This is a genomic window from Pseudomonas sp. MPDS, assembly GCF_013283895.1.
Lineage (GTDB): Bacteria > Pseudomonadota > Gammaproteobacteria > Pseudomonadales > Pseudomonadaceae > Aquipseudomonas > Aquipseudomonas rhizophila.
On sequence record NZ_CP054128.1, the window covers coordinates 5076235 to 5304253 of the forward strand.

Here is a 228019-nt window from a genome sequence, read left to right on the forward strand (position 1 = left end):
GCGAACAGCTCTACAACTTCCAGGGCCTGCGCCGTTTCAAAGATAAATTCCAGCCTGACTGGGAACCTCGTTACATGGCCGTGCCCGCCGGACTCGATCCGCTGGTAGCTCTGGCCGATACCGCCGCCCTGATTGCAGGCGGCCTGACTGGATTGGTGAAACGCTGATGATGCAACGCTCCTGGCGATACGTAGTGGCCACCCTGTTGGTGGTGGCGGTGATTCTCGGTGGCGGTTACTGGTACTGGAACCGCCCTGCCCCGCAACCGACCCTTGAACAGCTGACGCCGGTCGACGGTGCCCCCATGACCCGGATCATTCCCGGCACCCCGCCCCGCGCCCAAGTGCTGGTGGCGGTCAACGAAGAGCAGAAACTCAGCGACACGCAATTGCTGACCCTCAGCCGCAGCGGCTCGGCGCAAATCGTCCAGGTGATCCTGCCCAAGGACTGCATGCTGCAAGGCCGTGCCCTGCAGGCCGGCCTGAAGCAGCTCCAGGGGCCAGCAACGCTGGTCAGTGGTATCGGCCCCGGAGCCGTGCTGGCCTGGCGCTGGCTGGCGGAGCAGAAGAACGACAAGGCCCAGGCCGTTTCGGTGGACCTGGCCCTGGAAAAACCCGGCTGCACCCACCTGCTGCCTAAAAGCGCGGCCCACGGCCACTGGCTGGTGGCCTGGAATGACAACCCCGACGACACCAGCGCCGGTTTCGTACGGGATCAACCGAACGCTGAAACCAGCATCAGCAACTACGACATCAACCTGCCACAGGTGCTGAACAACGAACTGCACAAGATCCTGGTAGGCACCGACCAGGGCGGCCTGAGCATTCCCGTAGTGGAAGTGCCGGCCAGCCAGGCCCGGGACACCGTGACCCTGTTTCTCTCCGGAGACGGCGGCTGGCGGGACCTGGATCGGGACGTGGCCGAAGAAATGGCCAAGATCGGTTACCCGGTCGTCGGCATCGACACCCTGCGCTACTACTGGCAGCACAAGAGTCCGGAACAAAGCGCCCAGGACCTCACCGAACTGATGCAGCACTACCGTCAGGTCTGGGGCACCAAGCGCTTCATCCTGACCGGATATTCCTTCGGCGCCGACGTACTGCCCGCAATCTACAATCGCCTTCCGGCCAGCGAACAGCAAGGGGTCGACGCAATCATCCTGCTGGCCTTCGCGCGCACCGGCAGCTTCGAGATCGAAGTCGAAGGCTGGCTCGGCAATGCCGGCACCGAAGCCGCCACGGGCCCGGAAATGGCCAAGCTGCCCGCCGACAAAGTCGTGTGCATCTACGGCGTAGAAGAAGCGGCTGAAAGTGGCTGTACCGACAAGACCGCGGTGGGCGAAGCCATCCAGCTACCTGGTGGCCATCATTTCGACGAGAACTATCCGGCGCTGGCCAAGCGCCTGGTGGACGAAATCAACAAGCGCCAGAACAAGGTGACCCAACCGTGAGCAGATGGGTTTATTTGATCCACCCAGGTGGGAGCGAGCCTGCTCGCGATATCGACAGCACAGTCAACATCGCCATCAACTGATCCACCGCTATCGCGAGCAGGCTCGCTCCCACAAGGGTTTAGCGTAGGTATCGGTATTGTGTGATCCACCAAAAAGCCCCCGCTGCCACAAGGCAACGGGGGCTTTTTTGTTTGGGCTACATTTCCACCTGGGTCCCCAGTTCAATCACCCGGTTCAGCGGCAAATTGAAAAAGCGCAAATTGCCGTTGGCGTTTTTCAGCATGAAGGCGAATAGCACTTCGCGCCAACGGGCCATGCTTTCAAGCTTGGAAGCGATGACCGTTTCGCGGCTGAGGAAGTAGGTGGTGCGCATCGGGCTGAAGTCCAGCTCATCCAGATGACACAGCCTGAGCGCCTGTGGCACGTCCGGTTCGTCAGTGAAACCAAAGTGCAGGATCACCCGGAAGAAACCTTCGCCGTAGGAATCCACCTCGAAGCGCCGTTGCGGCGGCACCCGGGGGATGTCTTCGTACACCACCGTCAGCAGCACCACTTGCTCGTGCAGCACCTGGTTGTGCAACAGGTTATGGAGCAGCGCGTGAGGCACGGCATCCGGGCGAGCAGTGAGGAAAACCGCCGTGCCCTTGACCCGATGGGGAGGTTCGACACGGATGCTGCTGATAAATACCGGCAACGGCAGAGCGCCTTCATCCAACCGATCTACCAACAGTTCCTTCCCGCGCTTCCACGTGGTCATCAGAATGAACAACACGATCCCCGCCAACACCGGAAATGCGCCACCCTGCAGGATTTTCGGGACATTGGCGGCAAAGAACAGGCCGTCCACCAATAGAAAACCGACCAGCAACGGCACCGTCAGCAGAGGTGGCCATTTCCACAGCAGCAACGCCACCGCCGACACCAGGATGCTGGTGATCAGCATGGTGCCGGTCACTGCCACGCCATAGGCAGAGGCCAACGCGCCGGACGACTCGAAGCCAAGCACCAGCAGGATCACGCCAACCATCAACGCCCAGTTCACCGCGCCGATGTAGATTTGCCCTTGTTCGGCGCTGGAGGTGTGCTGGATGTACATGCGCGGGATATAGCCGAGCTGGATGGCTTGGCGTGTGAGGGAAAACGCGCCGGAAATCACCGCTTGGGATGCGATCACCGTGGCGAAGGTCGAGAGCACCACCAGCGGCACCAGCGCCCAGCCTGGGGCCAACAGATAAAACGGGTTACGAGCGGCCTCCGGGTTCTCCAACAGCAAGGCGCCCTGACCGAAATAGTTGAGCACCAGTCCTGGCAACACCAGGACGAACCAGGCCCGGGCAATCGGTTTGCGGCCAAAATGCCCCATGTCCGCATACAAGGCTTCGGCGCCGGTCAAGGCCAGTACCACGGCCCCCAGGATCGCAACGCCAACCCCCGGATGCACCATGAAAAAGCGCACGCCCCAGGCCGGGTTCAACGCCTCGAGCACCTGCGGATGCTGGACAATGCCATGAATGCCCAGGCCGCCAAGGACCACGAACCACAGCACCATGACCGGCCCGAACAATTTACCGATCCGATCGGTCCCGTGTTTCTGAATCAGGAAAAGCGCCACCAGAATCACCAGCGCCATCGGCACAACCCAGTGATCCAGCCCATCAAAGGCCACTTCCAGACCCTCCACGGCCGACAATACGGAAATGGCCGGGGTGATCATGCTGTCACCGTAAAACAACGAGGCGCCGATCAGCCCGAGAATCACCAGCACCGAACGCAACCGGGGATAAGGGGTGGACGCCCGCCGGGCCAGCGCGGTCAACGACATGATGCCGCCTTCGCCCTGGTTGTCGGCGCGCAGGATAAACAGCACGTATTTGATCGAGACGACCCAGACCAGCGACCAGAAGATCAGCGCCAGAATCCCGAACACTCCGTCATGGTTGACCTGCACACCATATTGACCGGAAAACACTTCCTTGATGGTGTACAAGGGACTGGTGCCGATGTCGCCATAGACCACCCCCGCGGCGGCCACCAACATTCCCACGGGCCTGGCCGCTGCATGCCCGGTACCCGACACCTGACTCTCTGCCTGCTCCATCCAACACTCCCACTACCTGATCCGCGCTGCTGGAAAGAAGCACCCTGATTGACCTTGCGTCCAGGCCACCTTACTTCCTGTTACAGACAAATGATTGACTGTAGAGATTCAGTTGCGCTGGACGGCGCGAAGCATAGCGCAGCACTCGTCGTTTTTCCCCGTATAAAGCTGGTCAAGCGCTTCCAGCACCGCTAGAATTGCGCACTTTTTGATCAGAGGCGCGTCAAGCGTCCTGTCTCCACAAGAGACGATCTCCCCTACACCGAGGTTAGACATGTCCACCACTACCGCGCCGGCCAACCCCAAGGTTGGCTTCGTATCCCTGGGTTGCCCGAAGGCTCTGGTCGACTCCGAGCGCATCCTGACCCAGCTGCGCATGGAAGGTTATGACGTCGTATCCACGTACCAGGACGCCGACGTGGTAGTGGTCAACACCTGCGGCTTCATCGATTCGGCCAAGGCCGAGTCCCTGGAAGTGATCGGCGAAGCCATCAAGGAAAACGGCAAGGTCATCGTGACCGGCTGCATGGGTGTGGAAGAAGGCAATATCCGCGACGTGCACCCCAGCGTGCTGGCCGTGACCGGTCCGCAGCAGTACGAGCAGGTCGTCAATGCCGTGCACGACGTAGTGCCGCCTCGCCAGGACCACAACCCGCTGATCGACCTGGTGCCGCCGCAAGGCATCAAGCTGACACCGCGCCACTACGCTTACCTGAAGATTTCCGAAGGCTGCAACCACAGTTGCAGCTTCTGTATCATCCCCTCGATGCGCGGCAAACTGGTAAGCCGCCCGGTGGGTGATGTGCTCGACGAGGCCCAGCGCCTGGTCAAGGCCGGCGTCAAGGAGCTGCTGGTGATCTCCCAGGACACCAGCGCTTATGGCGTCGACGTGAAATACCGCACTGGCTTCTGGAACGGCGCGCCGGTGAAAACCCGCATGACCGAACTGTGCGAAGCCCTCAGCACCCTCGGCGTGTGGGTCCGCCTGCATTACGTCTACCCGTATCCGCATGTCGACGAACTGATCCCGCTGATGGCCGCCGGCAAGATCCTGCCGTACCTGGACATCCCGTTCCAGCACGCCAGCCCGAAAGTCCTCAAGGCCATGAAGCGCCCGGCTTTCGAAGACAAGACCCTGGCCCGCATCAAGAACTGGCGCCAGATCTGCCCGGACCTGATCATCCGCTCGACCTTCATCGTCGGCTTCCCTGGCGAAACCGAGGAAGACTTCCAGTACCTGCTGGATTGGCTGACCGAAGCCCAGCTCGACCGCGTCGGTTGCTTCCAGTATTCGCCCGTCGAAGGCGCACCGGCCAACGACCTGGACCTGGATGTGGTGCCGGACGAGGTCAAGCAGGATCGTTGGGAGCGTTTCATGGCGCACCAGCAGGCCATCAGCTCGGCGCGCCTGCAAATGCGCATCGGCCGTGAAATCGAAGTACTGGTGGATGAAGTGGATGAACAAGGCGCCGTGGGCCGCTGCTTCTTCGACGCCCCGGAAATCGATGGCAACGTATTCATCGACAACGGCAGCAATCTCAAGCCGGGCGACAAGGTCTGGTGCAAGGTGACCGACGCTGACGAATACGATCTGTGGGCTGAACAGATCGGTTGAGCTGCTGCTTCACAGACTCAATGTGATACCTGTGGGAGGCAAGCTTGCTCGCGATAGCGGTGCATCAGCCAACATCAATATTGGCTGACACACCGCTATCGCGAGCAAGCTTGCCTCCCACAGGTTCTTTCACAGGCCGAAAAATTGAAGAGCCTCGCTATCCTCACAAGATGCGAGGCTTTTTTGCAGCTATCGTATGGAGATATCCAGCACAAGGAGCAGGCGGGCATGCGTCAGCATTCGGTCATCCACACACCGAAATCCAGCGACTATCAGGAACTGACCCGGGTCTGGGAGGCCTCGGTACGCGCCACCCACGATTTTCTGCCGGACAGCTACATCGAACTGTTGAAGAACCTGGTGCTCACCCGTTACCTGGACGCGGTGATGCTCATCTGCACCCGGGATGCACGGCAGCGCATTACCGGTTTCGCCGGGGTTGCGGCCGGCAAGATCGAGATGCTTTTCATCGACCCGCAACACCGTGGCCAGGGCCTGGGCAAACAGCTGTTGCGTTATGCCATGGAGCACATGAACGCCGATCAGCTGGATGTCAACGAACAGAACCCGCAAGCCTTGGGTTTTTACCTCAAGCAAGGCTTCGAAGTGGTTGGCCGTTCGGCAAAGGACGGCATGAACCAGCCGTACCCGTTGCTGCACATGCGCTACAAACAGCCCGACCTGAAGGTCCAACGCGGCTAAAAGGCAAATGGACCCGCGATTAACCGGCGCCAGGCAGGTACAATGCCCACCCTCTTTTTGTTACGGCCCTGTCATGACTGACCCGATTCGTCTCTCCAAACGCCTCATCGAACTCGTCGGCTGTTCCCGTCGGGAGGCTGAGCTGTTCATCGAGGGCGGCTGGGTCACCGTGGACGGCGAAGTGATCGACGAACCGCAGTTCAAGGTCACTACCCAGAAAGTCGAACTCGACCCCGAGGCCAAGGCCACCGCGCCAGAGCCGGTCACCCTCCTGTTGAACGCCCCGGCGGGCATGGATGCAGACACGGCGATGGCGTCCCTTGGACCACAGACCCTGAGCGAAGAACACCGCTTCGGCAAGCGCCCCCTCAAGGGCCATTTTCTGCGCCTGACCGCCAGTGCCGACCTGCAGGCCAACGCCAGTGGGTTGCTGGTGTTCACCCAGGACTGGAAGATTCTGCGCAAGCTCACCGCCGATGCCGCCAAGATCGAGCAGGAATACGTGGTGGAAGTCGAAGGCGAAATGGTCGCCCATGGCCTCAATCGCCTGAACCATGGCCTGACCTACAAAGGCAAGGAGTTGCCGGCGGTCAAGGCCAGTTGGCAGAACGAGAACCGCTTGCGCTTTGCCATGAAGAACCCGCAACCGGGGGTGATCGCGCTGTTTTGCCAGGCGGTCGGCCTCAAGGTGGTGGCCATTCGGCGCATCCGCATTGGCGGCGTGTCCATCGGTAAGGTGCCCCTGGGCCAGTGGCGTTACCTGTCCACCAAAGAGAAGTTCTAGTTTCTTTTTCCGGCGCCGCACCGAGCTGCGGTGCCCACTGCCGATTGATCAGGATTGCACACATGGTTCACAACGACGTACTTCGCAGCGTGCGCTACATGCTCGACATCAGCGACAAAAAAGTCATCGAGATCATCAAGCTGGGTGGCCTGGAAGTGCCCATGGCGGATCTGGTGGGTTACCTCAAGAAAGACGAGGAAGAAGGCTTCGTGTTCTGCCCTGACGAAGTCATGGCGCATTTTCTCGACGGCCTGGTGATCTTCAAGCGCGGCAAGGACGAAAGCCGTCCACCGCAGCCAATCGAAGTGCCGGTCACCAACAACATCATCCTCAAGAAGCTGCGGGTGGCCTTCGAACTGAAGGAAGACGATATGCACGCCATCCTCAAGGCCGCGGAGTTCCCGGTATCCAAGCCGGAACTGAGCGCATTGTTCCGCAAGTTCGGTCACACCAACTACCGCCCGTGCGGTGACCAGTTACTGCGCAACTTCCTCAAGGGTCTGACGCTGCGCGTTCGCGGCTGATTTCCCGCCGAACCATGACCTACAACGTCTCCCCCATCGGCTACGTCCGCTCCTGCTTCAAGGAGAAGTTCGCCATTCCCCGTCAACCGCAACTGGCCCCGGCCGCGCGCGGTGTGCTGGAGTTGGTGGCGCCATTCGATCAGGGCGATGCGGTGCAGGGCCTGGAGCAGGTCAGCCATGTCTGGCTGCTGTTCCTGTTCCACCAGGCCCTGGAAGACAAGCCACGGCTGAAAGTGCGCCCGCCGCGTCTGGGCGGCAATAAGTCCATGGGGGTGTTCGCCACTCGCGCCACCCATCGCCCCAACGGCATCGGCCAGTCGGTGGTGAAACTGGAGCGGGTCGAAGCCGGGCGCCTGTGGATCTCGGGCATCGACTTGCTGGACGGCACCCCAGTGCTGGATATCAAACCCTACGTGCCCTACGCAGACATCATCGGCTCGGCCCACAACAACATCGCCAGCGCAGCGCCTGAGCTGATTGCGGTGCGATGGGCCAGCTCTGCCCTGCATCAGGCCCGCGACCACGCCAAGCGCCTGGAAGAACCCCTGGTGGAGCTGATCGAACAGTGCTTGGCCCAAGACCCACGTCCGGCGTACCAGATTCCTACGCCCGAACGGGAATATGGTGCACAGTTCTGGGATCTGGATGTGCGTTGGCATTATCCGCAGCCCGGGGTGATCAAGGTGCTGGAAGTGATTCCGGCGAAATCGTAACCGCCAGAAACGAAAAAGCCCGCGCTGCCTTCTTCAGGTAGCGCGGGCTTTTTCATGGGTAACTGCAGACCGGGTTGCGGCTATCGCGAGCAGGCTCGCTCCCACCTTTGAACTTCAGTGGCCACAAGATTTGTGTTCCCACATATTCCATTGTGGGAGCGAGCCTGCTCGCGATGGCGATCGATCAACCACCGCATAAACCGAGGCTTACTTCTCTACAAACGCCCGCTCGATCAGGTAATCACCCGGCTCACGCATGCGTGGCGAAACAGTCAGGCCGAAGCTGTTGAGCACTTCGCTGGTCTCGTCGAGCATGCTCGGGCTGCCGCACAGCATGGCGCGGTCGTCCTGCGGGTTGATCGGCGGCAGGCCGATGTCGCGAAACAGCTTGCCGCTGCGCATCAGGTCGGTCAGGCGGCCTTCGTTCTCGAACGGTTCGCGAGTAACGGTCGGGTAGTAGATCAGTTTGTCACGCAGCGCTTCGCCAAAGAATTCGTTCTGCGGCAGGTGTTCGGTAATGAACTCGCGGTAGGCCACTTCATTGACGTAACGTACGCCGTGGCACAGGATCACTTTTTCGAAACGCTCGTAGGTTTCCGGATCCTGGATCACGCTCATGAATGGCGCCAACCCGGTGCCAGTGCTGAGCAGGTACAAATGCTTGCCAGGCTTGAGATCGTCCAGCACCAGGGTGCCGGTGGGCTTCTTGCTGATGATGATCTCGTCGCCTTCCTTCAGATGCTGCAACTGGGAAGTCAACGGGCCGTCAGGCACCTTGATGCTGAAAAATTCGAGATGCTCTTCCCAGTTCGGACTGGCGATCGAGTAAGCGCGCATAAGCGGGCGGCCGTTGGGCTGCTGCAGGCCGATCATCACGAACTGACCGTTCTCGAAGCGCAGGCCCGGATCACGGGTGCACTTGAAGCTGAACAGAGTGTCGTTCCAGTGATGAACACTGAGGACACGCTCGTGGTTCATGTTGCTCATGTACGGGGACTCCTGGGAATGATGCCTGCGTCGTTAATTTGCGCAATTGCATCGCATTCTAATGGCGGCGACAATATCTGTTAAATGAATTATTAAGATAAGGGTTATCGGTTATATCGATATGCGATTTACTCTACGTCAACTTCAAGTCTTCGTCGCCGTCGCCCAGCAAGAGAGCGTGTCCCGTGCCGCGGGCCTGCTCAATCTTTCGCAGTCGGCGGCCAGCACCTCCATCACCGAACTGGAGCGCCAGTCCAGCTGCCAATTGTTCGACCGCGCCGGCAAACGCCTGAGTCTCAATGCCTTGGGCAAACAACTGCTGCCCCAGGCGGTGGCGCTGCTGGACCAATCCAAGGAGATCGAAGACCTGCTCAACGGCAAGTCCGGTTTCGGCTCACTGGCGGTGGGCGCCACCCTGACCATCGGCAATTACCTGGCGACCTTGCTGATCGGCAGTTTCATGCAGCGTCATCCGGAAAGCCAGGTGAAGCTGCATGTGCAAAACACTGCCAATATCGTGCACCAGGTTGCTCACTATGAAATTGATCTGGGTCTAATCGAAGGCGACTGCAGCCATCCGGACATCGAGGTCCAGAGCTGGGTCGAGGATGAACTGGTGGTGTTTTGCGCTCCTCAACATCCGCTGGCCAAACGCGGCCAGGCGACCATGGAGGAACTGACCCATGAGGCGTGGATTCTGCGGGAGCAAGGTTCCGGCACCCGTCTGACCTTCGACCAGGCCATGCGTCACCATCGCAGTGCGCTGAACGTACGTCTGGAACTGGAACACACCGAAGCCATCAAGCGAGCCGTGGAATCAGGCCTGGGGATTGGCTGCATTTCACGCCTGGCCCTGCGTGACGCCTTCCGGCGCGGCAGTCTCGTAGCCGTGGAAACCCCGGACATGGACCTGGCCCGGCAGTTTTATTTCATCTGGCACAAACAAAAATACCAGACGTCGGCCATGCGCGAATTCCTCGAGCTGTGCCGGGCATTCACCGCTGGCGTGCAGCGCAGCGACGAAATCGTCCTGCCCCCCATTGCCTGAGCGCCGGGGCACTAGAGCAAAATCAGGCCCCACACCAAGGCAATCATGCTCAAAGCAACGAACTGAGCGGCACTGCCCATGTCCTTGGCATTTTTCGACAACGGGTGCAGCTCCAGGGAAATGCGGTCGATGGCCGCCTCCACCGCCGAGTTGAGCAACTCCACGATCAATGCCAGCAGGCAGACCGCAATCAGTAGCGCCTGCTCGACACGGCTGACATTCAGGAAGAACGACAACGGAATCAGGATGACGTCGAGCAAGACCAACTGACGAAACGCGGCTTCACCGACGAAGGCCGCGCGCAGGCCGTCCAGAGAATAGCCGGAGGCGTTGAGGATGCGTTTCAGGCCGGTTTGGCCTTTAAAAGGCGACATAAGTGGGCAACTGATCAAAAGGGGTGGAGAAGCTAATTCAAACCCGGTCAAAAAAGCGTGAACAAAACGCTACGATTGCGGTGAAATGGACTCAAGTTGCTGCAGCAGCAAGGCCGCCTGGGTCCGGGTGCGCACATTCAGTTTACGAAAGATTGCAGTGACATGGGCCTTGATGGTGGCTTCGGACACGTTCAACTCATAGGCAATCTGCTTGTTCAGCAGGCCTTCACACACCATGGTCAACACGCGGAACTGCTGCGGAGTGAGGCTGGCCAGCCCTTCGCTGGCGGCCTTGGCTTCGTCGGACACGCTCACAGCTTCGAATGCCTGGGGAGGCCAGGACACATCGCCATCCAGGACCGCCTTGACGGCTACCTGGATCATCTCAAGGGAACTGGATTTAGGAATGAAACCACTGGCGCCGAACTCCCGGGCCTTGACCATCACCGAAGCTTCTTCCTGGGCCGATACCATCACCACAGGAATTTGCGGGTATTGGCCGCGCAGCAAGACCAGCCCGGAAAAACCATAGGCGCCCGGCATGTTCAGATCCAGCAGCACAAGATCCCAATCGGCCTTTTCAGTCAGCCGGGCCTCGAGTTCCGCAATACTGGCCACTTCCGTGAGTCGGACATCGGGGCCCAGCCCCATGGTCACCGCCTGATGTAACGCGCTGCGAAAGAGCGGATGGTCATCGGCTATCAGGATTTCGTATGTGGCCATTTTTCAAATGATCCTGTTTTTAATGGCAGGCCCGATGCACTCACGCCTCGCCCAAGCAACTCAAGACACCGACATGCCGCGGCATCAAAGGGGTACGTTCAACGCCAACACGTAAAAACACGGCGTTTCAAACCTTGGCCGTACCCTAATCGGCGCCAAGCATGCCCAGCGAAACCGGGGTGGTCAAGCAGCACGGCCGCTACCGTGTTCAGTATGGGCCACTATTAAGCCAACACTGGCTGCGCCGTACGAATAAAGGGCTGCAACTCGGCGTGGGCCGCAGTGGACACATCCATCTCCTGCTGTCGTTTGGCACCCAGGTAATGCTGGCTGAACACATCGAAATAGGCATCCAGGGCCGAGGCAGCGTCACTGTCCCCAGCCAGTTCCAGACATAACGCCGCCACTTCGGCGGTGCATAGATGCTCGCTGCGAGTCGAGCGGCGCAAGCGGTAGCGCGACAGCCTGTCGGGCAGCAGGCTCAGAATCGGCAAACGGTCGAAATACGGGCTTTTACGGAAAATCTTGCGCGCCTCGGTCCAGGTCGCATCCAGCAGAATGAACAACGGACGCTTGCCCTGATCGAGGTTGACGGTATGTGTGACCCGCGATGGTTCGACATACTCACCGGGAAACACCAGATATGGCTGCCATTGCGGGTCGTTGAGCAGCGCCAGCAGTTGTTCGTCGACGTCGGTGCGTGACCAGATGAACGCGTGATTGTCGCGCACTACGTCAGCAATCAGCCAACCCGTGTTGCTCGGCTTGAACACTTCCTTGTTGGTCATGATCAGGCAGACACCCGAACGAGCCTCGACGCTCGGACGCCAGGCGCACAGGCAATGGCTCTCGATCACCCGGCAGGCGCTGCAACGGGGCGCGCGCCAGCCACGGGCCTGAATCGGCTTGATACCTTCATCGATGCGCAGGTCGCGCAGACGGGCTACGGCGTTAGGGGCATGGTTCATCGCAGGCGACGCCGACAGGCAGGGAAAATCGACACGAACAAGACTCGGCAGGATAAAGGCCGGCAGTCTACCAGAGCGCGCAAACCTGTACCGTCCACCCGGCCTACCCTATAATTCGCCACCACTGAACGCACAGCCATGTGACCGGTCGAACCACCAGTCACTGAACCAGGAGAGTTTCATGCTGCGCCTTATCGTCCCCACCGTTGCCGTGCTACTGGCGACGTCCGTCACCGCACAGGCCGCTTCGCTGAAAGAACTCGAACTGAACAAGATGCTGCGCAATGTAGCCGCGCAAAGCAGCGCCGGCACGCCCCGGGCAATCAACGAGGACATTCTCGACCAGGGCTACACCGTAGAAGGCACTGAGCTGATCAATCATCTGAGCGTGCAAAGCAGCCATGCCCAGAAAATGCGGGCCGACCCCAAGGCCGTCTATTTCCAGCTGGGTGCCACCGTGTGTACCAACCCAGGCTTGCGCAAATTGATGGCCCAGGGCGCGACCATGCGCTACGAGTTCACCGAAGTTAAGACCAATCGCCCCATTGCGACTGAGCGCTTCCAGGAATCCGACTGCCCGAAACCGGCCAAGACCAAAAAATAATCAACCCGAACTGGCGCGCCGCTGCTCATCGTCGGCGCGCAGTTCCGCCACCAGCGCCTGCAGGTAGCGCGAGCGCCATGCTCGGCCTTCCAACCGGCGACAGCACTCCTCCTCGAGGCTTACCCGATTAGCATGAGCCGCTTTCAACAGCGTCAGGTATAACTGCTTGTCGAGCTCCAAAGTTACTCTGGTCATCAGTCCCGCCTCCATGCCCGATCCACTTCAATCCATCGCGCAGCGTCCAGTCCTGGACGCGCCATAGCATTGAATGCTTGCTAATCAGTTAATCAGAGCGGCACGCACCTAGTTGGCAATCTGACGAGCGGCATGACATTTGAGCGGTTGCCAACGATATTTTTTGAGCGCCATGATCAAGACAGCGAAGATCCGCGCGAGGGACTAGATTCAAAAGTATCTCTTTTGCTTAAGGCAGAACGAGGCTGCCCTACCGACACCTTTGCGCGTGACAGTTCTTTCATACAAGGGAAACGCAGAACCCGCAGGATGGCTTGGTCGCCTGTCGCACGCCGCGTCGAACCAGGTCGAACGTCCAGGCACGGTCCTGGGCTGACAACGACACACGGAGTGTCGTGGCCCTGACGAATCTCTCGTTCGGGCTGGGGTTTTGCCAAGAAGGAGAAGCTGAATGCCTTATAAACCGAATGACTTGCTGAGTCGTCATTTTGAGAACCATGGACACGACCTCACCCGCAAGGTCGAAGAGCAACTCAACCTGGTCTCCCCCAACAGCCCGAACCTCCCCATCTACCGAGACATGATCCTGACCGTCCTGCGCATGGCCCAGGAAGATCACAACCGCTGGAATGCCAAGATCACGCTGCAGGCCTTGCGAGAACTGGAGCACGCTTTTCGCACGCTCGAACAATTCAAGGGCCGACGCAAGGTCACGGTCTTCGGTTCGGCCCGAACGCCCATCGAACATCCGCTGTACGGCCTGGCCCGGGAACTGGGGGCGGAGTTGGCACGCTCGGACATGATGGTCATCACTGGCGCCGGCGGTGGCATCATGGCGGCCGCCCATGAAGGCGCTGGCCGGGACCACAGCCTGGGTTTCAACATCACCTTGCCTTTCGAACAGCATGCGAATCCGACCGTTGACGGCACGCAGAATCTGCTGCCGTTCCACTTTTTCTTCACCCGGAAGCTGTTCTTCGTCAAAGAGGCCGACGCACTGGTGCTCTGCCCGGGCGGTTTCGGCACCCTCGATGAAGCGTTGGAAGTCCTGACGTTGGTGCAAACCGGTAAAAGCCCGCTGGTGCCGGTGGTGCTGCTGGATGTACCGGGAGGCAAGTTCTGGCAAGGCGCCCTGCACTTCATCCGTGAGCAACTGGAAGAAAACCGCTACATCCTGCCCACCGATATGAAGTTGATGCGCCTGGTGTACAGCGCTCAAGAGGCAGTAGAGGAGATCAATCAGTTTTACAGCAACTTCCACTCCAGCCGCTGGCTCAAACATCAATTCGTGATCCGTATGAATCACAAGCTGAACGAGCAGGCCCTTGGGCATTTGCAGGCGGAGTTTGCCGACCTGTGCCTCAACGATTGTTTTCATCAACACGCCTACGCCGGCGAGGAACACGACGAGGCCCGTTTCAGCCATCTGACCCGACTGGCCTTTACCTTCAATGCCCGCGATCACGGTCGTTTGAGGGAACTGGTGGATTACATCAACCTGTCGGAAAACTGGGCCCAGCCCGCCACCAAGGCCCAACCCCTCACCTGGGAGCCGATCAAGGTGACCTGAGTCCATAAAAAAACGGCCCGCTATCAAAATAGCGGGCCATTGTTGTTTAGTCGTCCATGCCGCGCCCGCTGAATAAACGGTTGATCATTTCCATGGAATATCCTCGATATGCCAGGAAACGTCCTTGCTTGGCTCGCTCCCTAGCATCGATGGGCAGATGCCCTGAGAACTTGCGGCGCCAAGTGTCCATCAGTTGCGCCTGCCAATCGATACCGCTTTCGCGCAAGGCCAGTTCGATATCCGGGCGCTGCAAGCCACGCTGACCGAGTTCCTCACGAATTCGCAAGGGGCCGTATCCAGAGCGAGCGCGATAAGAGACAAAGCTCTCAAGGTAACGAGACTCCGACAACAAGCCCTCTTCCGTCAAACGGTCGAGGGCCGTGTCGATCAACTCATCTGGAGCGCCGCGCTGACGCAGCTTACGCGTCAGCTCGACTCGACCGTGCTCGCGCCTGGCGAGCAGGTCCATCGCGGTTCGCCGCACCGCGACGAGGTTATCGAGTACGACGGTCATCGAATCGATCAGATGTCAGCGTCAGCCAGGTCGTCTGCAGTCTCGCGGTTAGCCACCGACTTGACGTCCGCAACTGGGCTCAGAAGCTTGTCACGCAGTTGCTTCTCGAGGGTTGCTGCAATTTCCGGGTTATCCGCCAGGAACTTGGCCGAGTTGGCCTTGCCCTGACCGATCTTGGTGCCGTTGTAGGCATACCAGGCGCCGGATTTTTCGACGAAACCGTGCAACACACCCAGGTCGATCATCTCGCCATTAAGGTAGATACCCTTGCCGTAAAGAATCTGGAACTCCGCCTGACGGAACGGCGAAGCGACCTTGTTCTTCACAACCTTGACGCGGGTTTCGCTGCCGACAACCTCGTCGCCTTCTTTCACGGCGCCAGTGCGGCGGATATCCAGACGAACCGAAGCGTAGAACTTCAGCGCGTTACCACCGGTGGTGGTTTCCGGGCTGCCGAACATCACGCCGATCTTCATGCGGATCTGGTTGATGAAGATCACCAGGCAGTTGGCGTTCTTGATGTTACCGGTGATCTTGCGCAGGGCCTGGGACATCAGACGAGCCTGGAGGCCCACATGCATGTCGCCCATTTCACCTTCGATTTCCGCTTTTGGTACCAGTGCAGCCACGGAGTCGACGATGATCACGTCAACGGCGTTGGAACGCACCAGCATGTCGGTGATTTCCAGGGCCTGTTCACCGGTGTCCGGCTGGGAAACCAGCAGGTCATCGACGTTGACGCCCAGCTTGCCGGCATATTCCGGGTCCAGGGCGTGTTCGGCATCGACGAAGGCGCAGGTCGCACCGGCTTTTTGAGCCTGGGCGATCACGGACAGGGTCAGCGTGGTTTTACCGGAAGATTCAGGACCATAGATTTCAACGATACGGCCTTTTGGCAGGCCGCCGATGCCCAGCGCAATGTCCAGGCCCAGGGAGCCGGTGGAGATGGAAGGAATAGCCTGACGGTCCTGATCGCCCATACGCATTACGGCACCCTTGCCGAATTGACGTTCGATCTGACCCAAGGCCGCAGCCAAGGCTTTCTTCTTGTTGTCGTCCATTAAAGTCCTCACGTAATCAATAAGGCCTGACGGCCAACACCTGTATAAGTAGCCAGTATTATTCCACAGCGATTACAGATCGCCTACCCCTGATTTGAGATTTCTACAGCGGCATGTTGCAACAGCCCCTCTAGCGCGGCCTTCACCGTTTGTCGGCGGACCTCGTCGCGGTTACCCGGGAAGAATCGCTGCTCACTGATGACCGTCTCGCCAACGCCCCAGGCCAGCCATACAGTGCCCACTGGTTTGTTCGGCGTACCACCATCGGGGCCGGCCACGCCGCTGACCGCCACGGCAAAACGCGCCAGGCTTTTTTGCTGCGCGCCCCGCACCATTGCCTCGACCACCTCGCGACTGACCGCCCCCACCGTTGCGAACAGCTCGGCCGGCACACCCAGCTGCTGAGTCTTCTGGCGGTTGGAATAGGTGACATAACCCGCCTCGAACCACGCCGAACTCCCGGGAATGCGGGTGATCGCCTCGGCAATCCCGCCTCCGGTACAGGATTCGGCCGTGCTCACATGGGCATTGACCCGCTGCAGGCGTCGGCCCAGTTCAGCGGCCAATTCGGTAATGTCGTCCATGATGCTCTCCTGATTCGATGCAAGGGCCCTACCGTACACGAGCATTCCAGGCTTGCAAGGCTCGCCGGATCAGCGCCCCAATGCCCTGACGTACGCCTGACAGGCCTGCAGAGCGATCAATCCGCGATCCCCTTCGTCGGTGATGGCGATAATTCGTTGAGCATGCGCCGGGTCAAGTCGGGCGCGTGGGGGGCCATGATCCACGCCGCCGGCGCTGGCGGTGGCAGGCACTGCACAACCGGCGGCAACATCGTCGGCGTCGAGGAGGACTGACAGCCGAACATCGGCAGTAGCAAGACGATCGCGCAAGCGATCCTGATCACGTTGGGCATCGCTCAAGGCTCGGTAATGGGATTGTTCGCTGGCGGAGAGTTGTTGTTCCAGGGCTAGGCGCTTGTCTTGCTCGGCCTTCTGTTGAATCGCTGCTGCCTGGGTGATTTGATTCAGCGTCTGCGCCTGGACCTGGGCCGCTTGCGCCAGTTTCCGGTCATAACGCCACGCCTGGACTTGCCAGGCCAACACCGCCGGGCCGCCGGCCACCAACGCCAGCAACACAGCGACGCCAAGGGTGCGGGAAGAAAATGGCATCAGGTCGAAGGCTGACATAACACCGCCCTCGCCCGCGCCCAGAGTTGCAGACGATCCTGCAAGCCATTCAAACCGCCGTTGATACGGCGGGTGATGGTGTTGAACTGATCACGGTCGGCCAGTTCGTTCAAACCGTTCTGATTCCAGAACCAGGCGGCAGACTCAGCCGCCCATTGCGGTTGCTCCAGCAGTTGCGGCAATGCCAACAGTCGTTCATCGCCGAACAAACCCAGGCTGCAACGCCGATAATTGTCACGCCCGGTAATCTGAATCAGGCCGCGACCACGATATTGCTGACCGTCACCGTCGGCCTGGGGCGTATTGCCCAAGCGAACGGCCAACGATCCCGTGTCGTACCTGCTGAGATATTGATCACTGCCAAGTTCGCGCACGTAGCGCAATTGCCCTGATTCATGGCCAACCTGGGCCAGAAACGCGGCCATGCGTTTGGGTGTGTCGACACGATGGCGCGACATCGCGGTGTTTAGCGCGGAAACAAAAACGCCCGCTTGGGCGCGGGCGTTGGGCATGATGTTGATGAGTTGCTGCTGCGTAAGGTCCATGTTCAGGTTATCGACAAGTGCATGATCAAAGGTGCCCGGCCAGCCAGGACGGCGCAACCGGACGATATTCAGTGGCTGGAAAGTGCTCATCCTGCGGCCAATCCCTCAAAGCCCGGCGATAAGCCTGGAGCTGTGTGTACTGTGTTTGGTCCAGCGTCGTACCGCCGCCGTCGTCCATTTCGTCGCGATCTCTCGCGATGAGGCGGTCGGTTGTTGTGAGCTGGGCGTTGCGCCACGCATATTCATTTTCTGAAGCCTGGGCCGATGTCAGAGCAGGTGGGTCAACGAGAACGGGATAACCGTTGTCGGGGTTGGCTGAAACGCGCTTGGGCGAGATGGCGAGTTGCTGAAGCAGCGACAGCCAGTAAGCCCGAGGGATTTCGATGACATCGTCGGGAATATCAGAAACATTGATACCGGGAACATACGCTCCGCAAGTGCTTGGACTGAATAACAAAGTGAATTCATTCATTCAATAACCCTTCGCAAAATATGTAACGCCCCATCCAGCAGCGACGTGCCCAGAATAGTCTCGGACTTTCAGGCGCACGCCTTGGCGGGTGGCGGTTCCACCTACCATAATGACCATGGCCCCATCACCACCTGCATGGTTCGCCACAACCGAAACAAAAGCATTGGGGAACGAGATCGGGAACGTAACAAACACTTCTCCGTTGGCGTCGGTTGTACCGTAACCCCACTGATCGATATTTCCGCTCGCGTACTTTTGATAACCCGGATTACCCTGCTGACCTGAAAACAACGACGTATATTTCAGAAGAACAGTGCCACCTATCAACCGCCATTGATTGTCCAGCTTGACGAACTCCGCTGTTTCACCACGGCCCAGCTCCATGGGGCCAAGCGCTGAGGATGATGGCCCTAGCGTATCGGTAGGCGAGGCTGTCGATACGTTCACGACGGCCCCTACGTTGATCAGTGTCAGCGTCGCCCCATGCATGATTCCCACTGTACTGGGCAGCGTGACGTTGATCGCCGTAGTGCTGGCAAAACTGACGGCTCCACCCACATGGGCTTGTGTCAACGCCGTACTGACTGCGTACACGGAAAAGCCGGAATATTGAACACCGCTGCGTTTTACAAACTCTGTGGTTGCCACGGACCTATCGTTATCAAACTGCGGAGCAGTGGTAAATAATCCGCTGCCACGCAAGGCCGTCAACAACTGGTTATCCAATTGTTCCGACGGTGTTAGTCCTGCGGTTTGAATGACACTCAGCAACTCCTGCGTCACACCATTGCCCCAACTGGCGGGAATCAAGGATCCCGGCGTACCCGTCAAGGGATCCTCATCCACAAACCTGCCGTTCGACAGACCTGCGCTGGGCACACTTTTTGGATAATCCAACTTTTCGCTCCTGACTGACCAGCGATCAAAATGAAGGCGATATAAAGCCTCACCGTTAATGCGCAGTGGCACCATAAGATTAAGGAAGTTTTGATGGTCTGCCGTGGTTGCTTACGCGGCAGATTCTGGCATGACAGGCCAGTTGATATCGGTTGGAAAACCGACCTGATGCTGGATGCGATTCAATTCAACGCTATAGAGTTTCCACTCCATGAGCGCCAGTTGTTCCTGATCGCTCGCGTCGCCGATGTCTTCGGCGTATTGGAAAGGAGCAATCCTTTGAACGGCCTCACGCAGTAATTTATCGCGTTTTGCCAAGGCTTCGCGTTTGAGATCAGCCCGCTGTAGCGCCTCATCAAATACCCACATGCTCTCTCGCCACACATGGTAACTACCCGGCCAAGGTTCGGCTGTGTAGGTATCTGGCAACTCACCGAACTCGGTCCACTCCAGAAGAGCGCCGTTGTCCTTGCGATACACCGAACCACGCCAGTCCACCATTTCACGAGGAACGCCATTGACCATGACCCAAGAATGATGATCTTGGGCAGCGGGCAATTCAAAAGAGAGCTGGATGCCGTTGCTTGGAATCTGGATGCCCATGCCGGGCGTTACTGGAAGCTCGACCGGGCCCGACAGGACGCCATTGTCGTCAAATAGATAGATGAACATAGTGGCCTCAGATCAACTTGATTCGAGCGGGATAGGCGATGTTTCTGGGACGAGTTTCGGTACTGAAACCTCCGATATTGCCCACAGAATCGCCACTGTTATAAGCCGCGTTGGGAAATGTCGTACCGAGAGTGCCAGACACGGGCGCGGCATTAACGTCATGCGTCAAATCCCATAGGCTGTCAGGAAGACTAGGCGTCGGACGCACAGCAGTACCTGAGCTGGTTGGCAGGAAATGGTTATGACTTTCCAAGGCATCCGCCTGCCTGCTACCCGCCAGGCGGTTGACATCCACCCCTCGCGCCTCATCCAGGACACGCAGAAATTCGCCCCGAATATCGGGTAGGCGAAAGGTGGTAGCACCGTCACCGTTAGTCCAGGCACCTTCGCTCCCTACTCGGGTAGCCTCGGTCACCATCACACCGGATGATTGAGCTAAATCGAACAACCACGGCCAATCACTACGCGACAGGAGATTACCATTGAGTACGGCATAACCGCCGGGCAGTACCTGACGCGCGCTATCAAATGAGATGCGCCCCAACGGGGTGGCATCAAACCGCCCCAAGGGCCACCAGACTCCCGTCCCGTCACTGCGCAGGTGCCACCAATCCCCGCTGCCCATTAACACCAGGAATGGATAACCATTGGCTGCCAGATGGGTATGAAACCGAACCCTATCATTACCGTCAGCCCGCACCGTCAGACGGTTACCACTGTTATCCACACGCCGCACAATCACATCGCGAACACCGAGCGCCGCATTGGCCGCAGGTAGGGTTACAGTGCTCGCACCAGCACTTGAATCGATCAGCACAGCCCTAACTCGTCGGCGGCCAACACCTTTGATGTGGTAAGCCGCGTGACGACTGAACGCATCGGACTACTACGCCCGAGAATGGTTTGCAGTGCCTTGATCAACTGGCCGTTATCCGCTTCGGACGGCGTCATGCCGGCCGAGGAGATCACGCCGAGGATTTCTTGGGTGACACTGTTTCCCCATACCGCCGGAATCAGCGATCCAGGCGTACCCGCCAACGGGTTTTCATCCACAAACCGACCGTTCACCAGCCCGACGCTGGGAACACTTTTTGGATAATCCATATTTTATTGCTCTCTATGAGATGGGGCTCAAGCACGAAGACGTAGTGCCCGGATAGTCGCGAGCACATCATCAACGGCTTGGCTGGCAAGATCCGCCTTGCCTTTGGCCATGTGTGCGCGAATCTGTGCCTTGGCCTTGAGACGCAGTTCGCGAAGCGCCAGTAGGTTTGCTTCAAATTCGGCGGCCTTGGCGAGAATCTGATCCGCCGCCTGCCTGGCTGTGCGCCCTTTGACGACCCACGCAGAAACGGACAACGGAACCAATTTTTTCGGGTAGCCCTGATCCTTGAAGGCCTGCGCCTCCTGGGCGGCTTGTTGGTATTCCAAGGCACGCAAGGGATCACCGGCCAACGTGCGGCGGGCGCTGTCGGCAGCGGTATCGACCGTGGCGCACAAGCGTTCGGCTTCCTGACGCAACTGCTCGGCGGCATTCTCTTCGGTAAGCACCCACGTACCGTCCTCCCAGATATGGGCGGATGAAGGCGCAGGCGGGCGAAGTCCATCTTCGTACTGGTGCAGCTCTTGAATGACTTTCATCGGATCAGCTCCCAGGACAGGTGAACATTGACTGCGTTGATAAAGTTGACGCCGATGCCCACGCTGTAATCCGTCAGGGCCTGGTGCCCCTTGATCCCCATGCTCAATAGCAACTCGTCGCTATCGGCATTGGTGGCGCCCAATGTGTGCTCGGCCTGATACGACTGCCAAAGCGAACGCGACTGGGCATGGTCAAAACTGGCCGTGACCGTGGAGACGCTCACGTCATTGACGACGTTGTTGGAGAACAACACGCACATATACGGACTTGCGGGGTTCGCCCAGCCCACGGCATTGTTGCCAGGAGTTGTAGCGGCGGGTGACAGGTAGCTGTAGTTGCCCCCAAGCCACCCTGACTGAACAAACGACAGCGAGGTCACGACGTTCGGCGCGGGTGTCGGATTACCCGCCACAAGCCGTGCTGCTCGGGCGTGGGGATCCAACGGCAGATATACCACTCCACTGCCATTCACCGTTTGCGTCCAGGTCAATTGAGCACGGTTGTAAATCGTGCGAATCGTCGGCAAGGAGCCCGGCGCCCCGGTCATCACCCAGGCCAGGCACATGTCCAGGGGCGTCGACGCAAAGCCGCCGCCGGACGCTCCGTTGACAGTCCCCTTCAAGGATTCCGGCGGGAGGTCATACAGGCTTCCACGCTGCACATAGAACGTCAGTGCGCCGCCTATGACCTGTGCTCTTAGAAAATAGCTGGCGCTGGGCAACAGATCGGCGCTGCTCCACGCCGTCGTCACGTAGGTACGTGAACGGCCCAACCGTCCACTCACCAGGTCTTGTCCGATGCTGAGGTACACACCCGCCGGAATCGAGACGCGGCCGCCGCTGGTGGATACGGCCGTAGGCGTTACTGCCAGACGGGCATCCGCCGTTGCAATCGTCGGCAGCGACAAAGCGGCGATCGGAAGCGCGAGATCCTGGTTCCAGCCCTTGGCGGCGACTGACTGAATCGCCTCGAGTAATTGATCGTTTTGGGTTTCATCGGGCGTCAGATCCCCCGCCTTGATGACATTCACAATCTCCTGCGTCACCCCATTCCCCCAGGCCGCCGGAATCAACGACCCCGGCGTCCCGGTCAACGGGTTTTCATCCACGAACTTCCCGTTCACCAGCCCGGCGCTGGGCACACTCTTCGGATAATCCATCTCTCTACTCCCTAGTCATAATTGATGTGAACCTTCGTATGCGCCGGCGCACTACGATGAATCAGGCACTCGAGCGCCGATCCCGGATTGACGCCGAAACGCTCCCCCCAATAGCTGGCGCCAAAACGTCGGCCAAGCAGCAGGCGGCCGCCGGTGTTGAGGGTCCACATGAATTGCGCCTGCCAGGTGCCGAAGTGCGCTTCGCCGAAGCGGGCGCGGCCCATACGGGGGGCCTTGAGTTCGGTGATGGTGGCGTTGGGATAGCCCTGGCTCTTGGCGATTTCCACGTAATAAGCGATGGCCTGACTGCCCACCGCCAACAACCGCCGACGCACCGCCAACCGGCGATCGTCATACAGCGGTGTAGCGCCGAGGCACGGGTCGGGCAGGTTCATCACCCGCTCCCAATCCGGCACCAGCTCACTCACCCCCGCCGGGTCCATTTCGTGGAGCAGGTCGGCGGCGCGGGCGTCGAGACGCGCCAGTTCTTGGGCGATGCCTTCGAGCACCTCTTCCAGTTCCGGCACACGCTCCGGGTCCCATGCGGGACCGCTGGGCAGCAGGCTGCGCAGTTGGGCCTGGTACTGCTCGGCGGTTCTTATTCCAGCCATACGCAGCCTCCGAAGGTCAGCAACTGATTGCTGGCAGCGACCACGTCAGCGATGGGCGCGGTGAGTTTGTGGTCGGTTTCACCGGTGGCGCTGCTGATGGCTTCGGCGATGTGGGTCAGCAACAGGGTTTCGCCGAGGCCAGCTTCGCGGTTATGCAGGTCGCGCAGTTGCGCTTCGATGGCGGCGCGCACGGCGCTGGTGTCCGGGGTGATTCGCAACCTGTAGGTCACCGGCACCTGGGTTGGCGCCAGCACATGCACCTCGGCGGTGACCGGGCGCAGCGGCTCGATATAGGCCCGGACTTCTTCCAGTTGTTCGGCGTTGGGAATCGGCAGTGGATCGTCGTCACGCATGACGAACACGCCAACGGTGCCGGGCCCAAGGTAGCTGCCGCGACACCAGGCGCGGGTGATGCCAGGGCATTCCAGGGCCCAGGTTTCATAGTCCTGCGCGGAACCGCCGTGGGGAATGATGCGGTAGGAACGGATCACCCTGGCCCGCAGGGATTCGAGGCTTTCCCGGGCGAGACCGCCGGTCAGCCCGGGCGCGAGCACGGTGAAGCTGTTGCCGATGCCAAGGATCGGCTGCACCGGCGTCAACACCAGGCCGGCATCGGCATTCCCCAGGCTACCGGCGTCCAACGCGGCGACAGTGGTGCTGTTCAGGCCATTGCTGGTGGTGCGGGCGCTGGTCACTTTGTAGGTGCGCCCATCGCTGGATTGCAGCAGCGTGTCGACATCCAGCACCGCACCCGCGGTGGCGGTGAAACTGACACTGCCGCTGGCCACCTGGGCCGCTTTGCGCGCCTGGTTCAGGCGCAGGGCGGCGATACGCTCCAGGGTGGATTCATCAGCCTTGTCTGGCAGGATCTGCTCAGCGATCCAATCCAGGTAGCCATACAGGCCATAGGCGGCGCCACCCAGGGTGCGAGCCAGCACTTGGGCATCGGACTGGCGCAGCGAATCGCTGGCCAGGTCGCTTTGGGCGCGCTTGATGAGCACCGGCAGCGAAGGGGTTTCAAACGGCATAGGTCACCTGCCAACTGTTATCGGGGTTGATGTCCAGGCGCTCGCCGTCGGCCAGGGTCAAAACCGTGCGCAGATTCAGGCGCTGGGCGTCGAGGCGTTCGCTGATGATGTCGATGGCGCTGCAATGGCCGTCATCGATCAGCCATTGCAAGGCTTCGCGGGCATAGAATTCGGCGTCAAGCTGGGTCTGCCGGGTCAGCTTGACCCGGCGCAACAGCCACAGCCGCGAACCGATGCGGTCGTCGGCGACGGTGGGAAAAGTATCGCCCCACCAGCCGAAACGTTGCTCGTCATCCACGGCATCGTCGTCAGCAGCGCGGCGCCAGGTGAACAGACTGATCAGCACCGAGCGGGTCAGCGCGGCGTGCAGGTTCTGGCTGATGAACATCATTGGCCCCCCGCCGGCACGCCGGTCTGGCCGTTGCCGGCCTGCACGCCGACGTGCACATGCTTGATCTGGCTGATGCCGCCGGCGATCTGGTCGCCCTGGGAAACGAGCTTGCCGGTGTGGTTGATGACCGGGCTGTCGATATTCACCGCGCTGCTGGCGCGGATGTTCAAGGTCGCGGTGTCGATGTCGATGACCCGACCGCGCTTGAAGTGGATCTTGTCGCCTTCATCGGTGTAGATCGCCACTTCGCCAGGGGCCAGGGCCTTGAGGCGGAAACGACGGTCGGCGACCACCAGCACCACGGCATGGGAACGGTCACCGCCCAGGAACGTGGCGATGCCCTCGGCACCCGCCAACGGGTTGCTGGTGAAGCCGTAGGGTTCGAAGTGCTCCATGTCGTCGTTCACTTCACCGGCGGTGAGGCGCATTTGCAGCGATTGCAACTTGGTGGCCGAATTGGCGATCACGACAGTGCCGCGCGCCAGGAGGCGGGTCAGTAGGCTCATTGAGGTTTCCTTCGGAATCGGAAGTTTGAAAGCGGTGTTTATTGGCCATAACTTCTGTTGGCTGTACCGACGCCATCGCGAGCAGGCTCGCTCCCACAGGGGGATCTGTGCCGAACACACAACTTGTATCCACTGGAGATCCCTTGTGGGAGCGAGCCTGCTCGCGATGGCCTGGGCTCATTCAACATTGAGGCAAGCTGACCCACCGCTTTCGCGAGCAAGCCCGCCCCCACAAGGAGTTTTGCGTTGGGCTCAGGTTTTGGGCGGCACCGGGTTCGCGTCGAACGTATGGGGCGGCGCGACCTGCAGGGTGGTGACGGAGCCTTGGGCGGACAGTGAATACGTCACTTTGGAGATCAGCATGTCGCCGTCAAACCCCAGCACCGGGTCGATCACTCGCACCAGAGTGTTATGTCGCCACAAATCACCATTGGCCTGACGCCAGCCCTGCACGCGGTAGGTCGTGGTCAGGGCCTGGCCAGTGCGGATGGCGCTTTCCCAATCGGCCCGTTGCTGGGCCAGCTCGAAGGTCAATTGCGCGCTTTCGCTGATCACCGTGACCCGCTTGCGCTTGAAGCCCAGGTCGGTCGCGATGCCGGAAACTTCGCTCACCGCCGCCCCGCTCTGCTGATCACTGCCTTTGTGCTGGCCGATGACCCGGTATTCGGAGAACACCTGGCTGTAATCCATCGGTGCATTGCCCGAGAGAATGTTTTTCCCCAGTTCCAGCACATCACTGGCTCGCCCGCCACTCCCGGGTTTGGCCAGCAACACGCGGCCTTCGGCATCGTCAGTGGAAAACACCCGGAACAACGTCAGCAGACGGTCGATGGATTGAAAGACCGTTTCCCCCGGCACGATGCTGTGTTCGCTCAACCGAGCGGTTTCAGGGATCTCACTGATCACTCCCACGCCATATTGCGAGGCCAGGGCCTGGACGATGCTCAGCACCGTTTGCCCGCGCCATTGGCTCGGGCGATTGATCGCCGCGCAGTCCACCAAGTCCTGGGTCCTGGAACCACCCTCGATGCTCAGGCTGATCTGGCGCCCGTCATAACTGACCGGGGCTTTGAACACGTAGCCGCTGAGCACCAGGTCGGCACCGATGCGCACCTGACATTCATCCCCAGGTCGAATCGGCACCGACTGAGTCTGCCCCGGCCATTGCCAGGTGATGTCGAGTTTGAAGGTGCGGAACTGCCGCTCCAGGTCCGCACTGATTTCCACGCTTTTCCAGCCGCCGTAATCCAGCCCGCCGACGGTGAGCGAGACAGCGTTGTCGAGCTCGTTCATGGTTTATTCCCCCGAGACTTTCAGGTCGTTGGGCGGCAGGAAACCAGGGTGAGCCACGCCATTGCGCTGGGTCACTTCGGTGACCCGGGTAGCATCGGCAAATTGCTGATACGCCACCACCAACGCCGGCAGGCTTTGCTTGAACGACAGGTTGATCAGCCTTACGCCCGACGACGCTACCGCCGTCAGGTGCGCGGCCATCTGCTGACGCAAATTGTTCATTGCCTGGTAGTGATCCGGATCGGCCTTGAGCGAGGCTTGCCAGATGGCCTCGTTGAGGGCATCGCGCAGGGCCAGCACATCGTCGGCCACCGGCACGTCACGACGCTGGACCGGCTGCACCGCCTGCTGCGCCACCGATGGGGTGGCGCCCAACTTGACCGCCGGTGCGGCCACCGGCATCGCCGCAATCCATTGCGCGGCCTGCACCAACAGCGTGTCCTGGACCAGATCGGCCACGGCCTGGGCCGCCGCCGTGGTGTCCTTGCCAGTGGTGAGTTTGGGGGCGTCCGCCTTGCGAATCGCCTCGACCTGTTGCGACACGCTGGCAATCACACCGCGATAGCCGTCACGGGCAAAGTCCTTCAATTCCCGGATGTCCCCCAGCAACCCTTTGAACTCGGCCGCCACTTCCTTGGGCAGCTCCTTCACCGCCTTGACCAGATCGCTGAGTTGCCGATAAGTCTCGATCAACGGTTTGAGTTCCTGCTCGATGACGCCGTAGACATCCTTGAGGCTGTTGCGCAGGTCAGCGATGCCGATCCGCGCGGCCTTGATCAGCGTCATGGCCTCTTCGAAGCGCCGCACCGCCGCCCCCAGAAAACTGTCAGCCGACACCAGCAACAGTTTCTGGCTGTTGATCGCGGCCGACGGGAATTGCAGCGGTTGGTCGGGATAGAACTTCAGGGCAAAGGTCACCAGGCCACCGTCCTGACGGGTGTGGGTCATGTCGCATTCACCGACCTTGACCTGCAGGCGCCCCAACCACGGATGCACCAGTTCGCCGCTGCCCTGCTCCAGGGCCTTGAGCAACTTGTCGCGCTGCTCCAGGCAATCGGGGCCGACGATAAACGCGGTCAGCTCATGAATCTTCGCTTGCTGACCGAGACCTTCGAAGAACGGCTGGTCACGCTGGGGATATTCATGCAACTGACCCTTGTGGCCGACCGGGGTTTTCGCCTGATCGACCCAGAACCCGACACCACGAAACGACGCCGGCAACAAACGATCACGCCAGCTCATTGGAACCTCCTGTGGAAAGTGAGCGATAGCCGATGCGCGAACTCACCGCCAGGGCCGGTTGATTGGTCTGTGGTGGATCGGCGCGCAAACCGGCCGGCGCGTTTTCGAAACGCACGGTCAGGCCGCCTTCGAGCTGCGTGCGATTGTTGGCGGCGCTTTGTTGCACCAGGGCGCTGGAGGTTTGCGGCAATGCGCCTGGCGTCAATGAGGTTTTCATCGGCAGGTTGCCGGACGCCGGCGCAAGGCTGGATGACAGGCCCGCAGGCGGCTCACTGGCCCCACCAAAAAACGCCGGCGCCAGCTCGCCCTTGCCTTCGGCATTGGTCTGGCGCTGCGCCTCGGTCAACCCTTCGACCTTGCCGGTGAACGAGGTGATGATTTCGCCGAAGCCGCCGTTGAAGAACGCCTTGATCGGTGCAATCACGCCCTGCAGTTCGTCCCACCACTGGCTGAACCATTCACCCACCGGCCCCCACTGTCGGGTCAGGCCCTCAATGGGCGACCAGTCGAACAAACCGCTGAACACCGCCAGCATGATCGACACCTGATTGCGAATGCCTTCCCAGATACCGGCGAAGACTTCCCCGATCGTGCCCCAGTTGGCCATGATCAGCCCCAGCGGCGTCCAGTCGAACAGACCTTTCAGCGCGTCCATTACCGGCACCGTCAACGCCTTGAGCAGATCCCAGATCGCTGCGAACAATCCGCTCAGGGGCGTCCAGTTGCTGATGATCAAACCCAACGGTGACCAGGCGAACAGCGTCTGCATGAAACCGATGACTGGCGTTGCCGCCGCCACGATCACATTCCAGAGCGCGCCGAAAAAACTGCTGATCGGGCCCCAGTTGCTGATCACCAACCCCATCGGGGTGAAGGCGAACATCGTCTTGAAGAACTCGACCATCGGCATGACGATCGGCGCTAGCTTCTGCCAAAGCCCGGCGAAGAACGCCGAGATCGGTGTCCAGTGGGCGATGATCATCCCGGCCGCCAAGGCGATGCCCATGGCAATCAAGCCGATGGGATTCATCTTCAAGGCCAGGTTGACCACTTCCAGCGCCTGGCTTGCACCACTGACCGCCGTTTGAATCGCATTGAACGCCACGACGCCAGTCGCCAGGCCCTGTACCAATTGCGGGTTATCCTGCAGCACCTGAGCCACACCCGTGACCATCGGCTGCAAGCTGGCTGCCGCCGCGTTGACCGCCGGCCCCAGGGCCGAACCGAACTGCACCGACACATTGCTGATGGAAGTCTTCAATCCATCCAGGCTCTGTGCCGCCACACGCGGCGCTTCAGGTGCCTTCAAGCTGCTGACCGCCGCGTTCGCCGCGCCCACTTCACCTTTGAAAGCCTCTGCTGACGTGAGCCCCTCCATGAACGGTTTGGCCAGGCCGCCCTCGGGGAGCAGAGCGGAAATATCCAGGCTGCCAAGGCCCGTGGCATCGAGGTTCTGCTTGAAGCTGGTGACCTTCGCTCGAAGGCTGGCAAGCTTGGGCGACAGCTCATCGATGCCGGTCAGCAGCACTGCTTTTTTCTCTACCTTTTGTGTCTCTGCCATCACTGCACCTGCTGCATCGCATTGATCCGTTGCGCGTGCTCCAGGGACTCGCGGAGCACATCCAGTGGCCTGGCCATCATCTGTTCGGGGTCAACCTTCCAGAACCAGGCCAGGTCATAGGCGGCTGCGATCAGGTCGCCGATGGCTGCGACGCCGCACTCATGAAAAAACTCGCGACGGCCCAGCTCAGTGCGTTGAGGTCAGCCAAGTCCAACTGGTTGACCGACGACGGCGGGATGCCGGCGCAGACCGCGATGTATTTGGCCGCGACGTCCATGTCCAGGCTCACCTCCTCGCTCTTGTCGATCTTGTACGGCAGCGCCTTGATCGCCCGGACCTCCTGCACCGTCGGACGGCGCAGGGTCAGTTCGCTCAGCGGCTCGCCGTGGGCCTCGATGGCCACGCGCAGCGTCACGACATCGCTCATTGCCAGGTCCCCTTGAGGCCTTCGAATTTCAGTTCGATGGTGGCGTCGTCGCCCTTGGACACCGGCTCTTCCACCAGGTAGGCGCCGGCCAGTACGTAAACCTTGCCATTGTTGAATTCGCAGGTGACGGTCATGTCGGTGCCGGCGACCAGTTGCTTGAGCGGGAAGTCCGCGGTGTGCAGCGCCGTCACCTTGAAGGACGGGGCAATGTCGGTTTCCTTATAGAAACCCGGTACGACGGTTTCGCGTTTGGTGAACATCAGTGGCGCTTCGCAGCCGCCGTTGATGGTCAGTTGAGCGCCGTCCACTTTGACGTAGCAGGTGCCCGCAATCAGTTGACCCATGGTGTTTCTCCCTTCAAATAAAAAGCCCACACGAGGTGGGCGCAGTTCATACGTTCAAACGCGACTTTCAGGCGGCGTCGTCGTATTGCAGACGGAACTGGTTGAGCAGTGCGAACACCCGCAAACCATTGATGTAGTCCGGCGGGAACAGCACATTGACCCGGCTCGGGTCCTGACTGTCACGCTCGACAACCAGGTGCTCGGCGAACAGCTCGGCGTTTTCCACGTGGCCTTCCAGCTCCAGCTTGGCGTACTGGGCGATCAACTCGCCGCGAATGGTGCTCGGCGTCACGATGGGCTGGCCGGCGCCAAAACGAGTGCCGTCGGCAGCCAGTTTGTGGCGCCCATATTTGCTGGTGATCACACTTTGCAGGCGACGCACGATGAACGCCGACTGGTGCATGGTTTCGCTGTCCAGGTAGGAATTGTCAGCCTGGCCAAAGGCGTTCTTCTGATAGGTGGTGATCGAACGCTGGATGCGCACGTAGCCACCTTCGTAGTACGCCGTGGCGATACCGTAGTTGAGCAGCGACTGACGCTCGGTCAGGGTGAAACGTTCGCTGGCCGGCGCCGGATCCAGGCCTGGCAGACTGCCGCTCTGGGTCGGACGGCTGGCGTCGGCGGAAATGAACACCGCAGTACGGGCGGCCAATGCAGCGGCCTGGACCCAGAACGGTTGCGGCACACCCAATTCCAGGGCCTGGATAGTCATGTGCTGGTCGTTGCGCGCCTGACCGGCCGCCACCAGGGTGCCGATGGTGCCGCGCTTGGCGCTGTAGACATGGCCGAACAACTGCTTGGCCCAGGACCAGCGACCAGTGCTGTCGTCCATGACCGCTTGCCAGGTGTTGAGGCTTGCCACATCGGACCACGGCATCGCGATGAATTCGAACGGCTCGTCACCCAGCGCCGCGACGGCGGCGGTCTGGTCCGGTACACCGGCCCCACCGGTCATTGCCGTGATGGCGGTGGTCAGGCCGGCCGGGGTGTCTTCGCCATTGCTCTTGCCCAGGCGATTGAATTGCAGGCTGATATCGTTACCGCTGTCGCCGGTCCATTTGGCGCTCAGGGTCACAACACCCTCGGCAGCCGCAGCAATCACCGGCAGATCGGCCGCCGCGTTGATCTTCAAGGCCAGCGCAGTGGCGGCTTGAGCGGCCGTCGCTCCATTGACGATGGCCGCCTGAACACGCACGCCGCCCACATACAGATTGAGCATGCCGCTTTGAGTGGCGGCGCCGGTCAGGGTCAGCACGCCCTGGGCAATGGCACCTTCGACGTTGTGCAGCGGCAGGCACCAGATCTCGCCCAGCGGGTCGGTCTTGCGCCAGGTTTCGTACATCGAGGCAAGCATCGAACCTTGACCGCCGATGTTTTTGGCCAGCGCAACGCTGGACACCAGCACCAGTTTACCGACCTCGGCCGGGGCCACGTTGTCGTTGACCTGAGCCACGATCAACCGGCGCATGGCCGACGACGCGCTATTGGCCGCCGAGTTGTCCATTTCGGCGTAGAACAGCGGAACACGAATGTCCGCGGGAATGTTGCTGAATCCGATCGCCATTATTTGGCTCCCTGTGGTTTTGCCGCTTTCACGGTTTTGGTAGTGATATCGCCATCGGCCAGACGTCGACGCCACCAGGCGCTGTCCGGTACTTCACGGCCCTCGAGGGGCAACAGATCGCCCGCTTCCGGGTCCGGTACGGCACGGCCCGGGGCCGGCAGCACGGTGATGCGTTTGCTCATGGGGTTACGTCTCCAGAGAAGGTCAGTTCCACGCGCCCATCGGGCCCGGGACGTTTCAGGTTGGGGTCCGCCGGGTCGATGGCATCGACCCGCACGGTGGCCCCGGTAAAGGACGACAAGCCGTCCAGTTCACGCTCGTGCCAGCTTTCGGCAGGCTGGCTCGCCAGATTGCGGCCCAGCTGGAACTCGGCGAAAAAGTGCAGCCGGTACAACACACGGCTGCTGTTGATGGAAACCAGTTCGCTGCCGTCGTACTCGATGCCGGTGTAGTCACCACCGGGCTTGAACCCCACCAGCGCCCGCCACAGTTCGGCGCGCAGGTCGTGCAACAGATCCAGCGCTTTTGTCGCATCGGTGGCGTCGAGCACCAGTACGGTGTCGAAACGGTCACGCACCGCTTGCAGCGTGGCGTTCTGGGCGGCGTTCTTGCTGGCAATGTCGGCGCTTGGCAGGACATAGGCGCAGGGGGTTTGCAGCGGCGTGTCGGCTTGCAACGTGGCGAGGTCAAACCCTGCTGCCACGCGATTGCCGAGCGCAGGACATTGCTCACGCAGTTGCGTGAGGATCGGAGTGATCTTCATGGAGGTGCTCCAGTTATATGGAAGGCGCAGTCAGAACTGTGGGAGCGAGCCTGCTCGCGATGGCGGTGTGTCAGGCAACATCAATGCTGGCTATGACGGCCTCATCGCGAGCAGGCTCGCTCCCACAGGGGAGTGGTGTTTAGGCCCTGGCATCCAGGCAGGTCGCATCAATCCTGCTGCGATAGCTTTTTTCCCGGTCGCCGCTGGCGGTGACTTTGTCGATCGACCAGCGCCCGCGCATGAAGTCCGGCCAGGAGGCGTCCAGCAGCACGATGCCTTCGGCGCACAAGCCTGGATTGCCGGGGCATTCGATCGCCACCTTGAGTGCCTCGCGCATCATCCGGCGCACCTCGCCTTCTCCGGCGGCGCGAGCATCGTTGGCGCTTTGAAAGCGCTGGCGAAGGGTCTTGAACGGCGCGATGCCGCTCTCCTCGACGCGCATTTTTCCTGCCGCCGCATCCCACCAACTGGCCTTGCAGCCCTGGTATTTCGCCCGGGCGGTGTCATCCAGGACGGCGGAGATAAAGGCGTTGTCGCCCGGGCGGTTATTCGTCGTCACCGACAGTTTTGTCTCGGGCAGGACTTTGCCCGACAAAGACTTCGCCTGCCCCCGGCGCGCCAGCACATACAGCTCGTTGACCGGCTTGGCGACGGCGTCATAACGGTGAGCCAGTCGCGTCAGAAAACCCATGTCGGTTTCGTTGGACTGATCGATGTGCTCGAGTTTTATCAGCGCCAGGTCCGGCGCCACACGCGGGGAAAACCCGTGTCTGGAGGTCAACTGACGAAACAGCGCGCCCAGGGTCGTCGGACCATGACTGACGGATCGCCGTTGCTTGAAACCGGTCTGATCGGCCGCACTGAACGGCGCCGCCGTCGCGACAAGCGTCAGGCGCAGGGGAAACAGCGTCGGCGTGCGCCGGGTCACGACGAACTCACCTTTATCCACCAGCCCCGACTCCAGATAACCGACCCGCAGGCCGATTTTCCCGCCCAGGCTGGGCAATCCTTCAAGCCCTTCCAGGCTGATGGTGAGCGTCAGTTGATCGGACTCGATCCCCGCCGCGTCGATGTGCGTCCAACTGAGCAAGCGTTCGTTGAGCAGCGCCGCGTTCGCACCGTAGATTTCCACCGCTGGCGTGAAACCCAGTGACATATTGCCTCCTTAATCCCAGGCCGAAACCGGTGTGGGTGCGACGGGCTGTAGATCCACTTCCGGCAGGACAATCCATACACCCGCCGGCAATACCGGCCCCCACTCGGCCAGCTTCGGATTGAGTCGCCAGAGCGCCTCTTCGGCGGCATCGTCACAACGCTCAAGCTCGCGGTACAGCAACAGATTCACCGAATCACCGGCGATACTTCGAACCCTACGCATTGGCGAACTCCGTCAATTCAATCACCCAGCCGACCACCATCGCGGTGCCGTCATCAATGATCTCGGTCTGGGTTTCCGACACCTTGTTGATCTGCCATAGGCCCCAGTTGCGGCCGATGCCGTCAACCAACGGCACCGGAGCGCGTCGGGCCTGTAATGCACGCAGCTCATCGAGTCGGTCCATGGCAGTGGCGTACATCGACTTGCCGGTGATCGTCAGCGCTTGCAGCCCTTGACCGACCTGACTGGATTTGGGTTTGCTGGTGAGGATGTCGATGCTTTTCCAACCGCCATCCGAGGTGCGGACCAAGGAGTGGTAGGCGAAGTTTCTGGACAGACCGAAAATGAAACTGCCCAGTGCCATTTGCTGACGCATCACGTACCTCCGTCAGTCAGCGCCGCGTCACTGCGCATGGCGAGTGAGTTGGGCATGGTTGTCAGGCCGAACTGGCCCGAGAGCTGTTGCACAACCAGGTTGGCCAACTGACTGGCACTGGCCTGGTCCTGGCCGTTGATGTAGATGTTTGCGGTCATGGTGTTCTGATGAGTGCTTGTCGGGGTGCTGGTCAGGTCTTTGCTGACCTGCTCTGGAGCGGCGAGTCTGTCGGTGGGTGCGACGAGTTTTTCGCCCAGAGACGCCCCCGCATCGCTCCCCAACCAACCGCCCAACAGTCCGCCAATCAGCCCACCAATGGCAGTGCCGATCACCGGAACGACACTGCCCAAAGCGGCACCGGCCGCGGAACCTGCGGCAGCGCCTGCCCAGCCGCCCCCTGCGGCTCCCAGGCCTGCGCCCATCATCCGTTTGTCGCCGGTAAGCACACCCTCGGCCACATCAGCGACGGCGCCGACTACTTTCAATGGACCGGGCGCCTTGCGAGTCATCGAGCGCAATGAGGCCGTTGGCGCGAGCGACAAACGCCCTACGCCTCCCTGTGAGCCTCGTGTACTGACGCGTACTTTCGACCTTCTCGTGGATTCGGGACGCTGGTTGGCATTGCTTGTATCCAGCTTGCCCACACGAGGATTTCTGAAATCTTCGGAGATCACCTCACCCAATCGGCCGGGAAGATGCGGGGCGGCCCTACCCAGCACCCGCTTGGCCACCTGACTGGACATCTCATCCACTACGGCCTTGAGCAGCACACCCACCAGCGGTTTGATCGCCGCGGCAACAAGCACAATTGCAGCGGTGGCTTTAGGGGAGGATTCAGCCAATTCACTCATGCCATCGGCCAGCGAACCCAGCCACTGGAAGGAGGTATCCGTCGAAGGCATCAGGGCATTTCCCGTAGCCACCGACAAACGCTCGCTACGGGCGTTGAGGATGTTCAGCTGGCCTTGTTGGGTTTTCGACAGCGCCAACGCGTCCTGCCGCACCGAGCCGTCGTTGCCCAATTGCGACGTGGCATATTGGCCTGGGTCTTTCACCTGCAAGAAGGCTGCGTTCACATCAGGCAGTTTCTGCGCCATGCGCAGCACCGCCTCATCGCCATTGCCGAAGAGCGTGGCGGAAAGGGCCGAGCGCTTGTCGTCCGGTTGCGCGTTCAAGGCCGCCAGCACCGTCATCACCGTGCCAGACGCCGTGTCCTTGTCACGCAAGCCGCTCGCCACCGCCGTGGGCGCCAGACCCAGCTGTTTCCAGGCCGTTTGCTCGGTGGCGGAGGCCTGGTCACCCTTGCCCAGGGCCGTCGTGAAACTATCCAGCGCCACCCCGGCTTCAGCTTGTTGGGTACCGGTATTGAGCAATGCCGCCGTCAACGCGGCGGCTTGTGCAGGGGCCAGGCCCGCCGTCGTCGCAGCGGCACCGTCATGCTGCAAGACCGCGCCGATCTCAGCCGCTTTCGCACCGTTGGGTAATTTGCCCAATTGGTTAGCGGCATCCGCCAGGTCAAAGGCTTGCGCGCCGCTGAGCTTCATGGAGATGCGCCAGTCGGCCAGCATTTCGGCGGCCTTCATGGCCGGCATCTCGAACGCCGCCGCGGTGACGCCAGCATCCGAGGCGAAGTTCGACAGGACCAACTGTCGCTCCGAGGCATCGTGCACATCGCTACCGATGCCTTTCCTGGCCGCCAGGCTTTGCATCCTCACCACTTCAACCGCCGTGGTGCCCCCGCCCGCCACCAGCGGTGCGGTGGCGATCTGCGGGGTTGACTCAGCCACCTGTTGAATCTGGCGCGGTCCGAATTGGCTGGCCTTTTTCAGATCGGCCATGGCCGAATCCATCGCTATCGCAGGTTTGAGCAGCGCCGGTGGTTCGATACCGCCACCCGACTTCCCCTTGGGCTCACTGGCTGACTCACCCTTGGCGCCGGCGCCCATCGTTTGGGAGAACAATCGTTGCGCCGACAGTTTCACGGTCAGCGACTCGATCGCCGTGGTCAGCAACCCGAGTTTGAGCCCGAGCTCTTCCAGCACCCGATCGAGGCCCGACAGTTGATCCCCGGCGAACGCACCTTGCGCTGCCACACCACTCGTGAGGCTGGTATTACCGAACGCCAGCCCGCTCTCATTGAAGGCTGCGTATTTGAGCGAATATTTATCGTCCGCCATCCGGCCCTACTCCTTTTTCACGCCAAGGCGAGTCATCGCGATGTCGTAACGACGTAATGCCTTGCCGACGTCCCACTCCAGAATTTCCGCTTCACTTACCGGGTAAATGAGCGGCACCACATCGAGGATCACTTCGATGTCGCGCTCCGAAAGAAGTCCGCCGGTTTGTTTAAAAAATCGTCGATGCGTACCTGAAGCTGTGTCCAGTCGGGCACGGTCAGCAGGTCCAGATCGGGAATCATCAGGCCGGTGCAATGGGCGGTGATGAACTCGGCGCGTTCCTTGGCCGTCTTCAGTTTTTTCATCGCCTTGGTCGCTCGCAGCACGGGCATTTCCAGGGTCAGCGAGGTCAGGCTGCGGCCAGCGACGTTGAGCGTTTGGAGCAGTTGTACCTGGTCGGGGTCGACTGCTGCACCATCCGTTGATTCCAGGAAGTGGGACGTCGGGTGAGTGGACATTTCGTGCACGTATTGCGCGATGCTCACGTAGTCCGGGCGCTTGAGCTGATCCAGCTCCTTGACCGACAGGCCGGTGGCCAATTTGGCCAGCTCAAAAAACTGGTCGTCCTCATCGTCGCCGGCACGGGCCAGGGCGTCTTTCTGTGCGGCGTAGTGCAGCGGCTTGAGCTGAAGCTGCTCGATTTGCGCCCCGTCATCACCGGTAATCGGCGACAGCAAGACGTGAACAGGAGGTGTCCAGGGCATGAAGTGAATTCCTTGGTCAATCATGGGAAGTTGCGCGGTGCCGGTCAGTGGAGGACGCAACCTGTGGGAGCGAGCCTGCTCGCGATGACGGCGGTACACCCAGCATCAAGGTGTCTGACACACCGCTATCGCGAGCAGGCTCGCTCCCACCGGATTGCGTTCAGTTGCCAGGCATTTGCTTAGGGCAACAACACCGCACGACGGGCGTCGCCGAGGATGTCGACGCCGTTGAGCACGAACTTCTGGGTGCGCACGTCGATGTCGATCACCGGGACACCGTTTTCGAGACGGTTGTAGGTGCGGCAGGCCAGCTCAAGTGTCGTGGTGGGTTTGTCGCCCATCTTCAGCTTGGCCTCCTCCAGGGATTTGAGCTTGCCGCCGACGGTGTGGTAGGTGAACCAGGTGTTGCCATCCTGATCCTGACCGGCTTCACGCACGTTCAGCAGAATGTCATCGCCCAGTTGCACACCCAGGGCGAGCATGATTTCCGGACCGGCCCCTTGCAGTACGAGGGTAGCGTTCAGCACCTTGCCGCTCTTGGCCATTTCTTCGGCAATGAAGCGTCCACCGACCATCGCCTCCATGTCGAATTCGATCTTCGGCGGGCTGAACTCTTCCACCGTCGCCGACAACGGCAGGCCTTGCAGGGTGGCCGCGATGGCCTGTCTTACGCGGTTGGTAAACATTAGAGAACGTCCTCCAGGAACTGCTCGATGATTTCATCGCGGGCATTGAGTTGATAAATCATGTGTTCGTTCGGCGCGTAACGGCCGTAGTCGATGACCACGTACCAGGTGCCGTTCTTGTACTTCTCGACGCTGTTCAATTCCGGGTGCAGGTACACGCTGCCGCCGGGGATGGTTTCGTCGGCGACCAGGGTTTGCAGCCAGTCGTTGATGCGCTTGACCTCCTGGTCCATGAAGGATTTGGTCAGGTTCTTGGCCATGGCCTTTTGGCCGGCTTTCACCAGCTTGCGGCTGATGGCATCTTCAAGGCCGACGTAGCTGATGAACTTGCCGGTGACGGAGCGGTTACCCAGCAGCGAGAAGCCACCGAGAATGGTCCGGGCGTAGTAGCAAACGCCGTAGCGGTTGAGCAGATCGCCTTCGGTGGAGGTGTCGAGGATGTTGTATTCGACGGTGCGCGACACGTCTTCGGCGTAGGTCACCTGGTTGCCCGGGCTCTCCCATTGCTTGACCTTGGCCAGCGCGGCGATGGCCAGGCTCGACGGCGCCAGGAAGACATTTTTCTTCGCCGCTTTCGAGTAGACCGCCGGCATGTTGTGCACCACCAGGCAACGGTCGAAACCGAGGTCCGCGCCGCCCAGTTCCTGGCTGTAGGTCACTTGGTCAGCAACCGCCGCGTCCTTGCCGTCGAGCACCACACGCGCCTTGATGCGCTTGCCGAACGAGGCGAACTCGCTCGCCACCGCCTTGGTGCCGGTGAAGCCTGGCGCGCCGATGATGGTCAGGTCTTCAGCGACTCCACTGAGCGCCGCCAGACCGAGTTTGCGCCCGGTCTCGGCCTCGATGCCGCCAATCACGTTGTTCTGCGTATCGGCCGGTGTGGCGCCCTCTTCGACGATGACCACGTAGACCGGCACCTTGACCACTTTGAGGATCTGGTAAACCGCCTGAAACAGCGTCCCCGCCTCAGCACCGGTCGGGTCCAACTGGGCCTGAGTGGTGAAGCTGTTGATGCGAAATGGGGTGTTTTTCGGAATCAACAGGTTGGCATTCGGCGCGGTGCCGACCAGCCCGATGACGTTGTCACCCAGGCCACCCATGGCCTCGGGAGATTCAGTGGCATTGACGGTGATGCCGTTGTGCTCGAAGTTCAAAACCTCAGCCATGGTTATTCAGCCTTTTTGGTGGTGGCCTTTTTGGCCGGGGTGGTTTGGATAACTTGCGTGTCGCCAGTCTGTTTGTGCGCCTCCAGGACGCTGGTCAGCTCAAGGCGACCGGCACTGCGCAAGGCATTGGCCTCGACGTCCAGCAGTTCGAGCTTCTGGCCGATGCTCGACCAGTGGCCGCCGCCGGCAGGGAATGGCAACAGCACGGTGTATTGCTTACGAATGGGCATCTACGGGGTCTCCATACGCGAAAAACACAAAAGCCCCGTCACGGGGCTTATTGCGGGCGAAAAAAAACCGCTGTCGCGGTTGGGGTTACTTGACGAAGGTCGGTAGCACGGGCCAGACCAACTTGGATGGGTCCTCGAGCTGCTCGGGGATATCCCGCAGGGCTTGGCGGTAGGCCTTAACCTCGGCTCGCTGTGCGTCTGTCGCAGGGTAGTCCGGCAGTTGGGTGAAATCCGTTTCACGCAGAAGCTGGTTACGGCGTGTACGAATGGCCGCCCATTCGACTTCACGCGAAGGCACGGCGAGTGGAAGTGCAGGCGTGTCGGTGGTGGAGGTATCAGACATGATCATTCCTTACTGAAAACGACGGTATCGGCCAATGACAATTTGGTTTTCAAGTCGCCCTGATTGAACAACCGACCATTGCCCACGCGCATCGTGTCAATCCTTATGGTGGTGTAGTAAACATTGGGGACCAGAATTCGCATGACAACGTTGCCGTTCGTATCGACATAAACCGCCGGCGTCATGTTGCCAAAGGTCGAAACGCTTTGCAGAACCCGAGTCGGTTGATAGCAGTATCCCACCAAAGTTTCGTCGATGATTTTCGCGGTGCCGTAGCTATAACCCTTGATGTTGAACCAGAACATTTCCGAGTTGACATTGATGTTCAACGGCACCTTGAAGTGCATATATACATTCGTGCTGGCACCCAAGTCAGTAGGAATAAATTCCCCTTGCGCGGTGCTGCCATAGGGTGCTCCAGTCCCATTAACATGGCCCTGCAGCACATTGCGACGAATCGTGCCCAGCGCAGCCGGATCGCCCTCTACATCCTTGAGATTTCGCCATTCGTTGAACTGTGCCAACGCCGTAGCCATGGTCGTATTGATACTGCCAATTTTTCCATTGACCGCCGTGGTCAAGTTGTTGGCCGCTGATACCAGCGACGCGATAGTGGTTTCCAGACTCACATTCAGGTTCCTTGTGCTATTTGATTATTTGGCTTCGAGCGCCATCACCCGAAACATCAGGCCAAGGTGCCGCGCCATGTTGTCGATATTGGCTGTAGCCAACGTCGCAATCTCCTCACTCAATAGAAGGTTCAGGTTGTCAGACCCAACCACCACCGTGACGCTTTGCGCTGGCAGCGGAGAGATATCCAGCGTGAACTTTTGCAACACGCGCGCAGCAGCGGCTTTGTAAGTCAGCAACTTTCCAGCCACCGAGTACACGGCCAATAGCGTGCCGGTGGAGAGATAAAAACCGAATTCGCCGATCTCGTATTCATCAAGCCCGTCGAACAAAGCGGCCATTCTCAATTGCCCTGAATCGAGGTCTTCGTAATCCACGATCGCCACACGCTGCCGTTCATTGCGAAGCGCCGTTTCCGATCCGTTGGGATCGTAGCGAGCGGTACCGGCACCGATGTGAGTGATCTCACCTTTCAAGCCTTGGTTTTTTGCCTGCAACACTTCCGCCAGGCCGGCGGAAGTGAAGCGAACCAAGCGCGTAATGTCTTCTGTCATGGCTGCGCCCTGAGGTCGTAATCGTTAATGGTGTAGCGCTGGGAAATCCCAATGCCAGTAAGCCGCGCACCCAGCTCAAGTGCCGGCAGTGCCCCGCACAAAAACAGCTCACCGTCGGTCAGCGGCCCGTGCAAAACTGCCGCCGCTGCCAGGCCGCCGCGCGTTTGATGCACGAGGGTAATGGTGGCCTGGTCACGCTCGCTCTTGGCAGCATTGATTCGCTGTATCAAACGATTGTGATCACCACTGGCCCAGCCTTGACCGATGATGGCTTGCACATCAAAGGTGTAGGCATGGGCATTGGGTTGCTGTTCGTACCAGGCGGTGACGTGGGGCGTGAACCCCAAAGACTCGACGGCATGGTTCAGGGCCTGGCGAGTGCCAGCCTGGCGCTGGATCTGCCAGGACAGCGAAACCGTCAGACGTTTTTCCAGGTCGCTGGCGGCCGCATCCCACTCGCTGACACCGCGATCCGCCGCCAGATAAGGCAAGAAAGCAGACGGGGTCTGGCTCGCGTTCATCAACTCAGGGAACGGCGGATCGATGCGCTCGAGCAACCGGGCGAAACCCAGATCGAGCGCCCTTTCCAGCGCCGAGCTATTGGCCGGCAACAGGCTTGGGCGAGGTGTGTCGTCACTCATAACGTATCCACCTCGACCTCGACACCCGTGCAGTACGGGGCTTGGAAAGCCGTCGTCACAATCGGTGCAAGCGGTTCGAGAATCTGCAACTGAACCGCCCCCGCGCTGTGCAGCGTGTAGTCGATCCAACTCGGGTCCACCCGGCCCTCCAAGTGATGACAGGCCTCGGCGTACGCCTGCAGCTGCTGTTGTGCCGCGACCTGGGTCAAGCCCGAATCCGGGCCGGCATTGATCTTCGCCACGACGCGGATTTTGTAGGGTTTGATTTGCGCAGCCTGAACGATGATGTGATCCGTCTCCGGTCGCACATCAGGACGAGCGAAGTGCTGACGAACACCCTCAAGGAGTGTCTCGGACGGTGTGCCATCTCCCTCCCGGGACAGCACCGTGACCGTGACTTCTCCCGGCGCGGTGCGGCGTCCATTGCCGTCCTTGACCTGCGCCGCATAGCCATCCGGGTTGAAGGTGTAGGTAACCGTCACGACACCGGCCGAGGCGTTTTCCACCTTCACGACGGGCCGTTCACCCAAGGTAAAAATCTCCCGCCGATACTGCATGCGCGAGCCGGCCGCCGGGGCATGGGGCGCCAGGTAATAGCGCAAGCGGGCGTCATCATCGCTCTCGTAAACCGGAGGGATGGGCGGGAATGCTGCCGGGTCGCCAGGATCGAGCAACTGGCGTTCGAGGCCCATGTCCGCGAGGCGCGCATCGAGGTTGGTCCCCGTGGCCCACCACGCCAGCATCTGCTTGATGCGGGCGTTGTATTTGCGTTCGTGGGTTTGCAGGCGGACGCAGAACGCCTCCAGGGCCAGGGTCAGCAATTCGCTTTCGTTTTCGAGGCTGTCCACCAGCTTCGCCGCGCTGGCGGGAGAGCGTGCGGCGACGTACTCGACCACGAAGGTCTTGAACTCTGCGAGCAAGTCTTCGAACGCTTCGACAGTGACGATTGCCGGTTCGGCCAACTGGTTCTGGCCGGGTATCAACATGCTCATGTCACCACCTCGAAAGTCTGTTTGCGGTTTTTCCAGGTGCCGGCGAAGCGCAACAACAAACCGGCACCCTGTCGGCTGGCGACAATGACCTGCGGCTCGAAGTCGCCGATGCCGTTGTCCGGGTTGTAGAACGCTTGGGCCGCGTGGCTCTGGGCAAGGATCAGCAGGTCATCGCCGAGGTTCTGCCCGAGCAATTGCGTGAGGGCGCAGCCATACAGAGGGCGCTTCTGGCGAGTGCCCAACGGCGTGGTCAATGCACGAGTGGCGCGCTGCACGAACTGCAGCCAGTCGTCGACCGTGGCGCCGGTATTTCGATCGATTCCAATCATGAGGAAATCTCTTATGCGGTACTGATGACGCGCCCCTGGTGATCCACCACCGGGCCGCTCAGGTGCACACCGGACGCGTCGAGCCGTATGCCGACGGCGCCCAGTTGCAATTCGATGGCCTGCGGCGTCATCGCCAGCCTCGCCGGGCCAATGCTTAAGTCGATGGACTCACGGGAACCGGTGAATGCCGTCGGGCCGTTTTGCCAGTGCAGGACATGGCTGGCGTGGTCGTAGCCGTTTTCCGTGCCGTCCTGATAGCGGCGGCGCGTCAGTGATGCCTGTGTGGAGACGGGCGGGAATTGACCGCCGTTGAGACCGAACAACGCCACTGACTGCCCACCGCTCTCACCGCCGCCATGGTTCAGCAGCAAGCACTGCTCGCCCACGGAGGGAATCCGCGACTCGCTCTGTTCGCCAGCGCTGGGATTGAAAAAACGGATCGCGGGGGTCAGCAATTCGCCATGGCTGACCTTGCAGGTGTTGCTGGCCGCGTCGACTTCCTGACAAACGCCGATGCGACAGAAACTGTCGGCGCGCCGATGCAGGTCTTCCAGTTCGGTTTCCATCTCGGCCAGACGCTCGATGAGCGGCCCCAGATGCATCCGTAATAGCGCATCAAACATGGGTCAGCCCTCAAGTGCGGTGTATTGAGCCGGGTCATCGATGTTCGAGACTTCCCAGGTCCGGGCAAATTTCGGGATGCCCAACGGGTCCTCCAGCAGCGTCGAGCCGAGGTAGAGGGTTTGGGTAAATGAAAGGGTCCAGGCGGTGTATGCCCGAGCTTCGTGGGTGAACGTGGATGCAAGACCATCGATCTCCGTGGGCAGATCACATTGATCGCCCGACAGCCCCCAGCGGTTATCCACCACCAGATGTTTCAGCTCACCGGCGAGATCGCACGCCTCCCATCCCGCAACGGCCATGACCACTTGCAGGGAAACCGTCAGGACATGGGCGATACGTCCGTCGTTGGCGCGGTTGCCTGACGCATCACGCTCGAGGGCAATCAGCACCCAGGGTTGGTCGTCGGTGCCATCGAACTCCTGGGGGCTGCCGATTTTCAAAGTGGGATGAGTGGCGCGTAGCGTCTGGGCAATGGCGAAGAACAGCTGCGACGGTTTTTCGAGGGCGGCAGGCATCAAGGTCTCCTGTTTTTTATGGCGGCACGAAGATCAGCAGCGAGGGATCAATGTTGGTCGGAACGGGAATCACGCGGCGGCAGCTCACTGACGCCCATCCGCTTGGCGGCCCAGCGTTCGTAAAGCCCGATGGCCACGTCCGCCCCGGCCATCGCCGTCAGGCAACCGAAGGCTCCTGCGGCCCAGATCGACAGGCCCATGGCGTACAACAGCATGATCGCCGAGACGCCGCAGACCATGCAGGCGCCGGAACGCAGGGCCAGGCGACGCAGTAGCGACCAGCCGCGGGCGCCCTCTTTGTCGGCACGCCACATCTCGCCGGTCACGCCGCCCACCAGGGCGAGCACGATGACCAGCCAGATCGGCATGTCCAGCAACGCTTGTTGCTCGTTTGTCATGTCACGCCTCCTGGGGTGATGGATGAGAAATGTGTGTTGGGTTCAAACGATGTCTCTTGAGGTAGGCATTCCAAAAAGCCCGGGGTGAACCGGGCTTTTCAGTAATGCGGTCCTTCGCCTTCCCTGGCCGATGGCCAGAAGGAAGTTGATCTTTCGGCGCGACTGGCGCGGTACGGATCCATTCAAATTGTTTTTCCGACCGCGGTCCCTGCCCGCCGGATAACTGCTTCTGGTGCTTTACGCTGCACACCCGGGTCAGTTGCCAACCCTCTGAACCGTTAAGGCCGGTTCATCGCTGCCTGTTGGTGGAACTAAAGAGCTTCGTTGCCAGCCGCTTTGTCGAGCGGCTTGGACACAGAATATGCATGGATGCATATACAGTCAATGCGTAAATGCATTTATTTATGCGCATCGAATGCATAGGCGCATAAAGCCCAGCAAACACAGGGGTCAGGGGATTTTCACAGGCGTAAAAAAACCCGCACGATGGCGGGTTTTATCTGACAGCGGAGGGGTTAACGGGCGTACATGCCCCACCAGAAGACGTGGCCGAGGATGACGATTTGCTCATCCTGCATGTCCTGGAAGGTGTAGTCCTCATCCGGATGCTCGTCGCGGTTGAAGCTGCGCAGACGGATGCCGGTGGGCAGGCGGTAAAGCTGCTTCACCCGCAGTTGACCGTTGTGGTTGATGGCATAGAGGTCGCCGTCGACGATGTCGCCGATCCCGCACTTGCCTGCGTTCACCCCGACCGTTGCGCCATCGCGCAGCACCGGCAACATGCTGTTGCCGCGTACCGTCACGCATTTGGCCTGGTCGAACTGCACGCCGTTATGACGCAGGCTGCGCTTGCCAAAGCGCAGGCTTGAGCGCTCGCTTTCCTCGATGACGAATCTTCCTGATCCAGCAGCCAATTCAACCTCACGCAGAAAAGGGACCGACACCTCGTCTTCTTCGACGGGGGTGTCGTCATCCCACAGGCTTATGTCCTTGAGTTCGGAATGCGGCTCGTCGCGGCGCGGATGGCCGGCAGACGCAATGTCCGCGCGCCCGCGCAACTGATCGGTACTCACGGCAAAGTATTCGGCGATCTTCGAGATGTGTTTATCCGAAGGGTCGACAATCTTGCCGCTGAGAATCCGCGACAGGGTTGACTGAGGCACGCCGGTACGACGGTGAAGCTCCGTGGGGGAGATCCCGTGCTGATCGAGCAGTGCCCTTAATACGGTAGAAACGTTGCGTTTTTGCATAACGCGCATGATGCGGGTTCTTTTTGCAGAAGACAAATGCTGTTTTGCATAAGTGTGCATATCGATGGTGAAGTGTTTCCGTCCAACATCAATGCAAGCTGCCCCACCGCTATCGTGAGCAGGCTCGCTCCCACAGGGGATTTGGGGTGTATGCGAGGTCTGTGAACGACTCGGTAAAACTGTGGGAGCGAGCCTGCTCGCGAAGACGGCGGCACATTCAACACCGATGCAGGCGGCCCTAACGCGATGGGCTGGTGTCAGCTATTGTCGGCACTTGGAAAAACCCCCTACAACCTCTTGGGAAACCGCCCGATCTGCGTCCTTCAAATTTGCGAGGCCGGGCTACGTCGCCTTGCGCCTCTGCCTACAACTGCGCCAGAATCCGCCGGCTTGTCCACCTTGGATCCAATTAGTACTTTTGATCCTGTCACTGCCCATCAGTGATCGGGTTTAGTCGCTCGGTATTCCAAGGTGCTCATTGCTCCATTCAGTCAGGTATCCCCATTCCTGCACTTGATGGTGGCTGTGCGCAGGGCGCCCTCGGGCGCGCCGGTTCCTTGGATCCCCGGTCGACTAACCTGCGTACAGCTGCCCCCCCCTCGTTTAGTCGCGAGTGAGTGGTGGCTCAACCTCAAGGATCCAAAAGCATGTTCAAGAACACTCCAAATCCCCCAACCTCAGACGATCACATCGCCCGCACCCAATCGGCCAAAGCCAAAAAACTCGACGAAGCCGCCACCCGCGCTCTGGACTACTACCTCAAGCCGCCAGCTGACAAAGAAACATCCGACACACTCGACACCCTTTACGTCATCGCCCCCAACATCGACGCCGAATGCCTACTCGCCAACCTCAGCGAAACCCTGGCCTCGGCCAACGCCATGGTCAGTGATCTGGCATTCGACCTGGAGGGCTCGCGACGGCATATCGCGCTGGGGGTCCAGCAGATGATCGAACTGGGGCAGTTGCTGGCGAATCGGGCGTTGGATGTGGTTGAGCCGAGGTAGGCATTCATGATGCAAGCCGAGACCTAAGAGAAGCCCGAGTAATCACTGTGGGAGCGAGCTTGCTCGCGATAGCGGTAGTCCAGTTACAACTAAGTTGTATTGGCAGCCGTCATCGCGAGCAGGCTCGCTCCCACAATTGGATCGGAGTACGACCGGAAGAACCAGGCCGACTGTCAGGCCGCCTCGCGAGCAAGCTTTGCTCCCACAGATATGATGGGTGTACGACCGGAAGAACCAGGCCGGCTGTCAGGCCGCCTCGCGAGCAAGCTTTGCTCCCACAGATATGATGGATGTACGACCGGAAGAACCAGGCCGGCTGTCAGGCCGCCTCGCGGTGGACGTTGATCTCGGCGCCCCGTTAACCACGATGGCCGAACGCAGGTATTGCGTAGTGGGTATCCCGGCATGGATGCCGGGATAGCCGCGCTGGACCATGGATGGTCCTTCGCGGCGGGCCCACGGAGCAATGCCGGAGTGAGGGCACACCGAGCCTAGGCGAGGTGCCAAGTGGTGGGGCAAAAGCGTTTTGCTTACTTTTGCGCTTCTCAAAAGTGAGCCGCCGTAAGGGCGGAACCATAAGCAGCCGTTACCGCAGCAACGGATATACATACGATCCCAACAACACTCATCCCTGGGTCCCCCCCGACCGCCCATGTTAACCTTGCGCCCATCGCGGAAAAGCCGGGCCAATGCCCCTCCTTTTGCCCCACACCTTTCAACGAGCCTCCCTGACACCCATGAATACAGCCGTAAACGACCTCTCCAGCCACACGCCAATGATGCAGCAATACTGGCGCCTGAAGAATCAGCACCCCGATCAGCTGATGTTCTACCGCATGGGCGACTTCTACGAGATCTTCTACGAGGACGCGAAGAAAGCCGCCAAGCTATTGGACATCACCCTGACGGCGCGTGGGCAATCGGCGGGCATGGCGATTCCGATGTGTGGGATTCCTTACCACGCGGCGGAAGGTTACCTGGCGAAGCTGGTCAAGCTGGGCGAGTCGGTGGTGATCTGCGAGCAGGTCGGCGACCCGGCTACCAGCAAAGGGCCGGTGGAACGCCAAGTGGTGCGGATCATCACGCCGGGCACGGTCAGTGATGAAGCCTTGCTGGATGAACGCCGGGACAACCTGATCGCCGCCGTGCTGGGCGATGAGCGCCTGTTCGGCCTGGCGGTGCTGGACATCACCAGCGGCAATTTCTCGGTGCTAGAGATCAAGGGCTGGGAAAACCTGCTGGCGGAGCTGGAGCGGGTCAATCCGGTGGAGTTGCTGATCCCGGATGACTGGCCCAAAGACCTGCCGGCGGAAAAACGCCGTGGCGTTCGGCGCCGGGCGCCGTGGGACTTTGAGCGCGACTCGGCGCTGAAAAGTCTCTGCCAGCAGTTCTCCACTCAGGACCTTAAAGGCTTCGGTTGCGAAAACCTGACCCTGGCCATTGGCGCGGCCGGCTGCCTGCTGGCCTACGCCAAGGAAACCCAGCGCACCGCCCTGCCCCACTTGCGCAGCCTGCGTCATGAGCGCCTGGATGACACCGTGGTGCTGGACGGCGCGAGCCGACGCAACCTGGAGCTGGACACCAACCTGGCCGGCGGGCGCGACAACACCCTGCAATCGGTGGTCGATCGCTGCCAGACCGCCATGGGCAGCCGTCTGCTGACCCGTTGGCTGAACCGTCCGCTGCGAGACCTGACGGTGCTGCTGGCGCGTCAGAGCTCCATTACCTGCCTGCTGGATCGTTATCGCTTCGAGCAGTTGCAACCGCAGCTCAAGGAAATCGGGGACATCGAGCGGATCCTGGCGCGTATCGGCCTGCGCAACGCCCGCCCCCGTGACCTGGCGCGCCTGCGCGATGCCCTCGGCGCCCTGCCCGAGCTTCAGGTGGCGATGACCGACCTGGAAGCGCCGCACCTGCAACAACTGGCGCGCACCACCAGCACTTACCCGGAGCTGGCTGCGCTGCTGGAAAAGGCCATTATCGACAACCCGCCAGCGGTGATCCGTGACGGCGGTGTGCTGAAAACCGGCTACGACGCCGAACTCGACGAACTGCAATCGCTGAGCGAGAACGCCGGGCAGTTCCTGATCGACCTCGAAGCCCGGGAAAAAGCCCGTACCGGCCTTGCCAATCTCAAGGTCGGTTACAACCGTATCCACGGTTACTTCATCGAATTGCCGAGCAAACAGGCCGAACAGGCGCCGGCTGACTACATTCGTCGCCAGACGCTAAAAGGCGCCGAGCGTTTCATCACCCCGGAACTCAAGGCGTTCGAAGACAAGGCGTTGTCGGCCAAGAGCCGTGCCCTGGCCCGGGAAAAGATGCTCTATGAGGCGCTGCTCGAAGACTTGATCAGCCAACTGCCACCGCTGCAGGACACCGCCGGCGCCCTGGCGGAGCTTGACGTGCTGAGCAACCTGGCTGAACGCGCGCTGAACCTGGACCTCAACTGCCCGCGGTTTGTCAGCGAGCCGTGCATGCGCATCACCCAGGGTCGTCACCCGGTGGTCGAACAGGTATTGACCACGCCGTTCGTGGCCAACGACCTGAGCCTGGATGACAACACCCGCATGCTGGTGATCACCGGTCCGAACATGGGCGGTAAATCCACCTACATGCGTCAGACCGCCTTGATCGTGCTGCTGGCCCACATTGGCAGTTTCGTGCCGGCAGCCAGTTGCGAATTGTCCCTGGTGGACCGGATCTTTACCCGCATCGGTTCCAGCGATGACCTGGCCGGCGGGCGTTCGACCTTCATGGTGGAAATGAGCGAAACCGCGAACATCCTGCACAACGCCACCGAACGCAGCCTGGTGCTGATGGACGAGGTCGGACGCGGCACCAGCACCTTCGACGGCCTGTCCCTGGCTTGGGCAGCGGCCGAACGGCTGGCGCACCTGCGGGCGTACACCCTGTTTGCCACCCACTATTTCGAACTCACCGTACTGCCGGAAAGCCAGCCGCTGGTGGCTAACGTGCATCTCAATGCCACCGAGCACAACGAGCGCATCGTGTTCCTGCACCATGTGCTGCCCGGCCCGGCCAGCCAGAGCTACGGCCTGGCGGTGGCGCAACTGGCCGGCGTCCCCAGCGAAGTGATCAGCCGTGCGCGCGAGCATCTGAGCCGTCTGGAAACCACCAGCCTGCCCCACGAAACACCGCGCCCGAGCAAAGGCAAACCGGCGGCTCCGCAGCAGAGCGACCTGTTCGCCAGCCTGCCGCATCCGGTGCTTGATGAACTGGCCAAAGTGGATCTGGACGACCTGACGCCACGGCGGGCACTTGAATTGCTTTATTCATTGAAGACACGGATCTAACGCACTGGCGTTCAAGCTGGTAGAATCTCGCGCGGTTTGGGATGCTGCGGACTATTAGCCTGGTCCGCAGACTATCGCTCCCGAACCTGGCGAGCCCACCGTGAAGGGGTTCCGCTGCCGCCGCCTGAGGAGAGAATTAGAAATGACCTTCGTCGTCACCGACAACTGCATCAAGTGCAAGTACACCGACTGCGTAGAAGTCTGTCCGGTGGACTGCTTTTACGAAGGGCCGAACTTCCTGGTCATTCACCCGGACGAGTGCATCGATTGCGCCCTGTGTGAACCGGAATGCCCGGCGAATGCCATCTTCTCGGAAGACGAAGTGCCGGCCGGCATGGAGAACTTCATCGAGCTGAACGCTGAACTGGCGGACATCTGGCCAAACATCACCGAAAAGAAAGACGAGTTGCCAGACGCCAAAGAGTGGGATGGCAAACCAGACAAGCTCAAAGACCTCGAACGCTGATATCACCCTGCGCTCGTTGAAAAAGGCCCCTTGCGGGCCTTTTTGTTTTCTCGGATTCAATAAATCGCAGGCAAAAAAAGGGGCGGTTTGACCCGCCCACATTTTTTCCCTAATCCCTTTGATCCTTTTCATCGTCCTGATGAATCGCATCCTGCGATGTCCTTCCTTCCCCATCGTCCGTGACAGGTGTGTCTGTCCGTCGACACAGGACTGATATTAGTATTTTCCCCAGCGAGTGCAATTGGCCAAACGCCGTCGCCGTGCCTCGTCACAGGACTGAAATACATAAAAATATAGCTATATATCAACAACATACGAAAAATACGACGGCCTTTATAGTCGTCTATCCCTTCGACGGGAAACCAAACGCTTACGCAACACTAGGCAAAAGCTTACACGCCAAGCCGGCAAACAGAGTAAGCGCTGCAACAGCCGCCAAAAAAACGAAAAAGCCCCGAACCAGTCGGGGCTTTTCTTATTACGCGTGCGTTCCCGTTATTGGAACAACGACTCGCTCGACAGGCCGTTCTTCTCCAGGATCTCCCGAAGACGTTTGAGGCCTTCGACCTGAATCTGCCTGACCCGCTCACGGGTCAGCCCAATTTCCAGGCCCACATCTTCAAGGGTGCTGCTTTCATGACCGCGCAAGCCGAAGCGGCGAATCACCACTTCCCGTTGCTTGTCCGTGAGCTCCGAGAGCCACTGGTCGATGCTCTGGGACAAGTCATCGTCCTGGAGCAGTTCGCACGGGTCGGTAGGTCGGTCATCGGTGAGCGTGTCCAGCAGGGTCTTATCCGAGTCCGGCCCCAGCGAGACATCAACCGAAGAAACCCGCTCGTTGAGCCCAAGCATGCGCTTGACCTCGCCCACCGGTTTCTCCAGCAGGTTGGCGATCTCTTCGGGTGAGGGTTCGTGGTCGAGCTTTTGGGTGAGTTCACGGGCAGCCCGCAGGTAGACGTTCAGCTCCTTGACCACATGGATCGGCAACCGGATGGTCCGGGTCTGATTCATGATCGCCCGCTCGATGGTCTGGCGAATCCACCAGGTCGCGTAGGTCGAGAAACGGAAGCCTCGCTCGGGGTCGAATTTCTCGACAGCGCGAATCAGCCCCAGGTTACCCTCTTCGATCAGGTCCAGCAGCGATAGGCCACGATTGACGTAGCGTCGGGCGATCTTCACCACCAGGCGCAGGTTGCTTTCAATCATGCGTTTTCGCCCGGCCGGGTCGCCACTTTGCGACAGACGCGCAAAATGAACTTCTTCCTCGGGGGAGAGCAGCGGCGAGAAGCCGATTTCGTTGAGGTACAGCTGAGTGGCGTCCAGCGCCCGTGTGTAGTCGATGTACTTATGTTGTTTAAGCGAAGCGGAGTGTCTGGATTTGGCACGAACGGAAGGTGGAGTCGCCCCTTCATCATTCGACATCGAATCCATAGCGATGCCGGTCTCCATAAGGAGAACCTCATCGTCGATGTCAAACTCCGGCACTTCTTTACTGAGAGCCATTGTTATAGTCCTTTGGTGAGTTCGACCTCAAGCTCAAGCGACGCCTTTATCCTTGGCAACGCTGGAGCCTGTTCCCTCTACGTGACGGAACAGGCTGACAATCAAATCAACGACGTGGCAGGAATTGCAGCGGATCGACTGGCTTACCTTGTCGGCGAATCTCAAAATGCAGTTTCACCCGGTCCGTTCCCGTTGATCCCATTTCGGCAATTTTTTGCCCGACCTTGACCTGCTGCCCCTCCCGAACCAACAGCCTGCGGTTGTGACCGTAGGCACTGACGTAGGTATCGCTGTGTTTGATGATCACGAGTTCGCCGTAGCCCCTTAAACCACTCCCGGCGTACACAACCGTGCCATCAGACGCGGCTAAAACAGGCTGTCCCAAATCCCCGGCGATATCAATTCCTTTATTCAAACTACCGTTTGAAGAGAATTTTCCAATAAGAACGCCATTAGAAGGCCATCCCCAGCCGCTCGGGCTGGGGCCTGGCGCGGGGGTAGGAGCAGGTGTCGGTTTGCTCGCGACGGACGGTACTGTTGCCGTTGCGGCACCGACCGGACGTTGAATCACCGTGGTTCTACTCGACGACGAAGCCGTCGAACCGGACTGAGTCACCACCGCGGTAGGCGTTGAACCACTGCGCCCATCAAAGCGAATTCTCTGACCCGGATGAATCGTATAAGGCGCAGGAATGTTGTTTCGCGCTGCGAGGGCTTTGTAGTCCCAGCCATAGCGAAAAGCGATGGAAAACAGCGTATCACCGCGACGGACTACATACTGACCGGTCGTTACTGTAGGACGTTGAGGCGTTGCGTTGGTGCGATCGACAACCCGGACGTTACCCGACGGGGTACTGGAGCAACCGACCAGCAAGGTACTCAAGACAAGGCCAGTCACCAGGCGCTGAAAGCTCGTGATACCCATACGCTGCGCAATGACTGTGAGACTCACCCGCCGCTCCCTTTGTGGTGGTTGAAAAATTGGAAACTGCCTGTGCAGGCAACGGTATTACAAATACAGCTGGCCGCAACCCCACCTCTATTAATGAAGCGCGAGGCGCTGCCGCACACGTTTGCTGGACGCCGTTGCAATCCGTTTAACCAATCAACGGTTAATTGATCAGCGCCGGTGTAAGACACAACCCACGCCACGGAATTCAGCGTCTGTTTATAAATGCTCAGGCCAATGGCCCGTTAAGCAACGGAACAAACCGAACCGCCCCCAGCACGTGACGTGAAAAACCCTGTTCTTCGCGCACGATCAGCATCAACTGCTGGACTTCACCAGCCCCCACCGGAATGACCAGCCGGCCGCCGGGGGCCAGTTGATCCAGCAAGGCCTGGGGCACATCAGTGGCAACGGCGGTCACGATGATGCCGTTATAAGGTGCCAGGGCCGGCCAGCCTTCCCAGCCATCACCCCAGCGAAACACCACATTGCGCAGGTTCAGTTCCACCAGGCGTTCCTTGGCGCGATCCTGCAGCACCTTGATCCGCTCCACGGAAAATACCCGCTCCACCAGCTGCGACAACACCGCCGTCTGGTAACCCGAACCGGTGCCAATCTCCAGCACCTTGTCCAGCGGGCCCGCCTCCAGCAGCAACTCGCTCATGCGGGCCACCATATAAGGCTGGGAAATGGTCTGGTTGTGGCCGATCGGCAATGCGGTGTCTTCGTAGGCGCGATGGGCCAAGGCTTCATCGACGAACAAATGCCGTGGGGTGCGGCGAATCACTTCCAGCACCTGGGCGTTGGAAAGGCCTTCTTCATAGAGCCGTTGAATCAGGCGCTCCCGGGTACGCTGGGAGGTCATGCCGATTCCGCGGCGCAGTATATCGTCTTGCTCGCGAGCCATCAGCGCAGCCCCTCCAGCCAGCCATCGAGCGTTCGAAAAGCATCGTTGAAGGTCCGATCCAGCTGCAACGGCGTTATCGAGACATAGCCTTGCATCACTGCATGAAAATCGGTGCCCGGCCCGCCATCCTCGGCATCACCGGCGGCGGCGATCCAGTAACCGGCCTTGCCCCGGGGATCGACCACCTGCATGGGCTTGGCCGCGCGGGCACGATGACCCAGGCGAGTGAGCTGGATGCCTCGGATGTGATCCAGTGGCAGGTTCGGAATATTCACGTTCAGCACCGTGCGCGGTGGCAGGTCCAGCTCGCCATGGGCCTCGACCAACTTGCGAGCGAAGTAGGCGGCAGTAGGCAGATTATCGACTTGCCGCGAAACAAACGAAAAGGCAAACGACGGATGCCCGAGGAAACGGCCCTCAAGGGCGGCGGCCACGGTGCCGGAATAAAGCACGTCATCCCCCAGGTTGGCCCCCAGGTTGATGCCCGAAACCACCATGTCCGGCTCGCGCTCCAGCAAGCCGTTGAGGCCCAGGTGCACGCAGTCGGTGGGGGTGCCGTTGAGGCTGATGAAACCATTATCCAGATAGCACGGGTGCAATGGTCGGTCGAGCGTCAGCGAACTGCTGGCGCCGCTTTTGTCCTGGTCCGGGGCGATGACCACGCATTCGGCAAAATCCGCCAGCGCAGCATAAAGCGCGGCAAGGCCGGGTGCTGTCACCCCGTCGTCGTTAGAAATCAGAATACGCATGGGCTGTCCGTCTGCCCCACCGGCACCAGATCGACGAGTTCGCGCACCAAGACAGTGGCGAAACATCCGGCCGGCAGGACGAATTCCAGTTGCAGAATGTCAGGCGAGGGATAATGCCACGACAGGCCGCCAATGGGCAGTCGCAGGATGCGACGTTCGTGACTCATTCCCGCGTTTATCAACCAGTCGCGCAGATCGGCCTCCGCCTCGGCGATGGCCTGCTCCAGATCATGGACCGCGCCGGCGGCAGGCGAAGGTCCCTCGCCCCACTGCGGCCCGGTGGGGTGCAGGTCGAGAATCGCTAGGCGTGGGTCACTGCACTCGGCCTCGCCGGCGGGGAAAAAACTGCGGCTGTCGGTGAAGGCCAGCAAGTCGCCCACCTGCGCGTGCTGCCAGGTGCCATCGGCCACCCGAGCCGCCAACACCCGGTTGAAGAGAAAACTGCGGGCGGTGGACAACAGCCGCGAACGCACATTGCGCTGTTCCGGCAAAGCCTTGCGCGCCGCCCAGGCGCGGGCATCGACGAGGTTACCGCCGTCATGCCCGAAGCGCTGGGCGCCGAAATAATTGGGAATGCCCAGACGGGCGATCTGTTGCAGACGCGCATCGATCGCCGCTGGATCGCCCTTGAACTGGGTCAGGCGCAAAGTAAAGCCATTGGCCGAGTGCGCGCCGCGTTGCAGCTTGCGTTTATGACGACCGGTCTTGAGGATCTTCAGCGTTTCGTTTTCGGCCGCCGACAGGTCCGGGTCGGCCTTGCCCGGCAACTGGACGCTGAACCACTGGCGGGTCAGCGCCTGGCGGTCCTTGAGACCGGCATAACTGACGGTGCGCAACGATACGCCAGCGGCCTTGGCAATTCGCCGAGCCGCTTCTTCAGTGTTCAAACCGCGTTTTTCAACCCAGATCCATAAGTGCTCGCCTTCGCCCGTGAGCGGGATGTCGAGCACTTCGTCGACCTGAAAATCTTCAGCAGTGGCCTTGAGTACTGCGCTGCCCAGCGACTCGCCGTAGGCACGGGGGCCTAATAGTTCCAGTTCGGTCATGGGCGCAGCAACAAGGCAACGCTATGAACGGCAATGCCTTCTTCGCGACCGACGAAACCAAGTTTCTCGGTGGTGGTGGCTTTCACGTTGACCTGGTCCAGCTCAACTTGCAGGTCCTCGGCAATCAACCGACGCATCGTTTCGATGTGTGGCGCCATTTTTGGCGCCTGGGCGACGATGGTGTTATCGACATTGCCGACTTTCCAGCCCTTGGCGTGGATCAGCGAGACCACATGGCGCAGCAGCACCCGGCTGTCGGCGCCCTTGAACTGCGGGTCGGTGTCGGGGAAATGTTTACCAATATCCCCCAGCGCGGCCGCGCCAAGCAAGGCGTCGCTCAAGGCGTGCAGCAGGACGTCACCGTCAGAATGCGCGAGCAGCCCGAAGCTGTGTGCAATACGCACGCCGCCCAGAGTAATGAAGTCGCCTTCAGCGAAACGGTGAACATCGTAGCCGTGGCCAATACGCATAAAAAAACGCCCCGATTTTTGTCAGGGCGTGATTCTACCTGCATTCAGCGTGGGGAGCGCCCTCAATTAGCTCCCTCGCCAAGGGGAAACAGACTAAGAGCCCCCTAAAGCGTGGGCATGATGTTGCAAGTGATCCTCAATGAAGCTGGCGATGAAGAAGTAGCTGTGGTCGTAGCCCGGTTGCAGGCGCAGCTCCAACGGATGACCGGCGGCCCTGGCCGCTTGCTGCAAGGCTTCGGGCTTGAGCTGGTTGGCCAGGAAATCATCGCGATCGCCCTGATCCACCAGCAACGGCAGCTTTTCGTCAGCTTCGGCGATCAATGCACAGGCATCCCACTCACGCCACTTCGAGCGGTCTTCCCCCAGATAACGAGAAAACGCCTTCTGGCCCCACGGGCAATCCATCGGATTGTTGATCGGCGAAAACGCCGACACCGAGCGGTAACGCCCTGGGTTACGCAAAGCGCAGACCAGCGCGCCGTGGCCACCCATGGAGTGACCACTGATGCCGCGCTTATCCGAGGCCGGGAAATGCGCTTCGACCAAGGCCGGCAATTCCTGCACCACATAGTCATGCATCCGATAGTGCCGCGCCCACGGTTCCTGCGTGGCGTTCAGATAAAACCCCGCACCCAGGCCAAAGTCCCAGGCACCGTCCGGATCGCCCGGCACGTCGGCGCCGCGCGGGCTGGTGTCCGGCGCGACAATAATCAGGCCCAGTTCGGCAGCCATGCGCTGGGCGCCGGCCTTTTGCATGAAGTTCTCGTCGGTGCAGGTCAATCCGGACAACCAATACACCACAGGCAACTTGCCGCCCTGCTCGGCCTGGGGCGGCAGGTACACGGCAAACACCATGTCACAACCAAGCACTTCGGAACGATGCCGGTAACGCTTGTGCCAGCCGCCGAAGCTTTTCTGGCAGGAAATGTTTTCAAGACTCATGACCGACCTCAGAAATGAATAACGGTACGGATGCTCTTGCCTTCATGCATCAGGTCGAACGCCTTGTTGATATCTTCCAGGCCCATGGTGTGGGTGATGAAGGTATCCAGCGGAATCTCGCCCTTCTCGGCCATTTCCACGTAGCTTGGCAATTCGCTGCGCCCGCGCACGCCGCCAAACGCCGAACCGCGCCAGACGCGCCCGGTCACCAACTGGAACGGACGGGTGGCGATTTCCTGGCCGGCCCCGGCCACACCGATGATCACCGACTCGCCCCAGCCCTTGTGGCAGCATTCCAACGCGGCACGCATCAGTTGCACATTGCCGATGCACTCGAAGGAAAAGTCCACGCCGCCGTCCGTCATGTCGACGATGACTTCCTGGATCGGACGGTCGAAATCTTTTGGGTTGACGCAATCGGTGGCGCCCAGTTGCTTGGCGATTTCGAACTTGGCCGGGTTGATGTCGATGGCAATGATGCGCGATGCCTTGGCTTTCACCGCACCAATCACCGCCGACAGGCCAATGCCGCCCAGGCCGAAGATCGCCACGGTGTCACCCGGCTTGACCTTGGCGGTGTTGAGGACCGCGCCGATACCGGTGGTGACGCCGCAACCCAGCAGGCAGACTTTTTCCAGCGGCGCTTCTTTGGGGATTTTCGCCACGGAAATTTCTGGCAATACGGTGTATTCGGAGAACGTCGAGGTCCCCATGTAGTGGAAAATCGTCTCCCCCTTGTAGGAAAAGCGCGAGGTGCCATCTGGCATCAAGCCTTTGCCTTGGGTGGCGCGAATCGCCTGACACAGGTTGGTCTTGCCCGACTTACAGAACTTGCACTGCCCGCATTCCGGCGTGTACAGCGGAATGACGTGATCGCCCACCGCAACCGACGTCACGCCTTCGCCGATGGCCTCGACAATAGCGCCGCCTTCATGGCCGAGGATCGACGGGAAGATCCCTTCCGGATCAGCGCCCGACAAGGTGTAGGCATCGGTGTGGCAGACACCCGAGGCCACCACACGCAGCAACACTTCGCCCGCCTTGGGCATGGCGACGTCGACTTCAACGATTTCCAGGGGTTTCTTGGCCTCGAAGGCAACGGCCGCGCGTGACTTGATCATGGGGAGTCTCCAGCAAATAAAAACAAGACAGGGAGTGTAATCCCTCACCGGACGATGAATAATCCAACCAAAAGCAAAACATTATTGCTGCACAGGGATAATCATTCATGTCCGATAACCGCTGGGAGGGCATTGACGAATTCGTCGCCGTGGCCGAATGCAGCCAATTCACCGCCGCCGCCGAACGCCTGGGGGTTTCGTCTTCCCACATCAGTCGACAAATCGTACGGCTTGAAGAGCGTCTGCAGACACGACTGCTGTATCGCAGTACCCGCAGGGTCACTCTGACCGAGGCCGGCCAGACGTTCTTGCAGCATTGCCAGCGCCTGCAGGACGGACGCGAAGAAGCACTGCGGGCGGTGGGCGACCTCACCAGCGAACCCAAGGGCATGTTGCGCATGACCTGTGCCGTGGCCTACGGCGAGCGGTTCATTGTGCCGCTGGTGACACGGTTCATGACGCTTTATCCGCAATTGCGGGTGGACATCGAACTGAGCAACCGCCCCCTCGATCTGGTTCACGAAGGCCTGGACCTGGCGATTCGCCTGGGCCGTTTGCAGGACTCACGCCTGGTTGCCACGCGACTGGCGCCACGGCGCATGTACCTGTGCGCATCGGCGTCCTACCTGGAGCGCTACGGTCGGCCCCATAGCTTGTCGGAATTGAGCCGCCACAATTGCCTAATCGGCAGCTCCGACCTCTGGCAACTGGAGCAGAACGGGCGGGAATTTTCCCAACGAGTGCAGGGAAACTGGCGTTGTAACAGCGGGCAGGCGGTGCTGGATGCGGCTTTGCAAGGGGTGGGATTGTGTCAGTTGCCGGATTATTACGTGTTGGAGCATTTGCACAGCGGGGCGTTGATATCGCTGTTAGAGGCTCACCAGCCGCCGAATACAGCGGTGTGGGCGTTGTATCCGCAGCAACGGCATTTGTCGCCGAAGGTGCGCAAGTTGGTGGATTACTTGAAGGAGGGGTTGGCGCAGCGGCCGGAGTATCGGGGGTAACACTGGTTTTTATGTTATCTGAGCGATTGCTATCGCGAGCAGGCTCGCTCCCACACTGGATCTTCAGCGGCTACAAATTTTGTGTACAGCCAAAGTCCCTTGTGGGAGCGAGCCTGCTCGCGATGGCGATTCCACTTAATGGCGATTCGCCCAACGCTGGCGCAACCACTCCAGATCTTCAGGGCGTGTGACCTTGAGGTTATCGGCCCGCCCTTCGATCAGGCGTGGCGCTTGACCTGCCCATTCCATGGCGGACGCTTCATCGGTAATCACGGCATCGGCCACCAGGCTGTCAGCCAGGGCCCGGTGCAGGGCACCGAGACGAAACATTTGCGGTGTATAGGCTTGCCAGATGACGCTGCGGTCAACGGTTTCCACTACACGGCCGTGCTTGTCGACTCGCTTGAGGGTGTCACGCGCCGGCACAGCCAGGAGGCCGCCGACCGGATCATTCGCCAGTTCCCTGAGCAATGTGTCCAGATCGTCCCGGGCCAGGTTGGGCCGGGCGGCGTCGTGCACCAAGACCCAGTCGTGATCATCGGCACCCTGTCCGTGAAGATGCAGCAAGGCATTGAGCACCGAATCCGAACGTTGTTCGCCACCGTCCACGCGCTGGATGCGTGTATCGCTGGCACAGGCCAGGGTCGGCCAATAAGGGTCATCGTGTGCAATACTGACCACCACGCCTTTTACGGTCGGATGATCGAGGAAACAGCCAAGGCTGTGTTCGAGAATTGTGCGTCCGCCCAGTTGCAGGTATTGCTTGGGACGGTCCGCAGCCATACGGGCTCCAACGCCCGCGGCAGGAATCACGGCCCAGAAGGCCGGCAAACGGATACTCATTGGGCCAACTGGTAGAGGGTTTCGCCCTCTTTAACCATGCCCAGTTCATGGCGAGCCCGCTCTTCAACGGTCTCCATGCCTTTTTTCAGTTCACTGACTTCGGCGTCCATCACCCGGTTACGCTCCAGCAACGCCTCGTTTTCGGCATGCTGTTCGGCAATCTGCTGAGTCAGGTCCGCCACTTGCGCCAGGCTGCCATTACCCACCCAAAGGCGGTACTGCAGGCCAGCCAGCAACAGGAGCAAGACAAGAAACAACCAATTGGGACTGCGCATCGAATCTCAGGTATCCAGTGAAAAAGACAGCCATGCCACACTTTGAAGCGTCTGATAGCACGAAGCCTGGAAAAACCAGGCTTGTGCTTGATAAGGCATCAGATTAGAGGCAAAACCGCCGCTATTGCGACTTTTTCGACATCATCCGGTGTCTTTTTACCATCTACCGCTTAACCGCGAAACTCGGCACGACCGTTGTACTTGGCCTTGCCGTTCAACTGCTCTTCAATACGCAGCAGTTGGTTGTACTTGGAGACGCGATCGGAACGGCACAGCGAACCGGTCTTGATCTGGCCTGCCGCAGTGCCCACGGCCAGGTCGGCAATGGTCGAATCTTCGGTTTCGCCGGAGCGGTGGGAGATCACGGCAGTGTAGCCGGCGGCCTTGGCCATCTGGATGGCTTCCAGGGTTTCGGTCAGGGTACCGATCTGGTTGAACTTGATCAGGATCGAGTTGGCGATCTTCTTGTCGATGCCTTCTTTCAGGATCTTGGTGTTGGTGACGAACAGGTCGTCGCCTACCAGCTGGGTTTTTTCGCCGATCTTGTCGGTGAGGATTTTCCAGCCGGCCCAGTCGGACTCGTCCAGGCCATCTTCGATGGAGATGATCGGGTAGCGCTCGGTCAGGCCCTTGAGGTAGTCGGCAAAACCTTCGGCGGTGAACACCTGGCCTTCACCGGACAGGTTGTACTTGCCGTCTTCGAAGAACTCACTGGCCGCGCAGTCCAGGGCCAGGGTCACGTCGGTGCCCAATTTGTAACCGGCGTTGGCCACGGCTTCGGAGATCACTTTCAGTGCGTCTTCGTTGGACGCCAGGTTCGGTGCGAAACCGCCTTCGTCGCCAACGGCGGTGCTCAGGCCACGGGCCTTCAGCACAGCCTTGAGGTGATGGAAAATCTCGGTGCCCATGCGCAGGCCTTCGGAGAAGGACTTGGCGCCCACCGGCTGGACCATGAATTCCTGGATGTCGACGTTGTTATCGGCGTGCTCGCCACCGTTGATGATGTTCATCATCGGCACCGGCATCGAGTAGACACCCGGGGTACCGTTGAGGTTGGCGATGTGTGCGTACAGCGGCAGGTCCTGGTCCTGGGCGGCAGCCTTGGCAGCGGCCAGGGACACGGCGAGGATCGCGTTAGCGCCCAGGGTGGCTTTGTTTTCGGTACCGTCGAGCTTGATCATCGCGTGATCGAGGGCTTTCTGGTCGGCAGGATCCTTGCCCAGCAACAGGTCACGGATCGGACCGTTGATGTTGGCGACGGCTTTGAGCACGCCCTTGCCCAGGTAACGGCTCTTGTCGCCATCACGCAGCTCCAGCGCTTCGCGCGAGCCAGTGGAAGCACCGGACGGCGCGCAGGCGCTGCCGATGATACCGTTGTCGAGAAGCACGTCCGCTTCAACAGTGGGGTTGCCACGGGAGTCGAGAACTTCACGACCTTTGATGTCGACGATTTTTGCCATTGTTGTAAACACTCCAAAGTTGACGAAACGCTGTAACAGTAAGGCTTGCCGACGACGGTCCCGAAGGACGTCATCGCTGGCAAGCCATGCTCCCACAAAAGCAGTGCGGCCAGCGGGCCAGAGCGATAATCGAGCGGTACTTTACCGGAGAAAACCGCGTTACGCGGTTTCTATCGTCGGAAAACTCTTGACCAGTTCGTCCAACGCCTTGAGCTGAGACAAGAAGGGTTCCAGCTTGTTCAAGCGCAAGGCACAAGGGCCGTCACACTTGGCATTGTCCGGGTCCGGGTGGGCCTCGAGGAACAGACCTGCCAGGGACTGGCTCATGCCGGCCTTGGCCAGGTCGGTGACCTGGGCGCGACGCCCCCCAGCGGAATCGGAACGACCACCGGGCATTTGCAGCGCGTGGGTCACGTCGAAGAACACCGGGTATTCGAACTGCTTCATGATGCCGAAACCAAGCATGTCCACCACCAGGTTGTTGTAGCCGAAGCTCGAACCACGCTCGCAGAGGATCAACTGGTCATTGCCGGCCTCTTCGCATTTGCTCAGGATGTGTTTCATCTCCTGGGGCGCGAGGAACTGGGCTTTCTTGATGTTGATCACCGCGCCGGTCTTGGCCATCGCGACCACCAGGTCGGTCTGGCGCGACAGGAAGGCCGGCAGCTGGATGATGTCGCAGACCTCAGCGACCACTGCGGCCTGGGCAGGCTCGTGGACGTCGGTGATGATCGGCACGCCGAAGGCTTGCTTGATGTCCTGGAAGATGCGCATGCCCTCTTCCAGGCCCGGGCCACGGTAAGAGGTCACGGACGAGCGATTGGCCTTGTCGAAACTGGCCTTGAAGACATAAGGGATGCCCAGCTTCTGGGTGACCTTCACGTACTCCTCGCAAACCTGCATCGCCATGTCGCGGCTTTCCAGTACGTTCATGCCGCCGAACAGCACCATGGGCTTGTCGTTGGCAATCTCGATGTCGCCGACGCGAATGATCTTCTGGGCCATCGTTTTACGCCTTCTTCTGGTGTTGAGCCAAAGCGGCTTTCACGAAACCACTGAACAGCGGGTGGCCGTCCCGAGGCGTCGAGGTGAACTCGGGGTGGAACTGGCAAGCAACGAACCATGGATGATCCGGGGCTTCGACCACCTCCACCAGCGCGCCGTCACCGGAACGACCGGAGATTTTCAGGCCGGCTTCGATCAGTTGCGGCAGCAGGTTGTTGTTCACTTCGTAGCGATGGCGGTGACGCTCGACGATCACATCCTTGGCGTAGCAATCGTGCACCTTGGAGCCGGCTTCAAGCAGGCATTCCTGGGCACCGAGACGCATGGTGCCGCCCAGGTCGGAGGCTTCGGTGCGTACTTCCACGGCGCCGGTGGCATCTTCCCACTCGGTGATCAGGCCCACGACCGGGTGACCGCTGGCGCGATCGAATTCGGTGGAGTTGGCGTCCTTCCAGCCCATCACGTTACGGGCGAACTCAATGACCGCCACTTGCATGCCCAGGCAGATGCCCAGGTAAGGCACCTTGTTTTCGCGAGCGTATTGAACAGCGGTGATCTTGCCTTCCACGCCCCGCAAGCCAAAGCCGCCCGGCACGAGGATCGCATCGGCGCCTTCGAGCAGACCGGTGCCCTGGTTCTCGATGTCTTCAGAGTCGATATAGCGCAGGTTGACCTTGGTACGGTTGCTGATACCGGCGTGACTCATCGCCTCGATCAGCGACTTGTAGGCATCCAGCAGCTCCATGTACTTGCCGACCATGGCGATGGTGACTTCGTGTTCCGGGTTGAGCTTGGCATCGACCACCGCTTCCCATTCGGACAGGTCGGCGCTGGCGCACTGCAAGCCGAAACGCTCGACGACGAAATCGTCCAGGCCCTGGGAGTGCAGGATGCCCGGAATCTTGTAGATAGTGTCAGCGTCTTCCAGGCCGATCACCGCACGCTCTTCAACGTTGGTGAACTGGGCGATCTTGCGCCGCGAAGAAATATCGATCGGATGATCGGAGCGGCAGATCAGCACATCCGGCTGCAGGCCGATGGAACGCAGTTCCTTGACCGAGTGCTGGGTGGGCTTGGTCTTGGTTTCGCCAGCGGTGGCGATGTACGGAACCAGGGTCAGGTGCATCAGCATCGCGCGCTTGGCGCCGATTTCGAAACGCAACTGGCGGATGGCTTCGAGGAACGGCTGGGACTCGATGTCCCCCACAGTGCCGCCGATTTCGACCATCGCCACGTCGGCGTCGCCGGCACCCTTGATGATGCGGCGCTTGATTTCGTCGGTGATGTGCGGGATGACCTGGATGGTCGCCCCCAGGTAATCACCACGGCGTTCTTTGCGCAGCACGTGTTCGTAGACACGGCCGGTGGTGAAGTTGTTGTTCTGGGTCATGGTCGTGCGGATGAACCGCTCGTAATGGCCCAGGTCCAGGTCGGTCTCGGCGCCGTCGTGGGTGACGAACACTTCACCGTGCTGGAACGGGCTCATGGTGCCCGGGTCGACGTTGATGTACGGGTCCAGCTTGAGCATGGTGACCTTAAGTCCCCGCGCCTCCAGGATGGCCGCCAATGAAGCCGAGGCAATGCCTTTCCCCAATGAAGAAACAACACCGCCCGTGACGAATATGTAGCGCGTCATGAAAAACCCTAGAAGTCTGCGTTAAAGCGGTCCGAGCCGCCGGGGAAAGCGAAGGAAGGCCGAAGCCCCCGATCACCTGCATTAATCACAGTGCACCTTTCAAAAAAACCGCCGCGTTGGGACAGACCGGAAGTGAAATCACCGGTACGTTGCTCGCTACACATTTTTTGGAATCGCCCAGCAAAGACTGCTTGGTAATCGGCAACTCCTGCAATTCAGGCGAATCCACAGAAGTTGTATCAAGAAGGGAGCGTAGTCTACCGGAAAGCCCCTTTCAGCTCAAACCCAGATCTTGGTTTCATGGCTGCCAGATCAGTTGCCAGTTGCCATCAATGCCGCTGTCGAGTCCTGGCAGGTTCGCCACCGCCAGCAATTGCTCGTCCCGATACAGCAGTGGCAATCGACCGCGCGCAAACGCCGGCACGCCTCTTTCGTTGAGCAAACGCTTGAGGTCCCGGTGGCCACGGCCGGGCAACATCATGGCTTCACCTCCCTGACGATAGCGGACGCAGAGCGGTCCGTCGGGCATTTTACCGTCGAGGGTCACCGTGCCGTTGTCTGGCAGGGTCAATGCTTGAGCAGTCAGCGTCCATTCTACGGGGCCTGCGGCCGGTCGCAGCCAGCGGTCGGATAACCACCAGACGCGTCCGCCGGTGCGGTGCAGTTCGCCACCGGCCAGCCGCCAGATCGGCCGGGCATCGTCCGCTGCATCGCGCAACGAGTCCCAGCCAGACCAATGATCACTGTCGGGCAGCGTTGTCATTGAAACCAGCCAATGACTCAACGCATTACGCTGACGGGCCGGCGACAAGGCTCGCAACGGGGCCAACTCAAGCGACCGCAACCCAAGCCAGTCGAACGCGCAGGGCGTGATGGCTCGATCCAGATCGATTCGCGCCAGGTCATCCAGCAAGCCTTGCGCCTCACTCAGGTGCGCAGCGCTGCGGGCGAAGGTCGTCGAGGCTTGGGGCCACTGCTCGGTCAATACCGGGAAAATTCGCTGGCGCAGGAAATTGCGCGCGTACCGGTGATCGTCGTTGGAAGGGTCTTCGATCCAGTTCAAGCCCTGTTGCGTCGCGTAGGCTTCCAGCTCCGCCCGGGACACATCGAGCAAGGGTCGCAGCAAGTACCCCTGGCCCAGAGGACGCTGCCGAGGCATCGCCGACAAGCCCCTCACCCCTGCCCCACGCAACAAACGAAACAACAGGGTTTCAGCCTGATCGTCGCGATGTTGACCGGTGAGTAGCACTTCATTGCTGTGGAGCAGCGCCACGAAGGCAGCATAGCGCGCCTCCCGGGCGGCACGCTCGACGCTGGCACCGGCCGGGACTTGCACGTTCACTACTTCCAGCGGCACCCCAAGGGCCTTGCAGACCGAGCGACAATGGTCCGGCCATGCATCGGCCACAGCCTGAAGGCCATGATGGACGTGGACAGCACGTAACGGTGGCAGGGCTTCATTTTTGGAGAGAGACGCGAGCAGGTGCAGCAGGACGGTGGAATCGAGGCCACCGGAGAAGGCGATGCGCCAGGTGACGGCGTTGCGCCAGGGGGATAGCTGTGTGAGGAGCCGGGTTGGCAGATCCGCGCTTGGGTTCATAGGAGTCAGCCTTGGCACAAACAACTGTGGGAGCGAGCCTGCTCGCGATTGCGGTATATCAGTCAACTCATTTGTTGAATGTTAAACCGTATCGCGAGCAGGCTCGCTCCCACATGGGCATTGCGGTCGGATCAGAGACCGTAGCTCATCAGCCGCTCATAGCGACGGGCCAGCAGCGCCTCGTTGTCGAACTTCTTGAGCATCGACAGTTGCGAACTCAGCTCGGCACGAATCAGCGCCGCAGCCGCGGCCGGATCACGATGAGCGCCGCCTACAGGCTCGCTGATCACTTTATCCACGATACCCAGGCCTTTGAGACGCTCAGCGGTGATGCCCATGGCTTCGGCGGCATCCGGCGCCTTCTCGGCGGTTTTCCACAGGATCGAGGCGCAGCCTTCCGGCGAGATCACCGCGTAGGTGGAGTATTGCAGCATGTTCAGCTGATCGCAGACACCAATGGCCAGCGCACCGCCGGAACCACCTTCGCCGATCACGGTGGCGATGATCGGGGTTTTCAGTCGCGCCATTACGCGCAAGTTCCAGGCGATCGCTTCGCTCTGGTTACGCTCTTCGGCGTCGATGCCCGGATAAGCGCCCGGCGTATCGATGAAGGTCAGGATCGGCATCTTGAAGCGCTCGGCCATTTCCATCAGGCGGCACGCCTTGCGATAGCCTTCCGGACGCGGCATGCCGAAGTTGCGGCGCACCTTTTCGCGGACTTCGCGGCCTTTCTGATGGCCGATGACCATCACTGGCTGGTCGTCCAGACGGGCGACGCCACCCACGATCGCGGCGTCGTCGGAGAAATGCCGATCGCCGTGCAGCTCATCGAACTCAGTGAAGATGTGCTCGATATAGTCCAGGGTGTAGGGACGACGCGGATGACGCGCCAGGCGGGCGATCTGCCAGCTGGTCAGCTTGCCAAAGATGTCTTCGGTCAGCGTGCGGCTTTTGTCCTGCAGACGAGAGATTTCATCGCCGATATTCAGCGAATTGTCATTACCGACCAAGCGCAACTCTTCGATCTTGGCTTGCAGGTCGGCGATCGGCTGTTCGAAATCTAGAAAATTCGGGTTCATAGGCGTCCGTCTTGGGTCGACGTCCAAGAGAGCTTGGGCCGGCCGGTTGTCTATTCGCGCCCTACCTTAAGGGAGAGGCGCGTTCAGGTCGAGATTAAAAATTCGGGTCGAGATCAGGGCCGCTCCAAGGTTCAGGAGTGGCACCTGGCCGTCAACGGTATTGGAGGAAGACGTTGTCTTTGCCGAACTGGTCACGCAAGGCTTGAATCAACGCATCCGCCGGATCGATCCGCCAGCCTTCGCCGAACTGCAGCACAGCCTTGGCGTCGGGGCGCACGTACTCCATGGTAATCGGACAAGCACCGCGATGGCGCTTGAACAATTCCCCCAGCCAGCGTAGCTGATCGCCCTTGAGATCCTGGGTCTGCAATTTCAGGCGCAGGCTCTCGGCCAGGTTGGTCCGGGCATCTTCCATGCTCATCACCCGTTTGACCCGCAGCCGCAGGCCACCGGAAAAATCGTCGTTGCTGACTTCGCCTTCTACCACAACCATCGCGTCAGTCTGCAACAGCGACTGGGCCGAATGGAACGCATCGGCAAACAACGACGCCTCGATGCGCCCGGAGCGGTCGTCGAGGGTGATGAAGCCCATCTTGTCGCCCTTTTTGTTTTTCATTACCCGCAGGGCGATGATCATACCGGCGACGGTCTGCGTGTCACGCGCCGGCTTCAGATCAATGATGCGCTGGCGGGCGAACCGGCGGATCTCGCCTTCGTACTCGTCGATCGGGTGACCCGTGAGGTACAGGCCCAAGGTGTCTTTCTCACCCTTGAGACGCTCCTTGAGCGTCAGCTCCTTGGCCTTGCGGTGATTGCCGTAGACATCGGCATCTTCCTCGACAAACAACCCGCCAAACAGGTCGGCGTGACCACTGTCATGGGTCCGGGCGGTTTGCTCGGCGGCCTTGATCGCTTCTTCCATGGCCGCCAGCAGCACCGCGCGGTTGCGGTCGATATTGGCCTGGTAGGCCTTGGGTTCATCCTGGAAGTACGGGCCCAGACGGTCCAATGCACCGCTGCGGATCAAACCGTCGAGGGTACGTTTGTTGATGCGTTTGAGATCGACCCGGGCGCAAAAATCGAACAGGTCCTTGAACGGTCCGTCCTGACGGGCTTCGGTGATGGCTTCCACCGGTCCTTCACCCACACCCTTGATCGCCCCCAGTCCATAAATGATGCGGCCTTCGTCGTTCACCGTGAACTTGAACTCCGAAGCGTTCACGTCCGGTGCGTCGAGGCGCAACTTCATGGTCCGCACTTCTTCGATCAAGGTCACGACCTTGTCGGTGTTGTGCATATCCGCCGACAGTACCGCGGCCATGAATGGCGCCGGGTAGTGGGCCTTCAGCCACGCGGTCTGGTACGACACCAGACCATAGGCGGCCGAGTGGGATTTGTTGAAGCCGTAACCGGCGAATTTTTCCACCAGGTCGAAGATGTTACCGGCCAGGTCCGCATCAATGCCGTTGTTCGCACAACCCTCGATGAAACCGCCGCGCTGCTTGGCCATTTCCTCGGGCTTTTTCTTACCCATCGCCCGACGCAGCATGTCCGCGCCGCCGAGGGTGTAACCGGCCATTACCTGGGCAATCTGCATCACCTGTTCCTGGTACAGGATGATGCCGTAGGTCGGTGCCAGGACCGGCTTGAGGCCGTCGTACTGATAATCCGGGTGCGGGTACGCCAGCTCGGCGCGCCCGTGCTTACGGTTGATAAAGTCATCCACCATGCCCGATTGCAGCGGGCCCGGACGGAACAGGGCCACCAGTGCGATCAGGTCTTCGAGGCAGTCGGGCTTGAGCTTTTTGATCAGCTCCTTCATACCCCGGGATTCAAGCTGGAACACTGCCGTGGTTTCGGCTTTTTGCAGCAGGCTGTAGGTCGGCTTGTCATCCAGCGGGATGAAAGCGATGTCCAGCGGCTCTTCGCCGACCTTGGCCCGGTCACGGTTGATGGTTTTCAGCGCCCAGTCGATGATCGTCAGGGTCCGCAGGCCAAGGAAGTCGAACTTCACCAGGCCCGCCGCCTCGACGTCATCCTTGTCGAACTGGGTCACCAGGCCGTCGCCCTCTTCATCGCAATAGATCGGCGAGAAGTCAGTCAGCTTGGTCGGCGCGATCACCACGCCCCCGGCGTGCTTGCCGACGTTACGCACCACGCCCTCAAGCTTGCGGGCCATCTCCCAGATTTCCGCGGCTTCTTCATCGACCTTGATGAAGTCCCGCAGGATTTCTTCCTGCTCGTAGGCTTTTTCCAGGGTCATGCCGACTTCGAACGGGATCATCTTCGACAGACGATCCGCCAAACCGTAGGACTTGCCCTGCACCCGCGCCACGTCACGCACCACAGCCTTGGCGGCCATGGAACCGAAGGTGATGATCTGGCTCACCGCGTTGCGGCCGTATTTCTCGGCCACGTAATCAATCACCCGGTCGCGACCGTCCATGCAGAAGTCGACGTCGAAGTCGGGCATGGACACCCGTTCCGGGTTGAGGAAACGTTCGAACAGCAGGTCATATTCCAGCGGGTCGAGGTCGGTGATCTTCTGCACGTAAGCCACCAGGGAGCCTGCACCCGACCCCCGGCCTGGCCCCACCGGCACGCCGTTGCTCTTGGCCCACTGGATAAAGTCCATCACGATCAGGAAGTAACCGGGGAAGCCCATCTGGATGATGATATCCAGCTCGAAATTCAACCGGTCGACATAGACCTGGCGCTTGGCCTCGTAATCTTCGGTGGTGTCCTTGGGCAAGAGAACGCTGAGGCGCTCATCCAGGCCATCGAAGGACACCTTGCGGAAATACTCGTCGATGGTCATGCCATCGGGGATCGGGAAGTTGGGCAGGAAGTGCTTGCCCAGCTTCACTTCGATGTTGCAGCGCTTGGCAATCTCGACCGTGTTTTCCAGCGCCTCGGGCAGGTCGCTGAACAACTCGGCCATTTCCTCGGCGCTTTTGAGGTACTGCTGATCGCTGTAGTTTTTCGGACGACGCGGATCATCGAGCGCCCGGCCTTCACCGATGCAGACGCGGGTTTCGTGGGCCTCGAAATCTTCCTGCTTGATGAAGCGCACGTCGTTGGTCGCCACCAGCGGCGCGCCGATCCGGTCGGCCAGGGCCACGGCGGCATGCAGGTGTTCTTCGTCGTTGGGGCGATTGGTGCGTTGCACTTCAATGTAGAAGCGGTCCGGGAACACCGCCATCCAATCGCGGGCCAGTACTTCGGCTTCTTCTGGATTGCCACTGAGCAGGGCCAGGCCGATTTCACCTTCCTTGGCCGCCGACAGCATGATCAAACCTTCATTGGCCTCAGCTACCCATTCGCGCTCGATGATGATCGAGCCGTTGCGCTGGCCATCGATAAAACCGCGGGAGATCAACTCGGTGAGGTTGCGGTAACCCACGGCGTTCATCACCAGCAGGCTGATGCGGCTCAGCGGCGCGTCCGGGTCTTTGTTCGACAGCCACAGGTCGGCCCCGCAGATCGGCTTGATCCCGGCGCCCATTGCATTTTTGTAGAACTTGACCAGCGAACACATGTTGTTCTGGTCGGTGACCGCCACAGCAGGCATGTTCATGCCCACCAGGGTCTTGACCAGTGGCTTGATCCGCACCAGGCCATCGACCAGGGAGTACTCAGTGTGCAGGCGTAGATGAACGAATGAAGCCGGCATAGTGATCCTGCGTTAAGTCATGAAAACAACAAGGCCCGGATTGTACCGAGCCTTGGGTAAAACATCAGCATGATTGCCTTGCCACAAAAGCCTGCATCAAGAGACCGCAGTCTGATGACTTACGATCAAACCCTCACGGGCTTCATAAGCCAGCCGCACCGGCGCGAACGAGCGCCGATGGATCGGCGTTGGCCCAAGGCGCGCCAGCGCTTCCAGATGAACGGGTGTCGGGTAGCCCTTGTGGCCGCCGATGCCGTAGCCCGGGTAAATCAATTCAAAGGCGCTCATTTCCCGATCACGGCTGACCTTGGCCAGAATCGATGCCGCCGCAATGGCCGGCACCTTGCCGTCCCCCTGAACGACTGCTTCGGCGCGCATAGACAGCTTCGGGCACCGATTGCCATCGATCATCGCCAGTTTCGGGGTGATGTGCAGGCCTTCCACGGCACGCTGCATCGCAAGCATGGTGGCGTGCAGGATATTCAGCTCGTCGATCTCCTCCACTTCAGCCCGGGCAATGCACCAGCTCAGGGCTTTCTCGCAGATTTCGTCGTAGAGCTTTTCGCGACGGGCTTCGGTGAGCTTCTTGGAGTCGTTGAGGCCCAGAATGGGCCGGTTTGGATCGAGAATCACCGCTGCCGTCACCACTGCGCCGCACAACGGACCACGACCGACCTCATCAACACCGGCCACCAGTTCTTCAACTTCAGCCACCAGATTGAAGTCCAGGCCCATCTGCAATTTCACGTTACTCATGGTTTGGCGCCGATCAGGGTCAATACTGCGTCGGCGGCCTGGTTGGAGGCATCGCGGCGCAAGGTACGGTGAATGTCATCAAAGCCCCGGGTCTGCTCCTGGCCACCGTCGATCAAGGGCGACAGCGTACGGGCCAGCGCATCGGCGGTTGCCTCGTCCTGCAGCAATTCAGGCACCAGCAAGCGCTGGGCCAACAGATTGGGCAAGGAGATGTAAGGGCTCTTGACCATGCGTTTGAGGATCCAGAACGTCAACGGCGCCAAGCGATAGGCGACCACCATCGGGCGTTTGTACAGCAACGCCTCAAGGGTAGCAGTGCCGGACGCAATCAACACGGCGTCACACGCAGCCAGTGCGAGATGAGAGCGGCCATCGAGCAATGTGACAGGCAGATCGCGCCCGGCCAGCAGCGCTTCAAGCTGAGCCCGTCGCTGCGGGCTGGCACAGGGCAGAACAAAACGCACGCCGGGACGCATCGCTCGCAGACGCTCGGCGGCGTCGAAGAACAAGCCTCCCAGGCGACTGACCTCGCCGCCACGGCTACCGGGCATCAAGGCCACCAGCGGGCCGTCGGGCAGGCCCAACGTTTGACGCGCCGCGTCACGATCCGCTTGCAGGGGAATGGTATCGGCCAGGGTATGGCCGACAAACCGTACCGGCACGCCCTTCTCTTCGTAGAATCGGGCTTCGAACGGCAGCAGCGTGAGCATCAGGTCGCAGCCTTCGCGGATTTTCAACACGCGCTTCTGCCGCCAGGCCCAGACCGAGGGGCTGACGTAGTGCACCGTCTTGATACCGGCCTGACGCAACTTGAGTTCGATATTGAGAGTGAAATCCGGCGCATCGATGCCGATGAACACATCCGGTTTTTCGTCGATCAGGGTCGCGATCAGCTTCTTGCGGCGAGCCAGCAGTTCGCGCAGACGTCCGAGCACCTCAACCAGCCCCATCACCGACAGGCGTTCCATGGGGAAATATGACGCCAGCCCTTCGGCCTGCATCAAGGGGCCACCGACACCGATGAACTCCACTGCTGGGTGCTGCGCCTTGAGCGCACGCATCAGACCGGCACCCAGAATGTCACCGGAAGCCTCTCCCGCCACCAGTGCTATACGCAAGTTAGCCATGGTTAGCGAGTGATGCCGCGAGTCGAGGACTGGATGGAGTCACGGAATATCGCAACTTCCGGGAACTGCGCCGAAGCCTCGGCCAGCTCGACAAGGGCCTGTTCGACGGTCAACCCCTGGCGGTACACAACCTTGTAGGCGCGCCGCAATGCCGTGATCGCCTCTTCACTGAAACCACGACGGCGCATGCCTTCGAAATTCATACTGCGGGCTTCGGCCGGGTTACCGAACACAGTGACATAGGCCGGTACGTCCTTGCCGATGGCGGTGCCCATGCCCGAGAAGCTGTGGGCGCCGATATGACAATATTGATGGACCAAAGTGAAACCGGACAGGATCGCCCAGTCGTCCACATGCACGTGGCCAGCCAACGCGGTGTTGTTGACCAGGATGCAATGGTTGCCAATGACGCTGTCATGACCGATATGGGCGTAGGCCATGATCAGGTTATGGTTGCCCAGAGTCGTTTCGGAACGATCCTGAACGGTGCCACGGTGAATCGTCACGCCTTCGCGGATCACGTTGTGATCGCCAATGACCAGCCGGGTTTCTTCACCTTTGTACTTGAGATCGGGCGTGTCCTCGCCTACCGAAGAAAACTGGTAGATGCGGTTGTGCCGACCGATCCGGGTCGGACCCTTGAGAACCACATGGGGCCCGATCACCGTACCCTCGCCGATTTCCACACCTGGGCCGATGATCGACCATGGGCCGACCTCGACATCGGCGGCCAGGACTGCCGCCGGATCGATGATTGCGCGAGGGTCAATCAAACTCATAGTTTGCGTTCCGCACAGATGATTTCAGCGGAGCAGACTGGCTTGCCGTCGACCGAAGCCTGGCATTCGAACTTCCAGATCTGGCGCTTGCAACTGATGAATGTGGCTTCGAGGATCAGCTGATCGCCCGGGGTGACCGGCTGGCGAAAACGCAGCTTGTCGGAGCCCACGAAGTAGTAAAGCGTGCCGTCGGCAGGCTTCACGTCGAGCATTTTGAAACCAAGGATCCCGGCAGCCTGAGCCATTGCCTCGATGATCAGCACGCCGGGCATGATTGGATGCGCGGGAAAGTGACCATTGAAGAACGGTTCGTTGATGCTGACATTCTTGTAGGCGCGAATCCGCTTGCCTTCAACGTCAAGTTCCACCACCCGGTCCACCAGCAGGAACGGGTAACGGTGAGGCAGGTATTCGCGAATCTCGTTGATGTCCATCATTTCGGGGGGAAGCCTATGTAAAGATTGGAAGCGCACGATCGACGCGCGCCCCTCTAGCAAATCAAGGAGGCAGTCTAGCGGCTGTGCACACTTGATATGGAAATGGTATCAGCCATCTGATGAAGCATTACCGTCAGGGGTCACGTCCCCTACACGCTTTTCCAACTGACGCAAACGCCGCGCGATGTCATCGAGCTGGCGGATTCGGGCCGCGCTCTTGCGCCATTCGGCCGCCGGTTGCATCGCCGTGCCGGAAGAATAAGCACCCGGCTCGGTGATCGAATGGGTCACCATGGTCATTCCGGTGAGGAATACGTTGTCACAAATATCAATGTGCCCCACCAGCCCCACGCCACCGGCGAGCATGCAATGCTTGCCGATCCGGGTGCTGCCGGAAATGCCTACGCAGGCGGCCATGGCGGTGTGATCACCGACCTGGACGTTGTGGGCGATCTGAATCTGGTTGTCGAGCTTGACGCCATTGCCGATGACCGTATCAGACAGGGCGCCCCGGTCGATCGCGGTGTTGACGCCGATTTCCACGTCATCACCGATGGTCACGCCGCCGATCTGGGCGATCTTTTGCCAGATCCCCTTCTCCTTGGCAAAACCGAAACCTTCACCGCCCAGTACCGCACCCGACTGGATCACCACCCGCTTTCCGATACGCACGTCGTGATACAACGTGACCCGCGGAGCAAGCCAGCCACCCTCACCGATCTCGCAGCGCGCACCGATGAAGCAATGGGCGCCCAGCGTGACGCCCGGGCCGACCCGGGCGGCGCTTTCAATGACGACAAAAGGACCGATGCTGGCCGTGGGATCAACCACCGCATCCGCCGCGATGACCGCGCTGGGATGAATGCCGGGGGCCGACTTGGGCTTGGGGTCGAACAGGTGGGAAATCCGCGCATACGCCAGATAGGGATCCGGCACGATCAGCGCATCGCCCGCGAACCCGTCAGCATCGGCAGGCTTGAGCAACAGCGCTGCGGCCCGGCTGTCGGCCAGGTATTTGCGATATTGAGGATTTGCCAGGAAGCTCAACTGAGCTGGGCCAGCCTCTTGCAAAGTGGCTAGCCCAGTGATGACCTTCTCCGGGTCGCCACGCAGGGTGGCGCCGAGGAACTCAGCCAGTTGGCCGAGCTTGATAGTCGCTGTCATGGATTACTTCAGCTGATTCATGCGCTCGATAACCTGGCGCGTGATGTCGTACTGGGGTTTGACGTCAATCACTGCACCACGCTCGAACACCAGGTCAAAACCACCTTTCTTGATGACTTCTTCCACCGCCCGATCGAGCTTTGGCTTGAGCTGCTTGAGCATCTCGCGGTCGGCAACGGCTTTCGCTTCGTTCAGCTCCTTGGACTGGAACTGGAAGTCACGAGCCTTTTGCTTGAACTCAAGCTCCAGACGCTCACGCTCGCCCTGGGCCATTTTGTCGCCACCGGAAACCAGACGATCCTGGATACCCTTGGCGCTGCTCTCCAGGCTCTTGAGCTTGGTCAGCTGCGGGCCGAACTTCTTCTCGGCATCCACGGCGTATTTCTTCGCCGCGTCGGATTCCAGCAGGGCCATCTGATAGTTCAGTACGGCAATCTTCATGTCGGCAAAAGCCGGACCTGCGACCATCAAGGTCGCCAGGAGAACCAATTGAGTCAACTTACGCACGATGTACTCCTACAAAATCCATTGTCGTTATCTTGGGTCAGACGCTTAAAACGTCTGGCCGAGGGAGAATTGGAACACTTGGGTTTCAGCGTCATCCGGTTTCTTGATCGGCATCGCCAGGGCGAAGCTCAAAGGACCGAGCGCGGTGACCCAGGTCACACCCACGCCCACGGAACTTGCCATGTTGCTCAGGCTGATGTCGTTGCACTTGGTATTGGACCTGGTGCCGTCGGCGTTGGTGGTGTCCTCGCACGAAGAGTCGAATACGTTACCCACGTCCCAGAATACCGAGGTACGCAAGGAGCGCTGATCCTTGACGAACGGCATCGGGAACAACAGCTCGACACCGCCCTGGATCAGGACATTACCACCGAACGGCAGCGGATCCTGGTCCGGATCACGTATGGTTCCCGGGTTGGTGCCCCGGCTCGGCGTACTGCGCGGACCAAGAGTGCTGTCCTTGAAGCCACGGACCGAGTTGAAACCGCCGGCATAGTAGTTCTCGTAGAACGGCAAGCCGTCGGTGGAACCATAACCGTCGCCATAACCCAGCTCAGTGTGCAGGCGCATGGTGTAATTATCAGACAGCGGCTGGAACAGTTGGCCACGATAGTCGAGCTTGAAGAACGAGAGGTCGCTGCCAGGGGTGGTAGTTTCCAATACCAGGCTCTGGGAACGACCACGGGTCGCCAGCACACCTTTGTTCAGGGTCGATTCGGACCAACCGACAGACGCCTTGAAGTTCAGGTACTTGTCGCCTTCCTTTTCAACGAAGTCAAAAATCTCGTCAACGGTATAACGCCCGGTGCTGATCTCGTCCTGCTGGGCGGTGAGACCGAACGTCAGACGCGAAGTCTCGCTGATTGGATAACCCACGTTGACGCCTGCACCCAGGCTGTCCACGGCATAGCTGGAGATGTCGGAGTCGAGCTCGTCATAGTCAGTGGTGCGATAGAAGGCGTTGTAGCCCAGGCTCACACCGTCTGCAGTCCAGTAGGGGTCGACAAAACCGAAGTTGTAGCGGGTCTGGTATTCGCTGCGGGTCAAGCCAACGCTGACCCGGTTACCGGTACCCAGGAAGTTGTTCTGGGTGATCGAACCACCGAGGATCAGGCCGGCGCTCTGGGCGAAACCGACGCTGGCGGTGATCGAGCCGGACGCCTGCTCTTCAACGCTGTAGTTCACATCGACCTGGTCATCGACGCCCGGTACTGCCGGCGTCTCGACGTTGACTTCCTTGAAGAAGCCCAGGCGCTCCAGACGGGTCTTGGACTGGTCGATCAGGTAGGTCGACGCCCAGCCACCTTCCATCTGGCGCATTTCACGGCGCAGCACTTCGTCTTCGGACTTGGTGTTGCCACGGAAGTTGATGCGGTTGACGTAGGCGCGCTTGCCCGGATCCACGGCGAAGGTGATGTCGACGGTATGGTCTTCATCGTGCGGTTGCGGCACGCCGTTGACGTTGGCGAAGGTGTAGCCCTCGTTACCCAGACGACGGGTGATCAGTTCGGAAGTGGTGGTCATCAGCTTGCGCGAGAACACCTGCCCCTTCTGCACCAGCAGCAACGAGGTGACCTGGTCTTCCGGCACCTTCAGGTCGCCGCTGAGCTTGACGTCACGAACGGTGTACTTGTCGCCTTCGTTGACGTTCACGGTGATGTAGACGTGCTTCTTGTCCGGGGTGATGGACACCTGGGTCGAAGCGATGTCCATGTTGATGTAGCCGCGGTCCAGGTAGTAGGAACGCAGACGTTCCAGGTCACCGGAGAGCTTTTCACGGGCGTACTTGTCGTCGTTCTTGAAGAACGACAGCCAGTTGGTGGTCTTGAGTTCGAACAGGTCGATCAGGTCTTCATCAGGGAAAACGGTGTTGCCCACCACGTTGATGTGCTGGATCGCCGCCACGGTGCCTTCATTGATGTTGACCTTCAGGCCTACGCGGTTGCGCGGCTGCGGCACCACTTCGGTGTCGACGGTGGCCGAGTAACGGCCCTGGGCAACGTACTGGCGTTGCAGCTCGTTACGAACACCTTCGAGGGTGGCGCGCTGGAAGATCTCGCCTTCGGCCAGGCCGGACTGTTTGAGGCCCTTCATCAGGTCTTCAGTAGAGATCGCCTTGTTGCCTTCGATCTCGATACTGGCAACCGATGGACGCTCAACTACCGTGATGACCAGTACATTGCCATCACGACCCAGCTGGATATCCTGAAAGAAGCCGGTTTTGAACAGCGCGCGAGTGGATTCCACCAGACGCCGATCATCCGCCTGCTCGCCGACGTTTAACGGCAAGGCACCAAAGACACTACCCGCGGAGACCCGCTGGAGGCCATTGACGCGAATATCAGAGATAGTGAAGGACTCGGCGTGAACTTCGGCGATCATCAATACGGTGAGAACCGCAGTTAGCAGCAGACGTTTCATGAAGTCCTTTCTTATTCCAACTGGCAATAAACAAACTGCCGCAAAATGCGGCAGATTCGCAATTCAGCGAAGCGTTACAGACGACCCAGATCGTTGACCAAGGCAAGCAACATTACCCCGACCACCAAGCTGATACCGATCTGTATCCCCCAACCTTGCACCCTATCCGACAAGGGACGACCACGCGCCCACTCGATCAGATAAAACAACAAATGCCCCCCATCCAGTACCGGAATGGGCAGCAAATTCAGAACCCCCAGGCTAATGCTCAGATAAGCAAGGAAATTCAGGAAATCAGCGACGCCCGACTGGGCAGAAGCGCCCGCCACTTTAGCAATGGTTATCGGTCCACTCAAGTTTTTTACCGAGAGCTCGCCGAACAACATTTTCTTGAGCGAATCGAGGGTCAGGATGCTCATGGTCCAGGTACGACGCGCGCCCTCGCCAATCGCCGCCAAAGGGCCGAAACTGACCTCGCGGATCATTTCCGGCGGCCAGTCGACAGCCTTGACGCCGGCACCCAGATAGCCGGTCGGCGCCTTGCTCTCGCCACGGGCGCCCAGGGTTACCGGGACGTCGATCGGCGCACCATCGCGCTCGACGCGCAGCACTATCTTGCTATCCGGACGTACACGAACCGAATCGACCACCTGCTGCCAGTCACTGACCGGCAGGCCATCGAGCGCCAGCAGCCGATCACCGGTCTTCAGGCCTGCAGCCTGGGCCGGGCCTTTCGGGTCGAGTTCGGCGAGTATCGGCGGCAAGGCCGGACGCCATGGCTTGATCCCCAGGGAACGGATCGGATCCGGCTCGTCGGCGCCCTTGAGCCAGTTGTCCAGGATCAGTTCGCGAGGCGAATCCACCGTGGAACCCTGCTCGCGCACCATCAATTGCAACGAACCGCTCTCACCCAGGCGACGCACCAGTTGCAGGTTGACCGCCGCCCAGCCCGATGTCGGCTCCCCATCGATGGCAACGATTTCCTGTCCGACACCCAGCCCGGCACGGGCGGCGACGCTGCCGGCCTCGACCGCGCCGATGACCGGCCGTACCTGCTCGCTGCCCAGCATGGCCAGGGCCCAGAAAAAAACCATGGCCAGCAAAAAGTTGGCTATCGGCCCCGCCGCCACGATGGCAATACGCTGACGGACGGTCTTGCGATTGAAGGATTGGTCGACCTGATCGGCCGGCACTTCACCTTCGCGCTCGTCGAGCATCTTCACGTAGCCGCCCAGCGGAATGGCTGCAACAACGAATTCGGTGCCCTTTTTGTCATGCCAGCGCAGCAGCGGCATGCCGAAACCGACGGAAAAACGCAGAACCTTGACGCCACAGCGCCGCGCGACCCAGAAATGACCGAATTCGTGAAAAGTGACCAACACCCCCAATGCAACCAGGGTGCCGACAATCATATAGAGCGCGCTCATCTGTTTTCTCCGCAATCCTGCCCAGGACAACCCTGGCTAACGTACCGCAGCCTCAACGCCCGTGGCGCTTCAACCATTGGCCCGCCAGCTCACGAGCCCTGGCGTCCGCCGTGAATACCGCATCGAGGTCATCAAGCGAAACCACAGCCTCGAGGTTCAAGACCTCCTCGATGATACTCGCGATCTCGAGGTAACGGACACGTCCGTCGAGAAACGCTGCAACCGCCACTTCATTGGCAGCATTGAGCATGGCCGGAGCACTGTTGCCTGCCTCAGCCGCTTGTCGCGCCAGACGCAGGCATGGAAAGCGCTGCTCATCAGGCGCCTGGAAATCCAGGCGGGCAATGGCGAACAGGTCCAGCGGCGCCACGCCCGAATCAATCCGCGCAGGCCAGGCCAGCGCATTGGCGATCGGAGTACGCATATCCGGGTTGCCCAATTGAGCCAGCACCGAACCGTCTATGTAATCCACCAGGGAGTGAATCACGCTCTGCGGGTGAATCACCACTTCCACCTGGGACGGCTTGGCATCGAACAACCAGCAGGCCTCGATCAGTTCCAGGCCCTTGTTCATCATGCTGGCCGAATCCACGGAAATCTTGCGCCCCATGGACCAGTTCGGGTGAGCACAAGCCTGCTCGGGTGAAACATGCACCAACTCTTCCAGCGGAGTCTGCCGGAACGGACCGCCGGAAGCCGTCAGTAAAATCCGCCGGACCCCCACTGCGCCCAGGCCGCGGGAAAAGTCCTGCGGCATGCATTGAAAAATCGCATTGTGCTCGCTGTCGATGGGCAGCAGCACCGAACCGCTTTTGCGCACGGCCTGCATGAACAGCGCGCCGGACATGACCAGTGCTTCTTTATTGGCCAGCAGGATTTTTTTGCCTGTCTCTACCGCCGCCAGCGTTGGACGCAAACCCGCCGCGCCGACAATCGCCGCCATCACCGCGTCAACTTCAGGATCGGAGGCGACCTGACACAACCCTTCCTCCCCCACCAGCACACGGGTAGGCAAGCCTGCCGCGCGCAAGTCGTCCTGCAAGGCGCGGGCAACGCCAGCCTCAGGCACCACGGCGAAACGCGGGGTGTGGCGTATGCACAGCGCCAGCAACTCACTCAAGCGAGTAAAACCACTGAGGGCAAATACCTGATAGCGCTCCGGGTGACGGCCGATGACATCAAGCGTACTCAGGCCGATCGAACCGGTAGCACCCAGGACGGTAATTTGTTGAGGGCGACTCACGATGCCGCCATCCATAGCAACACGGCAAAGATCGGAATCGCAGCGGTCAGGCTGTCGATGCGATCCAGCACGCCACCATGGCCGGGCAGCAGATTACTGCTGTCCTTGATGCCGGACTGACGCTTGAACATGCTTTCGGTCAGGTCGCCGACCACCGATACAAATACGATGAGAGCGGCCCCAAACAGGCCCATCAGCAACTGCCCGGCACTCCACTCCCGCACGACGCCGACCACCGCTGTGATCACTAGGCTCAAGGCCAGGCCTCCATAGACCCCTTCCCAGCTCTTGCCGGGACTGACCTTGGGAGCAAGCTTGCGCTTGCCAAACGCCCGTCCGGAGAAATAGGCACCGACATCCGCCCCCCAGACCAACACCATCACAGCCATGATCTGCCAGTTGCCCAACGGGCCTTGCTTGATCCAGATCAGCCCTTGCCAGGCCGGCAGCAGGATAAGCAGGCCAATCACCAGCTTCGCGGCAGCACCTGCCCAATGATGCGTGGTCCGCGGATAGGTCAACACCAGGAAGGTCGCCGTGGCCCACCACAATACCGCTGCCCCCAGAACCCAGGGCGCGATACCCGGCACCAGGTACATGACGAACAGCATCGCCGCCACGGCCACGGCATAGGCCACGCGCGCAGACTGCGCCGGGAAGCCCGCCAAGCGCGCCCACTCCCATGCCCCCAAGGTCACGACCAACCCGATGAACAGCGCGAAACTGGCACCTTCAAGCAGGAAAAATCCACCCAGGGCGATGGGCAACAGGATCAGAGCGGTGATGATTCGTTGTTTAAGCATTAAACCCGGGCTCCAGCTTCGATCTGCTCGCTCGTTTTACCGAAACGACGCTGACGGGAAGCGAAATCGGCCAGCGCCGTGCGCATGGCTTCGTGTTTGAAGTCCGGCCAGAACAGGTCGGAGAAATACAGCTCGGCGTAAGCCAGCTGCCAGAGCAGGAAGTTACTGATGCGATGCTCGCCACCGGTACGAATGCACAGGTCCGGCAACGGCAAGTCGCCAGTGGCCAGACAGGTCTGCAGCAGCTCAGGCGTGATGTCTTCCGGCCGCAGATGCCCGGCCTGGACCTCCCGCGCCAGCCGCTGGGCTGCCTGGGCGATGTCCCATTGGCCGCCATAGTTGGCGGCAATCTGCAGGACGAACCGATTGGCACCCGCCGTGGCGGCCTCGGCTTCGCGCATCGCAGCCTGCAACTCGGGATGAAAGCGCGAGCGGTCACCAATGATGCGCAGGCTGATGCTGTTGTCGTTGAGGCGCTTGGCCTCACGCCGCAGAGCCTTGAGGAACAGATCCATCAAGGCGCTGACTTCATCGGCCGGACGCTGCCAGTTCTCGCTGGAGAAGGCGAACAGGGTCAGCACCTCGACCCCGGCCTCGGCACACACCTCGATGACCGCGCGAACTGCATCGACCCCCGCCTTGTGCCCGGCCACGCCAGGCATAAAGCGCTTCTTGGCCCAGCGATTATTGCCATCCATGATGATCGCCACGTGACGCGGAATCGCAAACGGCACGGCCTGTTTGGTCTTTTCCATGAAAACGAGACCCTTATACGGCCATCAGGTCTTTTTCTTTCTGCGCCAAATCCGCATCGATCTTAGCCACGTACTTCTTGGTCAGATCATCAATCTCGCCAGCGGCGCGACGCTCTTCGTCTTCACTGATTTCCTTTTCCTTGACCAGATCCTTGAGCTGGCTGTTGGCATCACGACGGATGTTGCGCACGGCAACGCGAGCGTCTTCAGCCACATCACGGGCCTGCTTGGTGAAGCCCTTACGGGTTTCCTCGGTCAGGGCAGGCATGGAAATCAGCAGCAACTCACCCAGGTTGGTCGGGTTCAGGTTCAGGCCGGCACTGCCGATGGCCTTGTCGACCGCGCCCAGCATGTTGCGCTCAAAGGCAACGACTTGCAGGGTCCGGGCATCCTTGACGGTGATGTTGGCCACTTGCTTGATCGGCGTATCAGCGCCGTAGTACGGCACCATCACGCCTTCGAGAATGCTTGGGTGCGCCTGGCCGGTACGAATGCGACCGAAGTTGTGTGCCAGCGATTCCACGGATTTCTGCATGCGCTCTTGAGCGTCTTTCTTGATTTCGTTGATCATTGTTGTACTTCCTCGATCAGTGTTCCTTCGGCGCCGCCATGCACGATATTCAGCAGGGCGCCGGGCTTGTTCATGTTAAAGACGCGCAGCGGCATCTTGTGGTCGCGGCACAGACAGATAGCCGTCAGGTCCATGACACCCAGCTTGCGATCCAGTACTTCATCGTAGGTCAGATGATCGAACTTCTCGGCATGCGGATCTTTGAACGGGTCAGCGGTATAGACGCCATCGACCTTGGTTGCCTTGAGCACGACATCGGCATCGATCTCGATCGCTCGCAAGCAGGCGGCCGAATCCGTGGTGAAGAACGGATTGCCGGTGCCGGCGGCAAAAATCACCACTTCCTTGGCATTGAGGTGGCGCATGGCTTTGCGGCGGTCGTAGTGATCGGTCACGCCGACCATGGAAATGGCCGACATTACGATGGCCGAGATATTGGCACGCTCCAGCGCATCGCGCATAGCCAGGGCGTTCATCACAGTGGCCAGCATGCCCATGTGGTCGCCCGTAACCCGATCCATGCCGGCCGCGCTCAGCGCTGCGCCGCGGAACAGGTTGCCGCCGCCGATGACCAGGCCGACCTGAACGCCAATTCCGACCAACTGGCCGACTTCCAGCGCCATGCGATCCAGCACTTTCGGATCGATCCCGAACTCTTCCGAGCCCATCAGGGCCTCGCCGCTAAGCTTGAGTAGAATGCGTTTATAGCGAGCCTGATAACCACTGCCCTGCTGAGCCATTGCGAATCTCTCCTGCGGCGTATTTTCGAAAATTCTTTCAGGCTGTTTGCAGCCTGCGTTCACTCTAGCTTGACGCTGACACAGCGCCATCGAAACACGGCTTTGTAAGCCAGTTCCGACAGGAAACCAATAAAAATCGGTATCCCATCCAAAAAGAGGCTGCGCGCGTGAGCGGGCAGCCTCTTCAGGGCGACAGTTAAAAAAACCGTCTTATTGCTTGGAAGCAGCCGCTACCTGAGCAGCAACTTCGTCAGCGAAGTTGTCGACTGGCTTCTCGATGCCTTCACCTACCGCAAAGCGAGTGAAGGAAACGATTTCAGCGCCGCCTTTCTTGGCCAGGGCACCCACGGTGATTTCCGGGTCCTTGACGAAAGCTTGCTCAACCAGGCTGGCTTCAGCCAGGAACTTGCTGATGCGGCCGCCGATCATTTTTTCAACGATTTCAGCTGGCTTGCCTTTCATCTTGTCTTCGTTGAGGCTCATGAACACGGCTTTTTCGCGTTCGATGGCTTCAGCGGAAACTTGCGATGGCAGCAGGAACTCAGGGTTGCTGGCCGCTACGTGCATGGCGATGTCCTTGGCCAGTTCAACGGAACCGCCCTTGAGGACAACTGCAACACCGATCTTGTTACCGTGCAGGTAAGTACCGACCACGTCACCTTCAACGCGAGCCAGACGACGGATGTTGACGTTCTCGCCGGTCTTGCCGACCAGAACCAGACGATCAGCTTCACGAGCTTCGATCAGCGGAGCGACATCAGTCAGTTTGTCAGCAAAGGCTTTTTCGACGCTGGCAGCGACGAATGCCTTGAAGTCATCCTGCAGAGCCAGGAAGTCGGTCTGGGAGTTGACTTCCAGCAGAACGGCGACCTTGCCGTCGTCCTTGATGGCGATGGCGCCTTCAGCGGCGACGTTGCCGGCTTTCTTGGCAGCCTTGATGGCGCCCGAAGCACGCATGTCATCAATGGCTTTCTCGATGTCGCCGCCAGCCTTGGTCAAGGCCTTCTTGCAGTCCATCATGCCTTCGCCGGTACGCTCGCGCAGTTCTTTGACCAACGCTGCAGTAATCTCTGCCATTTCAAAATCCTCTTGGATAGGTTTTCAACCATTCCACCCGATTGAACGGGCGTGCAATTCTTCCCGAACCACCCTTGTTAGCCGCTGCACGTTACAGATGCTGTAGCTGCGCTGCTGACAAATGGTTTTCGAGGTGGCAAAAAGGGGGCCAAGCCCCCTTTTTGCTTACTGAGTCAACGCCAGGGCGTCAATTACTCAGCGGCTGCTGCCGGAGCTTCTTCAGCGAAGACTTCGGTGCCGCCATTAACATTGTTGCGACCACGGATAACAGCGTCAGCCATCGAACCCATGTACAGCTGGATGGCGCGGATGGCGTCATCGTTGCCTGGGATGATGTAGTCAACGCCTTCCGGGCTGCTGTTGGTATCGACAACGCCGATGACCGGGATACCCAGCTTGTTGGCTTCGGTGATCGCGATGCGCTCGTGGTCAACGTCGATCACGAACAGTGCGTCAGGCAGACCGCCCATGTCCTTGATACCGCCCAGGGAGCGGTCCAGCTTCTCAAGATCGCGAGTGCGCATCAGCGCTTCTTTCTTGGTCAGCTTGGCGAAAGTACCGTCTTCGGACTGCACTTCAAGGTCACGCAGACGCTTGATGGAAGCGCGAATGGTCTTGAAGTTGGTCAGCATGCCGCCCAACCAGCGGTGATCGACGTACGGCGAACCGCAACGTGCTGCTTCTTCAGCAACGATCTTGCCAGCGGAACGCTTGGTGCCGACGAACAGAATCTTGTTTTTGCCCTGGGCCAGGCGCTCTACGAAGGTCAGTGCTTCGTTGAACATCGGCAGGGTTTTTTCAAGGTTGATGATGTGGATCTTGTTACGCGCGCCGAAAATGTACTTACCCATTTTCGGGTTCCAGTAACGGGTCTGGTGACCGAAGTGCACACCGGCCTTCAGCATATCGCGCATGTTGACTTGGGACATGATAGTTCCTTGATAAGTCGGGTTTGGCCTCCACGTATCCCAATGACCAACCAGCGGCCTATATAAGCCGAAGGCACCCAGGTCATCGTGTCGACACGTGTGTGGATTTAAGCTTGCGGGGTCATCCCCGGAAAGCGGCGCATTTTATACCACAGCAAGGGCGAAAACGGAACACGGATTCTGAAAACCCCTGTGGAAGGGGTTTTATCCCCTCGCCACAGAGTTCCATCCAGGCGATAGGGTTCATTGCGCTGATCGTCTGTTAGAATCGCCTCTTTCAGGGCCGCGCTGCTCATCATCCGCCGCCTATTTCGTTTTGAACAGCGCCGCCGGGCGCAGAGAGAGCCTGTATGACCGTCACCCTCAAGACCCCCGAGGACATCGCAAAAATGCGTGTCGCCGGCAAACTCGCCGCCGACGTGCTGGAAATGATTGCCGAACACGTCAAGCCGGGCGTTACCACCGAAGAACTGGACCGGATCTGCCACGACTACATCGTCAACGAGCAGAAAGCCATCCCTGCCCCGCTCAACTACAAAGGTTTCCCCAAGTCGATCTGCACCTCGATCAACCACGTGGTCTGCCACGGCATCCCCAACGAAAAGCCGTTGAAGGATGGCGACACCCTGAACATCGACGTTACCGTCATCAAGGATGGCTACCACGGTGACACCAGCCGCATGTTCCATGTCGGCAACGTGCCGGAATGGGCCCAGCGCCTGTCGAAAGTCACCCAGGAATGCATGTACATGGCCATCGAACTGGTGAAACCGGGCTGCCGCCTGGGAGACATCGGTGAAGTGATCCAGAAACACGCGCAGAAGAACGGCTTTTCGGTGGTGCGCGAATTCTGCGGCCACGGTATCGGCAAAGTATTCCATGAAGAACCGCAGATCCTGCACTACGGCCGTGCCGGCACCGGCATGGAGCTGCAAGCGGGCATGACCTTCACCATCGAGCCAATGATCAACCAGGGTCGCGCCGACACCAAGGTACTGGGCGACGGCTGGACCGCCATCACCAAGGACCGCAAGCTGTCGGCCCAGTGGGAACATACCTTGCTGGTTACCGAGACTGGGTACGAGATCTTCACCCTGCGCAGCGATGACACCATCGCTCGCGTTTCCGCCTGATCCACAACCCAGCTATAGATAGAAAGAAAGGAAAGCCATTCGATGCCGCAGGTGGATCCCGAACTCTTCGACCGCGGCCAGTTCCAGGCTGAACTGGCCCTGAAGGCAAGCCCCATATCGGCCTTCAAGAAGGCGATCCGCCAGGCTCATGAAGTGCTCGACCAGCGCTTTCGCAGTGGCCGGGATATTCGCCGGCTGATCGAAGACCGTGCCTGGTTCGTCGATAACATCCTGCAAAAGGCCTGGGAGCAGTTCAACTGGAGCGAAGACGCCGACATTGCCCTGGTGGCGGTGGGCGGCTATGGGCGCGGTGAGCTGCACCCTTACTCCGACATCGATCTGCTGATCCTGCTGGACAGCGCCGACCATGAAGTTTTCCGCGACTCCATCGAGCGTTTCCTGACACTGCTGTGGGACATCGGCCTGGAAGTCGGTCAGAGCGTGCGCTCGGTGCAGGAATGCGCCGAAGAGGCCCGCGCCGACCTGACGGTGATCACCAACCTGATGGAAAGCCGCACCATCGCCGGCCCCGAGCGCCTTCGCCAGCGCATGCTCGAAGTCACCAGCACCGCGCACATGTGGCCCAGCAAGGACTTTTTCCTGGCCAAGCACGCCGAACAAAAGGCCCGCCACCACAAGTACAACGACACCGAATACAACCTGGAACCCAACGTCAAAGGCTCCCCTGGCGGATTGCGGGACATCCAGACCATCCTGTGGGTTGCCCGTCGCCAGTACGGCACCCTGAACCTGCGCGCCCTGGCTGGCGAAGGCTTCCTGGTGGAAAGCGAAAATGCCCTGCTGGCCTCGTCCCAAGAATTCCTGTGGAAAGTGCGATACGCCTTGCACATGCTTGCCGGGCGCTCCGAAGACCGCTTGCTGTTCGATCACCAGCGCTCCATCGCGGGCTTGCTGGGTTTCGAGGGCCAGGATGCCAAGCAGTCCATCGAAAACTTCATGCAGCAGTACTACCGGGTGGTGATGAGCATCGCCCAGCTCAGCGAACTGATCATCCAGCACTTCGAAGAGGTCATCCTCGCCCCCGAAGACGAAGAACCGCCGCAGCCGATCAACTCACGCTTCCAGCTCCACGATGGTTACATCGAAGCGCGCAACGCCAATGTATTCCGCCGTACGCCGTTCGCCATGCTGGAGATTTTCGTGCTCATGGCCCAGCAGCCGGAAATCAAGGGGGTGCGCGCCGACACCATTCGCCTGCTGCGGGAAAACCGTCACCTGATCGATGACGACTTCCGCCACGATATCCGCAACACCAGCCTGTTCATCGAGCTGTTCAAGTGCAGGATCGGGGTGCATCGCAACCTGCGGCGGATGAACCGCTACGGCATTCTGGGGCGCTACCTGCCGGAGTTCGGTTTCATCGTCGGTCAGATGCAGCACGACCTGTTCCACATCTATACGGTCGATGCCCACACGCTGAACCTGATCAAACACCTGCGGAAGTTGCAATACACCCAGGTATCGGAAAAATTCCCGCTGGCCAGCAAGCTCATGGGCAAGCTGCCCAAGCCCGAACTGATCTACATGGCGGGGCTTTACCACGACATCGGCAAGGGTCGCCAGGGCGACCACTCCGAGATCGGCGCGGTGGATGCCGAGGCGTTCTGCCAGCGCCATCAACTGCCGGTATGGGACAGCCGGCTGATCGTCTGGCTGGTGCAGAATCACCTGGTGATGTCGACCACCGCCCAGCGCAAGGACCTGTCCGACCCGCAAGTGATCCACGACTTCGCCCAGATCGTCGGTGATGAAACACGTCTGGATTACCTCTACGTGCTGACCGTGGCCGATATCAATGCCACCAACCCGAGCCTGTGGAACTCCTGGCGCGCCAGCCTGTTGCGCCAGCTCTACACCGAGACCAAGCGTGCCCTGCGCCGCGGCCTGGAAAACCCGGTGGACCGCGAAGAGCAGATCCGTCGCACCCAGACTGCCGCCCTGGACATCCTGGTGCGCGGCGGCACCGATCCGGACGACGTCGAACAGCTCTGGTCGCAGTTGGGCGATGACTATTTCCTGCGCCACACTGCCGGCGACGTCGCCTGGCACAGCGACGCGATTCTGCAGCAACCGGCCGATGGCGGGCCGTTGGTGCTGATCAAGGAAACCACCCAGCGCGAGTTCGAGGGCGGCACGCAGATTTTCATCTACGCCCCGGACCAGCACGACTTCTTCGCCGTGACTGTGGCGGCGATGGACCAGCTCAACCTCAACATTCACGACGCCCGGGTCATTACCTCCAGCAGCCAGTTCACCCTCGACACCTACATTGTGCTCGACACCGATGGCGATTCGATTGGCGACAACCCGACGCGGGTCAAACAGATCCGCGACGGTCTCACCGAGGCCCTGCGCAACCCGGCGGATTACCCGACCATCATCCAGCGCCGGGTCCCGCGCCAGCTCAAGCACTTCGCCTTCGCTCCCCAGGTAACGATCCACAACGACGCCCAGCGTCAGGTCACGGTGCTGGAGCTCAGCGCCCCGGACCGCCCTGGCCTGCTGGCGCGGGTCGGGCATATATTCCTGGAGTTCGACCTGTCGTTGCAGAACGCCAAGATCGCCACCTTGGGCGAACGGGTGGAAGACGTGTTCTTCATCACTGACGCGCATAACCAGCCGCTGTCCGATCCGCAGCTGTGCAGCCGCTTGCAGGACGCGATTGTCCGGCAGTTGAGCGTCAACCAGGAACCTGATGCTCACCTGACACGGATCAGCATCTGAACGAACAAATTTCCCCCTGTGGGAGCGAGCCTGCTCGCGATGACGGCAGAACATCCAGCACAGATGTTTCCTGACATACCGCTATCGCGAGCAGGCTCGCTCCCACATTAAAAGAGGCCCCCGATGAACAACGCTCTGAACCAGTTGCAGCCCTACCCGTTCGAAAAGCTCCGCGCCCTGCTGGGCAGCGTCACGCCCAACCCGGACAAACGCCCCATCGCGCTGTCCATCGGCGAGCCCAAGCACCGCTCGCCAAGCTTTGTGGCTGAAGCCCTGGCCAGCAATCTGGAAAAAATGGCCGTGTACCCGACCACCCTCGGCATCCCGGAATTGCGTGAAGCCATCACCGGCTGGTGCGAACGCCGCTTCAACGTGCCGAACGGCTGGCTGGACCCGGCGCGCCACGTGCTGCCGGTCAATGGCACCCGTGAAGCGCTGTTTGCCTTCACCCAGACCGTAGTCAACCGTGGCGACGACGCCCTGGTGGTCAGCCCGAATCCGTTTTATCAGATCTATGAAGGCGCCGCGTTCCTGGCCGGGGCCAAGCCACACTACCTGCCGTGCCTGGACGAAAACGGCTTCAATCCGGATTTCGATGCGGTCTCGCCGGACATCTGGAAACGCTGCCAGATCCTGTTCCTGTGCTCCCCGGGCAACCCGACCGGTGCGCTGATCCCGGTGGATGTGCTGAAGAGGCTCATTGCCCTGGCCGACGAGCACGACTTCGTGATTGCCGCGGACGAGTGCTACAGCGAGCTGTACTTCGACGAACAGACCCCGCCACCAGGGCTGCTCAGCGCCTGCGTCGAGCTCGGCCGCCAGGATTTCAAGCGCTGCGTGGTGTTCCACAGCCTGTCCAAACGCTCCAACCTGCCAGGCCTGCGCTCCGGTTTCGTGGCCGGCGATGCGGACATCCTCAAGGGCTTCTTGCTGTATCGCACCTACCACGGCTGCGCGATGCCGGTTCAGACCCAACTGGCGAGCATCGCCGCATGGAACGACGAAGTGCACGTACGGGCCAACCGCGCGCTGTACCGGGAAAAGTTCGACGCGGTACTGGAAATCCTCAGCCCGGTACTGGACGTGCAACGCCCCGACGGTAGCTTCTACCTGTGGCCGAACGTAGCGGGCGATGATGCGGCGTTCTGCCGTGACCTGTTCGAACAGGAACACGTGACCGTGGTACCGGGCTCGTACCTGTCCCGCGAAGTGGATGGCGTCAACCCAGGCGCCGGACGCGTGCGCATGGCCCTGGTCGCGCCATTGGCTGAATGTGTGGAAGCGGCGGAGCGGATTCGCGCGTTCATTCAGCGTCGGGGTTGATGGCTATATCCCGCCGAAGCGGACGCTGTTGTGGCGAGGGAGCTTGCTCCCGCTGGGCTGCGTAGCGGCCCCAAAGCAGTCAACTCAATCTGCCTGACATACCGATTTGTGCGGTTTCAGGGCCGCTTCGCGCCCCAGCGGGAGCAAGCTCCCTCGCCACAGGTTTAGTGCTCTGCCGGGATTTTTGTGTTTGCCTTTCGATTTATCGCGAGCAAGCTTTGCTCCCACAGTGGTTTGGTGTTGTTCACAAAGTTTGTGATCGATACCGGATCCTGTGGGAGCAAAGCTTGCTCGCGATGAGGACGGCACTATTACAATCAAGCCCGAAGCTCTACCCGATCCAGGCACTTGTTCGCCAACAACATCCCCAACTCAATCATCTGGGCCACTCCCAATGCTACATGTCGTCGCGAGCCGTCCTGATCGAAGGCAAGGTCATTGAGCATTGCATTGGCCGAAGCCAGGGTTTCGCTGAGATTGGCCAGCAACACTTCGGTGTCGATACCGTCAGCCACAGTGAATAGCTGTACTGAGGGCTTGGGTTCTGACTCGCTGTCGTCAGGTTTGAGATAGTGATCCAGCACACGATCAGCGGCTTCTTGCAGTTTTTCGGGTGCGTAATCGCCGTAGGGGAAAGTGGATGCGGGCTTTGGTGCGTTTTGAGTCTCTTTGTTGTCCATCAAAATTGCTCCCTAGAGCTGAAGTATGTAAAGCCCCGCGCTTGGATAGCGCAGAAGCCGTGCTCCTAGAGGTTTTGTTCGGATTCTCACGTCCGGTCGCTGAATTGGCAGCGACACCCAGAGGCTAGAGCCCTCGCTTCCGACGGACAACCTTAAAAACTTGTCGGAAACTTCGGTGCGTCTGACAGACCGCCATCCCTGTGGCGAGGGAGCTTGCTCCCGCTGGGCTGCGCAGCAGCCCCAAAGCAGTGAACTCAATTTACCTGATACACCGGATTGTCTGGTACCAGGGCCGCTTCGCGCCCCAGCGGGAGCAAGCTCCCTCGCCACAATTAGCTTTGCGCCATGGCTGCTATTTACCCAACCCCAAATTCGCCTCTGCCAGATCCAACTCCCCCAGCACCTCTCGCAGCACATCATCCCCAATCTGGTGATGACGGCTGAGGCGATACAACTCCAGCCGCTGCGCCCGATAGGCCTTCAAGCGCAGCCGGCGTTCCAGCAGGTCCATCTCAAACGCCAGCGCCTGGGCTTCGGCGGAGTCGTTGAACACCTCCAACTGGTGGCGATATTCAGACATCAACCGCGCCTTGACCTCGGTCGCCAGCGCCGCTTGGGTCGCGTCGGGCGCGCTGGCAGCCTCGCTCGTTTCGTCCACTTCCAATGCATGGATCGCCGCTTCAGCAGTTTTGCGCCAGGCATCGCGCACTTCGTGGCGGCGCTTGTCATCGGGGCTTTTCTCGATACCTCGCAGCAGCAATGGCAGGGCGATGCAGGCGGCGATCAATGACAGCAGAATCACCCCGGCGGCAATGAAGATCAGCAAGTCTCGCTCGGGAAACGGCTCACCCGCCGCCAACAGCATCGGCACCGACAGCACGCCCGCCAGTGTCACCGCTCCGCGCACCCCGCCGAAGGTCAGCAACCAGCAGGAGCGCGCAGTCGGCACGAGCGTCAGCTCGCCCTTGCCACGCCAGCGGCGCAATAGTCCGGACAGGCGCCAGGTGCTTTGCACCCAGACAAACCGCAGCACCAGCAACACCAGGAAAATCGCCACCACGTCCAGGCAGCGGTAGAACAGCGTCGGCCACAATGTGGTTTCGTGGCTGGTCACCGCCTTGGCGATGTCCGGCAATTGCAGGCCCAGCAGCAGGAAGATCAAGCCGTTGAAGGCGAACTCCAGCAGTGACCAGACGCTGCGGTTGAGCAACCGCGTGCCGGTCTGGCGCGGCAGCAGGTCGAGCCAGCTCTGCATCATGCCGGCCGCCACTGCCGAGAGAATCCCCGAAGCGCCCAAACGTTCAGCCAGCACATAGGCCGCGAATGGCAACAGCAACATGAACACTACGTGGGTGGCCGGGTCGTCCCAGCCGCGCCCGATCATCAAGGCCCGCATACGGCCCACCAGCCAACTCAAGGCCACGCCGACCAGCAGTCCACCGATCGCCACCAGCACGAAGGTCAGGCTCGCGTTGGCCAGGGAAAACACCCCGGTGATGGCCGCCGCCAGGGCGAATTTGAAGGTGACCAGGCCCGAGGCGTCGTTCATCAGCGCTTCGCCCTGGAGCATGTGCATCAGGGGGCCGGGCAAGCGGTCGCGAGCAATCGCCGACACCGCCACCGCATCGGTCGGCGACAGGACCGCCGCCAGGGCAAACGCCACCGGTAGCGGGATGCTCGGCAGCAGCCAGTGAATGAAATAACCGGCGCCCACCACCGTAAACAGCACCAACCCCACCGCCAGCGTCAGGATCGGCCCGCGCAGGCGCCAGAATTCGCGCTTGGGCATACGCCAGCCGTCGGAGAACAGCAGCGGTGGCAGGAATAAAAACAGGAACAACTCCGGATTGAGCGTTACATGCAAACCCAGGGATGGCCAGGCCAGCAACGCCCCTGCGCCGATCTGCACCAAGGGCAACGGCAGCGGAATCAACCGTCCGATCAGCCGTGAAACACCCACCAGCGTCAACAGGATCAGCACGGTATAAGCGCTTTGCATAACGAGTTTCCATTCACAGCGACACACATCCGGCAACAGCTTGCCGTTGAAGTGCCATATTAACCGCCTAGCATTAACTTGGCCGTTACACCTATGTCGCAGCCAGCCCTGTGGAATGAGCCTGTGGGAGCAAAGCTTGCTCGCGATGAACGATGGCGCAGTCTTGCAGTTGAACCGTGTCGCCTGTATCGCGAGCAAGCTTTGCTCCCACAGGCTCGCCCACCGGTTTGGGTGCATGCCGATCTGGCGTCGCGAAACCGTCCGGTCATGGCATAATCCTTGACCTTTTATTTCCAGCACCTGCAAAGGGGGCAATTCCTTGACCGATTCAAGTAAAACGTTGCACCTTTTCGGTATCAAAGCCTGTGACACGATGAAAAAGGCGCGCACCTGGCTCGATGAACACGCTGTCAACTATGACTTTCACGATTACAAGACCGCCGGCATCGACCGTGAGCACCTGACCCAATGGTGCAACGAGCATGGCTGGCAAGTGGTGTTGAACCGTGCCGGTACGACCTTTCGCAAACTCGACGACGAACGCAAAGCCGATCTCGACCAGACGAAAGCCATCGAACTGATGCTCGGCCAACCCTCGATGATCAAGCGCCCGGTGCTTGATCTCGGTGACCGAACCCTGATTGGCTTCAAGCCAGATATATATGCGGCAGAGATCAAGTAAGCCTGCCCAGTCCATTTTGTAGAGGTAATTTCATGTCCAATACTCTGTTCAGCCTGGCCTTCGGTGTCGGCACGCAAAACCGTCAAGGTAGCTGGCTGGAAGTGTTCTACGCCCAACCGTTGCTCAACCCTTCGGCCGAGATCGTCAAGGCCATCGCGCCGATTCTGGGCTATAGCGAAGGCAACCAGGCCATCACCTTCACCACCGCCCAGGCTTCGCAACTGGCTGACGCGCTCAAGGGCGTCGATGCCGGGCAAGCCGCGTTGCTGACCCGTCTGGCCGAGAGCCACAAGCCGCTGGTCGCCACTCTGCTGGCTGAAGACGCCCAACTGAGCACCACGCCCGAGGCCTACCTCAAGCTGCATCTGTTGTCCCACCGTCTGGTCAAGCCTCACGGCCTGAACCTGACCGGTATTTTCCCGCTGCTGCCGAACGTGGCCTGGACCAGCCAGGGCGCAATCGACCTGGGCGAACTGGCCGAGCACCAGCTCGAAGCCCGTCTGCGCGGCGAGCTGCTGGAAGTGTTCTCGGTGGACAAGTTCCCGAAAATGACTGACTACGTGGTCCCGGCCGGCGTGCGTATCGCCGATGCCGCGCGGATCCGCCTGGGCGCCTACGTAGGCGAAGGCACCACAGTGATGCACGAAGGTTTCGTCAACTTCAACGCCGGCACCGAAGGCCCGGGCATGATCGAAGGCCGTGTATCGGCTGGCGTGTTCGTTGGCAAGGGTTCGGACTTGGGCGGCGGTTGCTCGACCATGGGCACCCTGTCGGGCGGCGGCAACATCGTGATCAAGGTCGGTGAAGGCTGCCTGATCGGTGCCAACGCCGGCATCGGCATTCCGCTGGGCGACCGCAACACCGTGGAGTCGGGCCTGTACGTGACCGCCGGCACCAAGGTGGCGCTGCTGGACGAGAACAACCAACTGGTCAAGGTGGTCAAGGCCCGCGAGCTGGCCGGCCAGCCCGATCTGCTGTTCCGCCGCAACTCCGAGACCGGCGCGGTGGAATGCAAAACCCATAAATCGGCCATCGAGCTGAACGAAGCACTGCACGCCCACAACTAAGCCGCTTCACACCATCACCTGTGGGAGCAACCTTGCTCCCACAGGGTCCGGCGTAACTCCAGCAGGGCCCGAAAGCATGTTGATTCCCTCTCCCTGGCGCGCCGATTTCCCGGCCATCGCCGCCTTGCAACGGCAAGGCCAGACCTACCTGGACAACGCCGCCACCACGCAAAAACCCCAAGCCCTGCTGGACGCCCTGGCGCATTACTACGCCAATGGCGCGGCCAACGTGCACCGCGCACAGCATCTGCCGGGCGCCCATGCGACCCAGGCATTCGAAGACAGCCGACTCAAAGTGTCGCAATGGCTCAATGCCGGGGATTGCGGGCAAATCGTCTTCACCCATGGCGCCACTTCGGCGCTGAATCTTCTGGCCTATGGGCTGGAACATCTTTTCAATCCGGGCGATGAAATCGTCATCAGTGCCCTGGAACACCACGCCAACCTGCTGCCGTGGCAACAACTGGCCGAGCGTCGTGCGCTGACGCTGGTGGTGTTGCCGCTGGGTGCCGACGGGGTGATCGATATCAGCGCCGCCGCCGAACTGATCGGCCCACGTACGCGCCTGCTGGCGGTGAGCCAGCTGTCCAACGTGCTGGGCACCTGGCAGCCCTTGCCAGCGCTATTGGCCCTGGCCAAGGTCCAAGGCGCGCTGACGGTGATCGATGGCGCCCAGGGTGTGGTTCATGGCCGTCACGATGTGGAGGCACTGGGCTGCGACTTTTATGTATTTTCCAGCCACAAGCTCTATGGCCCCGAAGGACTGGGCGTGTTGTTCGGCCGCACCGAAGCGCTTCATCAACTGCGTCATTGGCAGTTCGGCGGCGAGATGGTGCAACAGGCCGACTACCACAGCGCCACGTTCCGTCCGGCGCCACTGGGCTTCGAAGCCGGCACGCCGCCGATTGCCAGTGTGATCGGCCTGGGCGCGACCCTCGACTACCTGTCCGGCCTCGACCCGCAGGCAGTCAGCGACCATGAAACTGCACTGCATGACTACCTGCTTCACGGGCTGCTGGCGCGCAATGGCGTCCGCCTGGTGGGCAATCCGAGCCTGGCCCTGGTCAGCTTCATGGTCGAAGGCGTGCACAACGCCGACGTGGCCCACTTGCTGACCGAACAAGGCATCGCTGTACGCGCCGGGCATCACTGCGCCATGCCGCTGTTCAAACATCTGAAGCTGTCGGGGGCGATTCGCGTGTCGCTGGCGCTGTACAACGACTCCGCCGATATCGAACGCTTCTTCGAGGCTCTGGACCAGGCCCTGGAGATGCTCCGATGAGCCTGCCGGCCGACGCGGCCACAGCGCTGCAAGTGTTTCAGGACGCATCGGGTTGGGAACAACGCGCCCGGCTACTGATGCAATGGGGCGAGCGCCTGCCGCCCTTGAGCGATGCGGATAAGTGCGACGCCAATCTCGTCCATGGTTGTGAAAGTCAGGTGTGGTTGGTGGGACGGCTGCAGGACGGACATTGGCAGTTTGCCGCCAGCAGCGATGCGCGGTTGATTCGTGGGCTGGTGGCGTTGCTGCTGGCGCGGGTCAACGGCTTGTCGGCTGACGAGTTGCAGCAGGTGGATTTGCCGGGGTGGTTCAATCAGTTGGGATTGTCACGGCAGTTGTCGCCTTCGCGCAGCAATGGTTTGAATGCGGTGTTGAAGCGGATGCTTGAGTTGACTGAATGATCGCCATCGCGAGCAGGCTCGCTCCCACAGGGGATCCGTGTCGTACACAAAACTTGTGTTCCATGAGATTCCAATGTGGGAGCGAGCCTGCTCGCGATGAGGCCATCAGCCCCAGTGCTCAAACCTGAGGCTTAACCCGGTCCGCCGGCCGCCGCACACCCGCCACAATCTTATCCACAGCCTTGGTCGCCGCGACCATGCCGAACGTCGCCGTGACCATCATCACCGCACCAAACCCGCCAGCACAGTCGAGCTTGACGCCATCGCCGACAAAGCTCTTCTGCAAGCAGATGCTGCCGTCAGGTTTGGGGTAGCGCAATTGTTCGGTCGAGAACACACAAGGCACGCTGTAGTGACGGGTCACGGTACGGGAAAAGCCGTAGTCGCGGCGCAGGGTGGAACGCACTTTCGAGGCCAGCGGGTCGTTGAACGTGCGGTTCAAGTCGCACACCTGGATCAACGTCGGGTCGATCTGCCCACCCGCGCCGCCGGTGGTGATGATCTGGATCTTGCGGCGTTTGCACCAGGCGATCAGCGCCGCCTTGGCGTTGACGCTGTCGATGCAGTCGATCACGCAATCGATGTTCGGCGTGATGTATTCGGCCATGGTGTCGCGGGTGACGAAATCCGCCACGGCATGCACCGTGCAGTCGGGGTTGATGCCGCGCAGGCGCTCGGCCATCACCTCGACCTTGGGTTTGCCGACGGTGCTGTCCAGGGCGTGCAGTTGGCGGTTGGCATTGCTGACGCAGACATCATCCAGGTCGAACAGCGAAATCTCGCCCACGCCGCAACGGGCGATGGCTTCCGCCGCCCAGGAACCAACGCCGCCCACCCCGACAATCGCCACATGGGCCGCCCGCAAGCGCTCCAGGCCTTCGATGCCATACAAACGGGCGATACCGGCAAACCGTGGATCTTCTGTACTCATGACCATTACCCCAAAAACCGGCGCGCATTATAGGGCTTTGCTGCGGCAATTCGAGCCGGTCGCGAAATGAATCCGACCAATTTCCCTTGTGGGAGCGAGCTTGCTCGCGATAGCGGTGTGTCAGTCAATATTGATGCGGCTGATCCGACGCCATCGCGAGCAAGCTCGCTCCCACAGGTTTCGTGGTCCAACTGACCAGCACCAGGGGCCCACCGGGGTCGTTTTGCTATAAGATAACCGCCATTTTGTAAGCCTCGACCGAATACAATCCAACGGTCGAACTCAGGACCTGTGGGAGCGGGCTTGCTCGCGAAGGCGTCATCACTGACGCTAAAAGCTTCGCGAGCAAGCCCGCTCCCACATGGACTGTGATCTCCTTTCCAGCTTTCGGAGTTTTCCATGACGGCCCACGCCGACCTCTCGCCGACCCTGCAACTCGCCTGCGACCTGATCCGCCGTCCGTCCGTGACGCCGGTGGATGCCGATTGCCAGAAACTGATGATGCAGCGCCTGGGCAGCGCGGGCTTTACGCTCGAACCGATGCGCATCGAGGATGTGGATAACTTCTGGGCCAGCCATGGCAAGCATGACGGCCCGGTGCTGTGTTTCGCCGGGCACACCGACGTGGTGCCGACCGGTCCGGTTCAAGCCTGGCAGCTCGACCCGTTCGATGCGGTCATCGATGAACACGGCATGCTCTGTGGCCGTGGCGCGGCAGACATGAAAGGCAGCCTGGCGGCGATGGTGGTGGCAGCGGAACGGTTTGTCGCCGACTACCCGGACCACAAAGGCTCGATCACCTTTCTGATCACCAGCGACGAAGAAGGCCCGGCCCACCACGGCACCAAGGCCGTGGTCGAGCGCCTCAAGGCCCGCCAGGAACGCCTGGACTGGTGCATCGTCGGCGAGCCGTCAAGCACCACCCTGGTGGGTGACGTGGTCAAGAACGGCCGCCGCGGCTCCCTCGGCGCAAAACTAACGGTGCGCGGCAAGCAAGGCCACGTGGCCTATCCGCACCTGGCGAAGAACCCCATCCACCTGGCCGCGCCGGCCCTGGCAGAGTTGGCCGCCGAGCATTGGGACCACGGCAACGACTTCTTCCCGCCCACCAGTTTCCAGATTTCCAACCTCAACGCCGGCACTGGCGCGACCAACGTGATCCCTGGCGACCTGGTGGCGGTGTTCAACTTCCGCTTCTCTACCGAGTCCACCGTCGAAGGCTTGCAAAAACGCGTCGCCGATATCCTCGACAAGCATCAACTGGACTGGCACATCGATTGGGCGTTGTCGGGCCTGCCATTCCTCACCGAACCAGGCGCGTTGCTGGATGCCGTGTCTTCGAGCATCAAGGATGTCACCGGTCGCGAGACAAAAGCCTCCACCAGCGGTGGCACCTCCGATGGCCGCTTCATCGCCACCATGGGCACCCAAGTGGTGGAACTGGGGCCGGTCAACGCGACCATCCACCAGGTCAACGAGCGCGTGCTGGCGGCCGATCTCGACGTACTGACCGAGATCTACTACAAGACGCTGATCAAGTTGCTCGCCTGATGCTCGCCTGCCCGATCTGCAGTGAACCGCTGAACGCGGTGGACGACGGCGTGGTGTGCCCGGCCGGCCATCGCTTCGACCGCGCGCGGCAGGGTTACCTGAACCTGCTGCCGGTGCAGCACAAGAACAGCCGCGATCCCGGCGACAACCAGGCGATGGTCGAAGCCCGCCGCGACTTCCTCAACGCCGGGCATTACGCCCCTGTCGCCCGGCGCCTGGCCGAACTGGCCGCCGAGCGCGCGCCCGGTCGCTGGCTGGACATCGGCTGTGGCGAGGGTTACTACACCGCGCAGATCGCCGACGCCTTGCCGGATGCCGATGGCTACGCCCTGGACATTTCCCGCGAGGCGGTCAAACGCGCCTGCAAACGCGATCCACGGCTGACCTGGTTGATCGCCAGCATGGCCCGCGTACCGCTGGCGGACGGCTGCTGCCAGTTTCTGGCCAGCGTGTTCAGCCCGCTGGACTGGCAGGAGGCCAAACGCCTGCTCAGCCCCGGTGGCGGCCTGATGAAGGTCGGCCCGACCAGCGGCCACCTGATGGAATTGCGCGAGCGACTGTACGACGAAGTGCGCCAGTACACGGATGACAAACACCTGGCCCTGGTGCCGTCGGGCATGGTGCTCGATCACAGCGAAACCCTCGAGTTCAAGCTCACACTCATAAGTGGCCAGGACCGCGCCAACCTGTTGGCGATGACGCCCCACGGCTGGCGCGCCAGTGCCGAACGCCGCGCCAGCGTGATCGAGCAGGCCGAGCCGTTCGAGGTCACCGTGTCGATGCGCTACGATTATTTCGTTCTTCAATAACTTTTAATTCCCGGCCTCGGGCAACCGCCAGAGGCCAGTTAAATCCGCGAATGGATTTTTCAAGACCGCAGTGAGGACATCCATGCGCCAACCCGATATCGAGATTTACCTCAAAGACGCCGACGTCGATCACAAGGCCATTGCCGCGTGGCTCGGCCAGGCCCTGGGCCCGTGCAGCGACTGGGTCCAGAAAGGCCAGACCTACAAGTGCAAGGCCGGCGATATCCCGGTGACCTGGCTACCCAAGGCTGTGGGTAAATGGAACAGCCTGTACCTGGAAAGCGACCAGACCCCGTGGGAAGACGACATCGCCTGCGCCCGTGCAGCCTTTGCCGCGCTGAACGTCGAAGTGCGCTGCGCACCTGGGTCGTGGGTGGAGGAAGAAGGTGAAGAGTCGGCGGATCGCTGGATTCGCATCAGCGCCGATGGGGAAGAAGAGATTACCTGGAAGACGGCGTGACTATCTGAGGGCCACCCTCGCGATGCCCGCCGCAGATACAAAGGTAAAAGCACAACCCATGTGGGAGCGAGCCTGCTCGCGATAGCGGTAGATCAGCCAGATTAGAAGTGACTGACACACCGCTATCGCGAGCAGGCTCGCTCCCACAAGGGGTTTTGTCTCGCCAGTGAATGCGGGTTACAACCCCACCACATCCTCAGCCTGCAAGCCCTTCTGCCCTTCCACCACCGCGTACTCGACCTGCTGGCCTTCAGTCAGAGAACGATGGCCTTCGCCACGGATCGCGCGGTAATGCACGAATACATCCGCCCCGCCTTCACGCTGGATGAAGCCGTAGCCTTTGGCGTCGTTGAACCACTTCACATTGCCGGTTTCGCGTGCTGCCATGATTGCTCACTCCCATTTTTATTTTTAAGTCGGCCTTTCGATAGAAAGCCGTACGATCTTCGCCGCCGTCCAGCCGTCCACGCGGAAGGCAGAGGCAGTCAGCTGCCCGAGTATATGACAGACGTAAAAACTCTCAACTGACTTTACTTCGGCGCTTTTTTGCCGATTTTCGACGAATCCGGCACACTAGCCGCCGCTTTATCTTATCCACTCATGCAGAAGCCGTATGACCCGTTCCCCGTTCCGCCGTCTTGTGTTTGGCACCCTGCGCCGACTGTTGTACCTCTGGGTTCGCTCCGAGACGATCAATCAGTCGTCCTTCACCCTCAACCTCGACCGCAGTCGTCCGGTGTTCTACGTCCTGCAAAACCCTTCGCTCACCGACCTGGCGGTGCTCGACACCGAGTGCACCAAGGCTGGCCTGCCCCGTCCGGTACTGCCGGTGTCCGTGGGCAACCTGTTGGAACCGGCGGCGTTTTTCTACCTGACCCCGGAGCCGGACTGGCTCGGCCGGCAGGACAAACGTGGCGCGCCGCCGACCCTGACGCGACTGGTCAATGCCCTGACCCACAACGCCGCCGAAGACGCGCAGATCATCCCGGTCAGCGTGTTCTGGGGGCAGTCGCCCGACAGCGAATCCAGCCCGTGGAAACTGTTGTTCGCCGACAGCTGGGCCGTCACTGGCCGGCTACGGCGCTTGCTGAGCATCATGATCCTGGGGCGCAAGACCCGCGTGCAGTTTTCCGCACCGATCCATTTGCGCGAACTGATCGAGCACGACAAGGGCCACGAACGCACCGTGCGCATGGCCCAGCGGATCCTGCGGATACATTTTCGCAACTTGAAAGCGGCGGTCATTGGCCCGGACATTTCCCACCGACGCAACCTGGTCAAGGGGCTGCTGAACCAGCCGCTGGTCAAACAGGCGATTGCCGACGAGGCCGAGCGGGAAAAAATCACCCCGGAAAAAGCCAAGGCCCAGGCGCTGCGTTACGGCAACGAAATCGCCTCGGACTACACCTACACCGCGATCCGTTTCCTGGAAGTGGTGCTGAGCTGGTTCTGGAACAAGATCTACGACGGCATCAAGGTCAACCACATCGAAGGCGTGCAGAAGGTCGCCCAGGGCCACGAAGTCATCTACGTACCGTGCCACCGCAGCCATATCGACTACCTGCTGCTGTCGTACCTGCTGTTTCGCAACGGCCTGACCCCGCCGCACATCGCCGCCGGCATCAACCTCAACATGCCGGTGATCGGCGGTCTGCTGCGTCGGGGCGGGGCGTTTTTCATGCGTCGCACCTTCAAGGGCAACCCGCTCTATACCGCGGTGTTCAACGAATACCTGCACACACTGTTCACCAAAGGCTTTCCGGTGGAGTATTTCGTCGAGGGCGGTCGCTCGCGCACCGGACGCATGCTGCAACCCAAGACCGGCATGCTCGCCATCACCTTGCGCAGCTTCCTGCGCTCATCGCGCATGCCCATCGTGTTCGTGCCGGTCTACATCGGCTATGAGCGCGTCCTGGAAGGCCGCACCTACCTGGGTGAACTGCGTGGGGCGAGCAAGAAGAAAGAATCGATCTTCGACATTTTCAAGGTCATCGGCGCCCTCAAGCAGCGCTTCGGCCAAGTAGCGGTGAACTTCGGTGAGCCGATCAAACTGGCGGAGTTTCTCGACGGCGAACAGCCGGGTTGGCGCCAACAGGAGCTGGGCCCGCAATTCAAACCGGCCTGGCTCAACGCAACCACCCACCGCCTCGGCGAGCGGGTGGCCCGGCACCTGAACGAAGCGGCGGCCATCAACCCGGTCAACCTGGTCGCCCTGGCGCTGCTGTCCACCAGCCGCCTGGCCCTGGACGACCGTGCCATGGCCCGGGTGCTGGACCTGTACCTGGCGTTGTTGCGCAAAGTGCCGTACTCGCCTCACACCACCTTGCCCGAGGGCGATGGTCGAGCGCTGATCGAGCACGTCAAAGGCATGCACCTGCTGTCGGAACAGAGCGATGCCCTGGGCAAGATTCTGTATCTGGACGAGCAGAATGCCGTCCTGATGACCTACTACCGCAACAACGTGCTGCACATCTTTGCCCTGCCGGCGTTGCTGGCGAGTTTCTTCCAAAGCACTTCGCGCATGAGCCGCGAACAGATCCTGCGCTACACCCGCGCCTTGTACCCCTACCTGCAATCGGAGCTGTTCATTCGCTGGTCACTGGAAGAACTGGACGCCGTGGTCGACCAATGGCTCGAAGCGTTCGTCGAACAAGGGCTGCTGCGTTTCGAAAAAGACCTGTACCTGCGCCCGGCCCCAAGTTCGCGGCATTTCGTGCTGCTGACCCTGTTGTCCAAGAGCATCGCGCAGACCTTGCAGCGCTTCTACATGACCGTCTCCCTGCTGCTCAACAGCGGCCAGAACAGCATCAGCGCCGAAGAACTGGAAGACCTCTGCACGGTCATGGCCCAGCGCCTGTCGATCCTGCACGGCTTGAACGCACCGGAATTCTTCGACAAGAGCCTGTTCCGGCATTTCATCCAGACAATGCTGGACCTGGACGTACTGCGCCGGGACGAAGCGGGCAAGCTAAGCTATCACGAGCTGCTGGGTGAACTGGCCGAAGGTGCGGCCAAGCGGGTCCTGCCGGCGGAGATCCGTTTGTCGATCCGTCAGGTGGCGTTGCATCGCAGTGAAGATGCGGCAGATCAGGTCATCCCGGTGGTTGCGGACTGACCCCACAGGCGCCAGGTTCTCTCTGGCGCCCTCAATATGGAAATGCCCCCAATGAAAAAGCTTCTTCTCGTCGCCGTTGCCACGTTACTCAGTGCCTGCTCCAGCGCACCGCTGGCGAGCAAAAACAGTCTCGACGGTGAAGTGTTCTACCTGCAGCGCATCGCCCTGCCGCCTACCGCTGTCTTAAGCGTGAGCCTGCAGGATGTGTCCCTGGCCGACGCCCCCGCGGTGGTGCTCGATGAACAGAGCGGTCCGGTCAAGGGCCAGGTCCCGCTGCCGTTTCACCTCAGCTATGATCCGGCCCAGGTCAAACCCGGCCATCGCTTTGCCGTGAGCGCGCGCATTGAAGTGGACGGCCAGTTGATGTTCATCACCACCGAACAACACACCGTGCAGCTCGATGGCAAAGATCCACAGCCGCTGAAGATCCGCGTCAACGCCGCCCGCTGATTTCTCTTTCTAATTTTTCCAAGGAAGCTGCCATGCTCCGCTCTACGCTCCGTTTCACCAGCCTGTGCGCCGGCCTGTTGTTCTGCGCCAACACCATGGCCCTGTCCCTGGCCGACCTCTCGCAGAAGGACGCCACCGGCGGCCTCAAGGACGCACTGACCCAGGGCGCCCAAGTAGCCGTCAAGCAGTTGGGCGCACCCGGTGGCTTCAGCAACAACCCCGAGGTGAAGATCGAACTGCCGGGCAAGCTCGGTAAAGTCGCCAGCAAGATGAAAGCCTTTGGCATGGGCGATCAGGTCGAACAACTGGAAGCCAGCATGAACCAGGCCGCTGAAGCCGCTGTGGTCCAGGCCCAGCCGATCCTGGTCAATGCCGTGAAGAACATGAGTGTGAGCGATGCCAAGGGGATCCTGAGCGGCGGCAACGATTCCGCCACGCAGTACCTGAACAAGAGCAGCCGCGAGCAGATCCGCGCCAAGTTCCTGCCCATCGTCAAGCAAGCCACCGACAAGGTTGGCCTGGCGCAGAAATACAACACGTTCGCAGGCCAAGCGGCGACCTTCGGCGTACTGGACGCCAAAAGCGCCAACATCGAAAACTACGTGACCGAACAAGCGCTGGACGGTTTGTTCGAGATGATCGGCAAACAGGAAGCCACCATCCGCCAGAACCCTGCGGCGGCGGCGAGCAGTTTGGCCAAGAAGGTGTTTGGTACGCTCTGAGATTCAGCGCAAAAACACTGTGGGAGCGAGCCTGCTCGCGATAGCGGTATCAGCCATAACATCTGTGTTGACTGATGTTCCGCCATCGCGAGCAAGCTCGCTCCCACATTCGATCTTCAGTGTTATCAAAATCGTGTCAGGTCTTCTTGACCCTGAACCACGCCGCATACAACGCCGGCAGGAACAACAGCGTCAACGCCGTCGCCACGATCAGCCCGCCCATGATCGCCACCGCCATCGGGCCAAAGAACAGGCTACGTGACAGCGGAATCATCGCCAGCACCGCCGCCAGCGCGGTGAGCACAATCGGGCGGAACCGTCGCACAGTGGCTTCGATGATCGCCTGCCACGGGGCGAGCCCCGCCTTGATGTCCTGTTCGATCTGGTCCACCAGAATCACCGAGTTGCGCATGATCATCCCCGACAAGGCGATGGTGCCCAACATGGCGACGAAACCGAACGGCTGGCGGAACACCAGCAGGAACAGCGTGACACCGATCAGGCCCAGGGGCGCGGTAAGAAACACCATGGCCGTGCGGGAAAAACTGCGCAATTGCAGCATCAGCAACGTCAGCACCACGACGATGAACAGCGGCACGCCGGCGTTCACCGATTGCTGGCCGCGGGCGGCATCCTCTACCGTACCGCCCACTTCCAGCAGATAACCGTCCGGCAGCTCGGCACGAATCGGGGCCAGGGTCGGGAAGATCTGCTGCACCAGGGTCGCCGGTTGTTCCTTGCCATAGATATCAGCCCGCACGGTCACACTTGGCAGGCGATTGCGGTGCCAGATAACGCCTTCTTCGAAGCCGTATTCCAGCGTCGCGATCTGTGACAGCGCAACGCTTGTGCCATTGTCGGTCGGCACCGCCAGGCTCGGCAGCAGGGACAATTCGGTGCGCTCATGCACCGTGCCGCGCAGCAGAATCTCGATCAGTTCGTTGTCTTCCCGGTATTGGCTGACGCTGGAGCCGGTGAGGGAACTGCGCAAAAAGCTCGACAGGTTAGCCGTACTCACGCCCAACGCTCGGGCGCGGTCCTGATCGACGTTCAGGTACACCACCTTGCTCGGCTCTTCCCAATCCAGATGCACATTGGCCACGTAGGGATTTTCACGAACCTTGGTCGCCACTTTCCGGGCCAGGGCCCGGACTTGTTCGATGTGCTCACCGGTCACGCGAAACTGCACCGGATAACCCACTGGCGGGCCATTTTCCAGGCGCGTGACCCGCGAGCGCAGGGCCGGGAACTGCTCGTTCAACGTGGTGATCAACCAGCTGCGCAGGGGCTCGCGGTCTTCGATGGTCTTGGCCAGCACCACGAACTGGGCGAAGCTGGGTGCCGGCAGTTGTTGATCCAGCGGCAGGTAGAAACGCGGTGAACCGGTGCCGACATAAGCCACGTAGTTGTCGATGCCCGCGTGGTCCTTGAGCAGCGCTTCAAGGCGCTTGACCTGCTCGGCGGTGTTGCTCAGGGACGCGCCTTCGGCCAGCTTCAGGTCGACCATCAGCTCAAGTCGCCCCGAGGCCGGGAAGAACTGTTGTGGCACGAAACGGAACAGTGCCACCGAGCCCACAAATAACAGCACAGTCAGCACGATGACGGTTTTGCGCCGCCGCACGCACCACTCCACCAAGCGCCGGACACGCTGGTAGAACGGCGTGCCGTAGGGGTTGAACTGGCCATCAGCGGTGCCGTGTTTGGCGGCATGAATTTTCGCCAGGTCCGGCAACAGTTTCTCACCCAGGTACGGCACGAACACCACCGCGGCCACCCAGGAGGCCAGCAGCGCCAGGGTAACGACCTGGAAAATCGAACGGGTGTACTCACCGGTGCCTGACTGCGCCGTGGCGATCGGCAGGAAACCCGCAGCGGTGATCAGCGTACCGGTGAGCATCGGGAATGCGGTGCTGGTCCAGGCATAGCTGGCGGCCTTGATCCGGTCGAAGCCCTGCTCCATTTTGATCGCCATCATCTCGACCGCGATGATCGCGTCATCCACCAGCAGACCCAACGCCAACACCAGCGCGCCAAGGGAAATCTTGTGCAGGCCGATGCCCAGGTAATACATCGCGGCGAAGGTCATCGCCAGCACCAGCGGAATCGCCAGGGCGACCACCATCCCGGTTCGCAGCCCGAGGGAGAAGAAGCTCACCAGCAACACGATCGTCAGGGCCTCCACCAGCACCTGGACGAACTCGCCAACACCGGTTTTCACCGCCGCCGGCTGGTCCGAGACCTTACGCAATTGCATGCCGGCCGGCAGGTTGTTCTGGATACGGGCAAACTCCGCCTCCAGGGCCTTGCCCAGAATCAGAATGTCGCCGCCGTCCTTCATCGCCACGGCCAGACCAATGGCATCTTCGGCCATGAAGCGCATGCGCGGGGCTGGCGGATCGTTGAAACCGCGATGCACATCCGCGACATCGCCGATACGGAACGTGCGATCAGCGACACGAATGGGAAAGTCGCGGATCTCTTCTACTGTCTGAAAATTTCCCGATACCCTTAGTTGGACTCGCTCGCTGCCGGTTTCGAAAAAACCTGCGGTCGATATTGCGTTCTGCTCTTCCAACGCCTGCTGGACTGCCGCCAGCGGCACGCCGAGGGTCGCCAGCTTAACGTTCGACAGTTCGATCCAGATTTTCTCGTCCTGCAAACCCAGCAGTTCAACCTTGCCCACATCCTTGACCCGTTGCAGTTGGATCTGGATGCGATCGGCGTAATCCTTGAGCACGCCGTAGTCAAAACCATCGCCAGTCAGCGCATAGATATTGCCGAAGGTGGTGCCGAACTCATCGTTGAAAAACGGCCCCTGGATGCCCGGCGGCAAGGTGTGACGGATGTCACTGACCTTCTTGCGGATCTGGTACCACAACTCGGGAATCTGCGCCGAATGCAGGGAATCGCGAGCCATGAACGTCACCTGGGATTCGCCCGGGCGGGAGAACGAGACGATTCTTTCGTAATCGCCGGTTTCCATCAGTTTCTTTTCGATGCGTTCGGTGACCTGGCGAGAAACCTCCTCGGCCGTAGCCCCCGGCCAGTTGGTGCGAATGACCATGGCCTTGAAGGTAAACGGCGGGTCTTCGCTCTGGCCGAGCTTGGTGTAGGAAAGCGCGCCGACGATTGCCAGCAGCAACATCAGGAACAGGACGATCTGGCGGTTACGCAGCGCCCATTCGGAAAGATTGAAGCCCATCGGGGATTACTCCTTGGCCGCCAGATTGACCACGCGGTTGGAGCGATCCACCGGCCGCACCTGCTGGCCGTCGAGGAGCACGTGCACACCGGCTGCGACGACCCAGTCATTGGGGCTCAGCCCTTCAAGCACCGGAACGGTTTTTTCGCCAAACGGGCCGACGCGCACCGGGACTTTTTTCAGGGTGTTATTGCCGTTGACTACCCACACGTAAGTGGCGCCGTTCTCGGCGGTGAGTGCAGACAGCGGCACCGACAGCGACACCTGGTCGCCGGTCTGGATAAACACTCGGGCACTCTGGCCCAACTCAGCCGGAACACTGCCGGCGGTGAAGGCAACGCGAGCGGCGAAGGTGCGGGATCTGGGATCGGCGGCTGGCGACAGTTCGCGGATGCGTCCGCTGAAACGCTGATCGGGCTGGCTCCATAGCTCCACCGAGACCGGCTGACCAATCTTGAACCGGCCAAAGCCCTGCTCCGGCAGGCTGATCAGCACTTCACGCTCGCCGTCAGTGGCGAGGGTGAAGACCGTTTGACCGGCCGACACCACCTGCCCTACCTCCACGGAACGCCGGGCAACCACGCCATCCTGAGGCGCACGCAGCACCGAGTAACTGGCCTGGTTGCTGGCGACATCGAATTCAGCCTTGATCTGCTTGAGCCGCGCGGCACCGGAGCGGTAGAGGTTTTCTGCGTTGTCGTACTGGGAGCGGCTGACCATCTGCCGCTCCATCAAGGTTTTGTAGCGATCACGTTCAGCGCGCACCAGGTTCAGGTTGGCTTCGGCGGCGGCGACTTGGGCACGGGTGGCTTCCAGCTGCAGGCGCACGTCCTGGGGATCGAGCTCGGCCAGGGGCTGGTTGGCCTTGACTCGCTGGCCCTCTTCGACCAGTCGTCGGCTTACTTTGCCGCCGATGCGAAAGGCCAGGTCTGGCTCGAATCGCGCCCTGACTTCACCCGGATAACTTTCCATCGCCTGGCCCGAAGGCTCTGGCTGCACCACCATGGCGGGGCGCACGGCAAGGGACACGGGTTCGTCCTGACCACACGCAGACAATAAAAAAACCAGGCTCACTGGCAGGGCGAGGGGCAAGGCATAGCGGAACATGGCGAGTGACCTTTCGCTAATGGTGCTTGGAATAATTATACTGACGAGTATGTTATTAATAGCAAACTCACCAGTCCAGTATTAAAAGCGAATAATGTCGAACAATCTTTCACCTCCCAACGGCCCAGGCCGTCCGAAGGATCTGGCCAAGCGCCAGGCCATTCTCGACGCGGCAAAAAAACTCTTCGTCAGCCTGGGGTATGCCAACACCAGCATGGACGCGGTCGCCACCGAGGCCGGTGTGTCGAAGCTGACGGTCTACAGCCACTTCAACGACAAGGAAACGCTGTTTTCCGCTGCCGTGGTGGCCAAGTGTGAAGAGCAAGTGCCGCCGCTTTTCTTCGAATGGCCTGACGGCGTGCCGATCGAACATGTGTTGCTGAACATTGCCCGTGGTTTTCACCAACTGATCAACAGCGACGAATCGGTGAACCTGCATCGGTTGATCATGGCCTTGGGCAGTCAGGACCCGCAGCTGTCGACGATCTTCTTCGAAGCAGGCCCGCAACGGATGCTCTCAGGCATGGAAAGGCTGCTGAACAAGGTCAACCAGAGCGGCGCCCTGAGCATCGACAAACCGCGCAATGCGGCGGAACACTTCTTCTGCCTCATCAAGGGTGCGGCGAATTTCCGCTTGCTGTATGGCTGCGGCGCACCGCTGGAAGCCGCAGCGGCCGAGGCTCATGTCGAGGAAGTGGTGGGGTTGTTTATGCGCGCTTATCGGCCGCAGATCATCTGATAGATTCTCGCCGACTGGGCGGGCCTCATCGCGAGCAGGCTCGCTCCCACAGGGTAAGGTGTAGTTAACACAACACACATCTGTGGGAGCGAGCCTGCTCGCGATGGAGGCGACGCGGTCTCAGGCCTTGAGCGCCTTCTTGGGATAGATGTCGTAGCGGCTGGATTTACCCTCAAGCCCGTGGCTGGGTTTTGGCCCTTCGATGCACGGTGCCTTGCGCGGACGCTTGACCACGACGCGGTGAGTCGCCAGGGCCAGGGCCGCGGCCAACAACGCCGGAGCGTCCAGGTCGTCGCCCACCAGCGGCCGGAACAGGCGCATTTCCTTCTTCACCAGGGCCGTTTTCTCACGATGAGGGAACATCGGGTCCAGGTAGATCACCTGGGGCGGCTCGCCTTGCCAGTTGCGCATCACCTCGATGGAATTGCCCTTGAGCAACCGCATGCGGGCGACGATCGGCGCCACGTCGAAGTCCTCCGCGCCTCGGGCCAGGCCATCCTCGAGCAATGCGCCGATCAGCGGCTGGCGCTCGATCAGGCTCATTTCACAGCCCAGGCTGGCCAGCACAAACGCATCCTTGCCCAACCCGGCCGTGGCATCCAGCACACGCGGACGTACGCCCTGGGCCACACCGACGGCTTTGGCGATCATCTGGCCGCTACCGCCGCCGTACAAGCGGCGATGGGCCGCGCCGCCTTCGACGAAGTCCACCCGCACCGGTCCCGGCGCATCCGGCCCCAGTTGCTGCAATTGCAACCCCTGCTCACCGACCTGCAAGGCAAACTCGCCATCGTCCACCTGCAACGGCAGGTCAAGGCGCTGTGCCCAGTGCTCGGCCTGCGGCTGGAAGGCCGGGGCCAGGGCCTCAACATGGATGCGGCAGGCCGCGGGTTGATCACTCATGGAAGTTGTTCATTCTTGGAAACATGCTCAAAAAATTAAGGATCGGCAAAAACGGCCGATAACAACGGTGAACGGCATTTTGCCAGAGCTGAGCGTCGACCGAGAAAAATGTCAGACATTCAATCCACATCGATAGGCGTCATCTCCCCTTACGGCGATTACAGCCTGCGCAACACCCAAGCCCTGAGCGGCGTCAGTCACCTGTGGCAGGATTTTTTTGCCCGGGCCCTGGCCGATCAACTGGGTGATAACGCACCGGCGCCTGGCAGCTACCAGCCAGTTGCCCTCGATGCGGCTGTTGAACCGACCCTCGGCGCCGAATTGCTCGAGCACATTGTCAGCCAGCGCAACTGCCAAGTGACAGAAACCCAAGTCAAACCGCCTGAGCCGCTGTTCCTGCCAATCGCTGAATTTGAACTCGACCTGCTGGACAAACCCTTCCCGCCGTTCCCGCCGGAAGAAATCGCCACCCAGCAAAAACAGCAGACCTTCGAAAGCAACTGGGTTCGCCCTCTGGTGCTTGCCGCCGGCCAACCGCTGCCAGAACCGGGACCTGCGCCTCAGCCACGTCCACTGCACCTGCCGATTGCCGAATTCGAACTGGACCTGCTGGACAAGCCGTTCCCGCCGTTCCCGGAAGAGGAACTGGTGGCACAGCAGAAGCAACTGGACTTCGATACCCGCTGGGCACGCCCGATCGTGTTGCAGAACCTGCGCATCGCCGCCTGAATCAACGGCAAATCCACCACGGCCCGACATCCAGATGAAAATGGTTGCGGTGCGCCGCGTTGTAATCCGGACTCAAGACCACATTGAACACGTCACAGGCACCGTCGCGCACCTGGCGCAGGAATTGGGCGTGGGTGTTGTCCTTCGGCCAGTCCTTGAGCACGTTCACGCGACGGCCGTCCGCCAGGCGAAACCCGGCGATATCCAGCGCACTGGCCGTGGCATGCTGGCTGCGCGCCCCGCTCTCCCGACCGTACATATTGCGACAGGCGAAACTGCCCAGATGATCGACCTGCACCACTTCCTGCCCATAGGTCGCCAGCGCCGCCGGCTGCAGCGCGTGACGTTCAAACAAGGCGAACGCCACCGCCAGCGGGCAACTGGCCAGGAAGCTGCTGCTCAACGCCACCTCGCCGCCCTGCACCCTCAGCACATTGCTCAGCGGGCAACTGGCCTGGGGACTGCTGTCGGCCTGGCGGGTGGCCCGCAGCCCCGAGGTCGCGAGCGCCTGGTCGCATAACTGCGGATCGTTGCGCAGGGCCATGAGTTTGTAACGGGTCAGCAGGTTCGGCGGCGCATTGACGTCCAGGGGCGCCCAGGGATTCCATTGTGGCGGCACCGACAGCCAACCGCGCCATACCCCCAGCACTGCGACGCCAACAACCAGCACCAATAGCGTAAAACCTTTCAAAACCCGCACGACAATGCCTCGGGCCTCAACCCTTGAATAATTGGTTGGCCTGGTTGAAGGGCATCGAACGACGGGTGAAGGTGAACGAGCCCTGTTCGCGGATTTCCTCGGCGGCGCGGAAAAACTCGCCATACGCCGCCAGGGCCAGCGCGGACCCGACACTGATGCGCTTGACGCCCATCTCGCTCAGCTGCGCAACCGTCAGGTCCAGCGCCCCGGACATCAACACATTCACCGGTTTCGGCGCCAGCGCCCGGACCACCGCCAGCACCTGCTCGGCCGAGCGCAAGCCTGGGGCATAGAGCACGTCGGCACCGGCATCGGCGAACGCCTTCAGGCGGGCAATGGTGTCATCCAGGTCGGGCTTGCCGTGCAGAAAATTCTCCGCCCGGGCGGTCAGCACAAAGGGATACGGCAGACTGCGCACCGCGTCAGCCGCAGCTTTAACCCGCGCCACGGCATGCTCGAAGCCATAGATCGGGCTGTCTTCGCGCCCTGTGGCATCTTCGATCGAGCCACCCACCGCGCCGGCCTGCGCCGCGCGGATCAGGCTGCTGGCGCACGCCTCGGGGGCATCGGCGAAGCCGTTCTCCAGATCGACCGCCACTGGCAAGTCAGTGGCCGCCACAATCGCCCGGACATTGGCCAGGGTGTCATCCAGCCCCGCGGCACCATCGGGCCGTCCCAAGGAAAAAGCGTAACCGGCACTGGTGGTGGCCAGGGCCTCGAAGCCGAGACTGGCAAGCATCTTTGCCGAACCGGCGTCCCACGGGTTGGGAATGACGAACGCGCCTTCGCGTTCATGCAAGGCTTTGAAGGCCTGGGCTCGACGGGTTTGCGCATCCATGGAAATCACTCCTGAGCAGAGGAAATTTTCGCCTCAGAGCAAACCCAGTTGCTCGGCGGCGGGCTCTCTGTATAGCTCAGGCAGGGCCGGCAAGCCAGGCAAACGGCTCATCAATCGGCGATGAAAGTGTTGCGCGAGTTTGGCCGCCAGCACGTTGTCGGCGGTGTGCAGAAAGATATAAGGCGTGCGCCCCTCTTCGATCCACCCGGCGATTTTTTCCACCCAGGGGGTCAGGAACGGTTCGTTGGCCTCCAGCACTGGATGGCCGATGAAACGCACCTGCGGGCAGTGGGTGAACGCGGTCGGCCGGGGCGGCACACGCGGTTTCTTCGATTGAGCATGGAGCACGGCAGGATCGGTCGAGGTGCAACTGAACAATGCCCGGGGATCCAGACAGATGCGTTCTACCCCGCGATCAAGGAGCAGGCGGTTGAGCTGTCGTTCGGCATCGCCTTTGGCAAAGAAGTCACCGTGACGGACCTCGACGGCCAAGGGGCGCTCGAAGGCATCAATGAAGCCCGCCAACTCCGGCAATCGATTCGGGGTAAAGGCCTTGGATAACTGCAACCAGAACGGTGAAACCCGTTCGCCCAGGGGGCTGAGCAATTGCACGAAGGTTTCGACGGCCGTCAGGTGCTCACGCAAATCGCCATTGTGGCTGATCTCACCGGGCAACTTGGCGGTGAAGCGAAACTGCTCGGGCATGGTCTCGGCCCAGCGCTGAACGATGGCCGCAGAGGGGCTGGCGTAGAAGGTCGTATTGCCTTCCACGGCATTGAACACTTGAGAATAGAGTTTCAGGAAATCGGAGCTTTTGGCGTCTTGCGGATAAAGATAATCGCGCCAGGCGTTTTCGCTCCAGGACGGGCAGCCCAGGTAGTAAGGCAACCCCATCAGATGTAGAGATCGAGTCCCAGCACTTCCATATCCCAGTCAACGAAACCGGCAGTGCTCAGGTAGCTGGCCAGGGCCGCGGATACACTGCGGCTCATGGCGCGGTGATACAGCATGTCTTGCTGACGGGCCGGAAGATTGCTCAGGCGTTGCGCCGAGGCTTTGGCAGCGCGGGCGGCCAGTTGCTCTTCGGACGGAAATTCCAGTTCGCCATCGACGTCATCGAAGGACTCATCCGCAGCAGCTTTGCCTGCACGAGGCCTGCGTTTGATGGGGTAGGACTGGGATGAAACGCCGTCTATACGCATAACAGAATGCTCGGTATCAATGATGGCAATTTAGCGGCACTTTCACAGCCGCGCAAATGCGCAAGTGATAACTAGAGCACATAAAGTCAAAAAGGTTTAAAACCGACTCGAAAAAATGACGACTGGTAATATTGGCGTGACTTTTGGGGGAGCAAATGACTTTGTAGGAGCAAGGCTTGCCCGCGATGAAGATGACGCGGTCCGCCGGAGAACCGGGGCCCCCGTATCGCGAGCAAGCTTTGCTCTCACAACGCCTGGGTCTACCGTTCGGATTTGGGTGTTGCAACCTTGTCCCGTAAGTACACCGGTTGTGCATCGTCGGCCGGGATGGCTTCGCCGCGCTCCCAGGCGAAGCGGGCCAGGGTCAGCAGGTCTTCGGCATGGGGCAGCATCGAGGCGTCCTGGCCGCTGAGGGGGACGGCAATCCGCTCGCCGTAGCCCCAACCGGTCCCGGCGCCGAACCAGTCGCCGCTGGCGTTGGCAGGCAACGCCGCCGCTTCGGGGGGGAGCACCGCTTCGGCGCCCACCAGGCGCATCTCACCCTCGGACTCGCGGTAGCAGCCCCAATACACCTCATCCATGCGCGCATCGATGGCCGCCGCGACCTGGCTGACGCCCTGTTCACGCAAGGCGCGCTGGGCGAGTACCGCCAGGTTGGACACCGGCAACACCGGCCGCTCCAGGGCAAACGCCAGGCCCTGCACCACGCCGACGGCAATGCGCACGCCAGTGAACGCTCCCGGCCCACGACCAAAGGCAATCGCATCCACCGCCTGCAAGGTGGTCCCTGCATCGCTGAGCAATTGCTGGATCATCGGCAGCAGCTTCTGGGCGTGCAAGCGCGGGATCACCTCGTAATGGCTCGTGACCTTGCCGTCGTGCAGCAAGGCAACGGAGCAAGCTTCAGTCGCGGTATCCAGGGCCAGCAAGGTGCTCATCGGTGTGTCCGTAAATCAGATGGGGAAAAGTGCGCCAGTATAAACAACTACGGCCCGCAAGCGGGCCGTTGTTATTTGCTGCACAGCAGACTTGTCAGCTCAGTGCTTCAAGCACCTTGCCGGTGATCGCTTCAACCGAACCAACGCCGGCGATGTAGCTGTACTTGGGCTTGCCCTGGGTCTTGGCGGACAACTTCTGGTAGAACTCCACCAGCGGCTTGGTCTGGGAGTGGTAGACCGACAGGCGATGGCGCACGGTTTCTTCGGTGTCGTCCTTGCGCTGCACCAGTGCTTCACCGGTGATGTCGTCCTTGCCGGCGAGTTTCGGCGGGTTATAGACGGTGTGGTAGACACGGCCGGACGGCTCGTGGACACGGCGACCGGCAATGCGTTGAACGATCTCTTCGTCGTCGACGGCGATTTCGACAACGTGATCCAGCTCCACGCCAGCCGTAACCAAGGCTTCGGCCTGCGGAATGGTGCGCGGGAAACCGTCGAACAGGAAGCCGTTGGCGCAATCGGCTTGAGCGATGCGATCCTGGACCAGCGCGATGATCAGGTCATCCGACACCAGGCCGCCGGCATCCATGATGCTCTTGGCCTTGACGCCCAGCTCGGTGCCGGCCTTGACCGCGGCACGCAGCATGTCGCCAGTGGAGATTTGCGGGATACCGAATTTTTCGGTGATGAACTTTGCCTGAGTACCTTTACCGGCCCCGGGAGCTCCCAGCAGAATGACGCGCATCGATGTGCTCCTCAATTTTTTTATGTAAACGCTCGGATTCGCCTCGTGGGGCCAATCTCGGAAAACAGGATCGTGACCGCCCAAACGGCCAAAGGCTGATCAAGATACACAGCAGGCCCGACCCACACAAGCCGCCGAAAGTCGAAGGAACCCGCGCCTGACGCGACCTTGGGAGGAGGTGGCGATCGTCGCAACCGGACAACAAACTGTCGCCCGACCGACCTCCTCCCTGCCCAACCGGCCTCCGCCCGGGGGATACCGGACGGGCCGTTTCGGTACGCCGCTTAACCTTAGCCGGTGTTGCGCAAACCGGCGGCAATCCCCGCCACAGACACCAGAAGCGCCTGTTCCACGGGGCTGCCCTGGGCAACGTCCTGCTGCCGGGAACGGGCAAGCAGTTCAGCCTGCAACAGGTGCAACGGGTCGAGGTAGGTATTACGCAGACGAATGAATTCCAGAGTGTCAGGGCTATGTGCCAGTAGCTGCGACTGACCGGTCAACCCCAGGACCACCGCGCATGCCTGCGACAATAGGTCGCGTAAATGCTCGCCCAACGGTAGCAACCCAGGTTCGACCAAACGCTCATCGTAGGAGCGCGCGATGTCCGCGTCGGCCTTGGCCAGCACCATCTCCAGCATGTCGATGCGGGTGCGAAAAAACGGCCATTGCTCGCGCATCTGCCCCAGCAACTCGCCCTCGCCGCGCTCCAGCGCCTTGCCCAGGGCGGTCTCCCAACCGAGCCAGGCCGGCAGCATCAGGCGCGTCTGGGTCCAGCCGAAGATCCACGGGATCGCCCGCAGGCTTTCGATGCCTCCGGCCCGGCGCTTGGCCGGCCGGCTGCCCAGCGGCAGACGGCCCAGCTCCTGCTCCGGTGTGGACTGGCGGAAATACTCGACGAATTGCGGATTTTCCCGCACCACGGCGCGGTAAGCCTTGACCCCGTCGGCCGCCAGTTCATCCATCAGATGACGCCACTGAGGAGTGGGCGGCGGCGGTGGCAGCAGTGTCGCTTCCAGCACGGCGGCGAGGTACAGATTGAGATTCTGTTCGGCGATGTCCGGCAGGCCAAATTTGAAACGAATCATTTCACCCTGCTCAGTGGTACGGAACCGCCCGGCCACCGAACCCGGCGGTTGCGACAGAATCGCCGCGTGAGCCGGACCGCCGCCACGCCCCACGGTGCCTCCGCGGCCATGGAACAACAGCAGTTCGACTTGCTGTTCGCGACAAATGTCCACCAGCCGTTCCTGGGCTCGATACTGTGCCCAGGCCGCCGCTGTCGTGCCGGCATCCTTGGCCGAATCGGAATAGCCGATCATCACCTCCTGAGGCCCTTGCAGCCGCGATCGATAGCCCGGCAGCAGCAACAATTGCTCGATCACCGGCCCGGCGTTGTCCAGGTCGGCCAGGGTCTCGAACAGCGGCACCACCCGCATGGGTCGCAACACGCCGGCCTCTTTCAACAAGAGCTGCACCGCGAGCACATCGGAAGCGGCGCCCGCCATCGAGATCACGTACGAGCCCAGGGACGCCGCCGGCGCCGCCGCCACTTCCCGGCACGTGGCCAGGACTTCCGCGGTATCGGCCGACGGTTTGAAATGAGCGGGCAAAAGCGGACGCCGGTTGTTCAGCTCCTCCAGCAGAAAGCTGATGCGCTGCTCCTCGCTCCAGTCCTCATAGCGGCCCAGGCCCAGGTAGTCAGTGATTTCAGTCATGGCTGCGCTGTGGCGCGTGGAGTCCTGGCGTACATCGAGGCGCACCAGGAACAACCCGAACGTCACCGCCCGGCGCAAGCAGTCGAGCAGCGGCCCGTCGGCGATCACGCCCATGCCGCACTCGTGCAGGGACTGGTAGCAAAGCTCCAGCGGGTCCAGCAGTTCGCGGTTGTTCTGCAACACATCGGCAGAGGCTGGGGTGGTGACTTTCAGGGACGCGTGCGCCCAATTGCGCGTGGCGCGCAGGCGTTCACGCAATTGCTTGAGCACGGCACGGTAGGGTTCAGCGCTATCACCGGCCTGGGCGCGCAAAGCCTCGCTGGCTTTTTGCATGGACAGCTCAGCCGCCAGGTGATCAACGTCGCGCAGGTACAGATCTGCCGCCATCCACCGCGCCAGCAACAGCACTTCGCGGGTTACCGCAGCGGTGACATTGGGGTTGCCATCCCGGTCGCCGCCCATCCACGAGGCAAAGCGGATCGGTGCAGCCTCCAGCGGCAGGCGCAAGCCGGTGGCGGCATGCAGGGCCTGATCGGCCTTGCGCAGGTAGTTGGGAATGGCTTGCCACAGCGAATGTTCGATCACCGCAAAGCCCCACTTGGCCTCGTCCACCGGGGTCGGCCGGGTGCGGCGTATTTCTTCGGTATGCCAGGCTTCGGCGATCAGCCGTTGCAGACGCTCGTGGATCTGCGCACGCTCGGCGCTGGTGAGATCGCGGTGGTCCTGGGCCGCCAGTTGCGCGGCGATGGCATCGTATTTCTGGATCAGCGTGCGCCGGGCCACTTCCGTGGGGTGGGCGGTGAGCACCAGCTCGATTTCCAGCCGTCCCAATTGCCGCGCCAGGGACTCGGCGCCATGGCCCTCGGCCCGCAATCGAGCAAGCAGTTCGGGCAACACCCGCGCCTCGAACGGTGCCGGTTTGGACTCTTCGCGTCGGTGGATAAGTTGATACTGCTCGGCGATGTTGGCCAGGTTGAGGAACTGATTGAACGCCCGCGCCACCGGCAGCAGTTCGTCCTCGCCCAACTGATTGAGGCTGGCGCTCAGTTCGGCGTCCATGGAGCCGCGTCGATCGGCCTTGGCACCCTTGCGGATCTGCTCGATCTTGTCGAGAAACCTGTCCCCGTACTGTTCGCGGATGGTGTTGCCCAGCAGCTCGCCGAGCAGGTGAACATCCTCGCGCAAGCGTGCATCGATATCGGTCATCAGCAGTTCTCCAGCAAAAGGTCCGGACAGCTCTTGGGTTAGACGTTTTACAGAGAGTGCCGACGCAAGACGTTTATGACAAGCGACGAGGGGACATTAAACCTTGTCGGACAAAGCTAGTCTTAACAGTAAGCCACACAACGGCTTGTCACTCTGCGCGCCTGCCATCCGCGGGCTATTGAGGCCATCATGAAAATCCGTGAGCTCGCCCAACACTGGGAAGAAAACGCCAAGGGTTGCCTGACCCAGACCGGCTACACCATTCACCTGGACGTGGAGGCCGCCGCACGACTGGCGGCGATCTGCGAGATGTACCCCAAGCGCCAACCCGAGGAACTGCTCGGCGAATTGATCGGGGCGGCGCTGGAAGAACTGGAAGCCAGCTTCCCTTACATCAAGGGCTCGCAAGTGGTGGCCACCGATGAAGAGGGTGACCCGCTCTACGAAGACGTCGGCCCGACCCCGCGTTTTCTCGCTCTGTCGCGGCGTCATCTGCATCAACTCTCCTCGCAGAATGACAAGTCCAAGCACTAATTTTCTTTAGGAGCGGGGCTGCGATCTTTCCCAGACGACAGATCAAAAGATCGTCCGAACGCAGCCCCAGCCTTCGCCAGTTCCTACATGCGCTCCCCACAAAAACGCACGCCTCCTACGCCGGGAATACCGCTGCGCGCCTTGAAAGTTCAGCTTTTCTGCTGTTGACCAATCAGTCAGTAAAACTTTTGGCGATTGGCCATCCTCGCTGAACTTTTGAAAAACGCCTCAGGTCACACCGAGTAACCATACTGGAACGGTCGTTTAAATAAACGCGCCCCGGCGCCAGCGCCGAAACAGACGTCCCGGCTTCGGTCCCAGCATGGATCTGTAGTTTTTTCAGGAGTTTTCCAATGGAGTTGAAGCCTATGAATACCTGCACTGCCAAACCCTCATCCACTGGCCTGCGCGGCCTGAAGTTGGCTGCCCTGGCGATCGGTAGCAGCTTCATCCTCGCCGGTTGCGCCGGCAACCCGCCCTCGGAGCAGTACGCGGTGACCCAATCGGCGGTCAACAGCGCCGTCAGCGCCGGCGGTACCGAATTCGCCGCCGTGGAAATGAAGTCGGCCCAGGACAAGCTCAAGCAGGCCGAAATCGCGATGCACGACAAGAACTACGAAGAAGCCAAGCGTCTGGCCGAGCAGGCCGAGTGGGACGCCCGCGTCGCTGAGCGCAAGGCCCAGGCCGCCAAGGCCGAACAGGCTCTCAAGGACTCCCAGAAAGGGGTTCAGGAACTGCGTCAGGAAGGCATGAACAAGCTTCAGTAAGCCGTTCACGCCGCGACGTACTTCTCATTGATAAAAGGACGACAGACTATGATGCACAAACACTTGATGATCCCCGCCCTGCTGGCCGCCTGCGTCTCGCTGGCCGCGTGTTCCACAGATCCGAACGCTAATCTGGAACAGGCCCGTACCAACTACAACGGTCTGCAGGCTGACCCGGCGGCGACCAAGGTTGCGGCTCTGGAAACCAAGGACGCCGCCGACTTCCTGGCCAAAGCAGAAAAGGCTTACATGGACAAGGAAGATGAAGCCAAGGTCGACCAGTTGGCCTATCTGACCAACCAGCGCGTGGAGGTGGCCAAGCAGACCATCGCCCTGCGCACCGCTGAAGCCGAGCTGAAAAACGCCGGTGATGAACGCGCCCGCGCACTGCTCGAGGCCCGTAACGCGCAGATCAAGCAACTGCAAGACAGCCTCAACGCCAAGCAAACCGAACGCGGCACGCTGGTGACCTTCGGTGACGTGCTGTTCGCCACCAACAAGTCCGAGCTGCGCTCCAGCGGCCTGGTCAACGTGAACAAACTGGCCCAGTTCCTCCAGGAAAATCCCGACCGCAAGGTGATTGTCGAAGGCTACACCGACAGCACCGGTTCGGACTCCTACAACCAGTCGCTGTCCGAGCGCCGCGCCAGCTCCGTGCGTATGGCACTGGTGAAAATGGGCGTCGACCCGGCGCGCATCGTGACCCAGGGTTACGGCAAGGAATTCCCGGTAGCGGACAACACCAGCGTCTCCGGCCGTGCGATGAACCGTCGGGTCGAGGTGACCATCTCCAACGACAACCAGCCAGTCGCCCCGCGCTCGACCATGAGCGCCAACTGATCGGCTGACTGCAACTGGAAAGCCCCGCCTGACGTGATCAGGCGGGGCTTTTTTATCGGCCAACACATTTCCCTGTGGGGGCGAGCCTGCTCGCGATAGCGGTGGGTCAGTCAATGCAGTTGCGACTGGTCCACCGCTATCGCGAGCAGGCTCGCTCCCACAGGGGAATTATGGCTGGGTTATGGCTCGAGCTTCTGCGGCGTCTCCTGCCCCATGCAGCGCACCGCACGCTTCTTCTCATTGATCAGCACGCCGGTCAGGCCTTTCTGTTCGGTGTCGAACAGCACCAGCACACCATCGATGCACTGGGCGACCTGGGGGGCAGGCTCCAGGGCGACTTTGTAGTCTTCGCCCGGCACGGTCTTGAGCATGGTGAACTCGTTGAGCAGCAACGCATCCTCGGGTTTGGCGAAGTGCAGGTAGCCGTAGTACCAGAGCACCGCGACGGTGCCGAGGATGCTGCAGATACCGGTGATGATCAGGGGGATGGCGTTACGTTCTTCGCTCATTGCGGGCTCTCTGAAGATTCAACGGATGATTTCGGATAATTCGGGATCTCGCCCAGGCGGCGCAGGCCGTCGAAGTGCCAGGGGTCGTCGAGATAGCGCAGCATCACCGTTCGCCAGACCGGGTCGGCGAATGTCTGCACATGCCCACCGCGAGTCAGTTGCAGGACCCGGGGCGGCGGCGCAGCTTGATACAGACGGATGCCGTTGGAAAGAGGCACGATCGGGTCATCGAGGCTGTGGTAGATCAATTTCGGTACGCCCTTCAATTGCGCCACCGAACCGATTGCACTGTCACCGTCGGGCACCAGCCAGGACAGCGGCACCTGCAATGCCCAGGTCAGCCATGAAGTACTCAGGGCAAAACGCCCTACGTCGCGATAACTGGCGGGCACGCCATCGAGCACCAGGGCCTTGAGTTGCGGCTGACGCTCGGGATGATCGGCCAGGTAATGCACCGCCAGCGCGCCGCCCAGGCTCTGGCCGAGCAGCACCAGAGGCTTGCCTTGAACCTGTGGCGCCTGGTCGAGCCATTTGAACGCCGCGTCGATGTCCTGATAGATCGCCGGCAGGCTCGGCTCGCCTTCGGACCGGCCGTAACCGCGGTAATCCACCATCAATACCTGGTAACCCTGCTCGGGTAACCACCAACTCCCCCCCAGATGCCAGGCCAGGTTGCCGCCGTTACCGTGCAAGTGCAGTACCGTGCCCTTGACCTCCACCCCTTGTTTGACCGGCAGCCACCAGCCGTGGAGCCTGACACCGTCGGCGGTGGTCAGGGTGACGTCGCGGTAGTCGAGCTTGGCCCGTTCCGGGGTAAAGGGCAGGCCGCGTTCGGGGTAGAACAGCAGGGAACTGCAACCGCTCAGGGTCAGCAGCAGGCATAAGATGCCGAGGGTTCGCATCCGGTGAAACCTCGCAAAAAATAAATGAAACACCGTCCCCTGTGGGAGCGAGCCTGCTCGCGATTGCGGTAGAACGGTCAACATCAATGTTGACTGGAACATCGCAATCGCGAGCAGGCTCGCTCCCACATTTTCAACCACATTGTATTCAGAGGATATTGGAATAATCCGCTTCGATCCGGTCCAGGCTCAGGTGGTTGAGGAAGTTGGAGAAACACATCCAGGCCGACAGCGCGTTCATGTCGCGGAACTGTTCCGGCAGGTATTTGGGCGGCACGACCAGGCCTTCGTCCACGAGTTGGCGCATCGTGCGCATGTCTTCAAGGGTGGTTTTACCGCAGAACAACAGCGGCACCTGCTCCAGCTTGCCTTTGCGTACGGCCAGCTGAATGTAGTTGTAAACCATGATGAAGCCCTTGAGGTAGGACAAGTCTTTGGTGAATGGCAGACCGGTTGGCACCGAACCACGGAAAACCCGGCTGGCGTTGCCGTAGCTTTCGCCCATCTCAAAGCCCTGCTCACGGAAGAACTCGTATATCTGCAGAAAGTCCGCCCCCTCCTCCACCATGTGAATGGCCCGGGTGCGATTGGTCAGCTTGCGCAGACGACTTGGGTAAGAGGCGAAGGTGATGATCTCCATCAGGATCGCCAGGCCTTCCTGGGTCACCGTGGACGAGGGTGGCCCCTTGGACAGGAAGGTGCAGATCGGCTGATTCAGGCCATTGAGGGTGGTGCCGACGTGCACCAGACCTTCATGGACTTCCAGGGCCCGAACGTCACGGTCGTTGAACATCGCATCGGTGCGAATCTTGATGTAATCGGCGCCAGCCGCCGCATCGGCCACGATCCCGTCGGACTCGAACACCCGGATGGTTTCCTCGGCCTCACCAAAAACCCGGTTGAGCCGATGCTGCAGCAGGCTGACAGCGTCCTGGGCGGTCAAAATCTTCGGCTCGTCCTTCAGGTCGCCACGGCCATCAATGTTGTTCAGGTAATCGGACAGCATCAAGCCCAGGTCAGCCAGGGTCGGGTCGCCGGCATGGAACGCATCGGAGGCGGCGCCGTACAACTCCTGGGAGATCAGCCCGAAATCCTCGGTGCCGCGTGCTTCGAGCATGCGCACCACCATGCGGTATTCCTTGCACATGCGACGCATGATCTGGCCGACCGGGTTGAACTGCCCGAGCTGACGGGTGATGTCACGTTCGATGTTCTGGAATTCGAGCTTCACTTTGCTGGAATCGAACGACAGGGGCCGGTTGAGGTAATAGTCGCGGTCCACGGCGGGCATTTCCTTGCCCTTGGCCTTGAGGAAACCCTTGCGGATGCTTTCGTCCCACTTTACTGCGTCGAGAATGCGAATCGGCGTTTGCGCCAGCACAATGCGATCGGACAAGGTGCGTATCGTCTGCTGGTAATCGTCCACCCGGAACTCCTGTGAAAAAACGTCCGCTTGTTGCAATTATTGGGATTTGACCAGCCGCTGGTAGCGCACGGCCTCCGAGAACACATCGGAGTTGGCCGGGTCGTCGAGGTAACGGAAAACCGTCCCCATGTCGCTGTCCACCAGCACGCCGTCACCTTCTTCGCTCTGGTTCGGCTGGCCACTGAGGATCTTCTGGCTGATGGCCTGGTTGATCTGATCCATATCCAGGTTGTAGATCACCAGTTCCTGCTTGTCGGTCAGTTCAAAACCGGCGATCACGAAATGCCCTCCAAAGCGGGCCGGCACCTTGGCCGACAGATACCAGCGGCTGCCGTGACGGGAGACGGTCACCGGGATGGCTTCGCGCTCCAGAGGCCTGGCCCTGAAGTAGGTGACGGCTTGATAACGGCGCGGGCCCACTTCGACCAACTCCAGATTGAGCGGCTCGCCCCAGGCGTTGGTACTGGTCCAGTGGCCGACCAGCCCTTGGGGCGCGGCTTCGCTGTCGGGCAACGGCGCCTTGAAGGACACCAGGCAGCCACTGAGCAGCAGCAACGACACGGCCATTACAACGGCACGCCAGGCTTTCATTTGAACTCCCTATGGTAGGCGCCTTGTCCTTACATGCGGGGCAGGTGTGTGGGAGCAAAGCTTGCTCGCGATGAAGGCACTTCGATCTATCGAGAGACCGCGTTATCGTTCATCGCGAGCAAGCTTTGCTCCCACATAGCCTACGCCCACAAGGGTTATACCGACGCCAATACCAGATGCATGTAGCGGGTCAGGATGCCGAGCATTTCTTCTGCCGCTACCGGCTCGGCGCCATTGAGCAAGCCTTGATATTCCATCCGTCCGATAATCGCCGTCAACACTTTGGCATCCTGCTGGGGTTCACGCGAGCCCAAAACCTGGAAAAACTGACAAGTGCCGTGCAACAGGATCTGCTGGTGAGAGCGCACCAGCTCCGCCAGGCGCGGGTTGAGCAGCGCTTCCTGACGAAAAGCCTGTTCCGCCATCAGGTATTCGCGCCGGCTGTGCAATTGATGCTGCACGTAGTCGGCGGTCATCCGGGCGATGTCGTCCGCCAGCTGCGAGCGGGATTCGGCGCTGCCGTCTCCGTAGGCAACCATCTCCCGCAGCAGGCCTTCATTGTTGGTCCACAACTTGGCCATGAACGCCGCGCTGCGCTCCACGTACTGGGCGAAGGTATCGGTCAACAGGTCATCGATGTCCTTGAAATAATAAGTCGTGGCCGACAGCGGCACACCCGCTTCGGCGGCCACGGCGCGGTGGCGTACCGCCCGCACACCATCACGCACCACAATGCGCATGGCCGCATCGAGAATCTCCTGGCGACGCTGTTCACTGCCCTGCCGGCTGGCCTTGCGACCCTGGTACTGAACACTTTCAGCGACAGCAGTGGCGACGCCCGCCGCACCTTCTGGAGCCATTACACGATTCACGACAGGTCTTTCCTCGCTATTTCAAAATTAACCAATTGATACGTTTGTACCAGACAGGCAATAAAAAGCCGCCTGTTCGAGGCGGCTTTTTAATTGAAACACTTACGCTTGGGGCCGCATGTGCGGGAAAAGAATGACATCCCGGATCGACGGTGAGTTGGTCAGCAACATCACCAGGCGATCGATGCCGATGCCTTCGCCGGCCGTCGGCGGCATGCCGTACTCAAGGGCGCGAACGAAGTCGGCATCGTAGTGCATGGCCTCGTCGTCGCCGGCGTCCTTGTCGGCCACCTGGGCCATGAAACGCTCTGCCTGATCTTCTGCGTCGTTGAGCTCGGAGTAGGCGTTGGCGATTTCGCGACCACCAATGAACAGCTCGAAACGGTCGGTCACGCTTGGGTTCTCGTCATTGCGACGGGCCAGCGGCGACACTTCGAACGGGTACTGGGTGATGAAATGCGGCTGCTCCAGCTTGTGCTCGACCAACTCTTCGAAAATCATCACTTGCAGCTTGCCCAGACCCTCGAAGCCGAGCACCTTGGCGCCGGCCTTCTTGGCGATGGCGCGGGCCTTTTCGATGTCCTGCAGGTCGGCCGCGGTGATGTCCGGGTTGTACTTGAGGATCGAGTCGAACACCGACAGGCGCACGAACGGTTCGCCGAAATGGAACACCTTGTCGCCGTACGGCACGTCGGTGGTCCCGAGCACCAGCTGCGCCAGTTCGCGGAACAGCTCCTCGGTCAGGTCCATGTTGTCTTCGTAGTCGGCGTAGGCCTGGTAGAACTCGAGCATGGTGAACTCGGGGTTGTGCCGGGTCGAAACGCCTTCGTTACGGAAGTTGCGGTTGATCTCGAAGACTTTCTCGAAGCCACCCACCACCAGGCGCTTGAGGTACAGCTCCGGCGCGATACGCAGGAACATTTCCATGTCCAGAGCGTTGTGGTGGGTTTCGAACGGCTTGGCCGCCGCACCGCCGGGGATGGTCTGCAGCATCGGCGTTTCGACTTCAAGGAAGTCACGCTTCATCAGGAAGCTGCGGATGTGGGCGATGACCTGCGAGCGCACGCGGAAGGTCTGGCGCACGTCTTCGTTGACGATCAGGTCGACGTAACGCTGACGATAGCGTTGCTCAGTGTCGGTCAGGCCGTGGTGCTTGTCCGGCAGTGGGCGCAGGGACTTGGTCAGCAGGCGCACGCTGGTCATTTCGACGTACAGGTCGCCCTTGCCGGAACGGGCCAGGGTGCCTTCGGCGGCAATGATGTCGCCCAGGTCCCAGGTCTTGACGGCGGCCAGGGTTTCTTCCGGCAGCGTCTTGCGGTTGACGTAGACCTGGATGCGCCCGGTCATGTCCTGGATCACCATGAACGAACCACGGTTGAGCATGATACGACCGGCCACCTTGACTGGAATCGCCGCCTCGGCCAGCTCTTCCTTGGTCTTGTCCGCATACTGCTTCTGCAAGACGTCGCAGTAGGCGTCGCGGCGGAAGTCGTTGGGGAAGGCCTGGCCCTTGGCGCGCTCGGCAGCAAGCTTTTCCTTGCGCAGGGCGATCAGGGAGTTTTCTTCCTGTTGCAGGGCTTGCGGGTCGAGTTCTAGGTCGCTCATGTCTTTAAAGATTCCATCACAGGTTCGTTGCCCCCGGCCCCGGGCCGGAGTTTGCGGCCAGGCCTCGCTCCTGGGTGGAAGCGCGCCTGCCCGCCGCATGGGTGTCGCGTTACAGCCCTTGTTTGAGGCTGGCGATCAGGTATTCGTCGATGTCGCCATCGAGCACCTTGTCACAGTCGCTGCGTTCGATGCTGGTGCGCAGGTCCTTGATGCGCGAGGCGTCAAGTACATACGAACGGATCTGGTGACCCCAGCCGATGTCCGACTTGGTGTCTTCCAGGGCCTGGGACGCCGCGTTGCGCTTCTGCACTTCCTGCTCGTACAAACGGGCCCGCAGCATTTTCATCGCGGTGTCTTTGTTCGCGTGCTGGGAGCGTTCGTTCTGGCAACTGACCACGGTGTTGGTCGGTACGTGGGTAATCCGTACGGCCGAGTCGGTGGTGTTAACGTGCTGGCCACCGGCCCCGGAGGAACGGTAGGTGTCGATGCGCAGGTCCGACGGGTTGATGTCGATTTCGATGTTGTCATCGATTTCCGGCGAAACGAACACCGCCGAGAACGACGTGTGACGACGGTTACCGGAGTCGAACGGACTTTTGCGCACCAGGCGATGCACGCCGATCTCGGTGCGCAGCCAGCCAAAGGCGTATTCGCCCTTGATGTGCACGGTGGCACCCTTGATTCCGGCGACTTCACCGGCCGACAGTTCCATGATGGTCGCGTCGAAGCCGCGTTTGTCGGCCCAGCGCAGGTACATGCGCAGCAGGATGTTGGCCCAGTCCTGGGCTTCGGTGCCGCCGGAACCGGCCTGGATGTCCAGGTAGGCGTTGTTGGCATCCATCTCGCCACTGAACATGCGCCGGAATTCCAGCTTGGCCAACGCCTCCTCGAGGCGTGTCAGCTCGGCGACGACATCGCCGACGGCACCTTCATCGTTTTCTTCGACAGCCATGTCCAACAGGTCGCGGCAGTCGGCCAGGCCGCTGGACATTTCATCCAGGGTCTCGACGATCTGCGCCAGCGCAGCGCGCTCGCGGCCCAGTTCCTGGGCGTACGACGGGTTGTTCCAGACATTCGGATCTTCAAGCTCGCGATTGACTTCGGTCAGACGCTCATGCTTTTGATCGTAGTCAAAGATACCCCCGAATAGTTTCGGAGCGCTCGGACAGGTCCTTGATGGTGTTCAGGATCGGGTTGATTTCCATGGCGGGCAGCACTCGTTGGCGAACTTTTGAAAGCCGGCGAGTATAACGTAATCAAGCGCCAGCGGCAGCCCGCCTGGCGGCTTTAGGGACACCAATTCTTGTGGCGAGGGAGCTTGCTCCCGCTGGGCTGCGCAGCAGCCCTAAAAAAACACAGCTCAGTCAACTGACTCACCGAGTTATCTGGTTTAGGGGCCGCTACGCGCCCCAGCGGGAGCAAGCTCCCTCGCCACAAGAACTCTCCAGCCGGCCGGACGCACTACTCGATACCCACCCGATTACGCCCATTGTGCTTGGCCGTGTACAGCCCTTTGTCCGCCGCCGAAATCAGCTGGCGGCAATCGCCACCTTGCTGTGGCGTGAAGGTCGAGACGCCAACGCTGACAGTCAGGTTCGCCCCCTCATGAGGCGTGATGTGGGGGATGTTCAGGGCAACGACGCTCTGGCGCAGCTTTTCGGCCATCAACCGCGCGCCGCCAGCCGAGGTGCTGGGCAAGACCAGGGCGAACTCCTCGCCGCCGTAACGGGCCGGCAGGTCGGACGGACGACTGCACGCATCACGGATCGCCGTGGCGACCTTGCGCAGGGCTTCGTCCCCCTCCAGGTGGCCGAAATTGTCGTTGAAGGACTTGAAGTAATCCACGTCGATCATCAACAGCGAGAGCTGGGACTGGTCCCGCAGCGCCCTTCTCCACTCCAGCTCCAGGTATTCATCGAAGTGCCGGCGGTTGGACAGCCCGGTCAGACCGTCGGAATTCATCAGCCGTTGCAGCACCAGATTGGTGTCGAGCAGTTGCTGCTGGCTGACCCGCAGGGCGCGATAGGCCGCATCGCGTTGCAGCAGCATCATGTAGGACCGCGAGTGGTAGCGAATGCGCGCCACCAGTTCGATGTTGTCCGGCAACTTGACCAGGTAATCGTTGGCCCCGGCGGCGAACGCCGCGCTTTTGACCAGCGGGTCCTCCTTGGTGGACAGGACAATGATCGGAATATCCCGGGTCGCCGGATGGTTACGGTATTCGCGCACCAGGCTCAAGCCATCAAGACCGGGCATCACCAGGTCCTGGAGGATCACCGTTGGCTTGATGCGGACCGCATGGGCGATGGCCTGGTGTGGGTCGGCGCAGAAGTGAACGTCGATGTTCTCTTCATTGGCCAGCCCGCGCCGCACCGCCTCGCCGATCATCGCCTGGTCGTCGACGAGCAAGACCATGGCCGCGTTCTCGTCACGCTTGAAATCGTCGAGCTGTAAATCACTCATGGGAACTCACCTGAATACGGCTGGTGGACAAGGCTGCCGGGGTTCTTCATTGGGTAAAAATCTCCACTAACCGTGGCGCTATGTGGTCCAGCGCTAGAATCTGCGCAGCCGCGTCGATGGCCGCGGCCGCTTTGGGCATGCCGTACACCGCGCTGCTCTGCTGGTCCTGGGCGATGGTCATATAGCCCTGCTGGCGCATGAGTTTAAGCCCTTGGGCACCGTCGCGGCCCATGCCAGTGAGCAAAACGCCCACCGCGTCACCGCTCCAGAAGTGGGCGACGCTCTCGAAAAACACGTCGATGGACGGCCGGTAGATCTCGTTGACCGGCTCGGCGGTGTAGGCCAGGGTGCCATTTTTCAATAGGCGCAGATGGTGGTTGGTGCCGGCCAGCAGCACCGTACCGCTTTGCGGCGGCTCGCCGTGCCGGGCCAGGCGCACCTGGTGGCCTGACGCACTGCTCAGCCATTGGGCCATGCCCGCAGCAAACACCTCGTCCACATGCTGGACCAGCACAATGGCCGGGGCGAAATGTCGGGGCAGGCCCTTGAGCAGGATCTCCAGCGCGGCCGGCCCACCCGCCGACGACCCGATGGCAACCAGGCTATTGCGTGACACCGACATCCGCTGCGCAGCCGGCGCAGCGCGCTCACGGTGATTGCGCTCACCGATCAGCCAACCGATGTTGGTGATCTTGCGCAGCAGCGGTGCCGCCGCATCCGCGGGGTTGCCCACCCCCAAGGTAGGGGTATCAACCACATCCAGCGCGCCATGCCCCATGGCTTCGAACACCCGGTGAACGTTCTGCTGGCTGTCACCGGTGACAATCACAATGGCGCACGGGGTTTCGGCCATGATCCGCCGGGTCGCCTCCACGCCATCCATGATGGGCATGAGCAGGTCCATCAGAATCAGGTCCGGGGTGTATTCGGCGCAACGCTGAACCGCCTCGGCACCGTTGGCGGCCACCCAGACCAACTGGTGCGCCGGCTCGAAAGCCAGGGCACGGCGCAGGGCTTCGACCGCCAGGGGCATGTCATTGACGATGGCGATCTTCAAGCGCGTGCTCCTCCGATCAATTCGACGACGGCATCGAGCAAGGCGTCGTCATGGAAACTGGCCTTGGCTAGATAATAGTCAGCGCCGGCATCCAGGCCACGGCGACGATCTTCTTCACGATCCTTGTAAGACACCACCATCACCGGCAGCGACTGCAGACCGTTATCGCGCCGCAACAGCGACACCAGCTCGATGCCGTCCATGCGCGGCATGTCGATGTCGGTGATCAGCAGGTCGAAATCCTCCGCTCGCAGCGCGTTCCAGCCGTCCATACCGTCCACGGCCACCGCCACGTCATAACCACGATTGAGCAACAGCTTGCGTTGCAGCTCGCGCACGGTCAGGGAGTCGTCCACCACCAGGATCCGCTTGCGCGGTGTCTGCGTCTGGTTCTGGCGAGCGATGCGTTCCAGGCGCCCGGTGTCGAGCAACTTGTCCACCGAGCGCAGCAGGTCTTCGACATCGACGATCAGCACCACCGAACCATCGTCCAGCAAAGCCCCGGCGGAGATGTCCTGGATCTTGCCCAGGCGTTCGTCCAGGGGCAGGACCACCAGCGTGCGCTCGCCGATGAACCGTTCGACCGCCACGCCGTAGATGGCCTCGCGCTCACGGATCACCACGACCTTGAGCGCCTGGCTGCTGCTCTGCGATGCCGGACGATTGAGCAACTGACTGGCGGCGACCAGCCCGACATGCCGCCTTTCGTGCCAGAAGTGCTGGCGCCCTTCGACCTGCACAATGTCCTCAGGAGCGAGGTCGCACATGCGCTCGATGTGAGCCAGGGGAAAGGCGTAGGCTTCACCGCCGACTTCCACCACCAGGCTGCGCACCACTGAGAGCGTCAGCGGCACCTCAAGATGGAAGCGGCTGCCCTCGCCCGCTGTCTGCTCCAGCACCACCGCGCCGCGCAACTGCCGGACCATATGCTGGACGGCGTCCAGGCCGACGCCGCGCCCGGACACCTCAGTGACGGTGTCGCGCAGGCTGAAGCCGGGCAGGAACAGGAACGTCAGCAGTTCCTCTTCGCTCAAATTGGCTGCGGTCTGCTCAGGGGAAAGCCCTCGTTCGACGACGCTGCGCCGCACCCGCTCCAGGTCCACACCGGCGCCGTCGTCCGCCAGTTCCAGCACCAGCAGGCCAGCCTGATGGGAGGCGCGCAAGCGGATCAGGCCTTCGGCGGGCTTGCCGGCCAGCACCCGTTGCTCCGGAGATTCGATGCCATGGTCCACGGCGTTGCGCAGCAGATGGGTCAGCGGCGCTTCGAGTCTTTCCAGCACGTCGCGGTCGACCTGGGTTTTATCGCCCTCAATCTCCAGGCGCACCTGCTTGCCCAGGCTGCGCCCCAGGTCACGGACCATCCGGGCCTGGCCGGATAGCACATCGGCAAACGGTCGCATGCGACAGGCCAGCGCCGTGTCGTACAACACCTGTGCTCGCTGACCCGCCTGCCAGGCGAACTCGTCCATCTCCGCGGTTTTCTGCGCCAACAGTTGCTGGGTTTCGGCCAGCAAACGGCGGGCGTCGTTGAGCGCTTCCTCGGCCTGCAAGCTCAACGCGTGTTCCTTGAGGTGCACATTCAGCTCTTCCAAGGCCCGCAAGCCGTTGCTCTGCTGGCGCTTGAGCCGTTGCATCGTCGCCAGCCAGGGCTTGAGGCGCTGGGTTTCCACCAAGGATTTACTGGACAGGTCCAACAGGCTATTGAGGCGCTCGGCGGTGACCCGCAAGACCCGCTCGCCCCCTTCGGTGACCCGCTTACCCTTGGGCAGCGGTTCCGTTGCCGCGAGCGGTTCTGCCTCGGCCGGCTCAACGCGAAAAGCCTCCGCTTGCATCTCGATTCGCGGCGACACGACAGGCGTCTGCGCAGCGGCAGGATCGAGCAGTTGCCCCATCAACGCCACATACGCATCGACGTCCTGGGCTCCGACGCTGTTGCCTGGCGTGGCAATTCGCGTCAACAGGTCGGTGCCTTGCAGCAAGGCGTCGATGTGCTCGGCGCGCAGGACCAGGCGGCGCTCCTGGGCGCTGACCAGGCAATCCTCCATGACATGGGCCACGCTGACCCCGGCGTTCACTCCAACGATCCGCGCCGCGCCCTTGAGGGAATGGGCCGCGCGCATGCACGATTCAAGATAATCGGCCTGGGTCGGGTCGCGTTCCAGGGCCAGCAGGCCGGCGCTGAGCACCTGAGTCTGGGCTTCGGCTTCCAGGCTGAACAACTCCAGCAACGAGGCGTCACGCATTTGATCAGGGGTCATGACAGGCTCCGGGTCATGGCGGACAACAACTGTTCTTCGTCCAGCCAGCGCAGGCTGCGGCCCTTGAACTTCAATACGCCACGGGTGTACTTGGCCGCCGATTGCGAGGCCGCGCCCAGGACGCGTTCATCGATGGCGTGAATGCCGTCCACCTCGTCCACCGGCACCACCACCGGACCGCCCTGGGCCGCGACGATCAACATGCGCGGCATGACCCGCGCGCCGGCCACCACTGCCCCGCCGGGTTCCAGGTCCAACAGTTCCACCAGCGACAGGCAGGCCACCAAGGCCCCGCGCACATTCGCCACGCCCAACAAGGCCCGCGAGCGCTGGTGGGGCAGCGAGTGAATCGGCTGCAACGGCGCCACTTCCACCAGACTGCGGGTGGTCAGGCCCAGCCACTCTTCGCCCAGTCGGAACATCAACAGCGATCGTGTGACGATATCGGTGTCCAGCGGCGCGTGGGCCAAGTCCCGGTCGTCGTGCTGCAAGGTGTAGCGATCGAGCAAACGGGTGGCAGCCGCCGAATACACCGCGCAGTTGCGGCAGTGAATATGCTCGGCCAGCAACGGACAGGATTTATCGCCATGCACCCCGATGCGATTCCAGCAATCGTCGATGGCCTGGGCATCGTCATGGGTCAGGTTGTCATTAGCCGAACCACTCATTGTTTACGCTCACTGTCAGCCATGCGCCCGCTGCGAGCGGCGCGGTCCTGCAATCGACGGGCACCGGCCGCGTCTCCCTGGGAAGCCAGCAACGCCGCCAGATGCACCAGGGCCTCGGCGTGTTGCGGTTCAAGATAGAGCGCCTTGCGATAAAAACCCTGGGCCTCAAGCGCGCTACCGGCCATGTCACTGAGCAGCCCCAGCCAGTAGAACACTTGGGCCGCCGGCGCATGATTGCGCAGGTACTGCTGGCAGGCCGCACGGGCTTCGGCGCTTTTGCCAGCATTGGCCAGCGCCGCGATATAGGCCAGTAAGGTAGTGGCGTCGCTGTTTTTCGGCTCAGTGATCGGAGCCACGCTTGCTGCGAACGGCCGGGGCCGGACCACCGGTGGAATGACTCGAGGCGCGACCTGGCCAAGCGGCAGCGGAGTCGACATCAACGCGGGCACTGGCTGTGGCTGCGGGGCACCTTGGCGACTGAAAGCGAACGACTGGGCAATCCCGATTGAACGCATGCCCAACCGCCCCAGCAAACTGCCCTCGGCGGGGCCGATAAACAGCACGCCGTCCTGGTGGGTCAGGCGCTTGAGCACCTCGAACACCTGCTGCTGGGTCGGCTGCTCGAAATAGATCAGCAGATTGCGGCAGAACACAAAATCGTAAGGGGCCTCGTTCACCAGCAAGGTCGGATCCAGCAGGTTGCCCACTTGCAGACGCACCTGTTCACTCACCCGCTCGCTGAGGCGATACCCCTCTGCCTCGGCGCTGAAATATCGCTCGCGAAAGCCGAGGTCGGCGCCACGGAACGAGTTCCTGCCGTAAAGCGCTTGCCTGGCACGTTCTATCGACAGCGGACTGACGTCCAGCGCGTCCACCTTGAACTGATGCGGTCCCAGGCCCGCGTCGAGCAACGCCATGGCAATGGAGTAAGGCTCTTCGCCAGTGGAGCAGGGCAAGCTGAGGATGCGCAGCGCACGCAGGTGCTTGATCTCGGCCAGACGCTTGATGGCCAGCCTGGCGAGGGTGGCGAAGGACTCGGGATAACGGAAGAACCAGGTCTCCGGGACAATCACCGCTTCGATCAGCGCCTGTTGCTCCTGGGCAGAATGTTGCAGGCATTGCCAGTACTCATCTGCCGCACGCCCAGGCACGGCAATGATGCGCTGGCGCACGGCCCGCTCGATGATGGCGGTGCCGACGGAGGTGACATCCAGGCCGATGCGCACCTTGAGAAAATCGAAAAACCGCTGGTCGCTGTTCATGCCCGTCCCTCGAGGTCATCGAAGTTCAAGGGCGGCGTGGGAAACAGCACGGCACGGACCGACTCGTCGAGCAGGTCATTGACCCGCACCCATTGCAACAGGCCTTGCGCGTCTTCGCGCACCGGGCCCAGGTACGGCGCCTGTGGGTTATCCAAGCCATAAGGTCGGAAATCCGCCGGATCGCAACGCAAGGTGTCGGTGGCCTGTTCCAGAATCAGCCCCAGAACCTGCCCCGCCTGCTGCGCGTCGGGTCGGTAATGCACCAGCACCAGTCTCGTACTGGTACGCGTCTGGGCGCTCTGACCGAAGGTCAGCGTGCACAGATCGATCACGGGCACCACCGCGCCGCGCCAGGCAAACACGCCCGCCACCCAGGACGGGGCCTGGGCAATCGGTTTGAGGGGCAAGCGCGGCAGCACTTCCACCACATCGATGGCTTGCAGGGCGTAGCGTTCGTTGCCGATGCAAAACACCAGGAACAACGACTGACGGGCCGCCGACACGGCGCCACGTCTGGCCTCGAACTCGCTCATCAGACTTTGAAACGCGAGACGCCGCTGCGCAGCCCCACGGCCACCTGGCTCAGTTCATCGATGGCAGAACTGGCCTGGCGCAGGGACTCCACCGTCTGACTGCTGGCATCGCCCAATTGCACCAGGGCATGGTTGATCTGCTCGGCGCCGGTGGCCTGGGCCTGCATACCTTCGTTGACCATCAACACCCGCGGCGCCAGCGCCTGTACCTGATGGATGATCTGCGACAGTTGCTCGCCGACCTGCTGCACCTCGGCCATGCCACGGCGCACTTCTTCGGAGAACTTGTCCATGCCCATCACTCCAGCGGATACGGCGGACTGGATCTCGCGCACCATCTGCTCGATGTCGTAGGTCGCCACGGCTGTCTGATCCGCCAGGCGCCGAACCTCAGTGGCGACCACGGCAAAACCGCGGCCATACTCTCCCGCCTTCTCGGCCTCGATGGCGGCATTGAGGGACAACAGGTTGGTCTGGTCGGCCACCTTGACGATGGTCACCACCACCTGGTTGATGTTGCCGGCCTTCTCGTTGAGGATCGCCAGCTTCGCGTTCACCAGATCCGCCGCGCCCATCACCGAGTGCATGGTTTCTTCCATGCGTGCCAGGCCTTGCTGGCCGGAACCGGCCGCCACCGAGGCCTGGTCGGCGGCGCTGGAAACTTCGGTCATGGTGCGCACCAGATCCCGGGAGGTGGCGGCAATTTCCCGAGAGGTCGCGCCGATCTCCGTAGTGGTAGCGGCGGTTTCGGTGGCCGTGGCCTGTTGCTCGCGGGAGGTGGCGGCAATCTCGGTGACCGAGGTGGTGACCTGCACCGAAGAGCGCTGGGCCTGGGACACCAGCGATGTCAGCTCGGCCATCATGTCGTTGAAGCCGGTTTCCACCGCACCGAACTCGTCTTTACGCGCAAGGTTCAGGCGCCCGCTCAGGTCGCCGCTGCGCATGATGCCGAGGATTTCCACAATGCGGTTCATCGGCGCCATGATCGCGCGCATCAACAACAGGCCACAGAGCATGGCAATGAGCACCGCCACGAGAAACGACAGCCCCATGGCAACTTCAGCGGCGGTTACCGACTGACTGATGGTCAGGGCGGCTTTTTCCGCCAGCTCCCGGTTGCGTTCGATGATCTGGTTCAAATGCCCGCGACCGTCGAGCCATGCCGGCGTCAGCTCCTTCTCCAGCGCCAGCTGTGCCCCTTCGAAATCCTTGCGTTCATACAGGTCCAGAACCTTCGCCAGGGCCTTGTTGAAGTCCTGATGATTGACCTCGAATTCGTCGAAGGAGACTTGGTCGGCAGGGTCCTGGATCAGCTTTTGATAGTGCTGGATTTCCTCGCGCAGATGCTGCTCGTAGCCCTGGTAGAGGGCCTTGTCCTCGGCAGTGATTTCCCGCTGGCCCGAGAGGCCGACGATCTGCTGGGTCTTGACGTAGCTGTCGACCCAGCCACCGCGAATCATGGAACTGTAATACACCCCCGGCACCGCGTAGACGCGTACTTTTTCTTCGCTGGCCTCGATCCTCAATAACCGCGAATACGTGACGACCACCATCAGCAGCATGATGGCGATGATCACCGCAAAACTCGCCAGGATGCGTTGGCGCAACGTCCAGTTCTTCACAGTACAACCTCGGGCATTTTGAAATGCTGGGGAGTATAGCCGAGGGCGACGTTGCGGCTGTATGGCGGTGAGGAAGGAGTTTGGTGATTCGCTCAGCTGTTCAAACAGCTCAAGCCAGGCATCAATGTGGCAGTCGATGCAAAAGTTCTATGGGAGCGAACCTGCTCGCGATTGCGGTGCATCAGTCAATAATGGTGTCGACTGACATACCGCTATCGCGAGCAGGCTCGCTCCCACAGGGGGTGATATTTACCTTGGGGTCAGGCCTGGCTCAAAGAGCGGCCTGACGTACCTGCTTCTCCAGCTCAGTCTTCAACCCCGGCTCCAGTTTGAGCTGGCGCGCCAGTTCATCGAGGTAGGATTTCTCCATGAAGTTTTCCTCATCCACCAGCATCACACTGGCGATGTACATCTCGGCGGCCATTTCCGGCGTGCTGGCGGCCCGGGCGACATCGGCGGGGTCCAGGGGTTTGTTGAGCTCGGCGTGCAGCCAGTGTTGCAGCTCCTGATCGTTGTCGAGCTTGGTGAACTCGCCTTCGATCAACTGCTTTTCACGCTCGTCGACGTGGCCATCGGCCTTGGCCGCCGCCACCAGGGCCGTGAGGATCGCCTGGCTGTGCTGCTCGACCTGGGCCGGGGGAAGACGATCCAGCGTCTGCGGTTCAGTTTTCGGCGCACTGCCCTGCTGGGCTTGCCAATTGCCATAGGCCTTGTAGGCGATCACGCCCAATGCCGCCAGACCACCATAGGTCAGGGCCTTGCCGCCAAACTGGCGAGCCTTCTTGTTGCCCAGCAACAGGCCCATGGCTCCGGCGGCCAGCGCCCCGCCACCCGCGCCGGAGAGCATCCCGCCCAAATTGCCAGCACCACCGCCGAGCAAACCGCCCAGGCCGCCGGATGACTTGCCTTGGGAGCCGCCAGCCTTGTTCTGCAACATTTCCTGACCGGACTTGAGAAGCTGATCGAGCAATCCACGGGTGTTCATTTGCTGCCTCCACGCATTCGGGTAACCGGATCATTAAGGCAATCAGCCTAGTTCGAAAGTGCCCGAGTCTGTCGGTGAGAGTGCTTCGAGATGTTGCTTGCCAATTTTCCTGTGGCTGCGGCGAACCCGATAAAACGATATAGACTCGAATCAACTGAAAAACCGCAGCAAAAACAGCTTTGACGAGGGCTTGGACATGCAAACCAAACTGCTGATCAATGGTCACCTGGTGAACGGCGACGGGCCCGGCCAGGCCGTGTTCAACCCCGCGCTGGGCCGGGTGCTGGTGGAAATCAACGAAGCCAGCGAAGCTCAGGTCGATGCCGCCGTGCGCGCGGCCGACAGTGCCTTCCAAAGCTGGTCCCAGGTGTCGCCCAAGGACCGCTCCCTGCTCCTGCTCAAGCTGGCCGACACCATCGAAGCCCACGGCGAAGAACTGGCCAGGCTCGAATCGGACAATTGCGGCAAACCTTTGAACGCCGTGCTGAACGACGAGATCCCGGCAATTGCCGACGTGTTCCGTTTCTTTGCCGGCGCCAGCCGTTGCATGAGCGGCTCGGCGGGTGGCGAATACCTGCCGGGGCACACGTCGATGATCCGCCGCGATCCTGTGGGCGTGATCGCCTCCATCGCGCCGTGGAATTACCCGTTGATGATGGTCGCCTGGAAAATCGCCCCAGCCCTGGCCGCCGGTAACACCGTAGTGCTCAAACCCTCGGAGCAGACCCCACTGACGGCGTTGCGCCTGGCGGAACTGGCGTCGGATATCTTCCCAGCAGGCGTGCTCAACGTGCTGTTCGGTCGTGGTCAGACGGTCGGGCAACCGTTGGTCACTCACGCAAAGGTGCGCATGGTTTCGCTGACCGGCTCCATCGCCACAGGCGCGAACATCATTTCCAGCACCGCCGACAGCGTCAAGCGCACCCACATGGAACTGGGCGGCAAGGCCCCGGTGATCATTTTCGACGATGCCGACATTGACGCAGCCGTGGAAGGCATCCGCACCTTCGGTTTCTACAATGCCGGCCAGGACTGCACCGCTGCCTGCCGCATTTACGCCCAACAAGGCATCTACGACAGGTTCGTCGAGAAACTCGGTGCGGCGGTGGCCAGCATCAAATACGGTCTGCAAACCGCCCCGGACACCGAGATGGGTCCGCTGATCACAGCCCAGCACCGCGACCGCGTGGCCGGCTTTGTCGAACGGGCCATCGCCCAGTCGCATATTCGCCTGATTACCGGTGGCAAGGCCGTGGACGGCAACGGATTCTTCTTTGAACCAACGGTATTGGCCGACGCCCAGCAGGACGACGAAATCGTGCGCCGCGAGGTTTTTGGGCCGGTGGTGTCCGTCACACCGTTCATCGACGAAGCGCAGGTGCTGGCCTGGGCCAACGACTCGGACTACGGCCTGGCGTCTTCAGTCTGGACCGCCGACATCGGCCGCGCCCATCGCTTGGCGGCACGCCTGCAATATGGCTGCACCTGGGTGAACACCCACTTCATGCTCGTCAGCGAAATGCCCCATGGCGGTCAGAAACGTTCCGGTTATGGCAAGGACATGTCGATGTATGGACTGGAGGACTACACAGTAGTGCGGCATGTGATGTTCAAGCATTGAACCAAAGAACGACTACCACGGCCGGACGGCAGAGTCTGGTCGTGGCGGTTCAAGTGTCATGACGGCACTACCAACGCCACTGAGGGAAAATAACTTCGGTAGCGTTTGGCATCACGAGTGAGCAAAGGCAGGCCATTCACAGCCGCATGGGCACCGATAAAAAAATCGGCCAGCACGTTATTTTTCCCGCCTCCTACTGGCTGATGTGAAACCAGAAAGATGGATAAAAGCGCAATCCGAGCTCTCTACGAGCAGATCCGCACTCATTCAAAACCTCGAAACACTGCGCATCGCATCCATCAGGCAACGCATGGCGATCCGGTCGTTTTCCGACAGTTCGCGATAGCGTTCCACCAGTCTTAGTTCGTCCATGCTGAGCGGCCGGGTCCGGCGCGCGCTCGTCAAGCATGGAAGGATCCCCAGCAATTGGGTGATGCCCTGTATTTTTGTCATTGAGCCTTGTCCTTCTGTACGTCGAATTGACCGATAGCACCTGCTGAATCCGCGGGTTCAACCTCTATCACGCTAAAGGATAGGGAGGATTCACACCGTGAACAGGGAGTTTTAGAGTAATTAGTCAAAAAATGCAGAGTTACCCGTTAAAAAAGGAAATATCTGTAAGGAAATTTAACTAAACCACGCTTTCCTCTCTCTCCCGTGCCACGTATCCCCTATGATTTTGCGCCTCGGTGAACCGATCCAGCTCTCAGGTATCTGTTCTAACGTCCGTCGCGTTTGGCCAAAGGCATGTCCGAACTTCTTTACCAGTCTCTGTTGCCAGGAAAGGCTCGGGATTGTTTCCAGAAAGGTTGTATTTATGCACCGCAGGAATCTGCTCAAGGCGTCCATGGCTTTCGCTGCCTACACCGGGCTTTCGGCCTCAGGGCTTATGGCCGCACGCGCCTGGGCTGCTGACCGGACCGCCGACGGCGAGGCCCGTCCTTTCGATTTCAATGGGTTGAAAGAACAGGCCCGGGAACTGGCCAAGAGCCGTTACGTCGACACCAAGCAAGTTTTGCCGCCGACACTGGCGATGATGTCCCCGCTGCAATTCAACGCCATCCGCTACGACGCCAACCACTCGCTGTGGAAGGAGCTGGACGGTCAACTGGACGTGCAGTTTTTCCACGTCGGCATGGGCTTCAAGCAACCGGTGCGCATGTACAGTGTCGATGCCAAGACCCGCATGGCCCGTGAAGTGCACTTCCGCCCGGAGTTGTTCAACTATGAGAAAACCACGGTCAACACTTCGCAGTTGACCGGTGACCTGGGCTTCTCAGGGTTCAGGGTGTTCAAGGCGCCGGAGCTGGACCGGCACGATATCGTTTCGTTTCTGGGGGCCAGTTATTTCCGCGCCGTGGACAACACCGGCCAGTACGGATTATCGGCCCGGGGCCTGGCCATCGACACTTACGCCAAGAAGCGTGAGGAATTCCCGGACTTCACCAAGTTCTGGTTCGAAATCCCGGACAAGAACAGTACCCGTTTCGTGGTCTACGCCCTGCTCGACTCGCCCAGCGCCACCGGCGCCTATCGTTTTGACATCGATTGTCAGCCCACCCGCGTCGTGATGGAAATCGATGCGCACATCAATGCCCGTACCGCCATCGAGCAATTGGGCATCGCGCCGATGACCAGCATGTTCAGCTGCGGCACCGTTGAGCGGCGCATGTGCGACACCATCCACCCGCAAATTCACGATTCCGACCGGCTGGCGATGTGGCGCGGCAATGGCGAGTGGGTTTGTCGCCCGCTGAACAACCCCGCCACCCTGCAGTTCAACGCCTTCGCCGACAACAACCCCAAAGGCTTCGGCCTGGTGCAGACCGATCACGACTTCGCCAGCTACCAGGACACCGTGGACTGGTACAGCAAGCGCCCGAGCCTGTGGGTCGAACCGACAACGGCCTGGGGCGAAGGCTCGGTCGATCTGCTGGAAATTCCTACGACCGGTGAAACCCTGGACAACATCGTCGCATTCTGGACGCCGAAGAAGCCGGTCGCTGCCGGTGAATCGCTGAACTACGGCTACAAGCTCTATTGGAGCGCCTTGCCACCGGTGAGCACCGAGCTGGCCCAGGTCAACGCGACCCGTTCAGGCATGGGCGGCTTCATCGAAGGCTGGGCACCGGGCGAGCACTACCCCACCGTCTGGGCCCGACGTTTTGCCGTGGACTTCAACGGCGGCGGCCTCGACCAGCTCCCCCCTGGCACCGGTATCGAACCGGTAGTGACCTGCTCCCACGGCGAGGTGAAGGACTTCAACGTGCTGGTGCTCGATGCGATCAAGGGTTACCGCATCACCTTCGACTGGTACCCGACCGACGACCGCGTGGACCCGGTGGAGATGCGCCTGTTCCTGCGCACCAATGACCGGACCTTGAGCGAGACCTGGCTGTACCAGTACTTCCCGCCGGCGCCGGATAAGCGTAAATACCCTTGATCCTTGCGCGTCAGGGATGACGCCATCGCGAGCAGGCTCGCTCCCACAGGGTGGGGTGTGGATCACAAATTCTGTGAACAACACCAATCCACTGTGGGAGCGAGCCTGCTCGCGATGAGGCACGTACAGACGCCGTACCATCCAGCCAAATAAACAAAAGCCCCGGCCAAAACGACCGGGGCTTTTTGTTTCAAGCTAACCCTTAATCGCGCAAATCCGACTCATGAATCGGCTGGTCCCGATGCGTGGCTCTCTGATACTGCGCTGGCCACGTGGCCTTGCGGCCCCCCAGGTCATCATCGGCATGCAACGCCCAGTACGGATCACGCAACAGTTCGCGGGCCAGGAAAATGATGTCGGCCTGGCAGGTCCGCAAGATGTGCTCGGCCTGGGCCGGTTCGGTAATCATGCCGACAGTGCCGGTGGCGATTTCCGACTCCTTGCGCACCCGTTCGGCAAAGCGCGTCTGATACCCCGGACCGGTGGGAATTTCCGCATTCACAGCGGTGCCGCCCGATGACACATCGATCAGGTCCACCCCCAGCGCCCTGAATCGCCGCGCCAGCTCCACGGTTTCATCCGGGTTCCAGCCATCCTCGACCCAGTCGGTGGCTGATACGCGCACGAACACCGGCAATTCCTCAGGCCATACCGCCCGGACCGCTTCGGTCACCTGCAGCACCAGCCGGATGCGATTCTCGAACGAGCCGCCGTATTGATCGCGCCGCTGATTGCTCAAGGGAGACAGGAATTGATGCAGCAGATAGCCGTGGGCTGCGTGGACTTCCACGACTTTGAATCCGGCCGTCAGGCTACGTTTGGCCGCCTCCACGAACGCCTGGATGACACCGGCAATCTGCCCCTCGTCCAGTTGGATCGGCTGGGTGTGCTGCGGATCGAAGGCAATCGGCGACGGGCCGACCGGAACCCAGCCGCCCTCCTCCGGTTTTACGCTGCCATGCTTACCGAGCCAGGGTCGCCAGGTGCTGGCCTTGCGTCCGGCGTGGGCCAGTTGAATGCCGGGCACGGCCCCTTGGGCGGTGATGAAGCGGGTGATGCGTTGCAGGGGGCCGATCTGTTCATCGTTCCACAACCCCAGGTCCTGATCAGTAATGCGGCCGTCGGCAGTGACGGCAGTGGCTTCGGTGAACACCAGGCCGGCACCGCCCACGGCGCGGCTGCCGAGGTGTACCAGGTGCCAGTCATTGGCCAGGCCATCGGCGCTCGAGTACTGGCACATCGGCGACACCGCGATGCGATTGGGCAGGGTCAATTGGCGAAGGGTATAGGGTTCCAGCAGCAGACTCATGGGGCACCTCTCGAATCAGTGGGCAGGCTCCAGGGTTCTGTTTGAAAAGTCGACGAGTGACAAAAGGTGCAACACCCGCCCCCGCGGGCAAAGAAATCCGACAAGACGTCACAAGGGCTATCAAGCAGTGCTTAGAGCCTAGTCGACAACCTGGGAGGCGGGAGGGTTCAGAACTTAAAAATCGACGGTGTGACGCAATGGTGTACCCCTGTGGCGAGGGAGCTTGCTCCCGCTGGGCTGCGAAGCAGCCCCGGCATTGCAGCCATCACATCGCAAGGGGACGCTGGCGCGTCCAGCGGGAGCAAGCTCCCTCGCCACAGAGTACGAACGCAAGATGGCGGCGTGTCTACCGCGGTTCGATATGGGCAATCATCAACTGCACCGTTTCCTGGCCGCGAAACTCGTTGAGGTCGAGTTTGTAGGCCAGTTCCACCCAGCGCACAGTGGGGTTTGGCCAGATATCGCGGTCGATGCCGAAGGCGATACCGTCGAGTTTCACCGAGCCGCATTCGCTTTTGAGGACGACCTTGAGGTGCCGTTCGCCCACCACGCGCTGTTCGACCAACTGGAACACACCGTGAAACATCGGCTCCGGGAAATGCTGCCCCCAGGGCCCGGCGTGACGCAGCGCCCGAGCCAGCTCCAGGTGGAACTCTTCCACCGCCAGGGTGCCGTCCGACAACAGGCGTCCGGTCAGGTCTTCTTCGCGCAATTGGCGGCGCACTTCAGCGTCGAACGCCTCGGCGAACAGTGGAAAATTCTCTTGCGCCAACGTCAGGCCCGCCGCCATGGCGTGGCCGCCATACTTGCTGATCAGCGTTGGATGTTGCGCCGCCACCACACTCAGGGCATCACGAATATGAAAACCCGGCACCGAGCGCCCCGAGCCCTTGAGCAGGCCGTCTCCGGCATCGGCAAAAGCAATGGTTGGGCGGAAATACCGCTCCTTCATCCGCGAGGCGAGGATCCCGATAACGCCCTGGTGCCACTGAGGATCGAACAGACATAGACCGAACGGCATGGACTCCAGCGGCAAGTCCTTGAGCTGGGCCAGCGCTTCACGCTGCATGCCCTGTTCGATGGATTTGCGATCCTGGTTCATGCCGTCCAGTTGCGCCGCCATCTCCCGCGCCAAGGCCGGATCGTCAGTGAGCAGGCATTCGATGCCCAGGCTCATGTCGTCCAGACGCCCGGCTGCGTTCAGGCGCGGGCCGAGGATAAACCCGAGGTCCGTGGAAGTGATACGAGAATGATCGCGCCTGGCCACTTCCAGGATCGCCTTGATGCCGGGTCGGGCGCGCCCTGCACGAATGCGTTCCAGGCCCTGATGCACCAGGATCCGGTTGTTGGCGTCCAGAGGCACCACATCCGCCACGCTGCCCAGTGCCACCAGATCCAGCAGTTCGCCGATGTTTGGCTGGGGGCTGCTGGCATACCGGCCCAGGCTGCGCAGACGCGCCCGCAAGGCCATCAGCACATAAAAGATCACACCGACACCGGCCAATGCCTTGCTCGGGAACTCACAGCCCGGCTGGTTCGGGTTGACGATGGCATCCGCCGCCGGCAGTTCGAGGCCCGGCAAATGGTGGTCGGTAACCAGCACCTTGAGCCCCGCCGCTTTCGCCGCTGCCACACCTTCGACACTGGAAATGCCGTTGTCCACGGTGATCAGCAACTGCGGCTCACGGGTCAGGGCGACCTCGACAATTTCCGGGGTCAGTCCGTAGCCATACTCGAAGCGATTGGGTACCAGATAATCGACATGGGCCGCACCGAGCAAACGCAGGCCCAACATGCCCACCGTGCTGGCTGTCGCCCCGTCGGCATCGAAGTCGCCGACGATCAGGATGCGCTGGCGCTGCTCCAGCGCCACCACCAACAGATCCACGGCCGCGTCGATACCCTTGAGTTGCTGATAAGGAATCAAGCGCGCCAGGCTCTTGTCCAGTTCAGCCTCGGACTGCACGCCACGGGCCGCATACAGGCGCGTCAACAGGGGTGGCAGGTCACCGAGGAATGGCAGGGTGTCGGGTAGCTGGCGGGGTTCTATGCGCATGGGGTGACAAAGTTTTCTCTGGAAATCGTGAAGGTTGTGGCAAGGAAAGCTTGGGTGGGAGCGGGCTTGCTCGCGAAAGCGGCGGCACATTCAACATCAATGCAAACTGATCTGCCGCCTTCGCGAGCAAGCCCGCTCCCACAAGGGCTCACTCAATACCGGGTCAATGGCTCAGCCGCGCTCACCCAGCAACCATTGCAATTGGACTTCATGCTGGCCGCGATCATCGGTCACGAAAATCGTCCCCTCGCTGATCATCACATCCCACTTGATCACGCGGGGCATATCCTTAGCGAGCGTCTCCAGCACTTCCTGGGGCACGGCGGCGATGTTGACGTTCTTGAGGTTCTTTACCGCCGGGATCACCTTGCCTTCCCAGACTCGCAGGCTGCCGTAGGCCAGCAGGCTGGTGCGTTCGGTGCGGCGCGAGCACCAGGTCAGGCGGTCGGCGTCGGGCTGGCCCACTTCGATCCAGTGCAGCACACGGTCATCCAGGCTTTTTTCCCACAGCGCAGGTTCATCGACATCCGACAGACCTCGGCCAAATGCCAGCAGCTCGTTGTACCAGAAAGCGTAGGCCAACAGGCGCACGGTCATGCGTTCTTCGGTTTCCGAAGGATGACGGGCGATGGTCTGCTTCACGTTCTCGTACACACTGCGATCGAGGTCGGTGAGGTTCAGTTCAAACTTATAGGTCGTGGACGGCTGGGCCATGAACGGGCTTCTTGATACGAGGAAAGGCGGCAAGTCTAACCGATGAGGCGGGCATTCCACGAATTGCCGACCATCAACCTGCGGCGACTGACGCCGGCCTATGATAAAACGCTCTTTCGTTCTGCCTTTGTTCTACAGGATCCGTCATGTCGCTTACTGCCAAACCCCTTGCGGGCGTCAAAGTCATCGAACTCGGCACCTTGATCGCCGGACCTTTTGCCTCGCGGATCTGCGGTGAATTCGGTGCCGAGGTGATCAAGGTCGAATCGCCCGATGGCGGCGACCCGTTACGTAAATGGCGCAAGCTGTATGAAGGCACGTCCTTGTGGTGGTTCGTCCAGGCGCGGAACAAGAAATCCCTGACCCTGAACCTCAAGCACCCCGAAGGTCTGGCGATTCTGAAAAAGCTGATCGGCGAAGCCGACATCCTGATCGAGAACTTTCGCCCCGGCGTGTTGGAAAAGCTCGGCCTGGGCTGGGATGTATTGCATGCGCTGAACCCGAAGCTGGTCATGGTGCGGCTCTCGGGCTTCGGTCAGACCGGGCCGATGAAAGATCAGCCCGGGTTTGGCGCAGTGGGCGAGTCCATGGGCGGCCTGCGTTACATCACCGGGTTCGAAGACCGGCCACCGGTGCGCACCGGCATATCCATCGGCGATTCGATTGCCGCCCTCTGGGGCGTGATTGGCGCACTGATGGCGCTGCGTCATCGCGAGGTCAACGGCGGAACCGGGCAAGTGGTGGATGTGGCGCTGTACGAGGCGATTTTCGCCATGATGGAAAGCATGGTGCCGGAGTTCGATGTGTTCGGTTTCATCCGTGAGCGCACCGGCAACATCATGCCCGGCATCACCCCGTCGTCGATCCACACCAGTGCCGATGGCAAGCACGTGCAGATTGGCGCCAACGGCGACGCGATCTTCAAGCGCTTCATGCAGGTCATCGGCCGTGAGGATCTGGCCAATGACCCACAACTGGCCAGCAATGACGGGCGCGACAGCCGCCGCGATGAGCTGTACGGGGTCATTGATCGCTGGGTCAATTCACTCCCGCTCGATACCGTTATCGAGCACTTGAACCAGGCGGGAGTGCCGGCCAGCCGGATTTTCAGCGCCGAAGATATGTTCAGCGATCCGCAGTTCCTGGCCCGGGAAATGTTTCTCCAGGCCAAGCTGCCGGACGGCAAGGCGTTCAAGATGCCGGGCATCGTACCGAAACTCTCCGACACACCGGGCACCTCTGAATGGGTGGGACCGACGCTGGGTGAGCACAATGCCCAAGTGCTAGGCGAGCTTGGCTATGATGCACAGCAGATCGCCCAACTGCGCATCGACGGCGCCATTTGATGCGGTGAACGAAAGTCTGTGGCCACTGAAGATCAACTGTGGGAGCGGCATCGCTCAGCGCCAGAGCACGCTAAAACCTTAAACGCCGGGCAAAAAGAAACCCCGAGAAGTGGGGAGACAACTCGGGGTTAAACGCGACCATTCAGGTCCGTACAACAAGCGACAAGCACCGGAGCACAATGCTTGATCTTGCTGGTAAAGGGTCTGACTCATCAGGACGTAGGAAGGTTCCCACGAAATAGTGTTCAATTTGGGAGAACCATCACCTTGTCACGTGCCAGATTACGCAGCGCCGCGATCACACAGGGCTCAAGCCGGCCCTCGGCAATCAGCACGTCGCGGTGCAGGCCATCGACCACGTCCGTCAGTTGGCGTCTGTCGGTCAATTGCGCTTGGTTGAACATACGTTCGACCATGATGGCCCCGGAGGCATTCTTCAGCGTTACCAGACACTCGCCCCTGGCGCCAGAGGGAGTCAGCGTCACCTGATACGGGCTCAAAGCCTCACCCAGCAATAGGCTGATACTTTCCATTCGCTCACCCTTCAATAGTCCGAAAACAACTGCTTGTTCACGGTAAATGACCGTGGGCCGCAGCAGAAAGTTCGTTCGCATACCGAGCCGGTACACCTCGAAGCCGTTGAACCGAGCATGCGCGTCCAATATGACAGGCAAACAACAGCTACCGCTTGAAGAAATTTCCTCACGAGCAGCCTGCATCAAGCCAGCAATGGCTCAGCGCGGTTCCACCGGCGCCCGACATCGATCCAGCCTCCCAGCAAACCGCGCAACTGCCCATCGGCCCCATAAAAAGGCACCGACCAATGATAGATTTTGCGTAATCCACTCCTGAACATCAGTTGACGATCGACGAACCGGGACTGGCCGGTTCGCAGTTGCTCCATGACCTCTCCATGCAGCAGCTCGGCAGTCGCCGGCGGGAACACCGCGGAATCCGTCAGCCGGGTCCCCCGCAACTTTTCAAAGCGCGTCGCGAACTGCTCTTCGTAACTCTTGTTGCACATGATCAGGCGCCCTTCCAGGTCACGAATGAAGATCGGATCGGGAATGGCATCCATCAAGGCCCTCTGGAGCATCAACTGATCATTGAGGACAGCCTCGGCCTTGAGGCGCTGGTCGATTTGTATCTGCAGGCGGCGGTTCCAGAGCAGGGACAGCAGAGCGAACAACACGACCACCGTCACACACCAATAACCCCAGCGGGAAATCCGCAACCAGACCGATGGCGCCTGGCCAGGGGCGATACCGGCCATCCATTTGGAACGCAGCGCCCGCATTTCTTCGGCCGGAAAAGCTTCCAGCGCCTTGTTCAGAATACTCAGCAATGGGAGCAGATCCTGACGTACAGCCAGATAATCCGGTTCCCACTTGCCCTCCAGACTTCTTCCTACACGCAACTGTCCCGCCGGATAAAGGTGCACCCCGGTTTCGTTTTCAATGGTGGCGTGGGCCTCCCGGCTCTCCACCAGGGCCCTCGCTTCCCCGTAAGTCTTGACCGTGCGCAACTCGATGGCCGGGTAGTCGCGCCGGATCTGCGCCTCCAATGCATGCCGTGCCGGCAATGCCAGGATCTTGCCATTGAGCTGCTCCAGCGAATCGGGGACGGACTCCCCGTCGCGCCCGACGAATACCCAGCCGGAACCGCCAAAGGCGTGGCTGAAGCTCAGAAAATCCCTGCGTTCGTCGTTCATCGCCAGCGTGGTCGTCATGTCGGCCTCTGCGTTTTCCAGCATCGCCAGCAATTGTTCAGGGGAGAACGACTCCCGATGCACAAACTCAAGGCCTGTCATGCGCGCAATACGCTGGAGAATGTCGTTGTTCAGGCCGTTCCACTGCCCATGCTCATTCTTGAACAGGTACAACGGAAACTGCATCGAGGCCACGATGACCTGCGGGTTTTGCTCGATCCATTTCAATTCCTGCGGATCCAGCACCAACCGTTCGCCGGGGCCGAACGGTGGCGTTTCGTAGGTCGCCAACTGTGCGGCGTCCACCCCCAGTGTCCAAAACACCAGGACCAGGCCCATCATCCAGCCCAGGGCTGGTTTGCGTCTGATAAAAAACAACATCTGCATATCCTTCGAGATTACTCGCCCGTCCCTCCAATGGCGAAAACCCGATCAGTTTGGCATGCAGAAACAAGAAAGCCCGTCAGGAGACGGGCTTCAAAATGTGACAGGTTTCAGCGCTCAGAGAGGCTTGCCGCGGTTGCCATGCTGACTGACAAAGGCCTGCACGGCTTTCAAGTCATTGGGCAACACGGTGCAACGCTCATCTCGCTCAAACAAATCAGAAAGATGTGCGGGTAGTTCGAGCGCTTTTCCTACACCGGCCTTCTCCACCGCTTCCGGAAACTTGACCGGATGAGCAGTGCCCAGGATCACCATCGGAATGTCCAGACTGCGACGGCACTCACGAGCGGCTCTCACACCGATGGCCGTATGTGGATCGAGCAATTCACCGCTCTGCTCGAACACCTCGGCAATGGTCTCGCAGGTTTGCGCATCATCCACCGCCAGGGAGTCAAACAGCTTGCGCGCTTCGGTCCAGCGCTCAGGCTCGACGCTGAAACCACCGCCCTGCCGGAAGCTGTCCATCAGGCCGGCAATTGCCGCGCCATTGCGACCGTGCAGGTCGAACAGCAAGCGCTCGAAGTTCGACGACACCATGATGTCCATGGACGGCGACAGCGTAGCGTGCAGGGTTTCCTTGACGTACTGGTTGCCGCTCATGAAGCGGTGCAGGATGTCGTTGCGGTTGGTGGCGACGATCAACTGGTTGATCGGCAGCCCCATGTTGCGCGCCAGATAACCGGCAAAGATATCGCCGAAGTTACCCGTAGGCACCGAGAACGATACCGAACGGGCCGGGCCGCCCAGTTGCAGGGCCGCGTGGAAGTAATAAACGATCTGGGCCATGATCCGCGCCCAGTTGATCGAGTTCACTGCGACCAGCCGCGTACCTTTGAGGAAGCTCTGGTCGGCAAAACTGGCCTTGACCATTTCCTGGCAGTCATCGAAGTTGCCTTCGATGGCGATGTTATGGATGTTATCGCCGAAAATCGTCGTCATCTGCCGACGCTGCACTTCCGAGACACGGTTGTGCGGGTGCAGGATGAAGATGTCGACGTTCTCGCAATGCTTGCAGCCTTCGATGGCGGCCGAACCGGTATCGCCGGAAGTGGCACCGACAATCACGACACGCTCGCCACGCTTTTGCAGCACGTAGTCCAGCAGACGACCGAGCAATTGCAGGGCGAAGTCCTTGAAAGCCAGGGTCGGGCCGTGGAACAGCTCCATCACCCATTCGTTACCGTTGAGCTGACGCAACGGCGCGATGGCGTTGTGGGAAAAGACGCCATAGGTCTCTTCCAGGATTTTCTTGAAGTCGGCGTCCGGGATGCTGCCGGTGACAAACGGGCGCATGACCCGGAAGGCCAGCTCGTGATACGGCAAGCCGGCCCAGGAGGCGATCTCTTCCTGGGTGAAACGCGGCAGGTTTTCCGGCACATAGAGGCCGCCGTCCGTGGCCAGGCCGGCCAGCAGGACATCTTCGAAATTCAGGGCCGGTGCCTGGCCGCGGGTGCTGATATAGCGCATAGGAGCAAACCTTTGGTTTGAGCTGCAAGCTACGAGCTGAAAGCTACAAGTAAAGCGGGGTTGCTTTTAACTTGTAGCGTGCAGCTCGTCGCTTGTAGCTGCTTCAGTTCAAGTGTTCGACGCGGATACGGACCACCGGCCCGACGACGCCCTGGAGAGCCTCCAACGCGGTGATCGCGTCGTTGATGCGCTGCTCGACCACTCGGTGGGTCAGCAGGATCATCGGCACCAGGCCATCGTGTTCCTCGACTTCCTTCTGCATGATCGACTCGATGTTGATGCCGCGCTCCGAAAGGATGCTCGCCACCTGAGCCAGTACCCCTGGGTGGTCCTTGGCCTGGATACGCAGGTAGTAGGCACTTTCGCATGCTTCGATCGGAAGAATCGGATGATCCGACAGCGAGTCCGGCTGGAAAGCCAGGTGCGGCACACGGTTCTCCGGGTCGGAGGTCATCGCACGCACCACATCCACCAGGTCGGCCACCACCGAGGAAGCGGTCGGTTCCATGCCGGCGCCAGCACCGTAGAACAGCGTGGAGCCTGCGGCGTCGCCGTTGACCATCACAGCGTTCATCACGCCGTTGACGTTGGCGATCAGGCGATCGGCCGGGATCAAGGTCGGGTGCACGCGCAGCTCAATGCCACTGGCCGTGCTACGGGCTACGCCCAGGTGCTTGATGCGGTAGCCCAAGGCTTCAGCGTAGTTCACGTCAGCGGTGGTCAGCTTGGTGATGCCTTCGGTGTATGCCTTGTCGAATTGCAGCGGAATACCAAAGGCGATAGACGCCAGGATCGTCAGCTTGTGCGCCGCGTCGATGCCTTCCACGTCAAAGGTCGGATCGGCTTCTGCGTAACCCAGGGCCTGGGCCTCGGCGAGCACGTCTTCGAAGGTGCGACCCTTTTCGCGCATCTCGGTGAGAATGAAGTTCCCGGTGCCGTTGATGATCCCGGCGACCCAGTTGATGCGGTTGGCCGAAAGGCCTTCACGAATCGCCTTGATCACCGGAATGCCACCGGCCACGGCGGCTTCGAACGCAACGATCACGCCCTTTTCCCGCGCCTTGGCGAAAATCTCATTACCGTGAACAGCGATAAGCGCCTTGTTCGCGGTGACCACATGCTTGCCATTCTCGATGGCCTTGAGTACCAGCTCGCGGGCAACGGTATAGCCGCCCATCAGCTCTATGACGATGTCGATCTCAGGGTTCGTGGCCACTTCGAAGACATCGTTGGTAATCGCAATACCGGTCGTCTGGAACTGAGGCTTTGGCGTGCGCATGGCAATTTGTGCCACTTCGATTCCACGCCCGGCACGACGAGCAATTTCCTCGGCGTTGCGCTGAAGTACGTTGAAGGTGCCGCCACCGACGGTACCTAACCCACAGATGCCTACTTTGACCGGATTCACTCTTGACTCCCCATGAAACGGCCGACGCAAGGTCGGCCGTGAAATACAGCCGCGCAGCAACGCGACTTTGTGTTTAACGGCCCGACGAAGGTTTTCGCCGAGCCGTGATCTTCATAAACGCACTGCCCATGATCATTTGGCACCAAGGGCCAGTTTGGCGACTTGTGGCGCCGGCTGGTAGCCCGGAATCACCTGGCCGTCCGCCAAAACGATGGCCGGCGTACCGTTCACACCGATGGACTGACCGAGGGCGAACTGCTTGGAAACCGGGTTTTCGCACTTGGCGGCCTTGATTTCCTTGCCATCGACCATCTTGTCCATGGCCGCTTTTTTGTCCTTGGAGCACCAGACCGCCTGCAACTGCTCATCACCCGGTGAACCCAGGCCCTGGCGCGGAAACGCCACATAGCGCACTTCGATGCCGCGCTTGTTCAGCTCCGGCACTTCGGCGTGCAGCTTGTGGCAATACGGGCAGGTGGTGTCGGTGAAAACGGTGATGTGGGACTTGGTTTCGCCGACCGCCGGGTAAACCACGGTTTCGGCAACAGGAATACCGTTGATCAGCTTGGAAATGCCCTGGCGCTCGGTCTTCTCGGTGAGGTTGACCGGCTTGCCACCCTTGAGCTCGAACAGGTTGCCCTGGACGATGTACTGACCGTCGGCGCTGGCGTAGAGCACGCGGCTGCCCTGGAGCTTGACTTCATACAGGCCGGACATGGGGCTGGCGGTGATGGTTTCGATCGGCACCTCCATCTGAAGGTTTTCCAGGCTCTTGCGGATAGCCTTGTCGGCCGCGTCGTCGGCGATGGCAACAGTACTGGCCAACGCAATGGCGGCGGCGGTGAACATCTGGATCAAACGCATGGGAGCTCCTGAGACGGACAAATGGGACGGGGAACGCCGACCGGCAGATTCGGGTTCCAACCGCCCACTGTGCAAACCGGCAAAGCCTACCACATAAGGCCCGCATGGCCGAATGCCGGTGATACAAGGCATATAGATGCCTTTTTTCTGTGTGCTGGCGTGGGTTCACATATCTGGCGCTCACCACAACTCCCTGTGGGAGCGAGCCTGCTCGCGATAGCGGTGGGTGAGCTTGCATTGATTTTGAATGCGCCACCGTCATCGCGAGCAGGCTCGCTCCCACATGGGCTATCGGGTACTCATCAATCCAGGGATCTTCATTCAGCCTCGGGGGTGATGCTTGGCGTGCAGATCCTGCAACCGCGCCCGAGCGACGTGGGTGTAGATCTGAGTGGTGGACAGGTCGCTGTGGCCCAGCAGCATCTGCACCACACGCAAGTCGGCGCCGTGGTTGAGCAGGTGCGTGGCGAAGGCATGGCGCAAGGTGTGTGGGGACAGTGACTTGCCGATCCCAGCCACCTTGGCCTGGTGCTTGATGCGGTGCCAGAAGGTCTGGCGAGTCATCTGCTCGCCGCGCAGGCTGGGAAACAGCACGTCACTGGGACGCCCGCCCAGCAGTTCATGACGCGCATCGCGCATGTAGCGCTCGACCCAGACGATTGCCTCTTCGCCCATCGGCACCAGACGCTCCTTGCTGCCTTTGCCCATCACCCGCAGCACGCCTTGACGCAGGTTGACCTGCTCCAGCGTGAGACTGATCAGCTCGGTGACCCGCAGGCCGCACGCGTACAAAACCTCCAGCATGGCCCGGTCGCGCTGACCGATGGCTTCGCTGAGATCCGGCGCCGCCAGCAGCGCCTCTACATCGGCTTCGGACAGGGACTTGGGTAACGGTCGCCCCAGCTGCGGCATCTCCACGCGCAAGGTCGGATCCACCGCAATCAGCTTTTCCCGCAGCAAATAACGATAAAACCCACGCAAACCCGAGAGAAACCGTGCGGTCGAGCGCGGCTTGTAGTTCTGCTCCAGACGCCACGCCAGGTGATCGAGGATCAACTCTCGCCCGGCATTGGCCAGCTCCAGGCCTTGTTCCTGCAACCAGCCATTGAACAGCGCCAAGTCGCTGCGATAGGCATCGCGGGTGTTGTCGGACAGCCCCTTCTCCAGCCATAGGGCGTCGAGAAACTGGTCTATCAGCGGGTGATCAATGGCTGGCATAAAAACTCATGAGGGATGCGTGCGTACGCGGCATCGAAATGGAAATGATGAGATGCAGGGTGCTCAAAGACCAAATCGCAGGCAACAAAAAAGCAGCCCGCAGGCTGCTTTTTTTGCATCGGAAGCTGGACTTAAGCCAGTTTTTCCTTGATGCGAGCTGCTTTACCGGACAGGTCACGCAGGTAGTACAGCTTGGCTTTACGTACGTCACCGCGACGCTTGACAGCCATGCTGTCGATTTGCGGGCTGTAGGTCTGGAAAGTACGCTCTACGCCAACACCGTTGGAGATTTTACGAACGGTGAATGCACTGTTTACGCCGCGGTTACGCTTGGCGATAACAACGCCTTCGAACGCTTGCAGACGCGAACGGTCGCCTTCCTTCACTTTCACCTGAACGACAATGGTGTCGCCCGGGGCAAAGGTAGGGATTTCTTTGGTCATCTGCTCTGCTTCGAGTGCAAGAATGATTTTGTTAGTCATGCTGTGCTCCTAAGGCAAGTCGTCGGACTTACCATCGATACGTTGTGAACTATCGTCCCGCTCGCGGATATATTCCTCGAGCAGCTTCTTCTCTTCTCCAGAAAGCGAGCGGCTTTCCAGAAGATCGGCGCGTCGTTCATAGGTCCGACCAAGGGACTGCTGTAAACGCCAACGCCGGATGTGCGCGTGGTTGCCACTTAGCAACACGTCGGGAACACGCTGATCCGCATACACCTCCGGTCGGGTGTAGTGCGGGCAATCCAGCAGACCATCCGTAAAGGAATCTTCCTCGGCGGAATCTGCATGCCCTAAAGCTCCAGGCAGCAGTCGTGTAACCGCATCGATCAGGACCATCGCCGGCAGCTCGCCGCCAGACAGTACATAGTCGCCAATCGACCACTCTTCATCGACATGAGCTTCAATAAAACGCTCGTCAATGCCTTCATAACGGCCGGCAATCAAGATCAATGCATCCGAATTTGCCAGCTCGCGTACCGCCGACTGAGTCAGCTGACGGCCTTGGGGCGACAGGTAAATCACCTTCGCGCCCTCCCCGGCTGCGGTTCTGGCCTGAACCAGAGCGTCTTCCAGGGGCTTGATCTTCATCACCATGCCCGGACCACCGCCAAACGGGCGATCGTCCACAGTGTGATGCCGATCCGTGGTGTAGTCCCGCGGATTCCAACAGGTAAGCTGCAACAGCTCCTGTTTCACCGCGCGGCTGGTTATGCCGTACTCGCTGATGGCGGAAAACATCTCGGGAAACAACGTGATGACTTCAACGCGCAAATTAGCCACGTTTAGAAATCCGCATCCCATTCCACCTTCATCTCGCCTGCTGCAAGGTCGACGGCCAACACGCATTGCTCGGTATAGGGCAACAGGCGTTCGCGATCATCCAGGCTGCCGACGCAAGGCTTGACCACCATGACATCGTTCGAACCGGTCTCGAGCAGGTGATCGATTTTCCCGAGCAATTGCCCGAGGTGGTCGATGACCTTCAGACCCACCAGCTGGTACCAGTAGTACTCGCCGTCGGTCAGTTCAGGGAACAGGTTGCGTGGCACGCAGATCTCAAAACCGGCCAGAAGACGCGCTTCTTCACGATCATCGAGATCCTTGAGCTTTGCGACCAGGAACTTGTCGTTCCCACGTCCGCTGACCAGCTTAACCTGTTTCACGCTACCTTCGCGCTTGAGCGTCCAGGTTTTGTAGTCCAACAGGTTTTTGATCGGATCAGTAAAGGAATACACCTTCACTTCGCCGCGAACGCCATGAACAGAATAGATTTTGCCGACAACGATCAAATCATCAGCATCTTTTGGCGTCGCGTTCATATTGCTCAGGCCGCAGCCTTAGCCGATTCCTTCAACAACTGAGCAACACGCTCAGAAGGTTGTGCACCAACGCTCAGCCAGTAGGCTACGCGCTCTTGGTTCACGGACAGACGAACTTCCTGACCACGGGCAACAGGGTTGAAGAAACCAACCTGCTCCTTGTGGGAACCGTCACGCGGGTTGCGGCTGTCGGTTACGGTCAGGTGGTAAAACGGGCGCTTTTTGGAGCCGCCAAGGGCAAGACGGATTGTTAGCATGTGAACATCGTTCCTGTAGTCGGTGCTGCAAATCTAAATGCACAGCGGGCATAGGTGCCCGAAAGGCCGCATATTCTAAGGAATATCCGGACTTTTGCAAATGTCTTTTTCCGGCGCCTGGCGCCATGCGATCAAGATTTGCCATAGAGCCGTCATGAAAAACGGCAGGTCAGCTCCCGTGCAGCACGGGTTTGCTGGAGATCCCCGCATCCGTGCGGGGCAACGCCGGCATGACAGCCGGCGCAGATTCTTTACATTTTCGGCATGCCGCCGCCGGGCAACATACCGCCCATGCCGCGCATCATCTTGGCCATCCCGCCCTTGGCGGAGAATTTCTTCATCATCTTCTGCATCTGCTTGTGCTGCTTGATCAAGCGACCGATGTCCTGCACCTGGGTACCGGACCCCATAGCGATGCGGCGTTTGCGCGAACCGCTGATCAGCTCAGGGTCGCGGCGCTCGGCCGGGGTCATGGAGTTGATGATGGCTTCCATCTGCTTGAACTGCTTTTCAGCCGCGCCCTGGGCATTGCCCATCTGCGCCAGGTTCACGCCCCCGATGCTCGGCAGTTTGTCCATGAGGCCGCCGAGGCCGCCCATGTTCTTCATTTGTTGCAGCTGATCGCGGAAGTCTTCGAGGTCGAAGCCCTTGCCCTTCTTCAGCTTCTTGGCCAGTTTGTCGGCCTTGTCCTTGTCGAGGGTCTGCTCGGCCTGCTCGATGAGGCTGAGCACGTCGCCCATGCCGAGGATCCGCGAGGCAATACGCTCGGGATGGAACGGCTCGAGCGCTTCGCTCTTCTCGCCCATACCGATGAACTTGATCGGCTTGCCAGTGATGGCACGGACCGACAGCGCGGCACCGCCACGGGCATCACCGTCGACCTTGGTCAGGATCACGCCGGTCAGCGGCAGCGCATCACCGAACGCCTTGGCGGTGTTGGCCGCGTCCTGGCCGGTCATGGCATCGACCACGAACAGGGTTTCCACCGGGTTGATCGCGGCATGCAACGCCTTGATCTCGCCCATCATCTCTTCGTCGATGTGCAGGCGACCGGCGGTATCGACGATGACCACGTCGATGAATTTCAGTTTTGCTTCTTTAATAGCCGCCTGGGCGATGTCCACCGGCTTCTGGCTCAGGTCGGACGGGAAGAACGTCACGCCGATGTCGTTGGCCAGGGTTTCGAGCTGTTTGATCGCCGCCGGGCGATAGATGTCCGCGGACACCACCATCACCGACTTCTTCTTGCGCTCTTTAAGGAAGCGCGCCAGCTTGCCGGCCGTGGTGGTCTTGCCCGCGCCCTGCAGGCCGGCCATCAGCACCACCGCTGGCGGCACGGCGCTCAGGTTCAGGTCTTCGTTGGCGGCGCCCATCAGGCTTTCGAGTTCGGCCTGGACGATCTTCACGAACGCCTGGCCCGGCGTCAGGCTGCGCGACACCTCGGCGCCGACGGCGCGTTCCTTGACCGAATTGACGAAGTCCTTGACCACCGGCAGGGCGACGTCGGCTTCGAGCAACGCCATGCGCACTTCGCGCAGGGTGTCTTTGATATTGTCCTCGGTCAGCTTCGCCTTGCCGGTGACATGGCGCAGCGTCTGCGAGAGACGGTCGGTTAGGTTTTCAAACATGCGCGATCCTTTCAGGCCCAGATAAGACCGGGATAATGGCGGCCCAGACCGTAAAAAATGTGCTCGGCGAGCCTGCGGCGTGGGCAGGTCGCGGATTATAGCGAAGACTGCGCCCGGCGCACACCTCGCCGTCAGTTGCGCTGGTCTTTCGTGCGATGGGGATTCTATGCCAAACTCAGCGCCTTTCGGGCCTGCCTAACAGGATTTATGCTCCCCTTGTCACCCAGTTTGCTTGCCTCCCTCGCCGCCGCTTGTCTTTATGCCGCTGCGACCCTCTATCAAGGCTCCCGCCTGGCCACCGGCGCCAAGGCGAACAAACGCCTGCTGGTCATGCTTGGCGTGCTGGCGGTGCTCGGCCACGCGGCCAGCCTTTATACCCACCTGATGACGCCCATTGGCCTGGGCCTGGACTTCTTCAACGCCGCCAGCCTCATTGCCGTGGCCGTGATCGCCCTGACGCTGCTGGCCTGTTCACGCATCCCGGTGGAAAACCTGCTGGTGCTGCTTTTCCCGCTGGGCCTGGCCACGGTGCTGCTGGCGCAATTCGCGCCGTCGGGCACGGTACAGATCATCGATGAAGAACCGGGCATCCTGGCCCACATCCTGCTCTCGATCCTCGCTTACGGCCTGTTCACCATCGCGGTGTTCCAGGCCTTGCTGCTGCTGGTGCAGGATCACCAGCTCAAGCACAAGCACCCTTCCGGGCTGATCCGCAACTTCCCGCCCTTGCAGACCATGGAAAGCCTGTTGTTCGGCTTCCTCTGGGCCGGCTGGACGCTGCTGTCGCTGTCGCTGATCTCTGGCTGGCTGTTCGTCGAAAACCTGTTCGCCCAGCACCTGGTGCACAAAACACTGCTGGCGTGCCTGGCGTGGGTGGTGTTCAGCGTACTGCTGTGGGGCCGAAATCGTCTGGGCTGGCGCGGCCATAAAGCCATTCGCTGGACCCTGGCCGGATTCTGCCTGCTAATGCTGGCGTACTTCGGCAGCAAGCTGGTTCGTGAATACATTCTGCATGTCTGACGGACGCCTCTGATGGATATGTTGCCCGTGGGCCCGCTGTTCGCTGTACTGGTCGTGCTGATCCTCTGGTCCGCCCTGTTCACGGCCATCGAAGCCGCCCAGCAGCATTTGCTGGCCCAACGCAAGGCTTCGCGCGCCGGTGACAAACCGCTGGCGAAGCTGAGTTTCCCCCGGGACAGTCTGATTCTGTGCAATACCCTCTGCCGCGCCCTCGCGGTGGTGATCGGAACACTGCTGGCGATTTTTACCTGGCTGCAACACGGCGCCTGGGTAGCGTGGCTCGGTACCAGTGCGGCCTTGCTGGTCTTTGCCGATTACCTGCCGCGCACCCTGGCCACCCGCCATCCCGACGCGGTACTGGCGTTGGGCAACGCCTTGCTTGGCGTACCCTTGAAGATTCTTTATCCATTTGCCTGGCTGTTGAATGGCATCAGTCAATTGCTGTTGCGTCCGTTTGCCCGCCAGGCAAGCGTGGTACAGCAAAACGACGATGAAATGCCCACACCCGCGCGCAACGATCACGACCCCGAACACAACAGCGGTCGGCCGCATCCGGTTTCCGGCATCCATGCCCTGGACAACATTACCGTCAACGATATTCTCGTACCCCGCAGTGAGGTCGATGGCATCAACCTCGACGACCCCATCGGCGACATCATTGAACAGTTGCGCCTGAACCGCCGTACTCGCCTGCCGGTGTTTCACAGCGACATCAACCAGGTCGAAGCGGTGCTCAACACCCGCCAGATCCGCCACCTGCTCAAGGACGCGAGCCTGACCCAGGAAGCGTTGCTGGCTGCCTGCCACGAACCCTACTTCGTTCCCGAGAGCACGCCACTGCAGCTGCAATTGCTGAATTTCCACAAGCAGCAACGGCGCCTGGGCATGGTGGTGGACGAATATGGCGAAGTGCTGGGCATTGTCACCCTGGAAGACATCCTTGAAGAAATCGTCGGGGAGTTCGAAAGCGAGCACAGCCTCGACAACCCCCACGTCCATCCCCAGCCTGATGGACGCCTCATGATCGATGGCGCCGCGTCGATCCGCGAACTGAACAGGACCCTGGGCTGGCACCTGCCTTGCGAAGGCCCCAAGACCCTCAACGGCCTGGTGACCGAAGCACTGGAGACCATTCCCGAAAGCCCGGTCTGCCTGAAGATCGGCCGCTATCGGCTGGAAATCATCGAAACCGTGGATAACCGCGTCAGCCAGGTGCTGGTGTGGCACAACAGTTCGGTGCCGCTGGCGTCCTAAGCCCTCGCCACAGGGTTGTGCGCAAGCGCCGCTATTGTGTACGGGCTCTCTTGTTGAATCGTTAGCCCCCTTCCTATACTCAACCCGCTTATCCAGCGCGCGCCAGCGAGCCGAGGGAGTTCGACCATAATAATTAGCTCCAACGGAGCACATGACTGTCAGGGATAACCGCATGACAACGACCACTTGCAACGAAGCTGTGTCTGCCCCGCCGACGAACTCCGCCACCCGCGTGGCGACCGCAAGCTTCATCGGCACGGCCATCGAGTTCTATGACTTCTACGTCTACGCCACGGCTGCGGCCCTGGTGATCGGGCCGGTGTTCTTCCCGCAAACCTCAGGCACGGCACAGATGCTCTCGTCCTTCCTGACGTTCGGCATCGCATTCCTCGCTCGCCCGTTGGGTTCGGCGCTGTTCGGCCACTTCGGCGACCGGATCGGGCGCAAGTCCACGCTGGTGGCTTCCCTGCTGCTGATGGGTGTGTGTACCACGCTGATCGGCGTACTGCCCGGTTACGCCAGTATTGGCGCCTGGGCGCCGATCCTGTTGTGCGTGCTGCGTTTTGGCCAGGGGTTGGGCCTGGGCGGTGAATGGGGTGGCGCAGCGTTGCTTGCCACCGAGAACGCGCCCAAGGGCAAACGCGCTTGGTTCGGTATGTTTCCCCAACTGGGGCCCTCGATCGGCTTTCTGGCGGCCAACGGGTTGTTCCTGACCCTGGCCATGACCCTGGACGACGAGCAGTTCCGTTCCTGGGGCTGGCGCATCCCGTTCCTGCTCAGTGCGGTGCTGGTGATCGTCGGCCTCTATGTGCGCCTCAAGCTTCATGAAACACCCGTCTTCGCCGATGCCATGGCCCGCCAGGAACGGGTGAAAGTTCCGCTGGTCGAGCTGTTCAGCCAGTACTGGGCGCCGACGTTGCTGGGTGCCGCGGCGATGGTGGTGTGTTATGCGCTGTTCTACATCTCGACCGTGTTTTCCCTGAGCTACGGTGTGTCCACCCTCGGCTACAGCCGCGAAACCTTCCTCGGCCTGCTGTGCTTTGCGGTGCTGTTCATGGCCGCCGCGACGCCGCTGTCGGCCTGGGCCAGCGACCGCTACGGGCGCAAACCGATATTGCTTATCGGGGGCGTACTGGCAATTGCCTCGGGTTTCCTCATGGAGCCCTTGCTGACCCAGGGCACAACCTTGGGCGTGGCGCTGTTCCTGTGCATCGAGCTGTTTCTGATGGGCGTGACCTTCGCCCCCATGGGCGCCCTGCTACCGGAGCTGTTTCCCACCCATGTGCGCTATACCGGCGCCTCGGCCGCCTACAACCTGGGCGGCATCGTCGGCGCTTCGGCCGCCCCGTTCTTTGCCCAGAAACTGGTGGCAATGGGCGGTTTGAGCTACGTCGGTGGTTATGTCTCGGGGGCCGCGGTGCTCAGCGTGATCGCGGTACTGTGCCTGAAAGAGACGCGCCATAACGATTTGAACAGGGTCGCCTGAACCCTCGGTGCGGGCCCGGCAACAGGCCCGCACCGAACCTGTCACAAGGCTGAATGCCTTGCAATGAAATAACAGCTAACAATCATCCACCATTGAAACCACCCCTCGCCTGCCCCATCTAAGACCCATACTCCATTGCGCAGGTGCCCCATGAGCGACCAGCACTCTACTGAAGCCACGAACGATTACGCCGACTCCGAACACATCGAACACACCTCCTCCGGCACCGGCCTGGCCCTGCCCGGCCAAAACCTGCCGGACAAGGTCTACATCATTCCAATCCACAATCGCCCGTTCTTCCCGGCCCAAGTGCTGCCGGTCATTGTCAATGAGGAACCTTGGGCTGAAACCCTGGAATTGGTCGCCAAATCCGAACACCATTCCCTGGCGCTGTTTTTCATGGATACGCCCCAGGAAGATCCGCGCCACTTCGACACCTCAGCGCTGCCGCTGTATGGCACGCTGGTCAAGGTACACCACGCCAGTCGCGAAGGCGGCAAACTGCAGTTCGTTGCCCAGGGTCTGACTCGCGTGCGCATCCGCACCTGGCTCAAGCACCATCGCCCACCGTACCTGGTGGAAGTCGAATACCCGCACCAGCCAAGCGAGCCGACCGACGAGGTCAAGGCGTATGGCATGGCGTTGATCAATGCGATCAAGGAACTGCTTCCACTCAATCCGCTGTACAGCGAAGAGCTGAAGAATTACCTCAACCGCTTCAGCCCCAACGACCCGTCGCCCCTGACTGACTTTGCCGCCGCACTCACCTCGGCCACCGGCAGTGAGTTGCAGGAAGTGCTCGATTGCGTCCCCATGCTCAAGCGCATGGAAAAAGTGCTGCCGATGCTGCGCAAGGAAGTTGAAGTCGCGCGGCTGCAGAAGGAGATTTCTGCCGAGGTCAACAACAAGATTGGCGAGCATCAGCGCGAATTCTTCCTCAAGGAACAGTTGAAGGTCATCCAGCAGGAGCTGGGGCTGACCAAGGACGATCGCAGCGCCGATATCGAACAATTCGAGCAACGGCTGGAGGGCAAGGACTTGCCGGCCCAGGCGCAAAAGCGCATCGAAGAGGAAATGAACAAGCTCTCGATCCTGGAAACCGGCTCGCCGGAATACGCGGTCACCCGCAATTACCTCGATTGGGCGACGTCGGTGCCGTGGGGCGTGTATGGCCAGGACAAGCTCGACCTCAAGCACGCGCGCAAGGTGCTCGACCAGCACCATGCCGGGCTGGGGGACATCAAGGACCGCATCCTCGAGTTTCTCGCCGTGGGTGCCTATAAAGGCGAAATCAGCGGCTCCATCGTGCTGCTGGTGGGGCCGCCGGGGGTGGGCAAGACCAGTGTTGGCAAGTCCATCGCCGAAACCCTGGGTCGGCCGTTCTACCGTTTCAGCGTCGGCGGCATGCGCGATGAAGCCGAAATCAAGGGCCATCGGCGCACCTACATCGGTGCTCAACCGGGCAAGCTGGTGCAGGCGCTTAAAGATGTCGAAGTGATGAACCCGGTGATCATGCTCGACGAGATCGACAAGATGGGTCAGAGCTACCAGGGCGATCCGGCCTCGGCCTTGCTGGAAACCCTCGACCCGGAGCAGAACGTCGAATTCCTCGATCACTACCTGGACCTGCGCCTGGACCTGTCGAAAGTGCTCTTCGTGTGCACCGCCAACACCCTGGACTCGATCCCTGGCCCGCTGCTGGACCGGATGGAAGTGATTCGCCTGTCCGGCTATATCACCGAAGAGAAGGTCGCCATCGCCAAGCGCCATTTGTGGCCCAAACAACTGGCCAAGGCCGGCGTGTCCAAAGGCAGCCTGAATATCACCGACAGCGCCCTCAAGGCCCTGATCGACGGTTATGCCCGTGAGGCCGGGGTACGGCAGCTGGAGAAACAGCTGGGCAAGCTGGTGCGCAAGGCGGTGATGAAACTGATCGATGACCCGAAAGCCGTGATCAAGCTTGGGCCCAAGGACCTTGAGGCATCGCTGGGCAAGCCGGTGTTCCGCAACGAGCAAGTGCTGTCCGGCATCGGTGTGATTACCGGCCTGGCCTGGACCAGCATGGGCGGCGCGACTCTGCCGATCGAAGCGACGCGCATCCACACGCTCAATCGCGGCTTCAAGCTCACCGGGCAACTGGGGGAGGTGATGAAAGAGTCAGCGGAAATCGCCCACAGCTACGTCAGCTCGCATTTGAAGCAGTTTGGCGGCGATCCGAAGTTCTTCGACGAAGCCTTCGTTCACTTGCACGTACCGGAAGGCGCCACCCCCAAGGACGGTCCGAGTGCCGGGGTGACCATGGCCAGCGCCTTGCTGTCCCTGGCTCGCAACCAGGCGCCGAAAAAAGGCGTGGCCATGACCGGCGAACTGACCCTCACCGGGCACGTGCTGCCCATTGGTGGGGTGCGCGAGAAAGTGATCGCGGCGCGACGGCAGAAAATCAATGAGCTGATCCTGCCGGAAGCCAACCGGGGCAACTTCGAAGAACTGCCGGACTACCTCAAGGAAGGCGTCACCGTGCACTTCGCCAAGCGGTTTGCCGATGTGGCCAAGGTGTTGTTCTGATAGTCCTGTAGCGCTTGTGTGGGCCTCATCGCGAGCAGGCTCGCTCCCACAGTGGCTTTGTGTTGTTCACAACATGTGTGATCCACACCAAACCCTTGTGGGAGCGAGCCTGCTCGCGATAAGGCCATGAGATCCAACACATGCCCCGCTGACACACCCAGTAGCATCTTCGGTTATGCTCGCCGTTCGTCGTGAATGCCGGAGCCCTTATGTCCCTCACCCGCCTGCTCGTCCCTTTCAGTCTCGCCCTGCTGAGTGCCTGCGCCACGCAACCGAAACACAACGTGACCGTGGAAAAACTGAGCCAGTGCCCGGTGCAGCTCACTAACGGCCAGAACCTGATCCTGAATTTGCCCAGCAACCCCAGCACCGGTTATCGCTGGGCAGTCCAGGATTCGGCTGGCGGCGTGCTGAAGGCCTTGGGGCCTGAGGTTTACCGCAACCCGGAAGACGCCGGCATCGTCGGCGCGGCCGGGGTATCAACCTGGCGTTTCCAGGCATTTGCTGCCGGAACCGGTCGCTTGCGCCTGACTTATCAACAGCCCTGGGCACCTGAAGTGCCGCCGGTGGAAACCTTCGACTGCGCCATTTCGGTGAATTGACCATGGGTTGGCTGATCCTTGCATTGATGGGCGCGGCCACCTATGTGTACGGGCTCACTGTGCATGCCACCCTGCTGTGCCTGCTGGTCAAGCCGATGCCGGTGCTGGCCCTGCTCGGCTGGCTGCACGATGCGCCACCCAGCGAATATCGACGCTGGATCAGCCTGGGCTTGATTTTCTCGCTGGTGGGCGATGTGCTGCTGGCTTGGCCCGGGGATCTGTTCGTGTTCGGCCTTGGCGCGTTTCTGCTGGCGCACCTGGCCTATCTGAAAGCCTACCTCAGCGACTGTCGCCGTCCGGCGTTGCTATCGCTGGCCCTGGCATTGGGGCTTGGCGCAACGCTGCTGGGGATTCTGATATCGAGCGGTCTGGGGCCTTTGCTCGTCCCGGTGATTGTCTATGGCCTGGCCATCAGCGCCATGCTCTGGCGTGCGCTGGCGCGATTGGGTACTGAAGTCCCCGAGCGCTCGGCCTGGCTGGCCGCTGCCGGGGCTCTGGCGTTTGTGTTTTCCGACAGCGTCATTGGCATAAACCGGTTCGTGGCGCCCTTTCATGCCGCGCCTTACCTGATCATCATCAGTTATTGGCTGGGCCAGTGGGGCATTGCGGCGTCGGCCTTCACTCAAAAAAACCACTGAACCAGAGAGCAAGCCCGGCGCTCACAAAGGCTCGCTCCCAGAGGTTTTTTGGTTAAAATGCCGGCCTTTTCACCACCCATGCCGCTGGAACTGCCGTGAGCAAAGAACCCGATCGCCTATTCGCCCAGCCCCTGGCCCAGGTGCCTGACTTCGCCTTTAACGAGGACGTGGTGCGGGTGTTTCCGGACATGATCAAGCGTTCGGTGCCGGGTTACCCGACCATCGTCGAGAACCTCGGCGTGCTCGCCGCGCAATTTGCCCAGCCGGGCAGCGTCCTCTACGACCTGGGCTCGTCCCTGGGCGCGGTGACCCAGGCCCTGCGCCGCCATGTGCGCACCGACGGTTGCCGGGTGATTGCGGTGGATAACTCGGCGGCCATGGTCGAGCGCTGCCGCGAGTACCTTAACGGCCAGGACTCGATGTTCCAGGAGTTGCTGCCGGTTGAAGTGATCGAAGGCGACATCCTCGCCCTGACGTTCCAGCCGGCCTCGGTGGTAGCGCTGAACTTCACCCTGCAATTCATCGCGCCGGATCAGCGTACCGCCTTGTTGAGCCGCATCCGCCAGTCCCTGCTGCCCGGCGGTGCGTTGATCCTCTCGGAGAAGCTGCGCTTTAACGATGAACAAGAGCACGCGCTGCTCAACGACCTGCATGTGGCGTTCAAGCGCGCCAACGGCTACAGCGAGCTGGAAATCGCCCAGAAGCGCAGCGCCATCGAAAACGTCATGAAGCCCGACAGCCTCGAAGAACACCGCGAACGCCTGCTGGCGGCCGGTTTCTCGAAAGTCGTGCCGTGGTTCCAGTGTCTTAATTTTGCCTCGTTGATTGCCCTGCCATGATTGATCTGTCTCCCCTGGCCCGCCATCTGGCCGGCACACCTCTGGCCGATTGGGCCGCGACGCTGCAAACGCAACTGGACAGCAAAATGGAAAAGGGTCATGGCGACCTGGAGCGCTGGCAGAGCGCCCTCGATGCCTTGCCAGTGCTGCAACCGACCCGGATTGACCTGCTGAACGGCCTGACCCTCGACACCGATTGCAGCGACGAAACCCGAGCACAAATGCGTACGGCGCTGATGGGCCTGTCGCCATGGCGCAAAGGGCCTTTCGACCTGTTTGGCGTGCACGTTGACACCGAATGGCGTTCGGACTGGAAGTGGTCGCGGGTCGCCCCGCACCTGGACCTGGTGGGCAAGCGCATCCTCGATGTGGGCTGCGGCAACGGTTATTACATGTGGCGGATGCTCGGTGCCGGTGCCGACACGGTGATCGGCGTCGACCCCAACTGGCTGTTCTTCTGCCAGTTCCAGGCGGTGCAGCGCTACCTCTCGCAGCCCAACGCCTGGCACCTGCCTTTCCCATTCGAGGCGCTGCCGCCGGAGCTGGAAGGCTTCGACACAGTGTTTTCCATGGGCGTGTTCTACCATCGCCGCTCGCCGATCGAGCATTTGCTGGCGCTCAAGGATTGCCTGGTCAAGGGCGGAGAGCTGGTATTGGAAACATTGGTGATCGAGGGCGACGAACATCAGGTTCTGGTGCCCGAGGATCGTTACGCGCAGATGCGTAACGTCTGGTTCCTGCCTTCAGTCCCAGCCCTGGAACGCTGGCTGCGCCGCGCCGGGTTCAGCGATGTGCGCTGTGTGGACGTGAGCTTGACCACCGTGGAAGAACAGCGCAGCACCGAGTGGATGAAGTATCAGTCGCTTAGCGACTTTCTCGATCCCGCCGACCACAGCAAAACCATCGAAGGACTGCCGGCGCCAATGCGGGCGGTGATTGTGGCGCGGAAATAAATCGCCCAGGTACCATAACCCCCCTCTGTGGGAGCGGGCTTGCTCGCGAAGGCGGCAGCACATTCAACATGAATGCAAGCTGACCCACCGCTATCGCGAGCAAGCTCAGCTCCCACAGGGATTGTGGTGAACGCAGGATCTGTGGACACCCGGGACCCCATGTGGGAGCTGAGCTTGCTCGCGATGGCGGCGGACCATTCAACATCTATGTGACTGACACGCCGCTTTCGCGAGCAAGCCCGCTCCCACAGGGTACAGCGTCAGTCTTGGGATTTGGCTCTGCGGGCCTTGAAAAACTCGCTCAACACCGCACTGCACTCGTCAGCCAACACCCCGCCCTCGAACATCACCCGGTGATTCAGAAACCCCTGGCTGAAAAATTGCCCCTGGCTCTGCACAATGCCGGCCTTGGGCTCCAGGGCGCCGTAGACGACCCGGGCGATGCGCGAGTGAACGATGAGGCCGGCGCACATGCTGCACGGCTCCAGCGTCACATAGAGGGTGCTGCCGGGCAGGCGATAGTTGCTCACGGCCTGGGCGGCGGCGCGGATGGCGACCATTTCCGCATGGGCGCTGGGGTCGTGGCCGCTGATCGGGCAGTTGAAGCCGCGGCCGATGATCTCACCGTCCTGCACCAGCACCGCGCCCACCGGCACTTCACCCAAAGCCGCGCCTTGTGCGGCGAGGCTCAGGGCTTCGCGCATGAAATCCTGGTCACGGCTGCGGTCGATGATTTTGGCGGGGCGAATCTGGCGCATCACGCCACCTCGATGGCGGCCATCAGGCCGGTTTCCATGTGGTCGATCACATGGCAATGGAACATCCACACGCCTGGGTTATCCGCCACCAGCGCCACCTGCGCCCGCTCGTTCTTGCCCAGCAGATAGGTGTCGGTGAAATACGGGATGACCTTGTGCCGGTTGGATGCAATCACCTTGAAGCTCATGCCGTGCAAATGGATCGGATGCTGGTACTGAGTCATGTTCTTCAATTCGAAAATATAGCTCTGGCCTTTTTTCAACGTGGCGATTGGCCGGTCGGCGCAGGTCTTGTCGGTGATGTCCCAGGCCTTGCCGTTGATCTGCCACAAACTCGGTGGTTTGCCGTTGTCGACATTGACCGACACCGAACCGACCCACTCGAAATTGAAGTTGAGTTTCTCGGCATTGGCCAGGTCTGGCTCGGCCACCGGGTTAGGTGGCAACGCAGGCGGCCACTGGGCCGGCGCCTCGTTGTTGGGCACGGAGCGCAAAGTGCCCAGCCGCACCGGACCATTGCGCAATGACAACTCCTCCCCGGCCGCCGGCGCCTTGATCGCCAGACAAATGCGCATGCCCGGACCCAGCCAGTATTCCTTGCCCAGCGGGCGCGGTTCGATAGGGTTGCCGTCCAACGCATAGATCTGCGCTTCAACGCCGGGGATGTTAATGCGGTAAGTGAGAGTGTTGTCGAGATTGAGCAAACGCACCCGGGTGATCTGCCCGGCCGGCAGATCAATCACCGGCAGCGGCTCGCCGTTGATAGTCGACAGACGCCCGGCCGTCCCTCCACGCGCCGCTTCACGGGGAATGCTGAAGGCGACGAACTCGCCTCGCTCATCCACATGCCAGTTCTTGAGGCTGAGGGTTTGTTCGTATTTGAAGCCGGTGGGCTCACGCTCCTCGACAATCAAAGGTCCAACAAGCCCGCGACCGAGCTCCTCGCTGCTGTTGACGTGGGGGTGATACCAATAGCTGCCGGCGTCCGGCACACGAAACTTGTAATCGAAGTATTCACCCGGCAGCACCGGCAATTGCGAGACATACGGCACGCCGTCCATCTCCAGCGGCAGACGGATACCGTGCCAGTGAATGGTGGTCGCAACCGGCAGGTGATTAATGAAGCGCACCCGCAACCATTCGCCCTGACGCACCCGCAATTCAGTACCCGGTGCCGACGGACCAAAAGCCCAGGCCTGGGTCTTGTGCCCGGCCACCAGCTCCACGTCCAGGGGCGCGGCGATCAATTCATAGTCGTGACCGGCCTCGGCATCGGCCATCTTGCCCAACCAATACCGCGACGCGCCCCCCGCCCCTACGCCCACGACAACAAGACCGGCCAGGCCACCGAGTATTTGGCGACGGGTAAAGGACATGAAGCGACCACCTCTTGAATCTGCGGCGGACCCTGGGGCCCGCAAAAGGCGAATACGATACACCTGCAATTGAGAAATATTAAGTGAAGGATTGTCGCGTCGCCCGGTCGAGCCATCATCGTCAGATGCGACAAGGGCGCCTAATGGCGCCCCAAGCGGTTCAGACCGTCACCCAACCAAAGCTTCCAACTCTCTGACAGCCAAGCCAGGTAACCGCCGCCCCTCTTTCGCAACGTTGACCTGCAAAGCCACCTGCGCCAGATCCAACACGTGCTTGGGAAGTGAATAGCTGCCCTTGGCCTGCAGCCAGGTCAGGATGTCTGCCAAGTGCCAGATAGACGAACTCCCTTCGTGCACAGGCGTCGGGAAGCTGCCAGGATGAGCCAACATCAGCTTGCGCATGTTCTGTCGAGATACGCCTACGATTTCGGCTACGTCGGTCAGCCCGACCCAATCAGGAGCAACCTCGATCAGTTTGGCCGACGGCACCGCGCGGCGGACATCGCCCAGGGCGCTAAGCACGGCCTTGCTCGCATCCGCAGCCTCCCGAGTGAACTCAAGCGCCAGCCGCCCCGGTTGCCCAATGCCTACCAGAGCGTCGTCGCAGCCAGCCTCACCCAGCCGCTCGACCAGTTCATCCGCGGGAAAGTCATCACCAGCGAGCTGATATTTCAAGGTAAAGGTGTATTCCATTTCCTAGTTCTCAGCACCGTCATCAGATTCGCGCCAATTACGATGCGCAGTGCAATTGTCCACAACGCGCCGCAATGCTCGCGCGTGATTGCCAGGGTTCTTTGGCGTGCTCCATATCGACGTAATGCAGAACTCACCGCTGCGGCAGTCCTCATCGTTATAAGGACAATAAGCCCGCCCCCAGGCGTGACTACCGCCAACTACTACACGCCAGCCCTGCGCTTCGGCATGCCTAAGCACTTCTTCGACCTCTTTCTTCGGGTGCGAGGGACGACTCATCCGTGATCTCCAGTATTCGCATGGCCCACCAGGTTGTCAATCGACAACCTTGGCCCGCTCTTCAATAGCTGCGATTCCCGCAGGCCATACCGCCCGATGATAAGCGCCTCTCGGCCCCCGCTGAGACGGTAATCGTAGCGAAACGTGACGGGAAAACCGCCTGACAGAAGCTTTCCTCAGGAGACCCGCAGATGAGAAATAGTAAGGCCAGTCAAAATGAAAAAACCCTGGAGAGGTTATCCACAGGGTTTTCCTGTACACATCGATACGGTGGTCATTCGTGCAGCATGCGCAGATAAGAGACTCTTCGCGCATCTGCTGCGTTGAATCAGCAACTTGGGGATCGAAATCGGATCTATAAATGGCGCGCTTCGAACTGGGATAGGCTGGTCGCCACATCCTGCCATCGCCGCCCTAACTTAACCAAGAACTACACCGCCAATGCCGACTTCAATGCCGATGCTGCCAATTGCCAAGGTGTGTTACGACAGATGATGAGTAGATACTTTTCCTGTCGTGGGACATTGGCTGGCTTCTATAAAGCCTGGATGGTGATGGTCAGCGCGCTTCTCATCGCCTGCCAATCGCCGCGCGAGGCACTGCAACAACTGGCTGAAGAGCACGGCCGACAATGGGAGGTCTTGCCAGGCCACGCCTTCCCCCTCCTCATACTTGCGCCGCACACTGGGGAAAAGATGACTCGCCTGCGTGTCTACCTGGAAGGCGATGGCCATTCCTGGGCGACGGCCACTCAACCCAGCCTGGATCCGAGCCCGCACAATCTGTTAGTGCCACGACTGGCGGTCGATGATCCGACACCGAACGCGTACCTGGCACGCCCCTGCCAGTTCGTCATGGCCGCAGCCTGTCAATCAGCACTCTGGACCAATCGCCGCTTTTCTCAGGAAGTGGTCACCCGTCTCAGCCAGGCGCTGGACCAACTGAAACAGCGATATGGCAATAGGGAGTTCGAACTGGTGGGGTATTCAGGTGGAGCCGCTCTCGCATTATTGTTAGCGGCACAGCGCAATGATGTTACTCAGGTGCAAACCCTTGCTGGCAATCTCAGTCCACGTCTGTGGGCGACGATGAAAGGACTGTCGCCACTCGACGGTTCACTGGATCCGCTGGACTATCGTAGTCGACTCGCCTTATTGCCCCAGCGTCATCTCATCGGAGAAGCAGACCTGATTGTTCCAGGTCGTTTAGCTGATAGGTACCAACAGGCGCTGGGCTCGCCCCTTTCCCAATACGTCCATGTACCAGGAGCCAGCCATGATAGGGGGTGGGAAGCGACATGGAGCCGGTGGGCCAAAATTCCATTGGCACATGAGAATCCTGAGATTAAGGGTGGGCACGTCCGTTTAAAAACATCCGAACACCATTCCCCCTAGTGCCTGACCCGGGCGTGACCACAACGGCGACCTTAAGTTCCGCTTATTGCTGAATAACCCTATAAAGCCTCAAAAAATAACTGTAACGTCGCATTTTTTAGCTTTTTCTTCGTCATTTATTCTTTTTATGGTGATTTGCCCTACAAGCATCGTGTAAATTTCACCGCGCTTGAATCAGCACTTCACTGACAAGCTGGCAGGGAAGCCTAAAACAGACGCTGACGCGCAGGTTGTTCTCTGTCAGTTTCTACCCTGTAAGGATACTGTCTTGAACATCTCCCACCTGCGCCGCTCGTTGTTGGCGCTGTCCATCGCGGCTGCCACTGCCACGGTCCATGCCGCACCCGCACCCGACTTCAACCACGACCTGAGCACAGGGGCATACAGCAGCTCCGGTGACGTTTTCAATAACGCCACCTTCACCGGGACGTCGCAAAACGCTGGTGTAGAGCTGACCGACGTGACCCTGGCGGGCAACCTGGTCAACCAGGGCAACATCAACCTGACGGCCGCGAACCCCAGCGACATCCCGGCCGGCATCGCCATGACCCTCAATTCCACCGTCGCTGGCGATCTGGTAAATCATGGCGACATTACGGTGAGCGGCAATGGCGCCATGGGGCTGGACCTGTATCTGGCGAATATCGCTGGCGAAGTGAACAACAACGGCAACATCACTGTGACTGGCGAAGATGCCAACGGCATGATGATCACCTCGACCCAGGCGAACATCAATAACTCGGGCACTATCACCGCTCGTGGCATCGACTCTGCGGGTATCGAGATCGAGAACGCTCGCTTTACCGGTCAGATGACAGGCGCTCCCTTCAAGAGCGATATCAACAACAGCGGGACTATCTCCGCCGATGGAGTCGGTATCCATTTTCGCAGTCTCGACACCTCCGGCGGTTTCGACATCCTCACCATCAGGCAGACAGGTGGCCTGATCGAAGGCGGCACCGCAGCAATTCTGGCGGACGACAATGCCTCCCCTTCGTATTTCTACTGGCAAGGTGGTCAGGTCAAGGGTGACCTGCTGGGCCTGAGTGGTGTGCTGGTGCAAGGGGACGCGATGTTCGATGGCTCGACCATCCGCGCCGGTTTCGTCGATATCGACGGGGGCCGCCTGACTCTGCTTCGCCCGCAGACTACGATTGTGGGCGACCTCGACATGGACAGCGAGACTGCGCGTTTGCGCCTGCTGCTGGATAACAACACACTGCCCAACACGCCGATCCTGAAAGTCACCGGCAATACCTACTTCTCTCCTGGCAGCCAGATCGAACTGCAGGCTCGCTCCGACGACTTCCGCACGTCGGGCACCCGCTACACCCTCATCAACTCTGGCACTTGGGAAGACCCGCAGAACCTGTCCGTGGTTTCCTCCTCGGCGTTGCTTGAGGTGAGGAACTTCGGCATTGAAGGTCAGGACGTGAAAGCACTGGTTGCCACCCGCAGTGATGAGGCGATCACGCAAGACCTGCTGGGTGCCCGTGGTTCGCGCAACGCGGTGAACGCCATCAATCCGTTCAAGAACACGGTCATGGGCCAGTTGGACGAAAGTGACCCGGTATTCCAGCGTTTCGCCAACGCCGCCACCAGTGAAGATCTGGCCGAACTTGCCGAAACCCTGACCCCGGACGTCAGCCGCGGGGCGATCAACGCCGCCACCAACAGCCAGAACCTGGTCGCAAGTGCCATCAACCGCCGCGCCAGCAAAGCGCGTAGCGGTCTGTCCTCCGGTGACGTCCTGGCAGAACAAGGCGTATGGCTGCAAGCGCTGTCCAGCGATGCCAACCAGGACAGCCGCCACGGTATCGACGGCTACGACGCCAACACCAACGGCATCGCCGTGGGTGCCGACGGCAAGCTCAACGCCGATACCACCATGGGCCTGGCTTACAGCTACCTGACCAGCGACGTTAAATCCGACCTGGGCCACAAAACCGACGTCAGCGGCCATGCACTGACCTTGTACGGCAACTGGACCCATGACAACTTCTTTGTCGACACCTCGCTGATGTATGGCTGGAACGACAACGAGTCCAAACGCTACATCGCCGGTACCCGCGCCAAGGCCGACTACGACAGTGAGATCTTCGGCGTCAACGCACTGGCAGGCTACACTTTCCAGCTCGACAAGCAGTGGCTGCTGGAACCACAGATCGGTGCGCGTTATGCCAACGTGTCGATTGACTCGTACCGTGAAAAAGGTAGCTCAGCCGCCCTCAACGTCGGTAGCCAGCGCTATGAAATCGGCGAAATGGGCCTGGGCGCTCGTCTGGCGGCCGCTTTTGACGTAGGTGTGGGGAGCCTGGAACCGGAAGCCAAGCTGATGGCCTGGCACGATTTCATCGGCGACAAGGCCGGCACCACCTCCACCTTCGTGCTCGGTGGTACCCCCTTCACCACCACAGGCGCGACACCGGCGCGCGACAGCTACGAGCTGGGACTGGGCGCGAACTACCGCGTGGGCGCGTGGAGCGTGGGAGGGACGTACAACTACCTGACCAGCAGTGGTTTCGACGCCGACACCTTCACTGCGAACGTGCGTTACGACTTCTGATCAACGTGTTCGTCTGAAACAACAAAACCCGCCAATGCGGGTTTTGTTGTTTGAGGCTGATGGTAAAGCCCGTAGCGTCTGGCGATGTCACCTGCCTGACTGAATATCACCCAGGTCACAATTTTGTTTCGACCTGGGACTCTCTAGTTTTTTACTTATAAAACAGAGAGTTGCGGATCAACCTTATTCCCACTCAATCGTCGCCGGCGGCTTGCTCGACACGTCATACGTCACTCGGGAGATGCCTTCGATTTCGTTGATGATCCGCCCGGAAACAGTTTCCAGCAGCTCGTACGGCAGGTGCGCCCAGCGCGCGGTCATAAAGTCGATGGTTTCCACGGCGCGCAGGGCCACGACCCAGGCGTAGCGACGGCCATCGCCGACCACGCCAACCGATTTCACCGGCTGGAACACCACGAACGCCTGGCTGACCTTGTGGTACCAGTCGGCCTTGCGCAGTTCTTCGATGAAGATATGGTCGGCGCGACGCAGCAGGTCGGCGTATTCCTTCTTCACTTCACCAAGGATCCGCACGCCCAGGCCCGGGCCTGGGAATGGGTGGCGGTAGACCATGTCGTACGGCAGGCCCAGTTCCAGGCCGAGGCGACGCACTTCATCCTTGAACAACTCGCGCAGCGGCTCGACCAGCTTGAGGTTCATTTCCTCTGGCAGGCCACCGACGTTGTGGTGGGACTTGATCACGTGGGCCTTGCCGCTCTTGGCGCCGGCCGACTCGATCACGTCGGGGTAGATGGTGCCTTGGGCCAGGTACTTGATGTTGTCCAGCTTGCAGGATTCGGCATCGAATACGTCGATGAAGGTGCGACCGATGATCTTGCGCTTCTTCTCCGGGTCGGACTCGCCGGCCAGGTTGTTCAGGAACTGCTCTTCGGCGTTGGCGCGGATCACCTTGACGCCCATGTTCTCGGCGAACATGGCCATCACTTGCTCGCCTTCGTGCAGGCGCAGCAGGCCGTTGTCGACGAAGACGCAGGTCAACTGGTCGCCGATGGCCTTGTGCAGCAACGCGGCAACCACCGAGGAGTCCACGCCGCCGGACAAGCCGAGCAGTACGTTGTCGGTGCCGACCTGGGCGCGAACCTGGGCGATGGCGTCTTCAGCGATTTTCGATGGTGTCCACAGGGCTTCGCACTCGCAGATATCGAGGATGAAGCGCGACAGGATGCGACCGCCTTGCTTGGTATGGGTCACTTCCGGGTGGAACTGCACGCCGTAGTAACGGCGATCATCGTTGAACATGCCGGCAATCGGGCAGCTCGGGGTGCTGGCCAGGATGTGGAAGTCTTCCGGCATCTTGGTGACCTTGTCACCGTGGCTCATCCACACGTCGAGGCCAAACAGGCCGTCGGCGTCGATGTGGTCTTCGATGCCATCCAGCAGGCGGCTCTTGCCGACCACGTCGACGCGGGCATAACCGAACTCACGCAGGTCGGAGCCTTCTACCTTACCGCCCAGCTGTTCAGCCATGGTCTGCATGCCGTAGCAGATACCGAAGACCGGCACGCCCAGGTCGAACACCGCTTGCGGGCAACGCGGGCTGTCGGCTTCGTGCACGGACTCGGGGCCGCCGGCGAGGATGACGCCTTTAGGCGCGAATTCGCGAATCGCTTCGTCATCCATGTCGAACGGATGCAATTCGCAGTACACGCCGATTTCACGCACGCGGCGGGCGATCAGCTGGGTGTACTGGGAACCGAAGTCGAGGATCAGGATGCGGTGAGCGTGAATGTCGAGGGCCATGACTCATTCTCATGTAGTGAATCAGAAACAACTCGGGGCTGAATGAACAGCCCCGGTGATTAACGTTTTGCTGAAGGCCTTAACCTACGCGGTAGTTCGGCGCTTCCTTGGTGATCTGTACGTCGTGGACATGGGACTCGGCCATGCCGGCGCCGGTGATGCGCACGAACTCCGGCTTGGTGCGCATCTCTTCGATGTTGGCGCTGCCGGTGTAACCCATGGAAGAACGCAGGCCGCCCATCAGTTGATGGATGATGGCGCTCAGGGTGCCTTTGTATGGCACGCGACCTTCGATGCCTTCGGGCACCAGCTTCTCGGCACCCGCGGAGGAGTCCTGGAAATAACGGTCGGAGGAGCCCTGGGCCTGGGACATGGCACCCAGCGAGCCCATGCCGCGGTAAGCCTTGTAGCTACGGCCCTGGAACAGCTCGATCTCGCCCGGCGCTTCTTCAGTACCGGCGAACATCGAACCCATCATCACGCAGGAGGCCCCGGCGACGATGGCCTTGGACAGGTCACCGGAGAAGCGGATGCCGCCGTCGGCGATCAACGGTACGCCAGTGCCTTCAAGGGCTGCGGCGACGTTGGCGATAGCGCTGATCTGCGGCACGCCGACACCGGCAACGATGCGGGTGGTGCAGATCGAGCCTGGGCCGATACCGACCTTGACCGCGTCGGCGCCAGCTTCGGCCAGGGCCTTGGCGGCAGCGCCGGTGGCAATGTTGCCGCCGATCACCTGCACTTCAGGGAAGTTCTGCTTGACCCAGCGAACGCGGTCGATCACGCCTTTGGAGTGACCGTGGGCGGTGTCGACCACCACCACGTCGACGCCGGCATTGACCAGGGCCGCGACGCGGTCGCCAGTGTCCTTGCCGGTGCCGACCGCAGCGCCTACGCGCAGACGACCCTGGTCGTCCTTACTGGCCAGCGGATAAGCCTTGGCTTTTTCGATGTCATTGACGGTCATCATGCCCTTGAGGGCGAACTTGTCGTCGACGATCAGCACGCGCTCGATGCGGTGCTTGTGCAGCAACTCGCGAACTTCGTCCTTGCCGATGCCTTCCTTGACCGTGACCAGACGCTCTTTAGGCGTCATCACCTGACGGACGGTGGCGTCCAGGCGGTTCTCGAAACGCACGTCGCGGGAGGTGACGATGCCGACCAGGTCGCCATCGTGCAGCACCGGAACGCCGGAGATGTTGTGCATGCGGGTCAGTTCGAACAGATCACGAACCGTGGCGTCAGCCTCGATGGTGATCGGGTCCTTGACCACGCCAGCCTCGAACCGCTTGACCTTGCGCACTTCGGCGGCCTGCTGTTCGATGGTCATGTTCTTGTGGATGATACCGATACCGCCTTCCTGGGCCATGGCAATGGCCAGACGGGCTTCGGTCACGGTGTCCATGGCGGCGGAAACCAACGGGATATTCAGTTCGATGCCACGGGTAAGACGGGTTTTGAGACTGACTTCGTTAGGCAGTACCTCGGAATAACCGGGCACTAGGAGAATGTCGTCGAAGGTCAGAGCTTCTTGGCTGATACGCAGCATCGCGGGGGCTCCCGAGCGGGAAAATGGAAGCGCGCCATTATATACATGCACCCCCTCTGGCTCAATGTAAAACTCTGTCTATTATTGCCGGGGTGATTGAAGGGGCTAAACACTGCCCGATTGCTACACATTCCCTTGTGGGAGCGAGCCTGCTCGCGATAGCGGTGTATCGGTCAACACCGTGCCAACTGACCCGACGCCAATCGCGAGCAGGCTCGCTCCCACAGGGGGGGAATCGCTCTCTTACAACTCCACCTTCACCCAACTCACCGGCTGATCCAGCCAGTCGGCGAACTCGTCGATAAAGTCCTGCTTGAACCCCGCCTCGAGCCAGTTGTTGAAGATAAACCCCAAATTGGAAAAGCCACACGGTTGCAGGAACAGAAACCCGTTGATGTCATCTTCATGCCCACACTCTGGGCAGGTGAAGTTGTCGGTGCGGGCCGGCATCCAGTCTTCCAGGCTTTCGAACAGCGCCTCGCCGATTTCCTTGCGGCATTCGGCGCAGCCCGCTTCCTCGAGAAAGCCTTTGGCCGGGGTATAGATGCAGCGCTTGGTGATGATTTCCAGGCCATTGACCGGTTCGCCAAACGGCAAGGCCTCAGGGTGCATGACCACCTCGCGGGCGCCGGGGGCGATGGCGTGGGCCATGCGATTGCCGGTACGCCCGCAGGTGGTCAGTTGTTCTTCGACGATATTCTTGCGCACCAGCCAGCGCACAACCGCCCGGGCCCGAGGCTCGTGGACCGGCAAGGAGGAAATTTTCGGGACGATGATGCTTTGCGAATTCATGGGACATCCTGCGGCGAATCTACGGGTGGCGACGAGCAAGCCCGCGCCCACCTTGAACCTATGGGCAATGGTGCATTGTACCGCGCCAATTCCCGGAAGGTTTTTCGGTGAACATGGAGATTGAGCCGCGAATGCCCTTATCATGCTGCCCATGATTAAAGATCCCTTTGCCCGACTGGGCCTGGACCGCGAGGTCCTGACTGTCAGCCAGCTCAACGGCCGTGCGCGGGTGCTGCTTGAAGACGTGTTCAGCAACATCTGGGTCGAGGGCGAAATTTCCAACCTTGCCCGCCCTGCCTCCGGCCATGTGTATTTCACCCTCAAGGACAGCGGCGCCCAGGTGCGTTGCGCACTCTTCCGGCAAAATGCCGCGCGGGTGCGTCAAGCCCTCAAAGACGGACTGGCGGTGAAAGTACGCGGCAAGGTCTCACTGTTCGAGGGGCGCGGCGACTATCAGCTGATTCTCGACACAGTGGAACCGGCCGGCGATGGCGCCCTGCGCCTGGCCTTCGATGCGCTCAAGGAAAAGCTCAGCGCCGAAGGCCTGTTCAGCGCCGAGCGCAAGGTGCCGCTGCCGGCCCATCCGCAACGCATCGGCATCATCAGTTCGCCCACCGGCGCGGTGATCCGCGACATCATCAGCGTGTTCCGCCGCCGTGCACCGCAGATTTCCCTGACGCTGATCCCCACCGCCGTACAGGGCCGCGAAGCCACCGCGCAAATCGTCCGTGCGCTGAAACTGGCGGATGCCCGGGGGTTCGATGCGCTGATCCTGGCCCGAGGCGGCGGCTCGCTGGAAGACTTGTGGTGCTTCAACGAAGAAGCCGTGGCCCGGGCCGTGGACGCCTGCGTCACGCCGATCGTCAGCGCCGTCGGCCATGAAACCGACGTATCCATCAGCGATTTCGTCGCTGACGTGCGCGCCCCGACCCCGTCCGCCGCTGCCGAACTGCTGGCCCCCGATGCCGGCGACCTGGTGCGCCGGGTCGAAAGCCTGCACCGGCGGCTGGTGATGCGCATGCGCGACCGCCTGATGCGCGATCAACTGCGCCTTGAAGGCCTGACCCGACGCCTGCGCCATCCCGGTGAGCGCCTGCGCCAGCAAGCCCAGCGCCTCGACGACCTGGACATGCGCATGCGCCGGGCCTTCGAGCGCAGCCTCAATACCCGCCGCGAACGCCTGATCCGCCTGGAAACCCGCCTGGCCGGGCAACATCCGGGGCGGCACCTGGCACTGCTGCGCCAACGCCTGGACAGCCTCGCCGCGCGCTTGCCCCGGGCCATGCGCGAGGGCCTGAAAGCACGACGCCTGCAACTGCACAACCAGATGCAGACGCTGCACATTGTCAGCCCCCTGGCGACCCTCGGCCGCGGCTACAGTATTTTGCTGGACGAACGCGGCCAGGCGATCCGCAACGCCGCGCAGACCCAAACCGGCCAGCGCCTGACCGCGCGGCTCGGTGAAGGCGAACTGCTGGTGCGGGTCGAAGACAATCACCTGACGCCGGTCACCCTTTCTCTATTGGATTGATTCATGCCGCGATATCTCGCCCCATTGCTCTTGCTGTGCCTGACCTTCAACGCCAACGCCGACAGTTACATCACCCGCCTGCTGAACAAACCGGTGCCCGGCGGCGTGGCCGTGGTGGACCTGGGCAGCGCGGCCCAGGCGCCAAAAGCCAGTTACCAGGGCAAACCGGTGCTGGTGGTCAAGGAAAAGGACAACTGGCTGGCGATTGTCGGCATCCCGCTGACGGTCAAGCCCGGCACCCAGCAGATCAGCAGTGGCGGCAGCACCCAGCCGTTCGTGGTCGGCTATAAAAAGTACCCCGAGCAACACATCACCCTGAAGAACAAGCGTCAGGTCAATCCGAACCCGGCGGACCTCAAACGCATCAACGCCGAACTGGCCGTGCAATTGAAGGCGTATCGCAGCTTCAGCCCGAACATCCCCAGCAACCTGCTGCTGGACAAGCCGGTCAATGGTCCGATGTCGAGCAAGTTCGGCGTGCGGCGCTTCTTCAACGGCGAAGAACGCAACCCCCACGCCGGCCTGGACTTCGCCGTGCCCGCCGGCACACCCATCAAGACTCCGGCCGCTGGCAAGGTGATCCTCACCGGCAATTACTTCTTCAATGGCAACACCGTGTTCGTCGATCACGGCCAGGGTTTCATCAGCATGTTCTGCCACATGTCGAAAATCGACGTGAAAGTCGGCCAGCAGCTCAAGCGCGGCACGGTCGTCGGCAAAGTCGGCTCCACGGGCCGGGCAACTGGCCCGCACATGCACTGGAATATCAGCCTGAACGATGCGCGGGTGGATCCGGCGATTTTTATCGGGGCATTCCAGCCCTGAGTTTTTGCGGTGAAGCTGCCGGCCTGATCGCGAGCAGGCTCGCTCCCACACTTGGATCTCTTGTGAACACAACATTTGTGACCAACAGAAAATCCCTGTGGGAGCGAGCCTGCTCGCGATCAGGCCGCTGCATCACCACCATCCAGCGAATTGCCAAGCTCAAAACATCGACGCAATTTCCAAGATCAACACTTCGAACCTGCGCGATTAAATCGCGCAAAACCGCCTAAAAACAGAACTTATCTCAATTTTTCCCGACTGCTTGCGATCCGCCCTCCGCGCGGTTAGGGTTGAAGGCATGAAAACCTCTCACACCCTCATTCAGCTTCGCCAGCACCGCAGCCTGTGCCTCGTCAGCGCACGACTGCCGGGCTGAATCGCGGCACCTCGTTCCGGCTGTAAAGCCACCCGTTCGAACCACCGGCAGGCCGCCTTTTCCCGGCCACGACAATAAAAGGATTCTGCGATGAGCATGCTCAAAGACCCGTCTTCCAAGTACCGCGCCTTCCCGACCATCAACCTGCCGGATCGCACCTGGCCGTCGAAGACCATCACCGCCGCGCCGATCTGGTGCAGCTCCGACCTGCGTGACGGCAATCAGTCGCTGATCGAGCCGATGGACGCCGCCAAGAAGCTGCGTTTCTGGAAAACCCTGGTCGCTGTGGGCGTGAAGGAAATCGAAGCGTCGTTCCCGGCGGCTTCGCAGACCGACTTCGACTTCGTGCGCACCCTCATCGAAGAAGGCCACATCCCGGACGACACCACCATCCAGGTGCTGACCCAGGCCCGTGAAGACCTGATCGCCCGCACGTTCGAATCCCTGCGCGGCGCGAAAAAAGCCATCGTCCACCTGTACAACGCCACCAGCCCTTCGTTCCGCCGCATCGTGTTCAACCAGGACAAGGAAGGCGTGAAGGAAATCGCGGTGAACGCGGCCAAGCTGTTCGTCAAATACGCCGCCCAGCAGCCAGAAACCCAGTGGCAGTTCGAATACTCGCCAGAAACCTTCAGCGCCACCGAGCTGGAATTCGCCAAGGAAGTCTGCGACGCAGTGATCGAGGTCTGGAACCCGACGCCTGAGCGCAAGGTCATCCTCAACCTGCCGGCCACCGTGGAAGTCGCGACTCCGAACGTCTACGCCGACCAGATCGAGTGGTTCGGTCGCAACATCACCCGTCGCGACAGCGTGCTCATCAGCCTGCACACCCATAACGACCGTGGCACCGGCGTAGCCGCCACCGAACTGGGCCTGATGGCCGGCGCCGACCGTGTCGAAGGCTGCCTGTTCGGCAACGGCGAACGCACCGGTAACGTCGACCTGGTGACCGTCGCGCTGAACCTCTACACCCAGGGCATCAACCCTGAGCTGGATTTCTCCGACATCGACGGCGTGCGCAAAGTGGTCGAAGAGTGCAACCAGATCCCGGTGCACCCGCGTCATCCGTACGTGGGCGACCTCGTTCACACCGCGTTCTCCGGCTCGCACCAGGATGCCATTCGCAAAGGTTTTGCCCAGCAGAAACCGGACACCCTGTGGGAAGTGCCGTACCTGCCGATCGACCCGGCCGACATCGGCCGCAGCTACGAGGCGGTGATCCGGGTCAACAGCCAGTCGGGCAAGGGCGGTATCGCCTACCTGCTGGAGCAGGAATACGGCATCAGCCTGCCGCGTCGCATGCAGATCGAGTTCAGCCAAGTGGTTCAGCGCGAAACCGATCGCCTGGGCCTGGAAATGACCGCCCAGCAGATCCATGCCCTGCTCCACAGCGAATACCTGCAAGCCAACACCCCGTACGCGCTGGTCAGCCATCGTCTGCAGGAAGAAAACGGCAACAGCGCCGTGGAAGTCGAAGTGGCCAGCAAGGGCCAGGGCGAAACCAACCTGCACTGGCGCGGCAAGGGCAACGGCGCGCTGGAAGCGCTGGTGGCCGGGCTGCCGATTCCGGTGGAGATCATGGACTACAACGAACACGCCATCGGCGCCGGCACCAACGCCAAGGCTGCGGCGTACATCGAGCTGCGGGTCAACGGTGAGCGCGCGGTGCACGGCGTGGGTATCGATGAAAACATCACTACCGCCAGCTTCAAGGCCCTGTTCAGCGCGCTGAACCGCTCCCTGAGCCAGCCGGAAGCCAAAGCGGCCTGATGGTTTAGCTGAAATGCAAAAAGGCCCTGGGGTGTGAGCCCTGGGGCCTTTTTGTTTGGCTGATGACTTGGGTGACTGTTCCGGCCTCATCGCGAGCAGGCTCGCTCCCACAGGGAATCTGAGGTGGGCACAGGATTTTGAACCCGCTGAAGATCAGTGTGGGAGCGAGCCTGCTCGCGATGGCGGCCTGTCAGGCAATACAAGTCTCAGGCATGGGTATCAATCGAAATAGTCATCGCCTGCAGCAAAGCGGCCTGCAAGGTCTGCAATGTGGCCTGGGTCGCCATGATCTGAGTCTGGATCGCCATGGCTTCCTGGGCTTTCTGCTCCTGGTTGGCCTGGCTTTTCTGCACGCGAGCCAACTGGGCTTGCTGCTCGGCCAGCAGCTTTTCAGTTTGCTCTATCTGTTTTTTCAGCTGCTCGATGACATCGCCGCTGCCGCTGGCTGGAGCACCGCCGATGTTCGCGCCACTGGTGTCAACTTTCAACTGGCGGTCTTTGTCTTCGCTGGCGTCAGTCGATACCGCAGGGCTGACTGCTGCTTCGTCTTCCGCACCCTTGATGGAAACCTTGGGTGCAGAGAGAGGGTATGGATTTACCGTGATTGCGCTGATGCTGGTCATAAGGGACTTCTCCTTGGCTGCCCCGGTTATCGGCAAACACCAGCGCTTCTGAAGGGCTGAAACGTTTCAATCAGATGAATTCAAAACGATCGGCATCCAGGTTCGCCGGAAAGCGTGCGCGGTAAGCCGCCAGCTCCGCCGCACTCAGGCACACAGTGAATACCCCGTCGGCCTCACCGGCGCTGAGCAAGGTTTCACCCTGGAAATCCAGCACCTGACTGTCACCGGTGTAGGCGAAGCCCTTGCCATCGGTGCCGACGCGGTTGACCGCCGCCACGTAGCACAGGTTCTCGATCGCCCGGGCCGGCAGCAACCGGTTCCAGTGCATGCGCCGAGCGCCGGGCCAGTTGGCGGTGTACAGCAACAGGTCGGTGTCCTCGGCGTCGCGGCTCCACACCGGGAAACGCAGGTCATAGCAAATCAGCGGGCGGATCCGCCAGCCGTTGAGTTCGAACAGCACCTGGCGCTCGCCCGGCGTGTAGTGATTATGCTCACCGGCCATGCGGAACAGATGACGCTTGTCGTAATGCAGCACTTCGCCGTCCGGTCGTGCCCAGAGCAGACGATTGCGATGGCTGCCGTCGGCGGCCTGGATAATCACACTGCCGGTGATCACCGCTTCGAGCTTCGCAGCCTGAGCCTGGAGCCACTTGTGCGAAGGACCGTTTTCCGGCTCAGCCAGGGTCTCGGACTCCATGGAAAAACCCGTGGTGAACATTTCCGGCAGGATAATCAGGTCCGCCCCGCGCGCCTGCGCAAGCAAGCCCTCGAAATGTTCCAGATTGGCCTGGCGATCGTGCCAGGCCAGGGTGGTCTGGATCAGCGCAACATTGAGATTGGGCAAGGTACTCAGATCACGCATAGTTTTTCCGCCGCTTCGCGCAGCGTCTCCTCGCGTTTGGCAAAGCACAGGCGCACCAGGCGCTGGCCTTCGGGTGGGTTCTGGTAGAACACCGAGACAGGGATCGTCGCCACGCCGTGCTCACGGGTCATCCAGACTGCCATGTCGACGTCATTGAGGTCCGGGCGGATCTGCGAGTAATCCACCAGCTGGAAATAGGTGCCGGGTACTCGCTTGAAACTGAAGCGCGAGGGGGCCAGCAAATCGCAGAACAGGTCACGCTTGGCCTGGTAGAAGTCCGGCAGTTCTTCGACGTGCTCCGGGTGATCGGCCATGTAGTCAGCCAGGGCGTACTGCAACGGCGTTACGCCGCAGAAGCTGACGTACTGATGCACCTTGCGCAGTTCCGCCGTCAGGGCCGGTGGCGCCACCACATAGCCGGTTTTCCAGCCGGTGACGTGGTAGGTCTTACCGAAGGAACTGACCACAAAGGCCCGTTGGTACAGTTCTTCATGGGCCAGGACACTGGCGTGGGCGACGCCGTCGAACACCAGGTGTTCATAGACCTCGTCACTGATCAGGTAAATGTCGCGGTCGCGAATCAGCGTCGCCAACTGGTCGAGTTCGGCGCGGCTGATCAGCGCTCCACTGGGATTGTGCGGCGTGTTGAGAATGATCATGCGCGTACGCGGGCTCAAAGCTTCACCGAGCTTCTGGAAATCGATGGCGAAATCATCCAGGCCCAATTGCACATGCACGCAACGGCCACCGGCCAACTCGACGGCGGGTTCATAGCTGTCGTAGCAAGGGTCGAACACGATCACTTCGTCGCCGCTGTGAACCACTGCCGCGATGGCGCAGAAAATCGCCTGGGTCGCACCGGGGGTCACGGTCACTTCCTGGTCGGCATCGACGGTGACGCCATAGCTGCGGGCGATCTTCGCCGCGATCTGCTGGCGCAGCGCCGGCAAACCGGTCATGGGCGAGTATTGGTTATGCCCTTGGGCGACATGCCGGCCGACTGCATCGCGCAGGGCCTGCGGACCATCGAAATCGGGAAACCCCTGGGACAGATTGAGCGCGCCGGTCTGCGCGGCGAGCTGGGACATCTGGGTGAAGATAGTGATGCCGACATTCGGCAACTTGCTGGTGATCATTGGGGGTTTCCTGCGTCTAACCCGGCTCTGGTGCGGCGCGGGAGAGGTCGAGGATAGCCCAATCGCCGGGCATGAAAAAGGGTGCCACCAAGGGCACCCTTCTTACGCTGACACAACTCATACCCTGTGGGAGCGAGCTTGCTCGCGATGGCGGTGGATCAGCATGCATCCCTGTTGATGTACTGCCGCTATCGCGAGCAAGCTCGCTCCCACAGTGGAACTGCGGTGACTATCGATCAGCGTTTATCACGACGCTTCTTGTCAGCCTTCTTATGGTGCGACATCAAGCGGCGCTTCTTGTTGACCTGACGGTCGGTGAGCGTGTTCTTGTTGCCTTCGTACGGGTTCTCGCCGCCCTTGAACTCGATGCGGATCGGCGTGCCGACCAGCTTCAGGACGCGGCGATAAGTGTTTTCCAGATACCGGACGTACGACTTGGGCACCTTCTCGATCTGGTTACCGTGAATCACGATGATCGGCGGGTTGGCGCCACCCAGGTGAGCGTAACGCAGCTTGATCCGGCGGTTGTTGACCATCGGTGGCGCGTGCTCGCCGACGGCGTCTTCGAGGATCTGGGTCAGACGGTTGGTCGGCCAGCGGGTGACCGCCGACTTGAACGAGTTCTGCACCGACGCGTAGAGGTTGCCCACGCCCGTACCGTGCAAGGCCGAAATGAAGTGGATGTCGGCGAAGTCAACGAAGAACAGGCGACGCTGCAGTTCAACCTTGACGAAATCCCGTTCGCTAGGTGTCATGCCGTCCCACTTGTTGATCGCGATGACCAACGCACGGCCGGCTTCCAGGGCGAAGCCCAGCAGGTTCAGGTCGTGATCGACCACGCCTTCGCGGGCGTCCATCACGAAGATCACCACGTTGGCGTCTTTGATCGCCTGCAGGGTTTTGACCACGGAGAACTTTTCGACTTCTTCGTGGATCTTGCCGCGCTTGCGCACACCGGCAGTGTCGATCAGCGTGTACTTCTCTTCGTTGCGCTCGAACGGGATGTAGATACTGTCGCGGGTGGTGCCGGGCTGGTCGTATACGATGACCCGGTCTTCGCCGAGCATGCGGTTGACCAGCGTCGACTTGCCAACGTTAGGGCGGCCGATGATGGCGATCTTGATCCCGTCTTTTTCGCTAGGGCCAGGAATGCGCTTGGCTTCCTCGCCTTCGGCAACGATTTCTTCTTCACCGTCTTCCGGTTCGTCTTCGTCGTCTTTGGGGAAATCAGCCAGGGCGATTTCCAGCATCTGGGTGATGCCACGACCGTGGGCGCCGGCGATCGGGATCGCCTGGCCCATGCCCAACGGCGCGAATTCAGCGCGAGCCATGTCCGGGTCGATGTTGTCGACCTTGTTGGCCACCACGTAGGAACGCTTGTTACGTTTGCGCAGATGCTCGGCGATCATCTGGTCGGCGGCGGTAAAACCGGCCTTGGCGTCTACCAGGAACAGCACCACATCCGCTTCTTCGATGGCGAGCAGCGACTGCTCGGCCATTTTTTCGTCCATGCCGTGTTCATCACCGGAGATGCCACCGGTGTCGACCAGAATATAGGTACGCCCTTGCCACTTGGCCTCACCGTATTGGCGATCACGGGTCAGACCGGACAAGTCGCCGACAATAGCGTCGCGAGTCCTGGTCAGGCGGTTGAACAAGGTGGACTTGCCGACGTTCGGTCGGCCCACCAGGGCGATTACGGGAACCATGCGGCTCTCCACTTCGTTATTTCAGAAAATACAAAAGCCGCTGCGAGGCAGCGGCTGGTGCTCGGGGGCCATCCTGTGGGAGCGAGCCTGCTCGCGAAAGCGTTGGATCAGTCGACATCCATGCCACTGGACCACCGCATTCGCGAGCAGGCTCGCTCCCACAAAAATGAAGCCGCTTGGGATTAACCCAAGCATAGTCTTACTTGATGGTCAGGGCTTCCAGTTTGCCGCTGTTGCCATACACATAAATCATGTTGCCCACCACCAGCGGACGGGCACGCAGGCCGTCGCTGTCGATGCGCTCACGGCCGACGAAACGACCGTCCACCTGGCTGAGCAGGTGCAGGTAACCTTCCAGGTCACCGACTGCAACGTAGCTGGAGAACACTTCCGGGGCCGACAGTTGACGACGGGCCAGGGAGTCGTTGCTCCACAATGCGGTGGTGGAACGCTCGTCGACGCCTTCAACCGTGCCCGAGGACAGGCTCACGTAGACGCTGCCCAAACCCTCGGCGACGCCGGCGTAGCTGGACGCATCGCGCTGCCACAGCGGGCGACCGCTTTCCAGGTCCAGCGCCGCAACGCGTCCCTGGTAGCTGGCAACGTACAGCGTACTGCCAGACAACAGCAGGCCGCCGTCGATGTCGACCACGCGCTCCAGTTCCGAACGGCCCTGTGGGATGGCCACGCGCTGTTCCCAGACCGGCACGCCGTTGGAAATATCCAGGGCCACCACTTTACCGGTCGACAACCCGGCCACCGCGAGGCGGTTGGTGACGATCGGCGCACTGGTGCCGCGCAGGGTCAGTACCGCCGGGGTGCTGTCGTACAACCAGCGCTGCTCGCCAGTGGCGGCATCCAGACCGATCAGGCTGTCATCCTGGGTCTGTACCACGACCACGTCACCGTTGGTGGCCGGCGGTGCGAGGACTTCACTGGTCACGCGAGCGCGCCATTTCTCTTCACCGCTGCTGGCGTCCAGGGCCACGATTTCGCCCTTGAGCGTGCCGATCATGACCAACCCGTAACCCACGCCAACGGCGCCGGAAACGGGCAGTTCGAGATCCTGCTCCCACTTGACGTCGCCATTGGTGCGATCCATCGCCATCACCACGCCAGTGACGTCGGAGGCATAGATAGTGTCGCCATCGATGGCTGGCACCAGCATGTTGTAGGTTTCACCCTGGCCGTCACCGATGGAGCGACTCCATTGCTTCTGCAGCACGACTTCTTCTTTGAAGTCGGTCAGTTCGGCCGGTGGCAGTTCTTTCTTGCTGTTGCTGCTGCAACCCGCGGCCAGAATGGCCAGAGCCAGCAATGCTGCATGTTTCCAACGGATCACGTCACGCATCCCCTTTGGCCAGGTCGTCCAGCTTGATTTGCAGGCCACCGACCGCGGCTTCATCCGACAGCGCAGCCTTGGCTTTTTGGTAGGCCGCATGGGCCTCATCAGCACGACCAAGCTGTACCAGCAGGTCGCCCTTGAGTTCTTCACGGGTCGCCAGGAACGCCTTGTCGGCATCACCGTCGAGCAGCTTCAACGCATCTTCGGCCTTGTTCTGCGCCGCCAGCACCTGCGCCAGGCGCTGACGCGCCACTTCGCCCAGGGTCGGGTTGACCGGCTTGTCGACAATGGCCTTCAGCTCGGTGGCGGCGTCGTCCAGCTTGCCGGTGTCTACCGCGACCTTGGCCACGAACAGACGGCCATATTGCGCGTAGGCCGTGCCGCCGAATTCGTTGTCGAGCTTGCCGGCCAACTCCGCCACGCGGGCAGCGTCAGGCTTGCCGTCCGGGGTCAGGGTGGTTTCCAGCAACTGCTGATAGAGCATCGAAGCGCCTTGCGCCTGGTTGCTCTGGTATTTCTGCCAGGCCTGCCAGCCGAACACGATGACCAGCGCCAACAGGCCGCCAGTGACCAGCGGCTTGCCGTTGCGCGTCCACCAGTCCTTCAAATCCGCCAGCTGTTCATCTTCGGTACTCGACACCCCAATACTCCTTAATCGCTAAATCGGCTGTTTGACAGCTTCAACCCTGCACGACGCAGGTGGCCAGGTGTGCGGCAAGCGCATCCCAGGCAATGCTTTGTTGTTCGCCCTGGCCACGCAGGGGTTTGAAACCTACCACTTGCTGGGCCAATTCGTCGTCACCGAGAATCAGTGCATACAGCGCACCGCTCTTGTCGGCCTTCTTGAACTGGCTCTTGAAGCTGCCGCCGCCGGCGTTGATCTGCAGGCGCAGGTTGGGCAACTGGTCGCGAACTCGCTCGCTCAGCGCCAGGGCCGCCAGTTCGGCTGCTTCGCCGAAGGCGCACAGGTAAACGTCGACCTGACGGGCGATTTCCTGCGGGATCTTGTCCAGCGTCTCAAGCATCAACACCAGACGTTCGATGCCCATGGCAAAACCCACGCCCGAGGTCGGCTTTCCGCCCATCTGTTCCACCAGCCCGTCGTAACGGCCGCCGGCACACACAGTTCCCTGGGCGCCCAACTTGTCGGTGACCCATTCAAAGACGGTCTTGCTGTAGTAATCCAGCCCGCGGACCAGCTTCGGGTTGATGACATAGGGAATACCGACGGCATCCAGACGCGCCTTCAGCCCCTCGAAGTGCGCACGGGATTCATCGTCGAGGTAATCAGCCATTTTCGGCGCATCGACCAGGATCGCCTGCGTGTCGGCGTTCTTGGTATCCAACACCCGCAGCGGATTGGTCTTGAGGCGGCGCTGACTGTCTTCGTCCAGCTTGTCCAGGTGAGCGGACAGGAACTCCACCAGCGCTTCGCGGTAGCGCCCACGGGACTCGCTGGTGCCCAGGCTGTTGAGTTCGAGCTTGACCGCATCACGAATGCCCAGCTCGCCCCACAGGCGCCAGGTCAATACGATCAGCTCGGCGTCGATGTCCGGACCGTCGAGGTTGAATACCTCCAGGCCTATCTGGTGGAACTGGCGATAACGACCTTTCTGCGGACGCTCGTGGCGAAACATCGGGCCGATGTACCAGAGTTTCTGCACCTGGCCACCACCGGTAATGCCGTGCTCGAGCACTGCACGCACGCACGCCGCCGTACCTTCGGGGCGCAGGGTCAGCGAATCGCCGTTGCGGTCTTCAAAGGTGTACATCTCTTTTTCGACGATGTCGGTCACTTCGCCGATGGAACGCTTGAACAGTTCGGTGAACTCGACGATCGGCATGCGGATCTGCCGGTAACCGTAGTTATCCAGCAAACGCGCCACGGTGCCCTCGAAATAGCGCCACAGGGGCGTCTGCTCGGGCAGGATGTCGTTCATGCCACGAATGGCTTGCAGGGACTTGCTCACAGGTAATCCTTAAATTCGTTCGACTCAACCACGCGCGATTACAGCAGCGTCGGCTTCGACCTTTTCGGCCGCTTTCTGGCGGATCAGCCGTTCCAGTTCATCCACCAGATTGTCATTCGTCAGTTTCTGCGACGGCTTGCCGTCGATGTAAATCAGGTTCGGTGTACCGCCGGTGAGGCCGATATGGGCCTCCTTGGCTTCACCCGGCCCGTTGACCACGCAACCAATCACCGCGACATCCAGCGGCACCAGCAGGTCTTCCAGGCGCCCTTCCAGCTCGTTCATGGTCTTGACCACATCAAAGTTCTGCCGCGAGCAGCTTGGGCAGGCGATGAAGTTGATGCCACGGGAACGCAGGTGCAGGGACTTGAGAATGTCGTAGCCGACTTTCACTTCCTCCACCGGATCGGCCGCCAACGAGATGCGGATGGTATCGCCAATTCCTTCGGCGAGCAGCATACCGAGGCCGACGGCGGATTTCACCGTGCCCGAACGCAACCCACCGGCCTCGGTGATGCCCAGGTGCAGCGGCTGGACGATTTCCTTGGCCAGCAAGCGATAGGCTTCGACGGCCATGAACACGTCGGAAGCCTTCACGCTGACCTTGAAGTCCTGGAAGTTCAGGCGCTCCAGGTGCTCGACATGGCGCAGGGCCGACTCCACCAGTGCAGCCGGGGTCGGTTCGCCGTATTTCTTTTGCAGGTCTTTTTCCAGGGAACCGGCGTTGACGCCGATGCGGATCGGAATACCACGGTCGCGGGCGGCATCCACCACCGCACGCACGCGGTCTTCGCGACCGATGTTGCCCGGGTTGATGCGCAGGCAGTCCACACCCAGCTCGGCCACGCGCAGGGCGATGCGGTAGTCGAAGTGAATGTCGGCCACCAACGGCACTTTGACCAACTGCTTGATTTTGCCGAACGCCTCGGCGGCGTCCATGTCCGGCACGGAAACCCGCACGATGTCGACACCGGCGGCTTCCAGTCGGTTGATCTGCGCAACGGTGGCGGCCACGTCGTTGGTGTCGCTGTTGGTCATGCTTTGCACAGCGATGGGCGCATCGCCGCCAACAGGAACGTTGCCGACCCAGATCTTTCGCGATTCGCGACGTTTGATTGGAGATTCGCCGTGCATGACTTATTGACCCAACTTCAGGCGAGCGGTCTCGCCACTGGTGAACGGAGCCACGTCGACCGGTTGGCCGTTGTAGCTGACCTGCGCGCCACGGGCATAACCCAGGCGCACGGCAAACGGCGGCGTGCCGTTGACGGAAGTGCTGTCGCCCTTGCGCTTGAGGCCACTGAACAGCACCTTGCCGGTGCCATCGGTGATCTGCGTCCAGCAGTCGGCGGTAAATTGAATCTGTACCTGGCCTTGACCGGCTGCGGGAGCGACGGGCGCTACCGCAGTGGTGGAGGCTGTCGGAGTTGCTGGCGCTGCGGCTGGCGCAGCCGGAGTCTCGATGACAGGGGCTGGTGTGCTCGGTACAGCTGGCGCTTGAGTAGCCGGCGCATTGGCGGTCGGGGCTGGCGTGGTGGGTGCAGCAGGCGCGTCTGCCGGAGCGGCCGGCACACTCGGTTCAGCACCGACGGCCGGATCTGCGCCATCCTGCCCCTGAGGCAACACCAGGTTGGTCTCCCCTGCGCTCTGGCCTTCCACCACAGCCTGATCTTCCGGCTCATCCAGTGGATGTATGCGAGTGGTGCCGTCGGCGCCTTCGACCTCGACATGCTCAGGGTTCATGGCGATGGGATCCTTGGCGCGCAAGGCGGCCTGGTCCTGCCACCAGAGGAAACCGCCACCAATCACCGCGATCAACAGCAACAAACTGACGATTCGCAAAATGGTGTGGGAAACGCGAACCGGCTCTTCGATGCGGCCCAGGCTGTGCACACTGCTGCCCTGGGCGTCGGAACCGGTGTATTGATCGAATTGCTGGACCAGTTCGGTCTGGTCCATGCCGAGCAATTTGGCGTAGGCACGGATGTAGCCCCGAGCGAAAGTATGCCCAGGCAATTTATCGAACGCGCCGGCTTCCAGGTTGCCCAGGGAAGCCACGGTGAGATTGAGCTTGAGGGCCACCTCTGCCAGCGACCAACCATTGCTTTCGCGAGCTTGGCGCAGGGTCTCACCGGGATTTACGCGAGTCGCTGCTACAACTTCAGGATGCGCCGCTTTCATCATTGCTCCGACAGGTATTGCTGATATTCCGGCGTACCGGGATAGAGTCTTTTTAGTTGCAGGCCAAAACTGGCGGCCTTGTCACGATCTTCGAACACGTGGGCCAGCCGAACACCGAGCAATAGACTACGTGCATTTTGCTCGCTCAGCAGGCTAAAACGTTCGTAATAATCGCGCGCGGGCACATAATGCCTGTCTTCGTAAGACAACTCAGCCATTTCCAGCAATGCCCGTGGCTGCTGGCGGTTGAGCCGCAGCGCTTTTTCAAGCTGCTGGCGAGCCAGATCACGCTGGCCGAGTTTCGAGGCCGTCATGCCCAGGTTTTCAAACACCCGCGAACGCTCGGGGTAAAGGGTATCGGCGGTCGCCTGCTCGAAGCGCTCGTAGGCCTCTTTGTAACGCTTCTGCTCGAAAAGGAAGCTGCCGTAGTTGTTCAGGATCCGCGCATCCTGCGGCACAGCGGAGAGCGCCTTGCGAAAATGCGCGTCGGCCAGTTCAGGTTCCATCTCGGCCTGGAATACCAACGCCAGGGCCGCGTTGGCATCAGCATCCGAATCGTCCAGCTCCAGGGCTTTCTTGAGCGGCACCTTGGCCCGCTCGGTCATGCCCTGTTGCAGATAACCTATGCCCAATTGCACATAGGCTTCACGCGCCTCGTCACGCCCCTTGCTGGTTTTCATGGGGTTGTAGTCACCCGACAGAACACAGCCGGTGCAAAGACCGGCCAACAGCAACAGCAGCGCGAAGCGCAGGGACATAGAGTTCCTCTCTTAGTGACTGTTCGCAGCGTTTTGCGCAACATCGTCGGCGGCGTTCAACTCACGCACGGCAATGTAGCGTTCACTGCGACGGGTGCGATCCAGCACCTGTCCTACCAATTGGCCACACGCGGCATCGATGTCTTCGCCGCGGGTAGTACGCACGGTGACGTTGAAGCCCGCGTGATGAAGCTGGTCCTGGAAGCGACGAATCGCGTTGTTGCTCGGACGCTCGTAACCGGAATGCGGGAACGGGTTGAACGGGATCAGGTTGATCTTGCAAGGGATGTTCTTGAGCAGCTCGATCATCTCGACCGCGTGTTCAACCTTGTCGTTCACGTCCTTGAGCAGCGTGTACTCGATGGTCAGCACGCGTTTTTCGCCCAGGGACGACATGTAGCGCTGACACGATTCCAGCAGCATCTTAAGCGGATATTTCTTGTTGATCGGCACCAATTGGTTACGCAATGCGTCATTGGGTGCGTGCAGCGACAACGCCAGGGAGACGTCGATGTGCTTGGCCAGCTCATCGATCATCGGCACCACGCCGGAGGTGGACAGGGTCACCCGGCGCTTGGAGATGCCATAACCCAGGTCATCCATCATCAGGTGCATGGCAGCGATGACGTTGTCGAAGTTCAGCAGCGGCTCACCCATGCCCATCATCACCACGTTGGTGATGGCACGGTCGACGGTCGCCGGGACGCTGCCAAAGGATTTGTTGGCAATCCACACCTGGCCGATCACTTCGGCGGCGGTGAGGTTGCTATTGAAGCCTTGCTTGCCGGTGGAGCAGAAACTGCAATCCAGGGCACAGCCTGCCTGGGACGAAACGCACAAGGTGCCGCGTTTGCCCTGGGGAATGTAGACGGTCTCGACGCAGCTGCCGGACGCCACGCGCACCACCCACTTACGGGTGCCGTCGCTGGAGATGTCCTCGCTGACCACTTCCGGACCGCGAATTTCAGCAACGGCCTTGAGCTTTTCGCGCAGGGCCTTGCTGACATTCGTCATGGCGTCGAAGTCGTCGACGCCAAAGTGGTGAATCCATTTCATCACCTGGCCGGCACGGAAACGCTTCTCCCCGATCGAGTCGAAGAATTTCTCCATTTCCGGCTGGGTCAGGCCCAACAGGTTGGTTTTGCCGTTCGATGTAGTCATGGATTCACCTTCACTCAAAAGCCTGGGCTTAGCGAGTGGTTACTTCAGTAGCGGAGAAAAAGTAAGCGATTTCGCGAGCAGCAGCGGCTTCGGAGTCCGAACCGTGAACGGCGTTGGCGTCGATCGACTCAGCGAAGTCAGCACGGATGGTGCCGGCAGCAGCTTCTTTAGGGTTGGTGGCGCCCATCAGCTCACGGTTGCGAGCAATGGCGTTTTCGCCTTCCAGCACCTGAACGACAACCGGACCGGAAGTCATGAAGGCAACCAGCTCACCGAAGAAGCCGCGCTCGCTGTGCTCAGCGTAGAAGCCTTCGGCTTCGGCCTTGGACAGTTGCTTCATTTTCGAAGCTACAACGCGCAGGCCAGCGTCTTCGAAGCGGGTAACGATCTTGCCGATCACGTTTTTAGCAACGGCGTCAGGCTTGATGATGGAGAAAGTACGTTGAACAGCCATGGTGTAACTCCAGAAACGGTAATTTGCGAAAAATTAAACCCGCGAATTATACGCGGGTTCAGGGGTATTGCCTAACCTGCCAGGTGGATCAGTCGATTTCTTCGATCCAGAGCTGTTGGACGGCCTCCAACACCTTCTCGCCACAACGGCCAGAGGTATTGTCGAAATCGGGAAGCTCCATGATCCAGCGCTGCAGATCGACAAAATTCACAGTCAGCGGATTCACGTCCGGCTTGGCTTCGGCCAGTTCTTCTGCGATGCGTTGTACATCATTCCAACCATAGCTCATGACAGTGTCACCATCAGTGCGGCGCTTCGGCCGCATGGTTAAGCGAATATTTCGGAATTTCGACGGTCAGGTCTTCGGTGCCGACAATGGCTTGGCAGCCCAGACGCGATTGGGCTTCCAGGCCCCAGGCCTTATCGAGGAAATCTTCCTCCAACTCATCCGCTTCTTCCAGCGAATCGAAACCCTCACGAATAATGCAATGGCACGTAGTGCACGCACAGACGCCGCCACAGGCACTTTCCATCTCGATATGGTGCTCATGGGCCAGCTCGAGAATGGAAATTCCGGGCTCACACTCCACGACCATGCCCTCGGGACAGAACTTCTCGTGGGGCAGAAAAATCACCTGCGGCATCAGTTATTCCTCAATTTCATTCAGGTTGCGCCCCGCCAGGGCGGCTTTGACCGTCGAGTCCAGGCGGCGGGCAGCAAAGGCATCGGTGACTTGCGACAGACGCTTGGTCTGCTGCTCGATGGCATAACCATCGGTGCCTTTGATCAATTCAGACAATTCCTGCATTTGCAGCTCGATCACCATGCGTTCCTCGGCGTCCAGCAGACGGTCGCCATCGGCCTCAAGAGCGGCCTGCACGGCTTCGACCAGACGCTGGCCGTCGACCTGTTGCTCGCGCAATACCCGGGCGACCTTGTCGTCGCTGGCATGCTGGAACGAATCCTTGAGCATTTTGGCGATTTCGCCGTCGGTCAGGCCGTAGGACGGCTTGACCTGGATGCTCGCCTCGACGCCCGAACCCAGCTCGCGGGCGGAAACATTGAGCAAACCGTCGGCGTCGACCTGGAAGGTCACGCGGATCTTCGCCGCACCGGCCACCATCGCCGGGATGCCGCGCAATTCGAAGCGGGCCAGGGAACGGCAGTCGCTGATCAGTTCACGCTCGCCTTGCAGCACATGAATCATCATGGCCGACTGGCCGTCTTTGTAAGTGGTGAAGTCCTGGGCGCGAGCAACGGGGATGGTGGTGTTGCGCGGAATCACCTTCTCCATCAGGCCGCCCATGGTTTCCAGCCCCAGGGACAATGGAATCACGTCGAGCAACAGCAGCTCGCCGCCGTCGCGCTTGTTGCCAGCCAAGGTATCGGCCTGGATCGCGGCGCCGATGGCAACCACCTGGTCCGGGTCGATTTCAGTCAGCGGCTGGCGGCCAAAGGCCTCGGCAACGGCTTCGCGAACCCGAGGCACACGGGTCGAACCACCGACCATGACCACGGCCTTGACGTCTTCGAGCTCCACGCCGGAATCACGCACGGCGCGGCGGCAAGCCTTGAGGCTGCGGGCGACCATGGGCTCGATCAGCGCATCAAAGGCCTCACGGCTCAGTGCAGCCTTCCAGTCGCCGTACGCCACTTCGACACTTGCAGCGTCGGTCAGGGCTTCCTTGGCGGCGCAGGCCGTTTGCAGCAGGTGACGTTGCGCGCCCGGATCAAGGTCGGCGGACAGGCCCGCTTGCTCGATGATCCAGCCGGCGATGGCGTGATCGAAGTCATCGCCGCCCAGGGCGCTGTCGCCGCCGGTGGCCAGGACTTCGAATACACCGCCGGTCAGGCGCAGAATGGAGATATCAAAGGTGCCGCCGCCCAAGTCATAGATCGCGACCAGGCCTTCGGCGTGCTGGTCCAGACCGTAGGCCACCGCAGCGGCGGTCGGCTCGTTGAGCAGGCGCAGCACGTTCAGACCGGCCAGCTTGGCCGCGTCCTTGGTGGCTTGACGCTGGGCGTCGTCGAAATAGGCCGGGACAGTGATGACCGCACCGACCAATTCGCCGCCCAATGCCGCTTCGGCGCGCTGGCGCAGCACCTTGAGAATGTCAGCGGAAACTTCCACCGGGCTTTTCGGGCCCTGCACCGTTTCAATGAACGGCATGTGGGATTCGCCGTCGACGAAACGGTACGGCAGCTGATCACCCAATTGCTTGACGTCGGACAGACCACGCCCCATCAGGCGCTTGACCGACACAATGGTATTGAACGGATCGGTCGCGGCGGCCAGCTTGGCTGACTCGCCCACTTCCACATGATCGGCGTGATAGCGCACGGCGGACGGCAGGATCACTTGCCCCTGCTCATCGGCCAGCGGTTCGGAAAGACCGCTGCGCAACGCAGCGACCAGGGAATTGGTAGTACCCAAGTCAATTCCCACAGCCAGGCGACGCTGGTGCGGTTGTGGACTTTGGCCGGGTTCGGCGATCTGCAGTAGGGCCATCGTAATCAGGACTTATCTGTAATCAGGCGTGCGACCGGAGCGGCACTGGGTTAATCGTCGAGGCGCTCTTCAAGCTGGCGCACTTCGTAGGTGAGCTTGTCGAGGAACTGCATGCGCCGCATCAGGCGTTCGGCCTGTTCGCGTTGCGCGGCATCGTCCCAACAGGCTGCGAAGCTTTCATTCAAGGTGTGCTGGGCGTCCTTCAAGCGGCGCTTGAACACCGCGACACCGGCCAGATCGGCGCTGTCCTGCAGATCTTCGAGTTCTTCGCGCCACTGCATCTGCTGCAACAGAAACTCGGGATCATGCACGGTGACTTCCAGAGGCAACTCATGACCACTGATGGCCAGCAGATAACGCGCGCGCTTGGCCGGGTTCTTGAGCGTCTGGTAAGCGTCGTTGAGGTTCGCCGACTGTTCCAGCGCGCGCCGCTGCTCTGCCTCCGAGGCATCAGCGAAGCGGTCGGGATGGACACCGCGGGCCAGCTCCAGATAACGAGCGGACAACTGCTCGATATCCAGGGAAAAGCCCGGCTGCAACTGGAACAAAGCAAAATGACAAGGAGTACCCACAAGCCGCCTCAGATGTTGAAGCTTTCGCCGCAGCCACATTCACCGCGCACGTTGGGGTTGTTGAACTTGAAGCCTTCGTTCAACCCTTCCTTGACGAAATCCAGCTCAGTGCCGTCCAGGTACGTCAGGCTTTTCGGGTCGATGATCACTTTCTGACCATGACTCTCGAACACCTGATCGTCTTCGCCCACTTCGTCGACGAATTCGAGCACGTAGGCAAGACCAGAGCAGCCCGTGGTGCGAACACCCAGGCGGATACCCTCGCCCTTGCCGCGCCCCTCAAGAGAGCGCTGCACATGCTTAGCTGCCGCTTCTGTCATCTGGATAGCCATGAAAACTCCTTACCTGTGCGCGGATCAGATCAAGCCTTTCTTCTGCTTGTAATCGCGAACGGCAGCCTTGATGGCGTCCTCGGCGAGTACCGAGCAGTGGATCTTCACTGGCGGCAGGGCCAGTTCTTCGGCCAGCTGAGTGTTCTTGATGGTTTCAGCCTCATCAAGGGTCTTGCCCTTCATCCACTCGGTGGCCAGGGAGCTGGACGCAATGGCCGAACCGCAGCCGTAGGTCTTGAACTTGGCGTCTTCGATGATGCCTTGCTCGTTGACCTTGATCTGCAGACGCATGACGTCGCCGCACGCTGGGGCGCCGACCATGCCGGTGCCAACATCAGGATCCTGCGCGTCCATCTTGCCGACGTTGCGCGGGTTTTCGTAGTGGTCGATGACCTTTTCGCTATATGCCATTTGCTTCAATCCTCATCAGTGAGCCGCTCTGGTGGCGACTTCTTCAGTGCGCCGCCCACTCGATTTTCGAGATGTCGACGCCGTCTTTGTACATGTCCCACAGCGGCGAAAGAGCACGCAGCTTGGTAACGGCCTCGCAGACTTTCTGCGCGGCGTAATCGATTTCTTCTTCGGTGGTGAAGCGGCCGAAGGTGAAGCGGATCGAGCTGTGAGCCAGTTCGTCGTTGCGGCCCAGGGCGCGCAGTACGTACGAAGGCTCGAGGGACGCCGAGGTGCATGCCGAACCGGACGACACGGCCAGATCCTTGAGCGCCATGATCAGCGACTCGCCTTCAACGTAGTTGAAGCTCAGGTTCAGGTTGTGCGGTACGCGGGCGATCATGCTGCCGTTGACGTAAAGCTCCTCGAGGTGCTCGACCTGCTTGAAGAAGCGGTCGCTCAGGGCCTTGATGCGTACGTTCTCGGCGGCCATGTCTTCCTTGGCCACACGGAAGGCTTCGCCCATGCCGACGATCTGGTGGGTCGCCAGGGTGCCGGAACGCATGCCACGCTCGTGACCGCCGCCGTGCATGGTCGCTTCGAGGCGAACACGCGGCTTGCGGCTCACGTACAGCGCGCCGATGCCTTTAGGGCCGTAGGTCTTGTGGGCGGAGAACGACATCAGGTCGACTTTGAGCTTCGACAGGTCGATGTCGACCTTGCCGGTGGACTGAGCCGCGTCGACGTGGAACAGGACGCCCTTGGAGCGGGTCAGCTCGCCGATGGCCTCGATGTCGTTGACGGTGCCGATTTCGTTGTTCACATGCATGATCGAAACCAGGATGGTGTCGTCCCGCAGTGCGGCTTCCACCATGGCCGGAGTGATGATGCCGTCTTCACCTGGCTCGATGTAGGTGACTTCGAAGCCTTCACGCTCCAGTTGGCGCATGGTGTCCAGGACAGCCTTGTGCTCGATCTTGGAGGTGATCAGGTGCTTGCCCTTGGTGTGATAGAAGTGCGCGACACCCTTGATTGCCAGGTTGTCGGACTCAGTAGCACCAGAGGTCCAGACGATTTCACGCGGGTCGGCATTGACCAGGTCAGCGACCTGGCGGCGGGCGTTTTCGACCGACTCTTCAGCTTTCCAGCCGAACACGTGGGAGCGGGACGCCGGGTTACCGAAGTTTCCGTCGACCAGCAGGCATTCACTCATCTTTTGCGCGACACGCGGATCAACCGGGGTGGTCGCAGAGTAATCAAGGTAAATCGGCAATTTCATGGACTTTCTCCTAAATCAGGCTGGCTGGCGTTCCGCTTGCTCTGCGGCGGTCATTCGACGGCGGACGCTTCAATCTTGTCCAGGTGCGGCGTCTTGCCATTGCAACGACGCTGGTCCTGACGCTGGGCTACTTCCTGCACCTCACGACGAGTTACAAGGTCAGCCAAGCTGATACCGCTAAGAAATTCGTGGATCTGCAGGCTCAGGTCGCACCACAAGTGGTGGGTCAGGCAAGTATCGCCGCCATGGCAGTCGCCAAGGCCCTGGCATTTGGTCGCATCGACCGATTCGTTCACCGCGTCGATCACCTGGGCAACCTGGATGCCCTGCATGTCGCGTGACAGCTGATAACCGCCGCCGGGGCCGCGCACACTGGAAACCAGGTTACTGCGGCGCAGCTTGGCGAACAGCTGTTCAAGGTAAGACAGGGAAATGCCCTGGCGCTCGGAGATATCGGCCAGGGACACCGGCCCGTGCTGCGCATGCAATGCCAAATCCAGCATCGCGGTCACGGCGTATCGGCCTTTTGTAGTCAGTCGCATGGACAATTACCACGGAGTTCGGAATGGGGCGAGTATGCAATTCCCGAGTATTTAAGTCAAGTATAAGACCTAGTGCTTTACTCAGGTTTACCCGCAAAAGAGCGCGCGCATCATAGCAAAGGCTGGCCAGTGGCGACCAGTGATACCGCGTTAACGTTCATCGCGAGCAGGCTCGCTCCCACAGGAGGTCTTGGGTGGCTGCACGATTTGTGTACACCACAGATCCAATGTGGGAGCGAGCCTGCTCGCGAAGGGGCCTACAGGATTTCAGCCCGCCTGACTCTGATCCTTATCCTTCACACACGCAAAATCTTCCTCGCGCAGTTCAGGCAGGTCCTTGGCGCAGTAATTACTGCCCAGGTCCTTCAGGGCGCCGCACATGCCCTCCAGGCGCCCATCGACGGCCTGCAGGTGATCGAGCAGTTGATTGATGGCACGGGCGACCGGGTCGGGCATGTCTTCGCCAACACCGTAGGCATCGAAGCCGATCTTCTCGGCCATGGCCTTGCGGCGGGCGTCCTGCTCGTCATCGGTCTTGACGATGATCCGCCCCGGAATGCCCACCACGGTTGCTCCGGCCGGCACAGCCTTGGTCACCACCGCATTGGAGCCGACTTTCGCCCCCGCTCCCACCGTGAACGGCCCGAGCACCTTGGCGCCGGCACCGACCACCACGCCGTCTTCCAGCGTCGGGTGGCGCTTGCCTTTGTTCCAGCTGGTGCCGCCGAGGGTAACGCCCTGGTAGAGCGTCACGTCATCGCCGATCTCGGCGGTTTCACCAATGACAATGCCCATGCCGTGGTCGATGAAGAACCGCCGACCGACCTTGGCGCCCGGGTGGATCTCGATTCCGGTCAGCCAGCGTCCGAAGTTGGAGACAACTCGAGCCAACCACTTCCAGCCCATGCCCCACAAGGCACTCGACAGGCGATGGATCCAGATGGCGTGCATGCCCGGGTAGCAGGTCAGCACTTCAAAGGCATTGCGCGCCGCCGGGTCACGATGGAAAACGCTTTGGATATCTTCACGCAAACGATCGAACATCTTTATTCCTTCCGCTTAATCAGCTCGCCACGGGCCGCTTTCTGGGTTTCCGTGAGGATGCCGCGCAATATATTCATCTCCGCCCGGCTGACCGAGCTTCGTCCGTACAACCGACGCAGGCGCGCCATCAAGTGCCGGGGCTTGTCCGGGTCGAGAAACTCGATGTCCACCAGGGTCTGCTCCAGGTGTTCATAGAGCCGCTCCAGCTCGTCCATGGTCGCCAGTGTCTCACTGCGCGGCGACGTGGCCTCGAATTTTTCCACCTTGCTGGGCTTGCCTTCGGCTGCCAGCCAGGCCATGCGCACTTCATAACTCAACACCTGCACCGCCGCCCCGAGGTTCAGGGAACTGAACTGCGGGTCGGAAGGGATATGCACGTGAAAGTGACATCGCTGCAGCTCTTCGTTAGTCAGGCCGGAATCTTCACGGCCAAACACAAGAGCGATCTCAGCGCCCTGCCCGGCTTCCTCGACCACTTTCGTTCCGCATTCGCGGGGGTCGAGCAGCGGCCAGGGGATACGGCGGTCGCGGGCGCTGGTGCCGAGCACCAGGTTGCAGCCCACCAGGGCGTCTTCCAGGGTGGCGACCACTTGGGCGGCTGCCAGGATGTCACCGGCGCCGGAAGCCCGGGCGTCGGCTTCGTGATGGGGAAACGAGCGTGGCTCGACCAGCACCAGCCGCGACAGGCCCATGTTCTTCATGGCCCGCGCAGCCCCGCCGATATTTCCCGGATGGCTGGTATTGACCAGGACGACACGAATGTTCTGCAACAAGGGAGGCGCTCTCGAACACGATAAAGGGAGCAAATCTTACCTAAGCACCTACCGTTAAGCTATGAAAGCGAACACCAACCTTCTCCTGGGAAAACTTTCTGATAGAATGCGCGGCTTTCTTTAACAACCTTAGGTGACACATCCATGCAGCCCATGCTGAATATCGCGCTGCGCGCCGCCCGCAGCGCCAGTGAACTGATCTTCCGCTCCATCGAGCGCCTGGATACCATCAAGGTCGATGAAAAAGACGCCAAGGACTACGTGTCCGAGGTTGATCGCGCCGCCGAACAGAAAATCGTCGACGCACTGCGCAAGGCTTACCCGAACCACTCGATCCTGGGTGAAGAGACCGGCATGCACGCCGGCACCGGCATCGAAGGCGAAGAGTACCTGTGGATCATCGATCCGCTGGACGGCACCACCAACTTCCTGCGCGGCATTCCTCATTTCGCTGTCAGCATCGCCTGCAAATACCGTGGTCGCCTGGAACACGCCGTCGTGCTGGACCCGGTTCGCCAGGAAGAATTCACCGCCAGCCGTGGCCGTGGCGCCCAGTTGAACGGTCGTCGCCTGCGCGTCAGCGGTCGCACCAGCCTGGACGGCGCCCTGCTGGGCACCGGCTTCCCGTTCCGCGATGACCAGATGGACAACCTGGACAACTACCTGGGCATGTTCCGCGCCCTGGTCGGCCAGACCGCCGGCATCCGCCGCGCGGGCGCCGCGAGCCTGGACCTGGCATATGTCGCCGCCGGTCGTTTCGATGCATTCTGGGAGTCGGGCCTGTCCGAATGGGACATGGCAGCAGGCGCCCTGCTGATCCAGGAAGCCGGTGGTTTGGTGAGCGACTTCACCGGCGGCCACGACTTCCTTGAAAAAGGCCACATCGTTGCCGGCAACACCAAATGCTTCAAGGCTGTGCTGACGGCCATCCAGCCACACCTGCCGGCTTCGTTGAAGCGCTAAGCAGCTCGGCTACAGAAAAAGCACCTTTCGGGGTGCTTTTTTTATGCCTGTCTCACACCGCTCACTGATCGTTCCCACGCTCTGCGTGGGAATGCATCCGGTGACGCTCTGCGTCACCTCTAGAAGCGGAACGCGGAGCGTCCCTGGCGGCATTCCCACGCAGAGCGTGGGAACGATCAATGGATGCAAGCTGAACCACCGCTATCGCGAGCAGGCTCGCTCCCACAGGGAATTTGGGGTGGGCCATAGAATGCGGGCGTAAAAAAAGCACCCCGAAGGGTGCTTCTTCATAACCGCTGGATCACTGAGCCGGTTCGTTCTGACCCAGGATCAGTTGGCCTTCCTTGTTCACCGGGATCTGGTTGCCCGGGTCGCGGTCCATGCGGACTTTGCCTTCCTTGCCATCGAGCATGTAGCGAACGTCATAACCTACAACCTTGTCGCTGATGTCGTTGACCGTGTTGCAGCGAGTTTGGGTGGTGGTGTAGGTGTCGCGCTCCTGCATGCCTTCCTGAATCTTGTTACCGGCATAACCGCCGCCGGCCGCACCCGCCACGGTGGCGATTTTCTTGCCGGTGCCGCCGCCGATCTGGTTGCCCAACAGGCCACCGGCCACGGCGCCCAATACGGTACCGGCGATCTGGTGTTGATCCTGGACCGGCTTCTGCCGGGTCACGGTGACGTCCTTGCACACCTCACGGGGGGTCTTGATTTGTGTTTTAACCGGGTCCACGGCCAATACTTGCGCATACTCAGGGCCGCTTTTGACCAAGCTGTAGGTGGCTACCGCACCACCGGCAGTCACACCGACAGCACCCAATACCGCACCAACCAGCATCGATTTGTTCACTTGAACCTCCTGACCATCACATGCGGATTTATCCGCGCTTCTCCCAGCCTTGGAGCACAAAAAAAGGCGCGAGTTCAACTCGCGCCTTTCAGGCCGTGACGGGCGGAAGCCAAACCTTACGGTCGGTCGTCCACTTCCGTGTCGGTGGCCACCGGAGGAATCAGATCCTCGGTGCTCAGGTTCAGCCAGATCAGCACCACGTTGGCGATGTAGATCGACGAGTAAGTACCCGCCAATACACCAATGAACAGCGCAATGGAGAAGCCGAACAGGTTGTCGCCACCGAAAATCAGCAGCGCGCCGATCGCCAGCAACGTGGAGATCGACGTCGCCATGGTCCGCAGCAGGGTCTGGGTGGTCGAGATGTTGATGTTCTCGATCAGCGAGGCCTTGCGCAGCACACGGAAGTTTTCACGCACCCGGTCGAACACCACGATGGTGTCGTTGAGCGAGTAACCGATGATCGCCAGCACCGCCGCCAACACCGTCAAATCGAAGGTGATCTGGAAGAACGACAGGATGCCCACAGTCACGATCACGTCGTGGATCAGCGAGACAATCGCGCCCACCGCGAACTTCCACTGAAAGCGGAAAGCCAGGTACAGCAGGATCCCGCCCAGCGCCATCAGCATGCCGAGGCCGCCCTGGTCGCGCAGCTCTTCACCCACTTGCGGGCCGACATACTCGACACGCTTGACCTGCGCCGGGTTGTCGCCACCGGCCTTCTGCAAGGCCTCGGCCACTTGCTGACCCAGCTGCGGGTCTTCACCCGGCATCCGCACCAGCAGGTCGGTGGTCGCGCCAAAGCTCTGCACCACAGCGTCGGTGTAACCCGAGGTCATCAGTTGCTCGCGCACCTTGGTGACATCGGCCGGACGCTCGTAGGTCAGCTCGATCAGCGTACCGCCGGTGAAATCCAGGCCGTAGTTCAAGCCCTTGCTGAACCAGCTGAACAACGCCAGCAAGGTAAGCAATACAGTGACGCCGAACGCAACGTTGCGAACGCCCATGAAGTTGATTGTACGTAACATGGCAGCCCCTTAAATCCACAACTTCTTGAAGTCACGGCCACCATAAATCAGGTTGACCATTGCACGGGTCACCAGAATGGCTGTGAACATCGAGGTAAAGATCCCGAGGGACATGGTCACTGCGAAGCCCTTCACCGGGCCGGTGCCCATGGCGAAGAGAATCCCGCCCACCAGCAAGGTGGTCAGGTTGGCATCGATAATCGCAGTAAATGCCCGGCCGAAGCCTTCGTTGATTGCACGCTGGACCGACATGCCCGCGGCGATCTCTTCACGAATCCGCGAGAAGATCAGCACGTTGGCGTCCACCGCCATACCCATGGTCAACACGATACCGGCAATACCCGGCAGGGTCAGCGTAGCCCCCAGCAGCGACATCAGCGCCAGCAGCAGCACCATGTTCACCGCCAGCGCAACCGTGGCGATCAGGCCGAAGAAGCGGTAGATGGCGATGATGAACAGCGAGACAAACAGCATGCCCCACAGCGATGCATCGACACCCTTGGCAATGTTGTCGGCACCCAGGCTCGGGCCAATGGTGCGCTCTTCAGCGAAGTACATCGGCGCAGCCAGACCACCGGCACGCAGCAGCAGGGCCAGTTCCGAGGATTCACCCTGGCCATTGAGGCCGGTGATGCGGAACTGGCTGCCCAGTGGCGACTGGATGGTCGCCAGGCTGATGATCTTTTTCTCTTCCTTGAACGTCTGGACCGGTACGTCTTTCTCGACGCCGTTGACCACTTGCTTGGTGTAAGTGGTGGTCGGCTTCTGCTCGATGAAGATCACCGCCATGCTGCGACCGACGTTGCTGCGCGTGGCGCGGCTCATCAGTTCGCCGCCGTGGCCGTCGAGGCGAATGTTCACCTGTGGGCGACCCTGCTCGTCGAAGCCCGCCTGGGCGTCGGTCACCTGGTCACCGGTGATGATCAGGCCGCGCTCGATCTGCGCCGCCGGACGACCGCCTTCACGGAACTCGAAGCTCTCGGTGGTAGCGCGGGAAGCACCCGGTTCGGCCGCGAGACGGAATTCCAGGTTGGCGGTCTTGCCGAGGATACGCTTGGCTTCGGCGGTGTCCTGCACGCCCGGCAGCTCAACCACGATGCGGTTGGCGCCCTGGCGCTGCACGATCGGCTCGGCCACACCCAGCTCGTTGACCCGGTTACGCACCGTGGTCAAGTTCTGCTTGATGGAGTATTCGCGGATTTCCGCCAGCTTGGCCGGGGTCATCGCCAGACGCAGCACCGGCTGACCATTGAGGTCGGCTGGCACAATGTCGAAATCGTTGAGGTTCTTGCGGATCAGCGCACGGGCCTTCTCGCGTACATCTTCGTCAGTGAAACCCAGCTGAATGGCACCGTCGAGCTGCGGCAGGCTGCGATAGCGCAGACGCTCTTTACGCAACAGGCTCTTGACGTCGCCTTCGTAGACTTTCAAGCGTGCATCCAGCGCTTTGTCCATGTCCACTTCCAGCAGGAAGTGCACACCACCGGACAAGTCCAGACCCAGCTTCATCGGATGCGCGCCGAGGTTGCGCAGCCATTGCGGGGTGGTCTGGGCCAGGTTCAGGGCCACGACATAGTCGTCACCGAGGGCCTTGCGCACCACGTCCTTGGCCGGCAGCTGGTCTTCAGCCTTGAGCAGACGCAACAAACCGCCCTTGCCGCCTTCGGCAATGGTCGCGGCCTTCACGTCGATACCGGACGCCTTGAGCGCTGTGCTCGCACGGTCCAGATCGGCCTGAGTGACCTGCAAGGCAGTGCTTGCGCCACTGACCTGAATGGCCGGGTCATCAGGATAAAGATTGGGAGCGGAATAAATCAGACCGACCGCCAGCACCGCCAGGATCAGTAAATATTTCCACAGAGGGTATTTGTTCAGCATCACGCCGCCCGCTTATGACGCGGGGCGCCTTGCGCGCCCCGTCGATTGAATAGAAGTTGTTACTTAGATCGCTTTCAGCGTGCCTTTTGGCAGCGTGGCCGCGATGGCGCCCTTCTGGAATTTCATTTCAACGGTGTCGGACACTTCCAGTACCACGAAGTCATCGGCCACTTTGGTGATCTTGCCAGCGATGCCGCCGGTGGTGACCACTTCATCGCCCTTTTGCAGGCTGCTGAGCAGGTTCTTCTGCTCTTTGGCACGCTTGGCCTGTGGACGCCAGATCATCAGGTAGAAGATGACCAGAAAGCCAACCAGGAAAATCCACTCGAAACCGCCACCCATTGGCGCTGCTGCAGGGGCAGCGGCATCAGCCATGGCATTAGAGATAAAAAAGCTCATTTAGCACTCCAGTTGCAAGTATTGAATCTTAGGATCGGAAAACTCAGTCCAAGGGCGGAACAGGCAACCCGCGCTTGGCATAGAAGGCATCGACAAAGGCGGCCAATGTACCCTGTTGAATAGCCTCGCGCAAACCAGCCATAAGCACCTGGTAATGGCGCAAATTGTGGATGGTATTCAACATGCTACCCAGCATTTCGCCGCACTTGTCCAAATGGTGCAGATAAGCACGGGAGAAGTTCTGGCAGGTGTAGCAATCGCAGGTCGGATCCAGCGGCGATTCATCATGGCGATGGAACGCGTTACGGATCTTCAGCACGCCTGTATCAATGAACAGATGCCCATTGCGGGCATTACGGGTTGGCATCACGCAATCGAACATGTCCACACCGCGGCGCACACCCTCAACCAGATCTTCCGGTTTGCCAACGCCCATAAGGTAACGAGGTTTGTCAGCCGGCATCTGACCCGGCAGGTAATCGAGCACCTTGATCATTTCATGCTTGGGTTCGCCCACCGACAGACCGCCGATGGCCAGGCCGTCGAAGCCGATCTTGTCGAGGCCTTCGAGCGAGCGCATGCGCAAATCCTGGTGCATGCCGCCCTGAACGATGCCGAACAGCGCCGCCGTGTTCTCACCATGGGCGTTCTTGGAGCGCTGGGCCCAGCGCAACGACAGCTCCATGGACACCCGCGCCACGTCTTCATCGGCCGGGTACGGCGTACATTCGTCAAAGATCATCACGATGTCCGAGCCCAGGTCGCGCTGGACCTGCATCGACTCTTCCGGCCCCATGAACACCTTGGCGCCATCCACCGGAGAAGCGAAGGTCACGCCCTCCTCCTTGATCTTGCGCATCGCGCCCAGGCTGAACACCTGGAAACCGCCGGAGTCGGTCAGAATCGGACCTTTCCATTGCATGAAATCGTGCAAGTCACCGTGGGCCTTGATCACCTCCATGCCCGGGCGCAGCCACAGGTGGAACGTGTTGCCGAGGATGATCTCCGCGCCCGTGGCCACGATGTCCCGTGGCAGCATGCCCTTGACCGTGCCGTAAGTGCCCACCGGCATGAACGCGGGGGTTTCCACCGTACCGCGGGGGAAGGTCAGACGACCGCGACGAGCCTTGCCATCGGTAGCAAGCAACTCGAAGGACATGCGACAGGTGCGACTCATACTGTTTCCTCGGGTCCGCGTGGCGCGGGGTTACGGGTGATGAACATCGCATCACCGTAGCTGAAAAAGCGGTATCCATGCTCGACAGCAGCCTTGTAGGCGGCCATGGCTTCGGGATAACCGGCGAACGCCGAAACCAGCATCAACAGCGTGGATTCGGGCAAATGAAAATTGGTGACCAGGGCATCGACCACATGAAACGGCCGGCCCGGGTAGATAAAGATATCGGTGTCGCCGCTGAACGGCTTGAGCACGCCATCGCGCGCCGCGCTTTCCAGGGAGCGCACGCTGGTGGTCCCCACCGCCACCACCCGCCCACCGCGAGCGCGACAGGCCGCCACGGCATCGACGACTTCCTGGCTCACTTCCAGCCATTCGTTGTGCATGTGATGGTCTTCGATGCGCTCGACCCGCACCGGCTGGAACGTGCCGGCGCCGACGTGCAGCGTCACAAACGCCGTCTCCACGCCCTTGGCAGCAATCGCCTCCAGCAACGGCTGATCAAAATGCAGCCCCGCCGTCGGCGCCGCCACCGCCCCCAAGCGCTCGGCGTACACGGTCTGATAACGCTCGCGGTCCGAACCTTCGTCCGGGCGGTCTATATAAGGAGGCAACGGCATGTGCCCGACACGGTCGAGCAGCGGCAACACCTCTTCGGCAAACGCCAGCTCGAACAACGCCTCATGCCGCGCCACCATCACCGCCTCACCGCCGCCGTCGATCAAAATCGACGAACCCGGCTTGGGCGACTTGCTCGACCGCACATGGGCCAGCACCCGATGACTGTCCAGCACCCGCTCCACCAGAATCTCCAGCTTGCCGCCGGAGGCCTTCTGGCCAAACAACCGCGCCGGAATCACCCGGGTATTGTTGAACACCATCAAATCGCCCGGGCGCAAATGCTCAAGCAAATCAGTGAATTGACGGTGAGCCATGGCACCGCTGACCCCGTCCAGGGTCAACAGTCGACTGGCGCGACGCTCGGCCAGAGGGTGGCGAGCGATCAGCGAATCAGGGAGTTCGAAGGTAAAGTCAGCAACACGCATGATGGGGTTCGTCTAGCAGGGCCGGAAAGTCTAGCGGAATTATCAAAAATTCACCATGAAACGTGATTGACCAACGGTAGGCACCTCTCTATACTTCGCCGCCATTGAGCCCTGATGGCGGAATTGGTAGACGCGGCGGATTCAAAATCCGTTTTCGAAAGGAGTGGGAGTTCGAGTCTCCCTCGGGGCACCATAATTTTCCTTGTAAATCAAGGACTTAGAGAAGGGGTAGAAAGAAATTTCTACCCCTTTTTCTATCCAAAAAATCTACCCTTCTCATACCCTTTTCTTGGGAAAAACCGCCTCCCGGTGGCGTCCGCTTCGGCTTCGCTCTGCACACCTGAAACGGTGTATTGAAGCTATCCTTCTTATCCAGACCGTTTGACGTGCTGCGGCTCTGCAGCAGTGCGGGAAAGGGTCAACCATGGATCGAATGTGTCTCATACTCAGGTGAGGATTAGCCTAAGAATGATTATCAGACCATTTACTATTTCGATTGCCACTAAGCTCTGCAAAAAACCTCTACATAAAAGGCGACAAAAGCATGATGGCAAAATGACATGCCATGGGTTAGTGTTTGTGTTATTTCGCTGGGTTCATCGGTGTAGGTAACTAATATGTTTGGGCATTATAAAAAGAGACAGAAGCATTACGAAATAGTCAAACAGATATTATGGCAAGACTATAAAGTTGATAACGAGTTAAATCCAAATTTTATTTCGCTATCCGATTATAAAAGCATAGTTGATGAAGCTGTTCGTGATGAGATAAATGATGAAGAGGTCGCATTAAAAGTTGTGACCAGATATTGTGTCAACTTGGCAGCCAATGGCCATATACAAGATGCAAAACAATTAGCTCCAAGAGTTCTATTTGCTGCTGAGTATTTTTTAGATCGCGGCTTAATATCAAAAAAAATCTGGAATTACGTGAATACAGGGCTATCAAGTTATGTTCTGCCTACCAAAGACTGAATACAACATATCGGCCTGCTAGGTCGTTTTTAGCGGTTGAAGTTGTTCAAGCTTGAAAAATGACCAGATGAACGCGGTGGATGGTCATTTCATATTTTGTGAAATTTAAAGAATATGGTTGACCTCTATTTGATAATTAAGGTTCCACCTTAAATATATTTTCGGTTTTCTATTGACAACGTTTTTCATTGATTTTAAGCCAAAAAACGACTATCCAAGAAAATTGAAACTCAAAAAACCGACAAAAAAACGTAGAAAAAACTCAATGCACTTTTCTAGTGCGTCAACAGAAACAAGCTAAAAACGGCGTGTTTTAATTCTCGGTATTACCATACGCACAAGATGGTAAATCGTCTAAAAACGGCAATTTCAAAGGTTTTGATTTTTGAAAGTTTTGCTACTCAAAATTTATTGAATATACAAATTTGAGTTCTACGCTTTTGATTTTGATATGCGAACTTTGTTCGCAATACCCAGATGCTTTTCGCCTGTTAGGGCGGGCTTTTGCTTTTGCTCTTCTTGGATAACTCTTAAATAAGTGTCGCAAGTTGATTTTATAGGTTTTTTTGACCGTTTTTGATTTTTAAAAAAATCAGCTTTTTTACAGGTTGGAAAGTAAAAATATTTATTTATTTGACAATCATGCACGGCATGGTATTTGTATTAGTAACAAACAATAATAACTTACATGATATTTATTCCACAACGCATAATCCTTAAAAATCTTACTCCTGAATTTTTCTTTGCGGAATGTGAAAGGCAGTATGTTTTTGAGCGAGCCATCGAAAAAAAGATGATTGCAAAGGAATGTCTTGAAAATAAGTTAAATAACTCATCAAAAAGAAAGCGTGAAAACATAGCCAAAGAAATAAGAAACCTTAAAAATAAATTCACTTGGGTTGCCACTTGCAGTGAATATAGATACTGGAAGATACGACATAAATACATTCTAGCTGGCGATTTGGACGAAATCGTCAAAAATATCACGTTTGTTTTCGAGAGAATTCAAGAGCAACTAATAATAAAACAGAGAAACCTTGACAACGATGACTCCGGCGAGAGTATTTTTTCACGCATAAAGAATGATTGGGATATCGGTTATGGTATCAAAATAAAGGACATTAAAGGGTCAACTATAAAAGACAAGCTCATCAACATTGCTGATGAGAAAAGACTTAAATCACAAATAAAAAGAATACAAAAACAAAGAAGCGAACTTTTAAAGCTGCACTCAGGTTTGATTGGTTCTGGTCGAGCATTTGAGATTTGTAGTGATGAAGTTGTTCGCAATAGAGAAGCTGACGAAGCCAGCCAGCTTGATTACATCATGAAGAAATCTCTTGTTAATGAAAACAACAAGAAAATCCCGCTATGGAAAGTAGCAAGCACTGAAAAGCAAAGATTTGCTGAGATATTTATTCAAGTCTCATCGTTGGACGCCTACGCCAAACAACTTGACTACAAGCCTCTTTTCATAACTTTTACCGCTCCGGCAAGATTTCATCCAAAGCCGTCGAAAGGCGTTAGTTCTTGGGACGGTTCAACCCCAAAGGATAGCAATGATTACTTGAAAGGCTTATGGAATGCTTTTAGAAAAGACATTCATAGACATAAGATTGAGATGAATGGTTTCTGGGCTGTCGAACCTCACAAAGACCAGTGCTTTCATAAGCATGCTTTAATGTATGTTAATAAGAAACACTATGAAGAATTAGTAATCTTGATTAACAAGCATTTTAGGCACTCGGAAAACGCCGTAAGAATTGAAGAAATTGACACAAAGAAAAGCAAGGCAACATCATACGTGATGAAGTATCTAACTAAGTCATTCAATATGGATTTCGAGTTGAAAGGCGGCGTCCTAAATATCGATAAGTTGGAAATCTCAAATCACAAAAAAGTTAGAGCAGTTCAAGCTTTGTGGGGTGTGCGTAGATATGCAATGTTCGGCGTTAAGAACACGTTATCACTATGGAGAGAACTGAAAAGAAAACCATTCTTGAAAGGCAAGAATGAAGTTGTTGATAAGGCGTTCGCATTCGTGGGCAAGAACGATTTCATTGGGTTCTCTATATTTGTAAATGGAAAGCTAAACATAATGAGGCTATACAGCAAAATACAAGTCTTTAAGAATGACCTGCTCGGTGATGTTTTCGGAAAAAGATTAATAGGTAAATACATAATTGATTTGAGCACAAAAGAAATGATTGATATAAAAGCAAATTACAAAATTATTGATACTGCATTGCTTGATGCTGCCGAGCCGCAATAAATAAATACTTATCTATTGATTATTTATAATCGCATGTTATATTGTTAGCAAGAACAGGAGATTATGAGCATGCAACTAATAAGGGTAACTAGCAAAAGAAAAGAAATCTTAAAGTATACAAAAAAACTAGGTCTTTTTGGTTTGTATAAAGATGTTAAGAATGCACATAACAAAAGTGTTTGTCATTTGATTTTTGACCCATTAGATTACACATTCAAGGTGCTGGTAGACCAAAGTAGAGTTCCTTACGAATATCAAGACGAGTGTATAAAAGACCTATAACAAAGCCAGCGAATGCTGGTTTTTTTTGTGCCTGAATTTTGTCATGAAAAATATGTATTTATTTGACTTTGCTTTTATTTGTGCTCTAATAAATATATATAAATAAGAAAGGGGCACTAATGAAAAAACCAAAAGCAAAAGCAAATCTTAAAGTTTGCACCATCACACTCGACGCTGAAACACATAATCAATTTAGAGAAATTGCCAATGCTCACAAATTTCCGTTGTCACGCTTTATAAATGATTGCATGAAAGAATACTTGAATGTAAGCAAGGTTAACGGGTTCAACAAAGATGTAATGCTACAAGTGGGGATTAGAAACTTTCAAACCCAAGACAAATAAAAGCCCTGATAGGGCTATTTTTTTAACTGTGGTTTTAGGTCAAACGTAACCGCTCTTTTGTTTGCCATCTGTGCTTTAAAAGCTTGTTCAAGCTGTTTTGCTGCCGCTGGGTCTCTTTCCTTAATTTCATCAAACACCTTATAAAAGTCCTGCCTTAAATTATATTGGCGTTTAATTTCACCAGTTCTCTCATAGATAAGATTTTGTTTGTCCATGTATCTATGGCCCGCAATGTCGCTTTTACTGTTTCCAGTGAAGAGTGTTTTTTCAAGTTTTTTCTGTATACCTTCAAATGCTTCAACGAGTTCATCATTAGAATATGTTGAATAGTCACCTTCAACCTTATTGCTTTCAGGCTCTACAAGCGGCTCTGGTATCATCGGTGTGTAGAGTTCATCTATAACAGTATTAACTGGTTTAAATGGCTCTACCGAGTCCGTAGGAGCTTTTGCGACTGGGCTAGTTTTGGCTGGTCCAAAAATATCGTGCAGGTCATCAATTAAGCCATCATTGGTTGGCGTAACCTTTTCTTGTTCAACCTGCTTTGTAGGCTCTGGTGGCTTTTCAGGAGCTTTTTGAACAGGTGCACGTATGACAGGCTCAACTGGTTTGGGAGCTTCTACGGCCACCGTAGGGGCTTCTGGTGCTGGTTGTGGTTTAGGTTCTGGCTTCTTATTCATCGAAGCATATTGCTCTTGAATTTTCTTCAACTCGTCTAAATCTGCTGGTGTAGGTTTGTAACCTTCAAGCTTGAACCCCTTGGCTTCTAATCCCATTAACTGAAATTCAAGCCATATATTTTTCTTAAAAAAATCCGGGCCATTCACTGTGAATGATTGTGGTGGTTTGGCGTCAGCAACAAGCCTTTGAATACCAGCCTTTGCTGACTGTCTTGATAAATCATGGAATGAAACTTTTGACGGGTCTTTGTAATACTCGAATGATTTCTTGCTGCTGGCTGAATTATAGAAATATTCAACCTTGTCATTATGCTGAATAAACTTGAACTTGGTGGCAAGAACTGAGTTCGGTTTAATCTTTTTCATGTAGTCGGGTTCAGCTTCATTGGAAGCAATAGAACAATCTTCGTATTTCTTAACGTTGTGCTTATCTTTCAAAGCCTGCTCAAAGCCAGTGTCTTCACCTAGTTTCGATTTAAGTGTTTTGTAAGATAGGCCAAGCTCGGATGCTTTAAATATCTGGTCCTCATGTTGAATGGAGAAAGATGATTTTCCATTGTGAATGACATTAAAACCATTCGCAGCTATCTGGTTGATAAAGTCGGAAGGGCTTGAAGAACTAACAAGGTAAACGTTTAAAGCGTCTTTCATCTGCTGCTTGTTGGAAATTATGCCTCGAACATCAAGCATGCGTTCATTGGACGAAGGAAGCTTCTCGGAATACTTTTTATTGATTGCGTTGGCAATTGCTCTTTTCTTAACGGATTCACTTTTACCTTTTAGGTCTGGATGCTTTTCCAATCTATCAATGTCTCTTGATATTCTATTTTGGGGAGCAATCAAGTGATGCTTCTTTTCTAGGCATTCACACTGCCTTTCTATTTTGCGATAGTCATTACTGACGTTGTAGCATTTGCCATCAAAGTCTTTTATTGCCCACACAATATGAACATGAACCTCATCGGTATCAATGTGAACGCCTAGCGAATACTTTCTGTTTGAAAGTTTATGCGTGGCCTCATAGAGTTCCTTTGCAATATCTCGGGCTTGCTCTGGTGTGATGTTGTCATTGGTATGAAAGCTGACAACATCATGCTGGGTTCTAACCGATTGCTTTCGGCCTTTCTTGCTGTCAGTAATGTCGCTTTCAATTGATTGTGATATTGCTTTCGCAATATCTTTCTTTGAAGCATTCAAGGGCGTGTGCATGTTGGACTCGAATAATATGCACCCATCTTCTTTATTGAAATACTTGGCCGTTTTGTAAATGGCTGATTTTGATTTTTGAGTGCTGAGTTTTTTGCGTATCATGACTTACCTACTTTGGTTAATGTCTCCTTTTTTAATTTGTCCAACTTTTTAGTAAGTATGGTTATGTTCTGGTCGAGTTCAGTTAGCCTTTTTAGAATATCAAAAGGAGGTATCTCATTAGCATTTAGACTTTTAGCTATTTGATTTAGGTTGTTTCCATATCCGCCCAGAAACCTTTCAATCTTATCAATGTCTTGTCTAAGCTCAGGATTGGTGATTTCAATAATTGAATTGATGCCATTATTGATAATGTGGGAAATAAAGCCGGACTGGCTTTTGTGCATCATTTTTCTTTCGTGCTCAATCTTTTCGTAATCACTTTCGGATATTCTTACATTCATCTGTCTTGGTTTTTTATTATCACTCATACATTCCTCATGGTTGTTGATTTTAATTTTTCAAACGTAGTGCGAAAAATCGAGCGTAAATGTAAGCAACGAACGAAGTGAGGTGCTATACATTTACATTGCTCGCATATAAAGAATTCAAACTACTAATATCAAGTTATCATATATTAAAATGTTTTCAAGTTGTATAGCATTCAATAAGCCAGATAACAAAGAATGAAAGCGTATAACAACGTATAGTAACGTATAGCAATGTATAACAGGCATTAAAAAGGCCACCTGATTAGGTAGCCTCATAACTGACGACAACAATAAAAACTAGACTGAAAATTTATATTGCAGGTATTTAACAGCATCCATTTTTGATGATGGGGTTGGGCCTTCCGAATATCTATCGAAAGTCATTCGTAATAACCCATCAGCCTTGTGACCGACCAAAGAGATGATGACAAGGTTCTTCACATCTGCACGTTCCAATGTAGTGATTACAGTTTTCCGTATGCTATGGAAAACACATTTTTTGTCAAATCCTAAATCTGTTTTGAAAATTGAAAATTGATTGCCTAAACCTTTCGATTTAGTTTCATACTTCCCGCCTTTGCTTGTCTTCAACAAATACCCATCGTCCGATGAATTAACAAGCCGTTTGACCGTTTCCATAAGAACCGGATGAATTGGAACAAATCGAACAGATGCTTGTGTTTTACCTTCTGTAATATGAAAACAATCAACGCCATCCTCTTTAACAACTGACGATGTTTTCAAACGACAAATTTCTTCAATACGTGCCCCCGTGTAAGCGGCTATTTCAATCAAATCTGCTAGCTTACGCTTTCCCATTTCAATTGCTTTACTATGCAGGGTATTAACCTCGTCAGTAGTAAAAGCACGTCTCTCGTCTTCTTTAAGTGTTCCGCGTCGGACTTGGCTCAGCTCATGATTTTTAAATGGATTCATAGGATAACGCTCTTTAAATGGTGGTTCTTTTTTAATCAAGAAATTATAGAATGCATTAAACGAAAAGAGATATTGTTTTTTAGTTTTAGCTTCAAGATTTTTTGAAATCAAAAATGAACCAACTGCTTCATAATCTAGCAGTAAGTCCTCAGCTTTCAAAAACGCATCAAGTGCTTTAATTCTCTTTATATGTCTATCGACTGTATTCAAGTCAACTTTTCGTTGATTTAATTCATAGTTATAGAAAGCATCAAGGCGACTTTTGAAAAATGGGGTTTTGGGTGAGTAGTCCGAACGACCTGCTGCAATATCAATTGCTTCATTAACAAGGTCGATGCTTAACTTCTTTTCTTGTGCATATTGGATTACTTCAAAACCCATTTTTGTTTCATTGTTTGCGGGTTTCCCCTTAATTTTATCTTGGTTTATTGCCCTTTGATGCTTTTCAACTATTTGAAGAACATCATCACGAAAATTACCGATTTCACCCCTTCGGGCTTTTTCGATTTCGGTTTTCCACTGCTGCAACCATCGTAGTTTGACAATATGGGCTTCCGAACGGTTGCCCGTTTTGAGACTTTTAGTCAGAACTTTACGCCCGGAAAAGGCTTCCCGTGCGTCTTCTGGAACGTCCAGACGGACGTAGTAGGTGCCAGATTTCAGAACTAAAAAATCGGTCATAGCAAAAGCCTTCGCTAGTCATTTCTACCCAAAATTCTACCCAAAATTTCTACCCAAAGCCACTGAAAGCCTTTAAACTCGCGGCATTGCTGGGTCTTATGGTGTTTTTGAGGGAGTTCGAGTCTCCCTCGGGGCACCATCTTAAAGAAAGACCTTGAAATTCAAGGTCTTTTTTTTCGCCTGCTGGAAAGTGATTTTTCGCGGCTAACGCAGATCCCAACCAATCCCCCACCCGCTTTTGTGGTGGGGGGATAAGTCACCGCTCCCCTTTGTGGCGAGGGGATTTATCCCCGCGGGGCCGCGAAGCGGCCCCAGAATACCCAACCTCATGGTGAGGAAGAGCCAGTGGTAGAGAAGAACCGGTGGGGGGGGAAACCTGTGGCGAGGGAGCTTGCTCCCGCTTGAGCGCAAAGCGCTCACAAAAAAGTCACCACCCCCACCGATACTCCGATCTGCCACTGCAAAGGCATAACCCATCAACCCAGCTCCACCTCACCCTACCCACCCAGTCACTAAGGATTTCACCCCATGGAATTGCTGCTGGAAACGGTCGCTCTTTACTCGCTCAAGCTGGCTTATGAGACGGAGGGCCACAGCCCGATTCTGCGGGATGATCCGTTGATGGGCAGTTGCGACCGTGAGGTTTTTGAGTTGTTGATACGGCGGGGCGATGTGGCTGGGATTCAAGGCGAAATCGGTCGATGCCTTGATTTAGCGTTGGGGGCGATTGGCGGAATGGATACTGTCCTGGGTCGAGAGCTGCATCGTCTGGCTGCGGATTTCAGCGCGGCGCAGAAAATGGACGACCTTTACGCTCCGCTCATCGCGCTTAACGGTTATGTGAAAGATATCCTATAAACCGCAGCGCTCGTTCCCACGCTCCGCGTGGTAACGCATCCCGCAACGCTCTGCGTTGCAGACTAAACAGGCAGAACACACTCCTACGCAGGTAAATCCATGGACGACATCATCGCAGCGGTAGGCAGTTGGCTAACCGAAACCCATGAAGCAAAGCGGCGGATGGTGAGCAACCTGGAAACGCTCTTCTGGATCGCCTTCGGGATTGCCAGCGTGATCGCCGCGAAGGATCACGCTGCGAAACGTAAGGCGCTGATGACGCGAACGGAGCAGGCCTTGCCGGAGAAGGATCTCGTCGCGACGTCGTTTAGTGACGAAGAAGGTCGTGCGGTTAAATATGTTGGCACCCTGCGGCGGGTTGAGGGCGGGTATACCGTTGGACTGACTCGGGAGACTAACGGGGAGCGCACCGAGTCGTGTAGCGAGGTGATGCCGTCGTTGGAAAGGGTTGCGGCTTATCTTACTAGCTGTACGTCGTTTGTTTTGTCGGACTTCAAAGGCTGAAAATGTCGCGGTTGTGGCTTCATTACCGTGTGGGCAGCGACGAGATTCGTGCCCCGATCATCGCATTTGGGTACATTTAGGAAAAATAAAGCATCTCTAAACCTACAATTTAACGATCTCCCTTTTCGAAATATGCCGCCTGCGGTGGGCCAAGGGTATCAACACCGCCAGTTTGAGTCTTGAGATTGGCAGGATGCCCAGAGTAGAATAACGACACCATATAGACATCAGAAGGAATTGAATTCTACATCTTAATAATTACACATCTAATATATTATTTAGCTCAGCAATCAAGACCTGCGAGCGCCGATAAACAACCTACCATACAAGACGTAAAAATCGAACTAAACTCAACATGATTCTCGAGAGCCCCCTTGAACAAAAAATATTACCTTAACAATCTATTAATTTCCCTCAGCCTACTCGCACTGGGCCTAACCGTTTGGTTTTACAACGAGCCGTTATACGAAGTGGTAAACCTTAGCTATCTAGCTATATCTTTCTGCAGCGCCTTCCTTTTTCCTTTTTCCCGAAAGCTTATTGAAGATACATGCTTGCGCTTTACCAGCCGTGAGTTTTGGACAACTGGACTATTGACTGAGAGCCCCGGAAAGAATGGACTCTACGTCATATATTTTTTCATATGCATGGCTACAGCAATACCTTTGGGCGGTGGCTTTTTAATTTATCTCGGGATAAAGAGAGCGGCCTAAATAGACCGCTCTCATTTCTGCTATCGGCTCAAAACCGAATCAAGAGCATCGTTAAACATCTTGACACGTGCATCATTAACAAACGCACTTACCAACGCCATGATGAGACCAAATGCAACAATACCCATAGGGGTGGTAACTGATAGGCCGAATGCAAATGCTATCAGACCCGTCGCGGCTGCACCGGCAAATAGGGTTTCAACTTTCAATACCGTACTGTTCCAGTCACCAGTCTCATAACCTTTTTTTATTTCGACAAGCAGATCCATGGCGTCAATAGCTTTCCCCACGTACCCAAAAGCCTTACCAAAAATATTTAGATTCTTTGCCAACTCGCTCCTATCTAACGACTCAAGAGCGTTAGCAATTGCCGTCCGATCAGTGACATTAAATTTCTTGTTCAGATTATCCTTGTACTGATCGAATGCTCGCAAAGCTTCATCAGCGTTTCGAAGTACTTTGCCTTTCGCATCCTCAGACAGCTGTTGAGCTAAAGTCGACATCTGCGTGCCAAATCTCTCACTTATATCTTTGTAAAAATCAGCAGTAAATTTAATAGCATCCTTTAACTCGTCATCTGCCTTGGCCTTTTCCTCTGCCAATCGCTTAGCCTCTGCTTCGGCTTTGGCCTTCTCTTCCGCCAACCGCTTAGCTTCGGCTTTGGCTTTCTCTTCTGCCAACCGCTTAGCTTCAGCCTTGGCCTTCTCTTCCGCCGCTTGGGCTACCGCAATCTTCGTCGCGAAAGTCTTAGTTTTCGCAGTGAGAATTCTAATCTCCTCGGTTAAAACCTTAACATTGTATGCCGCAGTACCAGCCGCGATAAAAAGATTATAATATGCATCCTTATCACGACGAGAGTAAATCCTATTTGCAAAATCGACTCCGTTCTGCTTAAAGTCTTTACTTAAAAAATCCCTTCCAAAAAAAGATCTGGATTTTGCAGTATCACTCTTAGCCTCAGCTTGCTTGGCCAGCAAAAGGGCCTCAATCGAAGCCTTTTTTTTCTTCAGCCCCTGTAGCGATTCATTAACATTTGATCCAGTAGCTGCATTAATTTGAAGTTCAAGATTGGCAGGAATATTTCGCACACTGGCTTTGTATGCGTCTTCAATTGTTTTTAGGGAGCCAGCCGCCACCACAAATATGGAAACTGCCGCACTGTCGTGATCTAGATTTATTCGCAGATCACTAAGCTTGGTTATGGGGCCGACCCCCTTAACCCATGGTTGGGGTTTCGCAATGTATCCACCACCTGGTATCGGTTTGGGCGGCTGCAGCGGCGGCGGCGGATTAGGTGTAATTATGATTGGGGGTAATTCTATGGTTCCGTTTGTAGACATGATGTTCTCCTAATATGAGATCACACTGTTGATCAGTGGGATATCAGCACTGTTAAGGTCTCTATCGAGACCTACGGCTTCCGTGCCTGTGTTGCCCTCCGCCTCTAGAGCTGGGAGCGAACAAGGCAAAAACACTGTATAAAAACACAGCAATGAAATCAACAAAAATATGCATTTATGCATAAATCAATGCATAATCGAGCTTCGTAGGCTCGCTCGATCCGTCGGCAATGCACCTGCAGAGGCACGAATATCGAGTTTGTGGCTAGTGTGGGCGGTGTTGGATAGCTGCGGTTGGGGGGCCGTAGAAGCTATCGATTCGAAATACCGGGGTCAGGAGAAATACATCTGCCCCTAATTCCACTCGATTCCTCGTGCTGGATGAAATCGGCATGTGCGACCCGCGCATCATCGGCGAAACGGTGTACATGCTGGGCAACGGCACCGGCAAGGCTCGCGCCAATGATCGAGGACAAGCGGGCCGACAGGTGCAGGAGTGGCGCTTGCTGTTTCTCTCGACCGGCGAGAAGACGTTGGCGCAGCACATGGCCGAGGCAAACAAGGAGCTGAAAGCCGGTATGGAAGTGCGCATGCTCGCCGTACCAGCGGATGCCAGCAAAGGCCTTGGCATGTTCGATGTGCTGAGTTCGATGACGCAGCGGCCCTCTCTGACGCGCCCAAGGCTCGGGTAGCCAAATACTACGGCACGCCTCTCACCGCATTCCTGGCGGCCCTTTGCGAGCCCGGCAAGATGCACGGATGGTCAACCATCCTCCGCCGGACTCTAGAAGGGTTCGTTGCCAAAGCCCTCCCCGCCTCGGCCAGCGGGCAGGCACACCGAGCCGCTGCACGCTTTGGGCTGGCCGCCGCAGCCGGAGAGCTGGCGACCGCTCTCGGCATTACCGGCTGGCCCGACGGCACCGCGACCACAGCGGCACGTGTGTGCCTGAGCGCATGGCTGCATGAGCGTGGCGGTGCCGGAAACTTTGAAGGTGATGCGATCTTGGCCCGCCTACGCCAGATCATCGAGCGCTTTGGGGAAAGCCGCTTCACCCGCTGGGAAACCGCCGCCGCAAAGATCGATGAGCACGGGCCACGCACCATCGACCGCCTGGGCTTTCGCAAAACCCTGGAGCACGGCATGGGCGACACCATGCACACCACCCACACCTACTACGTGCTGCCCGAGGCATGGCGATCCGAGATCTTTCGAGGAATGAACCTGAATGCGGTAAACAAAGAGCTTCTGCGACGAGGAGTTCTAGAACCAGGAAAAGACGGCAAAGCCTCTACAGCAGTGCGACTACCGGGACTGGGGTTGCAGCGCTGCTATGTGGTTGTGGCGGTACCAGACCAAGGTGACCACGGCACCCAAGCGGCCTAAAAAGACTGCGCTACGAGGAACCGCCGGCTCACCGTGGCCTGGCCCGCCAGCGAAAAAAACCCACCTTTCATCTTTTTTGGAATTCAACATGAACGAGCTAAAACAGCGACAAACCGCCTTGATTCAAGAATTGGAAACCCTTGAAAAAGGCCTTCCACAACTGGAAGCCGAATGGCGAAATTCATCGCGTGGATACAGTGCTAATGGCAACGTGATTGGCAGTCCGGAAAGTACCGCCGCTGCGGATAAAGTGGCGACCGTCGAAGCCCGTATACGAGCGATACCACACGAGTTGGAAGCAATTGATCGGAAAATTCAACACCTAGAACGCCTGGAAAAAAACGATCAAATCAAAGCCGAATCCATCCAAGCAATGGCCGATACGACAGCTGAAATCGAAGCGCTGGGACGAAAAAAAGCGCATCTGAGTGAGCGGCTTCAGACGATTAAATCGGAAGCGGATCAAGCGCTGGAAAAGGCGCTACAAGCCGAGCGAGACGCCGCGACGTCCTACGCCAAAAGCCTGGCAAGTGGCGACAGCGAAGGGGAAAAATCAGCAAGCAGCGAATTGCAAAAGGCCGCCAAGCAACTGATAACAACGGACGAACAGGTCAGAAGGCAAGACCTGATCCTCAGCGCTTTGCAAGTAGAGCTTGATACCCTTGAGGCTCAAATCACTCATGCCCGCCAACGTGGAGATGAAGCCAAGACAGCAGCCTTGAGTGCAATAGGATTTGCGCTGGACGAGGAGTGGAATGCAGCAACCGAACGACTGATGGCTCTGGGCGTGCGCATAATTGCCGTCAGCTTCCAAAGAGGTGGAATGGGAGCCGAATTGTCTGGACTTGATGTACCCCGCTTCGGCCCCTTCCACTCGAGACTTGAACACTCCGATTTGGCAACGGTGGCCCGTAGCATCTCTTTGGAAGACCTACTCACCGCTTGACCCCGAAGCAGCCCGCACCAACGGGCTGCTTACTTTCTCGAATATCACGCATCACCTGAAGCGGATGCGGGACAACCATTCATGTGCAAATAAGCAGTCGCTTGGAGCCCACCCTTATAAAATGTTCCTTCACACGCCGTGACTCAGTAGGGAGTGTCTACTCCCTACTAGGCTCAATCGGCCAATAGCTGCCAATCCCGAGAGGCCGCAACAGCCAATAACTGCCGGTAGCAGATTGACTCGAGATTCGCGTAAATCTCTTCGTGCTGCATATCTAGACGGGTAACCTTGGACAGTCTCCCGCATCCTATATTAGAGGTGCAGATGAGTGTATTGGTGAAATACACCGCTGACGCCGAGGACACCAGGAGATGAAATACCAGCGTCATCGCCTGACTCTGTACTCGGCCCGTTGCCCACCCCATCAGCGCCCTTACAAGTTGTGCAGCACCTGAATTTAGCCGTCCATCAGACATCTCATTCTTGCAACTGATCGGTTTTGGAGTGACGGCTCTCGTTGCGCTGGTGGTCCGCGCGCGCCTTTCTAATTGCCCCTGGAACCTTACGATCCAGCCAGCCAGCCTGACTCAACATCATTCCTACGTCAGATGAATCGCGCCAATATTCCAAAAGCGCTTCTTGGCTACTTTTAGATGGATTAGTAACTAATGAATGGATGAGAATTGAAAGTTTAATCGGAGGAAAATCAAACACCGAAGAGGCTTTAAGATCAGCAATGAACTTTCCAATTGACGAATCACTATCCTTCTTATAGCCCGCTCCAGACCACGCCCACAAATCGAACAGTACCACCCATGCCGCAAAGTAGAGAGATTCTTCATCAGCATCCGCGTCAAGTGCTTTACTCTGAAAGTGCATACGCGATTTACTGCTAAAAAATCTTTCGATGCTTTTTGGGATTCTGCTGGCTAAGCCCGAGTGTAATGCTTGATCCCACAGCCCGTCTATTTTGATGCCAGAGCAGCCTTCGAAAGAGCGGATAAAATTGCGACCAAATATATCTGACGCTCGCAGAAGCGACCAAAATAGCTTGGGATCTTCCTTTCTCTTAAATGCATATTCTGAATGAATAAGCTTTATATTTTTAGAAGACTCCCCTTGGTTATTTTTTCTTAATAGCTTCTCGGGAACATGCAGACTTCTAGCTCTATCCCGAATCTTACCATTTTGAAACGAAGAGACACGTGACGCATTAATTTGTTTTTCAGAACTCGCATCAATGAAGGCATCGATACAGTGCGCAAGGTTTACATTGCTTCGCAACTTGAAATTCTCATCTTCAAGATAGTTACTCAATGCAAGTTCAAATTCCGCAGGAATATCACCAACCAGGCTAGAGGCAATGCTAACCATGTTCAGACCGTTATCCCTATGAGGACCACCTCCACACCCGCTCCCGACCAGAGCTAACTCTTTTAAGAACATCCGCGAGGCAGAAGATACTTTATCTAAAGCTACGGAACATGTCATTAAAACTGCCGCCTCGACGTTTGTGATGGGACTGTTAAATGCCGAATATACTGAAAGAGCATGAAGCCTTTCAGCTAACACAGAAGTTTTAGGAGAACCATCTTTACCATTCAAAAACCTGGCAACATCACTCTCGATTGAGTTATCCGCTGAAGGATAATTAAGAATTTCTTCCCATGGAGCTGGAGAAACCAAAGCCGCATTGATCAGAAGCATTTTGGTACGATCGGCGATCGGAACGACGCTATACAGCTTTTGCCACGTAACTGCGCATACGTCTTCGTTCGCATCCTCTTTCAACAACCAGTGTAAAAACGATTGTATTACAGCACCTACATCGCTTCTATCCGTTAAACTCAATAACGTTTCAAAGCAGTTGGTGATAATGTCGTCCACATGGTTTTCGGCAGGTTCTATGGCGTCACGTAGTAGACCTAGCAGAAGTAGGCTATTATCACGCGATAGTTTGGCATCGCCATCCTCAAGTAGGCGCTCCACAAAATATGTTTGCGCTTGAGTGGATCGAAGGCTCGCGACAAGTAGGCGGACAACCTCTCTCCATCTTGGATTTTGAAGGTCTCCTCGGAGCTCTTTCCAAATGGAGGCAGTACCTCCTGTCTCCCCAAATGCTGCCAAATGAGTAGCGCAAAGATATTCTTGGAACGTTAAGTGAATAAAACTGTATAACCCATCACCAGCCTCAATTAATAATCCGGCTGAGTTTTTTATGAAATCGACAAATATTTCAGCTTGATCCTCGGCTAATTCATCTTGTGGGCGTAGGCTTTCGTGCTCTGAAATATGCCTTGTAAGAAATTCAATTAGTTCCGCTCTCGGCGCTACTGATCGACCTTTACCTTTTAGACTTCTTCTGTGCATCCAGTACGCAATAGCTTCCACTCGTATGCGGTTACGCCGCTCTATTCTACCTTTAGCAGCCTCCTCATCTTGTCGTTTTGCTTTGTACCAAGTATTTAATAATGTCTCCGTACATTTTTGATATAGCACAACTCGCTGATCTGGAAGAACCGCATCAATTCGATGAACTAACGCCACAATTGTCAATAGCAAAGGATTTCTTGCAAGCTCTCTGATCGAGTCACTATCTGGATGTTTTATGATCTTTACCAAATCAGCAGCATTTCGATTTTTTTCTACTGCATCATCAATTCTCGCAGCATACCAATCATTAATAAAACTTTCAATTTCGCTTACTTTTAGCTTCGCAACACGATAGTGCCCATAGGAATCATCAAATCTACTTTCTGCCTCATAACCGACAAGTCTTGACGTCACTATAACTGTGTTTAATGGAAAACTTTCAGCAAATGAATCTATTCTTTGCCTTATTAAAGACTTAAACTCCTTCGAAGGCAACTCATCAAGACCATCAAACAACAAAATAGCCTGACCACTTTCTATGTAATAGCTAAAAAATGTATTCTGTAGGCCACTCATATTAAAGTCAGCCTGCGCAACCTCCAGTATATAATCAAGGATTGGAAGATTTCGCCTATGCTTTAATTCATCAGCATATCGACGCAAAGTCACTACAACTGCAAGCCGATTATCCTCGAAAGCTTCACAGCGAGCCTGTAGGGCTTTATTGATTCCAGCCAACGCTAGAAAGCACATCAACGTAGACTTTCCTGAGCCGGGATCGCCGAGAATAATGTTCTTTGATCCTGGCTTCAAAAACATATAGGGGTTAATTCGAGGTGTATCTTCAACCTCTTCTACCGAGCGCTCCGGCACTACTGACAACGGTATATAGATATCTTCAAGGGGAATACGGCGCGAAGCTTCTTCTTTGTAAACCGACATACCGACGAATTCAATCCGTCCGTATTTTCTCCTCATATTCTCGTCATACTGGACTCGCCATGCCTGTATGCTTTTCTGATGCTGATGTCCAGAATCGACTAAAGAAGGATAATAGTATAGACACAAATAATGAGTCTGCAAAAAAAGCGAAAGTATTTTGGAGTGCCCGTAATGTTCTATTTCAATACCAGGGTTATCTGTTCGGAGCCCTTCAAACCAACTTACATCCCCTCCCCCTCTTCGTTTAGCAGAATTCTTGAAATCATCTGGAGTTACAATTATCCATTTTTTTAACTGCAACTTCTCAGTGCACTCTAAAGCATGCTTAAGCGATTTCTTTATTTCTGCTCGGTGAGCGTCACTAAGGGGAGAGGGAAAAAATTTGTACTGGTACCCGACTGCTTCCTTTGATCGTTTAGCCCTTGAATATCCATCTAGCCCCTCGAAGTCGCCTGCCGCATCATCAAAAAGCGAAAAATCCAAACCGGTTTTTTTTGCTTCTTGGAATAAGAGGAGCCCTATTACTCTTGCAAATTCTTTGCCTCCTTCTGTTCCGGCGGGAAGCGAGCAAGATAGGGATTTAACCGCAGGAAGTCTTTTGCCAATTTCCGTATTCACGAATACTCCTTAAAACACATGATAATCTATTTATTTTTTAACTTACTGAAAAAATGCAGATTCAGAGATCAGGAGCTTTTCTTCAATAACCGCCGCGTTGTATATGCCTCCTCTTACAAAGGCTAGCTCGCACAAGATTTTAACCGAGGTGGCATTTTGATAGTATAGCAGTTTTCAAAGCTGGTCATCGCTGAAGCTCATTTTCTGCGTTTCATTATTGAGAGACCTGCACAGAGCACTCTCGGTGTAACTGTGCGTCGCCAAACCAGGTCAAATGACATGCCATGAGCTGCAACAGATATCGTATTATGGTCGGACCACCTCCTGCCCGAGTACTCAACGTCATATCAGTTTGAGTTCCGACGACCATCTCACCGAACGTACGCTATGCCGCTGGCGCATCTAGTTTGTATTAGCGACCAGTAGCCAACTTTTCTTCATCCACAGGCAGGCGGAGGCTTACCAGGCAGCCCTTCGCCCTGATCTCGTGAACCGATGCTCTCAAGACACCGCTCTATGAAGTTGAGCTCCTCCTCCAGTTCGGCGGCACGTTTTTCCAAAGCCTCCAGTGCAGCCTGCCGCTCCTGCTGCACCGCTGGTGGTGCCTTGGCAAAACCTGGCATTTTCTTTCGGCTCCACTCAATCTTGGCGTTGAGTTCCGCAAGAAATTTTTGCCCGGACTCCTTCTTTCTCGCCGTAAACAGCTGGCACTCCAGCATACGGATCGCATCATAGATCCTGACGATTTCCTTGCTAGTCTTTGAGTGGACGAAATTCAGGCTACCTTCGTCGAAAGCGTGATGCTCCTGATTTTGCCCTCGCCAGTTTACAAGATCGCTCTTGATAAGATTAAAGTGTGTTAGATCATAGTTGATGTGAGGCTCGATGAG

The 228019-nt window shown here is 59.3% G+C and carries 218 protein-coding genes, 1 tRNA gene and 2 pseudogenes (2 of these 221 running past the window's edge); 58 read left to right on the plus strand and 163 right to left on the minus strand.

Annotation, left to right across the window (positions count from 1 at the left end; genetic code table 11):
- Positions 1–167, plus strand: the 3' portion of a protein-coding gene (gene mprF, locus HQ912_RS22465) for a bifunctional lysylphosphatidylglycerol flippase/synthetase MprF (protein ID WP_173407323.1). It extends 2476 nt beyond the left edge of the window; the window shows 167 of its 2643 coding nt (coding positions 2477–2643); its start codon lies off the left edge, out of view; its stop codon occupies positions 165–167.
- Positions 167–1450 carry a virulence factor family protein gene (locus tag HQ912_RS22470; protein ID WP_173407324.1) on the plus strand — a complete coding sequence of 428 codons (1284 nt, stop codon included), beginning with the start codon at positions 167–169 and terminating at the stop codon, positions 1448–1450. The genes mprF and HQ912_RS22470 overlap by 1 nt, the downstream gene beginning before the upstream one ends.
- Before the next feature lie 199 nt (positions 1451–1649).
- Here HQ912_RS22470 and HQ912_RS22475 read toward each other — a convergent pair whose 3' ends face one another.
- A complete protein-coding gene (locus tag HQ912_RS22475; protein WP_370695188.1) occupies positions 1650–3491 on the minus strand; it encodes a potassium transporter Kup in 1842 nt (613 codons plus the stop codon).
- A gap of 334 nt (positions 3492–3825) precedes the next feature.
- Here HQ912_RS22475 and rimO point away from each other — a divergent pair, with 334 nt between their 5' ends.
- The 5 genes from rimO (at position 3826) to tsaA (ending at position 7889) form a co-directional block, all read left to right on the plus strand.
- On the plus strand, positions 3826–5166 hold the full coding sequence (gene rimO / locus HQ912_RS22480) for a 30S ribosomal protein S12 methylthiotransferase RimO (RefSeq protein ID WP_047230036.1): 1341 nt from the start codon (positions 3826–3828) through the stop codon (positions 5164–5166).
- Between the two features lie 228 nt (positions 5167–5394).
- Positions 5395–5868 carry a GNAT family N-acetyltransferase gene (locus HQ912_RS22485; protein ID WP_173407325.1) on the plus strand — a complete coding sequence of 158 codons (474 nt, stop codon included), beginning with the start codon at positions 5395–5397 and terminating at the stop codon, positions 5866–5868.
- A gap of 73 nt (positions 5869–5941) precedes the next feature.
- Positions 5942–6652 (plus strand): rRNA pseudouridine synthase, encoded by a 711-nt coding sequence (locus HQ912_RS22490; protein WP_047230034.1) that lies wholly within the window; start codon positions 5942–5944, stop codon positions 6650–6652.
- A gap of 62 nt (positions 6653–6714) precedes the next feature.
- Positions 6715–7176 (plus strand): DUF1456 family protein, encoded by a 462-nt coding sequence (locus tag HQ912_RS22495; RefSeq protein ID WP_047230033.1) that lies wholly within the window; start codon positions 6715–6717, stop codon positions 7174–7176.
- A 14-nt stretch (positions 7177–7190) separates the two neighbouring features.
- Positions 7191–7889, plus strand: coding sequence for a tRNA (N6-threonylcarbamoyladenosine(37)-N6)-methyltransferase TrmO (tsaA, locus tag HQ912_RS22500; RefSeq protein WP_047230032.1), 699 nt, complete (start codon positions 7191–7193; stop codon positions 7887–7889).
- A 207-nt stretch (positions 7890–8096) separates the two neighbouring features.
- On the opposite strand, the gene fpr is transcribed toward tsaA, so the two are convergent.
- On the minus strand, positions 8097–8876 hold the full coding sequence (gene fpr, locus HQ912_RS22505; protein ID WP_003184787.1) for a ferredoxin-NADP reductase: 780 nt from the start codon (positions 8874–8876) through the stop codon (positions 8097–8099).
- A gap of 121 nt (positions 8877–8997) precedes the next feature.
- On the opposite strand from fpr, the gene HQ912_RS22510 reads away from it, so the two are divergent.
- Complete coding sequence (locus HQ912_RS22510; protein WP_047230031.1) at positions 8998–9924, plus strand: LysR family transcriptional regulator; 927 nt, start codon at positions 8998–9000, stop codon at positions 9922–9924.
- An 11-nt stretch (positions 9925–9935) separates the two neighbouring features.
- Here the strand turns inward: HQ912_RS22510 and HQ912_RS22515 are convergent, their stop codons facing one another.
- From HQ912_RS22515 to HQ912_RS22525, 3 genes are all read right to left on the minus strand, one after another.
- Positions 9936–10298 (minus strand): diacylglycerol kinase, encoded by a 363-nt coding sequence (locus tag HQ912_RS22515; RefSeq protein WP_047230030.1) that lies wholly within the window; start codon positions 10296–10298, stop codon positions 9936–9938.
- Positions 10299–10367: 69 nt separating this feature from the next.
- On the minus strand, positions 10368–11021 hold the full coding sequence (gene erdR, locus HQ912_RS22520; protein WP_047230029.1) for a response regulator transcription factor ErdR: 654 nt from the start codon (positions 11019–11021) through the stop codon (positions 10368–10370).
- 224 nt (positions 11022–11245) lie between these two features.
- A complete protein-coding gene (locus HQ912_RS22525; RefSeq protein WP_047230028.1) occupies positions 11246–11989 on the minus strand; it encodes a tRNA-uridine aminocarboxypropyltransferase in 744 nt (247 codons plus the stop codon).
- A 181-nt stretch (positions 11990–12170) separates the two neighbouring features.
- On the opposite strand from HQ912_RS22525, the gene HQ912_RS22530 reads away from it, so the two are divergent.
- On the plus strand, positions 12171–12593 hold the full coding sequence (locus HQ912_RS22530) for a PA3611 family quorum-sensing-regulated virulence factor (RefSeq protein WP_047230027.1): 423 nt from the start codon (positions 12171–12173) through the stop codon (positions 12591–12593).
- Here the strand turns inward: HQ912_RS22530 and HQ912_RS22535 are convergent, their stop codons facing one another.
- Complete coding sequence (locus HQ912_RS22535; protein WP_160891688.1) at positions 12594–12788, minus strand: hypothetical protein; 195 nt, start codon at positions 12786–12788, stop codon at positions 12594–12596. It abuts the gene before it with no gap.
- A 451-nt stretch (positions 12789–13239) separates the two neighbouring features.
- Here HQ912_RS22535 and HQ912_RS22540 point away from each other — a divergent pair, with 451 nt between their 5' ends.
- Complete coding sequence (locus HQ912_RS22540; protein ID WP_139051024.1) at positions 13240–14358, plus strand: TIGR00730 family Rossman fold protein; 1119 nt, start codon at positions 13240–13242, stop codon at positions 14356–14358.
- A gap of 46 nt (positions 14359–14404) precedes the next feature.
- Here the strand turns inward: HQ912_RS22540 and recX are convergent, their stop codons facing one another.
- The 41 genes and pseudogenes from recX to HQ912_RS22745 all read right to left on the minus strand — a co-directional run bounded on the left by recX (position 14405) and on the right by HQ912_RS22745 (position 45233).
- Positions 14405–14872, minus strand: a complete 468-nt coding sequence (gene recX / locus HQ912_RS22545; RefSeq protein WP_107321595.1) for a recombination regulator RecX — start codon at positions 14870–14872, stop codon at positions 14405–14407.
- A gap of 8 nt (positions 14873–14880) precedes the next feature.
- Positions 14881–15933, minus strand: coding sequence for a recombinase RecA (gene recA / locus HQ912_RS22550; RefSeq protein WP_047230023.1), 1053 nt, complete (start codon positions 15931–15933; stop codon positions 14881–14883).
- A gap of 83 nt (positions 15934–16016) precedes the next feature.
- Positions 16017–16517 carry a CinA family protein gene (locus HQ912_RS22555; RefSeq protein WP_047230022.1) on the minus strand — a complete coding sequence of 167 codons (501 nt, stop codon included), beginning with the start codon at positions 16515–16517 and terminating at the stop codon, positions 16017–16019.
- Positions 16518–16586: 69 nt separating this feature from the next.
- Positions 16587–17123: a lysis system i-spanin subunit Rz gene (locus HQ912_RS22560; RefSeq protein WP_047230021.1), complete on the minus strand. Its 537-nt coding sequence runs from the start codon at positions 17121–17123 to the stop codon at positions 16587–16589.
- The gene (locus tag HQ912_RS22565) at positions 17105–17668 is read right to left on the minus strand and encodes a glycoside hydrolase family 19 protein (RefSeq protein WP_107323231.1); all 564 of its coding nucleotides are present in this window, start codon (positions 17666–17668) and stop codon (positions 17105–17107) included. The genes HQ912_RS22560 and HQ912_RS22565 overlap by 19 nt, the downstream gene beginning before the upstream one ends.
- Before the next feature lie 25 nt (positions 17669–17693).
- Positions 17694–18140, minus strand: a complete 447-nt coding sequence (locus tag HQ912_RS22570) for a phage tail assembly chaperone (protein WP_076386117.1) — start codon at positions 18138–18140, stop codon at positions 17694–17696.
- Positions 18141–19037, minus strand: a complete 897-nt coding sequence (locus tag HQ912_RS22575) for a gp53-like domain-containing protein (protein WP_107321594.1) — start codon at positions 19035–19037, stop codon at positions 18141–18143.
- A 111-nt stretch (positions 19038–19148) separates the two neighbouring features.
- Positions 19149–19709 (minus strand): tail fiber assembly protein, encoded by a 561-nt coding sequence (locus tag HQ912_RS22580; protein ID WP_107321593.1) that lies wholly within the window; start codon positions 19707–19709, stop codon positions 19149–19151.
- Between the two features lie 7 nt (positions 19710–19716).
- Positions 19717–20813 (minus strand): annotated as a pseudogene (locus HQ912_RS22585) (phage tail protein).
- A gap of 27 nt (positions 20814–20840) precedes the next feature.
- Positions 20841–21350, minus strand: a complete 510-nt coding sequence (locus HQ912_RS22590) for a hypothetical protein (RefSeq protein WP_047230015.1) — start codon at positions 21348–21350, stop codon at positions 20841–20843.
- Positions 21347–22510 carry a phage tail protein gene (locus HQ912_RS22595; RefSeq protein WP_107321592.1) on the minus strand — a complete coding sequence of 388 codons (1164 nt, stop codon included), beginning with the start codon at positions 22508–22510 and terminating at the stop codon, positions 21347–21349. The genes HQ912_RS22590 and HQ912_RS22595 overlap by 4 nt, the downstream gene beginning before the upstream one ends.
- An 11-nt stretch (positions 22511–22521) precedes the next feature.
- On the minus strand, positions 22522–23121 hold the full coding sequence (locus HQ912_RS22600; protein ID WP_047230013.1) for a YmfQ family protein: 600 nt from the start codon (positions 23119–23121) through the stop codon (positions 22522–22524).
- Positions 23109–24149: a baseplate J/gp47 family protein gene (locus HQ912_RS22605; protein ID WP_047230012.1), complete on the minus strand. Its 1041-nt coding sequence runs from the start codon at positions 24147–24149 to the stop codon at positions 23109–23111. The genes HQ912_RS22600 and HQ912_RS22605 overlap by 13 nt, the downstream gene beginning before the upstream one ends.
- Entirely contained in the window at positions 24139–24537 is a 399-nt protein-coding gene (locus tag HQ912_RS22610; protein WP_047230011.1) for a phage GP46 family protein, read from the minus strand. Before HQ912_RS22610 ends, HQ912_RS22605 begins: the two co-directional genes overlap by 11 nt.
- Complete coding sequence (locus HQ912_RS22615) at positions 24537–25046, minus strand: phage baseplate assembly protein V (RefSeq protein WP_173407326.1); 510 nt, start codon at positions 25044–25046, stop codon at positions 24537–24539. The genes HQ912_RS22610 and HQ912_RS22615 overlap by 1 nt, the downstream gene beginning before the upstream one ends.
- 252 nt (positions 25047–25298) lie before the next feature.
- Positions 25299–26339 (minus strand): phage baseplate assembly protein, encoded by a 1041-nt coding sequence (locus HQ912_RS22620; RefSeq protein ID WP_173407327.1) that lies wholly within the window; start codon positions 26337–26339, stop codon positions 25299–25301.
- A gap of 3 nt (positions 26340–26342) precedes the next feature.
- Positions 26343–27581, minus strand: coding sequence for a DNA circularization protein (locus HQ912_RS22625; protein ID WP_173407328.1), 1239 nt, complete (start codon positions 27579–27581; stop codon positions 26343–26345).
- Positions 27568–29142 (minus strand): phage tail protein, encoded by a 1575-nt coding sequence (locus HQ912_RS22630; protein ID WP_107321589.1) that lies wholly within the window; start codon positions 29140–29142, stop codon positions 27568–27570. The genes HQ912_RS22625 and HQ912_RS22630 overlap by 14 nt, the downstream gene beginning before the upstream one ends.
- A gap of 130 nt (positions 29143–29272) precedes the next feature.
- A complete protein-coding gene (locus tag HQ912_RS22635) occupies positions 29273–29569 on the minus strand; it encodes a phage tail assembly protein (protein ID WP_047230006.1) in 297 nt (98 codons plus the stop codon).
- Positions 29566–29913, minus strand: coding sequence for a phage tail tube protein (locus HQ912_RS22640; RefSeq protein WP_173407329.1), 348 nt, complete (start codon positions 29911–29913; stop codon positions 29566–29568). Before HQ912_RS22640 ends, HQ912_RS22635 begins: the two co-directional genes overlap by 4 nt.
- 67 nt (positions 29914–29980) lie before the next feature.
- Positions 29981–31477, minus strand: coding sequence for a phage tail sheath subtilisin-like domain-containing protein (locus HQ912_RS22645; RefSeq protein WP_047230005.1), 1497 nt, complete (start codon positions 31475–31477; stop codon positions 29981–29983).
- The gene (locus HQ912_RS22650; protein ID WP_047230004.1) at positions 31477–31659 is read right to left on the minus strand and encodes a DUF2635 domain-containing protein; all 183 of its coding nucleotides are present in this window, start codon (positions 31657–31659) and stop codon (positions 31477–31479) included. The genes HQ912_RS22645 and HQ912_RS22650 overlap by 1 nt, the downstream gene beginning before the upstream one ends.
- On the minus strand, positions 31656–32240 hold the full coding sequence (locus tag HQ912_RS22655; RefSeq protein WP_047230003.1) for a hypothetical protein: 585 nt from the start codon (positions 32238–32240) through the stop codon (positions 31656–31658). The genes HQ912_RS22650 and HQ912_RS22655 overlap by 4 nt, the downstream gene beginning before the upstream one ends.
- Positions 32241–32379: 139 nt before the next feature.
- Entirely contained in the window at positions 32380–33396 is a 1017-nt protein-coding gene (locus HQ912_RS22660; RefSeq protein WP_173407330.1) for a contractile injection system protein, VgrG/Pvc8 family, read from the minus strand.
- A 9-nt stretch (positions 33397–33405) separates the two neighbouring features.
- Complete coding sequence (locus tag HQ912_RS22665) at positions 33406–33618, minus strand: tail protein X (RefSeq protein WP_047230001.1); 213 nt, start codon at positions 33616–33618, stop codon at positions 33406–33408.
- Entirely contained in the window at positions 33611–33994 is a 384-nt protein-coding gene (locus tag HQ912_RS22670) for a phage tail protein (RefSeq protein WP_047230000.1), read from the minus strand. The genes HQ912_RS22665 and HQ912_RS22670 overlap by 8 nt, the downstream gene beginning before the upstream one ends.
- Entirely contained in the window at positions 33994–36171 is a 2178-nt protein-coding gene (locus HQ912_RS22675) for a phage tail tape measure protein (protein WP_173407331.1), read from the minus strand. The genes HQ912_RS22670 and HQ912_RS22675 overlap by 1 nt, the downstream gene beginning before the upstream one ends.
- A gap of 128 nt (positions 36172–36299) precedes the next feature.
- On the minus strand, positions 36300–36875 hold the full coding sequence (locus HQ912_RS22680) for a phage tail assembly protein (protein WP_173407332.1): 576 nt from the start codon (positions 36873–36875) through the stop codon (positions 36300–36302).
- 179 nt (positions 36876–37054) lie between these two features.
- Positions 37055–37561, minus strand: coding sequence for a phage major tail tube protein (locus HQ912_RS22685; RefSeq protein ID WP_047229996.1), 507 nt, complete (start codon positions 37559–37561; stop codon positions 37055–37057).
- Complete coding sequence (locus tag HQ912_RS22690) at positions 37561–38727, minus strand: phage tail protein (RefSeq protein WP_160891670.1); 1167 nt, start codon at positions 38725–38727, stop codon at positions 37561–37563. Before HQ912_RS22690 ends, HQ912_RS22685 begins: the two co-directional genes overlap by 1 nt.
- A gap of 2 nt (positions 38728–38729) precedes the next feature.
- Positions 38730–38957, minus strand: coding sequence for a hypothetical protein (locus tag HQ912_RS22695; RefSeq protein WP_173407333.1), 228 nt, complete (start codon positions 38955–38957; stop codon positions 38730–38732).
- A gap of 85 nt (positions 38958–39042) precedes the next feature.
- A complete protein-coding gene (locus HQ912_RS22700; protein WP_160891668.1) occupies positions 39043–39300 on the minus strand; it encodes a tail fiber assembly protein in 258 nt (85 codons plus the stop codon).
- Positions 39301–39302: 2 nt separating this feature from the next.
- Positions 39303–39929 (minus strand): hypothetical protein, encoded by a 627-nt coding sequence (locus HQ912_RS22705; RefSeq protein ID WP_160891666.1) that lies wholly within the window; start codon positions 39927–39929, stop codon positions 39303–39305.
- 24 nt (positions 39930–39953) lie between these two features.
- On the minus strand, positions 39954–40484 hold the full coding sequence (locus HQ912_RS22710; protein ID WP_173407334.1) for a hypothetical protein: 531 nt from the start codon (positions 40482–40484) through the stop codon (positions 39954–39956).
- Positions 40481–41125, minus strand: coding sequence for a phage tail protein I (locus HQ912_RS22715; RefSeq protein ID WP_173407335.1), 645 nt, complete (start codon positions 41123–41125; stop codon positions 40481–40483). Before HQ912_RS22715 ends, HQ912_RS22710 begins: the two co-directional genes overlap by 4 nt.
- A complete protein-coding gene (locus tag HQ912_RS22720; RefSeq protein WP_173407336.1) occupies positions 41122–42117 on the minus strand; it encodes a baseplate J/gp47 family protein in 996 nt (331 codons plus the stop codon). The genes HQ912_RS22715 and HQ912_RS22720 overlap by 4 nt, the downstream gene beginning before the upstream one ends.
- On the minus strand, positions 42114–42446 hold the full coding sequence (locus HQ912_RS22725) for a phage baseplate protein (protein WP_076386161.1): 333 nt from the start codon (positions 42444–42446) through the stop codon (positions 42114–42116). The genes HQ912_RS22720 and HQ912_RS22725 overlap by 4 nt, the downstream gene beginning before the upstream one ends.
- A gap of 11 nt (positions 42447–42457) precedes the next feature.
- Positions 42458–43069, minus strand: a complete 612-nt coding sequence (locus HQ912_RS22730; RefSeq protein WP_076386163.1) for a phage baseplate assembly protein V — start codon at positions 43067–43069, stop codon at positions 42458–42460.
- A 3-nt stretch (positions 43070–43072) separates the two neighbouring features.
- On the minus strand, positions 43073–43585 hold the full coding sequence (locus HQ912_RS22735) for a hypothetical protein (protein ID WP_160891658.1): 513 nt from the start codon (positions 43583–43585) through the stop codon (positions 43073–43075).
- A gap of 47 nt (positions 43586–43632) precedes the next feature.
- Positions 43633–43983: a phage holin family protein gene (locus tag HQ912_RS22740; protein ID WP_047229987.1), complete on the minus strand. Its 351-nt coding sequence runs from the start codon at positions 43981–43983 to the stop codon at positions 43633–43635.
- 515 nt (positions 43984–44498) lie between these two features.
- On the minus strand, positions 44499–45233 hold the full coding sequence (locus tag HQ912_RS22745) for a helix-turn-helix transcriptional regulator (RefSeq protein ID WP_047230040.1): 735 nt from the start codon (positions 45231–45233) through the stop codon (positions 44499–44501).
- A gap of 647 nt (positions 45234–45880) precedes the next feature.
- Here HQ912_RS22745 and HQ912_RS22750 point away from each other — a divergent pair.
- From HQ912_RS22750 to fdxA, 3 genes are all read left to right on the plus strand, one after another.
- Complete coding sequence (locus HQ912_RS22750; RefSeq protein ID WP_173407337.1) at positions 45881–46240, plus strand: DUF6124 family protein; 360 nt, start codon at positions 45881–45883, stop codon at positions 46238–46240.
- 737 nt (positions 46241–46977) lie between these two features.
- On the plus strand, positions 46978–49557 hold the full coding sequence (gene mutS / locus HQ912_RS22755; RefSeq protein ID WP_076386171.1) for a DNA mismatch repair protein MutS: 2580 nt from the start codon (positions 46978–46980) through the stop codon (positions 49555–49557).
- A gap of 142 nt (positions 49558–49699) precedes the next feature.
- On the plus strand, positions 49700–50023 hold the full coding sequence (fdxA, locus tag HQ912_RS22760; RefSeq protein ID WP_076386173.1) for a ferredoxin FdxA: 324 nt from the start codon (positions 49700–49702) through the stop codon (positions 50021–50023).
- A gap of 495 nt (positions 50024–50518) precedes the next feature.
- On the opposite strand, the gene rpoS is transcribed toward fdxA, so the two are convergent.
- The 8 genes from rpoS to HQ912_RS22800 all read right to left on the minus strand — a co-directional run bounded on the left by rpoS (position 50519) and on the right by HQ912_RS22800 (position 57710).
- Complete coding sequence (gene rpoS / locus HQ912_RS22765) at positions 50519–51526, minus strand: RNA polymerase sigma factor RpoS (protein WP_047227588.1); 1008 nt, start codon at positions 51524–51526, stop codon at positions 50519–50521.
- A 106-nt stretch (positions 51527–51632) separates the two neighbouring features.
- Positions 51633–52478, minus strand: coding sequence for a peptidoglycan DD-metalloendopeptidase family protein (locus HQ912_RS22770; protein WP_047227587.1), 846 nt, complete (start codon positions 52476–52478; stop codon positions 51633–51635).
- Between the two features lie 226 nt (positions 52479–52704).
- Positions 52705–53340, minus strand: a complete 636-nt coding sequence (locus HQ912_RS22775) for a protein-L-isoaspartate(D-aspartate) O-methyltransferase (RefSeq protein WP_171061419.1) — start codon at positions 53338–53340, stop codon at positions 52705–52707.
- Between the two features lie 41 nt (positions 53341–53381).
- The gene (surE, locus tag HQ912_RS22780) at positions 53382–54131 is read right to left on the minus strand and encodes a 5'/3'-nucleotidase SurE (RefSeq protein ID WP_047227585.1); all 750 of its coding nucleotides are present in this window, start codon (positions 54129–54131) and stop codon (positions 53382–53384) included.
- A complete protein-coding gene (gene truD / locus HQ912_RS22785) occupies positions 54119–55177 on the minus strand; it encodes a tRNA pseudouridine(13) synthase TruD (protein WP_047227584.1) in 1059 nt (352 codons plus the stop codon). Before truD ends, surE begins: the two co-directional genes overlap by 13 nt.
- On the minus strand, positions 55174–55647 hold the full coding sequence (gene ispF, locus HQ912_RS22790; RefSeq protein WP_076386175.1) for a 2-C-methyl-D-erythritol 2,4-cyclodiphosphate synthase: 474 nt from the start codon (positions 55645–55647) through the stop codon (positions 55174–55176). The genes truD and ispF overlap by 4 nt, the downstream gene beginning before the upstream one ends.
- A 93-nt stretch (positions 55648–55740) precedes the next feature.
- Positions 55741–56589, minus strand: coding sequence for an S-formylglutathione hydrolase (gene fghA, locus HQ912_RS22795; RefSeq protein WP_076386177.1), 849 nt, complete (start codon positions 56587–56589; stop codon positions 55741–55743).
- A gap of 8 nt (positions 56590–56597) precedes the next feature.
- The gene (locus HQ912_RS22800; protein ID WP_025212132.1) at positions 56598–57710 is read right to left on the minus strand and encodes an S-(hydroxymethyl)glutathione dehydrogenase/class III alcohol dehydrogenase; all 1113 of its coding nucleotides are present in this window, start codon (positions 57708–57710) and stop codon (positions 56598–56600) included.
- Positions 57711–57817: 107 nt separating this feature from the next.
- Between HQ912_RS22800 and HQ912_RS22805 the strand changes: the two genes are divergently transcribed.
- On the plus strand, positions 57818–58714 hold the full coding sequence (locus HQ912_RS22805) for a LysR substrate-binding domain-containing protein (RefSeq protein WP_047227581.1): 897 nt from the start codon (positions 57818–57820) through the stop codon (positions 58712–58714).
- Between the two features lie 135 nt (positions 58715–58849).
- Here HQ912_RS22805 and ispD read toward each other — a convergent pair whose 3' ends face one another.
- From ispD to rpsB, 23 genes are all read right to left on the minus strand, one after another.
- The gene (gene ispD, locus HQ912_RS22810; protein ID WP_173407338.1) at positions 58850–59557 is read right to left on the minus strand and encodes a 2-C-methyl-D-erythritol 4-phosphate cytidylyltransferase; all 708 of its coding nucleotides are present in this window, start codon (positions 59555–59557) and stop codon (positions 58850–58852) included.
- Entirely contained in the window at positions 59554–59832 is a 279-nt protein-coding gene (ftsB, locus tag HQ912_RS22815) for a cell division protein FtsB (protein WP_047227579.1), read from the minus strand. Before ftsB ends, ispD begins: the two co-directional genes overlap by 4 nt.
- Positions 59833–60002: 170 nt before the next feature.
- Positions 60003–61292 (minus strand): phosphopyruvate hydratase, encoded by a 1290-nt coding sequence (gene eno / locus HQ912_RS22820; RefSeq protein ID WP_047227578.1) that lies wholly within the window; start codon positions 61290–61292, stop codon positions 60003–60005.
- A 159-nt stretch (positions 61293–61451) separates the two neighbouring features.
- Positions 61452–62297, minus strand: coding sequence for a 3-deoxy-8-phosphooctulonate synthase (gene kdsA, locus HQ912_RS22825; RefSeq protein ID WP_047227577.1), 846 nt, complete (start codon positions 62295–62297; stop codon positions 61452–61454).
- Positions 62298–62301: 4 nt separating this feature from the next.
- Positions 62302–63933: a CTP synthase gene (locus tag HQ912_RS22830; protein ID WP_047227576.1), complete on the minus strand. Its 1632-nt coding sequence runs from the start codon at positions 63931–63933 to the stop codon at positions 62302–62304.
- 298 nt (positions 63934–64231) lie between these two features.
- Positions 64232–65533, minus strand: coding sequence for a tRNA lysidine(34) synthetase TilS (gene tilS / locus HQ912_RS22835; RefSeq protein ID WP_173407339.1), 1302 nt, complete (start codon positions 65531–65533; stop codon positions 64232–64234).
- A 131-nt stretch (positions 65534–65664) separates the two neighbouring features.
- The gene (locus tag HQ912_RS22840; protein WP_047227574.1) at positions 65665–66612 is read right to left on the minus strand and encodes an acetyl-CoA carboxylase carboxyltransferase subunit alpha; all 948 of its coding nucleotides are present in this window, start codon (positions 66610–66612) and stop codon (positions 65665–65667) included.
- A gap of 151 nt (positions 66613–66763) precedes the next feature.
- A complete protein-coding gene (gene dnaE, locus HQ912_RS22845) occupies positions 66764–70285 on the minus strand; it encodes a DNA polymerase III subunit alpha (protein WP_076386183.1) in 3522 nt (1173 codons plus the stop codon).
- Between the two features lie 96 nt (positions 70286–70381).
- Complete coding sequence (rnhB, locus tag HQ912_RS22850) at positions 70382–71026, minus strand: ribonuclease HII (RefSeq protein ID WP_160891751.1); 645 nt, start codon at positions 71024–71026, stop codon at positions 70382–70384.
- 11 nt (positions 71027–71037) lie between these two features.
- Entirely contained in the window at positions 71038–72168 is a 1131-nt protein-coding gene (gene lpxB, locus HQ912_RS22855; RefSeq protein ID WP_173407340.1) for a lipid-A-disaccharide synthase, read from the minus strand.
- 2 nt (positions 72169–72170) lie between these two features.
- Positions 72171–72947, minus strand: coding sequence for an acyl-ACP--UDP-N-acetylglucosamine O-acyltransferase (gene lpxA, locus HQ912_RS22860; RefSeq protein ID WP_047227570.1), 777 nt, complete (start codon positions 72945–72947; stop codon positions 72171–72173).
- Positions 72944–73384: a 3-hydroxyacyl-ACP dehydratase FabZ gene (gene fabZ / locus HQ912_RS22865; protein WP_047227569.1), complete on the minus strand. Its 441-nt coding sequence runs from the start codon at positions 73382–73384 to the stop codon at positions 72944–72946. The genes lpxA and fabZ overlap by 4 nt, the downstream gene beginning before the upstream one ends.
- A 108-nt stretch (positions 73385–73492) precedes the next feature.
- Positions 73493–74548 (minus strand): UDP-3-O-(3-hydroxymyristoyl)glucosamine N-acyltransferase, encoded by a 1056-nt coding sequence (lpxD, locus tag HQ912_RS22870; RefSeq protein WP_047227568.1) that lies wholly within the window; start codon positions 74546–74548, stop codon positions 73493–73495.
- Positions 74549–74551: 3 nt separating this feature from the next.
- A complete protein-coding gene (locus tag HQ912_RS22875; RefSeq protein WP_047227567.1) occupies positions 74552–75055 on the minus strand; it encodes an OmpH family outer membrane protein in 504 nt (167 codons plus the stop codon).
- Positions 75056–75100: 45 nt separating this feature from the next.
- Positions 75101–77476 carry an outer membrane protein assembly factor BamA gene (gene bamA / locus HQ912_RS22880; protein WP_047227566.1) on the minus strand — a complete coding sequence of 792 codons (2376 nt, stop codon included), beginning with the start codon at positions 77474–77476 and terminating at the stop codon, positions 75101–75103.
- A 74-nt stretch (positions 77477–77550) separates the two neighbouring features.
- Positions 77551–78903, minus strand: coding sequence for an RIP metalloprotease RseP (gene rseP, locus HQ912_RS22885; protein ID WP_173407341.1), 1353 nt, complete (start codon positions 78901–78903; stop codon positions 77551–77553).
- 52 nt (positions 78904–78955) lie between these two features.
- Positions 78956–80146: a 1-deoxy-D-xylulose-5-phosphate reductoisomerase gene (gene ispC / locus HQ912_RS22890; protein ID WP_173407342.1), complete on the minus strand. Its 1191-nt coding sequence runs from the start codon at positions 80144–80146 to the stop codon at positions 78956–78958.
- Positions 80143–80949 carry a phosphatidate cytidylyltransferase gene (locus tag HQ912_RS22895; RefSeq protein ID WP_047227564.1) on the minus strand — a complete coding sequence of 269 codons (807 nt, stop codon included), beginning with the start codon at positions 80947–80949 and terminating at the stop codon, positions 80143–80145. The genes ispC and HQ912_RS22895 overlap by 4 nt, the downstream gene beginning before the upstream one ends.
- Positions 80949–81704 carry a polyprenyl diphosphate synthase gene (gene uppS / locus HQ912_RS22900; RefSeq protein WP_047227563.1) on the minus strand — a complete coding sequence of 252 codons (756 nt, stop codon included), beginning with the start codon at positions 81702–81704 and terminating at the stop codon, positions 80949–80951. Before uppS ends, HQ912_RS22895 begins: the two co-directional genes overlap by 1 nt.
- 13 nt (positions 81705–81717) lie before the next feature.
- A complete protein-coding gene (frr, locus tag HQ912_RS22905; RefSeq protein ID WP_047227562.1) occupies positions 81718–82275 on the minus strand; it encodes a ribosome recycling factor in 558 nt (185 codons plus the stop codon).
- Positions 82272–83015, minus strand: coding sequence for a UMP kinase (gene pyrH, locus HQ912_RS22910; protein ID WP_024779012.1), 744 nt, complete (start codon positions 83013–83015; stop codon positions 82272–82274). Before pyrH ends, frr begins: the two co-directional genes overlap by 4 nt.
- A gap of 210 nt (positions 83016–83225) precedes the next feature.
- On the minus strand, positions 83226–84092 hold the full coding sequence (tsf, locus tag HQ912_RS22915; protein ID WP_047227561.1) for a translation elongation factor Ts: 867 nt from the start codon (positions 84090–84092) through the stop codon (positions 83226–83228).
- Positions 84093–84283: 191 nt separating this feature from the next.
- Complete coding sequence (rpsB, locus tag HQ912_RS22920; protein ID WP_003198231.1) at positions 84284–85021, minus strand: 30S ribosomal protein S2; 738 nt, start codon at positions 85019–85021, stop codon at positions 84284–84286.
- A 350-nt stretch (positions 85022–85371) separates the two neighbouring features.
- Here rpsB and map point away from each other — a divergent pair, with 350 nt between their 5' ends.
- The 3 genes from map to dapC all read left to right on the plus strand — a co-directional run bounded on the left by map (position 85372) and on the right by dapC (position 90222).
- A complete protein-coding gene (map, locus tag HQ912_RS22925) occupies positions 85372–86154 on the plus strand; it encodes a type I methionyl aminopeptidase (RefSeq protein ID WP_047227560.1) in 783 nt (260 codons plus the stop codon).
- A 42-nt stretch (positions 86155–86196) separates the two neighbouring features.
- Positions 86197–88899, plus strand: a complete 2703-nt coding sequence (locus HQ912_RS22930; protein WP_076386187.1) for a [protein-PII] uridylyltransferase — start codon at positions 86197–86199, stop codon at positions 88897–88899.
- A 123-nt stretch (positions 88900–89022) separates the two neighbouring features.
- Positions 89023–90222: a succinyldiaminopimelate transaminase gene (dapC, locus tag HQ912_RS22935; protein ID WP_047227558.1), complete on the plus strand. Its 1200-nt coding sequence runs from the start codon at positions 89023–89025 to the stop codon at positions 90220–90222.
- Between the two features lie 317 nt (positions 90223–90539).
- Here the strand turns inward: dapC and HQ912_RS22940 are convergent, their stop codons facing one another.
- A complete protein-coding gene (locus HQ912_RS22940; RefSeq protein ID WP_047227557.1) occupies positions 90540–90902 on the minus strand; it encodes a DUF6124 family protein in 363 nt (120 codons plus the stop codon).
- Between the two features lie 352 nt (positions 90903–91254).
- Complete coding sequence (locus tag HQ912_RS22945) at positions 91255–92901, minus strand: Na+/H+ antiporter (RefSeq protein ID WP_047227556.1); 1647 nt, start codon at positions 92899–92901, stop codon at positions 91255–91257.
- Between the two features lie 319 nt (positions 92902–93220).
- On the opposite strand from HQ912_RS22945, the gene HQ912_RS22950 reads away from it, so the two are divergent.
- From HQ912_RS22950 to HQ912_RS22965, 4 genes are all read left to right on the plus strand, one after another.
- Positions 93221–93583, plus strand: coding sequence for an ArsC family reductase (locus tag HQ912_RS22950; RefSeq protein WP_047227555.1), 363 nt, complete (start codon positions 93221–93223; stop codon positions 93581–93583).
- Between the two features lie 32 nt (positions 93584–93615).
- The gene (gene dapD, locus HQ912_RS22955; protein ID WP_173407343.1) at positions 93616–94650 is read left to right on the plus strand and encodes a 2,3,4,5-tetrahydropyridine-2,6-dicarboxylate N-succinyltransferase; all 1035 of its coding nucleotides are present in this window, start codon (positions 93616–93618) and stop codon (positions 94648–94650) included.
- Positions 94651–94726: 76 nt separating this feature from the next.
- Positions 94727–95932: an aminotransferase class V-fold PLP-dependent enzyme gene (locus HQ912_RS22960; protein ID WP_160891648.1), complete on the plus strand. Its 1206-nt coding sequence runs from the start codon at positions 94727–94729 to the stop codon at positions 95930–95932.
- Positions 95929–96333, plus strand: coding sequence for a SufE family protein (locus HQ912_RS22965; protein ID WP_047227552.1), 405 nt, complete (start codon positions 95929–95931; stop codon positions 96331–96333). Before HQ912_RS22960 ends, HQ912_RS22965 begins: the two co-directional genes overlap by 4 nt.
- A 118-nt stretch (positions 96334–96451) precedes the next feature.
- On the opposite strand, the gene tcdA is transcribed toward HQ912_RS22965, so the two are convergent.
- Positions 96452–97264 carry a tRNA cyclic N6-threonylcarbamoyladenosine(37) synthase TcdA gene (gene tcdA / locus HQ912_RS22970; RefSeq protein ID WP_003198205.1) on the minus strand — a complete coding sequence of 271 codons (813 nt, stop codon included), beginning with the start codon at positions 97262–97264 and terminating at the stop codon, positions 96452–96454.
- A 399-nt stretch (positions 97265–97663) separates the two neighbouring features.
- Between tcdA and dapE the strand changes: the two genes are divergently transcribed.
- The 3 genes from dapE (at position 97664) to HQ912_RS22985 (ending at position 100084) form a co-directional block, all read left to right on the plus strand.
- On the plus strand, positions 97664–98815 hold the full coding sequence (dapE, locus tag HQ912_RS22975) for a succinyl-diaminopimelate desuccinylase (protein WP_047227551.1): 1152 nt from the start codon (positions 97664–97666) through the stop codon (positions 98813–98815).
- Complete coding sequence (locus HQ912_RS22980) at positions 98815–99624, plus strand: putative RNA methyltransferase (RefSeq protein WP_173407344.1); 810 nt, start codon at positions 98815–98817, stop codon at positions 99622–99624. The genes dapE and HQ912_RS22980 overlap by 1 nt, the downstream gene beginning before the upstream one ends.
- A gap of 82 nt (positions 99625–99706) precedes the next feature.
- Entirely contained in the window at positions 99707–100084 is a 378-nt protein-coding gene (locus tag HQ912_RS22985) for a hypothetical protein (RefSeq protein ID WP_047227549.1), read from the plus strand.
- A 177-nt stretch (positions 100085–100261) separates the two neighbouring features.
- Here the strand turns inward: HQ912_RS22985 and HQ912_RS22990 are convergent, their stop codons facing one another.
- Entirely contained in the window at positions 100262–100471 is a 210-nt protein-coding gene (locus HQ912_RS22990) for a cold-shock protein (protein ID WP_003184959.1), read from the minus strand.
- 226 nt (positions 100472–100697) lie between these two features.
- Here HQ912_RS22990 and plsB point away from each other — a divergent pair, with 226 nt between their 5' ends.
- The 3 genes from plsB to HQ912_RS23005 are packed head-to-tail and all read left to right on the plus strand — an operon-like array spanning position 100698 to position 104371.
- The gene (gene plsB, locus HQ912_RS22995) at positions 100698–103199 is read left to right on the plus strand and encodes a glycerol-3-phosphate 1-O-acyltransferase PlsB (RefSeq protein ID WP_047227548.1); all 2502 of its coding nucleotides are present in this window, start codon (positions 100698–100700) and stop codon (positions 103197–103199) included.
- 51 nt (positions 103200–103250) lie between these two features.
- The gene (locus tag HQ912_RS23000; protein ID WP_173407345.1) at positions 103251–103649 is read left to right on the plus strand and encodes a YbaY family lipoprotein; all 399 of its coding nucleotides are present in this window, start codon (positions 103251–103253) and stop codon (positions 103647–103649) included.
- A gap of 32 nt (positions 103650–103681) precedes the next feature.
- A complete protein-coding gene (locus HQ912_RS23005) occupies positions 103682–104371 on the plus strand; it encodes a DUF4197 domain-containing protein (protein WP_173407346.1) in 690 nt (229 codons plus the stop codon).
- A gap of 136 nt (positions 104372–104507) precedes the next feature.
- On the opposite strand, the gene HQ912_RS23010 is transcribed toward HQ912_RS23005, so the two are convergent.
- Both HQ912_RS23010 and HQ912_RS23015 read right to left on the minus strand, forming a co-directional pair.
- Entirely contained in the window at positions 104508–107573 is a 3066-nt protein-coding gene (locus HQ912_RS23010) for an efflux RND transporter permease subunit (protein ID WP_076386200.1), read from the minus strand.
- A gap of 6 nt (positions 107574–107579) precedes the next feature.
- Positions 107580–108680: an efflux RND transporter periplasmic adaptor subunit gene (locus HQ912_RS23015; protein WP_047227544.1), complete on the minus strand. Its 1101-nt coding sequence runs from the start codon at positions 108678–108680 to the stop codon at positions 107580–107582.
- A 94-nt stretch (positions 108681–108774) separates the two neighbouring features.
- Here HQ912_RS23015 and HQ912_RS23020 point away from each other — a divergent pair, with 94 nt between their 5' ends.
- Complete coding sequence (locus HQ912_RS23020; RefSeq protein ID WP_047227543.1) at positions 108775–109419, plus strand: TetR/AcrR family transcriptional regulator; 645 nt, start codon at positions 108775–108777, stop codon at positions 109417–109419.
- 120 nt (positions 109420–109539) lie between these two features.
- Here HQ912_RS23020 and HQ912_RS23025 read toward each other — a convergent pair whose 3' ends face one another.
- Positions 109540–110322 (minus strand): class I SAM-dependent methyltransferase, encoded by a 783-nt coding sequence (locus HQ912_RS23025; RefSeq protein ID WP_047227542.1) that lies wholly within the window; start codon positions 110320–110322, stop codon positions 109540–109542.
- Positions 110323–110430: 108 nt separating this feature from the next.
- Here HQ912_RS23025 and HQ912_RS23030 point away from each other — a divergent pair, with 108 nt between their 5' ends.
- Positions 110431–111051 carry a hypothetical protein gene (locus HQ912_RS23030; RefSeq protein WP_047227541.1) on the plus strand — a complete coding sequence of 207 codons (621 nt, stop codon included), beginning with the start codon at positions 110431–110433 and terminating at the stop codon, positions 111049–111051.
- Position 111052: 1 nt separating this feature from the next.
- Here HQ912_RS23030 and HQ912_RS23035 read toward each other — a convergent pair whose 3' ends face one another.
- The 7 genes from HQ912_RS23035 to ppc form a co-directional block, all read right to left on the minus strand.
- Positions 111053–111751, minus strand: coding sequence for an extensin family protein (locus HQ912_RS23035; protein ID WP_047227540.1), 699 nt, complete (start codon positions 111749–111751; stop codon positions 111053–111055).
- A 16-nt stretch (positions 111752–111767) separates the two neighbouring features.
- The gene (locus HQ912_RS23040) at positions 111768–112589 is read right to left on the minus strand and encodes an oxaloacetate decarboxylase (protein WP_173407347.1); all 822 of its coding nucleotides are present in this window, start codon (positions 112587–112589) and stop codon (positions 111768–111770) included.
- Positions 112590–112622: 33 nt separating this feature from the next.
- Entirely contained in the window at positions 112623–113483 is an 861-nt protein-coding gene (locus tag HQ912_RS23045) for a DUF72 domain-containing protein (RefSeq protein ID WP_173407348.1), read from the minus strand.
- The gene (locus HQ912_RS23050; RefSeq protein WP_173407349.1) at positions 113483–113791 is read right to left on the minus strand and encodes a hypothetical protein; all 309 of its coding nucleotides are present in this window, start codon (positions 113789–113791) and stop codon (positions 113483–113485) included. The genes HQ912_RS23045 and HQ912_RS23050 overlap by 1 nt, the downstream gene beginning before the upstream one ends.
- 260 nt (positions 113792–114051) lie before the next feature.
- Complete coding sequence (tsaB, locus tag HQ912_RS23055) at positions 114052–114729, minus strand: tRNA (adenosine(37)-N6)-threonylcarbamoyltransferase complex dimerization subunit type 1 TsaB (protein WP_047227536.1); 678 nt, start codon at positions 114727–114729, stop codon at positions 114052–114054.
- A 94-nt stretch (positions 114730–114823) separates the two neighbouring features.
- Complete coding sequence (gene adk, locus HQ912_RS23060) at positions 114824–115474, minus strand: adenylate kinase (RefSeq protein WP_047227535.1); 651 nt, start codon at positions 115472–115474, stop codon at positions 114824–114826.
- Between the two features lie 290 nt (positions 115475–115764).
- A complete protein-coding gene (gene ppc, locus HQ912_RS23065; protein WP_047227534.1) occupies positions 115765–118395 on the minus strand; it encodes a phosphoenolpyruvate carboxylase in 2631 nt (876 codons plus the stop codon).
- A gap of 189 nt (positions 118396–118584) precedes the next feature.
- Between ppc and HQ912_RS23070 the strand changes: the two genes are divergently transcribed.
- From HQ912_RS23070 to HQ912_RS23080, 3 genes are all read left to right on the plus strand, one after another.
- Positions 118585–118929 (plus strand): hypothetical protein, encoded by a 345-nt coding sequence (locus HQ912_RS23070; protein WP_047227533.1) that lies wholly within the window; start codon positions 118585–118587, stop codon positions 118927–118929.
- Between the two features lie 353 nt (positions 118930–119282).
- Positions 119283–119696, plus strand: a complete 414-nt coding sequence (locus tag HQ912_RS23075; protein ID WP_047227532.1) for a DUF4398 domain-containing protein — start codon at positions 119283–119285, stop codon at positions 119694–119696.
- 51 nt (positions 119697–119747) lie between these two features.
- Positions 119748–120536, plus strand: coding sequence for an OmpA family protein (locus HQ912_RS23080; protein ID WP_047227595.1), 789 nt, complete (start codon positions 119748–119750; stop codon positions 120534–120536).
- A gap of 179 nt (positions 120537–120715) precedes the next feature.
- On the opposite strand, the gene HQ912_RS23085 is transcribed toward HQ912_RS23080, so the two are convergent.
- From HQ912_RS23085 to HQ912_RS23155, 15 genes are all read right to left on the minus strand, one after another.
- A complete protein-coding gene (locus HQ912_RS23085) occupies positions 120716–121045 on the minus strand; it encodes a hypothetical protein (protein WP_047227531.1) in 330 nt (109 codons plus the stop codon).
- Positions 121042–121947: an alpha/beta hydrolase gene (locus HQ912_RS23090; RefSeq protein ID WP_139051075.1), complete on the minus strand. Its 906-nt coding sequence runs from the start codon at positions 121945–121947 to the stop codon at positions 121042–121044. Before HQ912_RS23090 ends, HQ912_RS23085 begins: the two co-directional genes overlap by 4 nt.
- 148 nt (positions 121948–122095) lie before the next feature.
- Positions 122096–123373 carry a flavohemoglobin expression-modulating QEGLA motif protein gene (locus tag HQ912_RS23095; protein ID WP_047227529.1) on the minus strand — a complete coding sequence of 426 codons (1278 nt, stop codon included), beginning with the start codon at positions 123371–123373 and terminating at the stop codon, positions 122096–122098.
- A gap of 36 nt (positions 123374–123409) precedes the next feature.
- Complete coding sequence (locus HQ912_RS23100) at positions 123410–123964, minus strand: hypothetical protein (RefSeq protein WP_076386205.1); 555 nt, start codon at positions 123962–123964, stop codon at positions 123410–123412.
- Positions 123965–124119: 155 nt separating this feature from the next.
- Entirely contained in the window at positions 124120–124836 is a 717-nt protein-coding gene (locus HQ912_RS23105; protein WP_047227527.1) for a TetR/AcrR family transcriptional regulator, read from the minus strand.
- 102 nt (positions 124837–124938) lie between these two features.
- Positions 124939–126441 carry a lysine--tRNA ligase gene (gene lysS / locus HQ912_RS23110; protein ID WP_047227526.1) on the minus strand — a complete coding sequence of 501 codons (1503 nt, stop codon included), beginning with the start codon at positions 126439–126441 and terminating at the stop codon, positions 124939–124941.
- 109 nt (positions 126442–126550) lie between these two features.
- Positions 126551–127646 (minus strand): peptide chain release factor 2 gene (gene prfB / locus HQ912_RS23115; protein WP_107321555.1). Its coding sequence is split into 2 segments (ribosomal slippage): positions 126551–127573 and positions 127575–127646, totalling 1095 coding nucleotides; the frame shifts between segments, so codons are not numbered across the junction.
- A gap of 256 nt (positions 127647–127902) precedes the next feature.
- Positions 127903–128904 (minus strand): diguanylate cyclase domain-containing protein, encoded by a 1002-nt coding sequence (locus HQ912_RS23120; protein ID WP_047227524.1) that lies wholly within the window; start codon positions 128902–128904, stop codon positions 127903–127905.
- A 46-nt stretch (positions 128905–128950) separates the two neighbouring features.
- Positions 128951–129961, minus strand: a complete 1011-nt coding sequence (locus tag HQ912_RS23125; RefSeq protein ID WP_173407350.1) for a chemotaxis response regulator protein-glutamate methylesterase — start codon at positions 129959–129961, stop codon at positions 128951–128953.
- Positions 129958–132219, minus strand: a complete 2262-nt coding sequence (locus HQ912_RS23130) for a hybrid sensor histidine kinase/response regulator (protein WP_173407351.1) — start codon at positions 132217–132219, stop codon at positions 129958–129960. The genes HQ912_RS23125 and HQ912_RS23130 overlap by 4 nt, the downstream gene beginning before the upstream one ends.
- Positions 132216–132887, minus strand: a complete 672-nt coding sequence (locus HQ912_RS23135) for a chemotaxis protein CheW (RefSeq protein ID WP_047227521.1) — start codon at positions 132885–132887, stop codon at positions 132216–132218. The genes HQ912_RS23130 and HQ912_RS23135 overlap by 4 nt, the downstream gene beginning before the upstream one ends.
- The gene (locus HQ912_RS23140) at positions 132884–134149 is read right to left on the minus strand and encodes a CheR family methyltransferase (RefSeq protein WP_173407352.1); all 1266 of its coding nucleotides are present in this window, start codon (positions 134147–134149) and stop codon (positions 132884–132886) included. Before HQ912_RS23140 ends, HQ912_RS23135 begins: the two co-directional genes overlap by 4 nt.
- Positions 134146–134682 (minus strand): chemotaxis protein CheW, encoded by a 537-nt coding sequence (locus HQ912_RS23145; protein ID WP_076386210.1) that lies wholly within the window; start codon positions 134680–134682, stop codon positions 134146–134148. Before HQ912_RS23145 ends, HQ912_RS23140 begins: the two co-directional genes overlap by 4 nt.
- The gene (locus tag HQ912_RS23150) at positions 134682–136304 is read right to left on the minus strand and encodes a methyl-accepting chemotaxis protein (protein WP_076386211.1); all 1623 of its coding nucleotides are present in this window, start codon (positions 136302–136304) and stop codon (positions 134682–134684) included. The genes HQ912_RS23145 and HQ912_RS23150 overlap by 1 nt, the downstream gene beginning before the upstream one ends.
- Before the next feature lie 271 nt (positions 136305–136575).
- Positions 136576–137289 carry a tellurite resistance TerB family protein gene (locus HQ912_RS23155; protein WP_160891624.1) on the minus strand — a complete coding sequence of 238 codons (714 nt, stop codon included), beginning with the start codon at positions 137287–137289 and terminating at the stop codon, positions 136576–136578.
- Between the two features lie 196 nt (positions 137290–137485).
- On the opposite strand from HQ912_RS23155, the gene HQ912_RS23160 reads away from it, so the two are divergent.
- Positions 137486–138910: a gamma-aminobutyraldehyde dehydrogenase gene (locus HQ912_RS23160; protein ID WP_173407353.1), complete on the plus strand. Its 1425-nt coding sequence runs from the start codon at positions 137486–137488 to the stop codon at positions 138908–138910.
- A 267-nt stretch (positions 138911–139177) separates the two neighbouring features.
- Here HQ912_RS23160 and HQ912_RS23165 read toward each other — a convergent pair whose 3' ends face one another.
- Positions 139178–139363 (minus strand): hypothetical protein, encoded by a 186-nt coding sequence (locus tag HQ912_RS23165; protein WP_047227515.1) that lies wholly within the window; start codon positions 139361–139363, stop codon positions 139178–139180.
- Positions 139364–139727: 364 nt separating this feature from the next.
- Between HQ912_RS23165 and HQ912_RS23170 the strand changes: the two genes are divergently transcribed.
- The gene (locus tag HQ912_RS23170; protein ID WP_047227514.1) at positions 139728–141353 is read left to right on the plus strand and encodes a glucan biosynthesis protein D; all 1626 of its coding nucleotides are present in this window, start codon (positions 139728–139730) and stop codon (positions 141351–141353) included.
- Between the two features lie 202 nt (positions 141354–141555).
- Here the strand turns inward: HQ912_RS23170 and HQ912_RS23175 are convergent, their stop codons facing one another.
- The 3 genes from HQ912_RS23175 to HQ912_RS23185 form a co-directional block, all read right to left on the minus strand.
- Positions 141556–142662: an NADH:flavin oxidoreductase/NADH oxidase gene (locus HQ912_RS23175; protein ID WP_047227513.1), complete on the minus strand. Its 1107-nt coding sequence runs from the start codon at positions 142660–142662 to the stop codon at positions 141556–141558.
- A 346-nt stretch (positions 142663–143008) separates the two neighbouring features.
- A complete protein-coding gene (gene recJ / locus HQ912_RS23180) occupies positions 143009–144718 on the minus strand; it encodes a single-stranded-DNA-specific exonuclease RecJ (RefSeq protein WP_107321549.1) in 1710 nt (569 codons plus the stop codon).
- A gap of 171 nt (positions 144719–144889) precedes the next feature.
- The gene (locus HQ912_RS23185) at positions 144890–145432 is read right to left on the minus strand and encodes a YaeQ family protein (protein WP_047227511.1); all 543 of its coding nucleotides are present in this window, start codon (positions 145430–145432) and stop codon (positions 144890–144892) included.
- A gap of 146 nt (positions 145433–145578) precedes the next feature.
- On the opposite strand from HQ912_RS23185, the gene HQ912_RS23190 reads away from it, so the two are divergent.
- A complete protein-coding gene (locus HQ912_RS23190; RefSeq protein ID WP_047227510.1) occupies positions 145579–146778 on the plus strand; it encodes a CaiB/BaiF CoA transferase family protein in 1200 nt (399 codons plus the stop codon).
- 245 nt (positions 146779–147023) lie between these two features.
- Here HQ912_RS23190 and HQ912_RS23195 read toward each other — a convergent pair whose 3' ends face one another.
- From HQ912_RS23195 to ffh, 11 genes are all read right to left on the minus strand, one after another.
- Positions 147024–147311: a DUF3509 domain-containing protein gene (locus tag HQ912_RS23195; protein WP_173407563.1), complete on the minus strand. Its 288-nt coding sequence runs from the start codon at positions 147309–147311 to the stop codon at positions 147024–147026.
- Between the two features lie 185 nt (positions 147312–147496).
- Positions 147497–148867, minus strand: coding sequence for a transporter substrate-binding domain-containing protein (locus tag HQ912_RS23200; RefSeq protein WP_076386214.1), 1371 nt, complete (start codon positions 148865–148867; stop codon positions 147497–147499).
- Between the two features lie 120 nt (positions 148868–148987).
- Positions 148988–150397: a threonine synthase gene (gene thrC / locus HQ912_RS23205; RefSeq protein WP_047227507.1), complete on the minus strand. Its 1410-nt coding sequence runs from the start codon at positions 150395–150397 to the stop codon at positions 148988–148990.
- A gap of 103 nt (positions 150398–150500) precedes the next feature.
- Complete coding sequence (locus tag HQ912_RS23210; protein ID WP_047227506.1) at positions 150501–151805, minus strand: homoserine dehydrogenase; 1305 nt, start codon at positions 151803–151805, stop codon at positions 150501–150503.
- Positions 151806–151937: 132 nt separating this feature from the next.
- Positions 151938–152669 carry a bifunctional protein-disulfide isomerase/oxidoreductase DsbC gene (dsbC, locus tag HQ912_RS23215; protein WP_092402674.1) on the minus strand — a complete coding sequence of 244 codons (732 nt, stop codon included), beginning with the start codon at positions 152667–152669 and terminating at the stop codon, positions 151938–151940.
- Between the two features lie 321 nt (positions 152670–152990).
- Complete coding sequence (gene xerD / locus HQ912_RS23220) at positions 152991–153887, minus strand: site-specific tyrosine recombinase XerD (RefSeq protein ID WP_047227504.1); 897 nt, start codon at positions 153885–153887, stop codon at positions 152991–152993.
- Positions 153888–154018: 131 nt separating this feature from the next.
- Positions 154019–154369, minus strand: a complete 351-nt coding sequence (gene rplS / locus HQ912_RS23225) for a 50S ribosomal protein L19 (protein ID WP_003175895.1) — start codon at positions 154367–154369, stop codon at positions 154019–154021.
- Positions 154370–154378: 9 nt separating this feature from the next.
- Positions 154379–155188, minus strand: coding sequence for a tRNA (guanosine(37)-N1)-methyltransferase TrmD (gene trmD / locus HQ912_RS23230; RefSeq protein WP_171061421.1), 810 nt, complete (start codon positions 155186–155188; stop codon positions 154379–154381).
- The gene (gene rimM / locus HQ912_RS23235) at positions 155170–155706 is read right to left on the minus strand and encodes a ribosome maturation factor RimM (protein WP_173407354.1); all 537 of its coding nucleotides are present in this window, start codon (positions 155704–155706) and stop codon (positions 155170–155172) included. Before rimM ends, trmD begins: the two co-directional genes overlap by 19 nt.
- 5 nt (positions 155707–155711) lie before the next feature.
- Complete coding sequence (rpsP, locus tag HQ912_RS23240) at positions 155712–155963, minus strand: 30S ribosomal protein S16 (RefSeq protein WP_003198088.1); 252 nt, start codon at positions 155961–155963, stop codon at positions 155712–155714.
- A 251-nt stretch (positions 155964–156214) separates the two neighbouring features.
- The gene (ffh, locus tag HQ912_RS23245) at positions 156215–157591 is read right to left on the minus strand and encodes a signal recognition particle protein (protein ID WP_047227501.1); all 1377 of its coding nucleotides are present in this window, start codon (positions 157589–157591) and stop codon (positions 156215–156217) included.
- A 207-nt stretch (positions 157592–157798) separates the two neighbouring features.
- Between ffh and HQ912_RS23250 the strand changes: the two genes are divergently transcribed.
- From HQ912_RS23250 to cmoB, 8 genes are all read left to right on the plus strand, one after another.
- Positions 157799–158611, plus strand: a complete 813-nt coding sequence (locus HQ912_RS23250) for an inner membrane protein YpjD (protein ID WP_047227500.1) — start codon at positions 157799–157801, stop codon at positions 158609–158611.
- 12 nt (positions 158612–158623) lie between these two features.
- The gene (locus tag HQ912_RS23255; RefSeq protein ID WP_173407355.1) at positions 158624–159865 is read left to right on the plus strand and encodes an HlyC/CorC family transporter; all 1242 of its coding nucleotides are present in this window, start codon (positions 158624–158626) and stop codon (positions 159863–159865) included.
- Positions 159866–160037: 172 nt separating this feature from the next.
- Entirely contained in the window at positions 160038–161351 is a 1314-nt protein-coding gene (locus HQ912_RS23260; RefSeq protein ID WP_047227498.1) for an MFS transporter, read from the plus strand.
- 150 nt (positions 161352–161501) lie between these two features.
- Positions 161502–163916, plus strand: a complete 2415-nt coding sequence (gene lon / locus HQ912_RS23265) for an endopeptidase La (RefSeq protein WP_047227497.1) — start codon at positions 161502–161504, stop codon at positions 163914–163916.
- Positions 163917–164125: 209 nt separating this feature from the next.
- Positions 164126–164518, plus strand: a complete 393-nt coding sequence (locus HQ912_RS23270; protein WP_107321546.1) for a protease inhibitor I42 family protein — start codon at positions 164126–164128, stop codon at positions 164516–164518.
- 2 nt (positions 164519–164520) lie between these two features.
- Complete coding sequence (locus HQ912_RS23275; RefSeq protein ID WP_047227495.1) at positions 164521–165156, plus strand: lysoplasmalogenase; 636 nt, start codon at positions 164521–164523, stop codon at positions 165154–165156.
- A 95-nt stretch (positions 165157–165251) separates the two neighbouring features.
- A complete protein-coding gene (gene cmoA, locus HQ912_RS23280) occupies positions 165252–165995 on the plus strand; it encodes a carboxy-S-adenosyl-L-methionine synthase CmoA (RefSeq protein ID WP_139051087.1) in 744 nt (247 codons plus the stop codon).
- Entirely contained in the window at positions 165992–166948 is a 957-nt protein-coding gene (cmoB, locus tag HQ912_RS23285) for a tRNA 5-methoxyuridine(34)/uridine 5-oxyacetic acid(34) synthase CmoB (protein ID WP_139051088.1), read from the plus strand. The genes cmoA and cmoB overlap by 4 nt, the downstream gene beginning before the upstream one ends.
- Positions 166949–167208: 260 nt before the next feature.
- Here the strand turns inward: cmoB and tadA are convergent, their stop codons facing one another.
- The 4 genes from tadA to HQ912_RS27935 all read right to left on the minus strand — a co-directional run bounded on the left by tadA (position 167209) and on the right by HQ912_RS27935 (position 170054).
- Positions 167209–167706: a tRNA adenosine(34) deaminase TadA gene (gene tadA / locus HQ912_RS23290; protein WP_047227492.1), complete on the minus strand. Its 498-nt coding sequence runs from the start codon at positions 167704–167706 to the stop codon at positions 167209–167211.
- Entirely contained in the window at positions 167706–169082 is a 1377-nt protein-coding gene (locus HQ912_RS23295) for a multicopper oxidase family protein (protein ID WP_173407356.1), read from the minus strand. The genes tadA and HQ912_RS23295 overlap by 1 nt, the downstream gene beginning before the upstream one ends.
- A gap of 168 nt (positions 169083–169250) precedes the next feature.
- Positions 169251–169775, minus strand: coding sequence for an AlpA family transcriptional regulator (locus HQ912_RS23300; protein ID WP_173407357.1), 525 nt, complete (start codon positions 169773–169775; stop codon positions 169251–169253).
- Positions 169776–169778: 3 nt separating this feature from the next.
- Positions 169779–170054, minus strand: a complete 276-nt coding sequence (locus tag HQ912_RS27935) for a hypothetical protein (protein WP_260990051.1) — start codon at positions 170052–170054, stop codon at positions 169779–169781.
- A 494-nt stretch (positions 170055–170548) separates the two neighbouring features.
- Here HQ912_RS27935 and HQ912_RS23305 point away from each other — a divergent pair, with 494 nt between their 5' ends.
- Complete coding sequence (locus HQ912_RS23305) at positions 170549–171448, plus strand: alpha/beta hydrolase family protein (protein ID WP_047227594.1); 900 nt, start codon at positions 170549–170551, stop codon at positions 171446–171448.
- A gap of 268 nt (positions 171449–171716) precedes the next feature.
- Positions 171717–174014: an autotransporter outer membrane beta-barrel domain-containing protein gene (locus HQ912_RS23310; protein ID WP_173407358.1), complete on the plus strand. Its 2298-nt coding sequence runs from the start codon at positions 171717–171719 to the stop codon at positions 174012–174014.
- Between the two features lie 183 nt (positions 174015–174197).
- Here HQ912_RS23310 and guaA read toward each other — a convergent pair whose 3' ends face one another.
- From guaA to HQ912_RS23325, 3 genes are all read right to left on the minus strand, one after another.
- On the minus strand, positions 174198–175775 hold the full coding sequence (gene guaA / locus HQ912_RS23315) for a glutamine-hydrolyzing GMP synthase (RefSeq protein ID WP_047227488.1): 1578 nt from the start codon (positions 175773–175775) through the stop codon (positions 174198–174200).
- Positions 175776–175854: 79 nt separating this feature from the next.
- Entirely contained in the window at positions 175855–177324 is a 1470-nt protein-coding gene (gene guaB, locus HQ912_RS23320; RefSeq protein WP_047227487.1) for an IMP dehydrogenase, read from the minus strand.
- Between the two features lie 243 nt (positions 177325–177567).
- On the minus strand, positions 177568–178116 hold the full coding sequence (locus tag HQ912_RS23325) for a hypothetical protein (protein ID WP_047227486.1): 549 nt from the start codon (positions 178114–178116) through the stop codon (positions 177568–177570).
- A 151-nt stretch (positions 178117–178267) separates the two neighbouring features.
- Between HQ912_RS23325 and xseA the strand changes: the two genes are divergently transcribed.
- From xseA to leuA, 3 genes are all read left to right on the plus strand, one after another.
- The gene (gene xseA, locus HQ912_RS23330; protein WP_047227593.1) at positions 178268–179647 is read left to right on the plus strand and encodes an exodeoxyribonuclease VII large subunit; all 1380 of its coding nucleotides are present in this window, start codon (positions 178268–178270) and stop codon (positions 179645–179647) included.
- A 3-nt stretch (positions 179648–179650) separates the two neighbouring features.
- Positions 179651–180472 (plus strand): peptidoglycan DD-metalloendopeptidase family protein, encoded by an 822-nt coding sequence (locus tag HQ912_RS23335; protein ID WP_047227485.1) that lies wholly within the window; start codon positions 179651–179653, stop codon positions 180470–180472.
- Positions 180473–180938: 466 nt separating this feature from the next.
- Complete coding sequence (gene leuA / locus HQ912_RS23340; RefSeq protein ID WP_047227484.1) at positions 180939–182618, plus strand: 2-isopropylmalate synthase; 1680 nt, start codon at positions 180939–180941, stop codon at positions 182616–182618.
- A gap of 206 nt (positions 182619–182824) precedes the next feature.
- Here leuA and HQ912_RS23345 read toward each other — a convergent pair whose 3' ends face one another.
- The 22 genes from HQ912_RS23345 to trmJ form a co-directional block, all read right to left on the minus strand.
- The gene (locus HQ912_RS23345; RefSeq protein ID WP_047227483.1) at positions 182825–183241 is read right to left on the minus strand and encodes a hypothetical protein; all 417 of its coding nucleotides are present in this window, start codon (positions 183239–183241) and stop codon (positions 182825–182827) included.
- Positions 183242–183311: 70 nt separating this feature from the next.
- Positions 183312–184103 carry an amidohydrolase gene (locus HQ912_RS23350; protein WP_047227592.1) on the minus strand — a complete coding sequence of 264 codons (792 nt, stop codon included), beginning with the start codon at positions 184101–184103 and terminating at the stop codon, positions 183312–183314.
- Positions 184091–185239 carry a pyridoxal phosphate-dependent aminotransferase gene (locus HQ912_RS23355; RefSeq protein ID WP_047227482.1) on the minus strand — a complete coding sequence of 383 codons (1149 nt, stop codon included), beginning with the start codon at positions 185237–185239 and terminating at the stop codon, positions 184091–184093. Before HQ912_RS23355 ends, HQ912_RS23350 begins: the two co-directional genes overlap by 13 nt.
- A 236-nt stretch (positions 185240–185475) precedes the next feature.
- Positions 185476–186948 carry a ribosome biogenesis GTPase Der gene (der, locus tag HQ912_RS23360; RefSeq protein ID WP_076386232.1) on the minus strand — a complete coding sequence of 491 codons (1473 nt, stop codon included), beginning with the start codon at positions 186946–186948 and terminating at the stop codon, positions 185476–185478.
- A 199-nt stretch (positions 186949–187147) separates the two neighbouring features.
- Positions 187148–188299 (minus strand): outer membrane protein assembly factor BamB, encoded by a 1152-nt coding sequence (bamB, locus tag HQ912_RS23365; RefSeq protein ID WP_047227480.1) that lies wholly within the window; start codon positions 188297–188299, stop codon positions 187148–187150.
- Positions 188292–188933: a YfgM family protein gene (locus HQ912_RS23370; RefSeq protein WP_047227479.1), complete on the minus strand. Its 642-nt coding sequence runs from the start codon at positions 188931–188933 to the stop codon at positions 188292–188294. The genes bamB and HQ912_RS23370 overlap by 8 nt, the downstream gene beginning before the upstream one ends.
- A 40-nt stretch (positions 188934–188973) precedes the next feature.
- On the minus strand, positions 188974–190263 hold the full coding sequence (gene hisS / locus HQ912_RS23375; RefSeq protein ID WP_047227478.1) for a histidine--tRNA ligase: 1290 nt from the start codon (positions 190261–190263) through the stop codon (positions 188974–188976).
- Between the two features lie 24 nt (positions 190264–190287).
- The gene (gene ispG, locus HQ912_RS23380) at positions 190288–191397 is read right to left on the minus strand and encodes a flavodoxin-dependent (E)-4-hydroxy-3-methylbut-2-enyl-diphosphate synthase (protein ID WP_003185136.1); all 1110 of its coding nucleotides are present in this window, start codon (positions 191395–191397) and stop codon (positions 190288–190290) included.
- A 3-nt stretch (positions 191398–191400) separates the two neighbouring features.
- Positions 191401–192444 (minus strand): helix-turn-helix domain-containing protein, encoded by a 1044-nt coding sequence (locus tag HQ912_RS23385; protein ID WP_107321539.1) that lies wholly within the window; start codon positions 192442–192444, stop codon positions 191401–191403.
- Positions 192444–193202, minus strand: a complete 759-nt coding sequence (gene pilW / locus HQ912_RS23390) for a type IV pilus biogenesis/stability protein PilW (RefSeq protein ID WP_047227476.1) — start codon at positions 193200–193202, stop codon at positions 192444–192446. The genes HQ912_RS23385 and pilW overlap by 1 nt, the downstream gene beginning before the upstream one ends.
- Positions 193203–193214: 12 nt before the next feature.
- Positions 193215–194363 carry a 23S rRNA (adenine(2503)-C(2))-methyltransferase RlmN gene (gene rlmN / locus HQ912_RS23395; RefSeq protein WP_047227475.1) on the minus strand — a complete coding sequence of 383 codons (1149 nt, stop codon included), beginning with the start codon at positions 194361–194363 and terminating at the stop codon, positions 193215–193217.
- A gap of 28 nt (positions 194364–194391) precedes the next feature.
- On the minus strand, positions 194392–194817 hold the full coding sequence (ndk, locus tag HQ912_RS23400) for a nucleoside-diphosphate kinase (protein WP_042727994.1): 426 nt from the start codon (positions 194815–194817) through the stop codon (positions 194392–194394).
- Between the two features lie 88 nt (positions 194818–194905).
- Positions 194906–195106: a Fe-S cluster assembly protein IscX gene (gene iscX, locus HQ912_RS23405; RefSeq protein ID WP_047227474.1), complete on the minus strand. Its 201-nt coding sequence runs from the start codon at positions 195104–195106 to the stop codon at positions 194906–194908.
- Positions 195107–195119: 13 nt separating this feature from the next.
- On the minus strand, positions 195120–195461 hold the full coding sequence (gene fdx, locus HQ912_RS23410; RefSeq protein ID WP_046063912.1) for an ISC system 2Fe-2S type ferredoxin: 342 nt from the start codon (positions 195459–195461) through the stop codon (positions 195120–195122).
- 3 nt (positions 195462–195464) lie between these two features.
- Entirely contained in the window at positions 195465–197327 is a 1863-nt protein-coding gene (hscA, locus tag HQ912_RS23415; protein ID WP_047227473.1) for a Fe-S protein assembly chaperone HscA, read from the minus strand.
- 50 nt (positions 197328–197377) lie between these two features.
- A complete protein-coding gene (gene hscB / locus HQ912_RS23420) occupies positions 197378–197899 on the minus strand; it encodes a co-chaperone HscB (RefSeq protein ID WP_107321537.1) in 522 nt (173 codons plus the stop codon).
- 8 nt (positions 197900–197907) lie between these two features.
- Complete coding sequence (gene iscA / locus HQ912_RS23425) at positions 197908–198231, minus strand: iron-sulfur cluster assembly protein IscA (protein ID WP_047227471.1); 324 nt, start codon at positions 198229–198231, stop codon at positions 197908–197910.
- 24 nt (positions 198232–198255) lie between these two features.
- Positions 198256–198642, minus strand: coding sequence for a Fe-S cluster assembly scaffold IscU (iscU, locus tag HQ912_RS23430; RefSeq protein WP_003185157.1), 387 nt, complete (start codon positions 198640–198642; stop codon positions 198256–198258).
- Between the two features lie 43 nt (positions 198643–198685).
- Positions 198686–199900 carry an IscS subfamily cysteine desulfurase gene (locus HQ912_RS23435; RefSeq protein ID WP_047227470.1) on the minus strand — a complete coding sequence of 405 codons (1215 nt, stop codon included), beginning with the start codon at positions 199898–199900 and terminating at the stop codon, positions 198686–198688.
- A gap of 50 nt (positions 199901–199950) precedes the next feature.
- On the minus strand, positions 199951–200442 hold the full coding sequence (gene iscR / locus HQ912_RS23440) for a Fe-S cluster assembly transcriptional regulator IscR (protein ID WP_047227469.1): 492 nt from the start codon (positions 200440–200442) through the stop codon (positions 199951–199953).
- 267 nt (positions 200443–200709) lie between these two features.
- Positions 200710–201486, minus strand: a complete 777-nt coding sequence (cysE, locus tag HQ912_RS23445) for a serine O-acetyltransferase (RefSeq protein WP_047227468.1) — start codon at positions 201484–201486, stop codon at positions 200710–200712.
- A 2-nt stretch (positions 201487–201488) separates the two neighbouring features.
- Complete coding sequence (gene trmJ, locus HQ912_RS23450; RefSeq protein ID WP_047227467.1) at positions 201489–202259, minus strand: tRNA (cytosine(32)/uridine(32)-2'-O)-methyltransferase TrmJ; 771 nt, start codon at positions 202257–202259, stop codon at positions 201489–201491.
- A gap of 144 nt (positions 202260–202403) precedes the next feature.
- Between trmJ and suhB the strand changes: the two genes are divergently transcribed.
- Positions 202404–203222 carry an inositol-phosphate phosphatase gene (suhB, locus tag HQ912_RS23455; RefSeq protein WP_003185165.1) on the plus strand — a complete coding sequence of 273 codons (819 nt, stop codon included), beginning with the start codon at positions 202404–202406 and terminating at the stop codon, positions 203220–203222.
- 301 nt (positions 203223–203523) lie between these two features.
- Here suhB and HQ912_RS23460 read toward each other — a convergent pair whose 3' ends face one another.
- The 6 genes from HQ912_RS23460 to queA form a co-directional block, all read right to left on the minus strand.
- Entirely contained in the window at positions 203524–204072 is a 549-nt protein-coding gene (locus HQ912_RS23460; RefSeq protein ID WP_047227466.1) for a glycine zipper 2TM domain-containing protein, read from the minus strand.
- Between the two features lie 116 nt (positions 204073–204188).
- A complete protein-coding gene (secF, locus tag HQ912_RS23465; RefSeq protein ID WP_047227465.1) occupies positions 204189–205103 on the minus strand; it encodes a protein translocase subunit SecF in 915 nt (304 codons plus the stop codon).
- 9 nt (positions 205104–205112) lie between these two features.
- The gene (gene secD / locus HQ912_RS23470; RefSeq protein ID WP_173407359.1) at positions 205113–206981 is read right to left on the minus strand and encodes a protein translocase subunit SecD; all 1869 of its coding nucleotides are present in this window, start codon (positions 206979–206981) and stop codon (positions 205113–205115) included.
- 63 nt (positions 206982–207044) lie between these two features.
- Complete coding sequence (gene yajC / locus HQ912_RS23475) at positions 207045–207380, minus strand: preprotein translocase subunit YajC (protein ID WP_007956696.1); 336 nt, start codon at positions 207378–207380, stop codon at positions 207045–207047.
- Positions 207381–207423: 43 nt separating this feature from the next.
- On the minus strand, positions 207424–208539 hold the full coding sequence (tgt, locus tag HQ912_RS23480; protein ID WP_160891620.1) for a tRNA guanosine(34) transglycosylase Tgt: 1116 nt from the start codon (positions 208537–208539) through the stop codon (positions 207424–207426).
- A gap of 14 nt (positions 208540–208553) precedes the next feature.
- Positions 208554–209603: a tRNA preQ1(34) S-adenosylmethionine ribosyltransferase-isomerase QueA gene (queA, locus tag HQ912_RS23485; protein WP_173407360.1), complete on the minus strand. Its 1050-nt coding sequence runs from the start codon at positions 209601–209603 to the stop codon at positions 208554–208556.
- Between the two features lie 108 nt (positions 209604–209711).
- On the opposite strand from queA, the gene HQ912_RS23490 reads away from it, so the two are divergent.
- The 4 genes from HQ912_RS23490 (at position 209712) to HQ912_RS23505 (ending at position 213475) form a co-directional block, all read left to right on the plus strand.
- Positions 209712–209796, plus strand: a tRNA-Leu gene (locus HQ912_RS23490).
- 424 nt (positions 209797–210220) lie between these two features.
- Positions 210221–210577: a hypothetical protein gene (locus HQ912_RS23495; RefSeq protein WP_138726241.1), complete on the plus strand. Its 357-nt coding sequence runs from the start codon at positions 210221–210223 to the stop codon at positions 210575–210577.
- A gap of 688 nt (positions 210578–211265) precedes the next feature.
- Complete coding sequence (locus tag HQ912_RS23500) at positions 211266–212849, plus strand: replication endonuclease (RefSeq protein WP_173407361.1); 1584 nt, start codon at positions 211266–211268, stop codon at positions 212847–212849.
- A 401-nt stretch (positions 212850–213250) separates the two neighbouring features.
- Positions 213251–213475, plus strand: coding sequence for a hypothetical protein (locus HQ912_RS23505; RefSeq protein ID WP_138726225.1), 225 nt, complete (start codon positions 213251–213253; stop codon positions 213473–213475).
- 14 nt (positions 213476–213489) lie between these two features.
- Here HQ912_RS23505 and HQ912_RS23510 read toward each other — a convergent pair whose 3' ends face one another.
- The 3 genes from HQ912_RS23510 to HQ912_RS23520 form a co-directional block, all read right to left on the minus strand.
- Positions 213490–215466, minus strand: coding sequence for a relaxase/mobilization nuclease domain-containing protein (locus HQ912_RS23510; protein ID WP_073453340.1), 1977 nt, complete (start codon positions 215464–215466; stop codon positions 213490–213492).
- Entirely contained in the window at positions 215463–215834 is a 372-nt protein-coding gene (locus HQ912_RS23515) for a plasmid mobilization protein (RefSeq protein ID WP_019817218.1), read from the minus strand. Before HQ912_RS23515 ends, HQ912_RS23510 begins: the two co-directional genes overlap by 4 nt.
- 297 nt (positions 215835–216131) lie before the next feature.
- Positions 216132–217451 (minus strand): DUF6538 domain-containing protein, encoded by a 1320-nt coding sequence (locus HQ912_RS23520; protein ID WP_073453342.1) that lies wholly within the window; start codon positions 217449–217451, stop codon positions 216132–216134.
- A 528-nt stretch (positions 217452–217979) separates the two neighbouring features.
- On the opposite strand from HQ912_RS23520, the gene HQ912_RS23525 reads away from it, so the two are divergent.
- The 3 genes from HQ912_RS23525 (at position 217980) to HQ912_RS28200 (ending at position 219526) form a co-directional block, all read left to right on the plus strand.
- Entirely contained in the window at positions 217980–218309 is a 330-nt protein-coding gene (locus tag HQ912_RS23525) for a hypothetical protein (protein WP_173407362.1), read from the plus strand.
- A gap of 99 nt (positions 218310–218408) precedes the next feature.
- Positions 218409–218813 carry a hypothetical protein gene (locus HQ912_RS23530; protein WP_173407363.1) on the plus strand — a complete coding sequence of 135 codons (405 nt, stop codon included), beginning with the start codon at positions 218409–218411 and terminating at the stop codon, positions 218811–218813.
- Between the two features lie 470 nt (positions 218814–219283).
- Complete coding sequence (locus HQ912_RS28200; protein WP_409936850.1) at positions 219284–219526, plus strand: colicin E1 family microcin immunity protein; 243 nt, start codon at positions 219284–219286, stop codon at positions 219524–219526.
- Positions 219527–219546: 20 nt separating this feature from the next.
- Here HQ912_RS28200 and HQ912_RS23540 read toward each other — a convergent pair whose 3' ends face one another.
- On the minus strand, positions 219547–220866 hold the full coding sequence (locus tag HQ912_RS23540) for a colicin-like pore-forming protein (protein ID WP_173407365.1): 1320 nt from the start codon (positions 220864–220866) through the stop codon (positions 219547–219549).
- A gap of 365 nt (positions 220867–221231) precedes the next feature.
- Here HQ912_RS23540 and HQ912_RS23545 point away from each other — a divergent pair.
- Together HQ912_RS23545 and HQ912_RS23550 are read left to right on the plus strand one after the other, a co-directional pair.
- Positions 221232–222250 (plus strand): annotated as a pseudogene (locus tag HQ912_RS23545) (DUF927 domain-containing protein); the annotation flags it as partial.
- 88 nt (positions 222251–222338) lie between these two features.
- Complete coding sequence (locus HQ912_RS23550) at positions 222339–223196, plus strand: hypothetical protein (RefSeq protein ID WP_173407366.1); 858 nt, start codon at positions 222339–222341, stop codon at positions 223194–223196.
- A gap of 477 nt (positions 223197–223673) precedes the next feature.
- Here the strand turns inward: HQ912_RS23550 and HQ912_RS23555 are convergent, their stop codons facing one another.
- Both HQ912_RS23555 and HQ912_RS23560 read right to left on the minus strand, forming a co-directional pair.
- Positions 223674–227129 (minus strand): NACHT domain-containing protein, encoded by a 3456-nt coding sequence (locus HQ912_RS23555; RefSeq protein ID WP_173407367.1) that lies wholly within the window; start codon positions 227127–227129, stop codon positions 223674–223676.
- Positions 227130–227566: 437 nt separating this feature from the next.
- Positions 227567–228019 carry the 3' portion of an ATP-binding protein gene (locus HQ912_RS23560; RefSeq protein ID WP_173407368.1) on the minus strand. It continues 2424 nt past the right edge of the window, so 453 of the gene's 2877 nt are visible here — the last part of the coding sequence; the start codon falls outside the window, past its right edge; the stop codon is at positions 227567–227569.

What these genes read in the sequence shown, in the direction of transcription:
- HQ912_RS22470 (WP_173407324.1), top strand. Translation starts at nt 167, where the DNA reads ATGATGCAACGCTCCTGGCGATACGTAGTGGCCACCCTGTTGGTGGTG.
- HQ912_RS22475 (WP_370695188.1), bottom strand. Translation starts at nt 3,491, where the DNA reads ATGTTGGTGGCCGCCGCGGGGGTGGTCTATGGCGACATCGGCACCAGT.
- rimO (WP_047230036.1), top strand. Translation starts at nt 3,826, where the DNA reads ATGTCCACCACTACCGCGCCGGCCAACCCCAAGGTTGGCTTCGTATCC.
- HQ912_RS22485 (WP_173407325.1), top strand. Translation starts at nt 5,395, where the DNA reads ATGCGTCAGCATTCGGTCATCCACACACCGAAATCCAGCGACTATCAG.
- HQ912_RS22490 (WP_047230034.1), top strand. Translation starts at nt 5,942, where the DNA reads ATGACTGACCCGATTCGTCTCTCCAAACGCCTCATCGAACTCGTCGGC.
- HQ912_RS22495 (WP_047230033.1), top strand. Translation starts at nt 6,715, where the DNA reads ATGGTTCACAACGACGTACTTCGCAGCGTGCGCTACATGCTCGACATC.
- tsaA (WP_047230032.1), top strand. Translation starts at nt 7,191, where the DNA reads ATGACCTACAACGTCTCCCCCATCGGCTACGTCCGCTCCTGCTTCAAG.
- fpr (WP_003184787.1), bottom strand. Translation starts at nt 8,876, where the DNA reads ATGAGCAACATGAACCACGAGCGTGTCCTCAGTGTTCATCACTGGAAC.
- HQ912_RS22510 (WP_047230031.1), top strand. Translation starts at nt 8,998, where the DNA reads ATGCGATTTACTCTACGTCAACTTCAAGTCTTCGTCGCCGTCGCCCAG.
- HQ912_RS22515 (WP_047230030.1), bottom strand. Translation starts at nt 10,298, where the DNA reads ATGTCGCCTTTTAAAGGCCAAACCGGCCTGAAACGCATCCTCAACGCC.
- erdR (WP_047230029.1), bottom strand. Translation starts at nt 11,021, where the DNA reads ATGGCCACATACGAAATCCTGATAGCCGATGACCATCCGCTCTTTCGC.
- HQ912_RS22525 (WP_047230028.1), bottom strand. Translation starts at nt 11,989, where the DNA reads ATGAACCATGCCCCTAACGCCGTAGCCCGTCTGCGCGACCTGCGCATC.
- HQ912_RS22530 (WP_047230027.1), top strand. Translation starts at nt 12,171, where the DNA reads ATGCTGCGCCTTATCGTCCCCACCGTTGCCGTGCTACTGGCGACGTCC.
- HQ912_RS22535 (WP_160891688.1), bottom strand. Translation starts at nt 12,788, where the DNA reads ATGACCAGAGTAACTTTGGAGCTCGACAAGCAGTTATACCTGACGCTG.
- HQ912_RS22540 (WP_139051024.1), top strand. Translation starts at nt 13,240, where the DNA reads ATGCCTTATAAACCGAATGACTTGCTGAGTCGTCATTTTGAGAACCAT.
- recX (WP_107321595.1), bottom strand. Translation starts at nt 14,872, where the DNA reads ATGACCGTCGTACTCGATAACCTCGTCGCGGTGCGGCGAACCGCGATG.
- recA (WP_047230023.1), bottom strand. Translation starts at nt 15,933, where the DNA reads ATGGACGACAACAAGAAGAAAGCCTTGGCTGCGGCCTTGGGTCAGATC.
- HQ912_RS22555 (WP_047230022.1), bottom strand. Translation starts at nt 16,517, where the DNA reads ATGGACGACATTACCGAATTGGCCGCTGAACTGGGCCGACGCCTGCAG.
- HQ912_RS22560 (WP_047230021.1), bottom strand. Translation starts at nt 17,123, where the DNA reads ATGTCAGCCTTCGACCTGATGCCATTTTCTTCCCGCACCCTTGGCGTC.
- HQ912_RS22565 (WP_107323231.1), bottom strand. Translation starts at nt 17,668, where the DNA reads ATGGACCTTACGCAGCAGCAACTCATCAACATCATGCCCAACGCCCGC.
- HQ912_RS22570 (WP_076386117.1), bottom strand. Translation starts at nt 18,140, where the DNA reads ATGAATGAATTCACTTTGTTATTCAGTCCAAGCACTTGCGGAGCGTAT.
- HQ912_RS22580 (WP_107321593.1), bottom strand. Translation starts at nt 19,709, where the DNA reads ATGTTCATCTATCTATTTGACGACAATGGCGTCCTGTCGGGCCCGGTC.
- HQ912_RS22590 (WP_047230015.1), bottom strand. Translation starts at nt 21,350, where the DNA reads ATGAAAGTCATTCAAGAGCTGCACCAGTACGAAGATGGACTTCGCCCG.
- HQ912_RS22595 (WP_107321592.1), bottom strand. Translation starts at nt 22,510, where the DNA reads ATGGATTATCCGAAGAGTGTGCCCAGCGCCGGGCTGGTGAACGGGAAG.
- HQ912_RS22600 (WP_047230013.1), bottom strand. Translation starts at nt 23,121, where the DNA reads ATGGCTGGAATAAGAACCGCCGAGCAGTACCAGGCCCAACTGCGCAGC.
- HQ912_RS22605 (WP_047230012.1), bottom strand. Translation starts at nt 24,149, where the DNA reads ATGCCGTTTGAAACCCCTTCGCTGCCGGTGCTCATCAAGCGCGCCCAA.
- HQ912_RS22610 (WP_047230011.1), bottom strand. Translation starts at nt 24,537, where the DNA reads ATGTTCATCAGCCAGAACCTGCACGCCGCGCTGACCCGCTCGGTGCTG.
- HQ912_RS22615 (WP_173407326.1), bottom strand. Translation starts at nt 25,046, where the DNA reads ATGAGCCTACTGACCCGCCTCCTGGCGCGCGGCACTGTCGTGATCGCC.
- HQ912_RS22620 (WP_173407327.1), bottom strand. Translation starts at nt 26,339, where the DNA reads ATGAACGAGCTCGACAACGCTGTCTCGCTCACCGTCGGCGGGCTGGAT.
- HQ912_RS22625 (WP_173407328.1), bottom strand. Translation starts at nt 27,581, where the DNA reads ATGAGCTGGCGTGATCGTTTGTTGCCGGCGTCGTTTCGTGGTGTCGGG.
- HQ912_RS22630 (WP_107321589.1), bottom strand. Translation starts at nt 29,142, where the DNA reads ATGGCAGAGACACAAAAGGTAGAGAAAAAAGCAGTGCTGCTGACCGGC.
- HQ912_RS22635 (WP_047230006.1), bottom strand. Translation starts at nt 29,569, where the DNA reads ATGAGCGATGTCGTGACGCTGCGCGTGGCCATCGAGGCCCACGGCGAG.
- HQ912_RS22640 (WP_173407329.1), bottom strand. Translation starts at nt 29,913, where the DNA reads ATGGGTCAACTGATTGCGGGCACCTGCTACGTCAAAGTGGACGGCGCT.
- HQ912_RS22645 (WP_047230005.1), bottom strand. Translation starts at nt 31,477, where the DNA reads ATGGCGATCGGATTCAGCAACATTCCCGCGGACATTCGTGTTCCGCTG.
- HQ912_RS22650 (WP_047230004.1), bottom strand. Translation starts at nt 31,659, where the DNA reads ATGAGCAAACGCATCACCGTGCTGCCGGCCCCGGGCCGTGCCGTACCG.
- HQ912_RS22655 (WP_047230003.1), bottom strand. Translation starts at nt 32,240, where the DNA reads ATGAAGATCACTCCGATCCTCACGCAACTGCGTGAGCAATGTCCTGCG.
- HQ912_RS22660 (WP_173407330.1), bottom strand. Translation starts at nt 33,396, where the DNA reads ATGTCACTGGGTTTCACGCCAGCGGTGGAAATCTACGGTGCGAACGCG.
- HQ912_RS22665 (WP_047230001.1), bottom strand. Translation starts at nt 33,618, where the DNA reads ATGCGTAGGGTTCGAAGTATCGCCGGTGATTCGGTGAATCTGTTGCTG.
- HQ912_RS22670 (WP_047230000.1), bottom strand. Translation starts at nt 33,994, where the DNA reads ATGCGTCAGCAAATGGCACTGGGCAGTTTCATTTTCGGTCTGTCCAGA.
- HQ912_RS22675 (WP_173407331.1), bottom strand. Translation starts at nt 36,171, where the DNA reads ATGGCGGACGATAAATATTCGCTCAAATACGCAGCCTTCAATGAGAGC.
- HQ912_RS22680 (WP_173407332.1), bottom strand. Translation starts at nt 36,875, where the DNA reads ATGCCCTGGACACCTCCTGTTCACGTCTTGCTGTCGCCGATTACCGGT.
- HQ912_RS22685 (WP_047229996.1), bottom strand. Translation starts at nt 37,561, where the DNA reads ATGTTTACCAACCGCGTAAGACAGGCCATCGCGGCCACCCTGCAAGGC.
- HQ912_RS22690 (WP_160891670.1), bottom strand. Translation starts at nt 38,727, where the DNA reads ATGGCTGAGGTTTTGAACTTCGAGCACAACGGCATCACCGTCAATGCC.
- HQ912_RS22695 (WP_173407333.1), bottom strand. Translation starts at nt 38,957, where the DNA reads ATGCCCATTCGTAAGCAATACACCGTGCTGTTGCCATTCCCTGCCGGC.
- HQ912_RS22700 (WP_160891668.1), bottom strand. Translation starts at nt 39,300, where the DNA reads ATGTCTGATACCTCCACCACCGACACGCCTGCACTTCCACTCGCCGTG.
- HQ912_RS22710 (WP_173407334.1), bottom strand. Translation starts at nt 40,484, where the DNA reads ATGACAGAAGACATTACGCGCTTGGTTCGCTTCACTTCCGCCGGCCTG.
- HQ912_RS22715 (WP_173407335.1), bottom strand. Translation starts at nt 41,125, where the DNA reads ATGAGTGACGACACACCTCGCCCAAGCCTGTTGCCGGCCAATAGCTCG.
- HQ912_RS22720 (WP_173407336.1), bottom strand. Translation starts at nt 42,117, where the DNA reads ATGAGCATGTTGATACCCGGCCAGAACCAGTTGGCCGAACCGGCAATC.
- HQ912_RS22725 (WP_076386161.1), bottom strand. Translation starts at nt 42,446, where the DNA reads ATGATTGGAATCGATCGAAATACCGGCGCCACGGTCGACGACTGGCTG.
- HQ912_RS22730 (WP_076386163.1), bottom strand. Translation starts at nt 43,069, where the DNA reads ATGTTTGATGCGCTATTACGGATGCATCTGGGGCCGCTCATCGAGCGT.
- HQ912_RS22735 (WP_160891658.1), bottom strand. Translation starts at nt 43,585, where the DNA reads ATGCCTGCCGCCCTCGAAAAACCGTCGCAGCTGTTCTTCGCCATTGCC.
- HQ912_RS22740 (WP_047229987.1), bottom strand. Translation starts at nt 43,983, where the DNA reads ATGACAAACGAGCAACAAGCGTTGCTGGACATGCCGATCTGGCTGGTC.
- HQ912_RS22745 (WP_047230040.1), bottom strand. Translation starts at nt 45,233, where the DNA reads ATGCAAAAACGCAACGTTTCTACCGTATTAAGGGCACTGCTCGATCAG.
- HQ912_RS22750 (WP_173407337.1), top strand. Translation starts at nt 45,881, where the DNA reads ATGTTCAAGAACACTCCAAATCCCCCAACCTCAGACGATCACATCGCC.
- mutS (WP_076386171.1), top strand. Translation starts at nt 46,978, where the DNA reads ATGAATACAGCCGTAAACGACCTCTCCAGCCACACGCCAATGATGCAG.
- fdxA (WP_076386173.1), top strand. Translation starts at nt 49,700, where the DNA reads ATGACCTTCGTCGTCACCGACAACTGCATCAAGTGCAAGTACACCGAC.
- rpoS (WP_047227588.1), bottom strand. Translation starts at nt 51,526, where the DNA reads ATGGCTCTCAGTAAAGAAGTGCCGGAGTTTGACATCGACGATGAGGTT.
- HQ912_RS22775 (WP_171061419.1), bottom strand. Translation starts at nt 53,340, where the DNA reads ATGACCTCCCAGCGTACCCGGGAGCGCCTGATTCAACGGCTCTATGAA.
- surE (WP_047227585.1), bottom strand. Translation starts at nt 54,131, where the DNA reads ATGCGTATTCTGATTTCTAACGACGACGGGGTGACAGCACCCGGCCTT.
- truD (WP_047227584.1), bottom strand. Translation starts at nt 55,177, where the DNA reads ATGACCGAACTGGAACTATTAGGCCCCCGTGCCTACGGCGAGTCGCTG.
- ispF (WP_076386175.1), bottom strand. Translation starts at nt 55,647, where the DNA reads ATGCGTATTGGCCACGGCTACGATGTTCACCGTTTCGCTGAAGGCGAC.
- fghA (WP_076386177.1), bottom strand. Translation starts at nt 56,589, where the DNA reads ATGAGTCTTGAAAACATTTCCTGCCAGAAAAGCTTCGGCGGCTGGCAC.
- HQ912_RS22800 (WP_025212132.1), bottom strand. Translation starts at nt 57,710, where the DNA reads ATGATCAAGTCACGCGCGGCCGTTGCCTTCGAGGCCAAGAAACCCCTG.
- HQ912_RS22805 (WP_047227581.1), top strand. Translation starts at nt 57,818, where the DNA reads ATGTCCGATAACCGCTGGGAGGGCATTGACGAATTCGTCGCCGTGGCC.
- ispD (WP_173407338.1), bottom strand. Translation starts at nt 59,557, where the DNA reads ATGAGTATCCGTTTGCCGGCCTTCTGGGCCGTGATTCCTGCCGCGGGC.
- ftsB (WP_047227579.1), bottom strand. Translation starts at nt 59,832, where the DNA reads ATGCGCAGTCCCAATTGGTTGTTTCTTGTCTTGCTCCTGTTGCTGGCT.
- eno (WP_047227578.1), bottom strand. Translation starts at nt 61,292, where the DNA reads ATGGCAAAAATCGTCGACATCAAAGGTCGTGAAGTTCTCGACTCCCGT.
- kdsA (WP_047227577.1), bottom strand. Translation starts at nt 62,297, where the DNA reads ATGGCCCAGAAGATCATTCGCGTCGGCGACATCGAGATTGCCAACGAC.
- HQ912_RS22830 (WP_047227576.1), bottom strand. Translation starts at nt 63,933, where the DNA reads ATGACGCGCTACATATTCGTCACGGGCGGTGTTGTTTCTTCATTGGGG.
- tilS (WP_173407339.1), bottom strand. Translation starts at nt 65,533, where the DNA reads ATGAACCCAAGCGCGGATCTGCCAACCCGGCTCCTCACACAGCTATCC.
- HQ912_RS22840 (WP_047227574.1), bottom strand. Translation starts at nt 66,612, where the DNA reads ATGAACCCGAATTTTCTAGATTTCGAACAGCCGATCGCCGACCTGCAA.
- dnaE (WP_076386183.1), bottom strand. Translation starts at nt 70,285, where the DNA reads ATGCCGGCTTCATTCGTTCATCTACGCCTGCACACTGAGTACTCCCTG.
- lpxB (WP_173407340.1), bottom strand. Translation starts at nt 72,168, where the DNA reads ATGGCTAACTTGCGTATAGCACTGGTGGCGGGAGAGGCTTCCGGTGAC.
- lpxA (WP_047227570.1), bottom strand. Translation starts at nt 72,947, where the DNA reads ATGAGTTTGATTGACCCTCGCGCAATCATCGATCCGGCGGCAGTCCTG.
- fabZ (WP_047227569.1), bottom strand. Translation starts at nt 73,384, where the DNA reads ATGATGGACATCAACGAGATTCGCGAATACCTGCCTCACCGTTACCCG.
- lpxD (WP_047227568.1), bottom strand. Translation starts at nt 74,548, where the DNA reads ATGACAGCGACTATCAAGCTCGGCCAACTGGCTGAGTTCCTCGGCGCC.
- bamA (WP_047227566.1), bottom strand. Translation starts at nt 77,476, where the DNA reads ATGAAACGTCTGCTGCTAACTGCGGTTCTCACCGTATTGATGATCGCC.
- rseP (WP_173407341.1), bottom strand. Translation starts at nt 78,903, where the DNA reads ATGAGCGCGCTCTATATGATTGTCGGCACCCTGGTTGCATTGGGGGTG.
- HQ912_RS22895 (WP_047227564.1), bottom strand. Translation starts at nt 80,949, where the DNA reads ATGCTTAAACAACGAATCATCACCGCTCTGATCCTGTTGCCCATCGCC.
- uppS (WP_047227563.1), bottom strand. Translation starts at nt 81,704, where the DNA reads ATGGAAAAGACCAAACAGGCCGTGCCGTTTGCGATTCCGCGTCACGTG.
- frr (WP_047227562.1), bottom strand. Translation starts at nt 82,275, where the DNA reads ATGATCAACGAAATCAAGAAAGACGCTCAAGAGCGCATGCAGAAATCC.
- pyrH (WP_024779012.1), bottom strand. Translation starts at nt 83,015, where the DNA reads ATGGCTCAGCAGGGCAGTGGTTATCAGGCTCGCTATAAACGCATTCTA.
- tsf (WP_047227561.1), bottom strand. Translation starts at nt 84,092, where the DNA reads ATGGCAGAGATTACTGCAGCGTTGGTCAAAGAACTGCGCGAGCGTACC.
- rpsB (WP_003198231.1), bottom strand. Translation starts at nt 85,021, where the DNA reads ATGTCCCAAGTCAACATGCGCGATATGCTGAAGGCCGGTGTGCACTTC.
- map (WP_047227560.1), top strand. Translation starts at nt 85,372, where the DNA reads ATGACCGTCACCCTCAAGACCCCCGAGGACATCGCAAAAATGCGTGTC.
- HQ912_RS22930 (WP_076386187.1), top strand. Translation starts at nt 86,197, where the DNA reads ATGCCGCAGGTGGATCCCGAACTCTTCGACCGCGGCCAGTTCCAGGCT.
- dapC (WP_047227558.1), top strand. Translation starts at nt 89,023, where the DNA reads ATGAACAACGCTCTGAACCAGTTGCAGCCCTACCCGTTCGAAAAGCTC.
- HQ912_RS22940 (WP_047227557.1), bottom strand. Translation starts at nt 90,902, where the DNA reads ATGGACAACAAAGAGACTCAAAACGCACCAAAGCCCGCATCCACTTTC.
- HQ912_RS22945 (WP_047227556.1), bottom strand. Translation starts at nt 92,901, where the DNA reads ATGCAAAGCGCTTATACCGTGCTGATCCTGTTGACGCTGGTGGGTGTT.
- dapD (WP_173407343.1), top strand. Translation starts at nt 93,616, where the DNA reads ATGTCCAATACTCTGTTCAGCCTGGCCTTCGGTGTCGGCACGCAAAAC.
- HQ912_RS22960 (WP_160891648.1), top strand. Translation starts at nt 94,727, where the DNA reads ATGTTGATTCCCTCTCCCTGGCGCGCCGATTTCCCGGCCATCGCCGCC.
- HQ912_RS22965 (WP_047227552.1), top strand. Translation starts at nt 95,929, where the DNA reads ATGAGCCTGCCGGCCGACGCGGCCACAGCGCTGCAAGTGTTTCAGGAC.
- tcdA (WP_003198205.1), bottom strand. Translation starts at nt 97,264, where the DNA reads ATGAGTACAGAAGATCCACGGTTTGCCGGTATCGCCCGTTTGTATGGC.
- dapE (WP_047227551.1), top strand. Translation starts at nt 97,664, where the DNA reads ATGACGGCCCACGCCGACCTCTCGCCGACCCTGCAACTCGCCTGCGAC.
- HQ912_RS22980 (WP_173407344.1), top strand. Translation starts at nt 98,815, where the DNA reads ATGCTCGCCTGCCCGATCTGCAGTGAACCGCTGAACGCGGTGGACGAC.
- HQ912_RS22985 (WP_047227549.1), top strand. Translation starts at nt 99,707, where the DNA reads ATGCGCCAACCCGATATCGAGATTTACCTCAAAGACGCCGACGTCGAT.
- HQ912_RS22990 (WP_003184959.1), bottom strand. Translation starts at nt 100,471, where the DNA reads ATGGCAGCACGCGAAACCGGCAATGTGAAGTGGTTCAACGACGCCAAA.
- plsB (WP_047227548.1), top strand. Translation starts at nt 100,698, where the DNA reads ATGACCCGTTCCCCGTTCCGCCGTCTTGTGTTTGGCACCCTGCGCCGA.
- HQ912_RS23000 (WP_173407345.1), top strand. Translation starts at nt 103,251, where the DNA reads ATGAAAAAGCTTCTTCTCGTCGCCGTTGCCACGTTACTCAGTGCCTGC.
- HQ912_RS23005 (WP_173407346.1), top strand. Translation starts at nt 103,682, where the DNA reads ATGCTCCGCTCTACGCTCCGTTTCACCAGCCTGTGCGCCGGCCTGTTG.
- HQ912_RS23010 (WP_076386200.1), bottom strand. Translation starts at nt 107,573, where the DNA reads ATGGGCTTCAATCTTTCCGAATGGGCGCTGCGTAACCGCCAGATCGTC.
- HQ912_RS23015 (WP_047227544.1), bottom strand. Translation starts at nt 108,680, where the DNA reads ATGTTCCGCTATGCCTTGCCCCTCGCCCTGCCAGTGAGCCTGGTTTTT.
- HQ912_RS23020 (WP_047227543.1), top strand. Translation starts at nt 108,775, where the DNA reads ATGTCGAACAATCTTTCACCTCCCAACGGCCCAGGCCGTCCGAAGGAT.
- HQ912_RS23025 (WP_047227542.1), bottom strand. Translation starts at nt 110,322, where the DNA reads ATGAGTGATCAACCCGCGGCCTGCCGCATCCATGTTGAGGCCCTGGCC.
- HQ912_RS23030 (WP_047227541.1), top strand. Translation starts at nt 110,431, where the DNA reads ATGTCAGACATTCAATCCACATCGATAGGCGTCATCTCCCCTTACGGC.
- HQ912_RS23040 (WP_173407347.1), bottom strand. Translation starts at nt 112,589, where the DNA reads ATGGATGCGCAAACCCGTCGAGCCCAGGCCTTCAAAGCCTTGCATGAA.
- HQ912_RS23045 (WP_173407348.1), bottom strand. Translation starts at nt 113,483, where the DNA reads ATGGGGTTGCCTTACTACCTGGGCTGCCCGTCCTGGAGCGAAAACGCC.
- HQ912_RS23050 (WP_173407349.1), bottom strand. Translation starts at nt 113,791, where the DNA reads ATGCGTATAGACGGCGTTTCATCCCAGTCCTACCCCATCAAACGCAGG.
- tsaB (WP_047227536.1), bottom strand. Translation starts at nt 114,729, where the DNA reads ATGAGCACCTTGCTGGCCCTGGATACCGCGACTGAAGCTTGCTCCGTT.
- adk (WP_047227535.1), bottom strand. Translation starts at nt 115,474, where the DNA reads ATGCGCGTCATTCTGCTGGGAGCTCCCGGGGCCGGTAAAGGTACTCAG.
- ppc (WP_047227534.1), bottom strand. Translation starts at nt 118,395, where the DNA reads ATGACCGATATCGATGCACGCTTGCGCGAGGATGTTCACCTGCTCGGC.
- HQ912_RS23070 (WP_047227533.1), top strand. Translation starts at nt 118,585, where the DNA reads ATGAAAATCCGTGAGCTCGCCCAACACTGGGAAGAAAACGCCAAGGGT.
- HQ912_RS23075 (WP_047227532.1), top strand. Translation starts at nt 119,283, where the DNA reads ATGGAGTTGAAGCCTATGAATACCTGCACTGCCAAACCCTCATCCACT.
- HQ912_RS23080 (WP_047227595.1), top strand. Translation starts at nt 119,748, where the DNA reads ATGCACAAACACTTGATGATCCCCGCCCTGCTGGCCGCCTGCGTCTCG.
- HQ912_RS23085 (WP_047227531.1), bottom strand. Translation starts at nt 121,045, where the DNA reads ATGAGCGAAGAACGTAACGCCATCCCCCTGATCATCACCGGTATCTGC.
- HQ912_RS23090 (WP_139051075.1), bottom strand. Translation starts at nt 121,947, where the DNA reads ATGCGAACCCTCGGCATCTTATGCCTGCTGCTGACCCTGAGCGGTTGC.
- HQ912_RS23100 (WP_076386205.1), bottom strand. Translation starts at nt 123,964, where the DNA reads ATGAAAGCCTGGCGTGCCGTTGTAATGGCCGTGTCGTTGCTGCTGCTC.
- lysS (WP_047227526.1), bottom strand. Translation starts at nt 126,441, where the DNA reads ATGAGCGACCTAGAACTCGACCCGCAAGCCCTGCAACAGGAAGAAAAC.
- HQ912_RS23120 (WP_047227524.1), bottom strand. Translation starts at nt 128,904, where the DNA reads ATGAGTGATTTACAGCTCGACGATTTCAAGCGTGACGAGAACGCGGCC.
- HQ912_RS23130 (WP_173407351.1), bottom strand. Translation starts at nt 132,219, where the DNA reads ATGACCCCTGATCAAATGCGTGACGCCTCGTTGCTGGAGTTGTTCAGC.
- HQ912_RS23135 (WP_047227521.1), bottom strand. Translation starts at nt 132,887, where the DNA reads ATGAGTGGTTCGGCTAATGACAACCTGACCCATGACGATGCCCAGGCC.
- HQ912_RS23140 (WP_173407352.1), bottom strand. Translation starts at nt 134,149, where the DNA reads ATGAACAGCGACCAGCGGTTTTTCGATTTTCTCAAGGTGCGCATCGGC.
- HQ912_RS23145 (WP_076386210.1), bottom strand. Translation starts at nt 134,682, where the DNA reads ATGAGCGAGTTCGAGGCCAGACGTGGCGCCGTGTCGGCGGCCCGTCAG.
- HQ912_RS23155 (WP_160891624.1), bottom strand. Translation starts at nt 137,289, where the DNA reads ATGAACACCCGTGGATTGCTCGATCAGCTTCTCAAGTCCGGTCAGGAA.
- HQ912_RS23160 (WP_173407353.1), top strand. Translation starts at nt 137,486, where the DNA reads ATGCAAACCAAACTGCTGATCAATGGTCACCTGGTGAACGGCGACGGG.
- HQ912_RS23165 (WP_047227515.1), bottom strand. Translation starts at nt 139,363, where the DNA reads ATGACAAAAATACAGGGCATCACCCAATTGCTGGGGATCCTTCCATGC.
- HQ912_RS23170 (WP_047227514.1), top strand. Translation starts at nt 139,728, where the DNA reads ATGCACCGCAGGAATCTGCTCAAGGCGTCCATGGCTTTCGCTGCCTAC.
- HQ912_RS23175 (WP_047227513.1), bottom strand. Translation starts at nt 142,662, where the DNA reads ATGAGTCTGCTGCTGGAACCCTATACCCTTCGCCAATTGACCCTGCCC.
- recJ (WP_107321549.1), bottom strand. Translation starts at nt 144,718, where the DNA reads ATGCGCATAGAACCCCGCCAGCTACCCGACACCCTGCCATTCCTCGGT.
- HQ912_RS23185 (WP_047227511.1), bottom strand. Translation starts at nt 145,432, where the DNA reads ATGGCCCAGCCGTCCACGACCTATAAGTTTGAACTGAACCTCACCGAC.
- HQ912_RS23190 (WP_047227510.1), top strand. Translation starts at nt 145,579, where the DNA reads ATGTCGCTTACTGCCAAACCCCTTGCGGGCGTCAAAGTCATCGAACTC.
- HQ912_RS23195 (WP_173407563.1), bottom strand. Translation starts at nt 147,311, where the DNA reads ATGGAAAGTATCAGCCTATTGCTGGGTGAGGCTTTGAGCCCGTATCAG.
- HQ912_RS23200 (WP_076386214.1), bottom strand. Translation starts at nt 148,867, where the DNA reads ATGTTGTTTTTTATCAGACGCAAACCAGCCCTGGGCTGGATGATGGGC.
- thrC (WP_047227507.1), bottom strand. Translation starts at nt 150,397, where the DNA reads ATGCGCTATATCAGCACCCGCGGCCAGGCACCGGCCCTGAATTTCGAA.
- dsbC (WP_092402674.1), bottom strand. Translation starts at nt 152,669, where the DNA reads ATGCGTTTGATCCAGATGTTCACCGCCGCCGCCATTGCGTTGGCCAGT.
- xerD (WP_047227504.1), bottom strand. Translation starts at nt 153,887, where the DNA reads ATGCCAGCCATTGATCACCCGCTGATAGACCAGTTTCTCGACGCCCTA.
- rplS (WP_003175895.1), bottom strand. Translation starts at nt 154,369, where the DNA reads ATGACTAACAAAATCATTCTTGCACTCGAAGCAGAGCAGATGACCAAA.
- trmD (WP_171061421.1), bottom strand. Translation starts at nt 155,188, where the DNA reads ATGGGATGCGGATTTCTAAACGTGGCTAATTTGCGCGTTGAAGTCATC.
- rimM (WP_173407354.1), bottom strand. Translation starts at nt 155,706, where the DNA reads ATGAACGCGACGCCAAAAGATGCTGATGATTTGATCGTTGTCGGCAAA.
- rpsP (WP_003198088.1), bottom strand. Translation starts at nt 155,963, where the DNA reads ATGCTAACAATCCGTCTTGCCCTTGGCGGCTCCAAAAAGCGCCCGTTT.
- ffh (WP_047227501.1), bottom strand. Translation starts at nt 157,591, where the DNA reads ATGTTTGAAAACCTAACCGACCGTCTCTCGCAGACGCTGCGCCATGTC.
- HQ912_RS23250 (WP_047227500.1), top strand. Translation starts at nt 157,799, where the DNA reads ATGCTCCCCTTGTCACCCAGTTTGCTTGCCTCCCTCGCCGCCGCTTGT.
- HQ912_RS23255 (WP_173407355.1), top strand. Translation starts at nt 158,624, where the DNA reads ATGGATATGTTGCCCGTGGGCCCGCTGTTCGCTGTACTGGTCGTGCTG.
- HQ912_RS23260 (WP_047227498.1), top strand. Translation starts at nt 160,038, where the DNA reads ATGACAACGACCACTTGCAACGAAGCTGTGTCTGCCCCGCCGACGAAC.
- lon (WP_047227497.1), top strand. Translation starts at nt 161,502, where the DNA reads ATGAGCGACCAGCACTCTACTGAAGCCACGAACGATTACGCCGACTCC.
- HQ912_RS23270 (WP_107321546.1), top strand. Translation starts at nt 164,126, where the DNA reads ATGTCCCTCACCCGCCTGCTCGTCCCTTTCAGTCTCGCCCTGCTGAGT.
- HQ912_RS23275 (WP_047227495.1), top strand. Translation starts at nt 164,521, where the DNA reads ATGGGTTGGCTGATCCTTGCATTGATGGGCGCGGCCACCTATGTGTAC.
- cmoB (WP_139051088.1), top strand. Translation starts at nt 165,992, where the DNA reads ATGATTGATCTGTCTCCCCTGGCCCGCCATCTGGCCGGCACACCTCTG.
- tadA (WP_047227492.1), bottom strand. Translation starts at nt 167,706, where the DNA reads ATGCGCCAGATTCGCCCCGCCAAAATCATCGACCGCAGCCGTGACCAG.
- HQ912_RS23295 (WP_173407356.1), bottom strand. Translation starts at nt 169,082, where the DNA reads ATGTCCTTTACCCGTCGCCAAATACTCGGTGGCCTGGCCGGTCTTGTT.
- HQ912_RS23300 (WP_173407357.1), bottom strand. Translation starts at nt 169,775, where the DNA reads ATGGAATACACCTTTACCTTGAAATATCAGCTCGCTGGTGATGACTTT.
- HQ912_RS27935 (WP_260990051.1), bottom strand. Translation starts at nt 170,054, where the DNA reads ATGAGTCGTCCCTCGCACCCGAAGAAAGAGGTCGAAGAAGTGCTTAGG.
- HQ912_RS23305 (WP_047227594.1), top strand. Translation starts at nt 170,549, where the DNA reads ATGAGTAGATACTTTTCCTGTCGTGGGACATTGGCTGGCTTCTATAAA.
- guaA (WP_047227488.1), bottom strand. Translation starts at nt 175,775, where the DNA reads ATGGCCCTCGACATTCACGCTCACCGCATCCTGATCCTCGACTTCGGT.
- guaB (WP_047227487.1), bottom strand. Translation starts at nt 177,324, where the DNA reads ATGCTGCGTATCAGCCAAGAAGCTCTGACCTTCGACGACATTCTCCTA.
- HQ912_RS23325 (WP_047227486.1), bottom strand. Translation starts at nt 178,116, where the DNA reads ATGAATTCGCAAAGCATCATCGTCCCGAAAATTTCCTCCTTGCCGGTC.
- xseA (WP_047227593.1), top strand. Translation starts at nt 178,268, where the DNA reads ATGATTAAAGATCCCTTTGCCCGACTGGGCCTGGACCGCGAGGTCCTG.
- HQ912_RS23335 (WP_047227485.1), top strand. Translation starts at nt 179,651, where the DNA reads ATGCCGCGATATCTCGCCCCATTGCTCTTGCTGTGCCTGACCTTCAAC.
- leuA (WP_047227484.1), top strand. Translation starts at nt 180,939, where the DNA reads ATGAGCATGCTCAAAGACCCGTCTTCCAAGTACCGCGCCTTCCCGACC.
- HQ912_RS23345 (WP_047227483.1), bottom strand. Translation starts at nt 183,241, where the DNA reads ATGACCAGCATCAGCGCAATCACGGTAAATCCATACCCTCTCTCTGCA.
- HQ912_RS23350 (WP_047227592.1), bottom strand. Translation starts at nt 184,103, where the DNA reads ATGCGTGATCTGAGTACCTTGCCCAATCTCAATGTTGCGCTGATCCAG.
- HQ912_RS23355 (WP_047227482.1), bottom strand. Translation starts at nt 185,239, where the DNA reads ATGATCACCAGCAAGTTGCCGAATGTCGGCATCACTATCTTCACCCAG.
- der (WP_076386232.1), bottom strand. Translation starts at nt 186,948, where the DNA reads ATGGTTCCCGTAATCGCCCTGGTGGGCCGACCGAACGTCGGCAAGTCC.
- bamB (WP_047227480.1), bottom strand. Translation starts at nt 188,299, where the DNA reads ATGCGTGACGTGATCCGTTGGAAACATGCAGCATTGCTGGCTCTGGCC.
- ispG (WP_003185136.1), bottom strand. Translation starts at nt 191,397, where the DNA reads ATGCACGGCGAATCTCCAATCAAACGTCGCGAATCGCGAAAGATCTGG.
- HQ912_RS23385 (WP_107321539.1), bottom strand. Translation starts at nt 192,444, where the DNA reads ATGAAAGCGGCGCATCCTGAAGTTGTAGCAGCGACTCGCGTAAATCCC.
- pilW (WP_047227476.1), bottom strand. Translation starts at nt 193,202, where the DNA reads ATGTCCCTGCGCTTCGCGCTGCTGTTGCTGTTGGCCGGTCTTTGCACC.
- rlmN (WP_047227475.1), bottom strand. Translation starts at nt 194,363, where the DNA reads ATGACTACATCGAACGGCAAAACCAACCTGTTGGGCCTGACCCAGCCG.
- ndk (WP_042727994.1), bottom strand. Translation starts at nt 194,817, where the DNA reads ATGGCTGTTCAACGTACTTTCTCCATCATCAAGCCTGACGCCGTTGCT.
- iscX (WP_047227474.1), bottom strand. Translation starts at nt 195,106, where the DNA reads ATGAGCTATGGTTGGAATGATGTACAACGCATCGCAGAAGAACTGGCC.
- fdx (WP_046063912.1), bottom strand. Translation starts at nt 195,461, where the DNA reads ATGCCGCAGGTGATTTTTCTGCCCCACGAGAAGTTCTGTCCCGAGGGC.
- hscA (WP_047227473.1), bottom strand. Translation starts at nt 197,327, where the DNA reads ATGGCCCTACTGCAGATCGCCGAACCCGGCCAAAGTCCACAACCGCAC.
- iscA (WP_047227471.1), bottom strand. Translation starts at nt 198,231, where the DNA reads ATGGCTATCCAGATGACAGAAGCGGCAGCTAAGCATGTGCAGCGCTCT.
- iscU (WP_003185157.1), bottom strand. Translation starts at nt 198,642, where the DNA reads ATGGCATATAGCGAAAAGGTCATCGACCACTACGAAAACCCGCGCAAC.
- HQ912_RS23435 (WP_047227470.1), bottom strand. Translation starts at nt 199,900, where the DNA reads ATGAAATTGCCGATTTACCTTGATTACTCTGCGACCACCCCGGTTGAT.
- iscR (WP_047227469.1), bottom strand. Translation starts at nt 200,442, where the DNA reads ATGCGACTGACTACAAAAGGCCGATACGCCGTGACCGCGATGCTGGAT.
- cysE (WP_047227468.1), bottom strand. Translation starts at nt 201,486, where the DNA reads ATGTTCGATCGTTTGCGTGAAGATATCCAAAGCGTTTTCCATCGTGAC.
- suhB (WP_003185165.1), top strand. Translation starts at nt 202,404, where the DNA reads ATGCAGCCCATGCTGAATATCGCGCTGCGCGCCGCCCGCAGCGCCAGT.
- secF (WP_047227465.1), bottom strand. Translation starts at nt 205,103, where the DNA reads ATGTTACGTACAATCAACTTCATGGGCGTTCGCAACGTTGCGTTCGGC.
- secD (WP_173407359.1), bottom strand. Translation starts at nt 206,981, where the DNA reads ATGCTGAACAAATACCCTCTGTGGAAATATTTACTGATCCTGGCGGTG.
- yajC (WP_007956696.1), bottom strand. Translation starts at nt 207,380, where the DNA reads ATGAGCTTTTTTATCTCTAATGCCATGGCTGATGCCGCTGCCCCTGCA.
- tgt (WP_160891620.1), bottom strand. Translation starts at nt 208,539, where the DNA reads ATGTCCTTCGAGTTGCTTGCTACCGATGGCAAGGCTCGTCGCGGTCGT.
- queA (WP_173407360.1), bottom strand. Translation starts at nt 209,603, where the DNA reads ATGCGTGTTGCTGACTTTACCTTCGAACTCCCTGATTCGCTGATCGCT.
- HQ912_RS23495 (WP_138726241.1), top strand. Translation starts at nt 210,221, where the DNA reads ATGTTTGGGCATTATAAAAAGAGACAGAAGCATTACGAAATAGTCAAA.
- HQ912_RS23500 (WP_173407361.1), top strand. Translation starts at nt 211,266, where the DNA reads ATGATATTTATTCCACAACGCATAATCCTTAAAAATCTTACTCCTGAA.
- HQ912_RS23505 (WP_138726225.1), top strand. Translation starts at nt 213,251, where the DNA reads ATGAAAAAACCAAAAGCAAAAGCAAATCTTAAAGTTTGCACCATCACA.
- HQ912_RS23510 (WP_073453340.1), bottom strand. Translation starts at nt 215,466, where the DNA reads ATGATACGCAAAAAACTCAGCACTCAAAAATCAAAATCAGCCATTTAC.
- HQ912_RS23515 (WP_019817218.1), bottom strand. Translation starts at nt 215,834, where the DNA reads ATGAGTGATAATAAAAAACCAAGACAGATGAATGTAAGAATATCCGAA.
- HQ912_RS23520 (WP_073453342.1), bottom strand. Translation starts at nt 217,451, where the DNA reads ATGACCGATTTTTTAGTTCTGAAATCTGGCACCTACTACGTCCGTCTG.
- HQ912_RS23525 (WP_173407362.1), top strand. Translation starts at nt 217,980, where the DNA reads ATGGAATTGCTGCTGGAAACGGTCGCTCTTTACTCGCTCAAGCTGGCT.
- HQ912_RS23530 (WP_173407363.1), top strand. Translation starts at nt 218,409, where the DNA reads ATGGACGACATCATCGCAGCGGTAGGCAGTTGGCTAACCGAAACCCAT.
- HQ912_RS23540 (WP_173407365.1), bottom strand. Translation starts at nt 220,866, where the DNA reads ATGTCTACAAACGGAACCATAGAATTACCCCCAATCATAATTACACCT.
- HQ912_RS23550 (WP_173407366.1), top strand. Translation starts at nt 222,339, where the DNA reads ATGAACGAGCTAAAACAGCGACAAACCGCCTTGATTCAAGAATTGGAA.